At 71.1% G+C, this 173,448-nt stretch carries 160 protein-coding genes, 2 tRNA genes, 1 pseudogene and 2 riboswitches (1 of these 165 running past the window's edge); of the genes and pseudogenes, 68 read left to right on the top strand and 95 right to left on the bottom strand.

Annotated elements, in window-relative coordinates; genetic code table 11:
* Positions 1-578 precede the first annotated feature (578 nt).
* The 3 genes from ACIQOU_RS18490 to ACIQOU_RS18480 all read right to left on the bottom strand — a co-directional run bounded on the left by ACIQOU_RS18490 (position 579) and on the right by ACIQOU_RS18480 (position 3,962).
* The gene (locus ACIQOU_RS18490; protein ID WP_401537778.1) at positions 579-2,135 is read right to left on the bottom strand and encodes an ABC transporter substrate-binding protein; all 1,557 of its coding nucleotides are present in this window, start codon (positions 2,133-2,135) and stop codon (positions 579-581) included.
* Between the two features lie 288 nt (positions 2,136-2,423).
* Positions 2,424-3,662 carry a metallophosphoesterase gene (locus ACIQOU_RS18485; protein ID WP_401537777.1) on the bottom strand — a complete coding sequence of 413 codons (1,239 nt, stop codon included), beginning with the start codon at positions 3,660-3,662 and terminating at the stop codon, positions 2,424-2,426.
* Positions 3,663-3,722: 60 nt separating this feature from the next.
* Positions 3,723-3,962 carry an SCO4848 family membrane protein gene (locus tag ACIQOU_RS18480; RefSeq protein WP_401537776.1) on the bottom strand — a complete coding sequence of 80 codons (240 nt, stop codon included), beginning with the start codon at positions 3,960-3,962 and terminating at the stop codon, positions 3,723-3,725.
* 91 nt (positions 3,963-4,053) lie between these two features.
* Between ACIQOU_RS18480 and ACIQOU_RS18475 the strand changes: the two genes are divergently transcribed.
* A complete protein-coding gene (locus tag ACIQOU_RS18475) occupies positions 4,054-5,334 on the top strand; it encodes a D-alanyl-D-alanine carboxypeptidase family protein (protein WP_401537775.1) in 1,281 nt (426 codons plus the stop codon).
* On the opposite strand, the gene ACIQOU_RS18470 is transcribed toward ACIQOU_RS18475, so the two are convergent.
* The 4 genes from ACIQOU_RS18470 to ACIQOU_RS18455 all read right to left on the bottom strand — a co-directional run bounded on the left by ACIQOU_RS18470 (position 5,282) and on the right by ACIQOU_RS18455 (position 8,260).
* A complete protein-coding gene (locus ACIQOU_RS18470; protein WP_401537774.1) occupies positions 5,282-6,259 on the bottom strand; it encodes a YihY/virulence factor BrkB family protein in 978 nt (325 codons plus the stop codon). The genes ACIQOU_RS18475 and ACIQOU_RS18470 overlap by 53 nt on opposite strands.
* Complete coding sequence (locus tag ACIQOU_RS18465; protein ID WP_401537805.1) at positions 6,247-6,678, bottom strand: GtrA family protein; 432 nt, start codon at positions 6,676-6,678, stop codon at positions 6,247-6,249. The genes ACIQOU_RS18470 and ACIQOU_RS18465 overlap by 13 nt, the downstream gene beginning before the upstream one ends.
* A gap of 68 nt (positions 6,679-6,746) precedes the next feature.
* The gene (locus tag ACIQOU_RS18460) at positions 6,747-7,742 is read right to left on the bottom strand and encodes a decaprenyl-phosphate phosphoribosyltransferase (RefSeq protein ID WP_401537773.1); all 996 of its coding nucleotides are present in this window, start codon (positions 7,740-7,742) and stop codon (positions 6,747-6,749) included.
* Entirely contained in the window at positions 7,739-8,260 is a 522-nt protein-coding gene (locus ACIQOU_RS18455; RefSeq protein ID WP_401537772.1) for a phosphatase PAP2 family protein, read from the bottom strand. Before ACIQOU_RS18455 ends, ACIQOU_RS18460 begins: the two co-directional genes overlap by 4 nt.
* 133 nt (positions 8,261-8,393) lie before the next feature.
* Between ACIQOU_RS18455 and ACIQOU_RS18450 the strand changes: the two genes are divergently transcribed.
* Both ACIQOU_RS18450 and ACIQOU_RS18445 read left to right on the top strand, forming a co-directional pair.
* Positions 8,394-9,845, top strand: a complete 1,452-nt coding sequence (locus tag ACIQOU_RS18450) for an FAD-binding protein (RefSeq protein ID WP_401537771.1) — start codon at positions 8,394-8,396, stop codon at positions 9,843-9,845.
* Between the two features lie 11 nt (positions 9,846-9,856).
* Positions 9,857-10,612: a decaprenylphospho-beta-D-erythro-pentofuranosid-2-ulose 2-reductase gene (locus tag ACIQOU_RS18445; RefSeq protein WP_401537770.1), complete on the top strand. Its 756-nt coding sequence runs from the start codon at positions 9,857-9,859 to the stop codon at positions 10,610-10,612.
* A 6-nt stretch (positions 10,613-10,618) separates the two neighbouring features.
* Here the strand turns inward: ACIQOU_RS18445 and ACIQOU_RS18440 are convergent, their stop codons facing one another.
* The 5 genes from ACIQOU_RS18440 to ACIQOU_RS18420 all read right to left on the bottom strand — a co-directional run bounded on the left by ACIQOU_RS18440 (position 10,619) and on the right by ACIQOU_RS18420 (position 16,142).
* Entirely contained in the window at positions 10,619-11,203 is a 585-nt protein-coding gene (locus tag ACIQOU_RS18440; protein WP_401537769.1) for a 2'-5' RNA ligase family protein, read from the bottom strand.
* A 206-nt stretch (positions 11,204-11,409) separates the two neighbouring features.
* Positions 11,410-12,423: a tryptophan--tRNA ligase gene (trpS, locus tag ACIQOU_RS18435; RefSeq protein WP_401537768.1), complete on the bottom strand. Its 1,014-nt coding sequence runs from the start codon at positions 12,421-12,423 to the stop codon at positions 11,410-11,412.
* A gap of 427 nt (positions 12,424-12,850) precedes the next feature.
* Positions 12,851-14,302, bottom strand: coding sequence for a glycine hydroxymethyltransferase (locus tag ACIQOU_RS18430; RefSeq protein ID WP_401537804.1), 1,452 nt, complete (start codon positions 14,300-14,302; stop codon positions 12,851-12,853).
* 44 nt (positions 14,303-14,346) lie between these two features.
* A riboswitch (ZMP/ZTP riboswitch) is annotated at positions 14,347-14,436 on the bottom strand.
* Positions 14,437-14,607: 171 nt separating this feature from the next.
* Positions 14,608-15,795, bottom strand: coding sequence for a glutathionylspermidine synthase family protein (locus tag ACIQOU_RS18425; protein WP_401537767.1), 1,188 nt, complete (start codon positions 15,793-15,795; stop codon positions 14,608-14,610).
* Positions 15,796-15,800: 5 nt separating this feature from the next.
* The gene (locus ACIQOU_RS18420) at positions 15,801-16,142 is read right to left on the bottom strand and encodes a hypothetical protein (RefSeq protein ID WP_401537766.1); all 342 of its coding nucleotides are present in this window, start codon (positions 16,140-16,142) and stop codon (positions 15,801-15,803) included.
* 133 nt (positions 16,143-16,275) lie between these two features.
* Here ACIQOU_RS18420 and ACIQOU_RS18415 point away from each other — a divergent pair, with 133 nt between their 5' ends.
* A complete protein-coding gene (locus ACIQOU_RS18415) occupies positions 16,276-17,178 on the top strand; it encodes a hypothetical protein (RefSeq protein WP_401537803.1) in 903 nt (300 codons plus the stop codon).
* A gap of 22 nt (positions 17,179-17,200) precedes the next feature.
* Here ACIQOU_RS18415 and ACIQOU_RS18410 read toward each other — a convergent pair whose 3' ends face one another.
* A complete protein-coding gene (locus ACIQOU_RS18410) occupies positions 17,201-17,356 on the bottom strand; it encodes a hypothetical protein (protein WP_401537808.1) in 156 nt (51 codons plus the stop codon).
* 388 nt (positions 17,357-17,744) lie between these two features.
* On the opposite strand from ACIQOU_RS18410, the gene ACIQOU_RS18405 reads away from it, so the two are divergent.
* On the top strand, positions 17,745-18,470 hold the full coding sequence (locus ACIQOU_RS18405; RefSeq protein ID WP_401537765.1) for a DUF4232 domain-containing protein: 726 nt from the start codon (positions 17,745-17,747) through the stop codon (positions 18,468-18,470).
* A gap of 263 nt (positions 18,471-18,733) precedes the next feature.
* Here the strand turns inward: ACIQOU_RS18405 and ACIQOU_RS18400 are convergent, their stop codons facing one another.
* Positions 18,734-19,282 carry an ATP-binding protein gene (locus ACIQOU_RS18400; RefSeq protein WP_401537764.1) on the bottom strand — a complete coding sequence of 183 codons (549 nt, stop codon included), beginning with the start codon at positions 19,280-19,282 and terminating at the stop codon, positions 18,734-18,736.
* A 215-nt stretch (positions 19,283-19,497) separates the two neighbouring features.
* Positions 19,498-19,923, bottom strand: coding sequence for an STAS domain-containing protein (locus ACIQOU_RS18395; RefSeq protein ID WP_401537763.1), 426 nt, complete (start codon positions 19,921-19,923; stop codon positions 19,498-19,500).
* A 249-nt stretch (positions 19,924-20,172) separates the two neighbouring features.
* Between ACIQOU_RS18395 and ACIQOU_RS18390 the strand changes: the two genes are divergently transcribed.
* The gene (locus ACIQOU_RS18390) at positions 20,173-21,087 is read left to right on the top strand and encodes an RNA polymerase sigma factor SigF (protein ID WP_401537762.1); all 915 of its coding nucleotides are present in this window, start codon (positions 20,173-20,175) and stop codon (positions 21,085-21,087) included.
* A gap of 102 nt (positions 21,088-21,189) precedes the next feature.
* Here the strand turns inward: ACIQOU_RS18390 and hutI are convergent, their stop codons facing one another.
* From hutI to hutU, 4 genes are all read right to left on the bottom strand, one after another.
* Entirely contained in the window at positions 21,190-22,362 is a 1,173-nt protein-coding gene (hutI, locus tag ACIQOU_RS18385) for an imidazolonepropionase (protein WP_401537761.1), read from the bottom strand.
* A gap of 74 nt (positions 22,363-22,436) precedes the next feature.
* Complete coding sequence (locus tag ACIQOU_RS18380; protein ID WP_401537760.1) at positions 22,437-23,777, bottom strand: formimidoylglutamate deiminase; 1,341 nt, start codon at positions 23,775-23,777, stop codon at positions 22,437-22,439.
* Positions 23,774-24,976, bottom strand: coding sequence for an allantoate amidohydrolase (locus tag ACIQOU_RS18375; protein ID WP_401537802.1), 1,203 nt, complete (start codon positions 24,974-24,976; stop codon positions 23,774-23,776). Before ACIQOU_RS18375 ends, ACIQOU_RS18380 begins: the two co-directional genes overlap by 4 nt.
* A gap of 662 nt (positions 24,977-25,638) precedes the next feature.
* On the bottom strand, positions 25,639-27,303 hold the full coding sequence (hutU, locus tag ACIQOU_RS18370; protein ID WP_401537759.1) for a urocanate hydratase: 1,665 nt from the start codon (positions 27,301-27,303) through the stop codon (positions 25,639-25,641).
* Positions 27,304-27,515: 212 nt separating this feature from the next.
* Here hutU and ACIQOU_RS18365 point away from each other — a divergent pair, with 212 nt between their 5' ends.
* The 5 genes from ACIQOU_RS18365 (at position 27,516) to ACIQOU_RS18345 (ending at position 31,906) form a co-directional block, all read left to right on the top strand.
* The gene (locus ACIQOU_RS18365; RefSeq protein WP_401537758.1) at positions 27,516-28,949 is read left to right on the top strand and encodes a diaminopimelate decarboxylase; all 1,434 of its coding nucleotides are present in this window, start codon (positions 27,516-27,518) and stop codon (positions 28,947-28,949) included.
* Positions 28,950-29,186: 237 nt separating this feature from the next.
* A complete protein-coding gene (locus ACIQOU_RS18360; RefSeq protein ID WP_401537757.1) occupies positions 29,187-29,654 on the top strand; it encodes a hypothetical protein in 468 nt (155 codons plus the stop codon).
* Complete coding sequence (locus tag ACIQOU_RS18355) at positions 29,651-30,793, top strand: hypothetical protein (RefSeq protein ID WP_401537756.1); 1,143 nt, start codon at positions 29,651-29,653, stop codon at positions 30,791-30,793. Before ACIQOU_RS18360 ends, ACIQOU_RS18355 begins: the two co-directional genes overlap by 4 nt.
* A gap of 13 nt (positions 30,794-30,806) precedes the next feature.
* Positions 30,807-31,508, top strand: a complete 702-nt coding sequence (locus ACIQOU_RS18350) for a roadblock/LC7 domain-containing protein (protein ID WP_401537755.1) — start codon at positions 30,807-30,809, stop codon at positions 31,506-31,508.
* 23 nt (positions 31,509-31,531) lie between these two features.
* Positions 31,532-31,906 (top strand): hypothetical protein, encoded by a 375-nt coding sequence (locus ACIQOU_RS18345; RefSeq protein ID WP_401537754.1) that lies wholly within the window; start codon positions 31,532-31,534, stop codon positions 31,904-31,906.
* A 27-nt stretch (positions 31,907-31,933) separates the two neighbouring features.
* Here the strand turns inward: ACIQOU_RS18345 and ACIQOU_RS18340 are convergent, their stop codons facing one another.
* Together ACIQOU_RS18340 and ACIQOU_RS18335 are read right to left on the bottom strand one after the other, a co-directional pair.
* A complete protein-coding gene (locus ACIQOU_RS18340; RefSeq protein WP_401537753.1) occupies positions 31,934-32,554 on the bottom strand; it encodes a hypothetical protein in 621 nt (206 codons plus the stop codon).
* A gap of 174 nt (positions 32,555-32,728) precedes the next feature.
* Positions 32,729-33,589, bottom strand: coding sequence for a MurR/RpiR family transcriptional regulator (locus ACIQOU_RS18335; RefSeq protein ID WP_401537752.1), 861 nt, complete (start codon positions 33,587-33,589; stop codon positions 32,729-32,731).
* Between the two features lie 288 nt (positions 33,590-33,877).
* Here ACIQOU_RS18335 and ACIQOU_RS18330 point away from each other — a divergent pair, with 288 nt between their 5' ends.
* Entirely contained in the window at positions 33,878-34,564 is a 687-nt protein-coding gene (locus ACIQOU_RS18330) for a carbonic anhydrase (protein ID WP_401537751.1), read from the top strand.
* Positions 34,565-34,624: 60 nt separating this feature from the next.
* Positions 34,625-36,271: a SulP family inorganic anion transporter gene (locus ACIQOU_RS18325; RefSeq protein WP_401537750.1), complete on the top strand. Its 1,647-nt coding sequence runs from the start codon at positions 34,625-34,627 to the stop codon at positions 36,269-36,271.
* Between the two features lie 198 nt (positions 36,272-36,469).
* On the opposite strand, the gene ACIQOU_RS18320 is transcribed toward ACIQOU_RS18325, so the two are convergent.
* Genes ACIQOU_RS18320 through ACIQOU_RS18305 form a run of 4 tightly spaced genes read right to left on the bottom strand, consistent with a single transcriptional unit; the run spans position 36,470 to position 38,539 of the window.
* Entirely contained in the window at positions 36,470-36,910 is a 441-nt protein-coding gene (locus tag ACIQOU_RS18320) for a hypothetical protein (protein WP_401537749.1), read from the bottom strand.
* Entirely contained in the window at positions 36,907-37,491 is a 585-nt protein-coding gene (locus tag ACIQOU_RS18315) for a hypothetical protein (protein WP_401537748.1), read from the bottom strand. The genes ACIQOU_RS18320 and ACIQOU_RS18315 overlap by 4 nt, the downstream gene beginning before the upstream one ends.
* A complete protein-coding gene (locus ACIQOU_RS18310) occupies positions 37,488-38,174 on the bottom strand; it encodes a hypothetical protein (protein ID WP_401537747.1) in 687 nt (228 codons plus the stop codon). The genes ACIQOU_RS18315 and ACIQOU_RS18310 overlap by 4 nt, the downstream gene beginning before the upstream one ends.
* Positions 38,171-38,539 carry a hypothetical protein gene (locus ACIQOU_RS18305; protein ID WP_401537746.1) on the bottom strand — a complete coding sequence of 123 codons (369 nt, stop codon included), beginning with the start codon at positions 38,537-38,539 and terminating at the stop codon, positions 38,171-38,173. The genes ACIQOU_RS18310 and ACIQOU_RS18305 overlap by 4 nt, the downstream gene beginning before the upstream one ends.
* Before the next feature lie 188 nt (positions 38,540-38,727).
* On the opposite strand from ACIQOU_RS18305, the gene ACIQOU_RS18300 reads away from it, so the two are divergent.
* Positions 38,728-40,176, top strand: coding sequence for a helix-turn-helix domain-containing protein (locus tag ACIQOU_RS18300; RefSeq protein ID WP_401537745.1), 1,449 nt, complete (start codon positions 38,728-38,730; stop codon positions 40,174-40,176).
* Between the two features lie 17 nt (positions 40,177-40,193).
* The gene (locus tag ACIQOU_RS18295) at positions 40,194-40,679 is read left to right on the top strand and encodes a hypothetical protein (protein WP_401537744.1); all 486 of its coding nucleotides are present in this window, start codon (positions 40,194-40,196) and stop codon (positions 40,677-40,679) included.
* 253 nt (positions 40,680-40,932) lie between these two features.
* Here the strand turns inward: ACIQOU_RS18295 and ACIQOU_RS18290 are convergent, their stop codons facing one another.
* From ACIQOU_RS18290 to tgmA, 3 genes are read right to left on the bottom strand one after another with little or no spacing between them, the layout of a single operon-like run.
* The gene (locus tag ACIQOU_RS18290; protein ID WP_401537743.1) at positions 40,933-42,090 is read right to left on the bottom strand and encodes a methyltransferase domain-containing protein; all 1,158 of its coding nucleotides are present in this window, start codon (positions 42,088-42,090) and stop codon (positions 40,933-40,935) included.
* The gene (gene tgmB / locus ACIQOU_RS18285) at positions 42,081-43,043 is read right to left on the bottom strand and encodes an ATP-grasp ribosomal peptide maturase (protein WP_401537742.1); all 963 of its coding nucleotides are present in this window, start codon (positions 43,041-43,043) and stop codon (positions 42,081-42,083) included. The genes ACIQOU_RS18290 and tgmB overlap by 10 nt, the downstream gene beginning before the upstream one ends.
* Position 43,044: 1 nt before the next feature.
* Entirely contained in the window at positions 43,045-43,278 is a 234-nt protein-coding gene (tgmA, locus tag ACIQOU_RS18280; protein WP_401537741.1) for a putative ATP-grasp-modified RiPP, read from the bottom strand.
* A gap of 248 nt (positions 43,279-43,526) precedes the next feature.
* Between tgmA and ACIQOU_RS18275 the strand changes: the two genes are divergently transcribed.
* Positions 43,527-44,273, top strand: a complete 747-nt coding sequence (locus tag ACIQOU_RS18275) for a DUF6879 family protein (RefSeq protein ID WP_401537740.1) — start codon at positions 43,527-43,529, stop codon at positions 44,271-44,273.
* 12 nt (positions 44,274-44,285) lie between these two features.
* Positions 44,286-45,137, top strand: a complete 852-nt coding sequence (locus ACIQOU_RS18270) for a helix-turn-helix domain-containing protein (RefSeq protein WP_401537739.1) — start codon at positions 44,286-44,288, stop codon at positions 45,135-45,137.
* A gap of 664 nt (positions 45,138-45,801) precedes the next feature.
* On the opposite strand, the gene ACIQOU_RS18265 is transcribed toward ACIQOU_RS18270, so the two are convergent.
* Positions 45,802-47,190: a cystathionine beta-synthase gene (locus ACIQOU_RS18265; protein ID WP_401537738.1), complete on the bottom strand. Its 1,389-nt coding sequence runs from the start codon at positions 47,188-47,190 to the stop codon at positions 45,802-45,804.
* 156 nt (positions 47,191-47,346) lie between these two features.
* Between ACIQOU_RS18265 and ACIQOU_RS18260 the strand changes: the two genes are divergently transcribed.
* The 3 genes from ACIQOU_RS18260 (at position 47,347) to ACIQOU_RS18250 (ending at position 50,985) form a co-directional block, all read left to right on the top strand.
* A complete protein-coding gene (locus tag ACIQOU_RS18260) occupies positions 47,347-48,393 on the top strand; it encodes an SGNH/GDSL hydrolase family protein (RefSeq protein WP_401537737.1) in 1,047 nt (348 codons plus the stop codon).
* Between the two features lie 250 nt (positions 48,394-48,643).
* On the top strand, positions 48,644-49,864 hold the full coding sequence (locus ACIQOU_RS18255) for an acetyl-CoA C-acetyltransferase (RefSeq protein ID WP_401537736.1): 1,221 nt from the start codon (positions 48,644-48,646) through the stop codon (positions 49,862-49,864).
* Positions 49,865-50,208: 344 nt separating this feature from the next.
* A complete protein-coding gene (locus ACIQOU_RS18250; protein WP_401537735.1) occupies positions 50,209-50,985 on the top strand; it encodes a hypothetical protein in 777 nt (258 codons plus the stop codon).
* 264 nt (positions 50,986-51,249) lie between these two features.
* Here the strand turns inward: ACIQOU_RS18250 and ACIQOU_RS18245 are convergent, their stop codons facing one another.
* Positions 51,250-51,561 carry a hypothetical protein gene (locus ACIQOU_RS18245; protein ID WP_401537734.1) on the bottom strand — a complete coding sequence of 104 codons (312 nt, stop codon included), beginning with the start codon at positions 51,559-51,561 and terminating at the stop codon, positions 51,250-51,252.
* 103 nt (positions 51,562-51,664) lie between these two features.
* On the opposite strand from ACIQOU_RS18245, the gene ACIQOU_RS18240 reads away from it, so the two are divergent.
* A complete protein-coding gene (locus ACIQOU_RS18240; RefSeq protein ID WP_401537733.1) occupies positions 51,665-51,898 on the top strand; it encodes a DUF4287 domain-containing protein in 234 nt (77 codons plus the stop codon).
* An 83-nt stretch (positions 51,899-51,981) separates the two neighbouring features.
* Here the strand turns inward: ACIQOU_RS18240 and ACIQOU_RS18235 are convergent, their stop codons facing one another.
* The 3 genes from ACIQOU_RS18235 to ACIQOU_RS18225 all read right to left on the bottom strand — a co-directional run bounded on the left by ACIQOU_RS18235 (position 51,982) and on the right by ACIQOU_RS18225 (position 54,600).
* The gene (locus ACIQOU_RS18235; protein ID WP_401537732.1) at positions 51,982-52,875 is read right to left on the bottom strand and encodes a Bax inhibitor-1/YccA family protein; all 894 of its coding nucleotides are present in this window, start codon (positions 52,873-52,875) and stop codon (positions 51,982-51,984) included.
* Positions 52,876-53,060: 185 nt separating this feature from the next.
* Positions 53,061-54,224: a 4-hydroxybenzoate 3-monooxygenase gene (locus ACIQOU_RS18230; RefSeq protein ID WP_401537731.1), complete on the bottom strand. Its 1,164-nt coding sequence runs from the start codon at positions 54,222-54,224 to the stop codon at positions 53,061-53,063.
* A 289-nt stretch (positions 54,225-54,513) separates the two neighbouring features.
* A tRNA-Leu gene (locus ACIQOU_RS18225) sits at positions 54,514-54,600 on the bottom strand.
* A 443-nt stretch (positions 54,601-55,043) separates the two neighbouring features.
* On the opposite strand from ACIQOU_RS18225, the gene ACIQOU_RS18220 reads away from it, so the two are divergent.
* The gene (locus ACIQOU_RS18220; protein WP_401537730.1) at positions 55,044-55,817 is read left to right on the top strand and encodes an ABC transporter ATP-binding protein; all 774 of its coding nucleotides are present in this window, start codon (positions 55,044-55,046) and stop codon (positions 55,815-55,817) included.
* Positions 55,817-58,345, top strand: coding sequence for an ABC transporter permease (locus ACIQOU_RS18215; protein ID WP_401537729.1), 2,529 nt, complete (start codon positions 55,817-55,819; stop codon positions 58,343-58,345). Before ACIQOU_RS18220 ends, ACIQOU_RS18215 begins: the two co-directional genes overlap by 1 nt.
* 84 nt (positions 58,346-58,429) lie before the next feature.
* Here the strand turns inward: ACIQOU_RS18215 and ACIQOU_RS18210 are convergent, their stop codons facing one another.
* The 3 genes from ACIQOU_RS18210 to ACIQOU_RS18200 form a co-directional block, all read right to left on the bottom strand.
* The gene (locus ACIQOU_RS18210; RefSeq protein ID WP_401537728.1) at positions 58,430-59,719 is read right to left on the bottom strand and encodes a class I SAM-dependent methyltransferase; all 1,290 of its coding nucleotides are present in this window, start codon (positions 59,717-59,719) and stop codon (positions 58,430-58,432) included.
* 521 nt (positions 59,720-60,240) lie between these two features.
* Positions 60,241-61,632: an NAD(P)/FAD-dependent oxidoreductase gene (locus ACIQOU_RS18205; protein WP_401537727.1), complete on the bottom strand. Its 1,392-nt coding sequence runs from the start codon at positions 61,630-61,632 to the stop codon at positions 60,241-60,243.
* A gap of 378 nt (positions 61,633-62,010) precedes the next feature.
* Positions 62,011-63,384 (bottom strand): XRE family transcriptional regulator, encoded by a 1,374-nt coding sequence (locus ACIQOU_RS18200; RefSeq protein WP_401537726.1) that lies wholly within the window; start codon positions 63,382-63,384, stop codon positions 62,011-62,013.
* Between the two features lie 237 nt (positions 63,385-63,621).
* Here ACIQOU_RS18200 and ACIQOU_RS18195 point away from each other — a divergent pair, with 237 nt between their 5' ends.
* Together ACIQOU_RS18195 and ACIQOU_RS18190 are read left to right on the top strand one after the other, a co-directional pair.
* A complete protein-coding gene (locus ACIQOU_RS18195; protein ID WP_401537725.1) occupies positions 63,622-64,161 on the top strand; it encodes a CYTH domain-containing protein in 540 nt (179 codons plus the stop codon).
* Between the two features lie 62 nt (positions 64,162-64,223).
* A complete protein-coding gene (locus tag ACIQOU_RS18190) occupies positions 64,224-65,339 on the top strand; it encodes a radical SAM protein (protein WP_401537724.1) in 1,116 nt (371 codons plus the stop codon).
* Between the two features lie 43 nt (positions 65,340-65,382).
* Here the strand turns inward: ACIQOU_RS18190 and ACIQOU_RS18185 are convergent, their stop codons facing one another.
* The 16 genes from ACIQOU_RS18185 to ACIQOU_RS18110 all read right to left on the bottom strand — a co-directional run bounded on the left by ACIQOU_RS18185 (position 65,383) and on the right by ACIQOU_RS18110 (position 87,165).
* Entirely contained in the window at positions 65,383-66,336 is a 954-nt protein-coding gene (locus ACIQOU_RS18185; protein WP_401537723.1) for an exopolyphosphatase, read from the bottom strand.
* A 36-nt stretch (positions 66,337-66,372) separates the two neighbouring features.
* The gene (locus ACIQOU_RS18180; RefSeq protein WP_401537722.1) at positions 66,373-66,903 is read right to left on the bottom strand and encodes a DUF501 domain-containing protein; all 531 of its coding nucleotides are present in this window, start codon (positions 66,901-66,903) and stop codon (positions 66,373-66,375) included.
* Positions 66,904-66,926: 23 nt separating this feature from the next.
* The gene (locus ACIQOU_RS18175) at positions 66,927-67,403 is read right to left on the bottom strand and encodes a septum formation initiator family protein (protein ID WP_401537721.1); all 477 of its coding nucleotides are present in this window, start codon (positions 67,401-67,403) and stop codon (positions 66,927-66,929) included.
* 157 nt (positions 67,404-67,560) lie between these two features.
* Positions 67,561-68,841, bottom strand: a complete 1,281-nt coding sequence (eno, locus tag ACIQOU_RS18170) for a phosphopyruvate hydratase (RefSeq protein ID WP_401537720.1) — start codon at positions 68,839-68,841, stop codon at positions 67,561-67,563.
* A gap of 386 nt (positions 68,842-69,227) precedes the next feature.
* Positions 69,228-69,923, bottom strand: a complete 696-nt coding sequence (locus ACIQOU_RS18165; protein WP_401537719.1) for a transglycosylase family protein — start codon at positions 69,921-69,923, stop codon at positions 69,228-69,230.
* A gap of 3 nt (positions 69,924-69,926) precedes the next feature.
* Positions 69,927-70,093, bottom strand: a riboswitch (cyclic di-AMP (ydaO/yuaA leader).
* Between the two features lie 217 nt (positions 70,094-70,310).
* Complete coding sequence (locus ACIQOU_RS18160) at positions 70,311-71,312, bottom strand: transglycosylase family protein (protein ID WP_401537801.1); 1,002 nt, start codon at positions 71,310-71,312, stop codon at positions 70,311-70,313.
* 136 nt (positions 71,313-71,448) lie between these two features.
* Complete coding sequence (locus tag ACIQOU_RS18155) at positions 71,449-72,972, bottom strand: cytochrome P450 (RefSeq protein WP_401537718.1); 1,524 nt, start codon at positions 72,970-72,972, stop codon at positions 71,449-71,451.
* Positions 72,969-73,958, bottom strand: a complete 990-nt coding sequence (locus ACIQOU_RS18150) for a nucleoside triphosphate pyrophosphohydrolase (protein ID WP_401537800.1) — start codon at positions 73,956-73,958, stop codon at positions 72,969-72,971. Before ACIQOU_RS18150 ends, ACIQOU_RS18155 begins: the two co-directional genes overlap by 4 nt.
* Before the next feature lie 389 nt (positions 73,959-74,347).
* On the bottom strand, positions 74,348-74,992 hold the full coding sequence (locus ACIQOU_RS18145; RefSeq protein WP_401537717.1) for a SurA N-terminal domain-containing protein: 645 nt from the start codon (positions 74,990-74,992) through the stop codon (positions 74,348-74,350).
* Between the two features lie 156 nt (positions 74,993-75,148).
* The gene (locus ACIQOU_RS18140) at positions 75,149-75,976 is read right to left on the bottom strand and encodes a glycoside hydrolase domain-containing protein (RefSeq protein ID WP_401537716.1); all 828 of its coding nucleotides are present in this window, start codon (positions 75,974-75,976) and stop codon (positions 75,149-75,151) included.
* 181 nt (positions 75,977-76,157) lie between these two features.
* A complete protein-coding gene (locus tag ACIQOU_RS18135; protein WP_401537799.1) occupies positions 76,158-77,633 on the bottom strand; it encodes a protein kinase in 1,476 nt (491 codons plus the stop codon).
* Positions 77,634-77,671: 38 nt separating this feature from the next.
* Positions 77,672-78,310: a hypothetical protein gene (locus ACIQOU_RS18130; RefSeq protein ID WP_401537715.1), complete on the bottom strand. Its 639-nt coding sequence runs from the start codon at positions 78,308-78,310 to the stop codon at positions 77,672-77,674.
* Between the two features lie 312 nt (positions 78,311-78,622).
* Positions 78,623-79,366 (bottom strand): HNH endonuclease family protein, encoded by a 744-nt coding sequence (locus ACIQOU_RS18125; RefSeq protein WP_401537714.1) that lies wholly within the window; start codon positions 79,364-79,366, stop codon positions 78,623-78,625.
* Between the two features lie 475 nt (positions 79,367-79,841).
* A complete protein-coding gene (gene mfd, locus ACIQOU_RS18120; RefSeq protein ID WP_401537713.1) occupies positions 79,842-83,372 on the bottom strand; it encodes a transcription-repair coupling factor in 3,531 nt (1,176 codons plus the stop codon).
* A 428-nt stretch (positions 83,373-83,800) separates the two neighbouring features.
* A complete protein-coding gene (locus tag ACIQOU_RS18115) occupies positions 83,801-86,380 on the bottom strand; it encodes an ABC transporter permease (RefSeq protein ID WP_401537712.1) in 2,580 nt (859 codons plus the stop codon).
* Entirely contained in the window at positions 86,377-87,165 is a 789-nt protein-coding gene (locus ACIQOU_RS18110; RefSeq protein ID WP_401537711.1) for an ABC transporter ATP-binding protein, read from the bottom strand. The genes ACIQOU_RS18115 and ACIQOU_RS18110 overlap by 4 nt, the downstream gene beginning before the upstream one ends.
* 600 nt (positions 87,166-87,765) lie before the next feature.
* On the opposite strand from ACIQOU_RS18110, the gene ACIQOU_RS18105 reads away from it, so the two are divergent.
* Positions 87,766-89,271, top strand: coding sequence for an MFS transporter (locus ACIQOU_RS18105; RefSeq protein WP_401537710.1), 1,506 nt, complete (start codon positions 87,766-87,768; stop codon positions 89,269-89,271).
* Positions 89,272-89,421: 150 nt separating this feature from the next.
* Here ACIQOU_RS18105 and ACIQOU_RS18100 read toward each other — a convergent pair whose 3' ends face one another.
* The 4 genes from ACIQOU_RS18100 to ACIQOU_RS18085 form a co-directional block, all read right to left on the bottom strand.
* Positions 89,422-90,315, bottom strand: coding sequence for a cellulose-binding protein (locus tag ACIQOU_RS18100; protein WP_401537709.1), 894 nt, complete (start codon positions 90,313-90,315; stop codon positions 89,422-89,424).
* 947 nt (positions 90,316-91,262) lie between these two features.
* Positions 91,263-94,037, bottom strand: coding sequence for an SUKH-4 family immunity protein (locus ACIQOU_RS18095; RefSeq protein ID WP_401537708.1), 2,775 nt, complete (start codon positions 94,035-94,037; stop codon positions 91,263-91,265).
* Positions 94,038-94,044: 7 nt separating this feature from the next.
* Positions 94,045-95,034 carry an SMI1/KNR4 family protein gene (locus ACIQOU_RS18090; RefSeq protein WP_401537707.1) on the bottom strand — a complete coding sequence of 330 codons (990 nt, stop codon included), beginning with the start codon at positions 95,032-95,034 and terminating at the stop codon, positions 94,045-94,047.
* A gap of 385 nt (positions 95,035-95,419) precedes the next feature.
* Positions 95,420-95,545, bottom strand: a complete 126-nt coding sequence (locus tag ACIQOU_RS18085) for a hypothetical protein (protein ID WP_401537706.1) — start codon at positions 95,543-95,545, stop codon at positions 95,420-95,422.
* Between the two features lie 403 nt (positions 95,546-95,948).
* On the opposite strand from ACIQOU_RS18085, the gene ACIQOU_RS18080 reads away from it, so the two are divergent.
* Together ACIQOU_RS18080 and ACIQOU_RS18075 are read left to right on the top strand one after the other, a co-directional pair.
* Positions 95,949-96,518 (top strand): YwqJ-related putative deaminase, encoded by a 570-nt coding sequence (locus ACIQOU_RS18080; protein ID WP_401537705.1) that lies wholly within the window; start codon positions 95,949-95,951, stop codon positions 96,516-96,518.
* 135 nt (positions 96,519-96,653) lie between these two features.
* Positions 96,654-97,148 carry an SUKH-3 domain-containing protein gene (locus tag ACIQOU_RS18075; protein ID WP_401537704.1) on the top strand — a complete coding sequence of 165 codons (495 nt, stop codon included), beginning with the start codon at positions 96,654-96,656 and terminating at the stop codon, positions 97,146-97,148.
* A gap of 8 nt (positions 97,149-97,156) precedes the next feature.
* Here ACIQOU_RS18075 and ACIQOU_RS18070 read toward each other — a convergent pair whose 3' ends face one another.
* Positions 97,157-98,455, bottom strand: a complete 1,299-nt coding sequence (locus ACIQOU_RS18070; protein ID WP_401537703.1) for a sensor histidine kinase — start codon at positions 98,453-98,455, stop codon at positions 97,157-97,159.
* Between the two features lie 159 nt (positions 98,456-98,614).
* Here ACIQOU_RS18070 and ACIQOU_RS18065 point away from each other — a divergent pair, with 159 nt between their 5' ends.
* The 7 genes from ACIQOU_RS18065 (at position 98,615) to ACIQOU_RS18035 (ending at position 104,087) form a co-directional block, all read left to right on the top strand.
* Positions 98,615-99,358, top strand: a complete 744-nt coding sequence (locus tag ACIQOU_RS18065) for a hypothetical protein (protein WP_401537702.1) — start codon at positions 98,615-98,617, stop codon at positions 99,356-99,358.
* A gap of 27 nt (positions 99,359-99,385) precedes the next feature.
* Positions 99,386-99,457, top strand: a tRNA-Gln gene (locus tag ACIQOU_RS18060).
* Positions 99,458-99,570: 113 nt separating this feature from the next.
* Complete coding sequence (gene glmU / locus ACIQOU_RS18055; RefSeq protein WP_401537701.1) at positions 99,571-101,019, top strand: bifunctional UDP-N-acetylglucosamine diphosphorylase/glucosamine-1-phosphate N-acetyltransferase GlmU; 1,449 nt, start codon at positions 99,571-99,573, stop codon at positions 101,017-101,019.
* Between the two features lie 79 nt (positions 101,020-101,098).
* Positions 101,099-102,073: a ribose-phosphate diphosphokinase gene (locus ACIQOU_RS18050; protein ID WP_401537700.1), complete on the top strand. Its 975-nt coding sequence runs from the start codon at positions 101,099-101,101 to the stop codon at positions 102,071-102,073.
* A gap of 196 nt (positions 102,074-102,269) precedes the next feature.
* Positions 102,270-102,860 (top strand): 50S ribosomal protein L25/general stress protein Ctc, encoded by a 591-nt coding sequence (locus ACIQOU_RS18045; RefSeq protein ID WP_401537699.1) that lies wholly within the window; start codon positions 102,270-102,272, stop codon positions 102,858-102,860.
* 74 nt (positions 102,861-102,934) lie between these two features.
* Positions 102,935-103,537, top strand: a complete 603-nt coding sequence (gene pth, locus ACIQOU_RS18040; RefSeq protein WP_401537698.1) for an aminoacyl-tRNA hydrolase — start codon at positions 102,935-102,937, stop codon at positions 103,535-103,537.
* Between the two features lie 64 nt (positions 103,538-103,601).
* Positions 103,602-104,087, top strand: a complete 486-nt coding sequence (locus ACIQOU_RS18035) for a hypothetical protein (RefSeq protein ID WP_401537697.1) — start codon at positions 103,602-103,604, stop codon at positions 104,085-104,087.
* Positions 104,088-104,217: 130 nt separating this feature from the next.
* On the opposite strand, the gene ppc is transcribed toward ACIQOU_RS18035, so the two are convergent.
* Positions 104,218-106,971, bottom strand: a complete 2,754-nt coding sequence (gene ppc, locus ACIQOU_RS18030) for a phosphoenolpyruvate carboxylase (protein WP_401537696.1) — start codon at positions 106,969-106,971, stop codon at positions 104,218-104,220.
* Between the two features lie 314 nt (positions 106,972-107,285).
* Here ppc and ACIQOU_RS18025 point away from each other — a divergent pair, with 314 nt between their 5' ends.
* Positions 107,286-108,299 carry an acyl-CoA desaturase gene (locus tag ACIQOU_RS18025; RefSeq protein WP_401537695.1) on the top strand — a complete coding sequence of 338 codons (1,014 nt, stop codon included), beginning with the start codon at positions 107,286-107,288 and terminating at the stop codon, positions 108,297-108,299.
* The gene (locus ACIQOU_RS18020) at positions 108,296-108,973 is read left to right on the top strand and encodes a TetR family transcriptional regulator (RefSeq protein ID WP_401537694.1); all 678 of its coding nucleotides are present in this window, start codon (positions 108,296-108,298) and stop codon (positions 108,971-108,973) included. The genes ACIQOU_RS18025 and ACIQOU_RS18020 overlap by 4 nt, the downstream gene beginning before the upstream one ends.
* 121 nt (positions 108,974-109,094) lie before the next feature.
* On the opposite strand, the gene ACIQOU_RS18015 is transcribed toward ACIQOU_RS18020, so the two are convergent.
* Both ACIQOU_RS18015 and ACIQOU_RS18010 read right to left on the bottom strand, forming a co-directional pair.
* Positions 109,095-109,268 (bottom strand): CsbD family protein, encoded by a 174-nt coding sequence (locus ACIQOU_RS18015; RefSeq protein WP_401537693.1) that lies wholly within the window; start codon positions 109,266-109,268, stop codon positions 109,095-109,097.
* Between the two features lie 96 nt (positions 109,269-109,364).
* On the bottom strand, positions 109,365-110,222 hold the full coding sequence (locus ACIQOU_RS18010) for a trans-aconitate 2-methyltransferase (RefSeq protein WP_401537692.1): 858 nt from the start codon (positions 110,220-110,222) through the stop codon (positions 109,365-109,367).
* Positions 110,223-110,339: 117 nt separating this feature from the next.
* On the opposite strand from ACIQOU_RS18010, the gene tamR reads away from it, so the two are divergent.
* Positions 110,340-110,837, top strand: a complete 498-nt coding sequence (gene tamR, locus ACIQOU_RS18005; RefSeq protein WP_401537691.1) for a MarR family transcriptional regulator TamR — start codon at positions 110,340-110,342, stop codon at positions 110,835-110,837.
* 50 nt (positions 110,838-110,887) lie between these two features.
* On the opposite strand, the gene ACIQOU_RS18000 is transcribed toward tamR, so the two are convergent.
* Positions 110,888-111,655 carry a LuxR C-terminal-related transcriptional regulator gene (locus tag ACIQOU_RS18000; RefSeq protein ID WP_401537690.1) on the bottom strand — a complete coding sequence of 256 codons (768 nt, stop codon included), beginning with the start codon at positions 111,653-111,655 and terminating at the stop codon, positions 110,888-110,890.
* Between the two features lie 248 nt (positions 111,656-111,903).
* Here ACIQOU_RS18000 and ACIQOU_RS17995 point away from each other — a divergent pair, with 248 nt between their 5' ends.
* Positions 111,904-112,392: a GNAT family N-acetyltransferase gene (locus tag ACIQOU_RS17995; protein ID WP_401537689.1), complete on the top strand. Its 489-nt coding sequence runs from the start codon at positions 111,904-111,906 to the stop codon at positions 112,390-112,392.
* Here ACIQOU_RS17995 and galK read toward each other — a convergent pair.
* The 3 genes from galK to galT are packed head-to-tail and all read right to left on the bottom strand — an operon-like array spanning position 112,385 to position 115,589.
* Positions 112,385-113,539 carry a galactokinase gene (gene galK, locus ACIQOU_RS17990; protein ID WP_401537688.1) on the bottom strand — a complete coding sequence of 385 codons (1,155 nt, stop codon included), beginning with the start codon at positions 113,537-113,539 and terminating at the stop codon, positions 112,385-112,387. The two genes, ACIQOU_RS17995 and galK, sit on opposite strands and share 8 nt — an antisense overlap.
* Positions 113,539-114,507: a UDP-glucose 4-epimerase GalE gene (galE, locus tag ACIQOU_RS17985; RefSeq protein ID WP_401537687.1), complete on the bottom strand. Its 969-nt coding sequence runs from the start codon at positions 114,505-114,507 to the stop codon at positions 113,539-113,541. The genes galK and galE overlap by 1 nt, the downstream gene beginning before the upstream one ends.
* Entirely contained in the window at positions 114,504-115,589 is a 1,086-nt protein-coding gene (gene galT / locus ACIQOU_RS17980; RefSeq protein ID WP_401537686.1) for a galactose-1-phosphate uridylyltransferase, read from the bottom strand. The genes galE and galT overlap by 4 nt, the downstream gene beginning before the upstream one ends.
* A 176-nt stretch (positions 115,590-115,765) precedes the next feature.
* On the opposite strand from galT, the gene ACIQOU_RS17975 reads away from it, so the two are divergent.
* On the top strand, positions 115,766-117,457 hold the full coding sequence (locus ACIQOU_RS17975; RefSeq protein ID WP_401537685.1) for a sodium:solute symporter family protein: 1,692 nt from the start codon (positions 115,766-115,768) through the stop codon (positions 117,455-117,457).
* Positions 117,458-117,483: 26 nt separating this feature from the next.
* Entirely contained in the window at positions 117,484-117,825 is a 342-nt protein-coding gene (locus ACIQOU_RS17970) for a hypothetical protein (protein ID WP_401537684.1), read from the top strand.
* A 538-nt stretch (positions 117,826-118,363) separates the two neighbouring features.
* Here ACIQOU_RS17970 and ACIQOU_RS17965 read toward each other — a convergent pair.
* From ACIQOU_RS17965 to rsmI, 11 genes are all read right to left on the bottom strand, one after another.
* Positions 118,364-119,035 (bottom strand): LuxR C-terminal-related transcriptional regulator, encoded by a 672-nt coding sequence (locus ACIQOU_RS17965; RefSeq protein WP_401537683.1) that lies wholly within the window; start codon positions 119,033-119,035, stop codon positions 118,364-118,366.
* 249 nt (positions 119,036-119,284) lie between these two features.
* Positions 119,285-121,225 (bottom strand): PQQ-binding-like beta-propeller repeat protein, encoded by a 1,941-nt coding sequence (locus ACIQOU_RS17960; protein ID WP_401537682.1) that lies wholly within the window; start codon positions 121,223-121,225, stop codon positions 119,285-119,287.
* 210 nt (positions 121,226-121,435) lie between these two features.
* Positions 121,436-123,412, bottom strand: a complete 1,977-nt coding sequence (locus ACIQOU_RS17955; protein WP_401537681.1) for a PQQ-binding-like beta-propeller repeat protein — start codon at positions 123,410-123,412, stop codon at positions 121,436-121,438.
* A gap of 188 nt (positions 123,413-123,600) precedes the next feature.
* Entirely contained in the window at positions 123,601-125,406 is a 1,806-nt protein-coding gene (locus ACIQOU_RS17950; RefSeq protein WP_401537680.1) for an ABC-F family ATP-binding cassette domain-containing protein, read from the bottom strand.
* Between the two features lie 413 nt (positions 125,407-125,819).
* Positions 125,820-126,923, bottom strand: a complete 1,104-nt coding sequence (locus ACIQOU_RS17945; RefSeq protein WP_401537679.1) for a peptidoglycan recognition family protein — start codon at positions 126,921-126,923, stop codon at positions 125,820-125,822.
* Between the two features lie 214 nt (positions 126,924-127,137).
* Positions 127,138-128,037, bottom strand: a complete 900-nt coding sequence (locus tag ACIQOU_RS17940) for a 4-(cytidine 5'-diphospho)-2-C-methyl-D-erythritol kinase (RefSeq protein WP_401537678.1) — start codon at positions 128,035-128,037, stop codon at positions 127,138-127,140.
* Between the two features lie 120 nt (positions 128,038-128,157).
* Positions 128,158-129,027, bottom strand: coding sequence for a 16S rRNA (adenine(1518)-N(6)/adenine(1519)-N(6))-dimethyltransferase RsmA (rsmA, locus tag ACIQOU_RS17935; protein WP_401537677.1), 870 nt, complete (start codon positions 129,025-129,027; stop codon positions 128,158-128,160).
* 45 nt (positions 129,028-129,072) lie between these two features.
* Positions 129,073-130,500, bottom strand: a complete 1,428-nt coding sequence (locus ACIQOU_RS17930) for a ubiquitin-like domain-containing protein (RefSeq protein WP_401537676.1) — start codon at positions 130,498-130,500, stop codon at positions 129,073-129,075.
* A gap of 112 nt (positions 130,501-130,612) precedes the next feature.
* Complete coding sequence (locus tag ACIQOU_RS17925; protein WP_401537675.1) at positions 130,613-131,491, bottom strand: TatD family hydrolase; 879 nt, start codon at positions 131,489-131,491, stop codon at positions 130,613-130,615.
* Positions 131,492-131,788: 297 nt separating this feature from the next.
* Positions 131,789-132,199 carry a hypothetical protein gene (locus ACIQOU_RS17920; RefSeq protein WP_401537674.1) on the bottom strand — a complete coding sequence of 137 codons (411 nt, stop codon included), beginning with the start codon at positions 132,197-132,199 and terminating at the stop codon, positions 131,789-131,791.
* 240 nt (positions 132,200-132,439) lie between these two features.
* Positions 132,440-133,312 (bottom strand): 16S rRNA (cytidine(1402)-2'-O)-methyltransferase, encoded by an 873-nt coding sequence (gene rsmI / locus ACIQOU_RS17915; protein WP_401537673.1) that lies wholly within the window; start codon positions 133,310-133,312, stop codon positions 132,440-132,442.
* Between the two features lie 86 nt (positions 133,313-133,398).
* Here rsmI and ACIQOU_RS17910 point away from each other — a divergent pair, with 86 nt between their 5' ends.
* From ACIQOU_RS17910 to ACIQOU_RS17900, 3 genes are all read left to right on the top strand, one after another.
* Positions 133,399-135,144, top strand: a complete 1,746-nt coding sequence (locus ACIQOU_RS17910) for a dolichyl-phosphate-mannose--protein mannosyltransferase (RefSeq protein ID WP_401537672.1) — start codon at positions 133,399-133,401, stop codon at positions 135,142-135,144.
* Between the two features lie 245 nt (positions 135,145-135,389).
* A complete protein-coding gene (locus ACIQOU_RS17905; RefSeq protein ID WP_401537671.1) occupies positions 135,390-137,006 on the top strand; it encodes a penicillin-binding transpeptidase domain-containing protein in 1,617 nt (538 codons plus the stop codon).
* Positions 137,007-137,113: 107 nt separating this feature from the next.
* The gene (locus ACIQOU_RS17900; RefSeq protein WP_401537670.1) at positions 137,114-138,784 is read left to right on the top strand and encodes a penicillin-binding transpeptidase domain-containing protein; all 1,671 of its coding nucleotides are present in this window, start codon (positions 137,114-137,116) and stop codon (positions 138,782-138,784) included.
* 27 nt (positions 138,785-138,811) lie between these two features.
* On the opposite strand, the gene ACIQOU_RS17895 is transcribed toward ACIQOU_RS17900, so the two are convergent.
* On the bottom strand, positions 138,812-139,159 hold the full coding sequence (locus tag ACIQOU_RS17895) for an SsgA family sporulation/cell division regulator (protein WP_401537669.1): 348 nt from the start codon (positions 139,157-139,159) through the stop codon (positions 138,812-138,814).
* A 188-nt stretch (positions 139,160-139,347) separates the two neighbouring features.
* Between ACIQOU_RS17895 and ACIQOU_RS17890 the strand changes: the two genes are divergently transcribed.
* The 7 genes from ACIQOU_RS17890 (at position 139,348) to ACIQOU_RS17860 (ending at position 144,759) form a co-directional block, all read left to right on the top strand.
* Positions 139,348-139,830, top strand: coding sequence for a MarR family winged helix-turn-helix transcriptional regulator (locus ACIQOU_RS17890; protein ID WP_401537668.1), 483 nt, complete (start codon positions 139,348-139,350; stop codon positions 139,828-139,830).
* 254 nt (positions 139,831-140,084) lie between these two features.
* Positions 140,085-141,077: a GNAT family N-acetyltransferase gene (locus ACIQOU_RS17885; protein WP_401537667.1), complete on the top strand. Its 993-nt coding sequence runs from the start codon at positions 140,085-140,087 to the stop codon at positions 141,075-141,077.
* 238 nt (positions 141,078-141,315) lie between these two features.
* Positions 141,316-141,762 carry an organic hydroperoxide resistance protein gene (locus ACIQOU_RS17880; RefSeq protein WP_401537666.1) on the top strand — a complete coding sequence of 149 codons (447 nt, stop codon included), beginning with the start codon at positions 141,316-141,318 and terminating at the stop codon, positions 141,760-141,762.
* Positions 141,763-141,843: 81 nt separating this feature from the next.
* Positions 141,844-143,013, top strand: a complete 1,170-nt coding sequence (locus ACIQOU_RS17875; RefSeq protein ID WP_401537665.1) for a serine hydrolase domain-containing protein — start codon at positions 141,844-141,846, stop codon at positions 143,011-143,013.
* Positions 143,014-143,215: 202 nt separating this feature from the next.
* Positions 143,216-143,476 (top strand): DUF6400 family protein, encoded by a 261-nt coding sequence (locus ACIQOU_RS17870; RefSeq protein ID WP_401537664.1) that lies wholly within the window; start codon positions 143,216-143,218, stop codon positions 143,474-143,476.
* Positions 143,460-143,675, top strand: coding sequence for a hypothetical protein (locus tag ACIQOU_RS17865; protein WP_401537663.1), 216 nt, complete (start codon positions 143,460-143,462; stop codon positions 143,673-143,675). The genes ACIQOU_RS17870 and ACIQOU_RS17865 overlap by 17 nt, the downstream gene beginning before the upstream one ends.
* Positions 143,676-143,760: 85 nt before the next feature.
* Positions 143,761-144,759: a hypothetical protein gene (locus tag ACIQOU_RS17860; protein ID WP_401537662.1), complete on the top strand. Its 999-nt coding sequence runs from the start codon at positions 143,761-143,763 to the stop codon at positions 144,757-144,759.
* A gap of 39 nt (positions 144,760-144,798) precedes the next feature.
* Here ACIQOU_RS17860 and ACIQOU_RS17855 read toward each other — a convergent pair whose 3' ends face one another.
* From ACIQOU_RS17855 to ACIQOU_RS17840, 4 genes are all read right to left on the bottom strand, one after another.
* A complete protein-coding gene (locus tag ACIQOU_RS17855; RefSeq protein ID WP_401537661.1) occupies positions 144,799-145,197 on the bottom strand; it encodes a peptidase inhibitor family I36 protein in 399 nt (132 codons plus the stop codon).
* Positions 145,198-145,500: 303 nt separating this feature from the next.
* Entirely contained in the window at positions 145,501-145,776 is a 276-nt protein-coding gene (locus ACIQOU_RS17850) for a hypothetical protein (protein ID WP_401537660.1), read from the bottom strand.
* A 360-nt stretch (positions 145,777-146,136) separates the two neighbouring features.
* Positions 146,137-146,982, bottom strand: coding sequence for an EamA family transporter (locus ACIQOU_RS17845; RefSeq protein ID WP_401537659.1), 846 nt, complete (start codon positions 146,980-146,982; stop codon positions 146,137-146,139).
* Positions 146,979-147,473 carry a YbaK/EbsC family protein gene (locus tag ACIQOU_RS17840; protein ID WP_401537658.1) on the bottom strand — a complete coding sequence of 165 codons (495 nt, stop codon included), beginning with the start codon at positions 147,471-147,473 and terminating at the stop codon, positions 146,979-146,981. The genes ACIQOU_RS17845 and ACIQOU_RS17840 overlap by 4 nt, the downstream gene beginning before the upstream one ends.
* A 249-nt stretch (positions 147,474-147,722) precedes the next feature.
* Here ACIQOU_RS17840 and ACIQOU_RS17835 point away from each other — a divergent pair, with 249 nt between their 5' ends.
* Positions 147,723-148,574 (top strand): hypothetical protein, encoded by an 852-nt coding sequence (locus ACIQOU_RS17835; RefSeq protein WP_401537657.1) that lies wholly within the window; start codon positions 147,723-147,725, stop codon positions 148,572-148,574.
* 579 nt (positions 148,575-149,153) lie between these two features.
* Positions 149,154-149,921 carry a G1 family glutamic endopeptidase gene (locus ACIQOU_RS17830; protein WP_401537656.1) on the top strand — a complete coding sequence of 256 codons (768 nt, stop codon included), beginning with the start codon at positions 149,154-149,156 and terminating at the stop codon, positions 149,919-149,921.
* Between the two features lie 413 nt (positions 149,922-150,334).
* Here ACIQOU_RS17830 and ACIQOU_RS17825 read toward each other — a convergent pair whose 3' ends face one another.
* Positions 150,335-151,504: an oxygenase MpaB family protein gene (locus ACIQOU_RS17825; RefSeq protein ID WP_401537655.1), complete on the bottom strand. Its 1,170-nt coding sequence runs from the start codon at positions 151,502-151,504 to the stop codon at positions 150,335-150,337.
* A 168-nt stretch (positions 151,505-151,672) separates the two neighbouring features.
* Here ACIQOU_RS17825 and ACIQOU_RS17820 point away from each other — a divergent pair, with 168 nt between their 5' ends.
* The 3 genes from ACIQOU_RS17820 (at position 151,673) to ACIQOU_RS17810 (ending at position 153,232) form a co-directional block, all read left to right on the top strand.
* On the top strand, positions 151,673-152,389 hold the full coding sequence (locus ACIQOU_RS17820) for a TetR/AcrR family transcriptional regulator C-terminal domain-containing protein (RefSeq protein WP_401537654.1): 717 nt from the start codon (positions 151,673-151,675) through the stop codon (positions 152,387-152,389).
* 52 nt (positions 152,390-152,441) lie between these two features.
* Positions 152,442-152,591 (top strand): hypothetical protein, encoded by a 150-nt coding sequence (locus ACIQOU_RS17815; RefSeq protein WP_401537653.1) that lies wholly within the window; start codon positions 152,442-152,444, stop codon positions 152,589-152,591.
* Positions 152,592-152,686: 95 nt separating this feature from the next.
* Positions 152,687-153,232: an ATP-binding protein gene (locus ACIQOU_RS17810; RefSeq protein ID WP_401537652.1), complete on the top strand. Its 546-nt coding sequence runs from the start codon at positions 152,687-152,689 to the stop codon at positions 153,230-153,232.
* Positions 153,233-153,331: 99 nt separating this feature from the next.
* Here ACIQOU_RS17810 and ACIQOU_RS17805 read toward each other — a convergent pair whose 3' ends face one another.
* On the bottom strand, positions 153,332-154,174 hold the full coding sequence (locus ACIQOU_RS17805) for an SDR family oxidoreductase (RefSeq protein ID WP_401537798.1): 843 nt from the start codon (positions 154,172-154,174) through the stop codon (positions 153,332-153,334).
* 129 nt (positions 154,175-154,303) lie between these two features.
* On the opposite strand from ACIQOU_RS17805, the gene ACIQOU_RS17800 reads away from it, so the two are divergent.
* Positions 154,304-154,747: a winged helix-turn-helix transcriptional regulator gene (locus ACIQOU_RS17800; protein WP_401537651.1), complete on the top strand. Its 444-nt coding sequence runs from the start codon at positions 154,304-154,306 to the stop codon at positions 154,745-154,747.
* Here ACIQOU_RS17800 and ACIQOU_RS17795 read toward each other — a convergent pair.
* On the bottom strand, positions 154,719-155,513 hold the full coding sequence (locus ACIQOU_RS17795; RefSeq protein WP_401537650.1) for a VOC family protein: 795 nt from the start codon (positions 155,511-155,513) through the stop codon (positions 154,719-154,721). The genes ACIQOU_RS17800 and ACIQOU_RS17795 overlap by 29 nt on opposite strands.
* Positions 155,514-155,643: 130 nt before the next feature.
* Between ACIQOU_RS17795 and ACIQOU_RS17790 the strand changes: the two genes are divergently transcribed.
* From ACIQOU_RS17790 to ACIQOU_RS17780, 3 genes are all read left to right on the top strand, one after another.
* Entirely contained in the window at positions 155,644-155,778 is a 135-nt protein-coding gene (locus ACIQOU_RS17790; RefSeq protein ID WP_401537649.1) for a hypothetical protein, read from the top strand.
* A 114-nt stretch (positions 155,779-155,892) separates the two neighbouring features.
* A complete protein-coding gene (locus ACIQOU_RS17785; RefSeq protein ID WP_401537648.1) occupies positions 155,893-156,591 on the top strand; it encodes a TMEM175 family protein in 699 nt (232 codons plus the stop codon).
* Positions 156,592-156,733: 142 nt separating this feature from the next.
* Positions 156,734-157,021 carry a nitroreductase family protein gene (locus tag ACIQOU_RS17780; protein WP_401537647.1) on the top strand — a complete coding sequence of 96 codons (288 nt, stop codon included), beginning with the start codon at positions 156,734-156,736 and terminating at the stop codon, positions 157,019-157,021.
* 220 nt (positions 157,022-157,241) lie between these two features.
* On the opposite strand, the gene ACIQOU_RS17775 is transcribed toward ACIQOU_RS17780, so the two are convergent.
* Positions 157,242-158,102, bottom strand: a complete 861-nt coding sequence (locus tag ACIQOU_RS17775) for a tetratricopeptide repeat protein (RefSeq protein ID WP_401537646.1) — start codon at positions 158,100-158,102, stop codon at positions 157,242-157,244.
* A 669-nt stretch (positions 158,103-158,771) separates the two neighbouring features.
* Between ACIQOU_RS17775 and ACIQOU_RS17770 the strand changes: the two genes are divergently transcribed.
* From ACIQOU_RS17770 to ACIQOU_RS17755, 4 genes and pseudogenes are all read left to right on the top strand, one after another.
* On the top strand, positions 158,772-159,440 hold the full coding sequence (locus ACIQOU_RS17770) for an RNA polymerase sigma factor (protein ID WP_401537645.1): 669 nt from the start codon (positions 158,772-158,774) through the stop codon (positions 159,438-159,440).
* Positions 159,437-160,591, top strand: coding sequence for a CU044_5270 family protein (locus ACIQOU_RS17765; protein WP_401537644.1), 1,155 nt, complete (start codon positions 159,437-159,439; stop codon positions 160,589-160,591). Before ACIQOU_RS17770 ends, ACIQOU_RS17765 begins: the two co-directional genes overlap by 4 nt.
* Before the next feature lie 452 nt (positions 160,592-161,043).
* Complete coding sequence (locus ACIQOU_RS17760; protein ID WP_401537643.1) at positions 161,044-161,370, top strand: nucleoside triphosphate pyrophosphohydrolase; 327 nt, start codon at positions 161,044-161,046, stop codon at positions 161,368-161,370.
* 188 nt (positions 161,371-161,558) lie between these two features.
* A pseudogene (locus tag ACIQOU_RS17755) lies at positions 161,559-161,750 on the top strand (arsenite S-adenosylmethyltransferase); the annotation flags it as partial.
* 60 nt (positions 161,751-161,810) lie between these two features.
* Here the strand turns inward: ACIQOU_RS17755 and ACIQOU_RS17750 are convergent.
* The 4 genes from ACIQOU_RS17750 to ACIQOU_RS17735 are packed head-to-tail and all read right to left on the bottom strand — an operon-like array spanning position 161,811 to position 163,256.
* Complete coding sequence (locus ACIQOU_RS17750) at positions 161,811-162,062, bottom strand: DUF397 domain-containing protein (RefSeq protein WP_401537642.1); 252 nt, start codon at positions 162,060-162,062, stop codon at positions 161,811-161,813.
* Complete coding sequence (locus ACIQOU_RS17745; RefSeq protein WP_401537641.1) at positions 162,059-162,244, bottom strand: DUF397 domain-containing protein; 186 nt, start codon at positions 162,242-162,244, stop codon at positions 162,059-162,061. The genes ACIQOU_RS17750 and ACIQOU_RS17745 overlap by 4 nt, the downstream gene beginning before the upstream one ends.
* 29 nt (positions 162,245-162,273) lie before the next feature.
* The gene (locus ACIQOU_RS17740) at positions 162,274-162,465 is read right to left on the bottom strand and encodes a DUF397 domain-containing protein (RefSeq protein ID WP_401537640.1); all 192 of its coding nucleotides are present in this window, start codon (positions 162,463-162,465) and stop codon (positions 162,274-162,276) included.
* Positions 162,462-163,256, bottom strand: a complete 795-nt coding sequence (locus ACIQOU_RS17735) for a helix-turn-helix transcriptional regulator (RefSeq protein ID WP_401537797.1) — start codon at positions 163,254-163,256, stop codon at positions 162,462-162,464. The genes ACIQOU_RS17740 and ACIQOU_RS17735 overlap by 4 nt, the downstream gene beginning before the upstream one ends.
* Positions 163,257-163,468: 212 nt before the next feature.
* Between ACIQOU_RS17735 and ACIQOU_RS17730 the strand changes: the two genes are divergently transcribed.
* Positions 163,469-163,936: an ATP-binding protein gene (locus ACIQOU_RS17730; RefSeq protein ID WP_401537639.1), complete on the top strand. Its 468-nt coding sequence runs from the start codon at positions 163,469-163,471 to the stop codon at positions 163,934-163,936.
* Between the two features lie 167 nt (positions 163,937-164,103).
* Positions 164,104-164,649, top strand: a complete 546-nt coding sequence (locus ACIQOU_RS17725) for a hypothetical protein (RefSeq protein ID WP_401537638.1) — start codon at positions 164,104-164,106, stop codon at positions 164,647-164,649.
* An 80-nt stretch (positions 164,650-164,729) separates the two neighbouring features.
* Here the strand turns inward: ACIQOU_RS17725 and ACIQOU_RS17720 are convergent, their stop codons facing one another.
* Both ACIQOU_RS17720 and ACIQOU_RS17715 read right to left on the bottom strand, forming a co-directional pair.
* Complete coding sequence (locus tag ACIQOU_RS17720) at positions 164,730-164,954, bottom strand: hypothetical protein (RefSeq protein WP_401537637.1); 225 nt, start codon at positions 164,952-164,954, stop codon at positions 164,730-164,732.
* A 113-nt stretch (positions 164,955-165,067) separates the two neighbouring features.
* Entirely contained in the window at positions 165,068-165,568 is a 501-nt protein-coding gene (locus ACIQOU_RS17715; RefSeq protein WP_401537636.1) for a hypothetical protein, read from the bottom strand.
* Positions 165,569-165,914: 346 nt separating this feature from the next.
* On the opposite strand from ACIQOU_RS17715, the gene ACIQOU_RS17710 reads away from it, so the two are divergent.
* Positions 165,915-166,286, top strand: coding sequence for a peptidase inhibitor family I36 protein (locus ACIQOU_RS17710; protein ID WP_401537635.1), 372 nt, complete (start codon positions 165,915-165,917; stop codon positions 166,284-166,286).
* Positions 166,287-166,745: 459 nt separating this feature from the next.
* Complete coding sequence (locus ACIQOU_RS17705; RefSeq protein WP_401537634.1) at positions 166,746-167,759, top strand: zinc-dependent alcohol dehydrogenase; 1,014 nt, start codon at positions 166,746-166,748, stop codon at positions 167,757-167,759.
* Between the two features lie 198 nt (positions 167,760-167,957).
* Here ACIQOU_RS17705 and ACIQOU_RS17700 read toward each other — a convergent pair whose 3' ends face one another.
* The 5 genes from ACIQOU_RS17700 to ACIQOU_RS17680 form a co-directional block, all read right to left on the bottom strand.
* Positions 167,958-168,461: a GNAT family N-acetyltransferase gene (locus ACIQOU_RS17700; RefSeq protein WP_401537633.1), complete on the bottom strand. Its 504-nt coding sequence runs from the start codon at positions 168,459-168,461 to the stop codon at positions 167,958-167,960.
* 53 nt (positions 168,462-168,514) lie between these two features.
* Positions 168,515-170,251, bottom strand: a complete 1,737-nt coding sequence (locus ACIQOU_RS17695; protein WP_401537632.1) for an AAA family ATPase — start codon at positions 170,249-170,251, stop codon at positions 168,515-168,517.
* 117 nt (positions 170,252-170,368) lie between these two features.
* Positions 170,369-170,764: a hypothetical protein gene (locus tag ACIQOU_RS17690; protein WP_401537631.1), complete on the bottom strand. Its 396-nt coding sequence runs from the start codon at positions 170,762-170,764 to the stop codon at positions 170,369-170,371.
* A 150-nt stretch (positions 170,765-170,914) separates the two neighbouring features.
* A complete protein-coding gene (locus ACIQOU_RS17685; RefSeq protein ID WP_401537630.1) occupies positions 170,915-173,143 on the bottom strand; it encodes an MMPL family transporter in 2,229 nt (742 codons plus the stop codon).
* A 141-nt stretch (positions 173,144-173,284) separates the two neighbouring features.
* Positions 173,285-173,448: the end of a TetR/AcrR family transcriptional regulator gene (locus ACIQOU_RS17680; RefSeq protein ID WP_401537628.1), read on the bottom strand. It continues 436 nt past the right edge of the window; 164 of the gene's 600 nt are visible here — the last part of the coding sequence; its start codon lies beyond the right edge, outside the window; the stop codon is at positions 173,285-173,287.

The following is a 173,448-nucleotide window of genomic DNA, read 5'->3' as shown; positions in this document are numbered from 1 at the left end:
CCACCGCGATCTGGCACAACTGGCACACCGGAGCCACAGTCAAACGCTCACTCATCGCCTACGACCACTGAAAACATCGGACTCATTCATCTAGGTAGTCGGTCGAGTGCGGCGCCGTCGTGGCTGGTCGCGCCCACGCGGCGGAGCCGCACATAGACACAGCCCCGCGCCCCTTATCGGCGTTGCCCAGCCGTTGGTGGCCCGCTCGGGACAGCTGGTCGCGCCCACGCGGCGGAGCCGCACATAGACACAGCCCCGCGCCCCTTATCGGCGTTGCCCAGCCGTTGGTGGCCCGCTCGGGACAGCTGGTCGCGCCCACGCGGCGGAGCCGCACATAGACACAGCCCCGCGCCCCTTAAAAACACGGCGTTGCCCAGCCGTCGGCAGCCCGCTCGGGACAGCTGGTCGCGGCCACGCTGCGGAGCCGCGCATAGACACAGCCCCGCGCCCCTTGAAAGCAGGGCGTTGCCCGGCCGTTGGTGGCCTGCTCGGGACAACTGGTCGTGGCCGTGCGGCGGTCGCCCTGCTCACCCGGGGGGCCGCGCGGACCTGACCTCACCGGCGTTCGGGACAGGGGGCTAGAGCCAGGTCAGGGACCAGAGGCGGAAGACGCCGGTGCCGTCGTCGAGGTACTGGCTGCCGCCGATCGCCTCGCTGCTGAGGACGTACTCCTTGCCCTGCCACAGCGGGATGACCGGCACGTCACGGGCGATGTCGGCCTGGAGGGTGCGGAAGTCGTCGGAGGCGTCGGCGCGGTCGGCGTACTGCTGGCTGGCCCGCACCAGCCGGTCGACGTCCTGGTTGCTGTAGCCGGTGTTCATGGTGGAGCCGGTGCCGACGAGGGGGCCGCCGAAGGTGTCCGGGTCGGGATAGTCGGCGACCCAGCCCACCGCGTACGCGTCGAGTTTTCCGGCCGCCCAGCGCTTCTGGAAGTCGGTCCACTCGTAGCCCTTGACCGTGACCTTGAACAGGCCGGTCGCCTCCAGCTGCTTCTTGATGTCCTCGGCCTCCGGCTGGGCCGCGCCGCGCCCGATGGCGTACCCGTAGGTGAAGGAGACCGGCGCGGTGACCCCGGCCTGGGTGAGCAGGGCCCGCGCCTTGGCGACGTCCTGCTTCGGGTAGGCGTCGAAGAAGGACGTGGTGTGGCCGGTGATGCCGGTCGGGATGAGCGAGTAGAGCGGGTCGACGGTGCCCTCGTAGACGGTCGCGGCCAGCTGCTCGCGGTTGATCAGCCACGCCATGGCCTGCCGGACGCGGGTGTCGTGCAGGGGCGAGGAGGCGCGGGTGTTGAGGTAGAGGTTGCGGGTCTCGGCGCTGTCGGTCTCGGTGACGCGCTGGTTCGGGTCGCTCGCCGAGAGCCCGGAGAGCAGCTTCGGCGGCAGCTGGCGGTCGGCGACGTCGACGGCCTTGTCGGTCCAGGCCCGCTCCAGGGCGTCGCCGTCGGCGTAGTAGCGCAGTTCGACGGGGCGCCCGGTGTCCTTGAGGGCGCCCTCGTAGCGGGAGTTGGGGGTGAGGGCGGCCTTCTTGCCCTTCGTGTACGAAGCGAGCGTGTAGGGGCCGGTGCCGTCGACGGCGGTGCCGGTGCGCAGCGCGTCCTTCGGGTACTTCTCCCGGTCGACGATCGAACCGGCGCCGGTGGCCACCTTGAACGGGAACGTGGCGTCCGGCGACGACAGATGGAAGGTGACCGTCAGCCCGCTCGCGTCCACCGACTTGAGGGTGGAGAGCAGGGACTCGGGGCCGACCTCGGAGTGGATGGCGCGGACCCGGTCGAAGGAGTACTTGACGTCCTCGCCGGTCATCTCCCGCCCGCTGGGGAAGGTGAGCCCGGCGCGCAGGGTGCAGCGGTAGGTCTTCAGGTCGGTGCCCTGGAAGGCGCAGCTGCGGGCCGCGTCCGGGACGGGCTCGGCGCCGCCCGGGTCGTAGGTCAGCAGTGACTGGAAGACGTTGCTGAACAGGGCCCAGGAACCGGCGTCGTAGGCACCGGCCGGGTCGAGGGCGGTGACGGCGTCGGTCGTGCCGACGGTGATCGTCTTCGCCGTGTCCTGCTGTCGGGGCAGCAGCTGCCAGGCCCCGATCCCCGCCGCCACCAGTACCACCAGCGTCGCGATGACTCGCGTGCGCACCGAACGCATCGGTTGCCCCTCCCCGGGCCCACAAGGCCCCGAGGGCCCCCAAAACCAGGCCACTCCCCCCAGTGGCGGGGCTCACGTAATCACATGGGTTTGGGTGGGCGGAAGGGTTTCCCGGCATATGAGAAAACACTTACCGGGCACGGTATTTCGGCCAAGTTTCACGGCGCCTTCACGATGTGCCGAAATGGCCGGGATCGTGCACCCTCGGCCGGCCGCAGCGCCGTCAGTGCCCGCAGTGCCCTGCAACGATCCCTGCGACCATCCCTGCAACGGCGCCTGCAACGAGCTTCACGCGTGCGTGGACGCCAGTTGGATCAGGGTGATGTCCGACGGTGCGCCCACCCGGGTCGGCGGCCCCCAGGCGCCCGCGCCCCGGCTGACGTACAGCTGGGTGTCGCCGTAGCGGTCGAGACCGGCGACGGTCGGGTTGGCGGCGGCAGCGACGAGGTTGCCGGGCCAGAGCTGGCCGCCGTGGGTGTGGCCGGAGAGCTGGAGGTCGACGCCGTGCTCGACGGCCTGGTGGATCTGGACGGGCTGGTGGGCGAGGAGCACGCACGCGCGTGCCGGGTCCCGGTCGCCGAGCGCCTTGGTGAAGTCGGGGCCCTGCCCGGTGCTCTCGCCCGCGACGTCGTTGACCCCGGCCAGGTCGAACCACGGCAGCTCGGTGCGCGCGTTCTCCAGCGGGGTCAGCCCGAGCCGCCGCACCTCGGCGACCCACTGCTGGGCGCCGGAGAAGTACTCGTGGTTGCCGGTGACGAAGTAGCTCGGCGCCTCCAGCCGCGCCAACGGCGCCGCCGCCGGGCCCAGGTTCTTCACGCTGCCGTCCACCAGGTCCCCGACGACGGCCACCAGGTCGGGCTGCGCCGCGTTGATGGTGTCGACGATGCCCTGGGTGAACCCGCGCCCCAGGGTCGGGCCCAGATGGATGTCGCTGACCACGGCGATGCGGTACCCGTGCGCCGCGCGCGGCAGCTTGGCCAGTGGCACGGTGACCCGCTTCAGCCGCGGCCCGCGCAGCACCCCGTAGGTCCCGTACCCGACGGTCCCCACAGCGGCGGCAACGGCGGCCCCGCCGACCGCCCGCGACACGAACAGCCGACGGGAGGGCAGCGCGGGGGAAGCGGCGGAGGGGGCGGCAGCGGCCGACGGGGCCTGTGGGGCGGACGGCGTCGGGGGCGCCGTTTCCGGGGAGGGTGCTCCGCGTCGTCGTTCGGGCATCCGGCGTATCGCCAGGGTCAGCAGGGGGCGGGCGATCTCACCGGCCAGGACCGCGAGGAGCAGGTAGAGGCTGAGGGCCAGCCAGAGGAACCCCGGCCAGGCCAGGGTGCGTTGGAGCCAGAAGGGGGCGCCGGTGCGTTCGGCGACCAGGGCGCCGACGGCGAGGACCCAGCCGCCCGCGATGAGGGCCGCGCCCGCCCGGCGCAGCGCGCCCGGTGCCCGGGTGGTGTCGCGGAACAGGCGACGCCACAGGTACCAGTTGCCGCCCACCAGGACGGCGAGCGCGAGCGGGACGAAGACGATGACCACGGTGCCGTGCCCCCCGTTGGACGTAGTCGGATGTGGTGGCGTGGACGTGCCGGGGAGAGGCTATGACGTGCGGCGCAGTGCGCGCAGTCCGCGCAACCCGATGCCGCCGATGACCGTCCCCAAGATGAAGGAGACGACGGCGAGCGTCAGATGCACCCAGAAGTACGCCGTCGGGTGACCGTCCTCGAAGGCGAGTCCGCTGCCGTCCTTGATGAGGTTTTTGACGAAAGTGACCCAGATGAACCAGCTCCACACTCCGAAGGCGAGCAGGAACCAGGAGACCGGGCGGCTGAGCTTCATGCGTTCAGTATCGCCGCCGCCCGCGGGGCTCCGTGGCCGGGGTGGGACGGATGGTGCGACGCCCGGCGCCGGTGCCTGTACGTTCTCGTCCGTGCCCGCACCCACGAAGCAGACCGTCAGGCGTTCCCTGCTGGTCGTCTCCGCCGTCCTGTCGTCCTGCGCGCTGTCCGCGCCCCTCGCCCTCGCGGCCCCGACCCCGTCGGCCGGTCCGTCGGCCAGCGCCTCGGCGAGCCCGTCGGTCTCTCCCCCGGCGCGCATGTCGTCGGTGGGCGGCACCCGGCTGGCCCGCGCTGGGGCGCAGGTCGATCTGGGGGTCGGCGCGCCGGTGCTGCCCAAGGACGTGACGGCGCGGTCCTGGATCGTCGCGGACGCCGAGTCGGGTGAGGTGCTGGCCGCGCGGAACGCGCACTGGCGGCTGCCGCCCGCGAGCACCATGAAGATGCTGTTCGCGGACACCGTGCTGCCGAAGTTCCCGAAGACCGAGAAGCACACGGTGGTGCCGACGGACCTGGCGGGGATCGGGTCCGGGTCCAGCATGGTGGGGATAAAGGAGGGCGAGACGTACACGGTCCACGATCTGTGGCTGGGCGTCTTCCTGCGCTCGGGCAACGACGCCGTGCACGTCCTGTCGGCCATGAACCACGGCGTCGAGGACACCGTCCGGGACATGAACGCGCACGCCGAGGAGTTGCAGGCGCTCGACACGCACGTGGTGAGCCCCGACGGCTATGACGCGCCGGGGCAGGTGTCGTCGGCGTACGACCTGACCCTCTTCGCGCGCTCGGGGCTCCAGAAGAAGGACTTCCGGGAGTACAGCTCGACCGTGCGGGCGAAGTTCCCCGGGGACACCAAGGAGGAGAAGGGCAAGAAGGTCCGCGAGTCCTTCGAGATCCAGAACACCAACCGGCTGCTGAGCGGCGACTCCGACGTCCCCGTCTACCAGGGCATCGCGGGCATCAAGAACGGCAACACCACCAACGCGGGTGCCACCTTCACCGGCGTCGCCGAGCGGAACGGGCGGGTGCTGCTGGTCACCGTGATGCACCCGGAGACGAGCGCGCGCAACGAGGTCTACAAGGAGACCGCCAAGCTCCTGGACTGGGGGTTCAAGGCGGCCGGTAAGGCACGCCCGATCGGTGAGCTGGTGCCGCCCCGCAGCGCCGCGCGGGCCAGTGCCCAGCCGTCGGCCGGAGCGACGCCCGGGGAGGCCGACGTGGTCTCGACGCAGGCCTCGGTGCGGGGCGGTGCGGGGGGCCTGGAGGTCGCGTTCGCGATCGCGGGCGGTGTGCTGGTGCTGCTCGCGGGCGCCGCGTTCCTGGTCAACCGCCGTTGGCCGCTGCCGGACCTGGTGCGCCGCCGCTCCCGTCCGTGATCACGACGTCCACCTCGATCTCGTCCTCGGCCGTCTCGTCCTCGGCCGTCTCGCCCCCGGTCGCCTCTCGTTCGGCGTCCTTGCCGGGGGTCGCCGTCCAGGCCGCGCAGAAGAGGACGAGTTTCGAGGTGAAGTTGATCCACAGCAGCAGGGCGACCGGCACACCGAACGCGCCGTACATGCTCTTCGCCGCCACGCCCTGCATATAGCCGCTCAGCCCCAGCTTCAGCAGCTCGAAGCCGACGGCGCCGGTCAGCGCGGCCACCAGCAGCCGCCGCCGGGTCGGCTCGACGCCGGGCAGCAGGGTGAGGACGTACAGGAGCAGCAGGAAGTCCGCGAGAACGGCGACGGCGAACGCGGCGACCCGCAGCAGCACCCGGCCCACCCCGCCCTCCTGGAGGCCCAGCGCGCCGCCGATCCAGCCGACCAGGGCGGAGGCGATGGCGGACGCGGCGATGGTGGCGAGGAGGGCGCCGCCGAGGCCGATCAGGATGCCCGCGTCCTTGACCTTGGCGAGCAGCGGGTTCTGGTCCTGGTCGGGCAGTTCCCACACCGCCCGCAGACAGTCCCGCATCGAGCCGACCCAGCCGATGCCGGTGAAGAGCAGGACGGCACCGGCGATGAGGCCGACGGTTCCCGCGTTCTGCACCAGGCTGCCCAGGTCGAGCTGGTCGGAGATGCCGGGGACCTGCGCGGCGATCTTGTCCTCCAGCTGCCGCGTCCGGCCCGCGCTGAGGGTGGCGGCGGCGATCGCGGCGGCCACGGTGAGCAGCGGGAACAGCGCGACGAAGCTGATGAACGTCATGGCGGCGGCGAGCCTCGTCCACTTCACCCGGTCGAGCCGCTCGTACGACCGCCACGCGTGCGTGAGCGTCAGCCGCGCCACCAGCGGCCCGACGACGGGGAGCTTTTTCAGCCAGTCCATGGTCCGACTCTGCCCTGTTCCGCGCGGAACACCCAGGTCCGGGTCCCCCAGAAGCGCAGGACGGTCGCGAGCGCCATGCCGATGCCCGCCCCGGAGACGGTGTCCGCGCGCTGCGAGGTGAGCCCGAGCCCGTAGTGGCTGACGGCGAGACAGAGCAGCTGAACGAGGGCTCCGGCGACGTTTACCGCGAAGAACACGGCATAAGGGCGCCATCCCGGCGGGCGGGCGTCCCGGTAGGTGCCGAGGGCGTTGCCGAGGTAGGCGACGGTGCACCCGGCGACGAAGGAGAGCACCTTGGCGCTGAGCGGGTCGAGCCCGGCCGGACCGCGCAGCCAGGTGAACAGCCCGAGGTCGGCGGCGTAGGCGAGCAGCCCGACCGAGGCGAACCCGGCCAGCTCACGTCGGCTGGTCCGGGTCAGCCCCGGCGGCCGCGCGCGGGTGCTCCCCGGCGCTGGTGCCGCGCCCGTCCCGGTCCCGGTGTCCAGGCTCACCAGTGGGTCACCGCGAGGGCGTACATGGCGAGCCAGGAGAGGCCGATGACGGCGAGGGCGCGGTCGTGCAGGACGACCTCCTCGGGCTCGCCTGCGGTGCCCCGGTCGGCGAAGACGGCGTAGCGCAGGACGGCGAGGATGAACGCGACCAGGGACAGCTGGCGCCACGGCAGGAACCCGGTGTGCGGGGTGCCGCCCTCCTCCAGGGCCCACATGCAGTAGCCGAGGACGGCGACCCCGGCCGCGAGCTGCCACACGAACCGCAGGTAGCCGGTGGTGTATTCGGTGAGCAACGCGCGCGTGGCGCCCCGTTTCCCGGGTTTCTGGGCCATCTGCACGGCCTCGGAGTAGCGCTTGGCGGCGACCATGAACAGCGCGCCGAACCCGGTGGTGATCAGGAACCAGCGGGACAGCGGGATGGCGAGGGCGAGTCCGCCGACGGTGGCCCGCATCAGGAACCCGGTGGTGACGACCAGGAGGTCGACGACCAGGACGTGCTTGAGGGTGACGCAGTAGGCGAGCTGCATGCCGAGGTAGGCGGTCAGCAGCGCGGCGACGACCGGGGAGAGGAGCCAGGCGGCGAGGGCGGGGGCGAGGACGCCGAGGACGGCTCCGGTGGCGTAGGCGACGGGGACGGGGACGGTTCCGGCGGCGACCGGGCGGTGGCGTTTGGTGGGGTGGGCGCGGTCGGCGTCGGCGTCCCGGGCGTCGTTGACCAGGTAGACGGCGGCCGAGCAGGCCGTGAACAGGGCGAAGACCAGGGCGAGTTGGGTGAGCGCGGGCCGGGTGAAGAGCTGGCCTGCGGCGGCCGGGGCGGCGACGACCAGGGTGTTCTTGACCCACTGCTTGGGGCGCGTGGTGCGCAGCAGGCCGCGCAGCAGGGCGCCGGGGCGGGGGCGCCCGCCGGGTGGTGCGGGGTGCGGGGGCGGGGTGGGCTGGTCGAGGAGCGCCGTGTCGGGTGCGGTGCCCGTGAGGGGCGCGGTGCCGGTCATGCGGGGCCCCGCATCCAGCGGGCGCCGGCCCGGGCCGTGAGGGCGCCGAGGGCGGCGCCGGCCAGCACGTCGGAGGGGTAGTGGACGCCGACGACCAGGCGGGAGGCGCACATCGCGGCGGCGAGCGGGACGACGGCGGGCGCGCCGAGGGCGCCGAGGGCGACGGCCGCGGCGGCGGCGGAGGTCGCGTGGGAGCTGGGGAAGGAGTGCCGCCCGAAGGTCGTCACAAGGGGCTCGACCCGTGCCGGACGCGGGCGCCGCACGACCCTTTTCACCCCCATGCTGACGGCGTGCGCGCCTGCCGTGAGCGCCGTCGCGCGCAACCAGGAGCCACGCCGGGGCCCGTCCACGAGGGCGCCCGCGAGGCCCGCCGCGAGCCACAGCGCGCCGTGCTCACCGGCCCGGGACAGGGCGCGGGCGGCACCGGCGACGCGGGGATCGCCGCCGCAGGCGCGGAACGCCGTGAGGATGCGCTGATCGACCTTGTCGATGTGATCGAGGTGATCGATGGGGTCCATGGGCAGTCACTGTTCCCGCCGACCCTGCCGGTCTTGCGGCAATATTGAGCGACATCCCATTAATCACCCATTTCGGGGAGAGGCGTCACGTTTTGTAACTGTTCGTCTGCATAAGGGCGATACGGTCTCCGGCATGCCTGCCGACGCCGTTCCGGACACCCTCACCGACCCCCCTGCCGCCACCGATCCGGTCCCCTCCGCAGCCCCGTTCCCGTCACCGTCACCGGCCCCGTCGCCGTCATCGGCCCCCGTTCCCGTCACCGGCTGGGGGCGTACCGCGCCCACGGCGGCCCGGCTGATCCGCCCGCGCTCATACGAGGAGGCGGTGGCCGCAGTCAGGGAGTGCGGAGTGCGCGGCGGCATCCCGCGCGGGCTCGGGCGGGCCTACGGGGACGCGGCACAGAACGCGGGCGGCGCCGTCCTCGACATGACGGCCCTGGACCGTATCCACGCCATCGACGTCGCCGAGGGCACCGTCCTGTGCGACGCGGGCGTCTCCCTGCACCGGCTGATGGAGGTGCTGCTGCCGCTCGGCTGGTTCGTGCCGGTGACGCCCGGCACCCGGTACGTGACCGTCGGGGGCGCCATCGGCGCGGACATCCACGGCAAGAACCACCACGTCAGCGGCTCCTTCGCCCGGCATGTGCGGTCGTTCGAACTGCTCACCGCCGACGGCCGGGTCCGCTCCGTGCGCCCCGGCACCCCGCTGTTCGACGCGACCGCCGGGGGCATGGGCCTGACCGGCGTCATCCTCACCGCGACCCTGCGCCTGCACCCCGTCCAGACGTCCCTGATGTCGGTCGACACCGAACGCGCGGCCGACCTCGACGACCTGATGGCCCGGATGACCGCCGCCGACCACCGCTACCGGTACTCGGTCGCCTGGATCGACCTGCTCGCCCGGGGCGCCGCGACCGGCCGCGCGGTCCTCACCCGGGGCGAGCACGCGCCCCTGGACGCGCTGTCGCCCCGCGCGCGCAGAGCGCCCCTCGCGTTCCGCACCCCGCGCTTCCCGGCCGCGCCCGCGCTGTTCCCCGAAGGGCTGCTCAGCCGCCGCACGGTGGGCCTGTTCAACGAGGTCTGGTACCGCAGGGCGCCCCGCGTACGCACCGGCGAACTCCAGCGCATGTCGACGTTCTTCCACCCCCTGGACGGCGTGCCGCACTGGAACCGGGTCTACGGGCGGGGCGGGTTCGTGCAGTACCAGTTCGTCGTCGGGCACGGCCAGGAGGAGGCGCTGCGGCGGATCGTGCGGCGGATCTCCGGGCGCCGTTGCCCGTCGTTCCTGGCGGTCCTCAAGCGGTTCGGGGAGGCCGACCCGGGCTGGCTGTCGTTCCCGGTGCCCGGCTGGACGCTGGCCCTGGACGTCCCGGCCGGGATGCCGGGGCTCGGCGGCTTCCTCGACGCGCTGGACGACGAGGTCGCCGGCGCGGGCGGGCGCGTCTACCTCGCCAAGGACGCCCGGCTGCGGCCCGAACTCCTCGCCGCGATGTATCCACGCCTGGCCGACTTCCGTGCGCTGCGCGCGGAACTGGACCCACGCGGCGTGTTCACCTCCGATCTCTCCCGCCGTCTCGCCCTCTAGGAGTTGCTGTCGTGAAGGACGCCTTCGGTCTCCCCCAGTCCCTGCTCGTCCTCGGTGGAACGTCCGAGATCGCGCTGGCCACCACCCGCCGGCTGATCGCCCGCCGCACCCGCACGGTGTGGCTGGCCGGCCGCCCCTCGCCCGCCCTGGAGCAGGCGGCGGAGCAGCTGCGCGGCCTCGGCGCCGAGGTGCGCACGGTCGCCTTCGACGCGCTGGAGCCCGACACGCACGAGACGGCGCTCGGCAAGGTCTTCGCGGAGGGCGACATCGACATGGTGCTGCTCGCCTTCGGCATCCTCGGCGACCAGGCGCACGACGAACGCGACCCGGCGGCCGCGGTGCGCGTCGCGCAGACCAACTACACCGGCGCGGTCTCGGCGGGCCTGCTCGCCGCCCGCGCGCTCCAGGCGCAGGGCCACGGCTCCCTCGTCGTCCTGTCGTCCGTGGCCGGTGAACGCGCCCGCCGCGCCAACTTCATCTACGGTTCGAGCAAGGCCGGGCTCGACGCCTTCGCCCAGGGCCTCGGGGACGCGCTGTTCGGAACGGGCGTCCACGTCATGGTCGTTCGGCCCGGGTTCGTGCACTCCAAGATGACCGCCGGGCTGCCCGAGGCGCCGCTCGCGTCGACGCCCGAGGAGGTCGCCGCCGCCGTCGAACTGGGGCTGCGGCGGCGCTCGGAGACCGTGTGGGTGCCGGGGGCGCTGCGGATGGTGATGTCGGCGCTGCGGCACACCCCGCGCGCGGTGTTCCGCAGGCTGCCGCTGTAGCCGGGGCTAACGGCCGCTGGAGAGGGTGTTGCGGTCGACGTGACCGGCCTGCGGCGGGACGACCGACGCGCCGCCGAAGGGGTACTCGCGCAGCTTGCGCCAGATCCGGTCGGCGCCCTGCTCGTAGAGCGCGAACCCGGTGCAGGGCCAGTCGGCCTCGTACCCGGCGAGTTCGGCGAAGGCGCGGTCCATCGCCGCGTCCTCGATGCCGTGCGCCACCGTGACGTGCGGGTGGTACGGGAACTGGAGTTCGCGCGCGACCGGGCCCGACTCCTCACGGATCTGCTGCTGGAGCCGCGAGCAGACCTCGGCGCCTGCCACGATCCGCACGAACACGACCGGCGACAACGGCCGGAAGGTCCCCGTCCCCGACAGCCGCATCGGGAACGGCCGTCCCGCCGCCGCGACCTCCGTGAGGTGGGCCTCGATCGCGGGCAGCGCCCCGGCGTCGACCTCCGTCGGCGGGAGCAGGGTGACGTGCGTGGGGATGCCGTGCGCCGCGGCGTCGCCGAAGCTCGCGCGCAGCTGTTGGAGCAGGCTGCCGTGAGGCTCCGGGACCGCGATCGACACACCGATCGTTACGGTCCCCACGTCGTCTCCTGTCGTCGTGCCGGTGGTTGGTCCCGGCGGCCCGGCCGTCCGGCTATCGACTGTACGGCCAGGACCGGGTTGTGGGCAGGCGCAACCGAAGTGATGTGCAGCGCTCTGCGGGCGGAACGGATGTGCGGTCGTGCGCCTCGGTACCGGGTCCGGTGCCGGGTTCGGGGCTCGGCTCAGTGCTTGGCTCAGTGCTCGGCTCAGTGTTTGGCGGGCAGGAAGCCCACCCGGTCGTAGGCGTGCGCCAGCGTCTCCGCGGCGACCGCGCGCGCCTTCTCCGCGCCCTTGGCGAGCACCGCGTCCAGCGTCTCCGGGTCGTCCAGGTACTGCTGGGTGCGCTCCCTGAACGGCGTCACGAAGTCGACCATCACCTCGGCGAGGTCCGTCTTCAGGGCGCCGTAGCCCTTGCCCGCGTACTTCTCCTCCAGCGCGTCGACGCCGAGGCCGGTGAGGGTGGCGTAGATGGAGAGGAGGTTGCTGACACCCGGCTTGTTCTCGGTGTCGTAGCGGACCACCGTGTCCGTGTCGGTGACGGCGCTCTTGACCTTCTTGGCGGTGGTCTTCGGCTCGTCGAGGAGGTTGATGAGGCCCTTCGGCGTCGACGCCGACTTGCTCATCTTGATCGACGGGTCCTGGAGGTCGTAGATCTTCGCCGTCTCCTTGAGGATGTACGGCTTCGGGATCGTGAACGTCGCGCCGAAACGGCTGTTGAAGCGCTCGGCGAGGTCACGGGTCAGCTCGATGTGCTGGCGCTGGTCCTCACCGACGGGCACCTCGTTGGCCTGGTACAGCAGGATGTCGGCGACCTGGAGGATCGGGTACGTGAACAGGCCGACGCTCGCCCGGTCCGCGCCCTGCTTGGCCGACTTGTCCTTGAACTGCGTCATCCGGCTGGCCTCGCCGAACCCGGTCAGGCAGTTCATCACCCAGGCGAGCTGCGCGTGCTCGGGGACGTGGCTCTGCACGAACAGGGTGCAGCGGTCCGGGTCGAGGCCCGCCGCGAGGAGCTGGGCGGCTGCCAGGCGGGTGTTGGCGCGCAGCACCGCCGGGTCCTGCGGGACGGTGATCGCGTGCAGGTCGACGACCATGTAGAACGCGTCGTGCGACTCCTGGAGGGCTACCCACTGGCGGACTGCGCCGAGGTAGTTGCCGAGGTGGAACGAGCCTGCGGTGGGCTGGATTCCGGAGAGCACACGGGGTCGGTCTGAGGCCATGCCCTCATTCTCGCAGAGGGTTGGGTGTGGTCCCGGTGCAGGCATCGCGCAGTTCCCCGCGCCCCTATGAAGACAGGGGGCGGGTGGTCTCGGTACATGGTCACCTGCGGGCCGGTGGGGGCTTGGTGCGCAGTTCCCCGCGCCCCTGAAAAACAGGGGGTGGGTGGTCTCGGTACGTCGAGAACCTGCGGGCCGGTGGGGGCTTGTCGCGCAGTTCCCCGCGCCCCTTAAAAGCAGGGTGGGTGGTCTTGGTGCGTGGGCGCCCGCAGGACGGTGGGGGCTTGGCGCGGATGGGTTTTTTTAGGGGCGCGGGGAACTGCGCGAATACCCCCACCGGGCCGCACGTGACCGCGCGCCGAGACCACCCACCCCCTGTCTGTTCTTCAGGGGCGCGGGGCTGTATCTATTTGCGGCTCCGCCGCGGGGGTCAGTCCAGGTTGATTTCTGGGTAGAGGGGGAAGCCGGACACCAGGTCTGTTGCTCGCTGGCTGATTTCCTCGGACACCTTGGTGTCAAGGACGTGGGACGCCTTGCTCGGGGTGCCGGACTTGGTGGTGCCCGGTTCCGTGGTGGTGAGGACCCGGTCGATGAGGGACGCCACCTCGTCCATCTCCCCCGTGCCCAGGCCCCTCGTCGTGAGCGCCGGAGTACCCACCCGGATGCCGGACGTGTACCACGCACCGTTGGGATCGGCGGGGATGGCGTTGCGGTTGGTGACGATGCCGGAATCGAGCAGAGCCGCCTCCGCCTGACGGCCGGTGAGGCCGTAGGAGGAGGTGACGTCGATGAGGTTGAGGTGGTTGTCGCTGCCGCCGGTGACGAGGGTGGCGCCGCGCCGCATCAGACCCTCGGCGAGGGCACGGGAGTTGTCGACGATGCGCTGGGCGTAGTCCTGGAAGGAGGGCTGGCGGGCCTCGGCGAGGGCGACGGCCTTGGCGCCCATGACGTGCGCGAGGGGGCCGCCGAGGACCATCGGGCAGCCCCGGTCGACCTGGTCCTTGAGGGAGTCGTCGCACAGGACCATGCCGCCGCGCGGCCCGCGCAACGACTTGTGGGTCGTCGTCGTCACGATCTGGGCGTGCGGGACCGGGTCGAAGTCACCGGTGAGGACCTTGCCCGCGACGAGCCCGGCGAAGTGCGCCATGTCGACCATCAGCGTCGCCCCGACCTCGTCGGCGATCTCCCGCATGATGCGGAAGTTCACCAGGCGCGGGTAGGCCGAGTAGCCGCCGACGATGATGAGCGGCTTGAACTCACGGGCCGACGCCCGCAGCGCCTCGTAGTCGATGAGGCCGGTGACGGGATCGGTGCCGTAGGAGCGCTGGTCGAACATCTTGCCGGAGATGTTCGGCCGGAAACCGTGGGTGAGGTGGCCGCCCGCGTCGAGGGACATGCCCAGCATCCGCTGGTTGCCGAAGGCCTGGCGCAGCTCGGCCCAGTCGGCGTCGGAGAGGTCGTTGACCTGGCGGACGCCCGCCTTGGCGAGGGCCGGGGCCTCGACCCGGTCGGCGAGGACCGACCAGAAGGCGACGAGGTTGGCGTCGATGCCGGAGTGCGGCTGGACGTAGGCGTGCCGGGCGCCGAACAGCTCACGGGCGTGCTCGGCGGCGAGGGCCTCGACGGTGTCGACGTTGCGGCAGCCCGCGTAGAAACGGCGGCCGATGGTGCCCTCGGCGTACTTGTCGCTGAACCAGTTGCCCATCGCCAGCAGGGTGGCCGGGGAGGCGTAGTTCTCGGAGGCGATCAGCTTGAGCATCTCGCGCTGGTCGGCGACCTCCTGCCCGATGGCGTCGGCGACGCGCGGCTCGACGGCGCGGATCACGTCGAGGGCGGCGCGGAAGGCGGTGGACTCGGTGGAGAGGGGTTGCTGCTCGGACATCTCTGCGGCCTCCGGGTGGCGTGGCGTGAAGCGGTCACGGTGCTCGGTCTGGCCCAGGCGCACGGCACTAGATGCTGCGGAGGCCGCTCCCCGATGGTCCGTCCCATCCCAGCGCGCCAGTCACGGCCCCGGTGCCAGCGTACCGGCCACGGCGGAGCCCGACCTCGCACAGGTCGGACTCCGCCACTCCGGCAGCCCAGAGGCCCCTACTCCCCTACGGGTCAGGGGTCTCCCCTACGGGTCAGGGGTCTCCCCTACGGGATCAGGAGAGGGCGGGCCCCTACGGGATCGCGTGAGGCAGACCCTTACTGGATGACGTGGGGCAGGAAGCGGGCGTACGTGTCGGTGATCAGGCCCGAGGACTCGCGGATGCCGAGGCCCGCGGGCTCGTTGTCGACGACCCAGGCGCCGAGCACGACGTGGTTGCCGTCGAAGGTGGGCAGGGGCGCGAGCTGCTGGTAGCAGCAGGGTTCGTCGCGCGGGACGGGCGCCGCCTGCCGGCTCTCGTGGATCGTGACGCCGGCGCCCTCGCGGCCCAGGAGGGGTTTGGCGACGTAGCCGGTGGTGTGGGCGAGGTCGTGGGGGCCGTCGAGGTGGGACTCCAAGAGGTGGGGGTGGCCGGGGTTCAGGTCCCAGAGGATCGCCAGCAGCGCCTTGTTGCTGAGGAGCATCTTCCAGGCCGGTTCGATCCACAGCGTGGAGCCGGTGGAGCCGCCGTTGTCGAGGGTGTCGAGGACGTGGTCGGCGAAGCGGTCGGTGGTGAGCCACTCCCAGGGGTAGAGCTTGAAGCAGTTGCGGATGAAGCGGAGCCGGTGGTCGACGAAGCGGCCGGAGAGCGGGTCCCAGCCGATCTCCTCGACGGGTATGAACTCCGTCTCGATTCCCGCCTGTTCGGCCGTCTCCCGCAGATACGCGACGGTCATCAGGTCCTCGCCGAGTTCGTCGGCGGTGGAGTGCGCGAAGTGCAGCGGGCCGCCGGGCGCGAGCAGCGGGGCCTGCTTCTTCCAGGCGGCGACGAGGCGTTCGTGGAGGGAGTTCCACTGGTCGGCGCCGGGGAAGCGGTCCTCCATCCAGAACCACTGCGGGGACGCCGCCTCCACCAGCGAGGTGGGTGTGTCGGCGTTGTACTCCAGGAGTTTCGCCGGTCCCGTGCCGTCGTAACGGAGGTCGAAACGGCCGTACAGGGACGGGAGTTCGGCGCGCCGGTGCCAGGACTCGGTGACCGCGTCGGCGACCCGTGGGTCGGTGATGCCGAGGTCGGCGAGGCGCCCGGCGGTGACGATGTGGTCGGCCGCCGCGAGGCACAGGGCGTGCAGTTCCTCGACGGTCTCCTCCAGGGCCTCGATCTCGTCGAGGGTGAAGGAGTAGTAGGCGCTCTCGTCCCAGTAGGGGCGCAGGGAGTCGTCGGGGTAGCGGGTCAGCGGATAGACCAGGCCCTGTTCCTCGACGGTGCGCTGCCAGTCGGGGCGCGGGGTGAGGGTGTGTCGTCGCACGTCCGTCAGCCGCCCGAACTGCCCTTGCCGCTCCCGAAACCGCCCCGGTCGACACTGCTGCCGCCGCTGCCGCCCGAGGAGCCCGAGCCCTTGCCTGGCTTGACGAACGAGCCGTCCTCGACCCGCGACCCCGACTTCGTGCCGCCGTAGTACCAACTGGACGACGCCCGGCTGGACTTGCAGTTCTTGTCGGAGACGACCCGGTAGCCCTTGTCGAGGTCGTAGTTGCTGCGGTCCACGCACCGCTTGTCGGGCTCGGAGGAGCAGGCCGTGAGCGCTGCGGCGAGCAGTCCCATGCCCCCGAGTACGACCGTGCTCGAACGTAGTTTTCGGCGTGCGTCCGCCATGGCGTGTCTCCCCGTTGTCGGACCGCCCAGGACAGGGCGATTTCCAGCCGCCAGCCTAGGGATCGGGTGAGAGCGCGTACACAGGGGCCCCCTGACCTTCCCCTTCGCCTACAGTCCATTTGTGCTGTTCGGAATGGTGTGTGCCCTTGCGGCGGCGGTCTGCTTCGGCGCCGCGACGGTGTTGCAGGCGATGGCGGCGCGCGAGGCCGCCGACGGAACCGGCTCGGAGGCCGCGCTGCTGCTGCGCGCGCTGCGTCAGTGGCGGTATCTGACGGGGCTGGCCCTGGACGGGCTCGGCTTCCTCTTCCAGATCGCCGCGCTGCGTTCGTTGCCCATCTACGCCGTCGGCGCGGCCCTCGCCTCCAGCCTCGCCGTGACCGCCGTGGTCGCCGCCCGGCTGCTGCGGGTCCGCCTCAACGGCCTGGAGTGGGCCGCCGTCGGCGTCGTCTGCGCCGGGCTCGCGATGCTGGGCCTGGCCTCCGGCGCGGAGGGCGACCGGGCGGGCCCCTCCTGGCTGCGGTGGGCGCTGCTGGGGGTGGGCGTGGCCGTGCTGCTGCTCGGCCTGGTCGGCGGCCGGTGGTCGGGCCCGGGACGGTCCGCGGTCCTCGGGCTGGGAGCGGGTTTCGGGTTCGGGGTGGTCGAGGTGGCGGTGCGGCTGATCGACTCGGTCGAGCCGTCGAGGTTGCTCACCAACCCGGCGGCCTACGCCCTGCTGGTGGGCGGCGGCGCCGCGTTCCTCCTCCTGACGACGGCCCTGGAACGGGGTTCGGTGACCGCCGCGACGGCCGGCATGGTGATCGGCGAGACGGTCGGCCCGGCGGCGGCAGGCGTGATCTGGCTGGGCGACCGCACCCGGGAAGGGTTGGTGTGGCTGGCGGTCCTGGGCTTCTGCGTGGCGGTGACGGGCGCGCTGGCGCTGGCCCGCTTCGGGGAGGCACCGGGAGGTTCGGGGGCGGAGACACCGGCACCGGGGACGGACGAGGAAACAGCGGCACCGGGGGCGGAAGGAGAAGCGCCGGGGGCGGGAAAGGCCTGACGCCCGCACGGCACACCGCCGCCTACTCCGGCAGGGTTGCGCACAGGGCCTCCAGGGCGGCCGGCCAGGCGTGGTCGGGTGGGGTGCCGTAGCCGACGACCAGGGCGTCCTGGTGCGGGGTCGTCGCCGCCGGATGCCGGTAGCCGCCGACCACTTCGACGCGACCGAGCTGGCCCACCTGATCTCCGCGACCACCGTGATCAACACCTGGAACCGCTTCGGCGTGACCTGCCGGTTGACACCGGGTCGCTACCGGGCGGGGTGACGGGGGTGACCGTCGATCAAGATCAGGCGGGTCACGGGTCTGTCCCAGCGGGCATGTCGTCGCGCGTCGGTGGGGAACGGTGGCCGGAACCGTCGTTCCGGCTGGCCGGAAGCGGGGTGTGGCGTGACGGGGCCGGTGACGGTGGGGCGTTTCGGGTGGCTGTGTGTGTAACAGGAATGTCTTAGGCGCGGGCCGGGCGGAACGACGGCCTCGTGGCGGCGCTCCTGCTGGTCAGAACGCTCGCTCGTACCGACCCGTACCGAGCGGCCGCCACTGCCCACCGATACCGAGGAAGCACACGATGCGCGTTCACAAGCTCACCATCGCCGCCCTGGCCGTCGTCGCCGGTCTCTCGCTCAGCGCCTGCCAGAACGACGGCGCCAACACCGTCAAGACCGGCCAGGCGTCCGACGCCTCCGCCGACTCCGGCCTCTCCCCCAGGACCGTCGAGACCCCCTCGGACAACGCCTCCAGCTCCGACAGCTCGGACCAGAGCAACGGCAGCGACTCCACCGGAACCGGCTCCAGCGGGAGCGGCTCCAGCGGCAGTGGCTCCAGCGGTTCGGGGTCGGCCGCCGGGACCGGGTCCAAGACGAGCAGCGCGTCCAGCAGGTGCCGTACCGACGAGCTGGAGGTCACGGCCAGCGACAACACCATCACCGGCGAGGACAAGCGCACCGTCGTGGTCGAGCTGAAGAACGGCGGCGGTCGCACCTGCACGATCTCCGGGTTCGCGGGCGTCGACCTGAAGACCAACGCCGGCACGATCTCCGCGAAGCGCGAGGGGCAGACGACCGGCCCCGACACCCTCAAGAACGGGGAGTCGACCTTCTTCCCCATCTCCTACCCGTACAACAAGACCGGCGGCACCGGCGTCCGCATCACCGGCCTGGTGGTGACCCCGCCCAACGACACCAAGTCGGTCACCCTCGCCTGGCCCGGCGCCGGTTCGCTGCCCGCCACCGACAACCCCTCCGACGCCTCCGTGCTGGTCGGCCCGATCGGCAGCGCGGGCCAGGGCGGCTGAGGCCCGCCCCCTGATGGGCCTCACCCGCCGAGCAGGGACCTCAGCACGGCCACGTACTCGGGGCCGGTGTCGAGCGGCGCGTAGGCGGGCGGATCGGCGGGACCAGTGAACGCGGCGCGGCTTCCTGGTCGCGTGAGTGAACGGCCCGTGCCGTGAACGGAGTTGGCCCGCGCCTGGGGGCCGGGCGCGGAAGAGGGGCGCACGACATGCGCGCCGGGGTCGTGGGGAACCGGCGCGCGGGGGCTAGCGGGGGTGGCGGGGCGTCACGCCGGTGGGGCCCCCAGTTCCGCCCAGACCGTCTTGCCGGTCGTACCCGGGGTGCGGGCGACGCCCCAGTCCAGGCAGAGGCGCTGGACGATGAACATGCCGTGGCCGCCGGGGCGCCCTGAGCGGTGCGGGGTGCGGGGTGCGGGCTGGCCGGCGCCTCGGTCGGAGACCTCGACGCGGATGACCTTGTTGCCGCAGCCGATCCGCAGCTCGTCGGGGCCCTCCGCGTGCAGGCAGGCGTTGGTGACCAGCTCGGAGACGACGAGCAGCACATCCTCCGCCGCGGCCCTCCGGTCGGCCGACGCGGCGGGCAGCCAGCCCCACGCGTACAGCGCCTGCCGCGCGAAGTCGCGGGCGAGCGGGACGACCCCGCTCTGGCCTTCGAGACTCAGCCTGCGGACCTGTTGGTCCACGGCGGTCGCCGACGACGCGGGCACGTCCCCCTCGGACGGCCCGTTGCCGGACGCGCCCCCCTCGGACGCCCCGGAAGCGCCAGCGGGCTCCGGGCCGCGGTCGCCCGGCGGGTAAGGCCGGGTGGTGCTCATCAGCGCTTCACCTCACCGATTCACCAGTTCACGATCAAAAATCTGTACACAGCTCGACGGGGTTCCGTCGCCGTATCCGTCGGCCCTGCCCGCCGACCCTGTCAGGTTGTCTCCTGCCCGACCGATCCGGCGGAACACCCCCTGTTTCGACCCGGAGGGCTTGGCGTCCGGAAAGTCCCGGTCACGCGGGCGGCCCGGACGGGTCGCGGGGCCGGTCAGCCGGCCTCACCGGCGGGGCCACCGCCGCCACCGTCGTTGCCGCCGTCGCCCCGTTCGTCCGCCAGGGCGTCGTCGAGCGTGGCGTGGACGGTGAAGACCGCGTCCGCCCCGGTGATCTCGAAGACCCGGGCGACCACGGGCAGCATGCCCGCCAGATGCACCCCGCCACCGGCGGCCTCGGCCTTCAGCCGGGCACCGAGCAGTACGTTCAGGCCGGTGGAGTCGCAGAACTCCAGGCGTGCGCAGTCCACCACCAGCCGGCTGAAGCCCCTGTCGAGGCAGTCCTCCAGTGGCTCGCGCAGCAGATCGGCGGTGTGGTGATCCAGCTCACCCGCCGGTGTCACGACGGCACTGGAGCCCTCTTCCCGCACCTCAACCAGTAGCCGGCCAGACTGTGCGCTGCCGACCGTCCCGCGGTCCATGCCCGTCTCTCTCCCGACGTCGTGCCTGCTGTCTGACGCCCCCGAACACTACGCCTTCCTCACACTCTTCGACACCCGAACAACCACCACGAAACGGACATAACCGCACGTAGAGCACTTGCGGGAGGTGTGGGAAAGCGGGTAGGGCTAGTAAGGAACGTTTATCGACACGGCCGGCTTTGGAGGCGCCGCACACCGCAGTGCACGTACTGGCTCCGGCAGCCATATGCCGAGAACGATGGAGGCATCATGTCACCCCGGCTCGACGCATCGCATACCCAGCAGGCGACGTCGACACCCCTTCCGGAACATCCGAATCCCCTCGACAGCGACGCGGACGCCCTGACCGGCCCCGCGGAACTCGACGGACTTCCGGAGATCCCGCCTTTCGACGAGGTGGGACCGGTCGACGCCCGTGCCCTGTCCAAGACCCTCTTCGAGCGCCTCGAATCCCTCGAAGAAGGCACGCACGCGTACTCCTACGTACGCAACACCCTGGTCGAGCTGAACCTCGCGCTGGTCAAGTTCGCCGCCTCCCGCTTCCGCTCCCGCAGCGAGCCCATGGAGGACATCGTCCAGGTCGGCACGATCGGTCTGATCAAGGCGATCGACCGGTTCGAGCTGTCCCGGGGGGTCGAGTTCCCGACCTTCGCGATGCCCACCATCATCGGCGAGATCAAGCGTTTCTTCCGTGACACCTCGTGGTCGGTGCGCGTCCCGCGCCGCCTCCAGGAACTCCGTCTCGACCTGGCCAAGGCGGGCGACGAGCTGGCGCAGCAGCTGGACCGCGCCCCGACCGTCGCCGAGCTGGCCGAGCGCCTGGGCCTCACCAACGACGAGGTCGTCGAGGGCATGGCCGCGTCCAACGCCTACACCGCGTCCTCGCTCGACGCGCAGCCCGCCGAGGACGACTCCGAGGGCACCCTCGCGGACCGGATCGGGTACGAGGACAACGGCCTCGAAGGCATCGAGTACGTCGAGTCGCTGAAGCCGCTCATCGCCGAACTGCCGCCCCGGGACAAGAAGATCCTCTCCCTGCGTTTCACCGCCGGACTGACCCAGTCCGAGATCGGCGAGGAACTCGGCATCTCCCAGATGCACGTCTCCCGCCTGCTCTCCCGCACGCTGGTACGGCTGCGGAGGGGACTGACGGTCGAGGAGTGACCGTACGGAGGTGAGCGCGGTGTGCCGGTCCGGTACGCCGCGCTCCGTCGTGTCAGGGGCCGCCTTGTCGGCCCCTTCTTCTGTTGACCGCCGACCGCCGCTCTATTGGCGGACGCCGCGCTTCCACACCTCGCTCACGAGGGGAACTCCCGGCCGGTAGGACAGGTGAACGTGGCTGGGGGCGTCCAGCACGACGAGGTCGGCGCGGGCACCCGGGGCGAGGCGGCCGATGTCGTCCCGGCGCAGTGCCCGGGCACCGCCCGCCGTCGCCGCCCACACCGCCTCGTCCGGCGTCATCCCCATGTCCCGCACCGCCAGCGCGATGCAGAACGGCACCGAGGACGTGAACGACGACCCCGGGTTGCAGTCCGTGGAGAGGGCGACGGTGACGCCCGCGTCCAGCAGGCGGCGCGCGTCGGGCCACTGCGCGCGCGTGGAGAACTCGGCGCCGGGCAGCAGGGTGGCGACGGTGTCGCTGTGGGCGAGTGCGTCGACGTCCGCGTCGGTGAGGTGGGTGCAGTGGTCGGCGCTGGCCGCGTCGAGTTCGACGGCGAGCTGGACGCCGGGTCCGTGGGAGAGCTGGTTGGCGTGGATGCGGGGGTGCAGTCCCCTGGCCTTGCCCGCGGTGAGGATGGCGCGGGCCTGGTCGCCGTCGAAGGCGCCCTTCTCGCAGAAGACGTCGATCCAACGGGCGTACGGGGCGCAGGCGTCGAGCATCTCGCCGGTGACGAGGTCCACGTAGGCGGCCGGGTCGTCGGCGAGGTCGGGGGCGACGATGTGGGCGCCGAGGTAGGTGACCTCGTCGGTGTGGGCGGCGGCGATGCGCAGGGCGCGGGCCTCGTCCTGGACGGTCAGGCCGTAGCCGGACTTGGTCTCGAAGGTGGTCGTGCCCTGCCGCAGGGCCTCGGCGAGGTAGCGGGTGAGGGTGCGTTCGAGGTCGGCGTCGGAGGCGGCGCGGGTGGCGGCGACGGTGGTGCGGATGCCGCCCGCGCTGTAGGCCCGGCCGGACATGCGGGCGTTGAACTCGCGGGTGCGGTCGCCCGCGAAGAGCAGGTGGGAGTGGGAGTCGACGAACCCCGGCAGGACGGCCCGGCCACCGGCGTCGACCCGATTGTCAGTGGCGGGTGCTTTGCTTGTTTCACCGGTCCAGACGACGCGGTCGCCGTCGATGACGAGTGCCGCGTCCTGGATCAGACCGAGGGGGGTCCCGTCACCGAGGGAGGGGTCGTTGGTGACCAGCGTGGCGATGTTGATGAGGGCGGTGGTGGTGCTCATCGTGTCCTTGCTCGTCGGGGGTGGGCTCGGCGTGTGCGGGCTCGGCGGGGGTGGGCTCGGCGGGGGCGGGGGTGTCAGGCGTGCAGGGCGGCCACGGCCCGGGCGAGGGCGTGCGGGACGTCGGGGACGAGGGTGTGGGCGCCGTCGCGCACGATCTGCCGTCCGCCGACGACCGTGTGCCGGACGTCCGCCGCGGTCGCCGCGAATACGGCCGTCTCCGCGCCGAGTTCGGGCCGGGTCCCGGCGGTTCTGACCGAGTCGAGGGCGAGGGTCGTGAAGTCGGCGAGGGCGCCGGTCGTGAGGGTGCCCGCGTCCGCCCAGCCGAGGGCCGCGTGACCGTCGGCGGAGGCGGCCCGCAGCAGTGCGGCGGCCGTCCAGTGGCCCCGGGTGCGGGTGCGCAGCCGCTCGTTCAGCTCCATCGCGCGTGCCTCTTCGAGGAGGTCGATCACGGCGTGGCTGTCGGAGCCGAGGCAGAGGGGTGAACCGGCTCGCTGGAGGGCCGGGGCGGGTCCGGTGCCGTCGGCGAGGTCGCGTTCGGTGGTGGGGCACATGCAGGTGCCGGTGCCGCTGTCGCCGATCAGGGTGATGTCGTCGTCGGTGAGGTGGGTGTTGTGGACGCCGGTGGTGCGTGGGCCGAGGACGCCGTGGTCGGCGAGGAGCCGGGTGGGGGTGCGGCCGTGGGCGGCGAGGCAGGCGTCGTTCTCGGCGGTCTGCTCGGAGAGGTGGACGTGGAGCGGGGCGCGGCGCTCCTCGGCCCAGCGGGCGACGGTCGCCAACTGGTCGGCGGGCACGGCCCGTACGGAGTGGATGGCGGCACCGATCCGCAGGTGATCTTGTTCCTTGAGAACTGAACAGCGGGTGGCCCAGGCGTCCGCGTCGCCGTCGGAGAAGCGGAGTTGGGGTGCCTCGGGGGGCTGTCCGAACCCGGCGGAGAGGTAGGCGGTGTCGAGGAGGGTGATCCGGACACCGGCCTCGGCGGCGGCCGCGGCGAGGGCCTCACCCATGGCGTTGGGGTCGGCGTAGGGGATGCCACCGGGGGCGTGGTGGAGGTAGTGGAACTCCCCGACGGCGGTGATCCCGGCGAGCGCCATCTCGGCGTAGACGGCCCGCGCGAGCGCGAAGTAGCTGTCGGGGGTGAGCTTGCCCGCGACGTCGTACATCGTCTCGCGCCAGGTCCAGAAGGTGCCGGAGCCGACCTGGACGGTGCCGCGCAGGGCGCGGTGGAAGGCGTGGCTGTGGGCGTTGGCGAGCCCGGGAAGCGTCAGTCCGCGCAGGGCCTCGGCGCCGGGCGGCGGGGCGGGGACGCCGGTGCGGACGCCGGTGATCCGCCCTCCGGCGACCTCCACCAGCACGCCCGCCTCGGTCCCGGTGCCGAGCCAGGCGTGCTCCAACCAGTACGTGTGGGCGCCGGTCACGTGCAGGCCAGTCCTTCCAGGATGTCGGCGAGCGCGTGCACTCCGGCCACGCAGTCGTCCTCGGCGGCGAACTCGGCCGGTGAGTGCGAGACGCCGGTGGGGTTGCGCACGAACAGCATGGCGGTCGGCACGGTCCCGGAGAGAATCCCGGCGTCGTGGCCGGCGCCGGTGCCGAGGACGGGCACCTTGAGGCCGGTGTCCCGCCCGAGCACCCGGGCCAGCTCGTCCCGCAGGACGTGGTCGAACTCGACGACCGGGGTGAAGGACTCCCGCACGACGTCCAGGTCGATGCCGTGGGCGGCCGCGTACTCCCGGGCGGCCTTCTCGATGCCGCCGACCACGGTGTCCAGGGTGGCCTGGTCCTCGGCGCGGGAGTCGAGCCAGCCGCGCACCAGGGAGGGGACGGCGTTGACGCCGTTGGGCTCGACGGAGATCTTGCCGAACGTGGCGACGGCACCGGCGAGTTGTGCCTCGCGGCGGGCGGCGAGGACGGTCTCGGCGTAGGACAGCATCGGGTCGCGGCGGTCGGTGAGCCGGGTGGTACCGGCGTGGTTGGCCTCGCCCTTGAAGTCGAACCGCCAGCGTCCGTGCGGCCAGATGGCGCTGGCGACGCCGACCTGGTCGCCGGAGAGGTCGAGGGCGCGGCCCTGTTCGACGTGGAGTTCGACGAACGCGCCGATGCGGGCGAGCCGTTCGGGGTCGGGGCCGATGGCGTCGGGGTCGTGTCCGGCGGCGGCCATGGCCTGCGGCAGCGTGACGCCGTCGCCGTCGGTCAGCCGGTGCGCCTGGGCGACGGTGAGCTGTCCTGCGGTCAGCCGGGAGCCGACGCAGGCGAGGCCGAAGCGGGCGCCCTCCTCGTCGCCGAAGTTGACGATCGCGAGCGGCTTGGTGAACTCGGCTCCCCGCGCGCGGAGTTCGTCGAGCGCGGCGAAGGCCGACACGACTCCGAGGGGCCCGTCGAAGGCCCCGCCGTCCGGCACGGAGTCGAGATGCGACCCGGTGACGACGGCGTCCCCGGCACCGGGGTCCCCGAGCCAGGCCCACTGGTTCCCGTTCCGGTCCACCTCACAGGCCAGCCCCCGCGCCACGGCCTGCCCCTCGAACCAGGCCCGGCATGCGGCATCGGCGGCCGTCCACGCAAACCGCCGATACCCACCGGAGTCGCCATGCAGCCCAACAGGAAGCAACTCACGCCACATCGCATGAAAGGAGGGAGGGGTGGGCGCGGCGGCGGAGTTCTTGGCCGGGGCGGAGGCCGGACGCGCGGGCAGGGCCTCGCCCGCGCCGGACTGCGGCGGCGCGTCACCGACGCCGGGCGGCGTGGAGCTGTCGGCCGCCACCGGCTGTGGGCTGTCGTTCCGTGGGGCGACGGGCGCGCCCCCGGTCGAGCGGGGCCCAGGCTGGGGGCGGGTGGGCGCGGCCGGGCCCGAGGCCGGAGTGGAGGCCGAACGCGCGGGCTGGGCCTCGCCCGCGCCGGACTGCGGGGAGCCGTCGGCCGACGGCGGCGGGGAGCCGGCGGGCGCCACCGGCTGTGGGCCGTCGTTCCGTGGGGCGACGGGCGTGCCCCCGGTCGAGCGGGGGCGAGGCTCAGGGCGGATGGGCGCGGCCGGGGCCGAGGGCGGAGTGGGGGCGGCGGCGGGGGTCTGGGGCCGGGCGGAGGCCGGACGCGCGGGCTGGGCCTCGCTGGTACTCGGCGTCGGGTGCGGCAGCCCCTCGCCCGCGCCGGGCTGTGGGGTGCCGTCGGACGCCACCGGCTGTGGGCCGTCGTTCCGTGGGGCGATGGGGGTGCCCCCGGTCGGGGCCGAGGGGGGTGGCGGTGTCGGTGTCGGGGTGTTGCCGGGGCGGGGGTCTTTCGGAGGGGTCATGCGTCGTCTCCCTCGCGCATCGGGACGCGTACGCCTCGTTCGGTGGCGGTCGTCTCCGCGATGTCGTACCCGGCGTCGACGTGCCGGATGACGCCCATGCCGGGGTCGTTGGTGAGGACGCGGCGGATCTTCTCACCGGCGAGGGGGGTGCCGTCGGCGACCGTCACCTGGCCGGCGTGGAGGGAGCGGCCCATGCCGACGCCGCCGCCGTGGTGGAGGGAGACCCAGGAGGCGCCGGAGGCGACGTTGACCATGGCGTTCAGGAGCGGCCAGTCGGCGATCGCGTCGGAGCCGTCGCGCATGGCCTCGGTCTCGCGGTACGGGGAGGCGACGGAGCCGCAGTCGAGGTGGTCGCGGCCGATGGCCAGGGGCGCCGCCAGCTCGCCGCTCGCGACCATGTCGTTGAAGCGCTCGCCCGCCTTGTCGCGTTCGCCCTGGCCGAGCCAGCAGATGCGGGCGGGGAGGCCCTGGAAGTGGACGCGTTCACCGGCCAGCTTGATCCAGCGGTGCAGGGACTCGTTCTGCGGGAAGAGGTCGAGGATCGCCTTGTCGGTCTTGGCGATGTCGGAGGCCTCGCCGGACAGGGCGGCCCAGCGGAAGGGGCCCTTGCCCTCGCAGAAGAGCGGGCGGATATAGGCGGGGACGAAGCCGGGGAAGGCGAACGCCCGCTCGTATCCGGCGAGTTGGGCCTCGCCCCGGATGGAGTTGCCGTAGTCGAAGACCTCGGCACCGGCGTCCAGGAAGCCGACCATCGCCTCGACGTGCCGGGCCATGGACTCCCGCGCGCGGGTGGTGAAGCCCGCCGGGTCCTTGGCGGCGTAGGAGGCCATCTCGTCGAAGTCGACGCCCACCGGGAGGTAGGCCAGCGGGTCGTGGGCGCTGGTCTGGTCGGTGACGATGTCGATGGGGGCGCCCTCGGCGAGCAGCTGCGGGAGCAGCTCGGCCGCGTTGCCGAGGAGGCCGATGGACAGCGGGCGGCGGGCGTCGCGGGCCTCGACGGCGAGCTGGAGGGCGTGGGCGAGGGAGTCCGCGCGAACGTCCAGGTAACGGTGCTCGATGCGGCGTTCGATGGCACGGGGATCGACGTCGATGCAGATCGCGACGCCGTCGTTCATGGTGACGGCGAGGGGCTGGGCGCCGCCCATGCCGCCGAGCCCCGCGGTGAGGGTGATGGTCCCGGCGAGCGTGCCGCCGAACTTCTTCGCGGCCACGGCGGAGAAGGTCTCGTAGGTGCCCTGGAGGATGCCCTGCGTGCCGATGTAGATCCACGAACCGGCGGTCATCTGGCCGTACATGGTGAGGCCGAGGGCCTCCAGGCGGCGGAACTCCTCCCAGGTGGCCCAGTCGCCGACGAGGTTGGAGTTGGCGATGAGGACGCGCGGGGCCCACTCGTGGGTCTGCATCACGCCGACCGGGCGGCCGGACTGGACCAGCATCGTCTCGTCCTGCTTGAGGGTGCGCAGGGTGCGGACCATGGCGTCGAAGGAGCGCCAGTCGCGGGCGGCCTTGCCGGTGCCGCCGTAGACCACGAGCTGGTCGGGGTGTTCGGCGACCTCGGGGTCGAGGTTGTTCTGGAGCATGCGCAGGGCGGCCTCCTGCTGCCATCCCAGGGCGCTCAGTTCCGTACCGCGCGGTGCTCGGACGGGGCGGGGTCCTGACATGGTCTGCCTCCTGGCGACGTGCTCCCGATGACCTTTGTTACAGCCGATATTCACATCCTGTCGTCCTGAATAGGGCTAGTCAATAGGGCCCGCCCGGCCAAGAGAGGGGCGAGGAAGACGCGAGGGAAGGGCGGGGGACGGACGAGGGGCGGGCGGGGGAGGCGCGGCCGGAACGCGAATGGTTGGCTGGAGGTACGGGCACAGGCTGGGACATGACCGGCGACGACGGCGTGGGAGATGGCGTGAACGAGCACCGCATAGGCGACGAGCACCGCACCGGCGCGGCCGACGGGGACGGCCGGGTGCGGGCGGGCCGCCGCGACCTGGCGGTGCGGGCCGCCGTGGAACGGGGGCTGCTCGGTCCCGGCGAGCCGATCGTGGGGCTGCTCGACGTGGTCGGCATCCGGGAGTCGGCGGCGGAGCTGCGGGCCGCGTTCGACGCGGCGGTGGCGCCCGGCACGCCCGTGCTGCACGCCTTCGCGGTGAAGGCGTCGCCGCTGGTGGCGGTGGTGCGGCTGCTGCACAAGGAGGGCATCGGCGCGGAGGTGGCGAGCCCCGGCGAACTGGCGCTGGCGCGGGCGGCGGGCCTGCCGCCGTCGCGGACGGTGCTGGACTCACCGGCGAAGACACCGGCGGAGCTGCGGGAGGCGTTGGCGCTGGGCATCGCCGTGAACGTGGACAACCCGCAGGAGTTGGCCAGGGTGGACGCCCTGATGCGGTCGGCGAGCAGCCGCTCACCGCTCGGGATTCGGGTCAATCCGCAGGTGGGCGGGGGTTCCATCGGGGCGACCTCGACGGCGACGGCGACCTCGAAGTTCGGGGTGGCGCTGCGCGACGAGGGGGCGTGGGAGTGGGTGGTGCGGGCGTACGCGGAGCGCCCGTGGCTGACCCGGCTGCACGCGCACACCGGGTCGCAGGGCATCCCGTTGGAGCTGATGGCGCGGGGCGTGGCGGAGACGTACGCGCTGGCCGAGGAGATCAACCGGCGGATCGGGCGGCCGCAGATCGACACCCTGGACATCGGCGGCGGGCTGCCGGTCAACTTCGGCTCGGACGACACCACGCCGACGTACGCCGCGTACGTGCGGGTGCTGGCGGCGGCGGTGCCGGGGCTGTTCGCGGGGCGGTACGGGCTGGTGACGGAGTTCGGGCGGTCGTTGCTGGCCAAGCACGGGACGGTGGTGGCGCGGGTCGAGTACGCCAAGAGCGCGGGCGGCCGGGCGGTCGCGGTGACGCACGCGGGCGTGCAGGTGGCGACGCGGACGGTGTACATGCCCCGGGAGTGGCCGCTCAGGATCGCCGGGTACGACGCGCAGGGGCGCCCGAAGGCGGGGCCGCCGGTGGTGCAGGACATCGCGGGGCCCGCCTGTTTCGCGGGGGATCTGCTCGCGGAGGGGCGGGAGTTGCCGTTGCTCGAACAGGGCGACTACGCGGCGGCGTTGGACACGGGCGCGTACTACTTCGCCCACCACTACGCCTACAACTCCCTGGCCCGGCCCGCGGTGCACGGTTTCGTGCCGGACGGCATGGGAGGCGTGACTTTCGCGACGGTGCGCGAGGGGCAGAGTCTGGACGAGATCGTGGCCGAATCCGGCGGGGCGCACGCCGGTGCGCTCACCAACTTGCGTGCGCCTGAACGACGTTGACGTACCACCGTCGTCGACGCCGCCGCAGCTCCGGGGCGCCGGTGCCGACGACGGGCCCGGGGTGCCGGTGAGGGCGGGGTGATCGGCGCCGGTCGGACGATCCGACCGGGCAGAGCCGACCTACGTTAGTCCTCCGGGGCATGTTCCACGGGAAAATGCCAGATCCCTCACCCGTCACGCACACGTTGCGTAGCTTCGGCGTCACTCAGCCGAGTCCCAGGCGGGAGGGGAGCGACGGTGCCCGGAATCGACGAGTGCCTCTTGGACGCCATGCGCCTGCCCGGTGCCCGAGGCGCCGCGTTGGTCGACTGGACCAGCGGGCTGGCCCTGGGCAGCGTGGGCGAGTCGCCGGGCGGCGATCCGGAGACGGCCGCTGCGGAGGCGGCGGAGTTCGCCCGACTCGCCGCCGAACAACGGGCGTTCGCCCCGGACGACGGCCCGGACGACGGCCCTGGCGACGGCCCTGGCGACGACCCCGGCGGCAGCCCGGCCGACGGCTGCGGGGCCGACCCGGCGACGGCGGGCGGGCCGCCGGTCGAGGATCTGATCGTCAGCAACCGGGACAGCTACCACGTGCTGCGGTTCGTGGGGGCGGCGTTCGACGGCGAGGTCTTCCTCCACCTGTGGCTGGCCCGCCCGGAAGGCAATCTGGCGCTGGCCCGCATCCGGCTGGCCGAGCTGGCGAGACAACTGGTGCTGATATGACCGCCGTCCGCGTGTCCCCGCCCCCGATGCCGCCGCCCCCGCGCCTGCCGACCCGCGCGAGAGCCGAGGCCCGCACCCGGACCGGGCTCTCCCCGATGCTGACCCGCCTCGCCGCCGAGCGCGCCACCGGCGTCCTGGTCCGCGCGCACGGCACCCTGCACCTGGCGGACGGCCTGGTGGTGCACGCCGAGAGCCCCGCCGCCCCCGGTCTCGACGTCCTGCTCCCGGCGCACGCCGCCCTCGGCGCCGACGACTGGGCCCACGTCCTCGCCGAGGCGGGCGGCGACGCCCACCGGGCCGGACGCCACCTGGTCGCCACCGGACGGCTCACGCCGGGCGCGCTGGAGATATGCCGACTGACGGCGCTGCACGACGCCGCGTACTTCACGCTGGCCCCGAGCAGCACCCCGGGCCGCTTCCGCTACGGCACGGCGAGCGGGGGCCGGGGCGAGGGCGGAGACCGGGGCGGGAGCGGAGGCGGGCACGGCGAGGGGCGCGACCTCAGCGCCGGTGCCGGGACCGCCGTCGGGGTGGGTGCCGAGGTCGGGGTGGGTGCCGGGGTCGGAGTCGAGGTCGGGGCCGCCGTCGGGACCGGTGCCAGGCTCGGGACCGGTGCCAGGCTCGGGTCCGGAGTCGGGGCCGGAGTCGCGGTCGGGGTCGGGGTCGGGATCGGGGTCGGGGTCGGGCGGCCGTTGACCGTGGCGGTCGTGGAGCGGGAGACGATCCGTCGGCGCGCCCTGCTGCACCGCATCTGGCCGGACCCGCGCCCCGACGACGCCCCGCTCACCGTGGCCCGCCGCCCCGCCGCCCCCGCGCTCACCCGCCGTCAACGCGCCGTCGTCGCCCGGGTGGACGGCGTCCGCACGGCCACCGACATCGCCCGTGACCTGGGCCGGCTCGCCTTCCCCACGCTGGTGGACGTCCGTCGGCTGACCGCGGCCGGGGTCCTGGACCCGGGCCCGCCCCGCACCGGCACCCCGGCACCGGCGCCGCCCGCGCGGGGAGCCGGCCTCCGCCACGAGGACGTCGTTCCGGAGCCGCCGCCCCACCCCGATCCGCGGTCGTACCCCGAACTGCTGTCGTCCGATCCCCACATCACGCTGCTGAAGAGGCTCAGAGATGCGCTGGAGGCCCTTTGAGAGGAGACACCGGATGGCCGCGCAGCCCGAGATCCAGGACGAGTTGCGCCGGTTGCGGGCCCGGGTGCCGCAGCTCACCGGGGCGCTCGCGACCGGCGCGAACGGCGGCCTGCTCGCCCAGGACATCCCGGGCGCCGAACCCCGGACGGTGGCCGCGCTGGTCGCCGCCGCGCACGGCACGGCGGTACGGCTGGCGGACGGGACGGGGCAGGGGGCGTTCCGTGAACTGCTGGTGCGCGGGGCGGACGGTCACGTCGCGACGTTCGCGGCGGGCGGGACGGCGGTGCTGACGCTGCTCGCCGAGGACCGGGTGAACGTCGGCCGCCTCCTCCTGGAGGGCCGCCGCTCAGCGGCCCGCGTCGCCCACCTCGTCGACACCCACGCGACAACGACGGCGACACCGGCCCCGACAACGACACCGAGGGCACCGGCGCCCGCGAAACCCAGGTCGGCCAAGCACGCGGCCGCCGCCCCGCCCACCGAACCGGCACCCGCACCGCCCGCCGGACCACCCGCGAACTCACCTCCCGCGCCCGCCCCCGAGCCCACCCCCGGGCCGACCGCCGACCCGGCCGACCCGGCCGACCCACGGACCGGAACAACGCGCCCGGCAACCACCACGAACAGCACCACGACCACCACTACGCACGGCACCACGCACGGCACCACGACCAGCGCCGCGCACAGCAACGCGCGGACCAGCAACGACAGTTGAAAGCGACCGAGGGAGCACATGGCATGGCCAACACCGAGACCTCATTGAAAGAGGCCCTGGCCTCCATCGAGGGCGCGACCGGTGTCGCGCTCGTCGACTACACCAGCGGGATGGCGCTGGGCACGATGGGCGGCAGCAAGAGTTTCGACCTGGGGGTGGCCGCCGCGGGCAACACGGACGTGGTGCGCGCCAAGATGCGGACCATGGAACACCTCGGGCTCAAGGGCCAGATCGAGGACATCCTGATCACGCTGACCGACCAGTACCACCTGATCCGCCTGATGAGCGGCCGGGGCGGCAACGGGCTCTTCCTCTACCTGGTGCTCGACTCCAAGCGCGCGAACCTGGCGATGGCCCGCCACCAACTGCGCCGGATAGAGGAGCAGTTGGAGATCTGACGCCCCGCGGAAAACAGGCCGGCCCGGCTAGACGAGTGCCCCGGTGCGGCGACGCGTGCCGCCCGGGGCCGCGTCGCCCGCCGCGATCCCCGTACCCCGGAACGCCTTGACGGACCGCCCGACCGGCCGCCCGCCGTCCCCGGCGAGCCAGTCGACCCGCACCCACAGCAGCGTCTCGGTGGCCCGCTCCCGCCGCCCCAGCCAGGCCGCCTTCAGCCACAGCCCCGCACCGCCCCCGGCCAGCGCCAGGCCACCGGCGACCGGCACGGCGAAGGAGGCGCCGAGCGCGACGAGGGCGCCGAGCAGCAGCCACCAGCGGTGCCCGCGACGCCAGTTGCGCACGGTCACGGCACGGTCCTGGAGCACGTCGTGCTTACCGGCGCGCGCCGCCGCGCCGCCCAGCTTCACGTACCGCTGCCGCCGTACGGTCGCCACCAGCGCCGTCACGACGAGGAACAGGGCCGCCCCGGCCAGCACCCCGATCCGGCGCCCGGTCAGCCCCGGCACCAGCAGCCCGATGCCCGCCACGCACACGCCGGGCCACCACAGCGGGGCGGCCCCGGCCCGCACCACGACGGCCACCCGGGCCAGCCCCTGTCCGCCACGAGCCCCGCGCGCACCGCCCGTGCCGCCTGCACCTCTGGCCACCTTCGCCTCCTCAAAGCCCGGTCACAGTCCGTAGGCCGGGGAGAGTAGCGAGCGAATGTGAGACCGCCCTGAGAACGCCCCCCGCGCCCCCGACCACGCCCGCGCACGCCCCTGACCAGCCCCTCCCTCCTTTTTTCCTTCCCTCCTCCCCTAGTCCCCTACCCCTCTGCTCCCCTACTCCACGAAGAGGCCGCGGGTCGCCGCGCGGGCGTCGAACTCCTCCAGGCGGGCCTGCGCGTCGGGGAGGTTGTCGCACATCGCCTCCAGCAGCACGCGGCCCAGCAGCATCGGGGCGCAGGCGGTGTCGAAGGCGAGGCCGGTGCCGACGGCGGCGGGCAGCAGCAGGTCGGACACCTTGGCGACCGGCGCGAACGCCGAGTCGGCGACCGTGACGACGGTCAGCCCGGCCTCCTTGGCGAAGGTGAGGATGTCGACGACCTCGCGCGGATGCCGGGGCAGCGCGAAACAGAGCAGGGCACCGGCACCGGCCCGGACGGCGGCCTCGATCCGGTCGTGGATCATCGTGCCGCCCTCGTTCAGCAGCCGGACGTCCGGGTGGACCTTGGCGGCGAAGTAGGCGAACCCGTAGGCCTGGGCGGCGGCGGCCCGCAGCCCGAGCACCGGCAACGGGCTTGAGGCGGCGAGGAGTTGACCGGCCCGGCGCAGGGGGCGGGGGTCGGCGAGGAGTTCGGCGAGGTGCTTCAGGTTCTCGATCTCGGCCTCGACGGCCTGCTGGTACTCGTTGTAGGTGCCGGGTTCGGCGCTCTGTTCGGCGGGGGCGACCTCGCGCAGGTGGCGGCGGAGCGCCGGGTAGCCGTCGAAGCCGAGGGCGACGGCGAAGCGGGTGACGGAGGGCTGGCTGACCCCGGCGAGTTCGGCGAGTTCGACGCTGGAGAGGAACGGGACGTCGGCGGCGCTGCGGACCATGCTGTGGGCGATGCGCCGTTGGGTGGGCGTGAGCCGGTGCCCCTCGAAGAGCGCCTGCAACCGCCCGGCCGGGCTGTCGGTCACGCCCTCCTCTTCGTCCGCGCCCATGTGCCGCTCCCCCTCCACGTGTCCGTGCACCGGGACCGCCACCCTGACGGCCACCGCCTATTCAACTACCGAGAACCCTGCATGACGCCATGCACCCGGGCAAGGCACCCGGAACCGATCGCCCACCCCCTCCCCGCAGAGCACCCCCGCTCCCTCCCAAGAGGGGGTATCGCGGCGGCGATGATCCACCGAGGAAAGTGTCAAGTGTCGTTAAACAGCCACTCTGTGTAGCTGTATGCGTGCATAACGTGATGTTGCGCTCATTGGCACAACTTCTGAGGATGCGTCATGGCCTCGAACCGCAGGGCCTTTCTGACGGCGACCGCCGTCGGTGCGCTGACCGTCGCTCCCGCACAGGCGGTGCCCGCTTCGGCGGACCCCGTCCGGGCACGCCGCGGCCCACGCCCCCCGTCCGCCCGCGCCGCGCTGGACGAACTACTGGCCGGCAACCACCGCTACGCCACCGGCCGCCCCGGCCACCCGCACGCGAGCGGTCGGCGCCGTCATCTGCTGGCGGCGGAGCAGCATCCGTTCGCCGTGGTGGTGGGCTGTATCGATTCCCGGGTGCCGCCGGAGCTGATCTTCGACCAGGGCCTCGGGGACCTGTTGTGCATAAGAACGGCGGGCCAGGTGCTGGACGAGGCGGTGCTCGCGTCCATCCAGTACGGCGTGGAGGAGTTGCGGGTGCCGCTGGTGCTGGTGCTCGGGCATGAGCGGTGCGGGGCGGTGGCCGCGACCCTGGAGCATCTGCGCACCGGGGGCCGGGTGCCGGGCCACCTCGAATTACTGGTCGACGAGATCGCCCCGGCCGCCCGCCGCACCCGCGACCTGCCCGGCGACTGGGCCGAGCACACGATGACGGCCCACACCCGCTGGGTCCGCGACGCCATCCGGGCCGACCCGGCGTTCGTACCGGCGTATGTGGCGGCGGCCCGTTTCGACCTCGACACGGGCGTGGTCACGCTGCTCGACTGACCGCCGCCGCACCCCCGTTACCCCTCTCCTGCCCCTCCCCCCACCACCAGGAACCGCCCCATGCCCCGCGCCCGATCACCCCTGTCCTCCTCCCTGACTTCCTCCCTGACGTCGGTCCTGCCGTCAGTCCTGCCGTCGTTCTCCGATCTCCGTTCGATGACCCGGGCCCCACGCCGTGACCTGCTGTGCGGGTTGACGGTGGCCGTGGTGGCGCTGCCTCTCGCGCTGGGATTCGGGGTGAGTTCGGGGCTGGGGGCGGCGGCGGGGCTGACGACGGCGATCGTCGCGGGGGCGTTGGCCGCGCTGTGCGGGGGCAGTGCGCGGCAGGTCAGCGGCCCGACGGGGGCGATGACGGTGGTGCTGGTGCCGATCGTCCACCACTACGGCGCCGGGGGCGTCCTGACGGTGGGGCTGCTGGCCGGGGTGCTCCTGCTGGGCCTGGCGTTCGCGCACGCGGGGGCGGCGATGGCGTATGTGCCGGCGCCGGTGATCGCCGGTTTCACCATCGGCATCGCCTGCGTGATCGCCCTTCAGCAGGTGCCGAACGCGCTCGGTGTGCCGTTGCCCCACGGTGAGCAGGTGGTGGTGATCGCGGCGCGGGCGGCGCGGGAGTTCGGGGCGGTGCCGCACTGGCCGGCGTTGCTGCTGGCGGGTGGGTGTGCCGTGCTGATGCTGGCGGGCGCCCGGTGGAAACCGGCGGTGCCGTTCTCGCTGGCGGCGGTGGCGACGGCGACGCTGGCGGCGGAGGCGTTGCACCTCCCGGTGGCCCGGCTGGGCACCGTCCCGGCGACGCTGCCGACCCCGTCCCTGGCGTTCTTCGACGTCTCCCGCGTCCCGTCCCTGCTGGCCCCGGCGGCGGCGGTGGCGGCGTTGGCGGCCCTGGAGTCGCTGCTGTCGGCGTCGGTGGCCGACGGCATGCGCCCCGGCGAACGCCACAACCCGTCCAAGGAACTCTTCGGCCAGGGCATCGCCAACCTCGCCGCCCCGCTCTTCGGCGGGGTCCCCGCGACGGGCGCCATCGCCCGCACCGCCGTCAACGTCCGTACCGGCGCCGCCTCCCGCCTCGCCGCCCTCACCCACGCGGTGGTCCTGGCCGGGATCGTGGCGGTGGCGGCGCCGTGGGTGGCGCGCATCCCGTTGCCCGCGCTGGCGGGTGTGCTGCTGGCGACGGCGATCCGGATGGTCGACTCGGAGGCGGTGCGGGCGATGGCCAGAGCGACGCACGGGGACGCCCTGGTCCTGGCGCTCACGGCGACGGCGACGCTCGCGCTCGACCTGGTGCGGGCGGTCCTGCTGGGCCTGGGCGTCTCCGTGCTGCTGGCGCTGCGCGCGGCGGTCCGGGGCACCCGGCTCACCCCGGCGGCGTCGGACGAACTCCCCGGCACCGGTTCGCCCACGGTGACCTACCGCTTCGACGGCCCCCTCCTCTTCGCCGCCGCCCACCGCTTCCGCGAGGGCCTCTCCCAGGTGAACGGCGTCGCGACGGTCGACCTGCGGCTGTCCGGCGTGACGGCGATGGACGCGACCGGCGCGCTCGCCCTGAAGGACGCGGTGGACACCCTGCACGACCGGGGCATCGAGGTCCACCTGACCGAGGTCGCCCCGGCCCACCGCCGCACCCTGGAGTCACTGGGCGTCCTGCCCGCCCCAACTCCGGCGCCGGACAAGGGGGTTGTCCCCAGTGCGGCGGGCGCCCCCGCTCCCTGACGTGGATTCCCACGGCGGAAGGGGAGCCGGGGATGAACACACGGGACGCCGAACTGAAGAAGGAACTCGACGCCACGCTTCAGGCACGCAGGGAGTTGGGCGAGGGGGAGGGGAGTTGGGGGGGCGCGTCCCGCCCTCCGGCGGCGAGTTCAAGAGCACCGAGCAGAGCAACTCACCACGCCCTGCTGCACCTGCCACTCAACTCTCCGCCGAGTTCGGCACGGGCCGCCTCCGCCGGGGAACGTCCCAGCAGTCGAGCCGCTCGGTGACCCAGACGGGGCTGACCTGATACTCGCGGGCGAGGCTGGTGATGGACGCCCCGGCGAGGTAGCGGGCGGTGACATCGGCTCGGTCGCCGGTGAACTGCGCCTGTGCGGCCCGCACTTCGGCGGTGGAACGACGCCGGGTGCGGCCCCGGAAGACGTGCCCGGCGGGCCGCCGCAGGGCGTGGGCCTCGTGCCGGTGCCGCCGGGGCACGCCCCACTCGACGAGGCGCAGGGCCAGCCAGTTGGCGGTGACGCCGTAGTCGGCGGCGATGCGGGAGACGGGTTCGCGGGCCTGGTAGCGCCGGATGATGGTGTCGCTGTCGGCGCGGGCGGCGTCGCGGGCGGCGGCCTTGAGGTGAGGGGTAGTTGTCACGGTGACGTCCATGGGTCCTGCGTTGCGAGTGCATGGAGGGGGTGAGCGGGGATGCCGGGTGCGGAACGGCCGTGCTGGACAGGCCAGTTGGCGTGGAAGGCGACGGGCCAGGCGGTGAGGGTGTAGATGCAGCCGTCGGTGTCTGTGAACCTCACGAAGAGGGGGTAGCCGCTCTTGATGTGCGCCCGGGCGGCGTCGAGTTGGGCCGGATCGGCCGCCCAGGCACGGAGTCGGGCGGGCCCGGGGGGTGCGGGATAACTGATGGCGTGCATCAGCGGCGACACCCAAGGCCGCCGGACGGGGACGGGGTCGAGCCGTTCGGCGAGGTGCAACGCCCGCCCACTGAGCCAACGGAGCACCAGCTTGGGGGAGATGGACTGGAAGGCGGCCAGCACGCACTGGGCGTTCTCGCCGGTGCCGTGGACGGGCCCTTCGGCGCGGACCTCGGCGCGGTAGAGGGAGGGTTCCAGGGCCGGGATGCCGGTAGGGGGAAACGGCTTACAGGGCAGGCCAGTTGGGCGTCGTCGGCGTCGGCGTAACCAGCGGGGCAGGCGGAAGGTGCGCCGGGGGCGGGCGGTCACCGGGATGCCTGCCTGGCCTCGATGCGGGCGCGCTCTCCTGCGGCGAGGGCGTCCAGATCGGTCACCGGGTCGATCTCGTGCAGGGTGACGATGAGGCGGGCGGCGAGGACCCACCGCAGGGCGACGGGGTCGGAGTAGTAGCGGACCTCGTCGACGCGTCCGGTGAGCGGGGTGAGGGTCTCCGGGTCGTAGACGGTTCCGGCGACGCCCCAGTCGACGGTGTATCCGACGAGGGCGGCGACCCAGCCACGCCGGAGGAACGGGCAGTGCTGGACGGCGAGTTGAGCGCAGGTGGCGTGCAGCGGGGGACTGGAGGTGCGCTCCCCGTCGCCGATGGGGTGCCGGTCGGCCGACGCCCCGAACAGGAACAGCAGGCGTTGGTCCGCACGGGCGTCGAGGACACCTCCGCCGCAGACCTGGCAGCGGGAGCGGGTCATGGTCTGGCGCTGGCGCAGGGCGTGGACGGTGTCCCAGCGGGGCTCACCGACGCCGGGCACGGCGGGCATGCGCATCCACAGCACGTTCAACTGCCGGTCGACAGCCGGGTCTTCGTCACGGAAGCCGAGGCCGCTGAGCTGCCTGCCGTGGCGGACGACCAACGCCTGCGGCGGCGGGTCCTCGCCGGACCAGGCGGTGAGAAACGGGACGGGAACGCCGTTCCAGTACCGGATCGGCCGGATCACCGACGGCCCTCCCGGATGAGGCGCAGCAGGATGCGGCCGACGTCGCATCCACCGGCGTTGTCGGTGCACTGCTCACAGCTCGGGGCGTGCTCCATGAGGGCGCGGTGAGCGGCCTGACCGGCGTGCTTGCGACAGGACCGCAGGAAACAGATGCGGCCGGCGGGGTCTTTCTGCTCTCCGAGGTCGACGGCGGTCTCGATGGTCAACCGCGCGCCGTCCCAGACACACGTGCGGCCGGAAGCCTGGTGCTCATCGAGGTCGGCCAGCGCGGGCAGCGCCAGAGCGGTGAGAGCGTCCGGCGGGACCTCGCACGGAGTGCTGGTCCCGGTCTCCCTCTGAGGGGGACTCGCCATTCTGTGCGGCATGTCGACTCCTTCGCAGTCGGCCACGCCCCGGGATGTCTCTGTCTCCCGGAGTCGTGCTTCATGCATAGAGAGTCGTCCGCTACGTGCAGTCACGGGATGACCGTCGGGGGTTACCGAGGCGGTAATACACTCGTTCCTGGTTCGGTACCGCGTACCCAAGCGCATCCGATCGAACGGAAGTTGGACCGATGGGCACCACCACACCCGGCTTACTCGCCCCTGATGTCCTCGACAGAGCCGACCTCAAACGCGCTCTGGAAGAGCACGACTTCGCCGCCGCCTTCGCGCTCATCAAGAAGTGGGGCGGTTTGTCGCAGAACCGCATCGCAGCGGCATGCCAGCTCACGCCCGGCAAGGTCTCCACGATCATCAGCGGCCAGCAACAGGTCACCAGTTTCGACGTGATCTGCCGTATTGCCGACGGACTACGAATTCCAGGGCGCATGGTCGGGCTCGCCGACCGGCCTTGGGAGAAGGAGCCCGACCTCCCCGATCAGCCGACACCGATCCCGGCCACCACACGGTTATCCGACGACGGAACCTGGCACGCCACCTCGACCGTGCACCTGGCCACAGACCTGACCAGGAGTGACCTCGTAATGGATCGTCGCGCCATAACCCGCGCTCTCGCAGGCACAGCATTGTCGGGGGCCCCGCTTCTCGACTCCCTGGAAGGCTGGCTCCAGCCCCCCGCGCTCGCTGAGCCCGGCCATCGCACAGGGCGCGTCAGCATGCGGGAGGTCCAGGAGTTGGAGGCCACGGCCGCTGTATTCCGTGCCTGGGACCATCGTTATGGCGGAGGCCTTCGGCGCAAGGCAGTCGTCGGTCAGCTGAACGAGGTTGCCGGGCATCTCGAAGAACACCAAACGCCCGACGTACGGCGCGGTTTGTTCCGCGTGATGGCCTACCTCGGAGGCACGGCCGCCACGATTGCTTGGGACTCCGGACTTCAACCGCAGGCTCAGTCCTACTACCTGCTCGCCGTGCGCGCTGCCCACGCTGGCGGCGACAACGCGTTCGGGGCAAATGTGCTCGCGGGCATGGCCCGACAGATGCTGTACCGGGATCGTCCGCAAGATGCACTCGAACTCGTGCACATGGCGCAGAAGGGTGCCAAGAACGCCGGGCCCCGTCTGCGGGCCATGCTCCATACACGCGAAGCCTGGGCATACGCAGCCATGGGGCGCGGTGTGGCCTTCCGCCGTGCCACAGGTGAGGCCAGCGAAGCACTCGCCGGGGCCGGACAGGACGAAGACCCTTACTGGATCGCGTACTTCGACGAAGCCGAGCTGGCCGGTGTCACCGGTGGCCGCCTCCTTGATCTCGCGCGGAAAGAGCCTCAGCAGCATGCCGAGGAGGCCGCGCAATCGATCCGGCAGGCAGTGGACCGACGTGGACCGGAGGCCTCGCGCAGCCATGCTCTCGACGTGATCGGTCTGGCCGAGTGCCACTTCCTCATGGGCGACGTGACCGAAGCCGCCGATCTCACCAGAAGCGCGGTCGAGGCGGCATCCCGTACCCAGTCCGAGCGGGTAAGGACGCAACTCGCCCAGCTGTATCCATATACGGTCGGCCGCAGTGTTTCGCATCGTGTGGTCGAGGCCCGCACCATGATCCGCGACATGCTGTCGAGTTGAAAGGGAGCACCCGTACCATGACCACCATCGCCGTGACCGGACACATGGACCTCACCGAGGACAGCGTCCCGTTGGTCCGTGACGCCCTGCGCGAGACCCTGCTGCCCTACGCCGCCGACCTGACCGGCGTCTCCTGCATCGCCAAGGGCGCCGACTCCCTCTTCGCCGACGTCGTCCTCGAACTCGGCGGACGCCTCATCGCCGTCGTCCCGTCCCTGGACTACCGGCACACCAAGGTGAAGCCGGACCACGCCCCCACCTTCGACCGCCTCACCGCAGCCGCCACCGAGGTCATCACCCTCGACCACCACACAGCGAACCGCACCGCCTACGAAGACGCCAACCGCCACCTCCTCACCCACGCCGACCGCCTCGTAGCCGTCTGGAACGGCGAACCCCCGACAGGCAAGGGCGGCGGCACCGCCGACACGGTCATCGAGGCCCGCGCGGCAGGAGTACCGGTCGACGTGGTGTGGCCACACGGCACAACCCGGAAGACCTGAACCGGCCCGAGGAACCCCCGATCACCTCCCAGCACGGGCCAACCCATTCCAGCCCGTCCGGCGCTTGAGGACGAGGCCGTCCAGGCCGAAGCGGGGTCTGGGGGCGCAGCCCCCAAGTCTCTTCGGCACCGAGGGAGCGCAGGCCAGCACCAACCAGCCCGTCCGGCGCTTGAGGACAAGGCCCGTTCGGGCCGATACCGGGGGGCTGAGGGCACCGCCCCCTCGCCCTCTCCCCGGGTCGGAACAAGGAGGGTCAGAGGGGGAAGCTCCACGTTCCACCCGGCGTCATCAGACGGCTCCCCTCGGCCGAGAGTTCGGCCCGCATCGAGTGCAGGGGGAACCGCCCGTTCTGCTCCCACCGTCGGAGCACGCGTTCCAGACCGTCCCAGAGCCGACGGGGTCCACTCTGGTGAACGACCGCGGTCGTTCCGCCCTCGGCCCGGGCCCAGGCTCCGTCCTCGCCGAGCAGCCAGAGCACCCGGCGTCGGTCGTCCGGGTAACTCGCCGCGCGGACCTCGATCCCGGGTGTCTCCAGTTCGTACAGCCACCGCAGCGGCCAGTCCTCCCACAGATCGGGGATCGCCCCGTCCAGGACGCTCACGTCCTCGCCGTCGTACACCCGGGCCGCCTCGAACACGTCGTTCAACTTGGCTGGATAGTCGGCCTGTTGACGTACCTCCATGAACGTCGCCGGATCGGGCTGGACGCTCCCGCGCGCGACGCCGTCCGCGCCCATGTCGGCCGTGATCAGCAGGGCAGTGCCGGTGATGGTGGTGACGAGCCGGCCGCCGGGCTTCAGCGCGCGCAGCCATGAGGCGGGCACCGGGCGGACGGACACGGTGGCCATGATGCGGTCGTACTCCGCGTCCGGGAGTTCCCCGGTGGCGTCGACGGCCACCACGCGGGGCGTGCGCCCGAACCCGGCGAGGCGGGTGCGGGCGGCCTTCACCAGGTAGGGGTCGACGTCGACGCTGGTCACGTTCGCGTCGCCGAACCGGCGGGAGAACAGCGCGGCGGAATATCCCGAGCCGGTGCCGACGTCCAACACCCTTTCACCGGGACGGACTTCGAGCTGGTCGGCCATGGAGACGATCAGCCCGGGGAGCGTGGACGACGACGTCGGGTCGCCTGTCCCCCGTTCCCCGGCCCGGGCGTGGTCGGCATGGGTGGAACCGACCCGCGTGACCAGGGTGTCATCCGCGTACGCGGCCCGCAGGAGTCGGGCGGAATCCTCGGCCGGATCGACCAACTCCCATTCCACAAAGGGGCTGTTGGGGATGCGCTGCCACCAGCGAGGGACGAGCAGATGCCGGGGCGTGTGGCTGACGGCGTCGTGCCACGCGGGGGCACCGGCGGTCACCTGATCGGCAAGTGCCTTGGCCGCAGCCGTCCATGGGGGTGTCACGGGCATGTGTTGTCTCCTTGAAGGGCGTCGGCCAGGGCCTCCACCAGCGGGACGCCGGCCTTGACGGCGAGCCAGTGCCATTGGCCGTTCGGGTTCACCTCGAAGAACACCCAACGGCCGTCCGGTGTCACGGCGAAGTCCAACGCGCCGAAGAACAGGCCGAGTTCGTCCATGAGGTGCCGCACGCCCGTCTCCACGTCGAGGGGCATCGCGACGGGTTCGTAGGTGAGCGACCGGTAGTCGGTCCGCCAGTCCAGCCGTGCCGCTTCGCTGCCCGCGTGGATGGCCACGGGGAACATGCGGTCGCCGACGACCGTGAGCCGCACCTCGTACGCCTTGTGGACGCGTTCCTGGAACAGATGGGAGGTCCCCCTCACCCCGTCGTCGACCTGGTCGGCCGAGACGAGCGCCACAGGAAGGAACTGCCGTTTCCCGTCCGGCCCCAACACCCCGCCGCCGAGCCCCTTGTAGACGACCTGGTCGTTCCCGATGAACGTCCGGGCGTGCTCGGGGTCCGACGTGATCACGGACCGGGGAACGTCGAGACCGGCACGGGCGGCGACGGCGAGTTGGCGGGGCTTGTAGTTGGCCGCCGAGTCCGCAGCGGGATGGTTGATCCACCGCACGGGCAGCGAACCGAGCACGCCCAGCAGCCCGGGGCGGGCTTCCGAGACGGCGAGCGCACGGGCGTCGCCGGGCCAGGCGTCCGGTGTTCGGAATTCGTTGGGACGACGCCACCAGACCGACTTGACGGTCTCCAGGCGAACCGTACGGCGCTGGTCGGAGCTGGTGAGAGCCCCCGCCCAGCCGTCCCCGGTGAGGGAGACGGCCAGCCTGGAGGCAGTCGGGAAGTCGGCGGTGTCGTACCTGACGACGTGCTCACCACGTTGCGCCAACTCCTCGACCACCGCGTCGGCTGTGAGATCGTCCCGGCCGGTCAGGACGAGTACGGGGCGCATGTCAGTAGAGGTCGGTTCCACTGTCGGACCCCGACTTGTTGCTGTCGCCGCTACTGGTCTCGGTCTGCGTCTCCGGCTTGGCGGCGGACTCCGCGTGCCACGGGTTGCCGGAGGCGGAGACGTTCAGCTGAAGCGCCTCGCTGTAGGTGATCACGGGCGCCTCGCCGTCGTCCGGCGGCGGCGACACCAGATACCGGACCCCGAACGGAACGGCCGGAGCGTTAACGCTAGTCATCTCTCGTGACCTCCAGTGCGTGCGGTGGGTGATGCCCTGCGCGAGGCCGGGGCGGCGTATACGCCGTGGCCATGAGACGGACGCTAGAAGAGGAACTCGGTCCCGCCCCGCCCGTTTTCTCGGGTTTTCTCGACGAGGTCCATGATTTGCAGCCGTTTTCTCCCATGCCCACCCGCAACGGCTGGAACGGGAAGCCACCCCTTGCCAAGCTGGCTGAACCATCACCCCTAAAAAGGCAGGTACAGCCGATGGCTCGACGGCTTCGTCTCACCGGCACCGACAGCAGGATCGACGGCTGCCCAGCACTCCACACGGACGTCGACACGGGGGAGGTCGTCGTGCAGGGGACCCCCTTGACCGACCCTCAAGACCTGGCGCAGTTATGGCACTTCGGTGACGATGAGGCCGCGGTCGTCGTACCGCGCGAACTGCTCGTGAACTGGGCCCCCAAGGAGATGACGCACGTGCCGGATGTCGTCGGCCGAGACGAGTTCCGCCGCCTGTTCGAGACGTTCGAGCACACGGCATGGCGTCTGGAGACGCGGCGCGGATACGCCTCCGACCGCGAAGACCCGGAGTTCCAGGTCTTCCTGGAAACGGGCACCACACCGTGCGACTTCGACGAACCCTGGTTCAAGAACATCCGCCGACAAACGGACGCGGGCAAGACCGTTGGCCGAGTCCGCATCGCCGACCGCCCCCTCACCACGGGACAGTTGTTCCTGCTGGACTACGCCAGGCACAACGCCGCCACCGGAGAGGACATCCGCTATCTCTGGCGCGAACAGGCCGAGCACTCCGACCTGCCCGCCGAGGACTTCTGGCTCTTCGACTCCCGGATCGTCGCCCGGCTCGTCTTCGACGACGACGACAACCTGCTGCACATCGAACTGATCACGGAGCCTGCCGAGGTGGTCCGCTACGCCTCGGCCCGCGACGCGGCCATGCATCATGCTGTTCCCTACGATGTCTTCGCCGCACAGGTGACCAACTAGTCTGCGAGGCCGGTGAGTACCGACTATCAGCGAGCAAGGGAAGCTCTCGGAGCACGGCTGCGTGAGCTGCGTTTCTCCTGTCCTGACGGTCGTCTCACCGGCCGACAACTCGCCGGGGCCCTCGGCTGGCCGGGCTCGAAGGTCAGCAAACTGGAGAATGGCCGCCAGAACGCCACCCCCGAGGATCTGAAGGCCTGGGCGCATGCCACAGGGCAACCCGACGTCTACCCCGAACTGGCGTCCCGGCTGGCTGGTTTCGAGTCACACATCAGGTCGTGGCGACGCGCCCTCGCAGGCGGCTTCGCGCCCGTGCAAGTGGATCTGAGCCTGGAGATCGAGCGCACCCGCGACCTATGGATGTGGGAAGAATCGGTCGTCGCCGGGATGCTACAGACAGCGGAGTACGCGCGCTGTGTGCTCACGCGCTACTCCCAACTCCTGGCCACCGGAAGCGACATCGACGCGGCGTTGCGCTCTCGGATGAAGCGTCAGGAGTGGCTCCACCAGCCCTGCCGACGCCTCCACGTCCTCATGTGGGAAGCCGCGTTACGCTCCCTGATCTGCCCGCCATCAGTACTCGCCGCGCAGTTGGACAGGCTCACGAGTCTGGTCGGGATGGACACCGTCGACCTCGGCATCATCCCCTTCGACGCCCCCATGAAGATCGTCCCTGCCAACGCGTTCTGGGTCCTCGACGCCCGCCTGGTCGTCGCCGAGGACTGGCACGCCGAGATATGGCTCGACGACCACGAGAACGTCACCCTCTACAACAAGGTCTGGCACACCCTGAACGAATCAGCGGTCTACGGCACCGACGCCCAGAACGTCATCAACAACGCCCGCCGATCCCTCAACTCGGTCTGACCCGAACCTAGTTCACAGAGCACTTCGCAACGCAGGCCAGCATCACTCAGCCCATTGGGGCCCCTCTGGGGAGCTTGAGGACATCGGGCTAGACAGCTCCGGAGCCCTTACATTCCAGCCCGTCCGGCGCTTGAGGACGAGGCCGTCCAGGCCGAACGGGGGTTTGGGGGCAGCGCCCCCAAGTCTCTTCGGCGCCGGGAAACGCAGGCCAGCACCGACCAACCAGCCCGTCCGGCGCTTGAGGACAAGGCCCGTTCAGGGCCGGGGTGGGGGTCTGGGGGCCGCAGCCCCCGGGGACCGGGCCGACTGGGGCGAGCGAAGGGAAAAGATATGCGCGGGGACCGCCGCACCCCCGGTAACGGGGGGCGGGACGACGGCGGTCCCCGCGAGGGGACACGAAGACCGGGTCAAGACCCGGCCCCGCGTCCAGGCGTCCATGGAGGTCCGGGAGCCGCTCCGGAGGTCCTTGGCGCCGTTCTGTGTCGGCCCGAGCGGGGAGCCGCTCCCGCCCTTGCCGACACCCACTAATCTGCCGGACGCGTGTTAAGCGGGTGCTGCGCGGACGTGACGCCCTCGTACCACTTCCACGAAGTCCACGTTTCGCCCACACCCCCGCCCTCCAGGACCCCCTACTACCCCCTACTGCCCCCCCTTACCGCTCCCCCTACTTCCCCCCCTTGGCCAGGAAGGCCAACAGGTCCTGCCTGCTGACAACCCCCGTCGGCTTGCCCTCCACCAGGACGATCGCCGCGTCCGCTCCCCCGAGCACGGACATCAGGTCGCCGACCGGCTCGCCGGAGCCGACCTGCGGGAGCGGAGCGGACATGTGCTTCTCCAACGGGTCCACCAGCGACGCCCGCTTGCTGAACAGCGCGTCGAGCAGTTCCCGTTCGACGACGGAACCCACGACCTCCGCGGCCATGACGTCGGGGTGCCCGGCACCCGGCTTCACGACCGGCATCTGGGAGACCCCGTACTCGCGCAGCACCTCGATGGCCTCGCCGACGGTCTCCTCGGGGTGCATGTGGACGAGGGACGGGATGGCGCCGTGCGCCTTGTCGTTGAGGACGTCGGCGACCCGGGCGCTGGGCCCGGTGTCCTCCAGGAAGCCGTAGTCGGCCATCCACTCGTCGTTGAAGATCTTGCTCAGGTACCCGCGCCCGCTGTCGGGCAGGAGGACGACGACGACGTCCTCGGGGCCGAGCCGCTCGGCGACCCGCAGCGCGGCGACGACGGCCATTCCGCAGGAGCCGCCGACCAGCAGGCCCTCCTCCTTGGCGAGGCGGCGGGTCATCTGGAAGGAGTCCTTGTCGGAGACCGGCACGATCTCGTCGGCGACCGTGCGGTCGTACGCGGTCGGCCAGAAGTCCTCGCCGACGCCCTCGACGAGGTAGGGCCGCCCGGAACCGCCCGAGTACACGGACCCCTCGGGGTCGGCGCCGACGACCGTGACCCGGCCGTCGCTGGCGTCCTTCAGATAGCGCCCGGTGCCGGAGATCGTGCCGCCGGTGCCGACGCCGGCGACGAAGTGGGTGATCCGCCCCTCGGTCTGCTCCCACAGCTCAGGGCCGGTGGAGTGGTAGTGGGAGGCGGGGTTGTCCGGGTTGGAGTACTGGTCGGGCTTCCAGGCTCCCGGGGTCTCCTTCACCAGCCGGTCGGAGACGTTGTAGTAGGAGTCGGGGTGCTCGGGGTCGACGGCGGTGGGGCAGACGACGACCTCGGCGCCGTAGGCCCGCAGCACGTTGATCTTGTCGGTGCTCACCTTGTCGGGGCACACGAAGATGCACTTGTACCCCTTCTGCTGGGCCACGATGGCCAGGCCGACGCCGGTGTTCCCGCTGGTCGGCTCGACGATCGTGCCGCCGGGCCGCAGGGCCCCGCTCTTCTCCGCGGCCTCGATCATGCGCAGGGCGATGCGGTCCTTCACGGAACCGCCCGGGTTGAAGTACTCGACCTTGGCCAGGACGGTCGCCCCGATGCCCTGGGTCACGTTGTTGAGCCGCACCAGCGGGGTGTTGCCGACGAGGCTGATCATCGAGTCGTGGAATTGCACCGTTGTCTCCGGATGCCGCAATAAAAAGGTCTGGGTGGTGCCGTCAGCCTACGGGTCGCACGGGTGGCCGACCCCTGTTCACTCCAGGTGGGGATTGGACGACGGTCGGTACGGGGCAAGGAGTGGGTGTATCGGAGAAGGAGGTGACGGCGACGGATGACCAGCATGTCGAGGGCGCGGGTGGCCCGCCGGATCGCGGCGGGCGCGGCGTACGGCGGTGGCGGCATCGGGCTCGCGGGCGCGGCGACGGTGGGTCTGCTGCTGGCCGAGATGCGGCTGGCCAGGCGCCAGGTGGGCAGCGTGCCCAACGGCCGGGTCCCGGTGGCGGACGGCCGTTACGGCCACAGTTACGACACCCCGGGTGAACCGCCGTTGCGGCTGACGGTGCTCGGCGACTCCACGGCCGCCGGGCAGGGCGTGAACCGGGCGGGCCAGACGCCGGGCGCGCTGCTCGCGTCGGGGCTCGCGGCGGTCGCGGAACGGACGGTGGAGCTGCACAACGTGGCGCTGCCCGGGGCCACCTCCGACGACCTGGACCGCCAGGTCGCCCTGGTCCTCGCGGACCCGTCCCGGGTACCGGACATCTGCGTGATCATCATCGGCGCCAACGACGTCACCCACCATCTGCCGGCCACCCGTTCGGTGCGGCATCTGTCGGGGGCGGTACGGCGGCTGCGCACGGCGGGTGCGGAGGTCGTCGTCGGCACCTGTCCCGACCTGGGGACGATCGAGCCGGTGCAGCAGCCGTTGCGGTGGCTGGCGCGCCGGGCGTCGCGGCAGCTGGCGGCGGCGCAGACGATCGGCACGGTGGAGCAGGGCGGCCGGACGGTGTCGTTGGGCGACCTGCTGGGCCCGGAGTTCGAGGCGAACCCGCGCGAACTGTTCGGCCCGGACCACTTCCATCCGTCGGCGGAGGGGTACGCGACGGCCGCGATGGCCGTGCTGCCGACGCTCTGCGCGGCGCTCGGCCTGTGGCCGGCCGAGGAGGACCGCCCCGAGGTCTCCCGCCGCGAGGGTTTCCTGCCGGTGGCGCGGGCGGCGGCGGAGGCGGCGGCGGAGCCGGGTACGGAGGTGACGGCGGCGGTGCCGACCGGGCCGCGCGGCCCCTGGGCCCTGCTGAAGCGCAGGCGGCGCCGCCGGGTACGGGAGCCGGAGCCGTCGAACCACCCGAAACCCACACCAAGGGTGGCCCCGGGCACCTGACCTCCCCCCTCGCCCTCGTCCACCCCTCCCCCCCCGAACCGCAAAAAACCCGCTGAGGCCCCCGGAACGGGAGATCGGTCGTAGCCTGGAAGGGTCCCAAGCAAGCGCTTAGAAAATTGCGGCCAGTGTCACACCACGCCGACGGTGACCGCGAAGGTACGGCCGGGTAACTTCCGAAGCGACCCGGCCCGTTCGCCCTTCGACACCCTCGACGAGGCGCCGCGCGCCGCCCCTTCCGTCTGGAGCCGTGATGCCTGAAGCCGTGATCGTCTCGACCGCCCGCTCCCCCATCGGCCGCGCTTTCAAGGGCTCCCTCAAGGAGCTGCGCCCGGACGACCTCACCGCCACGATCATCCAGGCCGCCCTCGCCAAGGTCCCCGAGCTGGACCCGCGCGACATCGACGACCTGATGCTGGGCTGCGGTCTGCCCGGCGGCGAGCAGGGCCACAACCTGGGCCGGATCGTCGCCGTGCAGATGGGCATGGACCACCTGCCGGGCTGCACGGTGACCCGTTACTGTTCCTCCTCGCTCCAGACCAGCCGGATGGCGCTGCACGCGATCAAGGCCGGTGAGGGCGACGTCTTCATCTCGGCCGGTGTCGAGATGGTCTCCCGTTTCACCCAGGGCAACTCCGACAGCCTGCCGGACACGCACAACCCGCTCTTCGCCGACGCCGAGGCCCGCACCGCCGAGGTCGCCCAGCAGGAGGGCACCTCCTGGCACGACCCGCGCGAGGACGGCCTCGTCCCCGACCCGTACATCGCGATGGGCCAGACCGCCGAGAACCTGGCCCGCGCCAAGGGCATCACCCGCCAGGACATGGACGAGTTCGGCGTCCGTTCCCAGAACCTGGCCGAGCAGGCCATCAAGAACGGCTTCTGGGAGCGCGAGATCACCCCGGTGACGCTCCCCGACGGCACGGTCGTCAGCGCCGACGACGGCCCGCGCCCCGGCGTCACCATGGAGGGCGTGCAGGGCCTGAAGCCGGTCTTCCGCCCCGACGGCCTCGTCACCGCCGGCAACTGCTGCCCGCTCAACGACGGTGCCGCCGCCGTCGTCATCATGTCGGACACCAAGGCCGCCGAGCTGGGCCTGACCCCGCTGGCCCGCATCGTCGCCACCGGCGTCTCCGGCCTCTCCCCCGAGATCATGGGCCTGGGCCCGGTGGACGCGAGCAACCAGGCGCTGCGCCGCGCGGGCCTGACCATCGACGACATCGACCTGGTCGAGATCAACGAGGCGTTCGCCGCGCAGGTCATCCCCTCCTACCGCGACCTCGGCATCCCGCTGGAGAAGCTGAACGTCAACGGCGGTGCCATCGCCGTCGGCCACCCCTTCGGCATGACCGGCGCGCGGATCACCGGCACGCTGATCAACTCCCTCCAGTTCCACGACAAGCAGTTCGGCCTGGAGACGATGTGCGTGGGCGGCGGCCAGGGCATGGCGATGGTGATCGAGCGCCTGAGCTGAGCCGGCCGACATGAACGAGCCGACGTGAACGAGTCGATGTGAACGTCGATGCGATCGAGGGGCCCGAGCCGCTGCCCAGCGTGACCGGCGCGGAACCCCTCGTCACCTTGTGGTCCGGAGTCCGGGAACCCCCGGGCTCCGGGGCCATTCCGTGATCCAATCTCCCCCAGGATGTGACCTATCTCCCTCACGGAGGGGATTTACGCAGGTCAGCGCCGATACGACGGCAAACATCGGGCCCAAAGTCCTGTCCGTTTCGTGACGTTACGCACTGACAGCTGGTTAGTCCACCCTTCAAGCTGATGTAGGAAGTCGGGGGTCGACTTTGAACCGGGAGTACGTCAGTGAGCGCCATGCCCATCGCTTTGCTGCTCACCACGGCCGCCACGGGCGCCGTGGGCGTCGCCGTCCTGCGCACCCTCATGGTGCTGCGCCGGGAGGTCGCGGTCCTGCACACCCAGCTCGCCGAGAACCGGGCGCCGCACGGGTTCGTGCCGGCCGCGCGGACCGGCGCCGAGGCGGAGCAGATACGCAGCGCCGTCGCCGAGGCACTCGCGGAGGAACGCGAGCGTGAACTCGCCGAGGCGCGGGCTTTCTGGGCCGCGCAGGAGGCCCGCGACGCCTCCGACACGCCCTCGATGCTGGGCCTGCCGGACAGTGAGCTGTTCCTGCCCCGCCAGTCGGACTTCGTCGGTCTGGAGCCGGTGACGGAGACGGGCGCGGAGGCCGAGGAGTACCCCGGTGACTCGCCGGAACTGGCCGCCGCCCGCCGCCGCCACCCCTCGCACCCGGACTTCGTGCCGGTCCAGTCGCCGGTCGTCAACGACCACGAACGCACCGTCACCACGCTGGAGTCGCTGGCCGACGAGCGCGTCGAACTCGCCGACGTCCGCCCGGGCCCGCTGGGCACCCTCGACGTGTACGTCTTCGCCGACGGCACCACGCTCTGCATGACCCCGGGCCACCGCGAGACCGCGGAACGCCTCGCCGCGGCCCTCACCGCCGGTGAGACCCCCTACCTCCTGGGCGGCTCCGGCATCTCAGGCGCCTACACCCTGACCTTCGCCTGCGGCCAGGAAAACGTCTACATCCTGGCCGACCGAGTAATAGCCAGCCTGTAACGGCACATAACTGAGCGCCCAAGCGACAGCCAACCTTCTTGGTTCCGGCGGGCCCAAGCGACAGCCAACCTTCTTGCCCTTGGGCGCACGGGGGCGTGGTGCACCTCTGAGGGCCCAAGCGACAGCCGACCTTCTTGGGGGCGCGGGGAACTGCGCGACAAGCCCCCACCGCCCCGCACCCGAAAAACCACCCATAAAAAAGGGGCGCGGGGAACGGCGCATCTTTCAGGGGCGCGGGGAACTGCGCAAAACCCCACCCACCCCCTAGACCCCCGCCCTCCCCTGCGCCTCCCCCACCAACCGCACAGCCTCAGCAACCTGCCCCTCGTCCACGAGAACAAGCGCCAAATCATGCCCGGCAACGGTAATTTGATCCGCCGCGGCAAACATCCCCGCATCGGGCATGACCCGAGGCTCACTCCCCGGCGCCTCAACCCCCTGCGCCAACCGAGCCATCTCCCGAGCCAGCCCCAACGCCTCAGCCGCAGCCCCCCGCTGCAACCGAGACTGCGGCGCAGCCCGAAGCCGATCGGCAAAATGCTCCACCGCACGCGTCAGAGGCGTCGTATCAACCACGGCCAGAGACTACGCGCCGTGCCACGGCTGTTGCCAACACGCCCACCCTCGGGCACGGTGACGTGAAGGACCGGCTCACACCCCTTTGCGTCCGGAGGCGCCGATGTCCCACGTCTTCTCCGAGGAGACCCATCGCAACCTGCTCGCCCGTATCCCCCACTGCACCGGCCGTGACGTGTCCGACTGGCTGCGGACCGTCGAGGAGGAGGGGCCGAGCCTCGTCCGCTTCGAGGACAAGGTCAGCTGGCTGCGCCACGAGCACAACCTCGCCTACGGCCACGCCAAGGCGATCGTGCACGAGTACGACCTGAGAAGGGCAGCACGCAATCTGCGGTAGACGCGGAAAGGGCCCCGGGAGAACCCGGGGCCCTTTCACAGAAGTCCGCCAGCCGTGACCGGCGACCGACCGCGAGGCGGCCGCTAGTCGTTGCTGTTGAGGATCGCGACGATCCGCAGGAACTCCATGTAGATCCAGACGAGCGTCAGCGTGAGGCCGAACGCCGCCAGCCACGCCTCTTCCTTCGGGGCACCGTAGGCGATGCCGTCCTCGACCTGCTTGAAGTCGAGGGCGAGGAAGCACGCGCCGAGCAGCACGCCGATGACGCCGAAGACGACACCGAGCCCGCCGCTGCGGAAGCCGAGGCCGTCACCGCCGCCGAAGACGGCGAACAGCATGTTCACCATCATGAGCAGCACGAAGCCGAGCGAGGCGGCCATCACGAAGCCGTAGAAGCGCCGGTTGACGCGAATCCAGCCCGCCTTGTAGGCGATCAGGACGGCGACGAACACCGACATCGTGCCGATCACGGCCTGCATGGCCGCGCCGCTCGCGATGCGGTTGTCGACGACGCTGGAGACGACGCCGAGGAAGACGCCCTCGAACGCGGCGTACGACAGGATCAGCGCGGGCGAGGCCTTGCGCTTGAAGGACTGGACGAACGCCAGGACCATGCCGATCAGCGCGGCACCGATACCGATGGCGTACGAACGGCCGATGTGGGCGTCGTCCACCGGCAGCAGCGCCCAGGCGAGCGCGGCGAAGACGACGAGGGTGCCCAGCGTGGACGCCGTGCGCAGCACGACGTCGTCCATGGTCATCCGGCCGGTGGTGGCCGGGGCCTGCGGCGGGGCACCGTGCTGGAGGTCCTGCTGCGCGTAGGGGTTCTGGGCGTAAGGGTTGCCGGCCGGCTGGGCGTACGGGTTGCCCTGCACGCCGACAGCGGGACCCCCGGCCTGCGGCGCGGCGTTGAAGCCCGCGTAGCCGTTGTCGCGGCTGAACCCCCGTCGCGAGAAGACCGGGTTTCTGCTCCTCATTTCACTCCTCCATGGCCACGCTGCGCGGCCTTGGGCTCAAGAGTAATAGGTAGGCAAAGGAATGACCCTAATACTTGGGAAGGATCTTTCCCCAGCCGTGCAGGGCAACACGCTACGCGGCCGAACGATTCCCGCCACCACGGGGACGGGAATCATGACGAACCTGGTACACACCGCCGTTCCCGCTACCAGGGGAATCCGGTGTATCCCTCGGCCAGGTCGGTGGCGGCCGCCCGCGACGAGCCGATCCGCTCCAGCCGGGCCACCTGGAGCCGGTCCTCGAAGGCGGTGGCGTCGGGCGCCCGGTGCAGCAGCGTGGTCATGTCGTAGGAGAACCGTTCGGCCTGCCAGACCCGCCGCAGACAGTCCGCCGAGTAGGAGTCGAGCAGCGCCGGTGAGCCGGTCTCCCGCTCGGACACCAGCGCCCGCGCGAAGGTGACGACGTCCCCGACGGCGAGGTTCAGCCCCTTCGCCCCGGTGGGCGGAACGATGTGTGCGGCGTCCCCGGCCAGGAAGAGCCGTTGGTGGCGCATGGGTTCCTGCACGAAGGAGCGCATCGGGGTGACGGACTTCTGGGTGATCGTCCCCCGGGCGAGCCTCCACCCGTCGTCGGTCGCGAACCGCCGTTCCAGTTCCGTCCAGATCGCGTCGTCCGCCCAGTCCTCGGCGTCGGTCCCCTCGGGGACCTGGAGGTAGAGCCGGGAGACGGCGGGGGACCGCATGGACAGCAGGGCGAACCCGCGCGCGTGCCGGGCGTAGACCAACTCGTCGTGCGAGGGCGGAACGTCGGCGAGGACACCGAGCCACGCGAAGGGATAGCCCCGTTCGAACACCCGGGAGACACCGGCCGGCACCGTCCGCCGGGCCACTCCCCAGGAGCCGTCGCAGCCGACGACGTAGTCACACTCCAGGACGGATTCCACGCCCCCGTGCCGGAACCGGACGCGGGCCCGCGCGGCGTCGATGTCGAGCGCCTCGGCCTCGAACAGCAGCGGTCCGCCCTCCGCCAGCTGGAGGGCGATGAGGTCCTTGCACACCTCGGTCTGGGCGTAGACCGTCACGGCCCGCCCGCCGGTGAGCGCGGGGAAGTCGATGCGGTGACGTCGCCGTTCGAAGCGCAGCTCGATGCCGTCGTGCCGCAGGCCTTCGCGGTCCATCCGTGCCCCGGCCCCGGCCGCGCGCAGCACGTCCGCGGTGCCCTGCTCCAGAATCCCGGCCCGCTGCCGCCGTTCGACATACGCGCGGTCCCTGCTCTCCAGAACGACGGAGTCGATACCGGCGCGGTGCAGCAACCGGGCGAGCAGGAGCCCGGCGGGCCCGCCCCCGACGATCCCGACGGTGGTCCGCATCCCACTCCGTTCACCAGGTGAAATTCGCTTCACACCCCCCGCCGCCCGAGTCTCCGACGCCCCCAACTCCCTGTCAACGGCGTCATCGACGGCGGCATCGACGGATATCTGAGGGCCGCCCGGCATTCCCGGCCGGAGATGTTCTTACCGAGCGACTAGCGATATTTCCCGGGGGGCGAAGGGTCGGAGCCGATCTGCGAGGCGGGCTCGACGTGCCCTCGGAAGCCGTCCGTTCCCGCGTCGCCCGAGTCGGCTGGGCCGTCCGTCGGTGCCGGGGCCGGCGACGCGGTGGTGCCCGGAGCCGGACTTGAACCGGCACGCCCTCTAAGGGGCAGCGAGGTTTAAGCTCGCCGTGTCTGCATTCCACCATCCGGGCAGGCCATGGGCCCCGCAACGAGGTTCCGAGCCTATCGGGAGACCCCATCTGAACACCGGGCCAGGGGACCGATGTTGTCTTATTTTATTGACGTCTGAGGGTGCATCAGCACACGGAACTGGCCATCCGCACTTGCCAATAGCCCGGTGCGAGCCCGGATGCCACAATCGGCGTCAGATGCGGAATGACGGAATTTCACCGCCAGAACGAGGTTGCTCCACCGGTTCTCGACGGAACGGCGCCGACCAGCGCGGATCAGGGGCGCGTCTCATCCCCAGGTATGACATGGCGGCGCCGGGTCAGACCCGAGTCTCCCCCGGGAACTCAGGACTGCGGGTGACTACACGAGCCGACGCGGGCCACACGATGGAAGACGTCCGCCATGACCACCAGGCGTCGCCTTCGCACCTTCAACGACGCCGTCCCGCGAGGAGTTCCTTCCCGTGACCACCACACCCGTCGCCGGCCGGTCCACCGCCACCGTGGCCGCACGCGCCTCGGAGCTCTCGAAGATCTACGGACAGGGCGAGACCCAGGTGGTCGCGCTCGACCGGGTCTCCGTCGACTTCCGGCAGGCCGAACTCACCGCGATCATGGGGCCGTCCGGTTCCGGCAAGTCCACGCTGATGCACTGCGTGGCCGGCCTCGACACGTTCTCCTCCGGCTCCGTACGGATCGGCGAGACCGAGTTGGGCGCGCTGAAGGACAAGCAGCTGACCAAGTTGCGCCGCGACAAGATCGGCTTCATCTTCCAGGCGTTCAACCTGCTGCCGACCCTGACGGCGCTGGAGAACATCACCCTGCCGATGGACATCGCCGGCCGGAAGCCCGACAAGGAGTGGCTGGATTCCGTCATCCGGATGATCGGTCTCTCCGACCGGCTCGGGCACCGCCCCTCGCAGCTCTCCGGCGGCCAGCAGCAGCGCGTCGCCGTGGCCCGCGCGCTGGCCTCCCGCCCCGAGATCATCTTCGGCGACGAGCCGACCGGCAACCTCGACTCCCGCTCCGGCGCCGAGGTCCTCGGCTTCCTGCGCAACTCCGTGCGCGAGCTGGGCCAGACCGTGGTGATGGTCACCCACGACCCGGTCGCCGCCGCCTACGCCGACCGCGTCGTCTTCCTCGCCGACGGCAGGATCGTCGACGAGTTGTACGGGCCGACGGCCGACTCGGTGCTCGACCGCATGAAGCAGTTCGACGCGAAGGGCCGTACCAGCTGATGTTCCGCACGGCTCTGCGCAACGTCTTCGCGCACAAGGCCCGGCTCCTGATGACCGTTCTCGCCGTGATGCTCGGCGTGGCCTTCGTGTCCGGGACCCTGGTCTTCACCAGCACCATTTCCGACGCCTACCAGAACAGCTCCGCCAAGGGCTTCGACGATGTCGACGTCGCCGTCCACGCCGAGTCGCAGAAGGACCAGGGCAACAAGCTCGGCACGGCGCGGGAGCTGACCCAGACGCAGCTCGACGCGATAGCCGACGTGCCGGGCGCCGCCTCCACGATCGGCGTCGTCAAGGGCTTCACCGCCCTCGCCGACAAGAACGGCAAGCTCATCGGCGGCGGCTTCCAGTCCGAGGGCGGCAACTACTGGGGGAAGAAGGACGCCCGTTACCCGCTGACGTCCGGCACCGCCCCGCACGGCGCGGGCGAGGTCGCCATCGACGCCAAGACGGCGAAGCGGGCCGGTTACCAGGTCGGCGACACCGTCCGCCTCTCGGTCGACGGCCCCGTCCTCACCCCCCGTATCAGCGGCATCTTCACCACCGACGACGGCAATGTCACGGCCGGCGGCAGCCTCGCCCTGTTCGACACGGCGACCGCCCAGAAGCTGTTCGGCAAGCCGGGCACGTTCGACGAGATCGACGTGAAGGCCGCCGCCGGGACCTCGCAGGCGGCGTTGAAGTCCGCGGTGGACAAGGCCCTGCCCGCCGGGACGATCGGGACCGAGACCGGCAAGGAACTCGCCGACCAGCAGGCCGACGCGATCGCCCGCTCGATGGAGGGCCTCAAGCAGGCGCTGCTGGTGTTCGCCGGGATCGCGCTGTTCGTCGGCACGTTCATCATCGCCAACACCTTCACCATGCTGGTCGCCCAGCGCACCAAGGAGCTGGCGCTGCTGCGGGCCGTCGGCGCCTCCCGCCGTCAGGTCACCCGGTCGGTGCTCCTGGAGGCGTTCGTGGTCGGCACGGTCGCCGCCGTCACCGGGCTGCTCGCGGGCATCGGCATCGGCGCCGGACTGCGCGCCCTGATGGGGGCGTTCGGCCAGAGCGTCCCGGACGGGCCGCTGGTCGTCGCGCCCAGTACGATCGCCGCCGCCCTCGCGGTGGGCATCCTGATCACCATGCTGGCCGCGTGGCTGCCGGGCCGCCGGGCCGCGAAGATCCCGCCGGTCGCCGCGATGAGCAGCCTGCACGCGCAGGCCACGACCAAGTCGCTGGTGCTGCGCAACACGCTGGGCGCGCTGTTCTCCGGCGCGGGCATCGCCGTCGTGCTGGCCGCGACCACGATGAAGGGCACCGACGGCCAGGCCCCCATGGGGCTCGGCGCGGTGCTGCTGATCATCGGCGTCTTCATCCTGACCCCGCTGCTGTCCCGGCCGCTGATCGCCGCCGCCGCGCCGCTGATGCGGATCTTCGGCGTGGCGGGGAAGCTGGCCCGGCAGAACTCGGTGCGCAACCCGCGCCGCACGGCGGCCACCGCGTCCGCGCTGATGATCGGGCTCACCCTGATCACCGGCATGACGGTGATGGCGGGTTCGCTCCAGCAGGCGATCGACAAGATGGCGTCGTCCGCGATCCGCGCCGACTTCGTGGTGACGATGGCCAACGGCCACCCGCTCTCCGCGGACGTCGAGAAGAAGCTCGCCGCCTCCGCCGACGTCACCGCCACCAGCCCGATGCGGAACGCCCCCGTCCGGATCGACGGCGCCACCGACTACCTGACCGGCGTCAACGGCGCCGAGATCGGCAAGCTCACCGACCTGACGCTCGACGAGGGCACCTTCACGGTCGGCGGCGGCCAGGTCGTCGTCGACACGAACACGGCCAAGGAGCACGGCTGGAAGCCCGGTTCGAGCTTCACGGCGTACTTCGAGGACCAGAAGTCCGAACGGCTGACGGTGTCCGGTGTCTACGAGGGCAACGAGTTGATCCGCGGCACGCTCATGGACGCCGCGCGGCTCGCCCCGCACCAGAGCACCGTGACCGACATGCAGGTGCTGGTCAAGACGTCGGACGGCGCGTCCAGCACCGCCAAGGACACGTTGGAGAAGGCGCTCGGCTCCAACCCGGCGATCAGGGTGCAGAGCAAGCAGGACCTGTCCGACGAGGTCTCGAAGATCTTCACCCTGATGCTGAACATGCTCTACGGGCTGCTCGCCATGGCGGTGATCGTCGCGGTCCTCGGCGTCATCAACACGCTGGCCATGTCGGTGTTCGAGCGCTCGCAGGAGATCGGCATGCTGCGCGCGATCGGCCTCGACCGCAAGGGCATCAAGCGGATGGTCCGCCTGGAGTCCCTGGTGATCTCCCTGTTCGGCGGGGTGCTCGGCATCGGGCTCGGTGTGTTCTTCGGCTGGGCGGCCGGACAGCTGATCGGCGCGAGCATGCCGACGTACGCACTGGTCCTGCCCTGGGGCCGGATGGCCGTCTTCCTGCTGCTGGCCGCGCTCGTCGGCGTCCTCGCCGCCCTGTGGCCGGCCCGCCGAGCGGCCCGCCTGAACATGCTGACGGCCATCAAGTCCGAGTAGACGCGGGCGAGTTGCCCACGTCACGCGGCTGACAAGGCCGTTGGGGCCCCGTTCCGGTGGTCGCGGGACGGGGCCCCGGCGCGTTCAGTTCCAGGTGCGGGCGCGCAACGGCAGTCCGGAGGTGCCGGATTGCGGGGTGCGGACCGCGAGGACCTGGTTGACGCCGATGCGGTTGCGCTCGAAGGCGAGGGCGCTGGCCGCCATGTAGAGGCGCCAGACCCGGGCCCGGCCCGCCCCGGCGAGGCTCACCGCGTGGCGCCAGTCGGCCTCCAGGTTGGCGACCCAGTGGCGCAGGGTGAGCGCGTAGTGCTCGCGGATCGACTCGACGTCCCGCACCTCGAACCCGGCCCGCTCCAACTGCGTGACGGTGCTGCCGACGGGTTCGAGTTCGCCGTCGGGAAAGACGTACGCGTCGATGAACTCGTCGACGTGGTAGGCGGATTCGTCCCCGTGCGGGCGGCGGGCGATCTGGTGGTTGAGGAGCCGGCCGCCGGGCACCAGGAGCCGGTGCAGGTTCCGGGCGTAGTCCAAGTACCGTTCGGCGCCCACGTGTTCGGCCATCCCGATGGAGGAGATGGCGTCGAACGGCCCGTCGGTGACGTCCCGGTAGTCCTGGACCCTGATCTCCACCCGGTCGGCGAGCCCCTCCTCGGCGACCCGCTTGCGGGCGTAGGCGGCCTGCTCCTGGGAGAGGGTGATGCCGACGACGTCCACGCCGTGTTCGCGGGCCGCGTGCAACGCCATCGAGCCCCAGCCGCAGCCGACGTCGAGCAGCCGCTGACCCGGCGTCAGGGCGAGCTTGCGGCAGACGAGTTCGAGCTTGTCGCGCTGGGCGTCCGCGAGGGTGGCGTCCGGGTCGGGCCAGTAGGCGCAGGAGTAGACCATGGACGGGCCGAGGACGGTCTCGTAGAAGTCGTTGCCGACGTCGTAGTGGTGGCTGATGGCCCGTCTGTCGGTGCGTCTGGTGTGCAGGTGGTGGGTGCGGCGGACCTCCTCGGCGGGCGGCGCCGGGGGCAGCGGCAGGCCGGTGAGCTTCACGAGGCCGCGAACGGCGGCCCTGGCGTCGGGGTCGCGGAGGGTCTCGGTGAGGCTCTTGGCGTTCTCGCCGCGCTCCCACACCAGGCCCGCCATCAGGTCGAGGGCGGTGTAGAGGTCGCCCTCGATGTCCAGGTCCCCGGCCACCCAGGCGCGGGCCAGGCCCAGTTCGCCGGGTTTCCACAGCAGCCGGCGTACGGCCCGGCGGTTGCGTACGACCAGGGCCGGTGCGTCGGGGGGCCCGGCCTGCGAGCCGTCCCAGGCGCGGATACGCACCGGTAGAGGTGTTCCCAGCAACTGCTCGAAGAGGCTGTTCAACCGCAGCGCGGCGCCGCCCATGGCGCATACCTCCGTGTCGACGTGACGACGAATCCCGGATGTCCGGCACCACGTAAACACCTACGGGGCCCCGGCGCAGTCCCTTGAGCGTGTCACGACTGGGCAAAATGGATGTAGATGCCACGGGCGTTGACGAAATGCACGCCCTGAACGGCCGGATGCCAACGGGGCGGGTGGGGCGGAAGCCCTGCCGACGCCCCGGCAGGGAGGGGACCGGCCGCCGCCCCGTCGGAACCCGGAAACGCCGAAGGGCCCCCCGCACCACGGATGGCGGGAGGCCCTTCGAACGAGTTGTTCAGCAACCGGCGCGACCGACACGACCGACACGACCAGCGCACCTCACACGGCCGACGGCCACCACCGGCCGACGCACCAGCCGAGTCGGCCGACTCGGCCAACCCGGCCGACACAGCCGTTTCACCGGGCGGTTGGCCAACTGGCCGAGCCGGCCGTCAGGCCCGTTCGTCAGCTGGCCGACCAGGCTCACACGGCCGCGTCGCGCCTCTGTGCCTCTGCGTTGGTCAGGAGGCCTTGGCCTTGGCGGCTTCCGGCTCGGTGGCCTTCGCGGCGGGGGCCGGTGCGGGCTTGGCGGCCTCGTAGAACTCCTCGCGGGGGTTCTCCATGGCGCCGAGCGCGACGACCTCGCGCTTGAGGAACATGCCGAGGGTCCAGTCGGCGAAGACGCGGATCTTGCGGTTCCACGTCGGCATCGCGAGGCCGTGGTAGCCACGGTGCATGTACCAGGCGAGCCGGCCCTTGAGCTTGATCTTCATCTTGCCCATGACGATCATCGCGACGCCCTTGTGGAGCCCGAGACCGGCCACCGCGCCCTTGTTGGCGTGCGAGTAGTCCTTCTGCGGGAAGCCCCGCATGCCCGAGATCACGTTGTCGCCGAGGACCCTGGCCTGACGCAGCGCGTGCTGGGCGTTCGGCGGGCACCAGGCGTTCTCGTTGCCGGCCTTGCGACCGACGAGGTCCGGGACCTGGGCATTGTCGCCGGCGGCCCAGATGTAGTCGGTGCCCTGCACCTGGAGGGTGGTCGCGCAGTCGACGTGACCGCGCGGGCCCAGCGGGAGGCCGTAGCGGCTGAGCGCCGGGTTCGGCTTGACGCCGGCCGTCCACACGATGGTGTGGGAGTCGACCTCCAGGCCGTTCTTCAGGACGACGTGGCCGTCGACGCAGGAGTCCATCGAGGTGGAGAGGTAGATCTCCACACCGCGGCCCTCCAGGTGCTCCTTGCCGTACTGGCCGAGCTTGGGGCCGACCTCGGGAAGGATCTTGTCGGCGGCGTCGACGAGGATGAACCGCATGTCCTCGCGGGAGACCGTCTTGTAGTACTTGGCCGCGTCCCGAGCCAGGTCCTCGACCTCACCGATGGTCTCCGCACCGGCGAAACCGCCGCCGATGAAGACGAAGGTGAGCGCCTTGCGGCGGATCTCCTCGTCGGTGGTGGAGTCGGCCTTGTCGAGCTGCTCAAGGACGTGGTTGCGCAGGCCGATGGCCTCCTCGACGCCCTTCATGCCGATGCCCTGTTCGGCGAGGCCGGGGATCGGGAAGGTGCGGGAGACCGCGCCGAGCGCGATCACCAGGTAGTCGAAGGGCAGCTCGTACGACTCCCCGACCAGCGGGGCGATCGACGCGACCTTGCGGTCCTGGTCGATGGTGGTGACCCGGCCGGTGAGGACCTCCGCCTTCGGCAGCACGCGTCGCAACGGGACGACGACGTGGCGCGGGGAGATGTTGCCGGCCGCAGTTTCGGGGAGGAAGGGCTGGTAGGTCATGTACGACCGGGGGTCGACGACCGTGACGGTCGCCTCTCCGTAGCGCATCTTCTTGAGAATGCGCCGAGCTGCGTACAGGCCTACGTACCCACCGCCTACTACGAGAATCCTGGGACGCTCCGTGGTGCTCATGGCATCGAGTATCCACCCGTCGCCGGGGGGCACCTCGTGCGCCCCTTCACAAGCTCGGACAGGGTGTGTGTTATCCTCCGCGACCCGCATGATCCGCGCCACGCTCCGGGACGGGGCCGGTGTCCGTTACGGACCGTTGTCAATGCCGCGTGAGCTGCCCATCTGGAACGTCGGAGGAGTCCTCCCCACCCCTCGTTCCCGTCCGCTCCCCCATCATGCCACCACACCTCTGAACATGTTCAACTCCCAGGTGGGACCCCGAAAGGGCCAATCGGCCCCTGTTCTTCGCCCGCCACGACAGAATTCCTTGTGAAGAACTTCACGAACTTTCCCGCGCCCACCCGCCCAAGCCCACCGCAGCCCCCCCTCCCACCCCGCTCAAACGCCACCTGGCCTGCTCAGGAGAGAGCGAAAGGGGCCCGCCGGAGCCGGTTCCCGCTCACCGGCGTTGAGGCGCTCCATGAATGCGGACACACCGGCGACCTGCCGGTACGGCTTGAAGGCCGGCGCGAGTTCGCGGACCAGGGTGACGCAGCGCCCGGCGCCGATCCGCTCGGCCAGGTCGAGCGACTCGGTGGTGACGGCGAGGGCCTGCTCGACCTCGCGGGACCGCAGGAGGCTGTGGGCCTCGTAGGTGAGGAAGATTCCCCGCGTCTTGTCCCGTGTGCGGGGCAGCAGGCTGATGCCCTCATCGATACGGGCACGGGCCTCTTCGGCGTGGCCGAGGTCGAGCAGGCATCGCCCCGAGTCGACGGCCAGGTCCGCGGCACTCATCCACGCGCACCAGCCGGGTGCGGGGTCGGTGGCATCGGACAGCAACTCGGTCTCGGCGGCGGACAGGTCGCGGTGACAGGCGGAACGCTCGCCGAGCGCGGCGTGCGCACGGGCCCGGCGAAGGAACAAGAGGGACCGGGCCGACGGGTGCCGGGCGTGGATCAGGGCCTGACCGAGTGGTCCGACGGCAGCGGAGGGCTCGCCGAGCCAGATGGACTGGTACCCGAAGTCGGACAGGACACCGGCGCCGAGGTCACGGTCGTGAGCGGCGTGCGCGCTCGTCAGGGCGGCGTTCCAGAGCTTGCCCGCCGCGTAGTGGTGCCCCTGGTCGAAGCGGTGCCAGCCACAGGTGCTGGCCAGCGACGCCGCCAGGAGATGCAGCCGCCTGCGGGTCGCCTCGTTGTGGTTGTCGCCGTCGATGAGGTCCGTGACCGTTTCGAGGTGCGCGTCCATCAGCTTCGACGTGTGCTGACGCTGTTCGGTCGGTAACGCGGTCAGCTGGGCGCTGGTGTCCTCCAGCCAGTCGACCAGTTCCGAGTCGACGGCCTTGCCGTTCAGGGCCATGGTGAGCCGTTCAGGCTCGATCGCGGCCCACTGGGCGGAGAGGCCGGCCAGCGCGGCCGCGCTGTAGGTCATGAAATTGCGGCGGTCCATTGCGGTCCTCTGAGCCTCTCGGAGTGCTTGGACGGTGAACACGGGGCCCAGGGGAAGCGGAGCGTCGTAGCCCGGGAGCCAGTAGGGCCAGCCCAGCGATTCGACGTCCGCGGTGGGTACTTCGAGGGCTTCGGCGATCCAGCACTGAGAGTCCTGGTTGGGCTCCTTGAGCCAGTTCTCCCACTTGCTGATGGCCTGCTTGTCCGCGCCGGACCGGAGCCCGTGCCTACGGGCGGCCTTGTCCATGCGCAGGGCCAGGCCGGTCTGGGACAGCCCGCGCAGTTTCCGGGCGTACACGAGGGGGTGCCGGATCGGATCATTCACGGCTCGATTCCATCACCAAGAGTGCCCCGAAGCTTACTGCCCGCACAGACAGGACTACCCAGGGACTACAGAGAACCCCTCCCCAACGAAGGGCAGTTGGGCTGTAATCAGCAGCCGTGGACACGTTTCCTCACCAAGTGGCAGAAGCCCGTTCGTAAAACGACGTGCGGCAGTCGTCGGCTCAGCCACCAGGCAACGGAGTGCGATGTTGTACGCACCCCCACCGATCGGAGAACCATGGCAGGCATCGAGTACGAGGCGAAGGCCCTCGACATCGACCTCGCGGACACAGCCCGGCGCATCCTCGAAGCAGGCGGTACCCGGACAACCGCACCTCGGCTCATGCGCCGGTACGTGTACGACACCGTCCCGCCCGTGCCAGGTCGCTGGGTACGGCTGCGCGACACCGGGGCCGGCATCACCCTGTGCGTGAAGCAGATCAGCACGGACGACGTCGACGGCACCCACGAGACCGAGGTCACCGTGGACTCGTTCGAGGAGACCGCCGAACTGCTGCGCCTCACCGGCCTGTCCCCGCGCGGCTACCAGGAGAACCGCCGGACCTCGTACGCTCTCGGCGCCGTGCGCCTGGAGGTCGACGAGTGGCCGCGCATCCCGCCGTACCTGGAGATCGAGGCCGACGACGCCGCGCAGGTGTGGGAGGCCGCCGAAGCGCTGGGGATCGAGCCGGGCCGGCTCACCTCGATCAACACGACCAAGGTCTACGGCCTCTACGGCATCGACCTGGACTCCATCGCCGACCTGCGCTTCGAGTAGGCCGACGCCCGTCGCTCCCGGCCGGGGCGCACCGCCCCGGCCGGCCCGGATGAGGGGGCACCATGCACGATCCGAACGACATCCCGGTCGAGGTCCGACCGGACCGCACGCTGCGCGTCAAGATCATCGACGCGTGCGGCCTCGCCTGCTCGTTCTGCCACAACGAGGGAACGCCCGTCGCGACCGACAACGCGGGCCGGCCCGCCGACCGGTTCACCGGCACCCCGGGGCGATCCGGCCGCGTCTCGATCTACCTCCGCACCAACGGCGCCGACTTCCTGCCCGCCCGTATTCCCGCCGACGCCGATTTCGCCCTCGCCCTCGCCGCGATGCGCGGCAGCCTGCCGACGGACGAAGTGCACTTCACCGGCGGGGAACCAACTCTGCACCCGGACTTACCCGGCCTGATCCGAGTCGCCCGGCGCCTGGGACTCACGGTCGGGCTCACCTCGAACGGAGAGAACGGCGCCGCAGTCCTGCCCGCCGCCGCCGAAGCCGGGCTCGACCGCATCAACCTGTCCGTGTTCGGCACCACCCCCGCCGAACTGGCAGCCGTGCAGGCCCCGCGCCTGGCCTCCCCGAAGCTGGCCGGACGCAAGCTCGCCGCCCTCGACGCCACGATCGAAGCCGCAGCCTCCCACGGGGTCAAGGTGTCCGCGAACATCGTCGTCCCCGACCGCGACCACGTCGAGCGCGTGCTGCGCGTCATCGAGCGGTACGGCCGGGCCGTCGTGGTCCGGATGCTCGTGTCGCTGAACGACGGGGGCACCTCCCTCGACGCCATACGGGCCGTCGTCGACCACCTCGGTGCGGTACCGGTCCGGCGCGTCATCACTGCGGGCGCGTCCGATCAGCGGGTGCAGTACCGGCTGGCGGACGGGCGCACCCTGTACGCCAAGAGCATCCGGCCCGCGCGCCTGCCCGAGACCTGCGCCGACTGCCGGTTCAACAACCCGGACGACTGCCAGGAGGGGTACTACGGGGTCCGGATGTACCGGGCGGTGGACGGGCCGTTCATGGTCGGCGTCTGTATTCAGCGCATGGACCTGTGTCTGCCGCTCGGCGAGTTCGTGATGAGTCGGCGCTGCCGTGAGGTCGCCGTCTTCCGCGACGAGGAAACCGAACGGCTCACGCGCCTGCACGCCACGAGCACGGTGACCGACCCACAGCACGGGTGAGCCCCGAAAAGCCCACGCGCCTGAGCCTCACCTCACGCCCCAACTATCCCGCCGTCTCCGCCGCCTTGAAGGCGATGCCGTCGAGGATGTCGTGTTCGCTGACCACGACCTCGGTCGCGTTCGTGCGGTCCATGATGGCCAGGAGGACCAGGGCGCCCGCGCCGATCACGTCGATGCGGCCCTCGTGCATGGAGGGGATCGCCGCGCGTTCGGCGTGGGTGGAGCGGAGCAGGCGTCCGGTGATCTCGCGGACCGTCGCCCGGGACATGCGGGAGTGGTGGATGGCCGCCGAGTCGTAGCCGGGGAGGTTCTGGGCGATCGCGGAGAGCGTCGTCACGGACCCGGCGAGGCCGACGAGGGTGCGGGCCTCGCGCAGCGGGACCGTTTCCTCTGCGAGGTCGAGGGCGCGTTCGATGTCGGCGCGCATCGCCGTGATCTCCGCCTCCGTGGGCGGGTCGCTCACCACGCCGTCGTGCACCAGGTGCCGTTCGGTCATACGGACACAGCCGATGTCGACGGAACGGGCGGCGCGGACGTCGTCGTCGCCCACCACGAACTCCGTGGAGCCGCCGCCGATGTCGACGACCAGGAACGGGCGTTCGAGGTCGGGGCGGGCGGTGAGTTCCCGGGTGGCGCCGGTGAAGGAGAACGCGGCCTCCTGGTCGCCGGTGATGACCTCGGGCTCGACGCCGAGGATGTCCCGCACGCCGCGCACGAAGTCGTCACGGTTGGAGGCGTCCCGGGACGCGGAGGTGGCGACGAACCGCAGATGCCGCGCGCCGTGCTCGGCGATGACGGCGGCGTAGTCCCGACAGGCGGCGAACGTACGTTCCAGCGCCTCCGGCGCCAGCCGCCCGGTGCGGTCGACGCCCTGGCCGAGCCGCACGATGGTCATCCGGCGGTCTAGGTCGACGAGTTCACCGCCGGCCGGGTCGACGTCGGCGACCAGGAGGCGGATGGAGTTCGTACCGCAGTCGATGGCGGCGACGCGGGTCATGGTGAGTCCTTCTCTAGAGGCGAGGGGGTCGGCGGGTCAGGCGCGGGCGTCGGCTGCCGACACCACACAGGTGCCCTTGCGCCACCACTCGGGCAGCATCTCCAGCGCCTCGTCGCCGAGCGGGTTCACGCCGGGCCCCGCGGCCAGCGCGTGGGCGACCAGGACGTGCAGGCACTTCACCCGGTCCGGCATGCCGCCGGCGCTGGGGAAACCCTTCAGCTCCTCGATCTCGTCGCGGCGCCGGATGTAGTCCTCGTGGGCGGCGCGGTAGGCGGCGGCGAGTTCCGGGTCGGTGCCCAGCCGCTCGGTCATCTCCTTCATCACGCCGTTCGCCTCCAGCGTGCCGATCGCGGAGTTCGCCTTCGGGCACGTCAGGTAGTACAGCGTCGGGAAGGGGGTGCCGTCGGGCAGCTTCGGGGCCGTCTCGACGACGTCGGGCTGGCCGCACGGGCACCGGTGCGCGATGGCGCGCAGCCCGCGCGGCGGGCGGCCGAGCTGCTGCTTGAAGGCCTCGACGTCCGCGTCGTCGGGCTCGGTGCGCGGGGTGGTCGGCGGAGGCGTTTCCACGTCGAACTGTCTCTCTAGTCAGGTCACTGGGCGGCGGCGTCGGACTTGTCGACGGCGTCCCAGACGTTCGAGTACCAGGGGCGGTGGGCCGTTCCCTGGCCGGCGCGGGACTGCTTGACCGCGTCCGGGTCGATCACGACATAGCCGGTCTCCCCCGGCATCACATAGTGCAGCCGTTGCCGGATCTGCTGCTCGGCGTACGCGTCGTCCTGCCAGCGCGCCTTGAGGTCGCGCAGCTGTTCGACGCGCTGCCGGGCCTGCGCCTGCTGCCGTTCCAGGCTCGCGATCTCGGCGCGCTGGGAGACGTACTGCCTTATCGGGTAGGCGAGCGCCACGACGAGCGTGCACACGACGAGCGCGAGCAGCGCCGCCCGGCCGGTGAGCCGGGAGCGGCGGGCCTGCCGTTTGGTCTGGGAGCGGTAGACCCGGGCCGCCGTCTGCTCGCCGAGCAGCTTGATCCTGGTCGAGGTGGAGAACCGGTCCCGGTCCTTCACGGCCATGTTCCCCGCCTCCCGATCACACACGCGTACGTCCCCGGACACGGTACGGGACCGGTACGGGGACGTACGTACGACTGGCTAGGGCTTAGACCTTAACGGCCGTCCGGCCGGGGCGCGCACCGTGAACGGCGTCGGCCTCGCCGTCGTTCGCGGTGGCTCAGCCCTTGAAGCGCGGGAAAGCGCTGCGGCCGGCGTAGACCGCGGCGTCGTCGAGGATCTCCTCGATGCGCAGCAGCTGGTTGTACTTGGCGACGCGCTCGGAGCGGGCCGGGGCGCCGGTCTTGATCTGGCCGCAGTTGGTGGCGACGGCGAGGTCGGCGATGGTGACGTCCTCGGTCTCGCCGGAGCGGTGGGACATCATGCACTTGAAGCCGTTGCGCTGGGCCAGCTCGACGGCGTCCAGGGTCTCGGTGAGCGAGCCGATCTGGTTGACCTTGACGAGCAGGGCGTTCGCGGAGTTCTCCTCGATGCCGCGGGCCAGGCGCTCGGGGTTGGTGACGAACAGGTCGTCGCCGACGAGCTGGACCTTGTCGCCGAGCTTCTCGGTGATGACGTGCCAGCCGGCCCAGTCGTCCTCGTACAGCGGGTCCTCGATGGAGACCAGCGGGTAGGAGGCGACCAGCTCCTCGTAGTACTCCGTCATCTCGGCGGCGGAGCGCTCCTTGCCCTCGAAGAGGTACTTGCCGTCCTTGTAGAACTCGGAGGCGGCGACGTCGAGCGCAAGGGCGATCTGCTCGCCGGGCGCGTAGCCGGCTTCCTTGATCGCTTCGAGGATGAGGTCGAGGGCCTCGCGGTTGGAGCCGAGGTTCGGGGCGAAGCCGCCCTCGTCGCCGAGGCCGGTGGACAGGCCGCGGCCCTTCAGCACCTTCTTGAGGGTGTGGTAGACCTCGGTGCCCCAGCGCAGCGCCTCGGAGAAGGACTCCGCGCCGATCGGGGCGATCATGAACTCCTGGATGTCCACGTTGGAGTCGGCGTGCGAGCCGCCGTTCAGGATGTTCATCATCGGAACGGGCAGCAGGTGCGCGTTCGGGCCGCCCAGGTAGCGGAAGAGGGGGAGGTCGGACGCCTCGGAGGCGGCGTGCGCGACGGCGAGGGAGACGCCGAGGATGGCGTTGGCGCCGAGCGAGCCCTTGTTGTCGGTGGCGTCCAGGTCGAACATCGCCTGGTCGATCAGCCGCTGTTCGGTGGCGTCGTAGCCGACCAGCTCCGGGCCGATCTGCTCGATGACGGCGAGAACGGCCTTCTCGACGCCCTTGCCCTGGTAGCGGTTGGGGTCGCCGTCCCGCAGCTCGATGGCCTCGAAGGCACCGGTGGAGGCGCCGGACGGAACGGCGGCACGACCCGTGCTGCCGTCGTCGAGGCCGACCTCGACCTCGACCGTGGGGTTGCCTCGGGAGTCCAGGATTTCCCGGGCTACGACGACGTCGATGGACGGCACGAGCATCTCCTTCTTGGGATCTGAACGCGGTGCGCGGCACCGCGGTGGGTTCTGCGAGACCGAGCCTAACCGGCTCGGGGCGATCGGCCAGCCCGGTGGTCACCCCGGGAACGGAACCGAGAGCAAAATGTTTCTGAACGGAACAAAGAACGCGGCGTAAAAAGCCCCGCCCCGGTGCGTACGGGGGAACACGCACCGGGGCGGGGGGCTCGTGGGGGACGGGGGATGACCCTCACGAGGTCTTCATGGTGAGGTCCACGGATATGAGGGCCCTGTGGTTCAGCTGCGGTCTGCCTGTCCGTCGGTCCGGAGCGGACACCGGGGCGGATTTCGGGACAGACCCCGGAGCCGGTTCCAGGGCGGGCCTCGGGTGGACCCCGGGGCTGCTACTTGAGGTGCAGCTGCTGGCCCGGGTAGATGAGGTTCGCGTCGTCGAGGATGTCCTTGTTCAGCTCGAAGAGCTTCTTCCAGCCGCCGGTGACCTGGTGCTTCTCGGCGATCGAGCTGAGGGTGTCGCCCGCGGCGACCTTGTACTCGCCGTCGCCCTTCTTGACCTTCTTGCCGGTCGGGGTGGTGACGGTCTTCTTCGCGGCCGGGCGCTCGGCGGACCGGGAGGCGGCCTGCGAGTCGGACGAACGGGAGCTGCTGGAGCTGCTGGAGCTGCCCGAGTTGCTGGAGCTGTTCGAGCTGCTGGAGCCGCCGTCGTAGGTGGCGCCGGACAGGCCGGTGCCGCAGGTCGGCCAGGCACCCTTGCCCTGCGCCGCGAGAACCTTCTCGGCAACGGCTATCTGCTGGGCCTTGGAGGCCTGGTAGGCGCTCGCGGCGTACTGGGTGCCGCCGTACGCGGCCCAGGTGGACGGCGAGAACTGGAGGCCGCCGGAGTAACCGTTGGAGGTGTTGATCGACCAGTTGCCGCCGGACTCGCACTGGGCGACCGTGTCCCACTCGGAGGCGGTGGCGGCGGAGGCGTTGCCGGCCACCATCAGCGGGGCGGCGACGGCCGCGCCGGTGACACCGGCGATGGCGATGGCGCGGGTGGCCTTGGACGGACGACGGTGCTTGCCCTTGCCGGAAAACAGCATGGTTGATCCCCTCACCGACGCCTACGAGGTGAGCTGTCGGGTTCGGGCCGGATGAGTGCCCGGCCGCACCTCCCTGGAGAGGCGCGGCTTAACCCCAAGCCGCTCCGGTCAACTGCCCCGTGCGGCACTTACCTTGGGTCCCCCGCTCCTGCCTTCGGCGCTTGACGCGACGACTGTTCCCGGACGGCCGCTGGCAGGATTCGGCGTTGCGGCGCCGGGGCTCGTGGTGACGAGCGGTGTTGACCGTAGCCACGGAAACCCGGGAAATTCAAAGACGATCAGGGCTTCTGAGACTCATCCCACACTTTCACCAAACCGGACATTTAGCGGTGAAAGGTTCGCCAACTCCCGCTGTTTCTGACGGCTTTCGTCCCGTTTACGACGGGACTAGGACCCGACCGTGAGCGTCTGACCGGGAACGATGCGACTCGGGTCGGCGCCGATGTCCTTCTTGTTCAGGTCGTAGAGCGCACGCCATCCGCCGTCGAGCCCAAGGGAGTCGGCGATGGTCCCGAGGGTGTCGCCGGCCCGGACGGTGTAGCGGTCGGCGGCAACCGAACGGGTCCCGCTCTCCTCGGCGCTCTGCCCGCGGTGCTTGCCGGTGCCGGAGGCCGTCTTGGTGCCCGCGTCGCTGCCGCTGACGGCGCCGGTGTCGACGAGGCTCCAGGAACCGGCGCCCTGGCGGGAGTTGTCCGACGCGTCGCCGGTCGGGGACTCGGTCGGCGACTCGGTGGGGCTGGCGGGCGCCTTCTTCTCCGGGGAGGAGGCGGACGGCGTACCGGATATCCCCTTGCCGGCCGCGTCACCCTTGTCGCTCTGGTCGCCCTTGTCGTCCACCGAGGTGGAGGGCGAGGGGGAGGTGGCGGAGTCGCTGTCCGACGGGTCGGACGACGACGAGCTGTCCGAGTCGCTCGATCCGTCGCCGGAGGAGTTGGACAGGCCGGTGGAGCCGGAGCCGTCCGATGTGCCGGAGGCGTCGTCACCGAGGCCGGTGTCGATGTCCACCGACCCCGACTCCTGGGTCAGCCCCGAGGTGAGGCCGCAGGTGTGGAACGCGCCGACGCCCTGGTCCGCGAGAACCTTCTCGGCGACGGCGATCTGCTGGTTGCGGCTGGCCAGGTCGGGGCTGGACGCGAAGTCCAGGCCGCCGTAGGCCTCCCAGTCCTCCTGGGAGAGCTGGAGTCCGCCGTAGGAGCCGTTACCGGTGTTCTGGCTCCAGGAGCCGCCGGTCGCGCACTGGGCCACCTTGTCCCATGTGGTCCCGTCCGCCGCGCTCGCGCCCGAGGCGGCGAGGAGCGGGATGGCGATGGCGGTGCCCGTCACTCCGGCCGCGACGAGCAGGGCCGGGGCCTGACGGGGGCGACGGTGACGACCGTTCCCGGAGAGCATGCGGGTGCCTTTCGCGAGACAGCGGTTGCACGCGGCGCGAGATGCGAGGTGCATGTGCGGGGCACCGCGTTGATCCGTGAACGTATAGGCATACGAATGCCTGTCACAAGTTAATGCCGCGCAGATCACGTGAAGATCACAGACTTGAGGGTGTGTCAGGTTTAAGGTGCGGCTCCTTGGTAACGGGGCTGAACTGCACCGGAAGCGTGCGCAGTCCTCGCATGATGAGACCGCCGCGCCATCGCAGGTCGGCCGGGTCCGCGGCGAGTTCGAGGTCGGGCAGCCTGGTGAGGAGCGTGGCCAGCGCGGTCTGCCCCTCCAGGCGGGCCAACGGGGCGCCGACGCAGTAGTGCAGGCCGTGGCCGTACCCGAGGTGCTGATTGTCACGGCGGGTCAGATCGAGGGTGTCGGGGTCCGTGAACCGCTCCGGGTCACGGTCGGCCGCGGCGAGCACCACCAGGACGGGGTCACCTGCGGCGATCCGCTGCCCGCCGATGGTGAGCGGCTGGGTCGCGAACCGCCAGGTCGCCAGCTCCACGGGGCCGTCGTAGCGCAGGAGTTCCTCCACGCCGGTCTCCAGCAGGTCCCGTTCCCCTCGGGCCAACGCGTCCTGGAGCGAACGGCGTTGCTCGGGGTGCGTGAGCAGGGCGTAGGTGCCGTTGCCAATCAGATTCACCGTGGTCTCGAAGCCGGCGAACAGCAGGATGAAAGCCATCGCCGCGGCTTCGTTCTCGGTGAGGTGCTCGCCGTGGTCGGAGGCGCGGATCAGGCCGGAGATGAGGTCTTCGCCCTCGGCGGGTTCCGCGGGCAGGGCCTCGCGCTTGCGGTGGATCAGTTCGGCCAGGTAGCCGCGCATCTTCTTGACCGACCTCGCGACGCCGCCCCGGGGGCCGCCGCCGTGCCGGATCATCATGCCCGCCCAGTCCCGGAAGTCGTCCTGGTCCTCGGGCGGGACGCCGAGCAGGTCGCAGATCGCGTAGATGGGGAGCGGGAAGGCGAAGTCGTGGATGAGGTCCGCCGAGCCCTCGGCGGCGAACCTGTCGATGAGGCGGTCCGTCAACTCCTGCACCCTGGGTGCGAATTCGGCCACCCTGCGCGGGGTGAACGCCTTCGACACGAGTCGGCGGAGTCGGGTGTGGTCCGGGGGGTCGATGTTGAGCAGGTGCGTCATCAACTCGGCCTTGCGTTCGCCCGGGATGCCCGTCTTGCCCTTGGCGTGCGCCGGTTCGTCGTGGTGGGCCGGGTTCTTGGAGAGGCGGTTGTCGGCGAGGGTCTGTTTGGCGTCGGCGTATCTCGTGACGAGCCAGGCCTCGACGCCGCTGGGGAGTTTGGTGCGGTGTACGGGCGCGTGCGTTCGTAGCCAGGCGTAGGTGGGGTAGGGGTTGGTGGCGAACTCCCAGGTGAAGAGGTCTGGGGCGGGGGTGGGGGTGGGGGTGGGTGCGTTGGTGGGTGCGGGTGCGTTGTGGCTTGTCGCGCAGTTCCCCGCGCCCCTGGAGGGTGGGGGGTTCGGTGCGTCGGTGAGTGCAGGCCCGTCGTGGCCGTTCGCGCCGTTCCCCGCGCCCCTGGGGGGTGGGGGGTTCGGTGCGTCGGTGAGTGCGGGCCCGTCGTGGCTTGGTGCGCTGCCAGGGGGTGGGGCATCTGGGGTGTTGGTGGGGGTCATTGGGGGTGGCCTGTTTCTGTGGCTCGTACTGCTTCTCGGTAGGTGCGGGCCGCTGCGCGCAGGGCGGCCTCCGGGTCGATGCCGGCCGCTTCCGCGCGGGACGCGAGGGCGAGGAGTTCGTAGCCGACGCCGTCCCTGTCCGGGAGGGGGACGTCGAGGCCTGCGGTGCGGACGCGGGAGGTGAGTTTCGCGGCGAGGGCCAGGGCGGGCTGGCCGAGGGGGACACCGTCGGTGACGGAACTACGCCGGTTCTTCTCCTGCGCCTTGGTGCGCTCCCAGTGCTCCTTGACCTCCTCGGGGGTCGTCGCGGTCGCGTCCCCGAAGATGTGCGGGTGCCGGTGGACCAGCTTGGCGACGACACCGCCGGCCACGTCGTCGACGGAGAACGGGTGCTCCGGGTCCTCCTCGGCGATCCGGGAGTGGAAGACGACCTGGAGCAGGACGTCGCCCAACTCCTCACGGAGTTCCTCCCGATCGTCGTTCTCGATCGCCTCGACCAGTTCGTACACCTCCTCCAGCGCGTACTTGGCCAGGCCCTCGTGGGTCTGGAGCGACGACCAGGGGCACTCGGCGCGGATCTGGTCCATGACCTGGACGAGGTCGAGAAGGCGGGCACCCGGCAGGTCGTAGGAGGCGGGGAGCAGCTCAAGCTCCGGCATGGCGACCGCGCCGGAACCGGCGAGGCGGGCGAGGCCGTCGGTGAGCGCCGGCTCACCCTCGCCGGTGGCCACGACCACGGCCGTGCGGCCGCCCGCGCAGGCCGCGAGGAGATCCTCGGCCGCCGGGGCCGACTCCGTCACCTGTATCCCGGCCTCCCGCAGATACGGCAGCTGCGGATGGGCGCCGTCCGCGCACAGCACCAGGTCGGCGGCGTGCAGGGCCTGCCAGGCAGGCCAGGACAGCAGGCCCGGCGCCACCCGGTGGCTGGTGGTGAGCAGGACGATCCGGCCGGGGGCGGGCACGGGGTCCTGGCCGGGGGCGGGCACGGGGTCCTGGCCGGAGACGGGGCCCTGGTCAGGGGCGTGGTCGAAGCTGGTTGCGTTCACGATCCGAACGTAACGCACCCTGCGGACAGCGCCCCGAGTTATCCACAGCGGCCGGTGTGATGATCAGGTGGGGCGGGGTGAGGGTCCTCACCGGATGGGGAGCGCGGCTGGGCGGGGAGCGCGGTCGGGCGGGGTGATCGTCCGGCGGGGGCTGCTTGGTCGGGCGGGGGATCGCCCGGCGAGGGCTGCTCGGGCGGGCGGGGGATCGCCCGGCGAGGGCTGCTCGATCCGCCCGGCTCCGCCGCCGTACCGTTCCTGCTCTGCCGCCCGCCCCCGCAGGCCCGCCGTTGCCCTTCCCGGCACTCCCCCGCGCGTCACGCTCCCGTCGCCTACGCCACCCCCCGCGAAGGGGCCGTCACCTCTCGGAGCCAGGGGGTCTTCGCGTCCACTCGGCTGCTTTTCTGGACGTCCCAGGAGCCGTAGCGGGGGTTGAGGTCGACGTGGAGTTCCTTGGAGGCCTTGGACAGCGCGTTCCAGAACGCCGGTTTGCCGGTGTCGGTACCGAGGTGCTGGGCCAGCTTCTGGGCCTCCAGCTGGAGGCGGAGGTTGGCGTCGAGGCGCGCGGGGGCCACCCCGTACTGCTGGAGCCAGGCCGTCTCCAGCTCCTTGGCGCCGCCGACCTGCTGTTCCAGACCGGCGCGCATCTGCTGGATCTCCTTGCGGGTGACGCTCACGCGCGCGTCCTGCGCGGCCCGGTGCAGCACCTGGTCGAGCACCATGCCGTGCAGGGTGTCGCGGGTGAGGCTGCCGGTCTGGGCCAGCGCCTGCTGGTACTGCGCCGGGTCCTTCACGGCGGCACGCTGCGCCGTGCGGACCTCGCTCACCCGGTTCTCCAGCTGCGCCACGGTGATCCGTTGACCGCCCACGACGGCTGCCGCGCCCGGATGCGCGTCGCTTCCACAGGCGGTGAGGACGGGGGCCGCGGCGACGATCGCGGCGGTGACGAGGAGCGCGGTGCGACGGCGGCGGTGCAAGGAAGCCTCCCGAGGAGATTGTGCGACGGTGCACAAAGTCTTGCGGTGATCGATGGTAGGCAGTGGCCAAGCTCTGGCCAACCCATTCGACCAACGATTCAGCGGGACTTCGGGCACCGCCGCGCCCCTCAGCGGGTCAGCCGCGTCCGGGAAGGCTCACTTGACGAGGGCCACCGGGGCGTCCCACGCGTCGCGGTCCACGGTGATCGTGTGGCCGCCGCGGGTCTCCTTGCTGTTGACCATGTACTGGTGGCCCCGGCTGTGCCCGGTGTACTGGTCCTTGCCGAACGGCCAGTCCGCGGTCGTGGTGTTCTTGCCGTTCCACAGGGCGTACCAGAGGTTGCCCGGCAGGTCGGTCTTGTCGGTGGCGTTGGCGACGGCCTTGGCACTGGAGCTGGTGAAGCCGTAGTACCCCGCGCGGTACGTCTTCGCGCGCAACTCCTTGCTGAACGCGCGCACATAGGTGAGCACGGAGTCGTTGCACGCCTTGTTGGTCGTGTCGTACGCCTCCATGTCGAGGTAGATCGGGCTGCCCGCCTTCATGCCGAGCGCGGCGGCCTTGGCGACGGCGTCCTTGGCGTCGTTGGTGCCGAGGGAGGCGGCGGTGGACGCGGTGAGCTTCTCGGGGCTGGAGCCGGTCTGGCAGGACGGCTGGGCGCCGACGTAGAGCGGGATGAGTTTCCAGCCGGACGCGCTGACCGACGTCACCCAGGACGCGGTGAGGTTGGGCTGCGCGCAGCCGCGGTTCTTGCCGCCGATGTAGACGGCGGCGGCGCCGTAGAAGCCGGTGTTCCAGGCCTTCATCGCGGCGAGCGAGGGCGCGGCGCAGGTGTCGAAGGCGCGGCCGGTGAACGTCTTCTGCGCGGGCCAGACGGTGGCCGCCATGGAGGTCTGCGCGGCGATGCCGCCCCCGGTGACGACGGCCGCCCCGGCGACGCCCCAGGCGATGTATCTGCGTCTCTTGGACTGACGGTGACTGGTCATGGAATCCCCACCCCTGATGTGACTGACTGCCCGACTGTATGACGGGACGACTGAAATGGCCGAAACGACGGAGAAGGACCGCCGGAGAAGGAGCGAGGGAGAAGGAACACGGGACAACGTGCCCGGCGGCGGTGCAAGGCGTCGCCGCCCCGCCGCTTGTCCCCTTATCCCCCGCATCTGCTTATCCCCGCATCTGCCCCAGCCACTGGAGGGTGCGGCGGATGTCCACCGCGCGGGGGTGGCCGGGGCCGCCCAGGCGTTCGACGTCGTGCAGGAGGCGCACGAGGGTGTCGTGGGCGGCGGGGCGGTCGCCGAGGGCGAGCAGGAGGTGGCCGATGCTGCGGCGGACGTCGTGGGCGAGTTCGGGGCCCCCGGCGACGTACTGGTTCTCGTAGTACGGCAGCAGGGCGCGGTACTCGGCAAGGGCCGCCGCCGGTTCGCCGAGCTGTTCCAGGCACTGGGCGATGTCCTGGCGGAAGCCGAGCGCCTGCGGGTCGGCCCGGCCGGCCTCGGCGGCGCGTTCGTCGGCGAGTTGGCGCAGTTCGGGCAGGGCGCGCCGGAACTGGCCGTCGTCCATGAGGGTCGCGGCGTACTGCTTGCGCAGGGAGCGCACGACAGGGGAGTTCGCGCCGTGCTGGTCGGCTGCGACGGGCAGGATCGAGCCGAGGATGTCGACGGCCTGGGTGACCCGGCCCTCGCCGAGGAGCCGTTTGACGTCGTCGACGGCGTCGGCGACATCGGGGCGTCCCGGTGCCGGGGTGGGCTGGGAGGCGGGCGTCCGGGCGCGGTCGGGCCAGGGGGCCTGCGGGCGGACGAAGGGGCGCGTGGGGTCGAGGGGCGCCCCGGTGGGTGTCCCGCGCGCCGGGAGGAGGGGCGCGAGATCCTCGTACACCTCCTGGGCGGAGTCCGGCCGGTGCTGGGGGTCCTTGGCCAGCAGCCGCAGCACGAGCGCTTCGAGCGCCTCCGGCACCTCGGGGCGCAGCCGCCGCACCGGCACCGGCGCCTCGTACAGGTGCCGGTGCAGCACGCCGAGGGCGCTGGAACCGGCGAACGGGACGTCACCGCCGAGGAGTTCGTGCAGCAGGACGCCGAGTGCGTAGAGGTCGGTGTACGGGCCGACGGCGCCGCCCATGGCCTGCTCGGGGGCCATGTAGGCGGGTGTGCCGATGGGGGTGCCGGTGTGGGTGAGGCGGGTGGTGTCGGCCTCCATGACGGAGGCGACCCCGAGGTCGAGGACGAGGACCGTGCCGTCCTGGCGGATCATCACATTGCGGGGTTTGAGGTCGCGGTGGACGATCGGGACGGCGTGCACGGCGCTCAGGACGGCGCACAGTTGCGCGGCGATCGCGACCGCCCAGGGCCACGGGTAGGGGGTGCGCCCGGCGAGGTGGTCGGCGAGGTCGGAGCCGTCGACGTACTGCATGACGAGGAAGAGTTCGTCGTCGTCGTTGCCCGCGTCGTGCACGGTGACCAGGCCGGGGTGGTCGACCTGGGCGGTCACCCGGCACTCGCGCACGAACCGGCGGCGCAGTTCCTCGGCGTCCTGCCCGGCGACCCGGTCGGGGCGCAGCAGCTTGACGGCGACGCGGCGGTCCAGCTGTTGGTCGTAGGCCGCCCAGACCTGGCCCATGCCGCCCTGGCCGAGCAGCGTGGACAGGGCGTACCGGCCGCCGACGAGCCGTCCGGTTCCCTCGGTCACCTGCTGCCCTCGGAGTTGCCGTCGTGGCGGCGCAGATAGTCGCTGATCTCGTCCAGTTCGGCACGTACCTGGTCGAGGCGGGCCGGCTGCGGTGAGGGGGCGGGCGCCGGGGGGTGCGCGGGCGTGCCGTACGCCCCCGGCATGCCCTGCGCGCCGGGCGTGGGTGGCATCGGGGGCCGCGCGGGCGGGTAGGGCGTCGCGGGCGGCGGGGTGCCGTATCCCGTCCGGCCCGGGGTCACGGTCGGCGCCTGGGACGCGCCGGCTGTCACGGTCGAGGCCTGCGGGGTGCCGTAGCCGCCGGTGAATTCCCGGGTCCTGGCGTTCAGTCGGATGTCGACGACGAGGTAGTAGGCGCTGGCGAGGGCGCCCAGGAGCAGGACGGCGGCGAGGGTGGCGTCGCCCCGGCTGTCGTCCTCGTCGAGCGCGCCGACGATCGCGAAGCAGGTGATGGCCAGCGGCAGGCTCGCCCAGGCCGCCAGCCAGTCGAACCAGCGTCCGCGTAGGAACGCCACCCGGAACAGCGGTACGCACGCGAGCAGTCCGCAGGAGAAGAATCCGGCCAGGGAGATCAGGACCCGCTGGGTGATGACCGTGCCCGCGCTACGGGTGGGAGGCGGCGCGCCGTGGCCGTACATGGACTGCTCCTGAACCAGCTGATGCCGATGGGACGGGTGGGTGAGTTCCGGGTTCGACGACAGGTGTTCGAGCGTATATGTCGACGCCCGCCCGTGGTCCACGGTTGCACCGAACCGTTGCCGTACTGATCACACCGTACGACCGGCCCCGCCCTACGACTTGTCCCGCCCCGCGACTTGTCCCACCCTGCGGCTGTGCCGCCCCGCGACTGTCCCGCCCTGCGGCTGTCCCGCCCCGCGGCTGCGTCGCTCCGGGGGTCGTGCGCGCCGACCGCCCCGTCGGCGCGTACCCGAACCACCCCTCCCGCTCGCTCAGTTGGCGCGGAAGCGGGCCGGTGCCTCGGTCGGGTTGCCGCCGGAGGGCAGCTTCTGTCCGGGGCAGGTCTTGAGGGTCTTCTCCATCGCGGCCTTCTCGGCGGACGTCGCCCACAGCCCGTACTTCGTCTTCACGGCGACCTGCCCGGCGACATAGGTGCACCGGTACGCCTTGTTCGGCGGCAGCCAGGTCGCCGCGTCGCCGTCGCCCTTGGAGCGGTTGGTGCTCGAATCGACGGCGATGAGGTTGAGGGGGTCGTTGGCGAGCGCGATCCGCTTGCTGGCGTCCCAGTACTTGGCGCCCTTCTGCCAGGCGTCGGAGAGGGCGACGATGTGGTCGATGTCGACGAGGCTGGCCCCGCGCGCGTAGGTGACCTTCTTGCCGGAGTAGGGGTCGGACTCCAGGACCCCGTAGGACACCTTGCAGTCGCCGTCGGTGTACTTGACCTCCGTGAGGTCCCTTTTCAGGATGTCGTCGCGGGTGTCGCAGCCGTTGGAGTCGGTGTCCGCCCAGGCGGTGCCGAACCGTTCCCTCGCATAACCCGTCTTCGGCGCGCGGCCCTTGACGGTGAGTGCCTCGGCGGCCTTGAGGGCGGCGCCGTCGCCGCTCCCGGAGGTGCTGCCGCCGCTGGTCCCCTCCGGTCCCGCGGACCCGGTCGCCGTGTCCTTGCAGCCGGTCAGCCCGGCCATTCCGATCATGAGTACGGCGGCTGCCGCCACCCCGCCCTTCAGACGTCTCACTTCGCGCCCTCCCGCTCTCGGTCCCGTCCGGGACCGTCAATCCCGGTCCCCCCGCAGGAAGCCTCTTCCCCACACCGGTGCGGGCACACCGTAACGAGCGGGCGCACAAGGGGTGGACCCCGGGGCGGACGCCAAGCGCCCCAACAGGCCCGCGCACCGCCCCGACCAGGCCGTCACCGTCCCCCGGCAGACCTGCGCACAACCACCCGACGACTACGCACGCCACCACCCCACGGACCTGCCGAACACCCCAACGCCCCCTCCGCACAGGCCGATTCACGACCACCCGAAGAGCCCCCACGGCACCACCCAACGGCCTGGCGCGCCACGCCCAACAGACCCGCACCCTCCCCGACCGCCCCGTACGCGCCTCCCCCTGACGAAGTCACGCGGCCCCCGCGCGGCGCGCTCGCCGGGGCCCGGCGTGGCCGCGCGCCCCCTCAAGGCCGCCCGGCCGCGCCGCCGTTCTGCCCGTCTACGACCCCAGGATCGACGCCAGGAACTCGCCGACCCAGCCCAGCAACTCCCGCCCGACCAGCGGTTTTCCGCCGACCTTCGCCGTCTTGGGACGCGGCACCAGGAGCTGGTGGGCGGCCGGTTTGATGACGGTGCCGGGGTAGAGGCGCTTGACGCGCAGCTCCTGGGACTCGCGCAACTCCACCGGCGCGAAACGGATGTTGGTGCCCTGGAGGACGATCTCGCCGACCTCGCACGCGCGGGCCAGCATCCGCAGCCCGGCCACCAGCAGGAGGTTCTCCACCGGCTCGGGCAACTTGCCGTAGCGGTCGGTGAGTTCCTCGCGGACGGCGGTGACGTCGGCCTCGGAGTTGGCGGCGGCGATGGAACGGTAGGCCTGGAGGCGCAGGCGCTCGCCGGGGGCGTAGTCGTGCGGGACGTGCGCGTCGACCGGCAGTTCGATCTTGACCTCCAACGGCGGCTCCTCCTCGACGCCGCCTTCCAGTTCGGCCCGGTAGTCGGCGACGGCCTCGCCGACCATCCGCACGTACAGGTCGAAGCCGACGCCCGCGATGTGCCCGGACTGCTCGCCGCCGAGGAGGTTTCCGGCGCCGCGGATCTCCAGGTCCTTCATGGCGACGTACATGCCGGCGCCCATCTCGGTGTGCTGGGCGATCGTCGCGAGCCGTTCGTGCGCGGTCTCGGTCAGGGGCTTCTCCGGCGGGTACAGGAAGTAGGCGTAGCCGCGCTCCCGGCCCCGGCCCACCCGGCCGCGCAGCTGGTGCAGCTGGGAGAGGCCGAAGTTGTCGCCGCGCTCCACGATCAGGGTGTTCGCGTTGGAGATGTCGATGCCCGACTCGACGATGGTCGTCGACACGAGGACGTCGAACTTGTTCTCCCAGAAGTCGACGACGACCTGTTCCAGCGCCGATTCCGACATCTGGCCGTGCGCGGTGGCGATGCGCGCCTCGGGGACGATCTCGCGCAGCCGGGCGGCCGCGCGGTCGATGGACTCGACACGGTTGTGGATGTAGAAGACCTGGCCCTCGCGCAGCAGTTCACGGCGGACGGCGGCGCCGATCTGCTTCTCCTCGTAGGGGCCGACGAACGTCAGGACGGGGTGGCGTTCCTCGGGGGGCGTGGTGATCGTCGACATCTCGCGGATGCCGGTGACGGCCATCTCCAGGGTGCGCGGGATGGGCGTGGCGGACATCGTCAGCACGTCGACGTTGGCGCGCAGCTTCTTCAGCTGCTCCTTGTGCTCGACGCCGAAGCGCTGCTCCTCGTCGACGATGACCAGGCCGAGGTCCTTGAACTTGGTCTCCGAGGAGAACAGCCGGTGGGTGCCGATGACGACGTCGACGGAGCCCTCGCGCAGCCCCTCAAGGACGGCCTTCGCCTCGGTGTCGGTCTGGAAGCGGGACAGCGCGCGCACGTTCACCGGGAACTGCGCGTACCGCTCGCTGAACGTCCCGAAGTGCTGCTGCACCAGCAGCGTCGTCGGCACCAGGACCGCCACCTGCTTGCCGTCCTGAACGGCCTTGAAGGCGGCCCGCACGGCGATCTCGGTCTTGCCGTAGCCGACGTCGCCGCAGATCAGGCGGTCCATCGGGACGGACTTCTCCATGTCCTCCTTGACCTCGGCGATGGTGGTGAGCTGGTCCGGGGTCTCCGCGTAGGGGAAGGCGTCCTCCAGCTCGCGCTGCCAGGGTGTGTCGGCGCCGAAGGTGTGGCCGGGCGCGGCCATGCGGGCGCTGTAGAGCTTGATGAGGTCGGCGGCGATCTCCTTGACGGCCTTCTTCGCGCGGGCCTTCGTCTTCGTCCAGTCGGCGCCGCCGAGCCGGTGCAGGGTGGGGGCCTCGCCGCCGACGTACTTGGTGATCTGCTCCAGCTGGTCGGTCGGGATGTAGAGCCGGTCGCCGGGCTGGCCGCGCTTGGCGGGCGCGTACTCGACCACGAGGTACTCGCGGGTGGCGCCCTGGACGGTGCGCTGCACCATCTCGATGTAACGGCCCACGCCGTGCTGTTCGTGGACGATGTAGTCGCCGGTCTCCAGGGTGAGCGGGTCGATGGTCTTGCGGCGCCTGGCCGGCATCCGCGCGCCCTCTTTGCCGGCCGCCTTCTGTCCGGAGAGGTCGGTCTCGGTGAGCACGGCCAGCTTGAGGCCCTCGTCGACGAAGCCGTGGTCGATGGAGCCGCACGCCACGTGCACGACGGACGGGTTCAGCGAGGTCAGTTCGATGTCCAGGCGGGCGGCGATGCCCTCGCCGCCGAGCACCTCGACGGTGCGGGCGGCGGGGCCGTGGGCCTCGGTGACGTAGACGGTGTGCCAGCCGTCAGCGAGCCAGCCCTTGGTGTCCGCGAGCGCCTTGGCGGTGTCGCCCCGGTAGGTCTCGGGGGCCCGCATGCGCAGCTTGAGGGTGTCGGCGTCCAGCTCCTCGTCGGCGGCGAACGGCGACACCGACCACCACATCATGTCCAGCTCGCGGGCCCGGTCGCGGACGTCTGCGAGGGACCACAGGGAGGCCGCGTCGACGTCGATGGGGGCCTCGCCGCCGCCCGCGGTGGCCGCCCAGGACGCCTGGAGGAACTCCTGCGAGGTCGCGACCAGGTCGGCGGAGCGGGTGCGGACCCGCTCCGGGTCGCAGACGACGGCCATGGCGGCGTCCGGCAACACGTCGACGAGCAGCTCCATCTCATCGACGAGGACCGGCGCGAGCGATTCCATGCCCTCGACGGCGATGCCCTCAGCGATCTTGCCGAGCAGCTCGCTCAGCTCGGGGTGTTCCTCGGCGAGGGCACGCGCGCGCGTACGGACGTCGTCCGTCAACAGAAGTTCACGACAGGGCGGCGCCCACAGGCCGTGTTCGGCGACTTCCAGGGAGCGCTGGTCTGCGACCTTGAAGTAGCGGATCTCCTCGACGTCGTCGCCCCAGAACTCGACGCGCAGGGGGTGTTCCTCGGTGGGCGGGAAGACGTCGAGGATGCCGCCGCGCACGGCGAACTCGCCGCGCTTCTCGACCAGCTCCACGCGCGCGTACGCGGCGGCGGCGAGGGCGTGCACGACGTCGTTCAGGTCGGCCGTCGAGCCGCTCCGCAGGGCCACGGGCTCCAGGTCACCGAGCCCCTTGACCTGCGGCTGGAGCACCGAGCGCACGGGGGCGACGACGACAGAGACGGGGCCGGTGCCGGGGTCGTCGGAGCGGGGGTGGGACAGGCGGCGCAGGACGGCGAGGCGGCGGCCGACGGTGTCGCTGCGGGGGCTGAGGCGTTCGTGCGGGAGCGTCTCCCAGGACGGGTACTCGACGACGCCGTCGGGCGGCAGCAGGGAGCGCAGGGCGGCGGCGAGGTCCTCGGCCTCCCGGCCGGTCGCGGTGACCGCGAGGACGGTACGGCCGGTCTCGCGGGCCAGCGCGGCGATCGCGAACGGCCGGGCCGCGGGCGGGCCGACCAGGTCGACGTGCATGCGGTGGCCGTCGGTGCCCGCCGTGATCGCTTCCGCGAGGGCGGGGTCCTTGACGACGACGTCGAGCAGACCGTGCAGGCTCATGAGGGGCTTTCCGTCCGGGATGGGCAACGCGAACCGCCCGACACGCTGTGCGGGCCGGGGGTTCTCCAGCGTACGTCGGCGGACCGACAACCGCCGGACCTGTGGATAACCCGCCGGTCCGGCCCACCGGGCACCCCCGGAGTCGAACGTACACACGAACACCCGGCGTCGGACAGTCCCCCCAAGGACTCTCCGACGCCGGGCGGCCCCCGCAACCCCCGTGTGCGGTGGTCCGTGCTCCCCGGTCTCCAGGGGGCGTCTCTTCCGCAGCTCCCTCACCCTCCAGGGGCCGCCTCCCGCGAAAGGCCGTCCTCTTTAAAGAGGGCTGCTGTTCCGGAAGGGCCGCCCTTTTCGGTCGGAGAGGAGCCGCCTTCTTCAAAGAGGCCGCGTCGGACGGTCGTCACGACCCGCCCGGCGCCCTGGCGTGCCTACTCGGTGGCGATGGCGTTGAGGACGTTCATCCGGCCCGCGCGGAACGCCGGGATCAGGGCGGCGAACAGGCCCACGAAGGCCGATCCGACGAAGACACCGAGGATCGTCGGCCACGGGATCTCCAGGACGTTCAGCCCCTCCAGCGCGAGCAGCTGCTGTGCCGTCGCGCCCCAGCCCATCCCCAGCCCGAGGCCGAGCAGGGCGCCGAAGAGGGCGATGACCACGGACTCCAGGCGGATCATGCGGCGCAGCTGGCGGCGGGAGAGCCCGATGGCCCGCATCAGACCGATCTCCCGGGTCCGCTCGACGACCGACAGGGCGAGGGTGTTCACCACGCCGAGGATCGCGACGACGATCGCCAGCGCGAGCAGCCCGTAGATCAGGTTGAGCAGCTGGCCTATCTGGTCCTTGAGCGCCTGCTTGTAGTCGGTCTGGTCGCGCACCGTGTACTGCGGGTAGTCGTGCAGCGCCGCCTTCAGCGCGGTGTAGGCGGCCTTCTGCTGCCCGTCCTTCGCGGAGGCGAGGAGCAGCACGTCCAGCGGCATCCTGGCGGCCGGTACATGCGCCGCGAGGGTCGCGGTGGACGTGTACGTGGCGCCCGCGTCGACGATGCCGTCGCTGCTGGTGACGGCGCGCACGGTCAGGCGGGCCGTGGAGCCGCCGTCGAACCTCACGGCGATCGTCGAACCGAGGTGGATGCCGTGGGCCTCGGCGAACTTCTCCGGCACCGACATGGAGTCCGGCAGATAGGCGTCCTTGAGGTCACCGGCGACGGTCTCGGTGGCCAGGTCGGTCGCGTACGTCGGGTCGGCGGCCGTGAGGTCGGTGCCCTTGAGGAGCTTGCCGTCGGGCGTCGTGCAGTCGGCCCTGGTGACCTTGTACCGGGTGACATGGGCCAGTTCCGGCGTGCTCTCGACGGCCTTGACGGCCTGCGGGGTGATCCGTTGGCCGCTGTCGGACTGGATGATGAAGTCGGTGCCGACGGTCTTGTCGAGCTGCTCGGTCGCGGAGGCCACCATGGAGGAGCCGACCACCGAGAGGCAGGCGACCAGGGCGAGGCCGATCATCAGGGCGGCGGCGGTGGCGCCGGTGCGGCGCGGGTTGCGCAGCGCGTTGCGCTCGGCCATCCGTCCCACGGGCCCGAAGATCCGCAGCACGACGGCGCCGAGGACCCGCACCACACCACCGGCGAGGAGCGGCCCGATGACGACGAACCCGAGCAGCGACGCCACCACGCCGAGCCCGAGCCAGAGCGACCCCTCCCGCGACGCGTCGGCCGCCGAGGCGAGCCAGAGCCCGGCCGCCCCCGCGCCGGTCAGCACCAGGCCGACCACACCGCGGACTCGTCCGGAGCGGGCGTCGGCGGGCGCACCGGCGTCGCGCAGCGCGGCCATCGGGGAGACCTTGCCGGCCCGGCGGGCGGGCAGACAGGCGGCCAGGACGGTGACGACGACGCCGAGCAGCAGGCCGATCGCCGGGGTCGTCCACTTCACCGTCAGATCGCTCGTCGACAGGTGCATGTCCATGGCGCCCATGAGCTTCATCAGCCCGACGGCGAGACCGATGCCCGCGCCGACGCCGAGGACCGATCCGAACACACCCAGCAGGAGCGCCTCGATCAGCACGGACCGGTTGACCTGCGCGCGGGACGAGCCGATCGCCCGCATCAGGCCGATCTCACGGGTGCGCTGGGCTACCAGCATCGAGAAGGTGTTGATGATCAGGAAGATGCCGACCAGGAAGGCGATCCCGGCGAACCCGAGCATCGCCCACTTCATCACCCCGAGGAAGCTGCCCAGGGACTTCTGGTTGGCGTCGGCGGTCTCCTTGGCGGTCAGCACCTTGTAGCCGGTGCCGATCGCGCCGACGACGTTCTTCTTCACCTGCGCGTCGCTCACGCCGTCGGCGGCGGTGACGTTGACGCTGGTGAAGACGTCGCGCTGCCCCACCAGGGTCTGCTGGGCGGTCTTCGTGTCCAGGTAGAAGACGGCGGCGCCGGGGTTGGTGATCTGGAAGGTGGCGATGCCGGAGATCCGCGCGGTGTGCGTGGTGACCGCGGTGATCACGCCTATCGCGTCACCGAGCTTCAGGTGGTGCTTGGCGGCGGTGTCGGCGTCCACCATGACCTGGCCCGCGCCCTTCGGCGCCGCACCGGAGGTGATCTTCATGGTGCGGGCGTCGTTGCCGCTCCAGGAGCCGACGATGGTCGGTCCGCCGCTGGTCGGCGAGAGGCTGTTCTTCGCGGCGTCGACGACGGTGACCGACGTCGAGGTGAGGCTCCCCTCGGCCGAGGTGACGCCGTCCACCGCGCGGACCTCGGCGACCAGGGCGCCCGGCAGCACCGGCGGTCTGCCGGTGTCGGACGTCGTCTGCCCGCTGTCGGAGGCGGACTTGGCGGACACCGTCACATCGGCGGAGGTCGCCCCGAACAGCTTGTCGAACGTCGTGTTCATGGTGTCCGTGAACACCAGGGTGCCGCAGACGAAGGCCACCGACAGCAGCACCGCGACCGCCGACAGGGCCATCCGCCCCTTGTGCGCGAAGACGTTGCGCATCGAGGTTCTCAGCACGGTCATGAGGTACGCCCCCGCGCGTCGAAGTCCTTCATGCGGTCCAGGACGGTGTCCGCGGTCGGCTGGTACATCTCGTCGACGATCCTGCCGTCCGCCAGGTACAGCACACGGTCCGCGTAGGAGGCGGCCACCGGGTCGTGGGTGACCATGACGATGGTCTGGCCCAGCTCGTCGACCGACCTGCGCAGGAAGCCCAGCACCTCGGCGCCCGCGCGGGAGTCGAGGTTCCCGGTCGGCTCGTCGCCGAAGATGATCTCGGGCCGGGCCGCCAACGCCCGTGCCACCGCGACCCGTTGCTGCTGCCCGCCGGAGAGCTGGCTCGGCCGGTGCGTGAGCCGCCCGGCGAGCCCGACGGTCTCCACGACCTGCTCCAGCCACAGCCCGTCCGGCGTGCGCCCGGCGATGTCCATGGGCAGCGTGATGTTCTCCAGGGCGTTCAGCGTCGGCAGCAGGTTGAACGCCTGGAAGATGAACCCGATCCGGTCCCGCCGCAGCCGGGTGAGCTTCTTGTCCTTGAGCCGGGTGATCTCGGTCTCGGCGAGGTGGATCTCGCCGCCCGACACGGTGTCGAGCCCGGCGAGGCAGTGCATCAGCGTGGACTTGCCGGACCCCGAGGGGCCCATGATCGCGGTGAACTGGCCGCGGGCGATGTCCACGTCGACATGGTCGAGCGCGACGACCCGGGTCTCCCCCGACCCGTACGCCTTCACGACCTGCCGAGCCCGTGCGGCAACGGCCGTACGCCCTCCAGTACCCCCGTGCCGGGGAATGGTCACAGCCGTTGTCACCGTTTGTCTCCTAAATCGGTCACCAGATAGATCACGTCGCCCCGTCAACCGGCCGACGCCTGAACGGAATTCGTGTGCTGCACCGCGCCCGCACCGCACTGCGATGTCCTGCGCTGCGATGTGCTGCGCTGCGATGTGCTGCGGTGTGGTGTGGTGTGGTGATGAGTCTGGCGCCGAACAGCCCTCCGGCACCCTGGTGCCCGACCCCGTCCTGCCCCGGGGGAAAACCCCACCCCTCACGGCTGCCACCCCCCGGCGACACCCCCCGTACGCCCCCGTACGCCCCCCTCGCTGGAGCTCCCCGCGCCCCTCCCGCCGTTGCCCCGCGTCCTCACCGCCGTTGCCCCGTGCCCCCACGGCGCCCGCTCCCCACGGCGTAGCACCAGGCTAGGCAGTCACCGCCCGCCTCCTCGTCCTCCTCCGGGACGACGGACCCCCGATCTCGCCTACGGAGGGTCCCCTAGGGGTCGTCCGGCGCGGGGCCGACCCGTTCTCAGGGTCGGGGTCAACCCCGGCGCACCCGGGACTGCGCCCTCCCCCGGCGTGCGGGTCGAGTGGGAGAGTGAACGCGGCGGACAGTTGTACGGGGAAAGGATTCCTGTGGACCAGGGGGACATCGACATACGGTCGGCGACGACGGACCGGCGCGCACCCACGAGACGGGGGCGGGCCGCCGTGGTCGCCGCCCTCATGCTGGCGATGGCGCTGACCGCCCTCGACTCGACGATCGTCTCCACGGCGATCCCCCAGATCGTCGGCGACCTGGGCGGATTCTCCTACTTCTCCTGGCTGTTCTCCGGTTATCTGCTCGCCGTGACGGTGACGCTCCCGGTCTACGGCAAGCTCTCCGACACCTTCGGCCGCAAGCCGGTCCTGGTGGTGGGCGCGGCGCTGTTCCTGGTGGGCTCGCTGCTGTGCGCGACCGCCTGGAACATGGCCGCGCTCATCGCGTTCCGGATCGTGCAGGGCCTGGGCGGCGGGGCGTTGCAGGGCACGGTGCAGACGCTGGCCGCCGACCTGTACCCGTTGAAGGACCGCCCGAAGATCCAGGCCAAGTTGTCGACCGTATGGGCGGTTTCGGCGGTGGCGGGCCCGGGCATGGGAGGCGTCCTCGCGGCCTACGCGGGCTGGCGCTGGATCTTCCTCGTCAACCTCCCGGTCGGCGCCGTCGCCCTGTGGCTGATCGTCCGCCACCTCCACGAACCCGCCCGCGAACGGCGTGACACACGCGCGCGTGTCGACTGGGCCGGGGCGCTGGCGGTGTTCGCGTCCGGGGGCGTGCTGTTGACGGCGCTGGTGCAGGGCGGGGTGGCGTGGCCGTGGCTGTCGGCGCCGTCGGTCGCGCTGCTCACGGTGGGGTTCGCGCTGGTCGGGGTGGTCGTCCTGGTCGAACGCCGGGCGGCCGAACCGATCATCCCCGGGTGGGTGTGGCGGCGGCGGACGATCGCGGCGGTCAATCTGGCGCTGGGCGCGCTCGGGCTGCTGATGGTGGCGCCGGCCGTGTTCCTGCCGACGTACGCGCAGTCGGTGCTGGGGCTCGCGCCGGTGGCGGCCGGGTTCGTGCTGTCCGTCTGGACGGTGAGCTGGCCGGTGTCGGCGGCACTGAGTCAGCACGTGTACCGGAGGATCGGCTTCCGCAACACCGCGATGCTGGGGATCGCGGCGGCGGCCCTGCTCCTGTTCGCGTTCCCGCTCCTGCCCTACCCCGGCGCGGCCTGGCAGCCGATGCTCCTGATGCTGGCCCTCGGCGCCGCGCTCGGCCTCTTCCAACTCCCGCTGATCGTCGGCGTGCAGTCCACGGTGGGCTGGTCGGAACGGGGCACGGCGACGGCGTCGATCCTGTTCTGCCGCCAGACCGGCCAGACCGTCGGCGCGGCCCTCTTCGGCGCGGTCGCCAACGCGGTGCTCGCCTCCCGCCTCGGCGGCGCGGGCGACCTCGACACGGTCACCCGCGACCTCGGCACCGGCTCCGTCCCGGAGGCGACCCGCCGGGCGATCGCGGACGCGGTCCACTGGGTCTACCTGGGCGCCGGCTGCGCGGCCACGGCAGCCTTCCTCGCCCTCCTCTTCCTGGCCCCGAGAAAATTCCCGGAACTGAAGGAGTGACGCCCCCTCCAGGAAAGACAGGAACGACAGCGCCTCAACGGCGGTGAGGTCAGCGGAAGTTGACACTCCGGTCGGCTGAAGCGCCGTGCGCACCGGCGCACGCCCGCCGTGAAGTCACCGGCGCACGCCCCCGTCGCGGCCTGCCCCGGGTCACTCCCCGGTCGGCGAGCCCGTCAGCGCCGTGAGGCTGCTGCGCACGTCGTCCATCTGGGCCTGCACGTCGTCCCAGCGTTCGCTGTGCTCGCGCAGCACCTGTTCCGTCTCCCGGGCGAGCCGTTCCGCCCGCACGCGCGCGTGGGCGACGATCTCGGCGGCACGCGCGTGTGCCTCCTCCTGCCACCGGCGCCCCGACGCCTCCGCCTCCGCGAAGGCCCGCTTCGCGTCGGACAACGCCGCCTCCGCGCTGGCCGCCCGCTCGGCCTCGTCCGCCTCGACGGCGGCCAGCGCGGCCTGTTCGTCCCGCTCGGCCCTGGCCCACTGTTCGGCGTGCTCCCTGGCCTGGTCGGCGAGGGTGGCGGCGGTGCGGTGACGCGTCTCGCGGAGCACGCCGAGGACGTCGCTCCGGCCCGCCTTCACCTGGCGCCGGGCGAGCACCCGGAACGCGTCGGCCTCGGCGCGGGCGGCGAGCAGGCGCTGCCGGGCGCGTTCGTCGGTGTCGGCGCGTACGGCGTCGGCGTGCGCCTGGGCCGCGTCCCGTACGCCGGTCGCGTGAGCGTGCGCCGCATCGAGGAGCGTGCGCGCCTCCTCGCGGGCGCCGTCGCGTACGGCGGCGGCCTCCTCCTGGACCAGCGCGAACAGGGTGTGCGCGCGCTCCCCGAGCGCCTCGTAGGTCTGCGGCGCGAGGTGGGCGGCGGCCTCCTTCAGCCGGGCCGTGTCGATGGCCATCTCCCTGGCCAGCACGGTGAGCCTCGCGGCGCGTTCCCACGCGGCGTCCCTGGCCCGGGAGACGCCGTCGGCGTACGCGTCGGCCTGGGCTGGGCGGTAGCCGTACTCCCGTCCTCTGACCGCCACGAAACCGTGGGGCGAGCCCGATGCGCCACTCATCCTGGAACCCCTCTCCGCCAAACGGACACTAAAAGATGATTTGGCGCACATCTTCATGTACCAGGCGTAAGTGCCCCTAACGCGACACTCCGAGAGGGGGTAACGGTCCCGCCCAAATCCACCCCCGGCCGCGAATTCAAGTACAGGCCCACTGAAAGCTGCCCGAGCCCCTTGGCCACGCCGACCGAGTACGTGCAGCCCGGCAGCGGACGAGGGCACGGCCACTCGCGCAGTTCCCCGCGCCCCCTCTCCGGCATGCAGTCACGCCAACCGGATAAGTGCCGCCCGACAGGGGAAGAAAGCGCGGCACCGTCGTGGCCGATCGCGCAGTTCCCCGCGCCCCCTCTCCGGCATACGGTCACGCCAACCGGATAAGTGCCGCCCGGCAAGGAAAGAAAGCGCGGCACCGTCGTGGCCGATCGCGCAGTTCCCCGCGCCCCCTCTCCGGCATGCAGTCACGCCAACCGGATAAGTGCCGCCCGGCAGGGCAGGCACGCGCGCCCGCACGGCGAGCCGCATATCGACGCGTGCGCCCACCTCGGATGGCCATGCAGGCCGAGCCACACGCCGAAAGGGGCGCGGGGAACTGCGCGCCAAGCCCCCACCAAACCCGCACCCAACAACCCGCCCAACGTGGCACCCCCCAGGGGCGCGGGGAACTGCGCGCCAAGCCCCCACCAAACCCGCACCCAACAACGGGCCGAGAACACGCCCCCAGCCACCCGGCCAAGGACCACCACACGCCGAAAAAGGGGCGCGGGGAACTGCGCGCCAAGCCCCCACCGGACCCGCACCCAGCAACGGGCCGAGGACACGCCCCCACCGAACCCGCACCCACAAACGGGCCAAGAACACGCCCCACCCACCCGGCCAAGGGTCACCGCACGGCGAAAAAAAGGGGCGCGGGGAACTGCGCATCCCCGCGCCCCGCACTCAACCGGCGCTCGCTACAGCAACCCGTCCCACATCTCCTCCAGCAGCACCGACCACCAGCTCTCCGGCGAGCCCAACGCCGCCCCGTCCAGGGACGCCAACTGGGCCTGGAAATCGACCGTCCACCGCCCCGCCTGCTCCGGGTTCAACCCGAACCGCAGTCGCCACATCCGCCCCAGCAACGCCAGACACCGCTGGAACTCAGGCAACCCCGTGTTGACGAACTGCGGAGCGACCGGCGCACCCCCCGGCCCCGCCTCCACCGGCACAGCCACGATGTTCGCGGTGCCGTACTGCACACACAGCGCCTTGCCGAAGTCACTGCCCATGACGAGATAGGAGCCCGCGTCGGAGGCCGGCTGCACCCCCCGTTCCTGCGCCAGTTCGGCAAGCGTCGGCACCGGCCGCCCCGGCTGGGCCTGCGCCCAGAAGAACGGCCCCATGTCCATCGGCAACCCCGCCGCCACCAACGAGTGCGCCACCACCGGCGGCACCCCCTGCCGCGACACCGCCGCCTGCTCGAACCGGAACAACCCCGGCCCGAACGCCCCCGCCAGCTCCTGCGCGACCCCCTCCGGCGGAATCAGCGACGCCGCCTGCACCGGAGGCAACGGCGCCCGCACCGGCGCGGGCCGCGCGGGACCGTCCGCCACCTGATGCAACTCGCCCTGGTGCGCGAGCAGTTGACGCATCCCCTGCTGCCGGCTCGCGTGATCCGTGCCGTACGGGGCGATGCTCGTGATCCGCGCCTGCGGCCACTGTTCCCGGATCATCCGCGCACAGTAGGCACCCGGCAGCTCGCACGACTCCAACTCCGTGTGCAGTTCGAGGACTTGGTCCGGCGGCACGTTCATACCGCGCAGCTCGTGGAAGATCTGCCACTCCGGATGCGGCGTCCCCGGCGCCGACCGCCGGATCAACTGCTGCTCGGAACCGTCCTGCGCCCGGTACCGCAACACCGCCTGATACCCGGGGCCCACCGTCGGCTGCCCCTGCTGCGACGGCGGATAACCGTACGCCGGAGGCTGCGCGGCAGGCGGAGCCATCGGCGGCTGCGGCGCGGGAACCCCCGGCGGCATCCCGGGAGCGGACGGCGGCAACGGCGCACCGGGCCCACCCACCGCCGGGCTCGCCAACACCGTCTCCGCGTGATGAACCCCACCGGACGCGGGCGGCGCCCCCGGCGCAGGCGGAGCCCCCGGCACGTTCGGGACGTTCGGAACATTCGGGGCGTTCGGCGGAGGCAACGGCACACCAGGCGAACCGGGCGTACGCGGAGCACCGGGCGCCCCCGGCGGATGCGGTGCCCCGGGACTGCCCACCGCCGGGCTCGCCAGCACCGTCGCGGCATGGTGGACGCCACCCGGGGGCGTACCACCGGGCGCGTTCGGGGCGCCCGGCGGCTTGGGAGCACCCGGGGTGCCCCCTGCCCCGTCGGGGCCCAACGACGACACAAGCTGCGTCGGCACATACCCACCCGCCGACGCCCCCGGCGCACCCGGAGCCGACGGAGGCGGCGGGGTACCCCCCGCACGCGCGCCCGGCGTCCCCGGAGCGCCCGGCGGAGGCGGCGGCGTCGCCCCACCCCGCGCCCGGCCCGGAGGCGGCGTCGCCTTGCTCGTCGCGGCATCGGCGATGTCCCCGGCGTCGGACGCCGACGGATACCCGTAGGACGGCGCACCCGGCGCACCGGACGGCGGCGGAGTACTGCCCTGCGGATACCCATAAGGCTGCGCGCCCGGCGCCCCGACCGGCGCGGGCGCCCCCGGCGGAGGCAACGGCGCACCACCCGGCGCACCCGAAGTCCCCTGCGCCCCCTGAGCCACCGGCCCCTGGGGATACCCGTACGGCGGAGGCGTGGAAGTCCCTCCCTGCGCTGACGTCGGCGCCGCCGTCGGCGCACCCGGTCCGCCCCGCGCCCCCGTGTCGTCCAACGCCGGTGTCACCGCCGTCGGCGGAAGCGCGCTGCCCCCGGCGATCAACGCCGTCTTGGAACCCGGCGACACCCCGTCACCGGCCGCACCGAGCGGCGGCGCGAACACGGTCGCCGGAAGCGGAACGGAACGGTCCTCGCCGTTGTCGCCGTTGGTGTCGGTCCCCGCCCAGGGGGTCGCCCCGGCGGGCACGCCCGGCACACCCGGCGCACCCGGCGCCCCCTCGCGCGCCCCGGCGTCCGCACCGGAACCGGCCTCCGGCCAGGACGCCCCAACTCCCGGCGCCTCGCCCACAGTTCCCCCACCACCGGACCCGAACGGGCCACCGGCGCCAAAGCTCGAATCCGAACCAGCACCCTGGCCGGCACCCTGGCCGGAGCCCGACGCGGAAGCCGCGACAGCACCCGCCCCCGCACCCGCCCCCTCGGCATCCGAACCGGCGTCGCCGCCACCATCGTTGCCCTGTCGCGGCGAAATACCCCTCTTGTCCGCCGCTTCCTGCAACCACTCCGGCGGACTCAGCAGGAACGACGTCTGGTTGAGGTCGACGCGGGCGGGCGCCGGGGTCGGGGCCGACGGCTCGGCCTCCTCGTCCGGACGGCCGTACTCCTCCTCGTACCGGCGGATCACCTCACCCACCGGCAACGCGGGCCACAACGTGGCCTCCCCGCTGTCCCGGGCGATCACCAGCCGCTGCGCCCCGCCGTCGGAACGCGGCCCCTCGGCCCGGTCCTCGGCCCACATCACGAACCCGAGGTCGAACTCCCGCACCCGCACCTCACGGTGCTGGTACGACGGCACCTCGCCGTTGATCCACTCTTCGGCGCGCTCCTGCGCCTGCGCGAAGGTCACCATCGGTCAGTCACTCCCCCGCGGACGTCACGGGCACCGCTCGCGCGAAGCCGCCGTCCACCATCAGGTTCGCCACGGTCTCCAGCTCCGGCGGGGAGCCGGCGAGACGTGAGAGGAACGTGTCGAAGTCGTCGCCGCACGGCAGCAGCAGCCGTTCCACGCGCACCGCGGGCGCCCACGACGGGTCGACGTCACGGGCGTCGTCGTAGGCGCAGAACCACACCGAACCCGGCCGTTCGCCCTTGACCTTCACGGCGAGCAGGCCGCCCTGGACGAAACCGACGCCCAGGAAGTCCTTGGTCAGATGGTCCCGCAGACACTTGTTGACGTACACGAGGTCGTTGACGGCGGCCTCGTCGCGGACGGTGAAGAACGGCTGGTCCACCAGGAGGCCCAGCTCGGCGTCGAGCGCGGTGCCCACCGGCGCGCACCCGCCGGCCGCCTTCAGGAACGAGCGGTACGCGCCCGGCAGCCGGTAGCCGAGGTCCTCCTCGACGCCCTGCACCTGCGCCTCCGTCACCGCGACACCCGACTTCGGCAGCCCGAAGTGCGCCGGGCGCGTCTCCTGCAACGGCCGCGTGCCCCGTTTGCCGTGGTCGACCGGCGACGTCGCGATCCCGCCGTGGTGGCGCAGCAACGCCTTCACGTCGACCGGCACCAGGTGCAGCCGCCGGGTGCCGGCCACGTGGTGCCAGGTCCAGCCGTGCGGGGTCGCCACACTCGGCACCGTGTCCCACAGTTCGTGGCCGGTGGCGGCGAGCGCGGCGTTCGCCGAGACGTAGTCCGTGAGCCGCAGTTCGTCGACGCCGAAGCCCTCCGGCGGCTCCGCGATCTCCGCGGCGGCCCGCGCGTACGCCGAGAAGTCGGGGTAGCCGTGCTCGTCCATCCGCACCCCTCTGGGGTGCCGGGCGGCCCGGACCGGGTCCGGGAAGTGCACGACCTGCCCGGCGTAGGCCGCGTTCGGCGGCGCGGCTTGTTGCCCGAGCCGACCTGTCGTCATGGCGGTTGCCCCCTGCGGCGTTCTGTACGGGCTGACGACCGCCGTCGGTCCCCACACCCGTATCGCGTGTTCGACTACCTCGTCCGACCGACTACGTCCGACGACCCACTACCTGTTCCTGCTCCATGCCACCGGTTGCCACTGGCTGTCGCCAGCCGCCGACCGGCCGTCCGGCCCGACCACCGCGCCCGACACCACCGTCCGGCACAGCCACCGGACCGCTCACCGCGCCCGGCGCACACTCCGCGCACCGCGCCCGGCACGCGCTTCGCACGCCGTGTCCGACCTCTACTTCGCACACCGCGCCCGAACCGTTCACCGGACCCCGCGTCCACGCCACTCACCGAGCACGCGTCCGCGACACCCGCCACCGACACCGCACGCATCACCCGCACGACGTCGGCACCCGCACCACGTCCACCGCACGCACCACGTCCGACGCACGCGGCACATCCAGCACCCGCACCACGTCCACCACATCCGCCGAGCGCCCGGGGCCGCGAACGTCCACCGGATACCGCGTCCGACATATGTACCGAATGTTGCGCCCGACACGTTCCGTCCGGAACCCGGAGCCGGCTGCCCGGCCCCGACCCGTCCGGCCGACCGCGTCCGGCAGTTCGACCGGTCCCCACCGGAACCGACCCGAACCGACCGGAACTCGACCGGTCCCGACCGAGAAGGACCCGATCGGACCGTCTCCACGCGTGCACCGCGTGGATCGCGGTGCGGACAGCCTATGCGGTACACCCGTACGGGTCACCGGGCACCGGCCGCCCACCCCGTCACCACCGTGACCAGCCGTCACCCTCTCGTGACAGCCAGCCCCGCAACGGGCGTGTCGAACCGCCCCAGCTTCCGCAGCAGCCACGGGATTTGGCACTCTGTCTCCGCCGGGGGATGCTCGGGAGGGGATGATGATCATGAACGCGACCCACACGGGTCCGCACGCGGACGTCCGGAACATGAGATTCCGCAACGGCGCCCCAGGCGACCCCCGCGTCGGCTGGAGCAGCACCGAGACACCGCCCGCCCCCACCCTGCGCCACCGCCGCGACGGCATACTCCCCACCGTCGCCGCCGCCCTCTCCGTCCGCGGCGCCACCCTCACCGGCACCGCCGCCCGCGGCGACCAGGCCCCCGAACTCCACCCCCTCGTCCAGGACTTCCTCGACACCCTCCCCAGCGCCCAACGCGACCGCTTCACCGGCCGCTGCGCCGAGACCATCCTCATCTCCCGGCACATCACCACCGCCGACGCCGCCCGCAGCAAACGCGCCGCCCGAAAACCCATGACCAACGGCGAAGCCCGCAAGGCCCTCAAACAAGCCAAACTCACCGCCCGCCGCATCCGCGAGGACGGCGACCCCCTGCACGGCGGATTCGCCGCCCCCTGCCGCGCCTGCACCGCCCTCACCGCCCACTTCGGCGTCCGCGTCATCGAACCCGCCACCCCCAACGACCAGGCCCGCACCCGCGGCTGAAAACTCCCCCGGCCCCCCTGACGTCCCGGAACCTCAGAACCCTCAGCACCCTCAGCACCCCCCCGACTCCCCCCACCCCCACCGCCCCGGCGCCCCACGCGCCCCTCACCCCTGACCTCGACGAACGAAGGGCAGATGCACGCCGACCACACCACGACCAGCCGATTCCCCGCCCCCGTCGACGCCGCACTCCGCGCCGCCGGCTGGCAACCCGGACGCTGGGACATAAAACAAGCCGAGATCTGGGCCGACACCCTCCGCGAACACACCTCACCCGCAGGCCACCGACACGCCGTCTTCCCCGCCGCCGTCGAAGCCTGGGCCGAATTCGGCGGCCTCGATGTCACCCCCGGCGGCCCCGGCCGCCAGATCGCCCCCGCGACCTTCCACCTCGACCCGATACACGGACTCCACATGGCCCGCACCCTCGCCGACCTCGGCCGCGCCCTCGACATCGAGGTCAGCCCGCTCGGCACCGAGAACGACAGCCAAGGACTCCTCGCCATCGACGCCGAAGGCCGCGTCTACACCCTCGACCACACCGGCGACTGGTACCTCGGCCCCGACCTCGACCAGGCCCTCACCGCCCTGGTCACCGGCACCGAACCCGTCCGCCTCACCGCCGGCTGACCCGGCCGCTACCCCGCCGGAAGCACCGCCGACACCCGAAAACCCCCCGCATCCGTCGGCCCGGACACAAACACCCCGCCCAACGCGACGACCCGCTCCCGCATCCCGAGCAGACCGTTGCCCCCGGACGGCAACCGGGCCGACGACGCCACCTCACCCGGCGGCTCGTTCTCCACCTGCATCGCGATCTCCGCCCCCCGATGCGCCAGCCGCACCCGCGTCTTCGCACCGGCCGCATGCTTGTGAACGTTCGTCAACGCCTCCTGCACCACCCGGTACGCCGTCTGCTCGACCGCCGCCGCATACCCCCGCCCCTCCCCCTCCACCGACAGCTCGACGACCATCCCGGCCGCCGCCGACTGCCCCACCAACTCCGCCAGCTCCGCCAGCCCCGGACCCTCCCCCTCCGCCACCGCCCGCGAAGCCGCCGCAGCCGCCGCCACCCCCACCGCCGCCAACGGCACCGACCGCTCCCCCGGCTCCGCCCCGTCCCCACGGCGCAGCACCCCGAGCATCTCCCGCAACTCCGTCAACGCCTGCCGCCCCATGTCCCCCACCAGCGCCGCGTTCCGCACCGCCTTCTCCGGGTCCTTGCGCGCCACCGCCTGCAACGCCGCCGCGTGCACCACCATCAGACTCACCCGATGCGCGACGACGTCATGCATCTCCCGCGCGATCCGCGTCCGCTCCTCGTTGCGCGCCCACTCGGCCCGCTCCTCCGCCCGCTCCGCCAGCAGCTGCAACTCCCGCTCCAGGCTGTCCGCGCGCTCCCGCAAGCTCTCCATCAGCCGCCGCCGGGCCCCCACATACAGCCCCAGCAGCAACGGCGGTGCCGTCAGCCCCACCGCCGTCGTGATCGCCGCGAACGGCACGAACCAGTCACCCAGATCCAAGGTCCCGCGCGTGATGTCCTGCCGTACCCGCACCGCCATCACGATCACCATCCCGACCAGGGACATCCCCGCAAGGGCCCCGATGATCCGGCGCGGCAGCTCCGACGCGGCGAGCGTGTACAGGCCGACCACGCCCATCAGGTAGCCCATCTGGGCCGGGGTCACCGCGATCGACACCAGCACGACAGCTATCGGCCACTTGCGGCGCACCAGCAGCACGGAACCGGCCAACGCGCCGAAGACCACCCCGGCCGACGCCGGGACACCCGCGTCCGTGGCGAACCGGATGCCCTCGAACGCGCACTCCACGGCGGACAGCCAGGCCAGCACCACATCGAGCAGCGCACCCCGCCACCGCCCCCACCACCAGGGCCCTCCCCGAGCCCCGGCCCCGCCTTCCCCCGACACAGTCATACCCCCCAGCGTACGTTCGCCCACCCCCACCACCCCGGCACCTTTTCCCACCACCACACCCCACCCCAGAAAGCGAGCGAAACCGCCAAACACCCCCCGAACTACTGAACCACTCCTAATAACCCCCGGAATCCCACATTCCCCCCACAGGGTATGCACATGGCACATCCCCCGAACAAGAACGCGGACTTCGAGAACCTGAGCGAGCGGGCACGGCGGCCGCGCGCCAAGGACGACCTGAAAGCGCGGGCCAGGGAACTGCGGCTCCGGGGCTGGACCTACGACCAGATCAAGGCGGAGCTGGGCTGCTCCAAGAGTTCGGTCTCGCTGTGGGTGCGTGATCTGCCCCGGCCCGCACCGCACGACCGTCAGGAACAGGCCAAGGCGGCGTCCCGGAAACGCTGGGACCACGAACTGGCGCTCCGCGACGAGGAACGGCGACGCGTGACGGCGGCCGGGGTCGCGGAGGTCGGGTCGCTCTCGGACCGCGAGCTGCTCCTCGCCGGGGTGGCCCTGTACTGGGCCGAGGGTTCCAAGGCGAAGCCGCACCGGCGCACCGAGGTACTGCAATTCATCAACAGCGACCCCGGTGTGATCAAAGTCTTCCTGCGCTGGCTGGAGTTGCTCGGGGTGGGGCGCGAGCGGCTGACGTTGCGGGTGAGCATTCACGAGACGGCGGACGTGGCGGGCGCGGAGGCGTTCTGGGCCGGTGTCACGGGCGTCGACATGTCCGCGTTCCGCCAGGCCACGTTGAAGAAGCACAACCCCCGGACCGTCAGGAAGAACACCGGCGACGGCTATCACGGCTGCCTCGTCGTCTACGTCCGGCAGAGCGTGGACTTGTACCGTCGCGTGGAAGGCGCCTGGTACGGCATAGTGTTGGGTGTCGACTCGACGAGCTGACCGAATGTCCGGTTCTGTCGGGTTTAGTCCCCTGTGGTGTAATTGGCAGCACTGTGGCTTTTGGTGCCATAAGTCCGGGTTCGAGTCCTGGCGGGGGAGCCGATCGCTCTCCGGGCCCTGACAGCTCTGTCAGGGCCCGCTCTCATGTCGCTCACGAAACGCGCCGGTATCCTGCGGATGTCCCCATCCGTACACAGCCGAAGGGCCATTCCGTGAGCGTCCATCGCCCGGCAGCCGTCGTCGTTCTCGCAGCGGGTGAGGGCACCCGTATGCGGTCGGCCACACCGAAGGTTCTCCATGAACTCTGCGGCCGTTCCCTGGTGGGCCATGTGCTCGCCGCCGCCCGCGAGTTGGAGCCGGAGCGCCTGGTCGTCGTCGTCGGGCACGCCCGCGAGCAGGTCACCGCGCACCTCACCGGCATCGACCCCGACGTGCGCACCGCCGTGCAGGCCGAGCAGAACGGCACCGGGCACGCCGTGCGGATGGGCCTGGAGGAGCTGGGCGGTGGCGTCGACGGCACGGTCGTGGTCGTCTGCGGGGACACTCCGCTGCTGACCGGCGAGACGCTGGGCCGGCTCGCGTCGACGCACTCCGCGGACGGCAACGCCGTCACCGTGCTGACCGCCGAGGTGCCGGACGCGACCGGTTACGGCCGGATCGTGCGGGACGGGGCGACGGGCGCGGTGACCGGGATCGTCGAGCACAAGGACGCGACCGAGGCGCAGCGGGCGGTGCGGGAGATCAACTCCGGGGTGTTCGCGTTCGACGGGCAGTTGTTGGCGGACGCGTTGAAGAAGGTGCGGACGGACAACAGTCAGGGTGAGGAGTACCTGACGGATGTGCTCGGGATTCTGCGGGAGGCGGGGCATCGGGTCGGTGCGTCGGTGGCGGGTGATCACCGGGAGATCGCGGGGATCAACAACCGGGTGCAGTTGGCCGAGGCGCGGCGGATTCTGAACGACCGGTTGTTGACGGCGGCGATGTTGGCCGGGGTGACGGTGGTCGATCCGGCGACGACGTGGGTGGATGTGTCGGTGACGTTCGGGCAGGACGTGGTGGTGCATCCGGGGACGCAGTTGCAGGGGTCGACGCATCTGGCCGAGGGTGCGGAGGTCGGTCCGAACAGCCGGTTGAAGGACACGCGGGTGGATGCGGGGGCCCGGGTGGACAACACGGTGGCCGACGGGGCTCTGGTGGGTCCGGGGGCGACGGTGGGGCCGTATGCGTATTTGCGTCCGGGTACGCGGTTGGGTGCGCGGTCGAAGGTCGGGACGTATGTGGAGACGAAGAACGCGTCGGTGGGTGAGGGGACGAAGGTTCCGCATCTGTCGTATGTGGGGGACGCGACGATCGGTGAGTTCACGAACATCGGTGCGGCGAGTGTGTTTGTGAATTACGACGGTCAGGACAAGCACCACACGACGGTGGGGTCGCACTGTCGGACTGGGTCGGACAATATGTTTGTGGCTCCTGTCACGATCGGGGACGGTGCGTACACCGCTGCGGGGTCCGTGATCACGAAGGATGTGCCGCCGGGTTCGTTGGCCGTGGCCCGTGGCCAGCAACGGAATATCGAGGGTTGGGTGGCTCGTAAGCGGCCGGGGAGTGCTGCCGCGCAGGCGGCCGAGTCGGCGTCCCGGCCGGGTGCGGGCGAGGAGTGACTTGAAATCGGTGGGTCGAACACGGCGTACCGTGATAAACGCATGCCACCAGCTGATACACCTCTGAGGAGACTGTGCTGTGACCGGGATCAAGACGACCGGCGAGAAGAAGATGATGTTCTTCTCCGGCCGCGCCCACCCCGAGCTTGCCGAGGAGGTCGCCCACCAGCTGGGTGTCGGGGTCGTGCCGACGAAGGCCTTCGACTTCGCGAACGGTGAGATCTATGTCCGTTATCAGGAGTCGGCGCGTGGCGCGGACTGCTTTCTGATTCAGAGTCATACGGCTCCGATCAACAAATGGATCATGGAGCAGTTGATCATGATCGATGCGTTGAAGCGGGCGTCGGCTCGTTCGATCACGGTGATCGTGCCGTTCTACGGTTATGCGCGTCAGGACAAGAAGCACCGTGGTCGTGAGCCGATCTCGGCGCGGTTGGTCGCGGACATGATGAAGGTGGCGGGGGCCGACCGGATTCTGACCGTGGATCTGCACACGGATCAGATCCAGGGTTTCTTCGACGGTCCGGTGGATCATCTGTTCGCGTTGCCGCTGCTGGCCGACTATGTGGGTCAGAAGGTGGGCCGGAACAAGTTGACGGTGGTGTCTCCTGACGCGGGTCGGGTGCGGGTCGCGGATCGGTGGTGCGACCGGTTGGGTGCGCCGTTGGCGATCGTGCACAAGCGTCGGGACAAGGACGTCGCGAATCAGGTCACCGTGCATGAGGTGGTCGGTGAGGTCGAGGGCCGGGTGTGTGTGCTGGTCGACGACATGATCGACACGGGTGGCACGATCTGTGCGGCGGCGGACGCGTTGTTCGCGCACGGCGCGGAGGATGTCATCGTGACGGCGACGCACGGTGTGCTGTCGGGTCCGGCGGCGGACCGGTTGAAGAACTCGAAGGTGAGTGAGTTCGTGTTCACGAACACGCTGCCGACGCCGGGTGAGCTGGAGTTGGACAAGATCACGGTGCTGTCGATCGCGCCGACGATCTCCGCCGCGGTGCGTGAGGTGTTCGAGGACGGTTCGGTGACGAGCCTCTTCGACGAGCAGTGATCTTGGTGGGTCTCGCCTTCTGAGTGATCGATTTTCCTGCGGCCTCCCTGGCCGAGTAGACTGCTCCAGTTGCTCGGCGAGGGAGGCCGTTTCCCGTGTGTGTGGGGATGGCTGTCCGTTATCGACGCGCTCTTCGTAGCAGGCCGTTCGTGGCCGGGTGACCTTGTCCGCCACCTTTTCTACGAGGAGTGATCGCATGTCCGAGGTCAAGCTCGCCGCTGAGACCCGCACCGAGTTCGGCAAGGGCGCCGCCCGCCGTATCCGTCGTGACAACAAGGTTCCGGTCGTCCTGTACGGGCACGGCACCGAGCCGCAGCACCTGACGCTGCCGGGCCACGAGCTGCTGCTGGCGCTGCGTACGCCGAACGTCCTGATCGCCCTGGACGTCGAGGGCAAGGGCAAGGAGCTGGCGATCCCGAAGTCCGTCGTGCGGGACCCGATCAAGGGGTACCTGGAGCACGTCGACCTGCTGCTGGTGAAGCGTGGCGAGACGGTCACCGTCGAGATCCCGGTCCACACCGAGGGTGAGCTGGCCGCCGGTGGCAACCTGCTGGAGCACGTCCTGAACGCGCTTCCGGTCGAGGCCGAGGCGACGCACATCCCCGAGTCCGTGACGGTCTCGATCGAGGGCCTGGAGGCCGGTGCCGCCATCCTCGCGAAGGACATCACGCTGCCGGCCGGTTCGAAGCTGGCTGTCGAGGACGACACCGTCGTTCTTCAGGTGCTGGCCGCTCAGGCCGAGGAAGCCGCTGAGGACGAGGCCGGCGACGAGGTCGCCGAGGCCTGATCCTCGCTTTGTCCGACGGTTCGTCAGCCGCTGTCTCCTTCGGGGGGCGGCGGCTGGCGCGTTATCAAGGAGACGTGGACGTGAGCACTCCCGCCAGTGGTCCCTGGCTTGTCGTGGGGCTGGGCAATCCGGGCCCCGAGTACGCCGGTAACCGGCACAACGTGGGGTTCATGGTGGCCGATCTGCTGGCCGAGCGGATCGGGGGGCGGTTCAAGCGGGCCGGGAAGGCGCAGGCGCAGGTCGTGGAGGGGCGGTTCGGGCCGCCGGGGCCCGCGAACCGTCGGGTGGTGCTGGCGAAGCCGACGTCGTTCATGAATCTGTCGGGCGGTCCGGTGAACGCGTTGCGTGATTTCTACAAGGTGCCGCCGGCGCAGGTGGTGGCGGTCCATGACGAGCTGGACATCGATTACGGGGTGCTGCGGCTGAAGCTGGGCGGTGGGGACAACGGGCACAACGGGCTGAAGTCGATGACGAAGGCGATGGGCGCGGAGTATCACCGGGTGCGGTTCGGGATCGGGCGGCCGCCGGGGCGGATGCAGGTGGCGGACTTCGTGCTGAAGGACTTCTCGTCGGCGGAGCGCAAGGAGCTGGACTTCTTCGTGGACCGGGCGGCGGACGCGGTGGAGGCGTTGGTGACGGAGGGGCTTGAGCGGGCGCAAAGCGCGTACAACTCCTGACTTGTCTCCCGTCGCCGTGTCCTGGAGTTGACCGGGTGCAGTGCCATGGCCAATGATCCCGGCCATGCCTGCCTCCTCCGTGTCCTCCCGTCGTGCTTCCACGCTGCGGTGGGGGCGGTTCGCGGTGATGGGGGCGGTGGCCGTGCTGCTGTTGATCGCCGGGGTGTGGGGGTCGTGGGGAACGGCGCAGCATGTGCTGCTCACCAAGGGGCGGGAGCGGGGCACGGTCGAGGTGACGGCGTGCGGGGAGTCGACCTGCACGGGGCCGTTCCGGCCGGTGACGGCGGGGTCGCAGCCGCGGGCCCGGGTGGTGATCGAGCGGTCGGTCGCGGTGACGAAGGGGCGGACCTACGACGTCGTGGTGAAGCCGGGCGGCGATGAGGTGGTCCGCTCGGGTCCCGCCGGTGTCCTGTTCGCGTGGGTGCCGCTGGCGGGTGCGTTGCTGCTGGCGTCGATCGTGGTGGCGGGCGGCCTGGGGCGGACCCGGGTGGGCTGGCTGATGGCGGGTGCGGGGATCGCGTTGCTGACGGCGGCTTTCGTGACCGTCTGAGGGCGTGCGCGCGGGCGGAACGACAACAAACGACGAGAAACCCCGAGAAACGACGAGACACGACGAAACGACAAGAAGGGGCGCCCCCATCGGCGGGGGCGCCCCTTCTTTTGTTGACGCGTTGGGGGGGTCAGCCGGTGTTGCGGAGGCCTGCTGCTACGCCGTTGACGGTGAGGAGGAGGGCGCGGGCGAGGAGGGGGTCGGGTTCCTGACCTGCGGCGGCGGCGTCTCGCTGGCGCTTGAGGAGGGTGACCTGGAGGTAGGAGATGGGGTCCAGGTAGGCGTCGCGGATGGTGAAGGTCTGCTTGAGGACGGGGGTGGCGTCGAGGAGTTCGCTCTCGCCGGTGATGCGCAGGACTTCGCGGACGGTGAGTTCGTGTTCGGCGCGGATGGTGTCGAAGACGTGCTTGAGGTCGTCGGGCACGAGGGTGTCGACGTAGTGGCCGGCGATGCGCAGGTCGGTCTTGGCGAGGGTCATCTCGACGTTGGACAGGAAGTTCTGGAAGAAGTGCCACTGGGCGTGCATCTCGTCCAGGACGGCGCCGCCGTCCTGGACGAGCTGGGGCAGGCCCGCTTCGCGCAGGGCCTTGAGGCCTGAGCCGACGCCGAACCAGCCGGGGACGATCTGCCGGGACTGGGTCCAGCCGAACACCCAGGGGATGGCGCGCAGTCCGTCGAGTCCGGCGCCGGAGTCGGGGCGGCGGGAGGGGCGGGAGCCGAGGTGGAGGTCGGCGAGCTGGTCGACGGGGGTGGCGGCGAAGAAGTAGGCCGGCAGGTCGGGGTCCTCGACGAGGCGCCGGTAGGCCTGGTGGGCGGCCTCGGAGACGACGTCCATGGCGACGTCCCAGCGGGCGAGGGCTTCCTCGGACTGGCGGGGCGCGGTGTGCAGGGCGGAGGCCTGGAGGGTGGCGGCGACGGTCAGTTCGAGGTTCTCGCGGGCCAGGGAGGGGACGAGGTACTTGTCGGAGATGACCTCGCCCTGTTCGGTGACCTTGATCTCGCCTTCGAGGGTGCCCCAGGGCTGGGCGAGGATCGCGTCGTGGGAGGGGCCGCCGCCGCGGCCGACGGTGCCGCCTCGGCCGTGGAAGAGGCGCAGCCGGACGCCGTAGCGGTGGGCGACGTCGCGCAGGCGGCGCTGGGCGCGGTGGATCTCCCACTGGGAGGTGGTGATGCCGCCGAACTTGGAGGAGTCGGAGTAGCCGAGCATGACCTCCTGGACGTCTCCGCGCAGCGCGACCAGGCGCCGGTAGGAGGGGTCGGAGAGCATCTCCTCCAGGATGGTGTCGGCGGCCTTCAGCTCGTCGGTGGTCTCCAGGAGCGGGACGATGCCGATCTTGGCCCAGCCGGCGTGCAGGTCGAGGAGGCCGGCCTCGCGGGCGAGGACGGCGGCGGCGAAGACGTCGTCGGCGCCCTGGCACATGGAGATGATGTAGGACTCGACGACCTCGGGGCCGAAGACCTCCAGGGCGCGCTTGACGGTCTGGAAGACGCCGAGGGTCTTCTGGCCGGCGGCGTCGACGGGGGCCGGGGTGGCGGCGAGGGGGCGGCGGGAGCGGAGTTCCTTGGCGAGGAGCTTGGCGCGGTAGTCGCGCGGCATGTCGCTGTAGCGCCAGGATTCCTCGCCGAGCCGGTCGAAGAGCTGGCCGAGGGCGTGGTGGTGGGCGTCGGCGTGTTCGCGGACGTCCATGGTGGCGAGCTGGAGGCCGAACGCGGCGAGGGTGCGGATGGTGCGGTTCATGCGGCCGTCGGCGAAGAGGCCGCCGCGGTGGGCGCGCAGGGAGGTCTGGATGAGGGTGAGGTCGGCGAGGAGTTCGGCGGTGCCGAGGTAGTCGCGGCCGTCCTCGTGGGGGATGCCCTTGGCGAGGCGCTGCTTGGTGTTCTCCAGCTTCTGCCGGATGCAGGTGGCCTTGAGCCGGTAGGGCTCCTCGGCGTTGAGGCGCTTGTAGCGGGGGCTGATCTCGGGGAGGCGTTCGATGTCGGCCTGGAGGGATTCCAGGAGTTCTTCGGTGGCGCCGGTGTAGCGGATGGAGTTGGAGAGGAAGCCGCGGAGTTCGTCGATCATCTCCAGGGCGTCGTTGATGCCGTGTTCGTGCTGGAGGATGAGGACGTCCCAGGTCACCTGGGGGGTGACGTTGGGGTTGCCGTCGCGGTCGCCGCCGATCCAGGTGCCGAAGGTGAGCGGGCGGGTGTGGTCGGGGAGGGTGACGCCGACGCGGGCCAGTTCGGCGGTGAGGTCCTCCAGGACGTCGCCGACGGCGCCGGCGTGGAGTTCGTCGAGGTAGTAGACGGCGTTGCGGGCCTCGTCGGCGGGTTCGGGGCGGACGACGCGGAGTTCGTCGGTCTGCCAGACGAGGTCGATGTTCTCGGCGAGGCGGGTGTCGTAGCGGCGCCGGTCGGCCTCGATGACCGGGGTCTCCAGGAGGGCCGCGATGCGCCGGAGCTTGTTGAGGACGGAGCGGCGGGCGGCCTCGGTGGGGTGCGCGGTGAAGACCGGGCGGACGTTGAGGTTGGCGACGGTCTGGCGCAGGTGTTCGGGGTCGGCGTCCTTGAGGCGGTCGGCGGTGCGGGCCAGGAGGCTGCCCTCGGCGGCGCGGCGGGCGCGTAGTTCGCGGCCGCGGTGCACCTGTTCGGTGACGTTGGCGAGGTGGAAGTAGGTGGAGAAGGCGCGCACCAGCTTGGCGGCGGTCTCCAGTTCGATCCCGCGCAGCAGTTCGGCGGCGGCTTCGCCGTCCTCCCGGGTGAGGCGGCGGACCTTCTCGACCAGGTCGAGGAGTTCGGGGCCCTCCTGGCGGACGAGGGCCTCGCCGAGGAGGTCGCCGAGGCGCCGGATGTCGGCGCGCAGCTCGCTGCTGGTGGTCGTGGTCTGGTCGTCGGCACTGCTCACAGGTGCGGCTCCTTGCAGTGGGGAAGCTCGTCCGGGAGGGTACCCGGCCGCCCAGGGCCGGGCGGCGGCGTCGTCGCTCTCGGCTCTGGGTTCCGGGATGGATTCAGAGCGGACCGCGCTGTCCGACCGACCTCAAGGATAGGTGTCGATGGGGACGCGCAGTCTGTCGGGCTCTTGCCGCGGGGCGGGGCACTGCCATACTTACGTCGCCGTAGGTTACGGAACCGTAGGAACCGATGTAACGGAACCCGGGCACGGTTGCCGTGACACGTACCGGCAGCTGCCTCCACCCTCGACCCCACAAGGGGACGCCCATGACCACAAGGACCGACGTGATCGAAGACGCTCCGCCGTCATCCGGCGGCTCATCCGAGCCCTCCGCCACGCTGGGCGGTGAGAAGAAGGGGTCGGTCGAACAGGTCACGCTGCTGCTGTTCATCGTCGTCCCGTTCGTCGCGCTGCTCGCGGCGGTGCCGCTGGCGTGGCGCTGGGGCGGGGTGAGCTGGCTCGATCTGGGCCTGCTGGTGTTCTTCTACTACCTGGGCTGTCACGGCGTGACGATCGGTTATCACCGGTACTTCACGCACGGTGCGTTCAAGGCGAAGCGGCCGTTGCGGATCGCGCTGGCGGTCGCCGGGTCGATGGCGGTGGAGGGGCCGGTGGTGCGGTGGGTCGCCGATCACCGCAGGCATCACAAGTTCTCCGACGCGGAGGGTGACCCGCATTCGCCGTGGCGGTTCGGTGAGACCGTTCCGGCGCTGCTCAAGGGCCTGTGGTGGGCGCACATCGCCTGGATGTTCGACGAGGAGCGGACGCCGCAGGACAAGTACGCGCCGGATCTGGTGAAGGACCCGGTGATCCGGGCGATCTCGCGGCAGTTCATCTGGTGGACGGCGTTGTCGCTGGCGTTGCCGCCGCTGATCGGCGGTCTGGTGACGATGTCCTGGTGGGGGGCGTTCACGGCGTTCTTCTGGGGCTCACTCGTCCGGGTGGCGTTGCTGCATCACGTGACGTGGTCGATCAACTCGATCTGTCACGCGGTGGGCAAGCGGCCGTTCAAGTCGCGGGACCGTTCGGGCAACGTGTGGTGGCTTGCGGTGCTGTCGTGCGGTGAGTCGTGGCACAACCTGCACCATGCCGACCCGACGTCGGCGCGGCACGGGGTGGAGCGCGGTCAGCTGGACTCGTCGGCGCGGCTGATCCGCTGGTTCGAGCTGCTCGGGTGGGCCTCGGATGTGCGCTGGCCGTCACGCTCGCGTATCGATTCGCGCCGCGACCCGCGTCAGGGCGGCTCCCGGCGCCGGAAGGAGACGGCCGAGGCGGCATGATTGACGCCGTGGCGACCGACTCCAGCAGCACCCCGAGCAACGACAAGCAGCGGCGGGCCCGCCGCACCCGGATGACCGGTGCCGAGCGCCGCCAGCAGTTGCTGGAGATCGGGCGGACCCTCTTCGCCGCGAAGGGTTTCGAGGGCACGTCGGTGGAGGAGATCGCCGCGAAGGCGGGGGTCTCCAAGCCGGTGGTGTACGAGCACTTCGGCGGCAAGGAGGGGCTGTACGCGGTGGTCGTGGACCGCGAGATGCGCCGGCTGCTCGACATGGTGACCAGTTCGCTGACGGCGGGCCATCCGCGGGAACTGTGCGAGCAGGCGGCGTTCGCGCTCCTCGACTACATCGAGGAGTACACGGACGGCTTCCGCATCCTGGTGCGGGACTCCCCCATCCCGCAGTCCACGGGGTCGTTCGCGTCGCTGATCTCGGACATCGCGACGCAGGTGGAGGACATTCTCGGGCGGGAGTTCAAGAACCGCGGGTTCGCCTCCCATCTGGCGCCGCTGTACGCGCAGGCCCTGGTGGGGATGGTGGCGCTGACCGGGCAGTGGTGGCTGGACGTGCGGCGCCCGAAGAAGGCCGAGGTGGCGGCGCATCTGGTGAATCTGGCGTGGCACGGTCTGGACGGCCTGGAGCAGAAGCCGCGTCTGATAGGTCACCGCAAGAACTGACCCGGACGGTGGTGCAGGAATCGTTCCTGCACCACCGTCCGTCGTCTTCCCGCGCAAGGAGAACGGCGGGACCCCGCTGTCCCTGACGGGGTCCCGCCGTTCTTCCCCGGCGCCGGAGCGGTCAGTGCTTGAAGGCGTCCTTCATCTTCTCCTTGGCCTGGCGGGCGTCGCCCTTGGCCTGGCCCGCGCGGCCTTCGGCGGTCATCCGCTCGTTGCCGACGGCGCGGCCCAGCGTCTCCTTGACCTTGCCCTTGACCTGCTCGGCCTTGGCCTTGCCCTTCTGGTCCTCAGTCACCGTTCATCACTCCAGACGTGCTCGGGATTCCGGTGTCGTCCTTCGGGTATCCCGGGCCCGCCGGGGCAAACATCGCTCTTCCGGCCGGAACCGGCGTCAGGTGTTCCTGCGGGCGACGGCGAAGACGCGGCGGAACGGGAACGGGGTGCCGTGGGCGGTCGCCGGGTAAGCCTCGCGCAGCGCGGTCCGGTATGCGGCGACGAACGCGTCCCGCTCCTCGGGGGCGTCGGCGAGGGCGGTGAGGACGGGGCGCAGTCCGGTGCCCTTGATCCAGTCGAGGACGGGGTCGTCGCCGGTCAGGAGGTGGAGGTAGGTGGTCTCCCAGACGTCGGCCGTGCAGCCGAGGCCGGTGAGTTCGGCGAGGTAGGACTGCGGGGTGAGAACGGCGTCGCCGTGCCGCAGGACGCCGTCGAGCCGTGTCTTCCAGCGGGCGGTGGTGGCCAGCTCGCGCAGGATGCGGTGGCTGGGGGCGTCGAAGTTGCCGGGGACCTGGAAGGCGAGGACGCCGCCGGGGGTGAGGGCGTCGATCCAGTCGGCGAACCGGGTGGTGTGGCCGGGGACCCACTGGAGGGTGGCGTTGCTGATGATCAGGTCGTGGGGTTCTGCGGGGGTCCAGGTGCGGGCGTCGGCGGCGGCGAAGGTGAGGGTGCCGCCGCCGGGGGTGGGGCCCGCGTGCTCGGTGTGGGCGCGGTCGAGCATCTCCGGGGAGTTGTCGTAGCCGGTGATGCGGGCGGTGGGCCAGCGGTCGGCGAGGAGCTGGGTGACGTTGCCGGGGCCGCAGCCGAGGTCGGCGACGCGGGGTGGGGTGGTGGGCAGGTCGGGGACGCGGGCGAGGAGGTCGGTGAAGGGGCGGGCGCGGTGGTCGGCGTGCCGGAGGTACTGGGTGGGGTCCCAGAGGGGGGTGGTGGCGGGGGTGAGGCCGGGGCCGGGGACTGGGACTGGGGCGGAGGTCATGGGTCCACCCTCGCAGGTGGATATCTTGACGTCAAGAAACTTCACATCAAGGTACTTCACTTCAAGAGACTTCACTTCAAGAGACTTCATGTCGACACACCCCCTACACTGATCGTCATGGAGGACGAGGTCGATCGGCTGGTCGCTGCGTGGCGCCGGGAGCGCCCGGACCTCGACGTGGAACCACTTGAGGTGCTCAGTCGCGTGAGCAGGCTGGCGCGGCATCTGGACCGGGCGCGGCGGATCGCTTTCGCGGAGCATCAGTTGGAGCCGTGGGAGTTCGATGTCCTGACGGCGCTGCGGCGGGCGGGGACGCCGTATCAGTTGTCGCCGGGGCAGTTGCTGACGCAGACGTTGGTGACGTCGGGGACGATGACCAACCGGATCGACCGGCTTGCGCACAAGGGGCTTGTGGAGCGGCTTCCTGATCCCAGCGATCGGCGGGGCGTGCTGGTCCGGCTCACCGATGAGGGGCGGGATCGGGCAGATCAGGCGCTGGCGGGCCTGCTTGCGCAGGAGCGGGCGATCCTGGGTGAGCTGTCGGGTGTGCAGCGGGGTGAACTGGCGTCGCTTCTGCGGCAGTTGACCGCACCGTTCGACAACATCCCGGGGTGACTCCGGCTCCGCCGGGGGGGGTGTCAAGCGGCGTTGTCCTGCTCTCTGGCCTACAACAGGCCCGCTTCCCGTAACGGTGTTGCCGGGTCGTTCAGGTCGGCTGGGCCTACTCCTGCTCGGCGGGCCAGGGCTACTGCTGCGAGGGTGGAGTGGACTCCTAGTTTGCCCAGGACGTTCTGCATGTGGGTGCGGACCGTGTGGGGGGAGAGATAGAGGCGTTCCGCCACTGCTTTGCGGCCCAGGCCCGCGACCATGCAGCGGAGCACCTCGCGTTCTCGGGGGGTGAGGGAGTCCACCAGGCGTTCGCTCTCGGTGCGGTGTTTGCGGGCCGCCGTCAACTCCCGTAGGACGCCGGTGAGAAGGGCCGGCGGGAGGTGGGTCTCGTCGCGCAGGACGCCTCGGATCACCGTGAGCAGCCGGGACAGGGAGCAGTCCTTGGCGACCCAGCCGGACGCGCCGGCCTGGAGGGCGAGGGCGGCCCGGCGCGGGTCGTCCTTCTCGGCGAGGACGACGAAGCGGACGTCGGGCTGGCTGACGCGGACGCCGGTGACGAGGGAGATCCCGTCGACGAGGGCGTCGGGGCCGGCCTCCTGGAGCGGCACGGCGGGGCGGGCGCCCGGTGCGCCGCCCAGATCGGCGTCGACGAGGAGGACGTCGAAACGGCGCCCCTCGGCCGCCGCCCGGTCGAGGCTGCGCAGCGCGGCGGGGCCACTGCCGGCCGCCTGGACGTCGACGTCGGGCTCGGCCGCCAGGGCGGCGGCGAGGGACTCGGCGAAGATGCGGTGGTCGTCGACGACCAGGACTCGGATGCGGACCACGAAACCCCCTCCCCCGCGCTCACGAGGAGCCGGGGCTACCCCAGGACGGGAGACGGCGCGGGCACGGCGTTCGACGGGGGACGTGGGGCACGGCCGCCGCCGTTCCTCCACCGTTCTCCCCATGCGGACGTCGTACCCGCCTGACTCGCCCCCTGATCTGCACCGGCCCCCACCGGTGCTGTTCATCAGAGTACGGACGGCGGCCGGGAGGGGAAGCCAAATGACAGAACTGGCTGTCCTGCGCGTTTATGGTGTGGCACATGTTTCGTCTGGAGACAGAAGTCGACAAATCCCGGCGCGATCTTCTCCGTTCGCGGCTGATGGCGGCGAACACGGCGGCCTCGCCGGTGCTGCGCGCGCTGCGCGGGACCCCGGAGGAACGTGAACGGCCGCTGCACATCTGGGCGTTGGAGGGGCACGGCGACGAACTCGCGGGCGGGCTGGTCGGATACACGTGGGCGGGGTGGCTGCACGTGTCGTTCCTGTGGGTGGCCGACCGGCATCGCGGGGTGGGGCTCGGCGGGCTGCTGCTGGCCGAGGCGGAGGGCATCGCGGTGCGTCAACGCGGGTGCGGGGCCGCGCGGTTGGAGACGTGGGACTTCCAGGCGCCGGACTTCTACCGCGAGCGGGGCTACCAGGTGGTGTGTGTGATCCCCGACTATCCGCCGGGGATCACGGAGTACACCTTGACGAAACGGCTCAGCGCCGAGGGGCTCGCCGCAGGCGCCCTCAGCTGACCCTGCGGGCGCCTGCCGACGGCACCGCCTCGAAGACCCGCGGCGCCGTGAACCCGGCCCCGGCGAAGGCCTCTTCGACGGCCTTGGTGAGGGTCTCGACGTCGGCCGCCTCGGCCAGCACGATCGCCGAGCCGCCGAAGCCGCCGCCGGTCATCCGGGCGCCGAGGGCGCCGGAGGCGAGGGCGGTGTCGACGACGAGGTCCAACTCCGGGCAGGAGATGCGGAAGTCGTCCCGCAGCGAGGCGTGGCCCTCGGTGAGGACCGGGCCGATCGCGCGGGTCTCGCCGGAGGTGAGCAGCGCGACGACGCGTTCGACGCGCTGGTCCTCGGTGACGACGTGCCGCACCAGGCGGACCACTTCCTCGTCGTCGCCGATCCGGGCGAGGGACGCGGCCAGGTCGTCGTAGGGGACGTCGCGCAGCGCGTCGACGCCGAGGAGGGCGGCGCCCTTCTCGCAGCCGGCCCGGCGCTTGCCGTACTCGCCGTTGCTGTGGGCGTGCTTGACCTGGGTGTCGACGACCAGCAGGCGCATGCCCTCGGCGGCCAGGTCGAGCGGGATCTGCCGCTGGGAGAGGTCCCGGGTGTCCAGGAACAGGGCGCGGCCGTCCTCGCAGCAGGCGGACGCGGTCTGGTCCATGATGCCGGTGGGCGCGCCGACGTAGACGTTCTCGGCGCGCTGGCACAGGCGGGCCAACTGCCAGCGTTGCAGGCCCAGTTCGTACAGGTCGTCGAGGGCGAGGGCGACGACGACCTCCAGGGCCGCCGACGAGGACAGGCCCGCGCCGGTCGGGACCGTCGACGCCAGGTGGATGTCGGCGCCGGTGACCGGGTGCCCGGCCTCGCGCAGCGCCCAGACCACGCCCGCCGGGTACGCGGTCCAGTCGCGGTCGCTCCCGGGGGCGAGGGCGTCGAGGGTCAGCTCGACGACGCCGCCGTCGATGTCCGCGGAGTGCAGGCGCAGTCGGCCGTCGGTGCGGCGGGAGACGGCCGCGGTCGCCACGTGCGGCAGCGCGAACGGCATCACGAAACCGTCGTTGTAGTCGGTGTGTTCACCGATCAGGTTGACCCGGCCCGGCGCCGACCAGACACCCTCCGGCTCGGTCCCGTACAGGTCGACGAACGCCTGTCTGACCTGCTGTGCCGACACTACTGCTCCTTCTTGATGTGCTGGGCGAACTCCCAGGCGTCCGCGACGATACCGGCGAGGTCCGCGCGCGAGGGCTGCCAGCCGAGCTTCTGCCGGGCGGCCTCGGCGGAGGCGACCAGGATGGCCGGGTCGCCGCCCCGGCGCCCCGCGGTGACCTCGGGGATCGGGTGGCCGGTGACCTGGCGGACGGTCTCGATGACCTCGCGGACCGAGAAGCCGTTGCCGTTGCCGAGGTTGCAGATCAGGTGCTCGCCGGGGGTGGCGGCCTGAACGGCGAGGAGGTGGGCCTCGGCGAGGTCGGCGACGTGGATGTAGTCGCGTACGCAGGTGCCGTCCGGGGTCGGGTAGTCCTCGCCGTACACCGAGATGGCGTCGCGGCGGCCCTGGGCGACCTGGAGGACCAGCGGGATGAGGTGCGACTCGGGGGCGTGCCGCTCGCCGCAACTGCCGTACGCGCCGGCCACGTTGAAGTAGCGCAGGGAGACCGCGCCGAGGCCGTGGGCGGCGGCCTCGCCGGTGATCATGTGGTCGACGGCGAGCTTGGAGGCGCCGTAGGGGTTGGTCGGCTTGGTCGGCGCGGTCTCGACGATCGGGACCTGCTCGGGCTCGCCGTAGGTGGCGGCGGTGGAGGAGAAGACCAGGCGGCGCACGCCCGCGTCGCGCATCGCGCCGAGCAGCGCCATGGTGCCGCCGACGTTGTTGTCCCAGTACTTCTCGGGCTTCACGACCGACTCGCCGACCTGCGAGAACGCGGCGAAGTGCAGGACGCCGTCGTAGGAGGCGTCGAGCCACTTGGCGGCGTCGCGGATGTCACCCTCGACGAAGGTCGCGCCGGACGGCACGCCCTCGCGGAAGCCGGTCGACAGGTTGTCGAGGACGGTGACCTCGTGGCCCGCCTCCAGCAGATGCTGGGCGACCACGCTGCCGACGTACCCCGCGCCCCCGGTGACCAGGTACTTCCCACTCATGAACTCGCTACCTCTCGCAGTCGCTCGGCCGCGCGCTCCGGCGGCACGTCGTTGATGAACACGTTCATGCCTGACTCGGAACCCGCGAGGAACTTCAGCTTGCCGGAGGTGCGGCGGATGGTGAAAAGCTCAAGGTGGAGCGCGAAGTCGTCCCTGTTGACGCCGTCGAACTCCGCCAGCGTGCCGAACGGTGCCTGGTGCCAGGCCGCGATGTAGGGCGTGGGCGGTTCACCTGCTCCTTCGCTCCCTCCCTCCAGCCCTGCGAAGATCCGGTCGAAGCGCCTCAAGAGTTCCAGATAGACCTGGGGGAATTCTGTGCGCGCGCCGTCGTCGAGGGCGAGCAGGTCGGGCACCCGGCGCTTGGGGTAGAGGTGGACCTCGTAGGGCCAGTGCGCGGAGTACGGCACGAACGCCACCCAGTGTTCACTCTCCAGGACGACCCGCTCACCGGCGCTCTCCCGGGCGAGGACGGCGTCGAAGAGGTTCTCGCCGCCGGTGGCCGCCTTGTGCGCGGCGACCTGACGGAGCATCAGGGCGGTGCGGGGGGTGGTGAAGGGGTAGGCGTAGATCTGGCCGTGCGGGTGGCCCAGGGTCACGCCGATCTCGGCGCCGCGGTTCTCGAAGCAGAACACCTGCTCGACGGAGGGCAGATGCGACAGCTCCGACGTCCGGTCCGTCCACGCGTCGAGGACCAGCGCCGCCTGCTCCTCGGTGAGGTCGGCGAAGGAGGAGTGGTGGTCGGAGGTGAAGCAGACGACCTCGCAGCGTCCGGAGTCTCCGGCCAGCGACGGGAAGCGGTTCTCGAAGACCGCGACATCGTAGGAGGAGTCCGGGATCTCGCTGAGCCGCTCGCCCTGCGAGGGGCAGAGCGGGCACTCGTCGGCCGGCGGATGATAGGTGCGCCCCTGCCGGTGCGAGGCGATCGCGACCGCGTCCCCGAGCAGCGGGTCTCTGCGCACCTCGGACGTCGTCACGGTCCGCTCCAGCGGACGCCGGTCGACGGCGTCCCGCACGGTGTCGTCCCGCAGGTCGTAGTAGATCAGCTCGCGCCCGTCGGCCAGCCGGGTCGAGGTCTTCTTCACTGCGACTCCCTAGTCGAGTCACTCACACTTCAAACAGAATCGAACACATCGAAACACAAGGCCCCAGGGTCGTCAACATCACAATCCAACAAAAAGCGTCGACATAAGTGTTCAATAATTGAATACCGAGGCGTAGGTTCCCGTCTGATCGGTTCACGCAACGAAGCGAGATCTCTATGCAAACCCCCACGCACGCCTCATATCTGGCGGCGGTCGAGCTACGGCTTCCCACCAACTGGCTCGACTACACGATCCTCGGCATCTACTTCGTCGTGGTCCTGGGTATCGGCTTCGCGGCCCGCCGCTCGGTCAAGACCAGCCTCGACTTCTTTCTCTCCGGACGGTCCCTGCCCGCCTGGATCACCGGACTCGCGTTCGTCTCCGCCAACCTGGCCGCCACCGAGATCCTCGGCATGGCCGCCAACAGCGCGCAGTACGGCGCCTACACGGTGCACTGGTACTGGATCGGCGCCATCCCGGCCATGGTCTTCCTCGGCCTGGTGATGATGCCGTTCTACTACGGCAGCAAGGTGCGGTCCGTCCCCGAGATGCTGCTGCTGCGCTTCGACAAGGCGGCCCACCAGCTCAGTTCGATCCTGTTCGCGTTCGCGGCGATCCTGATCGCGGGCGTCAACCTGTACGCCCTCGCGATCGTCGTCGAGGCGCTGCTGGGCTGGCCGGAGTGGGTGGCGATCGTCGTCGCCGGGTTCTTCGTGCTCGCGTACATCACCCTCGGCGGGCTCTCCTCGGCGATCTACAACGAGGTCCTCCAGTTCTTCGTGATCCTGGCCGCGCTCATCCCGCTGTCCATCATCGGCCTGAAGAAGGTCGGCGGCTGGGACGGCCTGACGCACTCGCTCACCAAGACCCACGGCCATGACTTCGTCACCGCGTGGGGCGGCACCGGCATCGGTTCCAGCAACCCGCTCGGCGCCAACTGGCTGACCATCGTGCTCGGTCTCGGCTTCGTGCTGTCCTTCGGCTACTGGACGACCAACTTCGCCGAGGTGCAGCGCGCGCTGTCCGCGAAGAACCTCAGCGCCGCCCAGCGCACGCCGCTGATCGCCGCGTTCCCGAAGATCTTCATCGTCTTCCTGGTGATGATCCCGGGTCTGGTCGCCGCCGTCCTGGTCCCGAAGATCGGCACCACCGGCTCCGGGCTCCAGTACAACGACGCGATCCCGTACCTGATGCAGGAGTTGCTGCCCAACGGCGTCCTCGGCATCGCCGTGACCGGTCTGCTCGCCGCGTTCATGGCGGGCATGGCGGCCAACGTGTCGTCGTTCAACACCGTGTTCACCACCGACATCTGGGCGCGGTACGTCGTCAAGGACCGGGAGGACGCGTACTACGTGCGCTTCGGCCGGTGGATCACCGTGGTCGGCGTGTTCGCGTCGGTCGGCACGGCGTTCCTGGCGTCGTCGTTCTCCAACATCATGAGCTACCTCCAGACCCTGTTCTCCTTCTTCAACGTGCCGATGTTCGTGGTCTTCATCGTCGGCATGTTCTGGAAGCGCGCGTCGGCCAAGTCCGGCTTCTGGGGGCTGCTCGCGGGCACCGTCACCGCGATGGTCAACTACTTCGTCTTCTACAAGCAGGGCATCATCTCGATCCCCTCCGACCAGGGCGCCAACTTCGTCTCCGCGATCGCGGGCTTCGTCGCCGGTGCGGTGGTCATGGTCGTCGTCTCGCTGTTCACGAAGCCGAAGCCGGCCGCGTCGTTGCAGGGGCTCGTGTACGGGACCAGCTCGCCGGGGATGTCCGAGGCGCCCGCCGCCGGTGACGACGCCTGGTACCGTCGGCCCGCCCTGCTGGGCTGGGGTGCCGTGATCATTGCCGCCCTCTGCTACATCCCGTTCTCGTTCTGAGCCGACTGGGGAGATCGAAGGTAATCATGTCCGAACACCCCGAGAGCCGTGACAATTCCGGCTCCTACGAGAACGACGTCCACCGCGAAGTCACCGAGCTGGAGGGCAAGTCGGCGACGGCGGCGCGCATCTTTGACCTGCGGCGCATCATCGGTGGGCTGTTCGTGGTCTACGGCATCATCGTCACGATCGCCGGGATCACCGATGATCAGGCCGCGATCGACAAGGCCCAGGGCATCAACATCAACCTGTGGACCGGGTTGGCGATGCTGCTGCTCGGCCTGTTCTTCCTCGCCTGGCTGAAGCTCCGGCCCACCCCCGTGGCGGAGGGTACGGATACCGACGACAGCGACGACAGCTCCGGCTGACGCCCGCAACCCCGGGGGCTGGAGGGCTTTTTCATGCCCTCCGGCCCCTTCGACGTTCCAACGGCCTTGAGGCGCGGGGGCGTTGGGGGGGGGCAGCGTCGGCTGCGGGCGCCGGGCGGGTTGTCGGTCGGGTGCGGGTCCGTGGGGGCTTGTCGCGCAGTTCCCCGCGCCCCTAAAAAAACCGGCGCTGCCTGGCCGTTGGTGACATTGCGCCCGGCGCCCAAGGGGTTGTCGGGCGAGTGCCGCGCCGTCGTGGCTGGTCGCGCCCACGCGGCGGAGCCGCACATCGACACAGCCCCGCGCCCCTTAAAAACCGGCCCTGCGCCCGGCCGTTGGTGACATTGCGCCCGGCGCCCAAGGGGTTGCCGGGCGGGTGCCGCGCCGTCGTGGCTGGTCGCGCCCACGCGGCGGAGCCGCACATCGATACAGCCCCGCGCCCCTAAAACAGCGGCGTTGCCCGGACGTTGGCTGCATCGCTCGGCTCCCTAACGGAGTTGACGAACCGTCAGCTAAATGGCTCGGCCACCCGCCCCTCGTCTCAGCGGTGTTGGGTTGCTCGGGTTAGTAGGCCTGTTCTGGCTGCTAGGGCTGCTGCTTCCAGGCGGGAGCCTACGGAGAGTTTCATGAGGACGCGTTGGACGTGGGTGCGGGCGGTGGAGGGGGCTATGCCCATGCCGGCCGCGATGGCCCGGGTGTCCTCGCCGTCGGCGACCCGGACCAGGACCTCGACCTCGCGCGGGGTGAGCAGGCGCAGCAGGCGTTGGCCCTCGTCGTCGGGCTGGGCCACCGGGTTGAGGAGTTCCGCGAAGGCCGCCTGGAGGAGTTGCGGGGCGACGGCCGCCTCACCCGCCCGTGCCTTCATGATGGCCCGCTCGACGCCCTCGATGCGCTCGTCGTGCCGTACGTATCCGCACGCCCCCGCCGCGAACGCGGCCGCGATGCCCCGTGGGTTCGGCACCGGGCCGAGCACCAGGACCGCGACCTGTGGACGTTCCCGTCTGATCCGGGCCACCGGGTCGAAGATGCCCGGCTCGGCCGGGGTCGCCGTGCCCAGCAGGCACACCTCGGGCGCTCTGCTGATCACCAGTTCCGCGGCGCCCGCGGTGGGCGCGGTCGCGGCCAGCACCCGGTGTCCGCGCAGTTTCAGTGCCGAGGCCAACGCCTCCGCGAGCAGCCGGTGGTCGTCGACCACCATGAGCCGCACTCCCATCGAGCAACCCCTCATCCCCCCGGGCCCACCGGTCCTCCGGTCCTCCGGGCGGAGGCCTCCCCTGGCTCCCCCCGTCCTGCATGCCCCCGGAAGCTACACGCTTGTTCGACGTCGCGCCCCCCTACCGAGGAGATGCGCCCCTGATCGACGGAATTTCGGCTCCCGGGCGCATGAACAGGGCACGGCATGGCGAACGGCCCCGTCCCCGAGGTTCTTCGGGGGCGGGGCCGTCGGCCGTGGTGAGGGGCGTCAGCTCGTCGCGAAGCCGATCGCCAACGCCTGGTCGGGGTCGGTCTTGCTCGCGTAGATGCCGGACATGTAGAGGTGGCCCTGCGAGAAGAGCACCTCCGAGAAGCCGGGCTGCAAGCTCCGTACGGTGTCGTTGGAGGATTCCGCCGTCGGGGTCTGGAGCAGCGTCGTCTGCTTGAAGGCGCTGCCGGCGATGCTGACGATCTGGCTGCCCTTGTCCACCGTCCGCTTGTAGGCGAGGAGGTTGGGGCCGTCCATGCGCAGCGGGACCAGTTCGTTGTTGTCGCCCGCGTCGGCGCGCTGCCCGGTCAGCTTGCCGGTGTCCAGGTCGAAGGCGACGACCTCGTTGGTCTGGGCGTAGTCGGCGTCGCCGTCGTGCTCCTCGGTCGCGATGTAGAGGCTCTCGCCGCCGACGGCGAGACCGGAGCAGTCCTCCAGGCGGGAGATGCCGTCGCACTGGGCCGCGTAGTCGTCGGACGGCGCCGAGATCCGGGTGCGCAGCGTGCCGGTCTTGTTGTCGATGGAGAAGAAGTCGGAGATGCCGCTGCCGTCGGTGGCGCTGTCGCCGACGTCGGCGGCGACCACCAGCGGGTCGGTGGAGACGACGGACGCGTACTCGATACCGGCGGCCATCTTGTACTCGGAGATCACCTTGCCGGTCTTCGGGTCGATGGTCTGGATGTGCAGCTGGCGGGCGCCGTAGTCGCCGCACTTGCGGACCGCGACCAGCTTGGCGCCGCCGCCGTACCCGGAGTCGAAGCAGGTGTCGGTGGGCTTCGGGGACCACAGCAGCTTGCCGCTGGTCAGGTCGAAGGCGGCGCCGCCGCTGGTGCCGCCGACCGCGGCCGTGCCGGCGCTGACGGTGACGTTGTTGAACGCCATGTCCTGGTCACCGGTCTTGGCGGTCTTGGTCCACAGCTTCTTGCCGGTGGTGAGGTCGAGGGCGGCGACCTGGCTGCATTCGTGCGCGGCCTCGGCCTTGGTCTGCGGGGCCGACTCGTAGACGACCGCCGTCAGACCGCCGGTGGTGAGGTGCGGGCTGGCCGCGCACACCGGGCCCGACAGCGGGATCGACCACAGCTTGGTGCCGGTGTCCCGGTCGTAGCCGACGATCTCGTCGACGCCCGACTTCACATAGGCCTTGTCGGTGATCCAGGAGCCCAGCACCCGGGTCTGGGAGACGCCGCTGGCCAGCGTGGGCGCGGGCAGCTTGAACAGCTGCTTGGACGCGGTGCTGGCGGGCACCTTCTCCTGCGCGGTGGCGGAGACGCCGTCGGTGGTGTCGTCGGCGGCGTCGCTGTCGTCGCCGCCCTTGCTGTCCTGGCCGCCCGTGGAGCCGCCCGAACTGGTCGCGGTGTCGTTCTTCTTGCCGTCGTCCCCGCCCGCGGCGGCGTACCAGGCGCCGAGGCCGATGATCAGGGCGATCGCGACGACGGCGGACACGATGATGGCGACCTGCGCGTTGAACTTCCGCCCGCCGCCCGGCTGTCCGCCCTGCGCCTGCATCGGCGCGGTCGGCGGCTGGCCGGGGTACCCGTACCCGGGAGCCTGCTGGCCGGGGTACCCGTAGCCGGGGGGCTGCTGCCCGTAGGGGTTCGGCTGGGCGTACGCGGTGGGCTGCTGGTACTGGGCGGGCGGGGTCGGCGCGCCGGGCTGCCCGTAGGGGGCCGCCGGGGGCTGCCCGGGGTACCCGTAACCGGCCGGCGGCTGGGGCGGCTGCGGGGCCTGCGGCGCCTGGGGCGGGGCCTGGGGGTACCCGTAGCCCGGCTGGGGCTGCGGGGGGCCCGGGGGCTGCGCCGGGGGCGGCGGTGCCTGCGGGTGGCCCTGGCCCGGCTGCTGCGGCGCGCCCTGCGGGGGCTGCGGCTGCTGCGGGGGCTGCGGGGGCCCGAACCCGCCCTGCTGCGGCGGCTGGTGGGGCGGCGGGGGTGGCGGCTGAGTCATGGGGAGGACACCTCGGGGACGCTCAGGGAAGAAGAAGGGGAAGGCGACGGCTGGGCCGCGAAGACCGGGACCGACACCGGCCGGTACGGCGAAGTGCGGGCCGACGTACGGCAGTTCGGCGGCGACAACGGCGACGACAACGGCGGCAACAGGGGCCGGGACCGGGACGGGAACCGGGCGGGGAACGGGTGAAGTGGCATGCGTCGGCGGTCACTTGCCGTAGACGAGGATCAACTTGGCCTCCGCGTCGCTCTTCGACCCCAGCTGCGTGGTGGAGAGGAAGAAGCGGCCGTCGACCCAGTCGAAGTCCTTGACGTAGAGGCCGTTCTCGGTCTTCGTGGTGGACGCCGGGTCCTGGAGCAGCGTCACCGTCTTGTGCCCGGCGCCACCGGTCGCGACGGACACGACCCGGCTGCCCGCGTCGGCGGACGCCTCGACGTACGCGAAGAGTGTGCCGCCCTCGGTTCTGATCGGCAGCATCGTTTCGTCGACCGGGGACTTGACGCGCCACTTCTCCTTGCCGGTGACCAGGCTGATCGCGACGATCTCGTTCGCCCCGCTGGTCACGCTGGTCGGCAGGTAGAGGGTGCTCGCGTCGGCGGCCACGCCCCGGCAGCCCTGGAGGTCACGGCCGGTCACACCCCAGCCGCACTCGGGGGCGAACTTCCCGTCGACGTCGACCTGGGAACGGACGTCGCCGCGCGCGGTGAAGGTGGAGATGTTCCAGGCGTTCTTGGTCGAGTTGGTGCTGTAGAGGACCAGCGGATCGAGCGAGTACGCCCGCTCCACCCGCCAGCCCTTGTCCATCTTGTGGGTCCACTCGACCTTGCCGGTCTTCGGGTTCAGCTCCTGGACCTCGTCGTGCGGGTTCTCGCTCCCGGCGCCGCAGGAGGACACCGCGACCAGCTTGGTGCCGCCCGCGAACCCGGCCGGGAAGCAGTCGTCGCTGTACTGGACCTTCTCGAACAGCTTGCTGCCGGTGTCCAGGTCATAGGCGATCCCGGACTGGGACCGCGCCACCACCACCGTCCGGCCGGTGAGCGAGAGGCCGATGGTGCTGGTGCCGTCGAACAACGCCCCCTCGGGCACCTTGATGCGCCAGCCCTTGGCGCCGGTGGTCAGGTCGACCTCCTGGAGCTGGTTGCAGGTGGCGCGCTCGCTGACGCCGCTCTTGTAGGCGACGATGATCTTGCCGTCCGACGACATGTCCGGGGTGGCCGCGCAGATCTCCTGCGGGAACGTGATCGGCGTCCAAGCCGGTTCCTGGTCAACGACGTTGTAGCCGAAGATCTGCTTGTAGGCGGCCTTGGCCACCGAGGTGTCGCCGATCCACATGCCGGGGGCGTCGGCACCGTTGCCGGGCACGTCCGGCGGGTTCTTGGCCCAGAGCACCTTCGCCTCGCCCGCCGCGCGGTCGGCGTTGAGGGCCTTGGCGTCGGCGGCGTCCTGGGCGTCGGGGTCGGCCGACGCGGACGCGGACGCGGGCGGTGACTTGACCACCTTCACGCCGCCGCTCTCCGCCACGGCCGGGTTCTTGCCGTCGTCGTCCCCGCCGCCGCTGGTCAGCGCGAACACCCCGGCGCCGATCACGACGAACGCGGCCACGGCGGCCCCGATCGCGAGCGCGGGCCTGCTCCGGAACCTGGCCAGGAGCGGGGTGCGGGCGCCGGACGCGGGGGCGCCGGGTATGCCGGGTATGCCGGGTGCGCCGGGCGCGCCGGGGTACGGGGGCTGCTGGGGGTAGCCGTATCCGGGTTGCCCGTAGGGGCCGGGCTGCTGCGACTGCCCGTAGGGGCCCGGCTGTTGGGGCTGCCCGTAGGGTCCTGGCTGCTGGGGGTGGGCACCGGGTTGCCCGTAGGGGCCGGGGGGCGAGGGCGGGGGCGGGGACTGCGGAGTGGGGTGCGCGGGCTGGCCCGGCTGGGCCGGCTGGCTCTGCGGCGGCTGCTGGCTGTACGGGCCCGAGTGGGCGTAGGGGCCCGACGGGGCGTAGGGGCCGGGCTGTTCGGGTGCCTGGGGGTAGCCGTAACCGGGTTGCGGCGAGGGCTGCGGGGGCGGCGAGCCGTAGCCACCCGGCTGCTGCGGCGACTGCTGCGACTGCTCTTGCTGCGGCGGTGGCGGTGACTGCGGTGGTCGCTGTGGCGGCTGCTCCGGTGACGCTCCGAAGCCTTCCTGTGGCGGCTGAGTCATCAGCGCCTCCCCCGTTCACTGATTTTTGGCCACGCTCCGGGCGGCGCGACGGCCTCGGGGCGTGTCCGGAAACTTCTCAGACGGCCCTTTCTATCACTCGCCGACGACAACGGAACGGGCCGGTTCAGCCCCCGTTTCCAAGGGAGAACCGGCCCGTGATGGCCCCGTTATGCGCCTTCACGCACCTTTCACGCGTCCTCGGCAAGTTCCAGCCAGCGCAGCTCCAGCTCGTCCCGCTGGCCGATCAGGTCACGGAGTTCGGCGTCGAGTTCGGCGACCTTCGCGAAGTCGGTGGCGTTGTCCGCGATCTGCGCGTGCAGCTTGGTCTCCCGCTGCGAGACCTTGTCCAACTGCCGCTCCACCTTCTGGAGTTCCTTCTTCGCGGCGCGGCTGTCGGCGGCGCTCTTCTCGGCGACCGGGCGGGCGGCGAAGACGGGGGTGGCGGCCGCGGCCGTCTCCGCCATGCGCTGCCTGCGCTCCAGGTACTCGTCGATGCCGCGCGGCAGCATCCGCAGGGCGGAGTCCCCGAGCAGGGCGAAGACCCGGTCGGTGGTGCGCTCCACGAAGAACCGGTCGTGGGAGATCACGATCATCGAGCCGGGCCAGCCGTCGAGGAGGTCCTCCAGCTGGGTCAGGGTCTCGATGTCGAGGTCGTTGGTGGGCTCGTCGAGGAAGAGGACGTTCGGTTCGTCCATGAGCAGGCGCAGCAGCTGGAGGCGGCGGCGCTCACCGCCGGAGAGGTCGCCGACCGGCGTCCACTGCTTCTCCTTGCTGAAGCCGAACGTCTCGCAGAGCTGGCCCGCGGTCATCTCGCGGCCCTTGCCGAGGTCGACGCGCTCGCGGACCTGCGACACCGCCTCCAACACCCGGGTGTTCGGGTTGAGTTCGGCGACCTCCTGGGAGAGGTAGGCGAGCTTGACGGTGCGCCCGACGGCGACCTTGCCGCCGGCCGGCTGGGTCTCGCCGTCGCTGCGGGCGGCCTCGGCCATGGCCCGCAGCAGGGAGGTCTTGCCCGCGCCGTTCACGCCGACCAGGCCGATGCGGTCGCCGGGGCCGAGCTGCCAGGTGACGTGTTCGAGGAGCACTTTCGGACCGGCCTGGACGGTGACGTCCTCCAGGTCGAACACCGTCTTGCCGAGCCGCGAGGACGCGAACTTCATCAGCTCGCTGGTGTCGCGGGGGGCCGGTACGTCCTTGATCAGTTCGTTGGCGGCCTCGACGCGGAAGCGCGGCTTGGAGGTGCGGGCGGGGGCGCCCCGGCGCAGCCAGGCCAGTTCCTTGCGGACCAGGTTCTGCCGTTTGGTCTCCTCGGTGGCGGCGATACGTTCCCGCTCGGCGCGCGCGAAGACGTAGTCGGAGTAGCCGCCCTCGTACTCGTAGACCGAGCCGCGCTGCACGTCCCACATGCGCGTGCACACCTGGTCGAGGAACCAGCGGTCGTGGGTCACGCAGACCAGCGCGGAGCGGCGTTCGCGCAGGTGGCGGGCGAGCCAGGAGATGCCCTCGACGTCGAGGTGGTTGGTCGGCTCGTCGAGGACGACCAGGTCCTGTTCCTCGATGAGCAGCTTGGCGAGCGCGATCCGGCGCCGCTCACCGCCGGAGAGGGGGGCGATGACGGTGTCCAGGCCCTGCGGGAAGCCCGGCAGGTCGAGGCCGCCGAAGAGGCCGGTGAGAACGTCGCGGACCTTGGCGTTTCCGGCCCATTCGTGGTCGGCCATGTCCCGGATGACCTCGTGGCGCACGGTGGCGTTCGGGTCGAGGGAGTCGTGCTGGGTGAGGACGCCGAGGCGGAGTCCGCCGGAGTGGGTGACCCGTCCGGAATCGGCCTCCTCGGCCTTCGCGAGCATCCGGATGAGGGTGGTCTTGCCGTCACCGTTGCGGCCTACCACCCCGATCCGGTCGCCCTCGGAGACGCCGAGCGAGATGCCGTCGAGCAGGGCACGGGTGCCGTATACCTTGCTGACGTTCTCGACATTGACCAGGTTGACGGCCATTTCACTCCTGCGGGCGGGGATGGGTCAGCCTCCCAGCGTAAGCGCTTCGCTGGAGCTGGCCGACCCTCACCTGGTCGTGGGCCTGAGAGGCACCCCGGGGACAGTCCCCAGCCACGGACAGGTTGTCGGTCGAGTGCGGCGCCGTCGTGGCTTGTCGCGCCCACGCGGCGGAGCCGCACATCGACACAGCCCCGCGCCCCTTAGCTGCGTTGCCGGACCGTCGGCGGTCTCGTACCCCGCGCTCAGGGGCCGCCCGCCGGGTTACGCGCCGTCGCGGCTGGTCGCGCCCACGCGGCGGAGCCGCACATCGACACAGCCCCGCGCCCCCAAGAAACGGCGTTGCCGAGCCCTTGGCTGTATCGCTCGGCTCCCGTTAAGGGGCGATGCCCGGGCGTTGGCTATATAGGTGCCGGCTACTGGCCTGCTGTTTCCTGGCGGACTTCTGTCAGGAGGTTGTACATGGTTTGGCCGGGGCAGTCTGTTTCCAGCCAGTCTCGGTGGCCGCTGATGGTGTTGACGTCCTTGGTGACGTTGTTGACCGGGTTGACGTAGGTCATGCGGGCCGTGGTGTCGAGGCCCTTGATGCGGGCGATGACCTTGATCAGCTTGACCAGGGACGCGCGGGCGGCGTCGGTGGGGCCCTGGGTGGCGAGGTCGCCGATGAGGGCGATGCCGAGGTTGCCGGAGTTGAAGCCGCCGGTGTGGAAGGCGGTGACCAGCTTGCCGTCGGTGTCGAACGCGGGGATCGCGTCGTCACCGGAGTAGCGGCCCTCGTAGACGGCGCCGGACTCGTCGATCAGGAAGTGGTAGCCGATGTCGCCCCAGTCCAGGGTGATCGCGTGGTACTCGTAGATCGCGCGGACGGTGGCCGCCGGGTCGGCGTCGCCGTTCGGGGTGTCCGTGTGGTGGACGGTGATCGACTGGAACGGGTAGTACACCTCCGGGGAGTTGACCTTGCCGTCCTTGTAGCGCTTCGACTCGTCGGCGCCCCACGCCGGGCGGGACAGGTACTCCACGCCGCGCACCCGGGTCGGCTCGGTGGGCACCGCGAAGGCGCGGGCCGGGCCGCTGGTGGCGTCGATGGCGAGGGAGCGCAGGTCGTTCGCGCCGTCCTCCGCCTTCAGGGCGTACGCCGTGGCTCCGCCGGAGTGGACCAGGGCGGTGCCGCCGCCGTCGACGGCCGCGCAGCCGCTGGTCGCCTGCTTCCAGGAGCCGTCGGCGAGCTTGATGCCGACGGCGTCCGCCGCGCCCTTCCAGCGCACGGCCACGAACCCGGCGGCGAAGGCGGTGGTCGCCTCACCGGTGCCGGTGTTGGCGGCGGTGCGGGTCGCCGGGAAGTCCTGCTTCTCGGTGCCGGCGGCGGCCGTGCCGGTCGACTTCTCGTCCGACTTGGTGGCCGCGAAGACGACCGGGGTGAGGGCACCGGCGGCTGCCACGGCGCCGGTGGCGGCGATCACGCCACGGCGGGAGAGGGACCGCTTCCGGCGGTGGGCGGAGGGGGTGGGGTTTTCGGACACGGTGGGGCCTTCCACAAGGGACGTCCAGAATTCGTTAACTCTCAAGCACTGAAGCCTCATTGGAGGCTATCGACCCCATGTGCCCGACAGGAACCACGAGAAAGGACATATCACCCTGTCTGTTTGTGGAGATAGCGGGCAGGGTGTGGAGGGGGCGAAACGGGAGGTGTGATTCTCACGGTCCGTGTCCGGGCCCGTTCAGCAGGCGATCGCCTCAGCCGCTGATCACCGTCGCGCCGGGCGCCGGTGCCTGCGCGGTGCGAACGGTGCGACACGTACCGGACGTGCGCAGCGCCGCCGCCACCTTCCCGCCCGCCTCCGCGTCCCGCACCAGGAACGCCGTGGTCGGCCCGGAACCGGAGACCAGTGCCGTCAGCGCACCGGCCGCCCGGCCCGCCGCGAGGGTGTCGGCCAGCTCGGGGAAGAGCGAAAGGGCCGCGGGCTGAAGGTCGTTGGAGACGGTCGCCGCCAGCGCGTCCGGGTCGCCCTTGGCCAGCGCGTCCAACAGGTCGGCCGACGCGACCGGTTCGGGAATCCCGACGCCCTCGGCGAGCCGGTCGAACTCCCGGAACACCGCCGGGGTCGACAGCCCACGTTCCGCCATCGCGAACACCCAGTGGAAGGTCCCGCCGACCTGAAGCTCCGTCAGCCGCTCGCCCCGCCCGACGCCGAGCGCCGCCCCGCCGACCAGACTGAACGGCACGTCGCTGCCCAACTCGGCGCAGATGTCGAGGAGTTCGGCGCGCGAGGCACCCGTGCCCCACAGCGCGTCGCAGGCGAGCAGGGCCGCCGCGCCGTCCGCGCTGCCGCCCGCCATGCCACCGGCCACCGGGATGTCCTTGGCGATGTGCAGGTGGACATCGGGGCTCAACCCGTGCCTGGCGGCCAGGGCTTCGGCCGCGCGGGCCGCCAAGTTGGTGCGGTCCAGGGGGACTTGGGCCGCGTCCGGGCCCGAGCAGGTGACCCGCAGCGCGTCGGCGGGGGTCACGGTGACCTCGTCGTGGAGGCCGACGGCGAGGAAGACGTTGGCCAGGTCGTGGAACCCGTCGGGGCGGGCGGCGCCCACCGCGAGCTGGACGTTGACCTTGGCGGGGACGCGGACGGTGACGCTCACGTGCGGGGCTCCTCGGGAATGACGGCCTCGGGCCTGCCGGCCTCGGACGGTACGGCCTCGAACGGTGTGGCCTCGGCCAGTACGGCCTCGAACGGTACGGCTCGGACGGTAGGGCCTCGGCTACTGCCGGGGCGCCTTGTGCTCGGCGATGCGGGCGAACTCTTCGACGGTGAGCGACTCGCCCCGGGCCTGCGGCGAGACCCCGGCCGCGACCAGCGCCGTTTCCGCCGCCGCCGCCGAACCGGCCCACCCGGCGAGCGCGGCGCGCAGCGTCTTGCGGCGCTGTGCGAAGGCCGCGTCGACCACGGCGAACACCTCACGCCTGGTCGCCGTCGTCTTGACGGGCTCGGCGCGCCGGGTGAGGGCGACGAGGCCGCTGTCGACGTTCGGGGCGGGCCAGAACACCGTGCGGCCGATCGCGCCGGCCCGCTTGACGTCGGCGTACCAGTTGGCCTTGACGGAGGGGACGCCGTAGACCTTCGAGCCGGGGTCGGCGGCGAGCCGGTCGGCGACCTCGGACTGGACCATGACCAGGGAGCGTTCGATGCTCGGGAAGGTGGCGAGCATGTGCAGCAGGACGGGCACGGCGACGTTGTAGGGGAGGTTCGCGACCAGGGCGGTGGGTGCCGGGCCCGGCAACTCGGTGACCTGCATCGCGTCGGAGTGGACCAGCGCGAACCGGTCGGCGCGCTCCGGCATCCGGGCCTCGATGGTGGCGGGCAGCGCCCCGGCGAGGACGTCGTCGATCTCGACGGCGGTGACCCGGTCGGCGACCTCCAGGAGCGCCAGGGTGAGCGAGCCGAGCCCGGGGCCGACCTCGACCACCGTGTCGTCGGGGCGGACCTCGGCGGTGCGCACGATACGGCGGACCGTGTTCGCGTCGATCACGAAGTTCTGGCCGCGCTGTTTGGTGGGGCGCACGCCGAGCGCGCCCGCCAGTTCACGGATGTCGGCGGGGCCCAGCAGGGCGTCGGGGGTAGGGCTGCTCACCCGACCAGGTTACGGGGCGCCCGTGACCACCACCGACCGGGCGTTTCATCCGTGCAGCCGGGTCCCGCAGTGCGGCCACGGGCTGGCCCCGCGTCGCACGTACAGCTTCTTGGCGCGGAACGTCTGTTCGGCGGCCGGTGCGTCCTGCGGGCGCCCGCTGCCGCCGAGCGCCTGCCAGGTGCGGGTGTCGAACTGGTAGAGCCCGCCGTAGGTGCCGGACGCGTCGACGGCGTCGGGGCGGCCGCCGGACTCGCAGACGGCGAGGCCCTGCCAGTTCAGCCCGTCGGCGCCGTGCACGGAGGTCGGCAGGACCTTGGTGCCGACCTTGACGACCTGCGTGCGGGGGCCGCGCACCACCTCGGTGCGCAGCCGGCGGGGCTTGTCCTGGACGCCGTTGACCGTGCGCAGCGCGTAGGTGACCCGGCGCAGCCCCGGCTGGCCGCTCTGCGCGACGACCTCGGTGCCCCGGAAGAGGGTGGGGTCGGCGGTGCGCTCGGTGCGGAACGGGATCAGCTCCTCGCGCACCTCCTGGGTGCCGGTGACGCGCAGCACGGTGACCGTCTGTCCGTCGCGCGGGAAGCTGTCGGCGGGCACCGAGGTGCTGTCCTCGCCGTGCAGGGTGACGCCGGCCTGCCGGACGGCCTCGCGGACGGTCGCCGCGTTGGTGCGGACGGTGCGGGCGCGGCCGTCGGCCATGACGGTGAGGGAACGCTCGGTGCGCACGTCGAGGGCGAGCCCGGCGCGGCCGATGGGGGTGGAGCGCGCGGCGGACAGATACGCGCCCTCGGCGCGCACCCCGAGCTGTTGAAGTGCCTCGTGCACGGTGTGCGCCGTCGTCCACACCTCGTGCCGCTGTCCGTCGAGGGTGAGCCGGACGGGCCGCCCGTGGTCGACGGCGATCTCGGCGCCGCTGGTGAGCGGGGTGCCCGGGGCGGGGCTGACGCTGTCGTGGGCGCCGATGTCGACGCCTTCGTGGGTGAGGAGTTCGGTGACGTCGTCGGCGAAGGTGTGCAGGGTGCGGGGCTGCCCGTCGACGGTCAGCTCGACGGCCTTGTCCTGCGCGACGAACGCGGTGGTGCCGCCCGCCAGGAACGCGACGACGAGCGCCTGCGGCAACAGCCGCCGCACATCGGGCAGCCCGCCGCCCCGCACCTTGCGCCGATGCCCGCCCCGCCCGGCGCCGTCCTGCGCCGGTGCCCGGTCGGATTCGTACACGGGGACGGGGGCGTAGGTCTCGGGGAACGGCGCGTACTCGGGCGCCTCGGGCGGCACGACGACCCCGTAGGCGAGCGTCGGCGACACGGCCACCCCGTACGCGACCGTCTCGGCCCCGTAGGGGTCGTAGCCCGGGGAGGCCACCCCGTAGGGCCCCGGGGAGGACCCGTAGGACCCGTAAGGGTCGTAGGGCGGCGGCACGTACGCCGGGTAGGACTGCTGGTATCCCGGATAGGACGGGTACGGGGGGTTGCTCACGCCGACACGCTCCAGTGGGCCAGAGGGGTCCGATCGGGCCCACAGAACCTAGCGGAGCGACGGTAACTCTCCAAAGCGGCACGAGCACACAGAGTGGTGAGGGGGGCGTGCGTCAGTAGTCGAAGGCGCGTGCCGTGTTCGCCGCGAGCGCCGTCGCGAGGGTGTCCTCGTCGACGCCCCGGACGGCGGCCATGGCCCGCACGGTGAGCGGGATGAGGTAGGGCGCGTTGGGCCGCCCGCGATGGGGTGCCGGGGTCAGGAAGGGCGCGTCGGTCTCGACCAGGAGCAGTTTTGACGGGGCGACGGCGACCGCGTCCCGCAGGTTCTGGGCGTTCTTGAAGGTGACGGTACCGGCGAACGACATGAAGTACCCGGCGCGCGCGCAGACTTGGGCCATCTCGGCGTCGCCGGAGTAGCAGTGGAAGACGGTCCGCTCGGGAGCGCCCTCCTCCTTCAGCACCCGCAACACGTCCTCGTGGGCATCCCGGTCATGGATGACGAGCGCCTTCCCGTGCCGCTTGGCGATCTCGATATGGGCCCGGAACGAATACTCCTGGGCCCCTTTCCCCTCCACCCCGGTCCGAAAGTAGTCGAGCCCGGTCTCCCCGACCCCCTTGACCTGCGGCAACTGAGCGAGCCGGTCGATCTCGACAAGCGCGGAGTCCAGCGCCGCCAGGCCCCCCGCCTCCCGAGCCCCTTGCCGAGACCACCCGTCAGCATCGCTGTGCACGATCCGAGGAGCCTCATTGGGATGCAGGGCGACAGCCGCATGGACACTGCGATGCAACGCCGCAGTGTCAGCCGCCCACCGAGACCCGGCCAGATCACACCCCACCTGCACCAGGGTGTCCACCCCCACAGAGGCGGCAACAGCAATCGCCTCCTCCACACTCCCGCCCTGCATATCAAGATGCGTATGCGAATCAGCGACCCCAACCCGCAGGGGCTCAGGAAGAGGCGGAGGAGAATTCTTGTCAGAGGAGGAACCCATCCCCAGATCCTACGAACCCAGGACCCGGCAGCGCAGGGAAGGGGCGCGGGGAACTACGCAACAAGCCCTCACCGGCCCCGCACCCAACAACGGCGAGACGCCGCTCTTAAGGGGCGCGGGGAACTGCGCGACAAGCCCCCACCGGGCCCGCACCCAACAACGGCGGGCCCGTTTTTAAGGGGCGCGGGGCTGTATCAATATGCGGCTCCGCCGCGCGGGCGCGACCAGCCACGACGGCGCCGCAGCCGAGCGACTACCTGCCCCGGCACAACCCCACCCGCCCCCACCGCCGCAGAGCTAACTCGCCTTCCGGTGATGGAACGGGTGCAGCAGATCCGACAGATGCCAGTGCCGCTGCTCACCAGCAGCCGCCTGCACAGGCACGTCGACAACCGCAGCCGCCCCCGCATCAACCCGCCGCTCACCATGCGGCACAGCATCCCGCGCGGAAGACACCTGCCCAGGCCGCATAATCCGAACGACGTGCCCCTCACAGTTGTGACAAGTGGGCCGGCTCAGCGGCGAGGGAACGACCACCCCGTCGGCGACGTACAGCACGAACTCGTGCCCCTCACCATCCCGGTGGTGCTCTATCTCGTACGACTGCTCCCAGCCATGCCCGCACCGCATGCAGGCGAAGGAGTACGACTCGTTCACGACCGCGCTCGCCCCGTCACGGAGGCCCATGCGCCCTGCGATCTCGCTCATACCAGCTCCTTCAGGTCCGCTGGTTGATCTGGGGGACGGGTACGTCTCCCACACCCCAGTGGACGCCTCTGGTGAGCGGAAAGCATCAGACCCTGTCGAGTGTTGAGGGCGATTTGGCGTTTCCTTACCAAATAAGCTCACGGCCCGGTCTTGACTTTGCCTTCGGGCACACCGTTTTGCCCGCCGGTGGGGCGCGCGCTCAGAGGAGATGCGCCCTGCTCAGAGGGGTTATGACCCCCCTCACACCGCGCCGCGCGCCCCCGCGTCAGGACCCGCGTTCTTCGCAGCCACAACGGCGTCGAACACCTCCCGCTTGGGCAGTCCCGCGTCCGCGGCGACCGCGGCGATGGCCTCTTTGCGCCGCTCCCCCGCTTCCTCCCGCACCCGCACCCGGCGCACCAGCTCGGCCGCGTCGAGTTCCTCGGCCCCCTTGTCGGGGGCGCCCTCGACGACGACGGTGATCTCGCCGCGCACCCCGTCGGCGGCCCACGCGGCCAGCGCGCCGAGCCCGCCCCGCTTGACCTCCTCGTAGGTCTTGGTCAGCTCGCGGCAGACGGCGGCCCGCCGGTCGGCGCCGAAGACCTCGGCCATCGCGGCGAGGGTGTCGTCGAGCCGGTGCGGGGCCTCGAAGTAGACGAGGGTGCGGCGCTCCCCGGCGACCTCGCGCAGCCGGGTGAGGCGTTCGCCGCCCTTGCGGGGCAGGAAGCCCTCGAAGCAGAACCGGTCGACGGGCAGCCCGGACAGCGCGAGCGCGGTGAGCACGGCGGACGGGCCGGGCACGGCGGTGACCTTGATGTCCTGCTCGACGGCGGCCGCGACCAGCCGGTACCCGGGGTCGGAGACGGAGGGCATCCCGGCGTCGGTGACGAGCAACACCCGGGCGCCGCCGACGAGTTCCTCGACCAGCTCGGGGGTGCGGGCGGCCTCGTTGCCCTCGAAGTAGGAGACGATCCGGCCCCGGGGCGTGACGCCGAGGGCCTGGGTGAGGCGGCGCAGCCGCCGGGTGTCCTCGGCGGCGACGACGTCGGCGCCCGCGAGTTCCTGGGCGAGCCGGGGCGGGGCGTCGGCGGTGTCGCCGATGGGGGTGCCTGCGAGGACGAGGGTTCCAGTCACGCCGTCCATCCTCCCAGCCGCACTCCGCGCCGGACGCATCCGCCCATGCACGGGACTCACACAGCGCCGTTCCCTACGATGGCGCGGTGACCAGTACCGCGTCCTCCACGGACACCCGGCAGGGCCAGACCTCGCACGAACAGCCGCCGTCCTCCTGGCAGCAGCGGCTGCGCCGTTTCGGCTATCCGGCCCGGAAAACCGAGGCTGACGTGCGGGAACGTCTGGTGCCGCCGTATGTGGCGCCGAACCCGCGGCTCTGGCAGGCGATCGGGGTGCCGCCCCTGCTGGCGGAGCGGATCACGCGCTGGTCCGGCTGGATCGGGCCCCTCCTGGTGACGTTGGTCGCGGGCCTGATGCGGTTCTGGAACCTGGGCAGCCCGAAGGCGGTGATATTCGACGAGACGTACTACGCGAAGGACGCGTGGGCCCTCGTCCACCGCGGTTTCGAGGTCAACTGGGACAAGAACGCCAACGATCTGATCCTCTCCGGCGCCCATGTGACGATCCCCACGGACGCCGCGTACGTGGTGCATCCGCCGGTCGGCAAGTACGTGATCGGGCTCGGGGAGCTGCTGTTCGGGTTCGATCCGTTCGGCTGGCGGTTCATGACGGCGGTGCTCGGCACGTTGTCGGTGCTGCTGCTGTGCCGGATCGGGCGCCGGCTGTTCCGGTCCACGTTCCTGGGCTGTCTGGCCGGTGCGCTGATGACCGTCGACGGGCTGCACTTCGTGATGAGCCGCACCGCGCTGCTCGACGGGGTGCTGATGTTCTTCGTGCTGGCCGCGTTCGGCTGTCTGGTCGTCGACCGCGACCGGGCCCGCGAACGCCTCGCCGCCGCGCTGCCGGTCGACGCCGACGGGCGGGCCCACGCCGATGTGCGGGTCGCGCAGGACACCCGGTTCGGCTGGCGGCCGTGGCGCTGGTCGGCGGGGCTGCTGCTCGGGCTCGCGCTCGGCACGAAGTGGAACGCCCTGTACTTCCTGGCGGCGTTCTGCCTGCTGGCCGTCCTGTGGGACGTCTCCGCACGCCGGGTCGCCGGGGCCGGGCGCCCGTATCTGGCGGTGCTCAGGCACGACCTGGGCCTCGGCTTCCTGGCCACCGTGCCGGTCGCGGTCGTCACCTACCTGGTCTCCTGGACGGGCTGGATTCTCTCCCCGGCCGACGGCACCGGCGGCTACTTCCGCAACTGGGCCGCGACCGACGGCAAGGGCGGCAGCTGGACCTGGCTGCTGCCCGACTGGCTGCGCAGCCTGTGGCACTACGAGCACGAGGTGTACAAGTTCCACGTCGGGCTCTCCCAGCCGCACACCTACATGTCCAACCCGTGGAGCTGGATCGTCGACGGCCGCCCCGTCTCCTACTTCTACGAGTCCCCCGCCCCCGGCGCCGACGGCTGCCCGGCCGACGCCGGTGAGAAGTGCGCCCGCGAGGTCCTCGCCATCGGCACGCCGCTGCTGTGGTGGGTCGCCGGCTTCGCGGTGCTGTACGTGCTGTGGCGCTGGCTGCTGCGCCGGGACTGGCGGGCGGGCGCCATCGCGTGCGGGGTCGCGGCCGGGTATCTGCCCTGGTTCCTCTACCAGGAGCGGACGATCTTCTTCTTCTACGCCGTGGTCTTCCTGCCGTTCCTCTGTCTGGCGGTGGCGATGCTGCTGGGCGCGCTCATCGGCCCGCCCGGCGCGAGCGACACCCGCCGGGTGGCCGGTGCGACCGGCGCGGGTGTGCTCGTTCTGCTGATCGCGTGGAACTTCATCTACTTCTGGCCCCTCTACACAGGTACGGCGATCCCGATCGACGACTGGCGCTCCCGCATGTGGCTGGACACATGGGTGTAGCCGGACCCGTGGGGACGGCCGGGCCCGCTGAACGTTCTTCGTGCTCCCGACGCTCTTGACTCTCTTGACGCTCTTGGAAATCGCCCAACTCCGCACCGTCCGCCTCCGCCGGTCGCTTTAACGATCGGGAAACACCGTCCCCACAGGCACCGCACAGCGCGTACTGTGCACCTGCGGACACTTTCTGAACACGTTCAGAACTGCTGGCCCGCAGGACAGCCGACGGGGGCGAAAGGGGAGGCCTGATGGGCCGGGGGATAAAGATCGCGGCGATCAGCAGCGTGTGCGCGGTGATGGTGGGCGGCGCCGGATACGGCGCCTACAACGTCGTCTCCGCGCTGAGCAACGGCTCGGACGGCACCGAGACGGTCAGGACCGGGCCGCCGAGCGGCACCGAGGTCAAGGAGGCGTCGGCCAGGTTCTTCGCGGCGTGGGAGAAGGGCGACGGCGCCGAGGCGGCCACGCTCACCACCGACCAGGCCGGCGCCGAGCCGCTGCTCACCTCCTACGCCACCGTCGCCCACATCAAGGACGTGAAGATCACGCCGGGCACCGCGACCGGGGCGACCGTGCCGTTCTCAGTGAAGGCGACGGTGTCCTACGAGGGCGCGTCCCAACCGCTCGCCTACAAGAGCGAGTTGACGATCGTGCGCGGGGAGACCACCGGGCGGGCGCTGGTCGAGTGGCAGCCGTCGGTCATCCATCCGAAGCTGGCCAAGGGCGACACCCTGTTCACCGGCAAGGCCGCGAACCCGCCGATCGACGCCGTCGACCGCGACGGCACCGTCCTGACGAAGGACAAGTACCCCTCGCTGGGCCCGATCCTGGACGAGCTGCGCGCCAAGTACGGTGACACGGCGGGCGGTTCACCCGGCATCGAGCTGTCCGTGCATCACGCGGAGGCGAGTTCGGCGGACACCACACTCGTCACGCTGACCAAGGGCAAGGCGGGCAAGCTGCGCACGACGCTGAGCGCGCCGGTGCAGGCGGCGGCCGAGGCGTCGGTGAAGAAGTACACGGAGTCGTCCGTGGTCGCCGTCCAGCCCAGCAGCGGCGAGATCCTCGCGGTCGCCAACCATCGCGAGGACGGCTTCAACGCGGCCTTCCTCGGCCAGCTCGCGCCGGGCTCCACGATGAAGATCATCAGCGCGGCGACGTTCATCGACAACGGTCTGACCACGATGAACGGACCGGCGACCTGCCCGGCGGAAGCGGTGTGGCAGAGCCAGACGTTCCACAATCTGGAGGGCATGGAGCCGGACCAGGACGCGACCCTCGCGGAGAGCTTCGCGCGCTCCTGCAACACGGCGTTCGTGAAGTTCGCCGACGATGTGCAGGTGGACTCGCTCACCAAGGAGGCCGAGGACCGCTTCGGGCTCGGCCGGGACAACTGGAAGACCGGCATCCCGTCCTTCGACGGCTCGGTCCCCGCGTCCGGCGGCCCGGACACCGCGGCCAACCTGATCGGCCAGGGCCAGGTCCAGATGAACCCGCTGAACATGGCGTCGGTGACGGCGACCGCGATGACCGGCACCTTCCGGCAGCCGGTGCTGGTCTCCGCGAAGCTCGACGACCGTGAACTCGCCACCGCCAAGGGCCTGTCGGCAGGCACCGTCCAGCAGCTGCGCTCGATGATGAACCGCACGGCGACCAGCGGCACCGCCGCCCAGGTGATGTCCGGGCTCGGCGGCAGCATCGGCGCGAAGACCGGCTCCGCCGAGGTCGACGGCCAGACCAAGTCCAACAGCTGGTTCACCGGGTACCGCGACGACGTCTCGGCCGCCGCGATGACCCAGGACGGCGGCCATGGCGTCGACGCGGCCGGTCCGATTGTCGCAGCTGTGCTACGAGCGGGTGGCTGAAGTCCCTTGCGCGCGAAGGGACTCTAGGCTGGGGGACGTCGTTGTGTCCGCGAAGGGCAACGCGATGTGACGGGGCCCTTGGGGATTGCGCGGAGGATTCGGAAGCTGTGGGCAAGAGAGGACGCGTCGCCGAGCGGCGCAAGGCCGGACCCGCTGTGGTCGGCGGAGCGATCGCGGCGGTCGTCGTCGGCGGCGGCTTCGGCGCCTACGCGCTGCTGGGCGGCTCGGAGACCGACGACGGCGGTTCGGCGACGACGCTGTCCGACCAGAAGCCGGTGAAGACCGGGCCGCTGTCGGCGACCGAAGTCACCTCCACCGCAGGTGAGTTCCTCACCGCCTGGCAGTCCGGCAAGGTGACCGCGGCCGCCGACGCCACCGACGACACCGAGGCGGCCAGGACCCTGCTCACCGGCTTCACCAAGGACGCCCACATCACCGCCGTCACCCTCACCGCGGGCACCCGCAGCGGCGGCAAGGTGCCGTTCTCGGTCAAGGGCACGGTCGACTACAAGGGCGTCAAGAAGCCGCTGGCGTACGACAGTTCACTGACCGTCGTACGCCGGGCCGACGACGGTGAACCGGTCGTCTCCTGGCACTCCTCGGTCGTCCACCCCGATCTCAAGGACGGCGACACCCTGGTCACCGGCGCGTCCGGGACCCCGCCGGTGAAGGCGTTCGACCGGGAGGGCGGCGAGCTGACGACCGCCAAGTACCCTTCCCTGGGGCCGGTGTTGGACGGGCTGCGGGAGAAGTACGGCAAGACGGCGGGCGGCGCGGCCGGTGTGGAGCTGCGGGTGGTGCGCGGCAAGGCGTCGGCGAAGTCGAAGCTGTCGGACAAGACGCTGCTCGAACTGAGCAAGGGCACGCCCGGCTCGGTGAAGACGACGCTCAGCCCGACGCTCCAGGCCGCCGCCGAGCAGAAGGTCGCCGACCGTTCCTCTGCGTCCGTGGCGGTGGTGCGGCCCTCGACCGGCGAGATCCTCGCCGCCGCGAACTCCTCGAAGGGCTTCAACGTCGCCTTCCAGGGCTCCCTGGCCCCCGGTTCGACGATGAAGGTCATCACGTCGTCGCTGCTGATCGAGAAGGGTCTCGCCAGCGCGGACAAGGCGCACCCGTGCCCGAAGACGTTCACGTACGGCGGGTGGAAGTTCCACAACGACGACGACTTCGAGATCAAGGGCGGCACCTTCAAGGCCAGCTTCGCCCGCTCCTGCAACACCGCCTTCATCAGCCAGGCCAAGAAGCTCTCCGACGACGACCTCACCCAGCAGGCCCAGCAGGTCTTCGGGCTGTCCAGGAACGACTGGGCGATCGGCGTCCCGTCCTTCGACGGCTCGGTGCCGGTGCAGTCGGCGGCCCAGAAGGCGGCCTCGCTGATCGGGCAGGGCGGGGTCCGGATGAACCCCCTGAACATGGCGTCCGTGTCGGCGACCATCAAGAACGGCACCTTCCACCAGCCCTACCTGGTCTCCCCCGACCTCGACCACCGCACGCTGGCGAAGGCGCAGCGGACGCTGTCCTCGTCGGCGTTGTCGCAGGTGCGGGAGCTGATGAGCTACACGGCCGGATACGGCACGGCCGCCGAGGCGATGGCGGGGCTCGGCCCGGACTACGGGGCGAAGACGGGCTCGGCCGAGGTCGACAACCAGAAGAAGCCGAACGGCTGGTTCACCGCCTACCGGGGTGATCTCGCGGCGGCCGGTGTCGTGCAGGCGGGCGGCCACGGCGGTGACACGGCGGGCCCGATCGTGGCCGCGCTCCTCAAGATGGGCGGCTGAGGCCCGCCGCCCGGGAGAGCGGGGCGGTCAGCCGGCCACCGGCGCGGCCGTGTACGTGCGCCGCAGGAACCGCAGCAGGGTCTTCGTCTCGAACTGGACGACGGCGACCCCGTGCGCGGAGTGGAACTCCACCACCGCCTGCACCCGCCCGCACGGCCACACCCGCACCTCGCCGTCGCCGGCCGGTGCCCGCAGCCCCTGTTCGAGCAGGGAGCGGGAGAACGTCCACTCGTGCGGGCCCGGGAGTCCGATCCGCACCGCGCGGGGGTCGGCGTCGGGGTCGTAGCGCAGCACGACCGGCACCGCGTCGCCGTCGGTCGGCTCGTCCGCCTCCGTGACGATGTGGGCACGTGCGTACTGCTCGACTACGGACATCTGACAGCCCCTATACGCTCAGTGACCTGTGTGGAATCTGTGCATCCGGCTTCTCTCCAATGTCCCACATTTCCCGGATCACGCCCTCTGACCCCGGACGTTCTCCCTTCCGCCCCGGGTTTCACGAAAAATCCGCCTTCCGGGGACGCGACGTCGGTGACTCTCACTCCTTCCCCGACAATGGGCGGGTGACGCACCACCCCGAGGACATCGAACCGCCGCTCCTGGACGACCAGTTGTGCTTCGCGCTGTACGCGGCGCAGCGTGCCGTGACCGCCGCCTACCGTCCCCTCCTCGACGACCTCGGCCTCACCTACCCGCAGTACCTCGTCCTGCTCGTCCTGTGGGAGCGCGGCGAGACCACGGTGAAGGAGCTGGCCGAGGCGCTGCGCCTGGACTACGGCACGGTGTCGCCGCTGCTGAAACGGCTGGAGAGCGCGGGTCTGGTCCGCCGGGAGCGGTCCGGCCACGACGAGCGCTCGGTCACGGTCACGTGCACGCGTCGCGCCGACGAGCTGCGGGGCCGGGCGGCGGCCGTGCCGGGCGCGCTCCAGGAGGCGACGGGTCTGGACGGGGCCCGGGTGGCGCGGCTGCGCGGAGAGCTGCGGGATCTGGCGGACCGGGCGGCCCGGGCCCGCGCGAGCCACGCGGAACGCGGCACACACGCGTGAAGCCCGCCCCGCTTCTCGCGGGACGGGCTTCACTGTGGAGCGCCGGGCAGGCCTTGCACCTGCATCTCCCCGCAGGAAGCGGGGCGTCTTTCCTTGGACCACCAACGCACAACCAGTCAGCGGCAGTTGCGGTGACCGGCTCAAGATCAATCATAGCCCACGCCCAGGGTCGCCGACGCCACGCCGGAGCCCGCCCGAAAGCCCGCCCGGCGGTTCGCGCACTGAAGAGGGGAACGCCGGGGCAGTCTTCCCCCATGCGTACGCCACCCGCGCCCCACGTGCCCCCGGGCTACCGCGGCCGCCCCCCGACGGCGGCCGACGCCGCTGCCCTGCACGCCCTGCTGGCGACCTGCGAGCAGCAGTCCCCGGGCGGCGGCCCGACCACCCTCGACGGCATCGCGGCCCAACTGGACCGCCTGGCAAGGGAATCCGGGGCAACGGCGGTGCTGGTGCACGCCGCTGACGGGGAGCTGGCGGCCTGGGCATGGGCGCACGGTCACCGTGCGGCGGTCGATGTGCACCCCGGTCACCGGGGCCGGGGTCTTGGCGCGTCCCTGCTGGCGTGGGCCGAGGGGCGGGCCCGGCAGGGGGGCGCGGACCGGCTCGCCCAGACCGTCTCCGACGCCGACCCGGCGGCGGGCGCCCTGCTGCGGGCGACCGGATACGCCCCGCTGGTCACGGAGTGGCTGTTGGAGATCGCCCTCGACGCCGCCCCCGAGGTCCCCGAGCCACCGACCGGCGTGACGGTACGGCCGTTCCGGGCGGGCGACGCGCACGCGGCGCACCTGCTCACCGAGGACGCGTTCGACGAGTGGCAGCACCGCCGGAAGCCCTATGCCGAGTGGGCCGAACACAACGTGGAGCGGGCGTCGTTCGCGCCGGGGGCGTCGCCGTGCGCGTTCGTCGGGGACCAACTGGTGGGCGTGGTGCTGTCGTTGGACGTGCCGGGCGGCGACGAGGGGTACGTGGAGCGGGTCGCGGTACGCCGGGACCAGCGCGACCGGGGGATCGCCCGGGTCCTGCTCCGGTCGGCGTTCCAGGCCTTCTACCGTCAGGGCAAGGGGAGTTGCACACTGGTGACGCACTCGGACACGGGGGCGCTGCCGCTGTACGAACGGCTCGGCATGCGGGTACGCCACAGCTCGACGGTGTACGGAAAGCCGTTGATCGAGCCGATCGAGCCGATCGAGCCGGACGAGCCGGAGCGCACCGGCGAGGGTGCGGCGAGCGGCGCGGGTGTTCCCTGACGGTGAGCCCCCGGCGTCGGGGTGCGCGCCCCGTTCGCCGCCGCGCGCCCCTGATGTGCTCGGGCACGCCCCTGACGTGCGCAGCGTGAGCACTGGTGTGCCCGGTCCGCCCCCTGGTGTGCTGAGACCTGCCGCCGGCTGCTTCCGCTTCCGCCCCCCTGCCCGCTCCACCCCTACCTACTGGCCAGTACCTTGTGCGCGATGAACTAGTGCACACCTTTCCCGGGGGAGGCCGGACATGACCGACGAGACAACCGTCGACACCCGTCCCACGAAGATCACGTATGTCGCCGAGGCGACCGCGCACGGCGGCCGGAACGGCTTTGTCACCAGCCAGGACGGGCAACTCGCGCTGAGAGTGGCGATGCCCCCGCAGCTGGGCGGCGACGGCAACGGCACCAACCCGGAGCAGCTGTTCGCCGCCGGGTACAGCTCCTGCTTCCACAACGCGCTGGTGCTGGTCGGGCGCCGGGCGGGGTACGACCTGACCGGGTCCACGGTGGCCGCGAAGGTCGGGATCGGACCGAACGGGCAGCAAGGGTACGGCCTCGCCGTCGCCCTCAGCGTCGCGCTGCCGGTGCTGGACGCGACCGTCGCGGGGCAGCTGGTCGACGCCGCGCACGCGGTGTGCCCGTACTCGAACGCCACCCGCGGCAACATCGACGTAACGATCCTGTTGGGCTAGGGACACCTGGGAATCGCAGGATGGGGGTGAGTGTTGACCTCGAAGTCGTAAGTGCGGTGGCAGGTGGAAGGACGTGGCGGCGTGGACGTGAACGGCGTGGTGGCCGGAGGTTTTGAACCGGTCAGGGACGCGTTCGCGCGGAACTTCACGGCGCTCGGGGACCGGGGCGCGGCCGTCGCCGTCTACCGGGACGGCCACCGGGTGGTCGATCTGTGGGCGGGCACCAAGGACGTCGACGGCGCCGAGCCGTGGGAGCGGGGGACCGCGCAGATCGTGCGCTCGGCGACCAAGGGCGTCGCCGCCGCCGTTCTCCTGCTGCTGCACCAGCGCGGCGAACTGGACCTGGACGCGCCGGTGGGGGCGTACTGGCCGGAGTTCAAGGCGGCGGGCAAGGAGCGGACGCGGGTCTGGCAGCTGCTCGCCCACCGGGCCGGCGTGCCCGCCCTCGACACCCCGCTGACCCCGGCGCAGGCGGCCGACCCGGCGCTGGGTGCCGAGGCGGTGGCGGCCCAGTCCCCGGCCTGGGAGCCCGGCACCGCGCACGGCTACCACGCCCAGACGTACAGCTGGCTGACCGGCGAACTGGTCCGGCGGGTCACCGGTGGCCGCACGGTCGGTGAGCTGATCGCGACGGACATCGCGGGGCCTCTCGCGGCGGACGTGTGGCTGGGGCTGCCCGCCGCCGCGTCGGCCCGGGCGGGCCGGGTGGGCCCGGTGGAGCCCCCGGTGGCGCCCGGCGCCCTGAAGACGCGGCCCAAGCGTGCGGTCGCCGAGGCGTATGCCGACCCGGAGTCGTTGACCCGGCGCGCCTTCGCCGCGATCACGCCGGCGCCCGACGAGAACGACCCCGGCTACCGCGCCGCCGCCCTGCCCGCGTCCAACGGCATCGCCACGGCGGACGGGCTTGCCCGGTTCTACGCGTCCCTGATCGGTGAAGTGGACGGCGGGACACGGCTGTTCACGCCGGAGACGATGGAAGCGGCCCGCACGGAGCGCAGTGCGGGCGCCGACCGCGTCCTGATCGCCGGGACCCGTTTCGGCCTCGGCTACATGCTGCACTCCCCCGCGTCCCCGCTCCTCACCCCGGCGTCTTTCGGCCACCCCGGCCGAGGGGGCGCGCTGGCCTTCGCCGACCCGTCGACGGGCATCGCCTTCGCCTATGTGACCAACGGCTTCCGCAAGACGGTGACGGCGGACCCGAGGGCGCAGGCGCTGGTGGCGGCGGTGCGGGAGACCCTGACGGCACCATGAGGTACGTCACGGCAGGGCGCGCCGGAGGGGCGCAGCGGTCGCACGAACGGACGGGACAACACCCCACAGGCGAACGGCAGATCCGCACCGGCCACCGTCCAGAACAGGCGCTCTCCCCTCCCGCAGGGCGACCAAGCTCACCCTTCCCCCGCTCCGGGCCCCCTGGTAAAGATGGCTGAATTCCCACACATCGGAAGCCACCATGCCTGACCAGGACAACGACAACGACAACGCCCTCACCCCCTTCAGCATCGACCTGACCTTCGACGAGGCCCGGCGCCGGACCGAGGTCGTGGCCGCGCTCGGGCCCCACTGGGACCCGGTGGCCGCCCTGCGCGGCGAGGACGAGGCGTACGCGCTCCTCTACTCCAACCTCGACGCCGAGCAGCGGCGCACCTACGACATGCTGGTGGCGGCGGGTGTCCTGCCCGGGGAGGAGCCGGGCCGTGCGGCTGCCCATTGACCCGCACGCGGACCGTTCCCGGCGCGCCTGGCTGCCCTGCCCCGCCTGCGACGACGCCCGCCACTGCCCGACCTGCGCGGCCCGCCGCAACTGCGCCGTCCACTGGCGCTACCTCCTCGCCAACGACGGCCCGGTCCTCCACCTCCAGTGCCCGACCTGCACCCACACCTGGTCCCTCAACACCCGCCCGGACAAATGACGTTCAGCCGCAGTCGGCGTCGAGACCTGGTGCGCATCGCCGGGAAACCCGGTGGGCCGCTAGGGGCTGCTCCTAGGGTGTGGGCATGGTGGATGCGGTGGTCGGGGCGGTCTCGGGGATTCTGGTCGCCGGGATCGGCGCCTGGGGGTTGTTGCGGGCGCGGGCCGCGCCGGAGGCTCGGGTCGAGGTGGTCGACGTCGCGTTCCTCACCCGGGAGGACTTCGCCGAGTTCTCCGCCGAGGAGCGCGAGGCGTGGGGCTGGCGCGAGGACGCGGACCACATCCCGGCGGTACTGGACATCAAACTGCGCAACAGCGGCGGCCAGGTTGCCTACGTGCACGGGTTGACGCTGGATGTCACGCGGCGGTTGTCCGGGGTGCCGACTCCCCTTCCCCATCCGGCAGTTGAGGGGTTCGTCCCCAGGTCCGCCGATGACCGGCCGACCTATGCGGGTGCCGCTGTGGTCGCGGGAACGACGTTCACACCGGGTGGGCCCTTCCCGCCCTCGACCGTGTACCGGATGACCTCGGGGGAGATACTGCGCGTCGACGCGGGGCGACCGGGCACGAACGGCGTGAAACGCCTGTCGCAGGTGTTGGGCCCCGGTGCGGTGGACCGCTTCTGCGTCGCGATCCATCAGGACGACGAGCCCTACGGCCCGCTGGGGTTCCTGCGGCTGCGCGCGGAAATCTCCTACAACGCGGTGCGCTCGGCGAAGTTCGGCCGGGAGGTGTCCTCACCGCTGTTCCGCCGCCCGGAGTGGGAGCGGGTCGCGGTGGTCCGCGAACGTCTGCTGCGGGACACCGCCTACCTCGTCGAGCGGCTTCCGTCGCCAGAGCAGGACGAGTTCCGCCTCCCGGCCTGGCGAAACACGGTCGGGCGCTACCTCGATGCGTACGAGAGGCACCTCGATGCGGGCGTCGCCTTCTACGCGCAGGCGGGCCAGGACACCGACCCGGAGGTGGCCCGCATGAACGAGTCCCTCGCCGAACTCCCCGCACTCCGGCTGGAATTGGAGATCCCCCGGCAGCTGACCCGGCCCTCGCCCTGGGCCACCCGCTCCGGTGAGGACACCCCCGCCTGACAGCCCCGGTCGGCCTGTGCCGAATCGGCCCGCCCCGCCTCAGCCGCAGTCCGAGGTGATCGAGGCAACCCGGCGACCGTCCAGTTCCGCGTTGCCGACGTGGTCGATCTCCTGTTCGTCACCGGCGAAGTCGGGGCGGTCGTTGAGGCGGACGATGCAGCCGAAGTCGTCGGGGAGGGGGCTGCGGGCGGAGCGCGGGTGGATGGGCGGTTCGATGTCGTCCCGGTCGGGGAAGCGGAACCCTTCGCTCGTCACGTGCGCGTCCTCGGCGAAGAGCAGCCGCCCGGTCTGGTGCGGCCCCTCCCAGAGGCAGAAGTACCCCCGCTCGCACCGAAGCGCACGGTCCCCGGTGTCGGCATGGGTGGCCGGAGCGGCGGTCGCGGCCATGCCGAGGGCGGCGGTGGCGGCGAGGGCGAGGCGGACAAGGCGAGGACTCACGGAAAGCTCCGTTCAGCAGAACGCGGGGGAATGCGGGGGAATATGCGGGCACCGGCGGCTGACCACCGCAGGCCGACATGCGCGCGGCCCCCGGGAATGCGGGGGACGACTCCCCGGGGACCACGCCGCTCAATTCAGTTCGGGTCGGACCAGGAGACCAGGCGGGCCGGAATGACCGGAATGACCGGGACACGAATTCCGGGACCTGAATGCTCGGCTTCCGAAACTGCCGCACGACTTCAGCGTGGCAGCCCCACGGCTGGTCGAGCCATCCCCCTAAAGGGTGGATCGGGAAATGCCCCGTTACCGGTACTGAAAGGACGTCAGGTCGCTGTGATGCCGGTGGAGGAGCTGTTCGTGGGCGTCGCTGAAGAGGTCCCGCCCCCTGCCCGGGGCGACGCCGGTCGGGTCGTCGTCGGCCGGACGCGGGGCCGGGAGGGGCGCCGGGCCGGGGTGGCCGAGAGCGCCGAGGAGGCGAGCGAGGGCCTGGTCGCGAGCGGACGCCGGACCGGTCAACTCCTCGTGGCTGAGCGAGCAGACGGCCGGGTGCCGCAGGAGCCACTGTCCACGGCCACCCAAAACCCAAGGCCACCCAGGGGCGCGGGGAACTGCGCGACCAGCCACAACGGCCCCGCACCCAAAACCCAAGCCCACCCCCACCCCCCAGGGGCGCGGGGAACCGCGCGCCCAACCACAACGGACCGTCACCCAAAACCCAAGCCCACCCCCACCCCCCCCAGGGGCGCGGGGAACTGCGCGACCAGCCACGACGGACCGTCACCCAAAACTCAAGCCGCACCCCCATCCCCCCCCAGGGGCGCGGGGAACTGCGCATCCCTTCACGCCCTCGGCCGGCTGACGAGGCTCAGGGAAAACCACCCGCACGGCAGCCAGCCAGAAAGCCCCCCCAACCCCCCACCCCGGCAGGGGCCAGCACGCCTACCCCGCCCGCAACATCAACCCGATCCCCGCCACCAACAACACCGCCGCAGCAATCCTCGGCGCCCCGAACCGCTCCTTGAAGAAAATCGCCCCGATAGCCGCACCAACGATGATGGACGACTCCCGCAACGCCGAAACAGGAGCCAGATCAGCCTTGGTCTGCGCCCAAAGAACCAGCCCATAAGCGAGCACGGACAACGCCGCCCCACCAAACCCAAGCACGGCGAACGGCCGCACCGCAGACAGCAGTTCACCTCCCATACGCGAGTATGCATAGACGGGAACGGCAAGCCCCTCGACAACCATCAGCCACCCGATGTACCCGAGCGCGGTACCGGACGCCCGAACCCCGAGCCCATCGACAACGGTGTACGCGGCGATAGTGACCCCCGTCGCCAACGCGGCAATGATCGCCGCCCAGTTGGGCCGCCGCCCCCGCATCCCCCACAGCGCGACCCCCGCAAGCCCGGTGCAGGAGAGGCAAATCCCCGCCGCAGCCCAGCCGTTGGGCACCTCATGGGCGAACGCCGCCGCCAGCACCGTCACGATCAGAGGTGCCGTACCCCGGGCGATCGGATAGGCCTGCCCGAAGTCGCCGAGCTTGAACGACCGCATGAGCAGCAGGTAGTAGGCGACATGGATGACGCCGGACACCACCAGGTACGGCCACGCCCCGGCCGCCGGGAACGCCGTGAACGGCACCAGCGCGAGCCCGATCAGCACCCCGCCACCGGATATCAGCGTGAACCCGACGAGTTTGTCGGTGATTTGGTGGGCGATGGCGTTCCAGCTGGCGTGGGTGACGGCGGCGAGCAGAACGGCGGCGGCGACCAACGGCGTCACGAGGTGCCCTCGCGCACGTCCACGAGGATGGCGCCGGCCCGCACGACGAGGTCCTCCGGGGCGATCGGGAAGACGCTGAACGGCGTTCCGGCCGCCGCCCACACCACGTCGTGCGCCAACAGGGAACGGTCGGCAAGCACCCGCGTCCGCGTGACGTGCCCGAAGGGCGGAACTCCGCCGATGGCGTACCCGGTCGCCTCCCGCACGACGTCCGCCTTGGCCCGCGTCACCTTCGCGGCGCCCAACTCGGCCCGCACCAGGTCGACATCGACCCGCGAGGCGCCGTCCATCAGTACCAGCACGGGCACCCCGTCGGCCGCGAAGATCAGCGACTTGCAGATCTGGCTCAGCTCGCACCCGACGGCAGCGGCGGCCTCGGCCGCGGTCCGGGTCGCCTCCGGGAACCGCCGGACATGGGTGAGCAGGTCATCGAGGCCCTGCGCCCGGAGGGCCTCGGCGAAACGGGGGTGCGCGGCGGTGTCGTTCGTCATGCCCCGCACGCTAGCCGCGCCCCCGGGCGGCCCGCGACCGGGTTGACGGGCGGACGGCGCGATCCGGGGCGCCGGACGCCCCGGGACCGCCGTTCCACCCCTGGGCGGGAGCGCAGAAACATCACTTCTCGCGTAACCGGGTGAACCCGCCGCGCCTGTCCTGCCGCGCCCGGCCGCACCCGGGTTGACTGCCGGGTGATCCGGCGCCGAAGCGGCGCATCCCACAGTTCCGGTCAGCAGGAGGTTGAAGTGAGCACGTTCCAGGGCGCTTTGAGGCATGTGTGCAGCATGCCCAAGCGGTGCATGAAGGTGGACGTCGATCCCGCGACGAAGACGGCGTACGTGCTGTCGGTCGAGGGCCCCGAGGGCTTCGCGGACTCGTCGGCCCAGTTGCTCGCCGGTGCCTCGCCCGAGGACACCTATGTCGTCGCCGTGAGCCTCACGGGCGAGCCCGATCCGACGATCGTCCTCGACGCCGGGGACAAGCTCGACGGGGCGTACCAACTCGCTTTGGACGGGCGCGGGAACGCCTTCTCCGGGCTGCTCACGGAGGACGGCATGGTGCGGGCGACGTTCGCCTCGAAATCGGTGACGAAGGTCAACTGCCCGGTGAGGCAACCGTATTCGGTGGCTCTGAGTGCGACGCGGGACGCCCTGTTCACCATGGAGCGGACCACCGGCAGGCTCTACAAACTGACGCTGACCGGTGAGGGGATGCTCGACGACACGTTCCCCGCGATCGGCGCCGCCAAGAACTGGTACGACGGGCTCAGGGTCGACGGTTCCGCCGCCTACGCGGTCAAGGACCTCGCGGAGATCTGGCGGGTCGATCTGACGGGGCACACCGTCTCCGCCGTTCCCTGGAAGGCGAGCAGCACGCGCCTGGCCGCCGTTCAACCGTCCGGCGCCGGAACGCTGTTCGTGCTCGACCAGACGACGCTGTGGGAGCTGGACCTGTCCTCCGGGAAGCCGACCAAGCTCGCGGACGTTCCCGGCGGCCATGCCGAGGATCTGGTCCTGGACGGCGCGGACCTGTACATCGTCACCTTCGACCGGGAGATGTACGGGTACGGGGTCGGCGCCGGGCGCGCGTCCGGCTGAGGCGTCGACGGGCGGCGAGGGCCGGTTCTTCGGCCAGATCGGCGGCGCCGGGCCGCGCCGGACCAGCGCGCGGCCGGTGCCCCCGTCCAACGGCCCGTTCAGCCCCGACGGCTTCACCCCGGCCGCCCGATCGAGATGCCGGAAGGCGCCGGTCGGCCGGGGAGCGCGGGTCGGCAGGGGAGCAGGCCCGCCTGTCCGGTCGTCACCCTCTCCCCGCCCGGCTTGCCCAACTAAGCGCAGAACGCGCCCTGTTCACTTGTCCGGTCGTCGCCTACGCGGTGTAGTGAATCGCTCGACGGAGCGTGGCGACAATGCGATCCCGCACGCCCCGCGCGCCGACCGGACCGGCGCGGGTTCCGGCGCCACGCACGGGCCGCAGAAACATCCCGCTTCCCCCATATTCGCCCCCTGGCGGATTCCCGGCGGATCTGGATCATGCGCGCAGATCTCTTCGTTACGGTGACCACGGGCTGTTGATCACCAAGGGGTCACAACGACCCGACAGCGCAGCCGAGTTGATCGAAAATCCGCCCGCAGCACCCCGCCCGCCCACGGGCGACCTTCTCTCCTAGGAGTGTCATGAGCACGTCACGACTGTCGTTCCTCCGCACGGTTCGGGCGGCCCTCCCGTCCCGCGTCATCACCGTCACGACGCTGGCCTTCGCCCTGGCCGCCGCGCCCGGCGTGGCGACGGCCGCGCCGGCCACCGCCAACACGGTCCCCGCCGCGTCCGTCCTGGCCGACAACCCCATCAGCCTGTGGGGCGGTTACGTCGTCTCCGGCAAGGAGGGCGACTTCGACTCCGTCTCCGCCGAATGGACCGAACCCGAGGTGACGTGCAACTCCACCGACGACGCCTTCGCCCGCTGGGTCGGCCTCGACGGCTGGGACGGCGAGACGGTCGAGCAGCAGGGCGTGGCCGTGCAGTGCGCGACCGGCACGCCGGTGCACCGGCTGTGGTGGGAGATGTTCCCCGACCACGTGCAGTTCCAGGACACCGCGAAGTGGCCGATCCAGGCCGGTGACCACATGCTGTCGTGGACCTCGTACGAGGGCGACAACCAGTACCGGCTGCTCGTCGGCAACCTCAGCAGGGGCTGGGAGTTCGTGACCGTGCAGACCCTCGCCGCGAAGAACGCCAGCGCCGAGGCGGTCATCGAGTCCGGCACCGGCAGCTACCCGCAGTTCGACTCGGTCGGCTTCACCGACGTGTACGTCAACGGCAAGGCGATCTCCACCTACGGTCCGCTGGCGGTGGACGCGGGAGCCAACGGCATCCGCCAGGCCCGCACCGAGCCCCTGAAGGAGAACGGCACGGACTTCGACATCACCTTCGTCCACGAGTAGGCCGAACGACTGAACACCCTTGCACAACAGGGGAGTTGATCGGCACCCCCGCCCCCGGAAGCCACCCCGCCCCGACGCCGGGTACGTGACGCCACGGACACCGGGGATATGAGGTCACGGACGCCGGGGCGGTGTCGTCGCACGTCGGCCAACGGCGACCGGCGCAACTCCCAAGGGGACTTGGGCGGGTCCGCAGGGCCAAGGGTCAACAGGCCCCCGGCACAAGGGACATGAGGCCACGGATGCCGGGGTCAGGTCGTCGCGCGGTGGTCGACGGCGACCGGGCCTCGCCCCGAAGGGGATTGAGCGGCGACCGTCACCTACGGAACCAACAGGCCCCCGGCGCCCGGCACATGACGTCACGGACGCCGGGGGTGGGGCGTCGCCGCACGTCGCTCAACGGCGACCGGACCTCACCGGTTCGTTGCCGTTGCCGTTGCCGCTGTCGCTGCCGCAGGCGTGGCCTCGCTGACCAGTTGGGTCATGGCGCGCTGGGCGAGGGTCTGTTCGTGGAGGCGGCGGGCGGATTCCAGCAGGCGGATGCTGTCCGGCCCCCACATGCGACGCAGGACGTAGCGCTCGTAGGGCCCCTGCTGCATCAGCCAGGCGATCGGGAGGAACAGCTTGGCCGCGCGGACGGCGGCCTTGTCCTTGCGCGGGCCGATGCCCATCGAGCGGCGCGTCTTGGCGGGCAGGGCGCCGATGACGGGGAGTTCGACCAGGGCGGTCTGGAGCACGTACGGGATGAGGGCGCGCAGGTGGGAGGGGTGGAAGTTCCGCTTCACCGTCTCCATCGCCAGTTTCTCCCAGTCCTCGCCGGTGCCGGGGGTGATGTTGACCGTCCCGGTGGGGGCGAAGAGGTCGGCGTATTTCTCGTAGAGCGCGCCCAGTTCGGCCATCGAGGTGGGGATGTCCTCCTCGGGGGCGCCGACCAGCCGCAGATAGGCGGCCGACTCCGCGATGAACTGGTCGCGCTGCTCCGGCGGAAGGCGGTGCGGCATCCTGCCGTCGCGGAAGGCGAACGCCTCGTAGACCCGCAGCATGGGGTGCATCTCCGTCAGCGCGGCCCACATCGCGTCGCGCGGCCCGCTCGCCGCGTAGCCGCCGAGTTCGGGGCGGGCGACGTCGATGACGTCACCGGCGACGCGTTGGTGGATGTTGTGCAGGTGCTTGGCCATGAGCTTGGCCGTCTTGGAGTCGCCGAGCCACATGGGGGCGTGCATGCCCGAGTTGCGCGACAGCCGGTCGAAGACGTCCAGCATGTTCAGCGTGCCCGCGCGCGCCTTGCGGGCCACCGGGTCACGGTCGCGCAGGCCCGCGCTGATCGGGCTGTACCCCTTGGTCTGCACCGCGGCCTGGGCGGCGTTGAGGAACACGACGGTGGCCGGGTGCAGGAGAACCTCCCAGACGACGCTGCCGGGTCCGAAGAGACCGTGGTCGGGGGTGCCGTCCTCGTGCGACGACCCTCCGGCCGGTGTCGGTTCCCCGAAGCGCCGCCAGCGCTTCTCCGTGCCGAGGAGATCCTCCCTGGTGATCTTGACCTTGGCCGGCTTACCGCCGTGACCTGCGGCGACAGTGCTCATGACGTATCCCTTCGTCCCGTCCGGCTTAATTCCCGCCCGGGAATTAACCTGATCGGCAAGCTATGCTCGGGCGTGCGCCACGTCAACCCCGTGAAGCACGAGAGACGCGAGAGACACGGCAGGTGCGCGGTGCGAGAGGTGCGGGAGGGTGCGATGCGGAGGAACGCCGTGGAACAGACGTCCGGGGTCGACGGCCGACGGGGCCGGGGGCGACGGGCGGGGCTCGACCTGGCGCGCATCATGGAGGCGGCCCGTTCCCTGGACACCGGCACGCTCACCATGCAGGCCGTCGCCGACCGGCTCGGGGTCGACCGCAAGGCGGTGAACCACCATGTCAGCGACCGGGAATCCCTGCTCAGGCTTCTGGCGATCGACACGTTCGCGAAGGGCTCGCCCGGCGTCGAGATCCCGGCGACCGCGTCGTGGCAGGAGGCGTGCCGACGGTACGCCGACGCCTTCACCGACAGGCTGATCGCCGCGGACGCTCTCGCCGAGCACCTGATGCCCGACGACTCGCTCTACGCGCCGTTCATCGAACCGGCCGACGCCGTCGCGCAACGGATGACCGAGGCCGGTTTCGACGACGAGGGCGCTGTGCGGTGCCTCGCGCTGCTGACCAACCTCTGCTGGGCCTATGCCCGCGACGCCCTCTCCGTCTCCCCCCACGGCGAGGGGCTCCGGCCCCGACTGACCCGCGCCCTCGTCGAGGGGCGCGACCCGGGAACGTGCGCGAACCTCACGCGGCTCGTGGAGCGCGGCGTCGACACGTACGACCGCGACCAGTTCGCCCTGAGCATCGAGATCTTCCTCCATGGCGCGGAGGCGACACTCCTGCGCGGGCCGGCGGACAGCGCGACGGCGGATCGGCCGCACCGGGGTACATGAGAACGGCGCTGCCGGGAGGTCGGCCACATACCCCGGGCCCCCTGGGGGGTCGGTGATCGGCCCCGACGGCGAGGCCATCCCGCGCGTCAAGCAACTCCTCGGCCAGGACTGGTACTTGGAGGAACTGACCCGGCGCAACCACGGCCAGGCCACCGCCCTCTGGAACGCCCTGATGCCCACCCCCGAAGCCCCGACCCACTGACACCGATCAGCCCCGGGCCCCCGAGCCGCCGAGCCGCCGCGCACGGCTCACGCCCCTCGCCCACCCCGGCCGGACAGGCCCTAGCATCGGGGCGCATGATCGTATGGCTCAACGGCACCCACGGCGCCGGCAAGACGACGACCAGCCCCCTCGTGCAGCAACTGCTGCCGGACTCAAGGGTGTTCGACGCCGAGAAGGTCGGCGAGACGCTCATGGACATCTCGCCGGGGCTGCCCGCGACGACCAACTTCCAGCACTGGCCGCCCTGGCGCCCCCTGGTCGTCGAGACCGCTCGCCGGGTGCTCGACTACACCGGCGGGACCCTGGTGATCCCGATGACGGTTCTGGTGGAGGAGTACTGGCGTGAGATCAGCGCCGGACTCGCCGAACACGCCATCCCCGTACGGCACTTCGTGCTCCACGCCGATCAGGACACCCTGCGCGGACGCATCGCGGGCGACCCCCTCGGCCCGAACTCCCCGTTCCGCCTGGAGTATCTCGATCCCTACGCGGAGGCGGCCCGCACGTGGTTGCACCGCGAGGCCGAGGTCGTCGACACCACCCATCTCACGCCCGCCGAGGCCGCCCGGCGGATCGCGGAGGCCCTCAAGGACGAGGGCCCCCTCGACATCACGGGATGAGGTCCGACCCCTCCCCCGAACTCACCGCGCCCAGCCACCAGTCACCGAACTCCCCTCCCCCACACCTCAGTTCAGTCACGGAACCCGCGTACCCCACCCTCAGTCACGGAACGCCGCGACGTTGCGGGACGCCCACTCCGCGAACCGGCGTGGGGCGCGGCCGAGGACGTTCTCGATGTCGGGGCTGATGGCCAGTTCGGCCGGGTTCGGGGCGCCGAGGATGGTCAGGGTGTCGTCGGCCAGTTCCGCGGGCATGCTCAGGGCCATCCCGGCCTTGGCCTCCTCGCGGGTGAGTTCGTGGAACCGTACCGGCGTGCCGAGCGCGGCGGCGAGGGCCTCCGTCTGCTCACGGGGCGTGATCACCTCCGGGCCGGTCAGCGTGTGGACGGCGCCGTTGTGCCGGTCCTCCAGCAGGCAGGCAGCCGCCACCTCGGCGATGTCCGCCGGGTCGACGATCGGCAGCCCGACATCCCCGAACGGCGCGGCGACGACGCCTCGTCGACGGATGGACTCGGCCCACCACAGGGTGTTGGAGGCGAAGCCGCCGGGCCGCAGGATCGCCCACTCCAGGCCGGATTCCCGCAGGGTGTCCTCCAGCGCGCGCATCACGACCCGCGTCGCCCCGAGGGGCCTGGTCGCCGCCCCCTGCGTGGAGAGCAGGACGACCCGGCGGACCCCGGCGGCCTCGGCCACGCGGATCAGGTCGGCCGGGCGGGCGTCAGGGGCGTGCAGGTCGCCGGAGAGCAGCAGGAACAGCGCCTTCGCTCCCGCCAGCACGGGCTGGAGTCCGGCCGGGTCGGCCAGGTCGGCGGCCACATGCCGCACGCCGTCCGGCACCGCGGCCGCGTGCCGCGACACCGCCGTCACCCGCTGCCCCGCGTCGGCCAACGCCCGCGTCAACGGTCGCCCGATGTTCCCGGTGGCCCCGGTCACCACGATCATGTCCAACTCCCTTGCCCTGTAAGCCATATGCGCTGCATACAAGCCGTATGCGCCACGCGTTGTCCGTGACCGCACGCTAGGAGATTGGCTTACTTTTCGTAAGGACATACCCGAAGGTAAGCTCCTCACATGATGGAAGGCATGCAGGACAGAGAGGTCGGGACCGGGCAACGGTATGAGGTGTTTCACACCGACTGCCCCGCGCGTGAGGTGGTCGGCCATGTCACCAGCAAGTGGGGCAGCTGGGTCCTGATCTCCCTGCGCCACGGCAGCCTGCGCTTCTACGAGCTGCGCGAGAGCATCCAGGGCATCAGCGAGAAGATGCTCGCCCAGACGCTGCGCACCCTGGTCCAGGACGGCCTGCTCTGGCGCGAGGTCGAGCCGACGACCCCGCCCCAAGTCACCTACGGCCTCACCGACTTCGGCAAGGAACTGGGCGCCCCCCTCTCGGAACTCCTCGACCGGATCACCCGACGCCTGGGCCCCCACGACAGCCCAGGACATCGGGACGAGGTCAGCCGGGACGAGGTCAGCCGGGACGGCGTCAGCCGGCCTCCGGCCCCCCGGCCTTGATGACCGCGAAGACCCCGCCCTGCGGGTCCTGCACGATGGCCATCCGCCCGGCCAGCATGTCGACCGGCGGGGCCAGGACACTGCCGCCCGCCCGGACCAGCGCGTCGACCGTGCTGTCGGTGTCGTCGACCGCGAAGTACGTCAGCCAGTGCGAGGGCACGCCGGGGGCGTCGGAGAGGGCCTGCATGCCGCCGACGGCCCGCTCGTCGACGTTGAGCGAGAAGTATCCGTCCGACCCCTTCATGGTCACGGCGCTGATGCCGAGGGTCGTGGCGTAGAACGACGCGGCGGCGTCGGTGTCGCTGGTGTTGAGCTCGTTCCAGATGATCGCGCCGGGTTCGTTGACGATGCCCGCGCCGGGGAAGTCGTTGGCCTGCCAGAGGCCGACGACGGCGCCCGTGGGGTCGCTCACGACGCTCATCCGGCCGAGCGTCATCACGTCCATGCCCGGCACCATCACCTGGCCGCCGCTGCCGGTGACCGCGGCCGTCGTGGCGTCGAGGTCCGAGGTGGCGAGGTAGGTCGTCCACGCGACCGGTGGCATGGGGTCGGGGGTGCTGCCGTCCGGGTTCATCGCGGCCATGATCCCGGCGACCGGGCGGCCCTCCAGGGTGCAGAGCGCGTACCCCCCGCTCTCCGGCGGCCCCACCTCCCCCTGCCAGCCGAACAGATCACGGTAGAAATCAAGAGCCGCCTGCTGGTCGGGAACCATCAGGTCGACCCAGCAAGGGGTACCGGGCGCGTAAGGACCAGTGACGATAGCCATGGACGGTCTCCCTGGGATGACGGAGTAAACAGCGGCGCGGCAAGCACCGCCCTGAGCATCCGTGATCTCTCCACCGACACCCCACCCGAACCACAGCCGGACACCAGTTCACACATACAGGCTAAAAGTGATGAACGGTGTCATATCGATCGACGGCCCCGTCCTCATCACCGACCTGGGTAATGAATTCACCCGGCTTCCCGACCGAGTGAACCGGCTTCCCGGCTGCAACGTCGTTCCGGTCGGTGAGCCGGTGAGCCGGTGAACCGGAGGAGTCCGAGCGGTTCGTCGGAACGTCGGAACGTCGGAACGTCCATGACCAACACAGTCCGGTGCGACGGTAGGCGCGGCGGGCATGACAGAGGAAAGGTGCGTACGCATGGGTACCAGTGGCGTCATCGGCGGGACCGGAACGGGAGAGGGCGGCCCGGAAGAGCCGTCGGTTCCCGCGCCGGACAAGATCGAGGGGGGTGTCTCGGGGGAGCGGCTGGTGCTGTTCACCGACGCGGTGACCGCGATCTCCATCACCCTGCTGATCCTGCCGCTGGTCGACCTCGTCCCCGAGGTCGCGGCCGCCCACGAACCGGCTCGCGAGGTGATCACCGGCCATCTCGACCAGGTCTGGAGCTTCCTGCTCAGCTTCGCGGTGATCGCGAACATCTGGCGGGAGCACCACCAGTCCTTCTCGACGGTCCGTACGGCCACCCGCCCCCTGACGGCGTGGAACATGGGGTGGCTGCTGTCGATCGTCGTGCTCCCCCTCCCGACGGAGATGATCGGTGCCTTCGGCGGCGACCGGTTCGTGGCGGCGTTCTACTACGCGGTGCTCCTGGCCGGCATGGTGTGCCGACTGGCCATGTTGAAGATCCTCAAGAGCAACCCGGGGATGGTCGAGGGGGACGGCGAGGAGACCCGCGCGAGGACCGCGCACCTGTACACGAACAGTTGGCTCAACGTCGTCGCCGTCGCCGTCGCGTTCGCCGTCGCCCTCGCCGTACCGGCGTTGCAGTTCTACAGCCTGCTGCTGCTGATCCTGCCGGGGCGGGTGCGCCTCACGGGCCGACGCGGCTCACGCTGAGCGCCGCAATGCCCCCCACCACCCCGAGACGCCAAAATCCCCGGGCCCCCAAGTCCCCTAAAAATCAGGGGAGTTCCCCGGAGTTCCCCCCTAGAGTGCCCGAAAAGCACGCGCCGAAGGGAAGGGCACCGCGTTCCTCTTCATGCCGATGTTCGGCGACGGCGTCCGCGTGGCCGCCGACGTCGGCATGTACGCGCAGAACTTCCTGCTCTCCCTGACCGCGCGGGGCCTCGGCGGCATCCCGCAGGCCGTCCTAGGCTTCCACGCCGACACCGTCCGCGACATCCTGAACGTCCCCGAGGAACTCAAGCTCCTGTTCGGCATCTCCTTCGGCGAGATCGACCGAACCGCCCCGGAGAACACCTTCCGCATGGGCCGAGCCCCCCTCACCCAGACGGTCACCCTGCACGACACCCCCGGGGTCCTCTGAGGGGCGCGGGAAGCGGAGCCCGGGAACGTCAGGCCCGACCGACGATTCCGGCGAACGTCCCCGCCCCGCAGCCGACCACGGCCGGGCACGGTGCCGTGAAACGGCGTTGCCCCCGCCCATGACGATCACTAAGGCCGGCCAGGTGACTGCCGACCCGGACGGCCACAACATGGAGATCATCACCCGCCCCTACGCCCGCCCTTAGCCCCGACGGCACGCCTCACGCGCGGGTCGTGACGCGCTCGCGGAGTTCGGCGGCGGCCGGGCTGTCGGGGAGCGCGGGCAGCCGGGCGGCGATGTTGGTGAGGCCGTCGTCGATGCGGACGGACCGGACGCCGTCGGCGCAGTCGAGGAACGCGTTCCAGGTGGCCAGGGCTGTTTCGGTGGCGCCGCGCTTGAGCTGGACGTGACCGAGGTCGGCCAGCACGATCGCCCGGGTGCGTCTGCGGTCGAGGCCGTGGATGTCGAGGGCGAGGTGGAGGTGTTCCTCGGCGGCGGCGAGGTCGCCGAGCCTGGCGTGGATCATGCCGGACTCGTGGGCCCACCGACCGTGGCTGTAGTGACTCGCCCAGGACTGCCCCGGCAGGGCGGGCGCATGCTCGATGGCGGCCTGGGCGGAGGTGAGGAGTTTCGCGGCGGTGGCGTGGTCGCCGTCGGCTGCGGCAGCGCGGGCGTAGGTGTTGCGGTAGTACGCCAACGCCTTGGGGTTGGCCACCTTCCGCCCGCGCTGCTCACACGCCTCGGCGAGCCGGACGGCGGTGGGAATGTGGCCGAGGTCGACGGCCTGGTCCGCGAGCCCGCGCAGGGCGGTGGCGGAGAGTTCGTTCTCACCGGCCTCGGCAGCGAGCCGGTAACTGTGCAGGTGGTACTTCTGACTGAGGCCCTGGTTGCCCTCGTCGCGGGCCATCCACCCGATCAGATGCACCAACTCACTGGCAGCGGCGAACAGTTCACGTCCGGTCCTGTCGCTGTAACGGCCGTCCAGCCACCGTTTGACGTCCAACGTCAGGTAGCGCACGGCCAGATGCCGAGCATGACAGCCCCCAAGCTCCGAGGCCGCGTCCCCCAAATTGGCGGTCATCGTGCGAACGGCGCCCACTTCCCCCATCCCAACACCGACGGCCCCGGGCCGGTTCACCCGCCGGGTGACAGCCTCGGCGTCGGGAAGGCCAAGCCCAGCAAGGCCGACAGCCACAGACGCCACGAAAAGGTGCCGCCGCTCCACTCCACCACCTCCCAAGCCCACGGTACCGACGAACCAGTCGGAATAGCCAAATACGCGACTCCACCCACCCAAGGCGACTCCCCCACACGAACACGCCCATCCCCAACGACCCCGCACCCAAACCCGAGGCAGCACCCCCGCCCACCCAGGGGCGCGGGGCTGTACCAACATGCGACTCCGCCGCGCGGGCGCGACCAGCCCCAACGGCCCCGCACCCACCCACAACCGGAGGCACCTCCAGGGGCGCGAGGAACTGCGCGACCAGCCACAACGCACCCGCACCCACCCACGACCGCCGTCTTCAGGGGCGCGAGGAACTGCGCGACAAGCCACAACGCACCCGCACCAGCCCCCCAGCACCAGCCACCCCACCCCCACCCCCACCCTCACCCTCACCCCCCGCCCCACGCCCCACGTGCACCCCCGCCCCACGTGACCCACCTCACCGCGCCCCCGCCGGAACCCCGCCCCTCCCCCGGAGAGACACCTGCTGTGAGGTGTGATGAAGAGAAAGACCGGGATCACATGCGGGCAAACATCAGAGCGGGCAACCCCGAAACCTTCGCCGCGCTATACGAGGAGCACGCCAAGCCCATCTACAACCACGCCTTCCGCCTGACCGGCGACTGGTCAACCGCAGAAGAGGTGCTGTCGGAAACGTTCCTCACAGCCTGGCGCACCCGCCACACCGTGGACCCGGAGGGCGGCCCCCTCCACCCATGGCTCTACGGCATAGCCACGAACAAGGCCCGCAACGCCAACCGAGGAACCGGCCGCCGCCTGGCGTTCCTGGCCCGCCGCCCACCCCCGGACCCCGTACCGGACATCGCGGAGGCCACCGCCGGCCGAGTCGACGACACCCGCCAACTCGCGGCGTTGAAGCGGGCGTTGGCCGGACTACGCCGTCAGGAACGCGAGGTGCTGGCCCTCTGCGTCTGGTCCGGCCTGGACTACGCGGAGGCGGCCGAGGCCCTGGGCATCCCGATCGGCACGGTGAGGTCCCGCCTGTCCAGGGCACGTTCGCGCCTGCGACGCCTGACCGACGAGGAACTCCACAACGCCCCCGCACCCGGCACCGCACCCGCCCCCGCACCCGCACCCGGCACCGCCCCGGAACCCCACCCCCGCCAAGGAGAGGTACCTCGCAGGGCCCCCTTCACGGCCGCCCTGCCCATCCAGGAGGAAGCCCGATGACCGACCGCACCTCCGGCCACCGCCCCGAGCAGGCCGAACTTGAGGAACTGGCAAGCCTGTTGCCGTTCCCGGCCGAACGGGACCTCCCCCCTGGCCGCCATCTCCACCACAAGGAAACGTTGATGAACCTGATCGACAAGGAAACCGACGAAGCCCCCGCACACCAGCCCGCCACCCCCCGCCCCCATGTCCCCCATGTCCCCCATGTCCCCCGTTTCCGCCGCCCCGCACTCCTCCTCCCCGCCGCCGGACTGGCCCTGACCACCGCCCTGTTGACCACCCTCACCCTGACGAACCAGAACGCCACCACCTCCCCGCCCTCTGCGAAGAGCCCCAGCACCGATACACGCACCGACACCCGCACCCGAACCGGAACCGCCCCCCACGACGCAACCCTCCTCCTCGACCGCATCGCCACCGTCGCCGCGAAGACCACCCAACGACCAGTCACCGCAAGCCAGTTCGTGTACGTGAGAACGCTCCAGACAGGGAACGAGGGCAAGTTCGGCGGCCCGCTGAAGCTGACCAAGGCGGCCGAACGCGAGGTCTGGATGTCACAGAAGCCCGGCGCTGTCACGGACGTCGGCCTGATCCACGAGGACGGCGCGTACTGGCCGATCACGGTCGGCGTCCCGGACGGCGAGGCCCCCGTCGGCTACCCGGCGGGCCTCAACCGCCCCACCTACGCCTGGCTGGCCTCCCTGCCCACCGCCCCCGATGCCCTGCTCGACCGCCTGTCCAAGGAGATCACCCGGGACCAGGACGCCCGCGACACCCCCACCGGCGACCGCAACCGCGACCAGGACGCCTTCGACACCATCGGCGAGTTGCTCCGCGAGACGGTGATGCCGCCGAGGACCGCCGCCGCCCTCTACCAGGCCGCCGCGAAGATCCCCGGCGTGACCGAGGACCCCGACGCGAAGGACGCGGCCGGTCGCCACGGCATCGGCGTCGCCCGCGACAACACCCGGACCGGCGAACGCACCGCCTGGATATTCGACCCGACCACCCTGGCGTACCTCGGTGAACGGACCTACCTCACCAGGGACACCACCCTCGGCAAGAAGGGCGCCCTGCTCCACGTGTCGGCGGTCCTCGAACGCGGGGTCGTCAACGCCCTCCGCGAGCAGCCGTCAACGAAAACGACCTGACCAGGCGGTGCCGAGTCCCCACGGTCCTGGCCTGACGTGGGGTTCCGCAAGATCCGACAGGTGAGATGGAGGGCTCTGCTTTCACTGGGAAAGCGTGGATCTTCCCCTCGCGTACACGGATGCCGGTCGTGTTGCAGCACCGGGACCACGGGAACGTGCGGCGGCCGCCCACGGAGGGCGGGGCAGCCCTTCCTGCTCGATCCCTTGGATGCCCCGGATCTTCGGGTGAACAACTGGTTCGACACCGACGACGTTCGCGGGCTCGCGCCGACGACGTGGAAGAACACGCGTACAGCCTGGTGGTGTGGCTCAGCTTCCTGGCCTCGGCCCGTTCCCTCGCCAAGATTGGGCGGTTCGCATGGCGAGTGGTGAGGCGACTTCCCTAGGCTGCGGCGGCATGAAGGGGCGGCGTGTGGCGACCGCCTCGCGAAGACAGGTGCGGGAGAGCACGGGTGGAGCCCTACAGCAGGCACGGCAAGTTGGTGCGGGACCGGATTCCGCAGATCATCCGCGAAGACGGGGCCGAGCCGGTCACCTACACCGCGGGCCGGGAGGAATACCGCGGCCGGCTGCGGGACAAACTCGGCGAGGAGGTCGCCGAGTTTCTTGATGCGGACGAGGACTCGGCGCCGGAGGAACTCGCGGACGTGCTGGAGGTCGTGCGCGCGCTCGCCGCGGACCTGGGCGTCGACCCGGATCAGCTGGAGAAGATCCGTGAGACCAAGGCAGGTGAGCGGGGCGGCTTCGCCGGCCGTGTCGTCTGGACGGGCAACCGCTGACCGCCGGCCGTCCTCGGCGACGAGTCGGTACGCGACGCGTGCGGCGAACCCTCCCACGTCCTCACCGCGATCGGCTTCACCCGCGACCAGGCCCGCGCGACCCTCCGCCTCGGCATCGGCCGCACCACCACCGACACCGAAATCGACCAGGCCGCCGACCTCATCGCCCACACCGCACACACCCTGATGCCGCCGACGAACTGACCCCGGCCCAGCGCGCCGAGCGCGGCGACCACGTCGGCTGCATCGCGGGCGCCCTGTCCTTCACCGAGTACCGCGCCGGGCTCGAAGCGGCCGGGTTCACCGACGTGGAGTTCACCCCGATCCACACGGTCGCGGACGGGATGCACTCGGCCATCGTGCGCGCGGCCGAACCATAGGCCACCGCGAGCAGCCGCCAACGAAGACGACCTGACCCAACGGCGCCGAGTCCCCGTCACTCACCCCGCCTGAACGTACTCCAGGAACCCACTCCAGACCCCTGGCCCCACCAACAAGCAAGCGGCGTCAGGGGCCTTGGAGTCCCGCACATGAACGGTCCCGGGCGCACACGCAACCTCGACACAGTCGTTGGGATCGCTACTGCTGCTGTAGCTGGACTTGACCCAGCTCAACGCGACCTCGACACAGTCGCCCGGCTCGGGCCCACTGCTGTAGCTGCTCTTGAACCACCGGAGGTCGGACACCCTCACGACCTCCCCGACTCGTGGACCAGGAAGCGAGCCCAACTCGCGGGCGCCACGGCAAAGTTGCCGTAGAAGGGGTTCTTGGAGTCCCGGACGTGGATGGTGGCGGGGGTAACCGCCACCTCCACACAATCACCGGCTTGGCCGCTGTCGCTGTAACTGCTCTTGAACCAGTGAAGTTCAGACATGCACACAGCGTCCCCGGCGCAGGGTCACTTCACGCGTTGACGTCAGCGAACGTCAGAAAATCGACCCAAGTCGCAGGCGAAACAGCGAAGTTGCCGTGGGCCGGGTTCTTCGAGTCACGGACGTGGATAGCGACGGGCGTGTTCGCCACCTCGACGCAGTCGCCAGCCTCGCTACTACTGCTGTAGCTGCTCTTGAACCAGTGGAGTTCCGCGTTGCTCATAGTCTCCCCAGCGTTTGCTCGATGTTGGCCTGCGACTCCCTTGGTGGGAGAGCCTGCGCCCGGATCATGCCATAGCGCAGTTCAAGGATACGAAGTTCCCTGAGACTTGAGACCGGGCGACCGTTGAACGCGCCGTCGGAGCGTCCAACCGCCGTGCCATCCGGAAACTTCAGCACCTCGATGAGCCCCTGAGTACCGGCGTGCTCCTCGCTGTCGGTCGGCATGATCTGAAGAGTGACGTTCTTCAACTGCGACAGTTCCAGCAAGTGTTCGAGCTGACGACGCAGCACCTGCCTCCCCCCGAAGGGTCGTTCAAGCGTCACCTGCTCCTGGATGAAGCTCAGCTCCGGGGCGGGCTCCCGCTCGAAGATGGACTTACGAGCAATGCGAGCGTTGGTCTCCTGCTCCACCACGGCCGGTGAGTACGCCGGACGTCGCATCTCGAACATCGCCCGCGCGTACTCCGGCGTCTGCAACAACCCGTGGATATTGCTGTTGCTGTAGAGCAGCATCTCGGCGGCCTTCGCCTCCATTGACTTCAGCTCGACCACCTTCTTCGGGTACTGGGCGTCCTCCACGTGCTCCCGCATGTTCTTGATCCCACCGCGAGCGCCGAGGTAGTCGTCCGCCTTGTACAGGTAGGGGACCTGCGGAATGCGCGTCCCGTTCTCCATCTTGCGGATCATGGTCTCGCCGTACCCCATGACGGCACCGAAGTCGGCAGCCGAGATACCCCGTAGCTCTCGATAGAACTTGAGGACGCTGCCGACGACTTTCATCGTCGGCGCCATCGCGTCCCCGGGCTCAACAGCCCACCCTGCTTCGTCGATGTCGTTCGCTTCTTTGCTCACGTAGACCCACCTCCAAGCGGCACTTGTACCCCTCCTAACGACGCGGACAGCCGGTACAAGCGGTACAAAACTGCGGACAGTAGCGGCCCCCACACCCGCCGCCACTGATCCAAAGAAGCAGATTCCGCCACTCTGAACACGTGAATCCCGAGATGCGTGCCCCTGGAAACACCCTGATCCCCCCAACTCCGACCCCAACTCCCCCGACCCCCACGCCCATCCCGCCCCTCGCGGAACTCGCGTCCCGCACGTACACCGTGCTGCTCTCCCCCACGCCGCGAGGTGCCCGACTCGCCCGCCTGCTGACCTCGGCCCAACTCCGTTCCTGGGAGCTGCCGTTCGAGAACGCCGCCCACGTCGTCGGCGAGTTGGCGGCGAACGCCGCGACGCACGGCCGCGTGCAGGGGCGGGACTTCCGGCTGACCCTGTACGTGATCGACGACGCCCTCCGCATCGAGGTCACCGACACCCAGGGCGCCCGACTCCCGCACCCCCAACACCCGCTCCCCACCGCGACATCGGGGCGCGGCCTGCTCCTCGTCGAGGCTCTCTCCAACCGCTGGGGCGTGACCGAAGGGCCCCCGCCCCGCAAAACCGTCTGGGCCGAAATCGACCTGTGACCCCACACGGCAACGGCCCGGCGCCCACCTCCGGACCCCGGGCCACGCCGCACCGATCACCAACGGATGAAACCGCCCACCGGCCCATGACCAGGCACGACCACGCTCGTTTCTAGCGTCGCCGCGGCACACAGGAACTGCCGCACACGACGTCAGAAAGGTTGCTGATGAACAAGATCAGACACGTGGCCCGCGCCATCGCCGCGCTCCTCACCCTGGCCGCGTCCGTCCTCGCCGCCCCCGGGTCCGCGTCGGCCGCCGCCGGTCCGTACGCGCAAATCGGAACGTTCTGCACCAGTTGGGAGGGGATCTACGGCAAGGGCCGCTACACCTTCACGGACCTGCGGACCTGCGTCCAGGTCGGCGACAAACAAGGCCGTTCCGCCATGTACTTCGAGGTCGCCAGGAACACCTATTGGTGGGCCGGCGCCTGGTACAACAGCACCCCCGGCTACCCCGCCATCGTCTCCGGCACCGCCAAGATGAGCGCCAACTTTGTCCAGGGCGGTCCGACGGTCAACGTCAGGGGCAACTGGGAACAGACGTCACGCAGCGGCAGGCTGGGCTTCGGCTCCGTCGGGATGCTCAAGTGCGGTGTCCGCACCCTTGAGTTCACCTACCACCAGGTGGGCGCCTACCACGGCGCGGACCGGGCGATCGACGTGAAGCGCACCGACAACGACTTCGTCCTCCCCTGCACCTTCGACAACTGACCGACCCCCCACCAACAGGCCCCGGGCGCACCCCCACCCCGCACCCGGGGCCCGTCGACACGGCACCAACTCCCTTCCCCCTAGCCCGCCATGGGCTTCTCCTTGGCCGACTTCCAGTTCGACGTGGCGAGCTTGAAACGCTCCTGGTGCGCCAGCTCAGGCATCTCCTCCTTGAGCCGCGCCAGCTCCGTCTGCATGAACTTGTTGAACGCGGTGAGTTTCTTCCCGCGCCCGCCTGCGGAAGCCATCGGCTTGCCCGAGGCCTTCCCCGTGCCCGACGCCCGCTTCGCTCCGGGTCCTGCCATGTCTGCCTCCTAGATGTTCCGTTGTCCCGGGACGGCTGAACGACGCCCCTCGTCGACGCGCGAGCCCGTCACGTCCAGCCCGTCACGTCCAGCCCGTCGCGCCGGGCCGCCCGCTACAGCGAGAGGTCCGCACGCAGCGCCCGGACACAGGCGGCCACGGCCTGCTCGGTCGCCGCCCGCGTGTTCTTCCGCTCGTCCTCGTAGTAACCGGCGACCAACAGGTCACCGAGCCCCGCCAGAACGATGCCGGAGGCGTCGTCCCGCACATGCACCACCGGCACCGGACCACCGTCACCGACCTCCAACTCCCCCCGGCTCTCCACCCGGTACTCGACATCCCCGACCACCGCGACATCCCCCTCACCCCCCACCAACGCGAACAACCGCTCCGCGTCCGCCTCGAAGAACTCGGTGGCGTCCTCATAGGTCTCCGCGTCCCGGATACCGAGCGCCCCGGCCAGCCCCCGCGAACCGTCCTCGTCGGTGACGTAGAGGGCGGCGGCGCTGGGCTCGGCGGAGTTGCCGTCGTTGTCCCCGTCGGGATCAAGCAGCCGGTCCAGCAGATAGCTGTCCCACACCGTGTCGGTCTCACCATCGAAGTCGATCTCGCTCAACGCGCTTCCCTTTCTCAGCCCGGACCCCCACCACCAACTGGCCACGGCCCGTGATCACTCGCATACCTACCGCACCACCCACCCCAACAACCCCCGCACAGACGCCCGAACCGACACTCCCCTCCCCGCATGTCCATCGTCCCCACCGACACCACCGCAAGCTACTGTTCCCACCCCCGAGAAAACCCCGAATTCAACCCCTAGGGGAATTCCCGGAATCTCCTCTTCCTTTCTTATCGTCGCATCATCCCTCTTTCTCCGTGCCCGTTTATGAAGCCGATTCTCTGCCGAAAATCCCCCATGGCGTCCCGAATCAGAAGGCCGCCGGGAAACGGAAGGGAAGAAAATGAAGCGCTTCATGAAGAAGGTGGGCCTGGCGTCCGCCCTGGTCATGGCCGGTGCGGGGCTGGCCGCCCTGCCGACCGCCACCGCCCAGGCCGCCGCGCCCTACCCGCTCTGCCCGCGCGTCGCCGCGGTCTGCACCTGGACGGAACCGAGCTTCGACGGAGAAATGCGGATTCTCTTCGAGCGCAAGGATTTCCTCCAGCCGCCCGTGCGCAGCGCGCTGAACCAGAGCTTCGACACCTGGTGTTTCTACGAGCTGCCGGGCTTCAACAATCGCGGCCAGATGCGCGAGGTGAACCGGGGCGAGGAAGTCCACGACTTCGGCTTCCCCGCCCGCTCCGCCCGAGAGGGCCAGTGCCACTGGGACCGCTGAGGCTCCCCCCTGCGGTCGGCAGTGATGTGATCGGCAGCGAAGTGAAGTGAAATGAAGGACCCCGGCGCGGTCATCGCCGGGGTCCCTCGGCCCTGCACGAAGCAGCCTCCCACCCCCGGCACCCCGTTCACCGCCGACTCCCGCTCCCACGTGTCTGTTTACCGCCTCCCCGAATGAGCAAATCGCGGCCTTGTCGCGCCGCCCCGGCCCGGCTGATGATGTCCGTCCGGTCGCGGAACACCTGCGACGGCAGCGGCCCCGTGCGCCTGCCGGGCAGCAAGTCCCTTCTGGGAAACGGCGGTCGACTCGTCGACGCCGCGCACGGCAGCACCGTTCCCCCGCAGCACTCCGTCCCCGACGGCGCACCGGCACGCCCACCCGCCGCGCCCCGTCCCGGACATCGCCCCGCGCACCACGGGCACCCGCGACCGGACACCCGCAACGGACAGGGAGCAGCTCATGAAGGCAGCAGTCGTCACCGAGTTCGGCAAACCGTTGGAGATACAGGAACGCCCCGTCCCGACCCCGGGGCCCGGCCAGTTACTCGTGCGCGTGGAGGCCTCCGGGCTCTGTCACACCGACATCCACGCGGCCCACGGCGACTGGCCTGTCAAGCCGAGCCCGCCCTTCGTGCCCGGCCATGAGGGCATCGGCCCGGTCGCGGCGATCGGGGACGGCGTGCCGCGCGAGTTCCTCGGCCGACGGGTCGCGGTGCCGTGGCTCGGTTCGTCCTGCGGCACCTGCCGCCACTGCGTCTCCGGCTGGGAGACCCTGTGCGAGACGCAGGTCAACTCCGGCTACTCCGTGGACGGTTGCTTCGCCGAGTACGTCGTCGCGAACGCCGGTGCGGTCGTCCGGGTGCCGGGGGCTGTCACGTCGTTCGACGCGGCGCCGCTCACCTGCGCGGGCGTCACCACGTACAAGGCCGTCAAGGTCGCCCGCATCGTGCCCGCCGAGCGGGTCGCCGTCTTCGGCGTCGGCGGCCTCGGCCACCTCGCGCTCCAGTACGCCCGCCTGGTCGGCGCCACCGTCACCGCCGTCGACCTGGAACCGGAGAAACTCGCCCTCGCCGAACGCCTCGGCGCCGACCAGACCGTCAACGCCCGTACCCACGACCCGGTTTCGGAGATCAAGCAGGCCGGGGGCGCCGATGTCGCGATCGTCCTGGCCGCCGCCCCCAGCGCCTTCGAGCAGGCCTACCGTTGCCTCAACCGGGGCGGACGGCTCGTCATGGTCGCCCTTCCCGGCGGCGGCGCGAGCGTCGAAGTCCCCATCTTCGAAACGGTGTTGAGCGGCATCTCGGTCATCGGCTCCATCGTCGGCACCCGCCAGGACCTCGCCGAGGTCTTCGCCCTCCACGCGGCCGGCCGCACCCAGGTCATCGCCGAACCCCGCCGCCTCGACCAGGTCAACGACTCCTTCGACGAGATCCTCGCGGGCACCGCGGAAGCCCGCCTGGTCTTCGAGTTCTAGCAGGCGAAGAAGTCGTCGGCGCTGACGGCCGGTCGGGCGGCGACGCGGGCCTGTCCGGCCGGGAAGGCGGAGCCGGTCAGGCCCTTCCGCGTCGACGGCAACACCCCCGCCGGGCACTCCGCCGCCCCATCACGAAAGAGCCCACCATCCCCAACTGCCCGCAGTCCTCTGCCGTGAACAGCCGCACACGCGGCCGGCCTACAGCCCTCGAACCATGACGGCATACACAGGCGAGTCCTCGGAGGGCTTCGCCTCGCCCACCGCGCGATAGCCCCAAAGCTCGTACAACGCCCGCACCCCGGGCCGCCCGGTCTCCACCAGCAGCGTGACCAGATCGGCCGAGACCGACGCGACCAACTCGTCATGGATCAACCGAGCCCGCCCGGTACCACGCCACCGGGGAACCACCATGAATTCGGACAACGCGAAGACAGCGCCCCTGAGTTCACCGGGCCGCCGATGCCCCTTCCACCAGCCCCCCGGCTTGAACAGAGACCCATACGCGTAACCGACCGCGTCCCCGTCCTCCCACCCCAGCACACAACTCCAGTCCTCCCGCCCCGACCAGAGATCCACAAAGTAGGCAAACCGCTCCCGCGAGTGGAACGGGTCCGGATCACCGGCATACGCCTCGTCATGAACGTCCAACACCAAACCCCGCACCCCCACCGCGTCCGCATGCACGTACCGCGTCATCTCCATGCGCCGAACTCTCCTCTCCACCGGGCGACTTGGGGTAGCGCCTGGCAAGGGGCTCAGGGTGTGGTCGTGGCCGTGTGGAGTTCCTGGTAGGCCGTGGTGAGGTCGGGGGCGTGCACGGTGGTGATCTCCGCTCGGGTGGGGAGGTCGGCGCCTCCGTAGCGTTCGTAGAGGCGCAGGTCCCGCAGCCCGGCCGCCTTCCGGCACAGCTCGCGGACGAAGCGGCCGTTGCCCAACTGGTCGACCGCGCCGGACTCCACGGCGTGCGTGCAGTGGGCCCGCAGCGCGGCGTCCGCGTCGTCGTCGAGGACATCGCCCTGCGCGGCGAGGAAACCGCGGGCGATCCGCACGAGTTCGTCGGCCGAGTAGGAGGGGAACTCCACGCGGGTGGTGAACCGGGACGCGAGGCCCGGGTTGCTGGCGAGGAGCGTGGTCATCTCGTCCGGGTAACCGGCGAGGATCACGACGAGCCGGTCCCGGTCGTCCTCGGCGCGTTTCAGCAGCACTTGCAGCGCTTCGTCGCCGAAGGCGTCGCCGCCGGAGTAGCCGGAGTTCGACAGTGCGTAGGCCTCGTCGATGAACAGGACGCCGTCCAGCGCGGAGTCGATCACCGTGCTGGTCCTGACGGCCGTGTGGCCGAGATGCGTGCCGACGAGATCGACCCGTTGTGCCTCGACGACGTGGCCCTTTTCGAGGATTCCGACTCCGGCGAAGGCCTTGCCGAGCGCGCGGGCCACGGTGGTCTTGCCGGTGCCCGGCGGGCCGACGAACACGAAGTGCTGCGGCGCCGACGCGGTGGGCAGCCCCTGCTGTCTCCGCACCGACGTCATACGCAACTGTGCGACCAGTGTGCGGAGTTGGCGCTTGACGGGCTCCTGGCCCACCATGCCGTCCAGCAGCTCCATCGCCTCGCTCAGCCACGCCTCACGGGTCTCGGCGGTGGGCACGCCCGCCCCGCCGTCCGCCCCGCCGTCCGTGCCCACCGGCGCGGCCGGGGCCTGCGCGGCCGGGGCCTGCGGGGCGGGGGTGGCGGCGGCCGGGACGGTGACGGCCCGCGCGCGGGTGGCGACGTCGGCCAGGTCGGGCGAGCAGCGGAAGGCGTACTGGAAGTGCCGCAGCGCCTCCTCCTCGTTGCCCAGCCCTTCGTGCGCGAGGCCGCGCAGGTAGGCGACCTCGCCCTCGAAATGGCCCTCCCTGCCCAGTTTCTGCGGGAGCGGGGCGAGGGCGTTGAGCGCCTCGTGGAACACGCGCTGCGCCACGAGTGCCGAGGCGACATAGAGCTGGGACTCGTCACGGAGGAAGCCGTCGCTGATGTTCTGCGAGAAGCGCAGGACCAGGGGCCAGTCCTTCTTGAGGAAGGCGTATCTCGTGCAGATGAACCGCGTCTCGTCGCAGTCGAGGCGCGCCTCCGCCAGCGACAACCAGGCCTCGTCGAGGCGCCCTTCGCGCAGGAGTTTCGCCATCACGGCGAGCCAGAGATCCCGCCCGGTCTCCAGCCGGAACACGACGTAGGCGCCCAGGTCGAACCGGGACTTCAACGGCGTTCCGTGCTTGGTGCGCAACGCGCCGAAGGAGGCCCGGTGCAGCGCCATCGCGTCGACGGCCTCGGCCTGCCGATAGCCGGAGGCGTGCAGCCCCAGCCAGGCATCGGCGGCCGACGGGTCATGCCCGACGGCCCGTTCGAAACCCTGCGCGGCCAGGTCGGTCCGGCCCTGCCGGAAGAACCCGACCGCCTCCGTCCACTCCCGTGCGCACTTCCTCGCGGAGTACCGCGGCGCAGACGCTCCCGGCATGCGTTCCCCTCCCCCTGCGGCACGCCACCCCGGCCCCCGCGACCGACGAATTCTCCCACCCCGACCCCCAACCGACCCAACACCAGCCCACCCCCCACCGGCACGGCGCAACGCCCCCTAGCCCACCTCGCCCGTGGACCCCGGCGCCCTGTGCCGGCGGCCGGTGACCAGGCCGCCTGCCGCGCCGAGCGACACCAGGCCCATCATCGCGGCGGCGACGATGCCCTTGATGCCGTCCATCGTGACGTACAGGGCCGCCGCCGTGGCGCCGTTGAAGAGGAAGAGGAACCAGAGGGTGCCCGGGCGGGACAGGAAGGCCTTGATCCTCGGCTTCTTCGCGATGCGGGAGCCCGCGAGGAGGGCGACGACCGCGCCGACGCCGGTCGCGATGGTCTTCTGGGTGCCGTCGAGGAGCGTTCCGGCGCCGGAACTCGCCGCGAGGCCCGCGATGAATCCCGTCCACAGGATCAGGTCGGCGAGGAACTTCCGGACGGCGGCGAGAGGAGCGTTCACGGCAGGGCCTTTCGGGAGGGTGGGCCGCGTTTCGGCCTGCGTCCAGCCTCCCGTCCGGCGGCCCCCGCAACGAGGGAGCGGCCTCCCGGACCGGGGGTGTAGCCCGCTACACCTCACCCCGGCCGGAAGACCGCTCCCCGGCAACGGCGGTTACGCGCGCGCCAGTTCCTTCTCCGCGCCCCGCTCGTCGTCGCCGTTCGCGTCGAGGTTCTTGAGGCCCTCGCCCTCGACGTCGACGTTGGGCAGGACGCGGTCCAGCCACGTCGGCAGCCACCAGGCGCTCTTGCCCAGCAGCGCGAGGACGGCCGGCACGATCGTCATGCGCACGATGAACGCGTCGAAGAACACGGCGATCGCGAGGCCGAAGCCGATCATCTTGATCATGGCCTCGCTGGCGCCGATGAAGCCCGCGAAGACGGCCATCATGATGATCGCGGCGGCGGTGACCACCCGGGCGCCGTGCCGGAACCCGGTGACCACGGCCTGCCTCGGCTCCTCACCGTGCACGAACGCCTCCCGCATCCGGGTCACGAGGAACACCTCGTAGTCCATCGCGAGGCCGAAGACCACGCCGATCATGAAGATCGGCATCATCGACATGACCGGGCCCGTCTGGTCCACGCCCAGCAGTCCGGCGAGCCAGCCCCACTGGAAGACCGCGACGACCGCGCCGAGCGCCGCGAGCACCGAGAGCAGGAAGCCGAGGGCGGCCTTCAGCGGCACCAGGATCGAGCGGAAGACGACGGCGAGCAGCAGGAAGGCGAGGCCGACGACGAGGATCAGGTAGGGGACCATCGCGTCGTTCAGCTTCTGCGACATGTCGATGTTGACCGCGGTGGTGCCGGTGACCAGGACCTTCGCGTCGGTCTCGGCGGTGATGTCCGCGCCCTTGGCCCGGATGGTGTGCACCAGGTCCTGCGTGGTGATCGAGGACGGCTTGGAACCCGGGATGACGGTGATCGTCGCGGTGTCACCGGCCTTGTTGGGCTGGGCCGGGGTGACGGTGACGACGTCCTTCAGGCCCTTGATCCTGTCGCCGACCTCGGTGAAGGCGGCCTGCGGCGAGTCCGCGCCCTTGGCGTCGACGACGACGACCAGGGGGCCGTTGAAGCCGGGGCCGAAGCCCTCGGAGAGCAGGTCGTAGGCGCGGCGCTGGGTGGTGGAGGTGGACTGGGAACCGTCGTCCGGCATGCCCAGTTCGAGGGAGGTCGCCGGGAGCGCCATGGCGCCGAGGCCGAGCACGCCCAGGACCAGCACGGCGACCGGGCGGCGCAGGACGAAGGTGGCCCAACGGGTGCCCATGTTGGGCTTCTCGGCCTGGCTGGCGGACCGGGCGCGACCACCGCCGAGCAGCTTGCTCTTGTGGCCGGTCGGGGTGATCCTGCGGCCCGCATAGCCCAGCAGCGCCGGGACCAGGGTGAGGGCGATGAGGACGGCGACGACGACCGTTCCGGCGGCGGCTATGCCCATCTTGGTGAGCATCGGGATGTTGACGACGGAGAGTCCGGCGAGCGCGATGACGACGGTGAGTCCGGCGAAGACGACGGCGGAACCCGCCGTTCCGACGGCCCGTCCTGCGGCCTCCTCGCGGCCCCGGCCCTCGGCGAGTTCGGCGCGGTAGCGGGAGACGATGAACAGGGCGTAGTCGATGCCGACCGCGAGGCCGATCATCAGGGCCAGCGTCGATGTCGTCGAGCCGAGGTCGAGGGCGTGGGCCAGCGCGGTGATCGACGCGACGCCGATGCCGACGCCGATGACGGCCGTCAGCAGCGGCAGACCGGCGGCGAGCAGGGAGCCGAAGGTGATGACGAGGACGACGGCCGCGAGGGAGATGCCGATGATCTCGGTGGCGCCGCCGGCCTCGGCCGGTGCCTGGAGGGCGTCACCGCCCAGCTCGACGGTGAGTCCGGAGGCCCGCGCGTGCTCGGCCGCCGTTTCGAGGGCGGTGCGGGAGGCGTCCTTCAGTTCCATGCCGGAGACGTCGTAGCGGACCGACGCGTAGGCGATGGTGCCGTCCTTGCTGACGGTTCCGGAGGTGAAGGGGTCGGCGACCGCGGTGACCTCGGAGCCGTCGGCCAGCGTGCTCACCGTCTTCTCGACGGTCTTCTTGTGCGCGGCGTCGGAGATCTTCTCGCCGTCCGGCGCCTTGAAGACGACGCGGGCGGTGGCGCCGTTGGCGGCGGCTCCGGGGAAGCGCTGGTCCAGCAGGTCGAACGCCTTCTGCGCCTCGGTGCCGGGGATGGAGAAAGAGGTGGAGCCCGCCGGTGGGGCGGTGGCGGCGCCGACGCCCGCGAGCGTCAGCAGCGCGACCCAGAGGAGGGCGACGACATGCCGCCGCCGGAAGGCGAACCGGCCGAGTTTGTACAGGAACGTGGCCACGTGGACGTTACTCCGTCAGGTCGTTGGTGGAGCTGGGCAGGGGTGATCGACCCGGCGGGGAGGCAGGGGTGATCGTCCCGACGACTGAGCGGTGACGTCAGGTGGGGAGGGTTCGGGGAAGGGCCGGAGGAGAGGGGTGGGTCAGGTGGTGGGTGCGCCCAGGGCGGGGAGGACCACGGCGTCGATGTACGACAGGAGGAACGCCCGCGTCGGCGGCTGCTCGTCGATCAGCGTCCGCGCCGCGAACCCGCCGATCATCATGTGCAGGAGGTAGCCGAGCGCCGGGTTGTCCGCCCGGACCTCGC

It is taken from the genome of Streptomyces sp. NPDC091279 (genome assembly GCF_044757465.1).
Taxonomy (GTDB): Bacteria; Actinomycetota; Actinomycetes; order Streptomycetales; family Streptomycetaceae; genus Streptomyces.
Note: the sequence above shows the minus strand (reverse complement) of the source record. Positions and strands in the feature narration are given on the sequence as shown.

What these genes read in the sequence shown, in the direction of transcription:
- ACIQOU_RS18490 (WP_401537778.1), bottom strand. Translation starts at nt 2,135, where the DNA reads ATGCGTTCGGTGCGCACGCGAGTCATCGCGACGCTGGTGGTACTGGTG.
- ACIQOU_RS18480 (WP_401537776.1), bottom strand. Translation starts at nt 3,962, where the DNA reads ATGAAGCTCAGCCGCCCGGTCTCCTGGTTCCTGCTCGCCTTCGGAGTG.
- ACIQOU_RS18470 (WP_401537774.1), bottom strand. Translation starts at nt 6,259, where the DNA reads ATGGACTGGCTGAAAAAGCTCCCCGTCGTCGGGCCGCTGGTGGCGCGG.
- ACIQOU_RS18460 (WP_401537773.1), bottom strand. Translation starts at nt 7,742, where the DNA reads ATGACCGGCACCGCGCCCCTCACGGGCACCGCACCCGACACGGCGCTC.
- ACIQOU_RS18455 (WP_401537772.1), bottom strand. Translation starts at nt 8,260, where the DNA reads ATGGACCCCATCGATCACCTCGATCACATCGACAAGGTCGATCAGCGC.
- ACIQOU_RS18450 (WP_401537771.1), top strand. Translation starts at nt 8,394, where the DNA reads ATGCCTGCCGACGCCGTTCCGGACACCCTCACCGACCCCCCTGCCGCC.
- trpS (WP_401537768.1), bottom strand. Translation starts at nt 12,423, where the DNA reads ATGGCCTCAGACCGACCCCGTGTGCTCTCCGGAATCCAGCCCACCGCA.
- ACIQOU_RS18430 (WP_401537804.1), bottom strand. Translation starts at nt 14,302, where the DNA reads ATGTCCGAGCAGCAACCCCTCTCCACCGAGTCCACCGCCTTCCGCGCC.
- ACIQOU_RS18420 (WP_401537766.1), bottom strand. Translation starts at nt 16,142, where the DNA reads ATGGCGGACGCACGCCGAAAACTACGTTCGAGCACGGTCGTACTCGGG.
- ACIQOU_RS18415 (WP_401537803.1), top strand. Translation starts at nt 16,276, where the DNA reads ATGGTGTGTGCCCTTGCGGCGGCGGTCTGCTTCGGCGCCGCGACGGTG.
- ACIQOU_RS18405 (WP_401537765.1), top strand. Translation starts at nt 17,745, where the DNA reads ATGCGCGTTCACAAGCTCACCATCGCCGCCCTGGCCGTCGTCGCCGGT.
- ACIQOU_RS18400 (WP_401537764.1), bottom strand. Translation starts at nt 19,282, where the DNA reads ATGAGCACCACCCGGCCTTACCCGCCGGGCGACCGCGGCCCGGAGCCC.
- ACIQOU_RS18395 (WP_401537763.1), bottom strand. Translation starts at nt 19,923, where the DNA reads ATGGACCGCGGGACGGTCGGCAGCGCACAGTCTGGCCGGCTACTGGTT.
- ACIQOU_RS18390 (WP_401537762.1), top strand. Translation starts at nt 20,173, where the DNA reads ATGTCACCCCGGCTCGACGCATCGCATACCCAGCAGGCGACGTCGACA.
- hutI (WP_401537761.1), bottom strand. Translation starts at nt 22,362, where the DNA reads ATGAGCACCACCACCGCCCTCATCAACATCGCCACGCTGGTCACCAAC.
- ACIQOU_RS18375 (WP_401537802.1), bottom strand. Translation starts at nt 24,976, where the DNA reads ATGTGGCGTGAGTTGCTTCCTGTTGGGCTGCATGGCGACTCCGGTGGG.
- hutU (WP_401537759.1), bottom strand. Translation starts at nt 27,303, where the DNA reads ATGTCAGGACCCCGCCCCGTCCGAGCACCGCGCGGTACGGAACTGAGC.
- ACIQOU_RS18365 (WP_401537758.1), top strand. Translation starts at nt 27,516, where the DNA reads ATGACCGGCGACGACGGCGTGGGAGATGGCGTGAACGAGCACCGCATA.
- ACIQOU_RS18355 (WP_401537756.1), top strand. Translation starts at nt 29,651, where the DNA reads ATGACCGCCGTCCGCGTGTCCCCGCCCCCGATGCCGCCGCCCCCGCGC.
- ACIQOU_RS18350 (WP_401537755.1), top strand. Translation starts at nt 30,807, where the DNA reads ATGGCCGCGCAGCCCGAGATCCAGGACGAGTTGCGCCGGTTGCGGGCC.
- ACIQOU_RS18345 (WP_401537754.1), top strand. Translation starts at nt 31,532, where the DNA reads ATGGCCAACACCGAGACCTCATTGAAAGAGGCCCTGGCCTCCATCGAG.
- ACIQOU_RS18335 (WP_401537752.1), bottom strand. Translation starts at nt 33,589, where the DNA reads ATGGGCGCGGACGAAGAGGAGGGCGTGACCGACAGCCCGGCCGGGCGG.
- ACIQOU_RS18330 (WP_401537751.1), top strand. Translation starts at nt 33,878, where the DNA reads ATGGCCTCGAACCGCAGGGCCTTTCTGACGGCGACCGCCGTCGGTGCG.
- ACIQOU_RS18325 (WP_401537750.1), top strand. Translation starts at nt 34,625, where the DNA reads ATGCCCCGCGCCCGATCACCCCTGTCCTCCTCCCTGACTTCCTCCCTG.
- ACIQOU_RS18305 (WP_401537746.1), bottom strand. Translation starts at nt 38,539, where the DNA reads ATGCCGCACAGAATGGCGAGTCCCCCTCAGAGGGAGACCGGGACCAGC.
- ACIQOU_RS18300 (WP_401537745.1), top strand. Translation starts at nt 38,728, where the DNA reads ATGGGCACCACCACACCCGGCTTACTCGCCCCTGATGTCCTCGACAGA.
- ACIQOU_RS18295 (WP_401537744.1), top strand. Translation starts at nt 40,194, where the DNA reads ATGACCACCATCGCCGTGACCGGACACATGGACCTCACCGAGGACAGC.
- ACIQOU_RS18290 (WP_401537743.1), bottom strand. Translation starts at nt 42,090, where the DNA reads ATGCCCGTGACACCCCCATGGACGGCTGCGGCCAAGGCACTTGCCGAT.
- tgmB (WP_401537742.1), bottom strand. Translation starts at nt 43,043, where the DNA reads ATGCGCCCCGTACTCGTCCTGACCGGCCGGGACGATCTCACAGCCGAC.
- tgmA (WP_401537741.1), bottom strand. Translation starts at nt 43,278, where the DNA reads ATGACTAGCGTTAACGCTCCGGCCGTTCCGTTCGGGGTCCGGTATCTG.
- ACIQOU_RS18275 (WP_401537740.1), top strand. Translation starts at nt 43,527, where the DNA reads ATGGCTCGACGGCTTCGTCTCACCGGCACCGACAGCAGGATCGACGGC.
- ACIQOU_RS18260 (WP_401537737.1), top strand. Translation starts at nt 47,347, where the DNA reads ATGACCAGCATGTCGAGGGCGCGGGTGGCCCGCCGGATCGCGGCGGGC.
- ACIQOU_RS18255 (WP_401537736.1), top strand. Translation starts at nt 48,644, where the DNA reads ATGCCTGAAGCCGTGATCGTCTCGACCGCCCGCTCCCCCATCGGCCGC.
- ACIQOU_RS18240 (WP_401537733.1), top strand. Translation starts at nt 51,665, where the DNA reads ATGTCCCACGTCTTCTCCGAGGAGACCCATCGCAACCTGCTCGCCCGT.
- ACIQOU_RS18235 (WP_401537732.1), bottom strand. Translation starts at nt 52,875, where the DNA reads ATGAGGAGCAGAAACCCGGTCTTCTCGCGACGGGGGTTCAGCCGCGAC.
- ACIQOU_RS18230 (WP_401537731.1), bottom strand. Translation starts at nt 54,224, where the DNA reads ATGCGGACCACCGTCGGGATCGTCGGGGGCGGGCCCGCCGGGCTCCTG.
- ACIQOU_RS18215 (WP_401537729.1), top strand. Translation starts at nt 55,817, where the DNA reads ATGTTCCGCACGGCTCTGCGCAACGTCTTCGCGCACAAGGCCCGGCTC.
- ACIQOU_RS18210 (WP_401537728.1), bottom strand. Translation starts at nt 59,719, where the DNA reads ATGGGCGGCGCCGCGCTGCGGTTGAACAGCCTCTTCGAGCAGTTGCTG.
- ACIQOU_RS18205 (WP_401537727.1), bottom strand. Translation starts at nt 61,632, where the DNA reads ATGAGCACCACGGAGCGTCCCAGGATTCTCGTAGTAGGCGGTGGGTAC.
- ACIQOU_RS18195 (WP_401537725.1), top strand. Translation starts at nt 63,622, where the DNA reads ATGGCAGGCATCGAGTACGAGGCGAAGGCCCTCGACATCGACCTCGCG.
- ACIQOU_RS18190 (WP_401537724.1), top strand. Translation starts at nt 64,224, where the DNA reads ATGCACGATCCGAACGACATCCCGGTCGAGGTCCGACCGGACCGCACG.
- ACIQOU_RS18185 (WP_401537723.1), bottom strand. Translation starts at nt 66,336, where the DNA reads ATGACCCGCGTCGCCGCCATCGACTGCGGTACGAACTCCATCCGCCTC.
- ACIQOU_RS18175 (WP_401537721.1), bottom strand. Translation starts at nt 67,403, where the DNA reads ATGGCCGTGAAGGACCGGGACCGGTTCTCCACCTCGACCAGGATCAAG.
- ACIQOU_RS18165 (WP_401537719.1), bottom strand. Translation starts at nt 69,923, where the DNA reads ATGCTGTTTTCCGGCAAGGGCAAGCACCGTCGTCCGTCCAAGGCCACC.
- ACIQOU_RS18160 (WP_401537801.1), bottom strand. Translation starts at nt 71,312, where the DNA reads ATGCTCTCCGGGAACGGTCGTCACCGTCGCCCCCGTCAGGCCCCGGCC.
- ACIQOU_RS18155 (WP_401537718.1), bottom strand. Translation starts at nt 72,972, where the DNA reads ATGACCCCCACCAACACCCCAGATGCCCCACCCCCTGGCAGCGCACCA.
- ACIQOU_RS18140 (WP_401537716.1), bottom strand. Translation starts at nt 75,976, where the DNA reads ATGACCAGTCACCGTCAGTCCAAGAGACGCAGATACATCGCCTGGGGC.
- ACIQOU_RS18130 (WP_401537715.1), bottom strand. Translation starts at nt 78,310, where the DNA reads ATGTACGGCCACGGCGCGCCGCCTCCCACCCGTAGCGCGGGCACGGTC.
- mfd (WP_401537713.1), bottom strand. Translation starts at nt 83,372, where the DNA reads ATGAGCCTGCACGGTCTGCTCGACGTCGTCGTCAAGGACCCCGCCCTC.
- ACIQOU_RS18115 (WP_401537712.1), bottom strand. Translation starts at nt 86,380, where the DNA reads ATGACCGTGCTGAGAACCTCGATGCGCAACGTCTTCGCGCACAAGGGG.
- ACIQOU_RS18100 (WP_401537709.1), bottom strand. Translation starts at nt 90,315, where the DNA reads ATGAGTGGCGCATCGGGCTCGCCCCACGGTTTCGTGGCGGTCAGAGGA.
- ACIQOU_RS18095 (WP_401537708.1), bottom strand. Translation starts at nt 94,037, where the DNA reads ATGGTGACCTTCGCGCAGGCGCAGGAGCGCGCCGAAGAGTGGATCAAC.
- ACIQOU_RS18090 (WP_401537707.1), bottom strand. Translation starts at nt 95,034, where the DNA reads ATGACGACAGGTCGGCTCGGGCAACAAGCCGCGCCGCCGAACGCGGCC.
- ACIQOU_RS18080 (WP_401537705.1), top strand. Translation starts at nt 95,949, where the DNA reads ATGATGATCATGAACGCGACCCACACGGGTCCGCACGCGGACGTCCGG.
- ACIQOU_RS18075 (WP_401537704.1), top strand. Translation starts at nt 96,654, where the DNA reads ATGCACGCCGACCACACCACGACCAGCCGATTCCCCGCCCCCGTCGAC.
- ACIQOU_RS18070 (WP_401537703.1), bottom strand. Translation starts at nt 98,455, where the DNA reads ATGACTGTGTCGGGGGAAGGCGGGGCCGGGGCTCGGGGAGGGCCCTGG.
- ACIQOU_RS18065 (WP_401537702.1), top strand. Translation starts at nt 98,615, where the DNA reads ATGGCACATCCCCCGAACAAGAACGCGGACTTCGAGAACCTGAGCGAG.
- ACIQOU_RS18045 (WP_401537699.1), top strand. Translation starts at nt 102,270, where the DNA reads ATGTCCGAGGTCAAGCTCGCCGCTGAGACCCGCACCGAGTTCGGCAAG.
- ACIQOU_RS18035 (WP_401537697.1), top strand. Translation starts at nt 103,602, where the DNA reads ATGCCTGCCTCCTCCGTGTCCTCCCGTCGTGCTTCCACGCTGCGGTGG.
- ACIQOU_RS18025 (WP_401537695.1), top strand. Translation starts at nt 107,286, where the DNA reads ATGACCACAAGGACCGACGTGATCGAAGACGCTCCGCCGTCATCCGGC.
- ACIQOU_RS18020 (WP_401537694.1), top strand. Translation starts at nt 108,296, where the DNA reads ATGATTGACGCCGTGGCGACCGACTCCAGCAGCACCCCGAGCAACGAC.
- ACIQOU_RS18010 (WP_401537692.1), bottom strand. Translation starts at nt 110,222, where the DNA reads ATGACCTCCGCCCCAGTCCCAGTCCCCGGCCCCGGCCTCACCCCCGCC.
- tamR (WP_401537691.1), top strand. Translation starts at nt 110,340, where the DNA reads ATGGAGGACGAGGTCGATCGGCTGGTCGCTGCGTGGCGCCGGGAGCGC.
- ACIQOU_RS17995 (WP_401537689.1), top strand. Translation starts at nt 111,904, where the DNA reads ATGGTGTGGCACATGTTTCGTCTGGAGACAGAAGTCGACAAATCCCGG.
- galE (WP_401537687.1), bottom strand. Translation starts at nt 114,507, where the DNA reads ATGAGTGGGAAGTACCTGGTCACCGGGGGCGCGGGGTACGTCGGCAGC.
- ACIQOU_RS17975 (WP_401537685.1), top strand. Translation starts at nt 115,766, where the DNA reads ATGCAAACCCCCACGCACGCCTCATATCTGGCGGCGGTCGAGCTACGG.
- ACIQOU_RS17970 (WP_401537684.1), top strand. Translation starts at nt 117,484, where the DNA reads ATGTCCGAACACCCCGAGAGCCGTGACAATTCCGGCTCCTACGAGAAC.
- ACIQOU_RS17965 (WP_401537683.1), bottom strand. Translation starts at nt 119,035, where the DNA reads ATGGGAGTGCGGCTCATGGTGGTCGACGACCACCGGCTGCTCGCGGAG.
- ACIQOU_RS17960 (WP_401537682.1), bottom strand. Translation starts at nt 121,225, where the DNA reads ATGACTCAGCCGCCACCCCCGCCGCCCCACCAGCCGCCGCAGCAGGGC.
- ACIQOU_RS17955 (WP_401537681.1), bottom strand. Translation starts at nt 123,412, where the DNA reads ATGACTCAGCCGCCACAGGAAGGCTTCGGAGCGTCACCGGAGCAGCCG.
- ACIQOU_RS17950 (WP_401537680.1), bottom strand. Translation starts at nt 125,406, where the DNA reads ATGGCCGTCAACCTGGTCAATGTCGAGAACGTCAGCAAGGTATACGGC.
- ACIQOU_RS17925 (WP_401537675.1), bottom strand. Translation starts at nt 131,491, where the DNA reads ATGGGTTCCTCCTCTGACAAGAATTCTCCTCCGCCTCTTCCTGAGCCC.
- ACIQOU_RS17920 (WP_401537674.1), bottom strand. Translation starts at nt 132,199, where the DNA reads ATGAGCGAGATCGCAGGGCGCATGGGCCTCCGTGACGGGGCGAGCGCG.
- ACIQOU_RS17905 (WP_401537671.1), top strand. Translation starts at nt 135,390, where the DNA reads ATGGGCCGGGGGATAAAGATCGCGGCGATCAGCAGCGTGTGCGCGGTG.
- ACIQOU_RS17895 (WP_401537669.1), bottom strand. Translation starts at nt 139,159, where the DNA reads ATGTCCGTAGTCGAGCAGTACGCACGTGCCCACATCGTCACGGAGGCG.
- ACIQOU_RS17885 (WP_401537667.1), top strand. Translation starts at nt 140,085, where the DNA reads ATGCGTACGCCACCCGCGCCCCACGTGCCCCCGGGCTACCGCGGCCGC.
- ACIQOU_RS17880 (WP_401537666.1), top strand. Translation starts at nt 141,316, where the DNA reads ATGACCGACGAGACAACCGTCGACACCCGTCCCACGAAGATCACGTAT.
- ACIQOU_RS17870 (WP_401537664.1), top strand. Translation starts at nt 143,216, where the DNA reads ATGCCTGACCAGGACAACGACAACGACAACGCCCTCACCCCCTTCAGC.
- ACIQOU_RS17860 (WP_401537662.1), top strand. Translation starts at nt 143,761, where the DNA reads ATGGTGGATGCGGTGGTCGGGGCGGTCTCGGGGATTCTGGTCGCCGGG.
- ACIQOU_RS17840 (WP_401537658.1), bottom strand. Translation starts at nt 147,473, where the DNA reads ATGACGAACGACACCGCCGCGCACCCCCGTTTCGCCGAGGCCCTCCGG.
- ACIQOU_RS17830 (WP_401537656.1), top strand. Translation starts at nt 149,154, where the DNA reads ATGAGCACGTCACGACTGTCGTTCCTCCGCACGGTTCGGGCGGCCCTC.
- ACIQOU_RS17825 (WP_401537655.1), bottom strand. Translation starts at nt 151,504, where the DNA reads ATGAGCACTGTCGCCGCAGGTCACGGCGGTAAGCCGGCCAAGGTCAAG.
- ACIQOU_RS17810 (WP_401537652.1), top strand. Translation starts at nt 152,687, where the DNA reads ATGATCGTATGGCTCAACGGCACCCACGGCGCCGGCAAGACGACGACC.
- ACIQOU_RS17805 (WP_401537798.1), bottom strand. Translation starts at nt 154,174, where the DNA reads ATGATCGTGGTGACCGGGGCCACCGGGAACATCGGGCGACCGTTGACG.
- ACIQOU_RS17800 (WP_401537651.1), top strand. Translation starts at nt 154,304, where the DNA reads ATGATGGAAGGCATGCAGGACAGAGAGGTCGGGACCGGGCAACGGTAT.
- ACIQOU_RS17795 (WP_401537650.1), bottom strand. Translation starts at nt 155,513, where the DNA reads ATGGCTATCGTCACTGGTCCTTACGCGCCCGGTACCCCTTGCTGGGTC.
- ACIQOU_RS17790 (WP_401537649.1), top strand. Translation starts at nt 155,644, where the DNA reads ATGAACGGTGTCATATCGATCGACGGCCCCGTCCTCATCACCGACCTG.
- ACIQOU_RS17785 (WP_401537648.1), top strand. Translation starts at nt 155,893, where the DNA reads ATGGGTACCAGTGGCGTCATCGGCGGGACCGGAACGGGAGAGGGCGGC.
- ACIQOU_RS17780 (WP_401537647.1), top strand. Translation starts at nt 156,734, where the DNA reads ATGCCGATGTTCGGCGACGGCGTCCGCGTGGCCGCCGACGTCGGCATG.
- ACIQOU_RS17775 (WP_401537646.1), bottom strand. Translation starts at nt 158,102, where the DNA reads ATGACCGCCAATTTGGGGGACGCGGCCTCGGAGCTTGGGGGCTGTCAT.
- ACIQOU_RS17770 (WP_401537645.1), top strand. Translation starts at nt 158,772, where the DNA reads ATGCGGGCAAACATCAGAGCGGGCAACCCCGAAACCTTCGCCGCGCTA.
- ACIQOU_RS17765 (WP_401537644.1), top strand. Translation starts at nt 159,437, where the DNA reads ATGACCGACCGCACCTCCGGCCACCGCCCCGAGCAGGCCGAACTTGAG.
- ACIQOU_RS17745 (WP_401537641.1), bottom strand. Translation starts at nt 162,244, where the DNA reads ATGTCTGAACTTCACTGGTTCAAGAGCAGTTACAGCGACAGCGGCCAA.
- ACIQOU_RS17740 (WP_401537640.1), bottom strand. Translation starts at nt 162,465, where the DNA reads ATGAGCAACGCGGAACTCCACTGGTTCAAGAGCAGCTACAGCAGTAGT.
- ACIQOU_RS17735 (WP_401537797.1), bottom strand. Translation starts at nt 163,256, where the DNA reads ATGGCGCCGACGATGAAAGTCGTCGGCAGCGTCCTCAAGTTCTATCGA.
- ACIQOU_RS17730 (WP_401537639.1), top strand. Translation starts at nt 163,469, where the DNA reads ATGCGTGCCCCTGGAAACACCCTGATCCCCCCAACTCCGACCCCAACT.
- ACIQOU_RS17725 (WP_401537638.1), top strand. Translation starts at nt 164,104, where the DNA reads ATGAACAAGATCAGACACGTGGCCCGCGCCATCGCCGCGCTCCTCACC.
- ACIQOU_RS17720 (WP_401537637.1), bottom strand. Translation starts at nt 164,954, where the DNA reads ATGGCAGGACCCGGAGCGAAGCGGGCGTCGGGCACGGGGAAGGCCTCG.
- ACIQOU_RS17710 (WP_401537635.1), top strand. Translation starts at nt 165,915, where the DNA reads ATGAAGCGCTTCATGAAGAAGGTGGGCCTGGCGTCCGCCCTGGTCATG.
- ACIQOU_RS17705 (WP_401537634.1), top strand. Translation starts at nt 166,746, where the DNA reads ATGAAGGCAGCAGTCGTCACCGAGTTCGGCAAACCGTTGGAGATACAG.
- ACIQOU_RS17700 (WP_401537633.1), bottom strand. Translation starts at nt 168,461, where the DNA reads ATGGAGATGACGCGGTACGTGCATGCGGACGCGGTGGGGGTGCGGGGT.
- ACIQOU_RS17695 (WP_401537632.1), bottom strand. Translation starts at nt 170,251, where the DNA reads ATGCCGGGAGCGTCTGCGCCGCGGTACTCCGCGAGGAAGTGCGCACGG.